Source organism: Afipia sp. GW821-FHT14H12 (assembly GCF_058803465.1).
Map to the genome: position 1 here is coordinate 167862 of NZ_JBXAOZ010000001.1, position 228087 is coordinate 395948.

Annotated in this window: 220 protein-coding genes, 3 tRNA genes, 1 other RNA gene, 1 pseudogene and 1 riboswitch (2 of these 226 running past the window's edge); of the genes and pseudogenes, 78 read left to right on the forward strand and 147 right to left on the reverse strand. The window is 62.4% G+C overall.

Annotated elements, in window-relative coordinates:
- The 3 genes from AC1RNA_RS00855 to mutL form a co-directional block, all read left to right on the forward strand.
- On the forward strand, positions 1-988 hold the 3' portion of the coding sequence (locus tag AC1RNA_RS00855; protein WP_009339886.1) for a M16 family metallopeptidase. Its footprint begins 365 nt before the window's first position; the window shows 988 of its 1353 coding nt (coding positions 366-1353); its start codon lies beyond the left edge, outside the window; its stop codon occupies positions 986-988.
- Between the two features lie 34 nt (positions 989-1022).
- A complete protein-coding gene (gene arfB / locus AC1RNA_RS00860) occupies positions 1023-1439 on the forward strand; it encodes an alternative ribosome rescue aminoacyl-tRNA hydrolase ArfB (RefSeq protein ID WP_492949906.1) in 417 nt (138 codons plus the stop codon).
- A gap of 78 nt (positions 1440-1517) precedes the next feature.
- Positions 1518-3314, forward strand: coding sequence for a DNA mismatch repair endonuclease MutL (gene mutL / locus AC1RNA_RS00865; RefSeq protein ID WP_492949907.1), 1797 nt, complete (start codon positions 1518-1520; stop codon positions 3312-3314).
- A 3-nt stretch (positions 3315-3317) separates the two neighbouring features.
- Here mutL and rsmD read toward each other — a convergent pair whose 3' ends face one another.
- Together rsmD and AC1RNA_RS00875 are read right to left on the reverse strand one after the other, a co-directional pair.
- Positions 3318-3875, reverse strand: a complete 558-nt coding sequence (gene rsmD, locus AC1RNA_RS00870; RefSeq protein ID WP_492949908.1) for a 16S rRNA (guanine(966)-N(2))-methyltransferase RsmD — start codon at positions 3873-3875, stop codon at positions 3318-3320.
- Positions 3876-3877: 2 nt separating this feature from the next.
- Complete coding sequence (locus AC1RNA_RS00875; protein WP_492949909.1) at positions 3878-5950, reverse strand: pseudouridine synthase; 2073 nt, start codon at positions 5948-5950, stop codon at positions 3878-3880.
- A gap of 138 nt (positions 5951-6088) precedes the next feature.
- Between AC1RNA_RS00875 and AC1RNA_RS00880 the strand changes: the two genes are divergently transcribed.
- A complete protein-coding gene (locus AC1RNA_RS00880) occupies positions 6089-6535 on the forward strand; it encodes a nucleoside deaminase (RefSeq protein WP_492949910.1) in 447 nt (148 codons plus the stop codon).
- A gap of 12 nt (positions 6536-6547) precedes the next feature.
- On the opposite strand, the gene AC1RNA_RS00885 is transcribed toward AC1RNA_RS00880, so the two are convergent.
- Together AC1RNA_RS00885 and purD are read right to left on the reverse strand one after the other, a co-directional pair.
- The gene (locus AC1RNA_RS00885; protein ID WP_009339880.1) at positions 6548-6994 is read right to left on the reverse strand and encodes a GNAT family N-acetyltransferase; all 447 of its coding nucleotides are present in this window, start codon (positions 6992-6994) and stop codon (positions 6548-6550) included.
- On the reverse strand, positions 6994-8259 hold the full coding sequence (gene purD, locus AC1RNA_RS00890) for a phosphoribosylamine--glycine ligase (protein ID WP_492949911.1): 1266 nt from the start codon (positions 8257-8259) through the stop codon (positions 6994-6996). Before purD ends, AC1RNA_RS00885 begins: the two co-directional genes overlap by 1 nt.
- Before the next feature lie 81 nt (positions 8260-8340).
- Between purD and xseA the strand changes: the two genes are divergently transcribed.
- The 3 genes from xseA to AC1RNA_RS00905 all read left to right on the forward strand — a co-directional run bounded on the left by xseA (position 8341) and on the right by AC1RNA_RS00905 (position 12481).
- Entirely contained in the window at positions 8341-9783 is a 1443-nt protein-coding gene (gene xseA / locus AC1RNA_RS00895) for an exodeoxyribonuclease VII large subunit (RefSeq protein ID WP_492949912.1), read from the forward strand.
- A gap of 174 nt (positions 9784-9957) precedes the next feature.
- Entirely contained in the window at positions 9958-12126 is a 2169-nt protein-coding gene (gene nirK, locus AC1RNA_RS00900; protein ID WP_492949913.1) for a copper-containing nitrite reductase, read from the forward strand.
- A 127-nt stretch (positions 12127-12253) separates the two neighbouring features.
- Positions 12254-12481, forward strand: coding sequence for a DUF2093 domain-containing protein (locus tag AC1RNA_RS00905; protein ID WP_040298402.1), 228 nt, complete (start codon positions 12254-12256; stop codon positions 12479-12481).
- A gap of 3 nt (positions 12482-12484) precedes the next feature.
- On the opposite strand, the gene lpxK is transcribed toward AC1RNA_RS00905, so the two are convergent.
- The 6 genes from lpxK to AC1RNA_RS00935 are packed head-to-tail and all read right to left on the reverse strand — an operon-like array spanning position 12485 to position 18011.
- A complete protein-coding gene (gene lpxK, locus AC1RNA_RS00910) occupies positions 12485-13495 on the reverse strand; it encodes a tetraacyldisaccharide 4'-kinase (RefSeq protein WP_492949914.1) in 1011 nt (336 codons plus the stop codon).
- Positions 13488-14792 (reverse strand): 3-deoxy-D-manno-octulosonic acid transferase, encoded by a 1305-nt coding sequence (locus AC1RNA_RS00915; RefSeq protein ID WP_009339874.1) that lies wholly within the window; start codon positions 14790-14792, stop codon positions 13488-13490. The genes lpxK and AC1RNA_RS00915 overlap by 8 nt, the downstream gene beginning before the upstream one ends.
- Positions 14785-15498 carry a lysophospholipid acyltransferase family protein gene (locus AC1RNA_RS00920; RefSeq protein WP_197083268.1) on the reverse strand — a complete coding sequence of 238 codons (714 nt, stop codon included), beginning with the start codon at positions 15496-15498 and terminating at the stop codon, positions 14785-14787. Before AC1RNA_RS00920 ends, AC1RNA_RS00915 begins: the two co-directional genes overlap by 8 nt.
- Entirely contained in the window at positions 15495-15743 is a 249-nt protein-coding gene (locus tag AC1RNA_RS00925) for a DUF4170 domain-containing protein (protein ID WP_009339872.1), read from the reverse strand. Before AC1RNA_RS00925 ends, AC1RNA_RS00920 begins: the two co-directional genes overlap by 4 nt.
- 41 nt (positions 15744-15784) lie before the next feature.
- Entirely contained in the window at positions 15785-16549 is a 765-nt protein-coding gene (locus AC1RNA_RS00930; protein WP_040298449.1) for a 3'(2'),5'-bisphosphate nucleotidase CysQ, read from the reverse strand.
- A gap of 40 nt (positions 16550-16589) precedes the next feature.
- Positions 16590-18011, reverse strand: a complete 1422-nt coding sequence (locus tag AC1RNA_RS00935) for a TldD/PmbA family protein (RefSeq protein WP_492949915.1) — start codon at positions 18009-18011, stop codon at positions 16590-16592.
- Positions 18012-18281: 270 nt separating this feature from the next.
- Here AC1RNA_RS00935 and AC1RNA_RS00940 point away from each other — a divergent pair, with 270 nt between their 5' ends.
- Positions 18282-18815: a DUF6101 family protein gene (locus AC1RNA_RS00940; RefSeq protein WP_492949916.1), complete on the forward strand. Its 534-nt coding sequence runs from the start codon at positions 18282-18284 to the stop codon at positions 18813-18815.
- 14 nt (positions 18816-18829) lie between these two features.
- Here AC1RNA_RS00940 and ubiA read toward each other — a convergent pair whose 3' ends face one another.
- Both ubiA and AC1RNA_RS00950 read right to left on the reverse strand, forming a co-directional pair.
- Positions 18830-19765, reverse strand: coding sequence for a 4-hydroxybenzoate octaprenyltransferase (gene ubiA, locus AC1RNA_RS00945; RefSeq protein ID WP_492949917.1), 936 nt, complete (start codon positions 19763-19765; stop codon positions 18830-18832).
- A 39-nt stretch (positions 19766-19804) separates the two neighbouring features.
- On the reverse strand, positions 19805-20515 hold the full coding sequence (locus tag AC1RNA_RS00950) for a hypothetical protein (protein WP_009339867.1): 711 nt from the start codon (positions 20513-20515) through the stop codon (positions 19805-19807).
- 172 nt (positions 20516-20687) lie between these two features.
- Between AC1RNA_RS00950 and AC1RNA_RS00955 the strand changes: the two genes are divergently transcribed.
- The 6 genes from AC1RNA_RS00955 (at position 20688) to AC1RNA_RS00980 (ending at position 26543) form a co-directional block, all read left to right on the forward strand.
- Complete coding sequence (locus tag AC1RNA_RS00955) at positions 20688-21455, forward strand: 16S rRNA (uracil(1498)-N(3))-methyltransferase (RefSeq protein ID WP_492949918.1); 768 nt, start codon at positions 20688-20690, stop codon at positions 21453-21455.
- Positions 21456-21534: 79 nt separating this feature from the next.
- Positions 21535-22674 carry an ATP phosphoribosyltransferase regulatory subunit gene (locus AC1RNA_RS00960; RefSeq protein WP_492949919.1) on the forward strand — a complete coding sequence of 380 codons (1140 nt, stop codon included), beginning with the start codon at positions 21535-21537 and terminating at the stop codon, positions 22672-22674.
- Positions 22671-23648, forward strand: a complete 978-nt coding sequence (hisG, locus tag AC1RNA_RS00965) for an ATP phosphoribosyltransferase (RefSeq protein WP_492949920.1) — start codon at positions 22671-22673, stop codon at positions 23646-23648. The genes AC1RNA_RS00960 and hisG overlap by 4 nt, the downstream gene beginning before the upstream one ends.
- 73 nt (positions 23649-23721) lie before the next feature.
- Positions 23722-24777, forward strand: a complete 1056-nt coding sequence (locus tag AC1RNA_RS00970; protein WP_492951158.1) for a glycosyltransferase family 2 protein — start codon at positions 23722-23724, stop codon at positions 24775-24777.
- Positions 24774-25607: a ChbG/HpnK family deacetylase gene (locus tag AC1RNA_RS00975; RefSeq protein ID WP_492949921.1), complete on the forward strand. Its 834-nt coding sequence runs from the start codon at positions 24774-24776 to the stop codon at positions 25605-25607. The genes AC1RNA_RS00970 and AC1RNA_RS00975 overlap by 4 nt, the downstream gene beginning before the upstream one ends.
- Before the next feature lie 123 nt (positions 25608-25730).
- A complete protein-coding gene (locus AC1RNA_RS00980; RefSeq protein WP_492949922.1) occupies positions 25731-26543 on the forward strand; it encodes a DUF2076 domain-containing protein in 813 nt (270 codons plus the stop codon).
- A 76-nt stretch (positions 26544-26619) separates the two neighbouring features.
- Here AC1RNA_RS00980 and AC1RNA_RS00985 read toward each other — a convergent pair whose 3' ends face one another.
- A complete protein-coding gene (locus tag AC1RNA_RS00985) occupies positions 26620-27375 on the reverse strand; it encodes a L,D-transpeptidase (RefSeq protein WP_492949923.1) in 756 nt (251 codons plus the stop codon).
- Between the two features lie 296 nt (positions 27376-27671).
- On the opposite strand from AC1RNA_RS00985, the gene AC1RNA_RS00990 reads away from it, so the two are divergent.
- Complete coding sequence (locus AC1RNA_RS00990) at positions 27672-28439, forward strand: protein phosphatase CheZ (protein ID WP_009339859.1); 768 nt, start codon at positions 27672-27674, stop codon at positions 28437-28439.
- 56 nt (positions 28440-28495) lie between these two features.
- Here AC1RNA_RS00990 and AC1RNA_RS00995 read toward each other — a convergent pair whose 3' ends face one another.
- The gene (locus AC1RNA_RS00995; RefSeq protein WP_492949924.1) at positions 28496-29698 is read right to left on the reverse strand and encodes an MFS transporter; all 1203 of its coding nucleotides are present in this window, start codon (positions 29696-29698) and stop codon (positions 28496-28498) included.
- Positions 29699-29756: 58 nt separating this feature from the next.
- Complete coding sequence (locus tag AC1RNA_RS01000) at positions 29757-30257, reverse strand: hypothetical protein (RefSeq protein WP_009339857.1); 501 nt, start codon at positions 30255-30257, stop codon at positions 29757-29759.
- Between the two features lie 285 nt (positions 30258-30542).
- Between AC1RNA_RS01000 and AC1RNA_RS01005 the strand changes: the two genes are divergently transcribed.
- The 4 genes from AC1RNA_RS01005 (at position 30543) to AC1RNA_RS01020 (ending at position 35567) form a co-directional block, all read left to right on the forward strand.
- Entirely contained in the window at positions 30543-30839 is a 297-nt protein-coding gene (locus tag AC1RNA_RS01005) for a co-chaperone GroES (protein ID WP_009339856.1), read from the forward strand.
- A gap of 51 nt (positions 30840-30890) precedes the next feature.
- Positions 30891-32543 carry a chaperonin GroEL gene (gene groL / locus AC1RNA_RS01010; RefSeq protein ID WP_492949925.1) on the forward strand — a complete coding sequence of 551 codons (1653 nt, stop codon included), beginning with the start codon at positions 30891-30893 and terminating at the stop codon, positions 32541-32543.
- Between the two features lie 239 nt (positions 32544-32782).
- Complete coding sequence (locus AC1RNA_RS01015; protein ID WP_492949926.1) at positions 32783-33994, forward strand: hypothetical protein; 1212 nt, start codon at positions 32783-32785, stop codon at positions 33992-33994.
- 37 nt (positions 33995-34031) lie between these two features.
- On the forward strand, positions 34032-35567 hold the full coding sequence (locus AC1RNA_RS01020; RefSeq protein ID WP_492949927.1) for a phytoene desaturase family protein: 1536 nt from the start codon (positions 34032-34034) through the stop codon (positions 35565-35567).
- 21 nt (positions 35568-35588) lie between these two features.
- Here AC1RNA_RS01020 and AC1RNA_RS01025 read toward each other — a convergent pair whose 3' ends face one another.
- Together AC1RNA_RS01025 and AC1RNA_RS01030 are read right to left on the reverse strand one after the other, a co-directional pair.
- Entirely contained in the window at positions 35589-35987 is a 399-nt protein-coding gene (locus AC1RNA_RS01025; RefSeq protein ID WP_009339852.1) for an META domain-containing protein, read from the reverse strand.
- A 148-nt stretch (positions 35988-36135) separates the two neighbouring features.
- The gene (locus tag AC1RNA_RS01030; protein ID WP_009339851.1) at positions 36136-37797 is read right to left on the reverse strand and encodes an L-lactate permease; all 1662 of its coding nucleotides are present in this window, start codon (positions 37795-37797) and stop codon (positions 36136-36138) included.
- Positions 37798-38113: 316 nt separating this feature from the next.
- Here AC1RNA_RS01030 and AC1RNA_RS01035 point away from each other — a divergent pair, with 316 nt between their 5' ends.
- Positions 38114-39844 (forward strand): ABC transporter ATP-binding protein/permease, encoded by a 1731-nt coding sequence (locus AC1RNA_RS01035; protein WP_492949928.1) that lies wholly within the window; start codon positions 38114-38116, stop codon positions 39842-39844.
- Between the two features lie 64 nt (positions 39845-39908).
- On the opposite strand, the gene AC1RNA_RS01040 is transcribed toward AC1RNA_RS01035, so the two are convergent.
- The 28 genes and pseudogenes from AC1RNA_RS01040 to AC1RNA_RS01175 all read right to left on the reverse strand — a co-directional run bounded on the left by AC1RNA_RS01040 (position 39909) and on the right by AC1RNA_RS01175 (position 66027).
- Entirely contained in the window at positions 39909-40892 is a 984-nt protein-coding gene (locus AC1RNA_RS01040; protein WP_492949929.1) for a TorF family putative porin, read from the reverse strand.
- A 372-nt stretch (positions 40893-41264) separates the two neighbouring features.
- Positions 41265-41690 (reverse strand): hypothetical protein, encoded by a 426-nt coding sequence (locus AC1RNA_RS01045; RefSeq protein WP_492949930.1) that lies wholly within the window; start codon positions 41688-41690, stop codon positions 41265-41267.
- A 90-nt stretch (positions 41691-41780) separates the two neighbouring features.
- Positions 41781-43130, reverse strand: coding sequence for a glycolate oxidase subunit GlcF (gene glcF, locus AC1RNA_RS01050; protein WP_492949931.1), 1350 nt, complete (start codon positions 43128-43130; stop codon positions 41781-41783).
- Positions 43127-44368: an FAD-binding protein gene (locus tag AC1RNA_RS01055; protein WP_492951159.1), complete on the reverse strand. Its 1242-nt coding sequence runs from the start codon at positions 44366-44368 to the stop codon at positions 43127-43129. Before AC1RNA_RS01055 ends, glcF begins: the two co-directional genes overlap by 4 nt.
- Positions 44369-44383: 15 nt before the next feature.
- On the reverse strand, positions 44384-45877 hold the full coding sequence (locus AC1RNA_RS01060; protein ID WP_009339845.1) for an FAD-linked oxidase C-terminal domain-containing protein: 1494 nt from the start codon (positions 45875-45877) through the stop codon (positions 44384-44386).
- A gap of 226 nt (positions 45878-46103) precedes the next feature.
- Positions 46104-46778, reverse strand: a complete 675-nt coding sequence (locus AC1RNA_RS01065; RefSeq protein WP_009339844.1) for a TetR/AcrR family transcriptional regulator — start codon at positions 46776-46778, stop codon at positions 46104-46106.
- A 129-nt stretch (positions 46779-46907) separates the two neighbouring features.
- Positions 46908-48039, reverse strand: a pseudogene (locus AC1RNA_RS01070) (MFS transporter).
- A 174-nt stretch (positions 48040-48213) separates the two neighbouring features.
- Positions 48214-50130 (reverse strand): ATP-dependent zinc metalloprotease FtsH, encoded by a 1917-nt coding sequence (gene ftsH, locus AC1RNA_RS01075; protein WP_009339841.1) that lies wholly within the window; start codon positions 50128-50130, stop codon positions 48214-48216.
- A 197-nt stretch (positions 50131-50327) separates the two neighbouring features.
- Positions 50328-51371: a tRNA lysidine(34) synthetase TilS gene (gene tilS, locus AC1RNA_RS01080; RefSeq protein WP_492949932.1), complete on the reverse strand. Its 1044-nt coding sequence runs from the start codon at positions 51369-51371 to the stop codon at positions 50328-50330.
- Positions 51346-52344, reverse strand: coding sequence for a tol-pal system protein YbgF (gene ybgF, locus AC1RNA_RS01085; RefSeq protein ID WP_492951160.1), 999 nt, complete (start codon positions 52342-52344; stop codon positions 51346-51348). Before ybgF ends, tilS begins: the two co-directional genes overlap by 26 nt.
- Positions 52345-52517: 173 nt before the next feature.
- Positions 52518-53006, reverse strand: a complete 489-nt coding sequence (gene pal / locus AC1RNA_RS01090) for a peptidoglycan-associated lipoprotein Pal (RefSeq protein WP_009339838.1) — start codon at positions 53004-53006, stop codon at positions 52518-52520.
- Positions 53007-53239: 233 nt separating this feature from the next.
- Positions 53240-54559, reverse strand: coding sequence for a Tol-Pal system beta propeller repeat protein TolB (gene tolB, locus AC1RNA_RS01095; protein ID WP_198007825.1), 1320 nt, complete (start codon positions 54557-54559; stop codon positions 53240-53242).
- Positions 54560-54621: 62 nt separating this feature from the next.
- On the reverse strand, positions 54622-55563 hold the full coding sequence (locus AC1RNA_RS01100) for a cell envelope integrity TolA family protein (RefSeq protein ID WP_009339836.1): 942 nt from the start codon (positions 55561-55563) through the stop codon (positions 54622-54624).
- Between the two features lies 1 nt (position 55564).
- Positions 55565-56017 carry a protein TolR gene (gene tolR / locus AC1RNA_RS01105; RefSeq protein ID WP_009339835.1) on the reverse strand — a complete coding sequence of 151 codons (453 nt, stop codon included), beginning with the start codon at positions 56015-56017 and terminating at the stop codon, positions 55565-55567.
- A gap of 24 nt (positions 56018-56041) precedes the next feature.
- The gene (gene tolQ, locus AC1RNA_RS01110; RefSeq protein ID WP_009339834.1) at positions 56042-56755 is read right to left on the reverse strand and encodes a protein TolQ; all 714 of its coding nucleotides are present in this window, start codon (positions 56753-56755) and stop codon (positions 56042-56044) included.
- A 393-nt stretch (positions 56756-57148) separates the two neighbouring features.
- On the reverse strand, positions 57149-57649 hold the full coding sequence (locus AC1RNA_RS01115; protein ID WP_009339833.1) for a DUF2852 domain-containing protein: 501 nt from the start codon (positions 57647-57649) through the stop codon (positions 57149-57151).
- 97 nt (positions 57650-57746) lie between these two features.
- Complete coding sequence (locus AC1RNA_RS01120) at positions 57747-58397, reverse strand: TetR/AcrR family transcriptional regulator (RefSeq protein WP_009339832.1); 651 nt, start codon at positions 58395-58397, stop codon at positions 57747-57749.
- Between the two features lie 51 nt (positions 58398-58448).
- Positions 58449-58919 (reverse strand): tol-pal system-associated acyl-CoA thioesterase, encoded by a 471-nt coding sequence (ybgC, locus tag AC1RNA_RS01125; protein ID WP_492949933.1) that lies wholly within the window; start codon positions 58917-58919, stop codon positions 58449-58451.
- 17 nt (positions 58920-58936) lie between these two features.
- The gene (gene ruvB / locus AC1RNA_RS01130; RefSeq protein ID WP_009339830.1) at positions 58937-59977 is read right to left on the reverse strand and encodes a Holliday junction branch migration DNA helicase RuvB; all 1041 of its coding nucleotides are present in this window, start codon (positions 59975-59977) and stop codon (positions 58937-58939) included.
- Positions 59974-60591 carry a Holliday junction branch migration protein RuvA gene (gene ruvA / locus AC1RNA_RS01135; protein ID WP_492949934.1) on the reverse strand — a complete coding sequence of 206 codons (618 nt, stop codon included), beginning with the start codon at positions 60589-60591 and terminating at the stop codon, positions 59974-59976. The genes ruvB and ruvA overlap by 4 nt, the downstream gene beginning before the upstream one ends.
- Positions 60588-61103 carry a crossover junction endodeoxyribonuclease RuvC gene (gene ruvC / locus AC1RNA_RS01140; RefSeq protein ID WP_492949935.1) on the reverse strand — a complete coding sequence of 172 codons (516 nt, stop codon included), beginning with the start codon at positions 61101-61103 and terminating at the stop codon, positions 60588-60590. Before ruvC ends, ruvA begins: the two co-directional genes overlap by 4 nt.
- A gap of 33 nt (positions 61104-61136) precedes the next feature.
- On the reverse strand, positions 61137-62504 hold the full coding sequence (gene mgtE / locus AC1RNA_RS01145; protein ID WP_048757367.1) for a magnesium transporter: 1368 nt from the start codon (positions 62502-62504) through the stop codon (positions 61137-61139).
- A 233-nt stretch (positions 62505-62737) separates the two neighbouring features.
- Entirely contained in the window at positions 62738-63484 is a 747-nt protein-coding gene (locus AC1RNA_RS01150) for a YebC/PmpR family DNA-binding transcriptional regulator (RefSeq protein ID WP_492949936.1), read from the reverse strand.
- 110 nt (positions 63485-63594) lie between these two features.
- Positions 63595-64422 (reverse strand): TIGR00282 family metallophosphoesterase, encoded by an 828-nt coding sequence (locus AC1RNA_RS01155; protein ID WP_492949937.1) that lies wholly within the window; start codon positions 64420-64422, stop codon positions 63595-63597.
- 5 nt (positions 64423-64427) lie between these two features.
- Complete coding sequence (locus AC1RNA_RS01160; RefSeq protein WP_492949938.1) at positions 64428-65012, reverse strand: 5-formyltetrahydrofolate cyclo-ligase; 585 nt, start codon at positions 65010-65012, stop codon at positions 64428-64430.
- A gap of 48 nt (positions 65013-65060) precedes the next feature.
- Positions 65061-65221: non-coding RNA, 6S RNA (ssrS, locus tag AC1RNA_RS01165), on the reverse strand.
- A gap of 87 nt (positions 65222-65308) precedes the next feature.
- Positions 65309-65692, reverse strand: coding sequence for a cell division protein ZapA (locus AC1RNA_RS01170; RefSeq protein ID WP_009339823.1), 384 nt, complete (start codon positions 65690-65692; stop codon positions 65309-65311).
- Positions 65689-66027 carry a DUF4164 domain-containing protein gene (locus AC1RNA_RS01175; protein WP_009339822.1) on the reverse strand — a complete coding sequence of 113 codons (339 nt, stop codon included), beginning with the start codon at positions 66025-66027 and terminating at the stop codon, positions 65689-65691. The genes AC1RNA_RS01170 and AC1RNA_RS01175 overlap by 4 nt, the downstream gene beginning before the upstream one ends.
- Positions 66028-66334: 307 nt before the next feature.
- Between AC1RNA_RS01175 and tkt the strand changes: the two genes are divergently transcribed.
- The 10 genes from tkt (at position 66335) to AC1RNA_RS01225 (ending at position 77362) form a co-directional block, all read left to right on the forward strand.
- Complete coding sequence (gene tkt / locus AC1RNA_RS01180; protein WP_492949939.1) at positions 66335-68341, forward strand: transketolase; 2007 nt, start codon at positions 66335-66337, stop codon at positions 68339-68341.
- Between the two features lie 98 nt (positions 68342-68439).
- Positions 68440-69447 (forward strand): type I glyceraldehyde-3-phosphate dehydrogenase, encoded by a 1008-nt coding sequence (gene gap / locus AC1RNA_RS01185; RefSeq protein ID WP_009339820.1) that lies wholly within the window; start codon positions 68440-68442, stop codon positions 69445-69447.
- A 151-nt stretch (positions 69448-69598) separates the two neighbouring features.
- Positions 69599-70798, forward strand: coding sequence for a phosphoglycerate kinase (locus AC1RNA_RS01190; protein ID WP_492949940.1), 1200 nt, complete (start codon positions 69599-69601; stop codon positions 70796-70798).
- 115 nt (positions 70799-70913) lie between these two features.
- Positions 70914-71942 carry a class I fructose-bisphosphate aldolase gene (locus AC1RNA_RS01195; protein WP_492949941.1) on the forward strand — a complete coding sequence of 343 codons (1029 nt, stop codon included), beginning with the start codon at positions 70914-70916 and terminating at the stop codon, positions 71940-71942.
- A gap of 116 nt (positions 71943-72058) precedes the next feature.
- Positions 72059-72742 (forward strand): thiamine phosphate synthase, encoded by a 684-nt coding sequence (locus AC1RNA_RS01200; RefSeq protein ID WP_492949942.1) that lies wholly within the window; start codon positions 72059-72061, stop codon positions 72740-72742.
- Positions 72739-73845 carry a tetratricopeptide repeat protein gene (locus AC1RNA_RS01205; RefSeq protein ID WP_492949943.1) on the forward strand — a complete coding sequence of 369 codons (1107 nt, stop codon included), beginning with the start codon at positions 72739-72741 and terminating at the stop codon, positions 73843-73845. The genes AC1RNA_RS01200 and AC1RNA_RS01205 overlap by 4 nt, the downstream gene beginning before the upstream one ends.
- Before the next feature lie 118 nt (positions 73846-73963).
- Positions 73964-74755 (forward strand): inositol monophosphatase family protein, encoded by a 792-nt coding sequence (locus AC1RNA_RS01210; protein ID WP_492949944.1) that lies wholly within the window; start codon positions 73964-73966, stop codon positions 74753-74755.
- Between the two features lie 129 nt (positions 74756-74884).
- On the forward strand, positions 74885-75892 hold the full coding sequence (locus AC1RNA_RS01215) for a MotA/TolQ/ExbB proton channel family protein (RefSeq protein WP_009339814.1): 1008 nt from the start codon (positions 74885-74887) through the stop codon (positions 75890-75892).
- 4 nt (positions 75893-75896) lie between these two features.
- A complete protein-coding gene (locus AC1RNA_RS01220; protein WP_492949945.1) occupies positions 75897-76913 on the forward strand; it encodes a peptidoglycan -binding protein in 1017 nt (338 codons plus the stop codon).
- Complete coding sequence (locus AC1RNA_RS01225; RefSeq protein ID WP_492949946.1) at positions 76910-77362, forward strand: GNAT family N-acetyltransferase; 453 nt, start codon at positions 76910-76912, stop codon at positions 77360-77362. The genes AC1RNA_RS01220 and AC1RNA_RS01225 overlap by 4 nt, the downstream gene beginning before the upstream one ends.
- Here the strand turns inward: AC1RNA_RS01225 and AC1RNA_RS01230 are convergent.
- Positions 77359-79206 (reverse strand): ABC transporter ATP-binding protein/permease, encoded by a 1848-nt coding sequence (locus tag AC1RNA_RS01230; RefSeq protein WP_492949947.1) that lies wholly within the window; start codon positions 79204-79206, stop codon positions 77359-77361. The two genes, AC1RNA_RS01225 and AC1RNA_RS01230, sit on opposite strands and share 4 nt — an antisense overlap.
- 180 nt (positions 79207-79386) lie before the next feature.
- Here AC1RNA_RS01230 and rpmE point away from each other — a divergent pair, with 180 nt between their 5' ends.
- On the forward strand, positions 79387-79614 hold the full coding sequence (rpmE, locus tag AC1RNA_RS01235; RefSeq protein ID WP_002717151.1) for a 50S ribosomal protein L31: 228 nt from the start codon (positions 79387-79389) through the stop codon (positions 79612-79614).
- Positions 79615-79697: 83 nt separating this feature from the next.
- Here the strand turns inward: rpmE and rcdA are convergent, their stop codons facing one another.
- Together rcdA and AC1RNA_RS01245 are read right to left on the reverse strand one after the other, a co-directional pair.
- On the reverse strand, positions 79698-80204 hold the full coding sequence (rcdA, locus tag AC1RNA_RS01240; RefSeq protein ID WP_009339810.1) for a protease adaptor protein RcdA: 507 nt from the start codon (positions 80202-80204) through the stop codon (positions 79698-79700).
- A 332-nt stretch (positions 80205-80536) separates the two neighbouring features.
- A complete protein-coding gene (locus AC1RNA_RS01245) occupies positions 80537-80728 on the reverse strand; it encodes a DUF1192 domain-containing protein (RefSeq protein ID WP_492949948.1) in 192 nt (63 codons plus the stop codon).
- A 141-nt stretch (positions 80729-80869) separates the two neighbouring features.
- On the opposite strand from AC1RNA_RS01245, the gene AC1RNA_RS01250 reads away from it, so the two are divergent.
- Positions 80870-81868: an NAD(P)H-quinone oxidoreductase gene (locus AC1RNA_RS01250; RefSeq protein ID WP_492949949.1), complete on the forward strand. Its 999-nt coding sequence runs from the start codon at positions 80870-80872 to the stop codon at positions 81866-81868.
- Between the two features lie 107 nt (positions 81869-81975).
- Positions 81976-84963: an EAL domain-containing protein gene (locus AC1RNA_RS01255; protein WP_009339807.1), complete on the forward strand. Its 2988-nt coding sequence runs from the start codon at positions 81976-81978 to the stop codon at positions 84961-84963.
- Between the two features lie 19 nt (positions 84964-84982).
- On the opposite strand, the gene AC1RNA_RS01260 is transcribed toward AC1RNA_RS01255, so the two are convergent.
- A complete protein-coding gene (locus tag AC1RNA_RS01260) occupies positions 84983-85636 on the reverse strand; it encodes a YqgE/AlgH family protein (RefSeq protein ID WP_009339806.1) in 654 nt (217 codons plus the stop codon).
- A 95-nt stretch (positions 85637-85731) separates the two neighbouring features.
- Here AC1RNA_RS01260 and AC1RNA_RS01265 point away from each other — a divergent pair, with 95 nt between their 5' ends.
- Both AC1RNA_RS01265 and AC1RNA_RS01270 read left to right on the forward strand, forming a co-directional pair.
- A complete protein-coding gene (locus AC1RNA_RS01265; RefSeq protein WP_009339805.1) occupies positions 85732-86571 on the forward strand; it encodes a protein-disulfide reductase DsbD domain-containing protein in 840 nt (279 codons plus the stop codon).
- Positions 86572-86641: 70 nt separating this feature from the next.
- A complete protein-coding gene (locus AC1RNA_RS01270) occupies positions 86642-87127 on the forward strand; it encodes a peroxiredoxin (RefSeq protein WP_009339804.1) in 486 nt (161 codons plus the stop codon).
- Between the two features lie 50 nt (positions 87128-87177).
- Here the strand turns inward: AC1RNA_RS01270 and rnhA are convergent, their stop codons facing one another.
- The 3 genes from rnhA to ispH form a co-directional block, all read right to left on the reverse strand.
- On the reverse strand, positions 87178-87633 hold the full coding sequence (rnhA, locus tag AC1RNA_RS01275) for a ribonuclease HI (protein ID WP_009339803.1): 456 nt from the start codon (positions 87631-87633) through the stop codon (positions 87178-87180).
- Positions 87630-88610, reverse strand: a complete 981-nt coding sequence (locus AC1RNA_RS01280) for a homoserine kinase (protein ID WP_492949950.1) — start codon at positions 88608-88610, stop codon at positions 87630-87632. Before AC1RNA_RS01280 ends, rnhA begins: the two co-directional genes overlap by 4 nt.
- Before the next feature lie 134 nt (positions 88611-88744).
- Positions 88745-89734: a 4-hydroxy-3-methylbut-2-enyl diphosphate reductase gene (gene ispH / locus AC1RNA_RS01285; RefSeq protein WP_009339801.1), complete on the reverse strand. Its 990-nt coding sequence runs from the start codon at positions 89732-89734 to the stop codon at positions 88745-88747.
- A gap of 285 nt (positions 89735-90019) precedes the next feature.
- Here ispH and AC1RNA_RS01290 point away from each other — a divergent pair, with 285 nt between their 5' ends.
- A complete protein-coding gene (locus tag AC1RNA_RS01290) occupies positions 90020-90724 on the forward strand; it encodes a DUF1013 domain-containing protein (protein WP_492949951.1) in 705 nt (234 codons plus the stop codon).
- A gap of 57 nt (positions 90725-90781) precedes the next feature.
- Here AC1RNA_RS01290 and AC1RNA_RS01295 read toward each other — a convergent pair whose 3' ends face one another.
- The 7 genes from AC1RNA_RS01295 to AC1RNA_RS01325 form a co-directional block, all read right to left on the reverse strand.
- The gene (locus tag AC1RNA_RS01295; RefSeq protein ID WP_492949952.1) at positions 90782-91510 is read right to left on the reverse strand and encodes a DsbA family protein; all 729 of its coding nucleotides are present in this window, start codon (positions 91508-91510) and stop codon (positions 90782-90784) included.
- A 41-nt stretch (positions 91511-91551) separates the two neighbouring features.
- Entirely contained in the window at positions 91552-91794 is a 243-nt protein-coding gene (locus tag AC1RNA_RS01300; RefSeq protein WP_492951161.1) for a hypothetical protein, read from the reverse strand.
- Between the two features lie 30 nt (positions 91795-91824).
- Positions 91825-92031: a DUF6494 family protein gene (locus AC1RNA_RS01305; RefSeq protein WP_009339797.1), complete on the reverse strand. Its 207-nt coding sequence runs from the start codon at positions 92029-92031 to the stop codon at positions 91825-91827.
- A 100-nt stretch (positions 92032-92131) separates the two neighbouring features.
- Positions 92132-94033, reverse strand: a complete 1902-nt coding sequence (locus AC1RNA_RS01310; protein WP_009339796.1) for a propionyl-CoA synthetase — start codon at positions 94031-94033, stop codon at positions 92132-92134.
- Between the two features lie 33 nt (positions 94034-94066).
- Entirely contained in the window at positions 94067-95341 is a 1275-nt protein-coding gene (locus tag AC1RNA_RS01315; protein ID WP_492949953.1) for a DUF1850 domain-containing protein, read from the reverse strand.
- A gap of 37 nt (positions 95342-95378) precedes the next feature.
- Positions 95379-97511 carry a TRAP transporter permease gene (locus AC1RNA_RS01320; RefSeq protein WP_492949954.1) on the reverse strand — a complete coding sequence of 711 codons (2133 nt, stop codon included), beginning with the start codon at positions 97509-97511 and terminating at the stop codon, positions 95379-95381.
- Between the two features lie 151 nt (positions 97512-97662).
- Positions 97663-98616: a TAXI family TRAP transporter solute-binding subunit gene (locus AC1RNA_RS01325; protein ID WP_492949955.1), complete on the reverse strand. Its 954-nt coding sequence runs from the start codon at positions 98614-98616 to the stop codon at positions 97663-97665.
- 86 nt (positions 98617-98702) lie between these two features.
- On the opposite strand from AC1RNA_RS01325, the gene AC1RNA_RS01330 reads away from it, so the two are divergent.
- On the forward strand, positions 98703-99917 hold the full coding sequence (locus AC1RNA_RS01330; RefSeq protein WP_492949956.1) for a hypothetical protein: 1215 nt from the start codon (positions 98703-98705) through the stop codon (positions 99915-99917).
- A 22-nt stretch (positions 99918-99939) separates the two neighbouring features.
- Here AC1RNA_RS01330 and AC1RNA_RS01335 read toward each other — a convergent pair whose 3' ends face one another.
- Together AC1RNA_RS01335 and soxC are read right to left on the reverse strand one after the other, a co-directional pair.
- On the reverse strand, positions 99940-100503 hold the full coding sequence (locus AC1RNA_RS01335) for a c-type cytochrome (protein WP_009339791.1): 564 nt from the start codon (positions 100501-100503) through the stop codon (positions 99940-99942).
- The gene (gene soxC / locus AC1RNA_RS01340) at positions 100484-101776 is read right to left on the reverse strand and encodes a sulfite dehydrogenase (protein ID WP_492949957.1); all 1293 of its coding nucleotides are present in this window, start codon (positions 101774-101776) and stop codon (positions 100484-100486) included. The genes AC1RNA_RS01335 and soxC overlap by 20 nt, the downstream gene beginning before the upstream one ends.
- Positions 101777-102070: 294 nt before the next feature.
- Here soxC and AC1RNA_RS01345 point away from each other — a divergent pair, with 294 nt between their 5' ends.
- Positions 102071-103021 (forward strand): DMT family transporter, encoded by a 951-nt coding sequence (locus AC1RNA_RS01345; protein WP_009339789.1) that lies wholly within the window; start codon positions 102071-102073, stop codon positions 103019-103021.
- A gap of 11 nt (positions 103022-103032) precedes the next feature.
- On the opposite strand, the gene AC1RNA_RS01350 is transcribed toward AC1RNA_RS01345, so the two are convergent.
- Complete coding sequence (locus AC1RNA_RS01350; protein WP_009339788.1) at positions 103033-103935, reverse strand: LysR family transcriptional regulator; 903 nt, start codon at positions 103933-103935, stop codon at positions 103033-103035.
- Between the two features lie 182 nt (positions 103936-104117).
- Here AC1RNA_RS01350 and AC1RNA_RS01355 point away from each other — a divergent pair, with 182 nt between their 5' ends.
- Genes AC1RNA_RS01355 through AC1RNA_RS01365 form a run of 3 tightly spaced genes read left to right on the forward strand, consistent with a single transcriptional unit; the run spans position 104118 to position 107317 of the window.
- Positions 104118-105134, forward strand: coding sequence for an ABC transporter substrate-binding protein (locus tag AC1RNA_RS01355; protein ID WP_492949958.1), 1017 nt, complete (start codon positions 104118-104120; stop codon positions 105132-105134).
- Between the two features lie 29 nt (positions 105135-105163).
- Positions 105164-106504, forward strand: a complete 1341-nt coding sequence (gudD, locus tag AC1RNA_RS01360; protein ID WP_492949959.1) for a glucarate dehydratase — start codon at positions 105164-105166, stop codon at positions 106502-106504.
- A gap of 21 nt (positions 106505-106525) precedes the next feature.
- Positions 106526-107317 (forward strand): HpcH/HpaI aldolase family protein, encoded by a 792-nt coding sequence (locus tag AC1RNA_RS01365; RefSeq protein WP_492949960.1) that lies wholly within the window; start codon positions 106526-106528, stop codon positions 107315-107317.
- Between the two features lie 13 nt (positions 107318-107330).
- Here the strand turns inward: AC1RNA_RS01365 and AC1RNA_RS01370 are convergent, their stop codons facing one another.
- Entirely contained in the window at positions 107331-110255 is a 2925-nt protein-coding gene (locus AC1RNA_RS01370; RefSeq protein ID WP_492949961.1) for an EAL domain-containing protein, read from the reverse strand.
- Positions 110256-110454: 199 nt separating this feature from the next.
- On the opposite strand from AC1RNA_RS01370, the gene AC1RNA_RS01375 reads away from it, so the two are divergent.
- Positions 110455-110841: a cupredoxin domain-containing protein gene (locus tag AC1RNA_RS01375; protein WP_009339783.1), complete on the forward strand. Its 387-nt coding sequence runs from the start codon at positions 110455-110457 to the stop codon at positions 110839-110841.
- 29 nt (positions 110842-110870) lie between these two features.
- Here the strand turns inward: AC1RNA_RS01375 and AC1RNA_RS01380 are convergent, their stop codons facing one another.
- Complete coding sequence (locus tag AC1RNA_RS01380) at positions 110871-111884, reverse strand: hypothetical protein (RefSeq protein WP_492951162.1); 1014 nt, start codon at positions 111882-111884, stop codon at positions 110871-110873.
- A gap of 297 nt (positions 111885-112181) precedes the next feature.
- Here AC1RNA_RS01380 and AC1RNA_RS01385 point away from each other — a divergent pair, with 297 nt between their 5' ends.
- Positions 112182-112343: a hypothetical protein gene (locus tag AC1RNA_RS01385; RefSeq protein WP_009339781.1), complete on the forward strand. Its 162-nt coding sequence runs from the start codon at positions 112182-112184 to the stop codon at positions 112341-112343.
- A gap of 48 nt (positions 112344-112391) precedes the next feature.
- Here AC1RNA_RS01385 and AC1RNA_RS01390 read toward each other — a convergent pair whose 3' ends face one another.
- The 4 genes from AC1RNA_RS01390 to AC1RNA_RS01405 all read right to left on the reverse strand — a co-directional run bounded on the left by AC1RNA_RS01390 (position 112392) and on the right by AC1RNA_RS01405 (position 117328).
- Complete coding sequence (locus tag AC1RNA_RS01390; RefSeq protein ID WP_492949962.1) at positions 112392-113414, reverse strand: cytochrome-c peroxidase; 1023 nt, start codon at positions 113412-113414, stop codon at positions 112392-112394.
- Between the two features lie 328 nt (positions 113415-113742).
- Positions 113743-114609 (reverse strand): CoB--CoM heterodisulfide reductase iron-sulfur subunit B family protein, encoded by an 867-nt coding sequence (locus tag AC1RNA_RS01395; RefSeq protein ID WP_492949963.1) that lies wholly within the window; start codon positions 114607-114609, stop codon positions 113743-113745.
- Between the two features lie 11 nt (positions 114610-114620).
- Entirely contained in the window at positions 114621-115619 is a 999-nt protein-coding gene (locus tag AC1RNA_RS01400; protein WP_492949964.1) for a succinate dehydrogenase/fumarate reductase iron-sulfur subunit, read from the reverse strand.
- Positions 115613-117328: an FAD-dependent oxidoreductase gene (locus tag AC1RNA_RS01405; protein WP_009339777.1), complete on the reverse strand. Its 1716-nt coding sequence runs from the start codon at positions 117326-117328 to the stop codon at positions 115613-115615. Before AC1RNA_RS01405 ends, AC1RNA_RS01400 begins: the two co-directional genes overlap by 7 nt.
- 276 nt (positions 117329-117604) lie before the next feature.
- Here AC1RNA_RS01405 and AC1RNA_RS01410 point away from each other — a divergent pair, with 276 nt between their 5' ends.
- Positions 117605-118552, forward strand: coding sequence for a LysR family transcriptional regulator (locus AC1RNA_RS01410; RefSeq protein WP_492949965.1), 948 nt, complete (start codon positions 117605-117607; stop codon positions 118550-118552).
- Between the two features lie 53 nt (positions 118553-118605).
- On the opposite strand, the gene AC1RNA_RS01415 is transcribed toward AC1RNA_RS01410, so the two are convergent.
- Genes AC1RNA_RS01415 through AC1RNA_RS01435 form a run of 5 tightly spaced genes read right to left on the reverse strand, consistent with a single transcriptional unit; the run spans position 118606 to position 123257 of the window.
- Positions 118606-119883 carry an ABC transporter substrate-binding protein gene (locus AC1RNA_RS01415; RefSeq protein ID WP_492949966.1) on the reverse strand — a complete coding sequence of 426 codons (1278 nt, stop codon included), beginning with the start codon at positions 119881-119883 and terminating at the stop codon, positions 118606-118608.
- Between the two features lie 24 nt (positions 119884-119907).
- Positions 119908-120606, reverse strand: coding sequence for an ABC transporter ATP-binding protein (locus AC1RNA_RS01420; protein WP_492949967.1), 699 nt, complete (start codon positions 120604-120606; stop codon positions 119908-119910).
- Complete coding sequence (locus AC1RNA_RS01425; RefSeq protein WP_492949968.1) at positions 120599-121378, reverse strand: ABC transporter ATP-binding protein; 780 nt, start codon at positions 121376-121378, stop codon at positions 120599-120601. The genes AC1RNA_RS01420 and AC1RNA_RS01425 overlap by 8 nt, the downstream gene beginning before the upstream one ends.
- Positions 121375-122400, reverse strand: coding sequence for a branched-chain amino acid ABC transporter permease (locus tag AC1RNA_RS01430; protein ID WP_244469177.1), 1026 nt, complete (start codon positions 122398-122400; stop codon positions 121375-121377). Before AC1RNA_RS01430 ends, AC1RNA_RS01425 begins: the two co-directional genes overlap by 4 nt.
- The gene (locus tag AC1RNA_RS01435; protein ID WP_009339771.1) at positions 122397-123257 is read right to left on the reverse strand and encodes a branched-chain amino acid ABC transporter permease; all 861 of its coding nucleotides are present in this window, start codon (positions 123255-123257) and stop codon (positions 122397-122399) included. The genes AC1RNA_RS01430 and AC1RNA_RS01435 overlap by 4 nt, the downstream gene beginning before the upstream one ends.
- 699 nt (positions 123258-123956) lie before the next feature.
- Between AC1RNA_RS01435 and AC1RNA_RS01440 the strand changes: the two genes are divergently transcribed.
- Entirely contained in the window at positions 123957-124997 is a 1041-nt protein-coding gene (locus tag AC1RNA_RS01440; RefSeq protein WP_009339770.1) for a carbon-nitrogen hydrolase family protein, read from the forward strand.
- A gap of 18 nt (positions 124998-125015) precedes the next feature.
- Here the strand turns inward: AC1RNA_RS01440 and AC1RNA_RS01445 are convergent, their stop codons facing one another.
- From AC1RNA_RS01445 to AC1RNA_RS01520, 16 genes are all read right to left on the reverse strand, one after another.
- Complete coding sequence (locus AC1RNA_RS01445) at positions 125016-125612, reverse strand: cytochrome b/b6 domain-containing protein (RefSeq protein ID WP_492949969.1); 597 nt, start codon at positions 125610-125612, stop codon at positions 125016-125018.
- A gap of 40 nt (positions 125613-125652) precedes the next feature.
- The gene (locus tag AC1RNA_RS01450) at positions 125653-125931 is read right to left on the reverse strand and encodes a PepSY domain-containing protein (RefSeq protein ID WP_009339768.1); all 279 of its coding nucleotides are present in this window, start codon (positions 125929-125931) and stop codon (positions 125653-125655) included.
- A gap of 245 nt (positions 125932-126176) precedes the next feature.
- A complete protein-coding gene (locus tag AC1RNA_RS01455) occupies positions 126177-129302 on the reverse strand; it encodes an efflux RND transporter permease subunit (protein WP_492949970.1) in 3126 nt (1041 codons plus the stop codon).
- Complete coding sequence (locus AC1RNA_RS01460; RefSeq protein WP_492949971.1) at positions 129299-130744, reverse strand: efflux RND transporter periplasmic adaptor subunit; 1446 nt, start codon at positions 130742-130744, stop codon at positions 129299-129301. Before AC1RNA_RS01460 ends, AC1RNA_RS01455 begins: the two co-directional genes overlap by 4 nt.
- Positions 130741-131148 carry a FixH family protein gene (locus AC1RNA_RS01465; RefSeq protein WP_492949972.1) on the reverse strand — a complete coding sequence of 136 codons (408 nt, stop codon included), beginning with the start codon at positions 131146-131148 and terminating at the stop codon, positions 130741-130743. The genes AC1RNA_RS01460 and AC1RNA_RS01465 overlap by 4 nt, the downstream gene beginning before the upstream one ends.
- Before the next feature lie 101 nt (positions 131149-131249).
- On the reverse strand, positions 131250-131612 hold the full coding sequence (locus AC1RNA_RS01470; RefSeq protein WP_009339764.1) for a hypothetical protein: 363 nt from the start codon (positions 131610-131612) through the stop codon (positions 131250-131252).
- Between the two features lie 87 nt (positions 131613-131699).
- Positions 131700-131775, reverse strand: a tRNA-Phe gene (locus AC1RNA_RS01475).
- Between the two features lie 130 nt (positions 131776-131905).
- Positions 131906-132106, reverse strand: coding sequence for a DNA gyrase inhibitor YacG (gene yacG / locus AC1RNA_RS01480; RefSeq protein WP_040298389.1), 201 nt, complete (start codon positions 132104-132106; stop codon positions 131906-131908).
- Positions 132107-132108: 2 nt separating this feature from the next.
- On the reverse strand, positions 132109-132732 hold the full coding sequence (locus AC1RNA_RS01485; protein ID WP_009339763.1) for a Maf-like protein: 624 nt from the start codon (positions 132730-132732) through the stop codon (positions 132109-132111).
- Between the two features lie 93 nt (positions 132733-132825).
- On the reverse strand, positions 132826-133293 hold the full coding sequence (locus AC1RNA_RS01490; protein WP_009339762.1) for an arsenate-mycothiol transferase ArsC: 468 nt from the start codon (positions 133291-133293) through the stop codon (positions 132826-132828).
- 61 nt (positions 133294-133354) lie between these two features.
- Entirely contained in the window at positions 133355-133852 is a 498-nt protein-coding gene (locus AC1RNA_RS01495; protein WP_009339761.1) for a UPF0262 family protein, read from the reverse strand.
- A complete protein-coding gene (gene hisD, locus AC1RNA_RS01500) occupies positions 133849-135144 on the reverse strand; it encodes a histidinol dehydrogenase (protein WP_492949973.1) in 1296 nt (431 codons plus the stop codon). The genes AC1RNA_RS01495 and hisD overlap by 4 nt, the downstream gene beginning before the upstream one ends.
- Positions 135145-135234: 90 nt before the next feature.
- A complete protein-coding gene (locus tag AC1RNA_RS01505) occupies positions 135235-135687 on the reverse strand; it encodes a DUF2948 family protein (protein ID WP_492949974.1) in 453 nt (150 codons plus the stop codon).
- A 54-nt stretch (positions 135688-135741) separates the two neighbouring features.
- Positions 135742-137031 carry a UDP-N-acetylglucosamine 1-carboxyvinyltransferase gene (gene murA / locus AC1RNA_RS01510; RefSeq protein WP_492949975.1) on the reverse strand — a complete coding sequence of 430 codons (1290 nt, stop codon included), beginning with the start codon at positions 137029-137031 and terminating at the stop codon, positions 135742-135744.
- A gap of 144 nt (positions 137032-137175) precedes the next feature.
- Positions 137176-137676: a hypothetical protein gene (locus AC1RNA_RS01515; protein ID WP_492949976.1), complete on the reverse strand. Its 501-nt coding sequence runs from the start codon at positions 137674-137676 to the stop codon at positions 137176-137178.
- A gap of 76 nt (positions 137677-137752) precedes the next feature.
- Positions 137753-137944, reverse strand: coding sequence for a hypothetical protein (locus AC1RNA_RS01520; RefSeq protein ID WP_082157053.1), 192 nt, complete (start codon positions 137942-137944; stop codon positions 137753-137755).
- A gap of 241 nt (positions 137945-138185) precedes the next feature.
- Between AC1RNA_RS01520 and AC1RNA_RS01525 the strand changes: the two genes are divergently transcribed.
- The 3 genes from AC1RNA_RS01525 (at position 138186) to AC1RNA_RS01535 (ending at position 140074) form a co-directional block, all read left to right on the forward strand.
- A tRNA-Thr gene (locus AC1RNA_RS01525) sits at positions 138186-138260 on the forward strand.
- Between the two features lie 139 nt (positions 138261-138399).
- The gene (locus AC1RNA_RS01530) at positions 138400-138849 is read left to right on the forward strand and encodes a hypothetical protein (RefSeq protein WP_009339751.1); all 450 of its coding nucleotides are present in this window, start codon (positions 138400-138402) and stop codon (positions 138847-138849) included.
- The gene (locus AC1RNA_RS01535; RefSeq protein ID WP_048757414.1) at positions 138842-140074 is read left to right on the forward strand and encodes an HlyD family secretion protein; all 1233 of its coding nucleotides are present in this window, start codon (positions 138842-138844) and stop codon (positions 140072-140074) included. Before AC1RNA_RS01530 ends, AC1RNA_RS01535 begins: the two co-directional genes overlap by 8 nt.
- Positions 140075-140100: 26 nt before the next feature.
- Here the strand turns inward: AC1RNA_RS01535 and AC1RNA_RS01540 are convergent, their stop codons facing one another.
- The 6 genes from AC1RNA_RS01540 to AC1RNA_RS01565 form a co-directional block, all read right to left on the reverse strand.
- On the reverse strand, positions 140101-140316 hold the full coding sequence (locus tag AC1RNA_RS01540; protein ID WP_492949977.1) for a hypervirulence associated TUDOR domain-containing protein: 216 nt from the start codon (positions 140314-140316) through the stop codon (positions 140101-140103).
- A gap of 12 nt (positions 140317-140328) precedes the next feature.
- Complete coding sequence (locus tag AC1RNA_RS01545; RefSeq protein WP_492949978.1) at positions 140329-140700, reverse strand: DUF488 domain-containing protein; 372 nt, start codon at positions 140698-140700, stop codon at positions 140329-140331.
- Between the two features lie 137 nt (positions 140701-140837).
- The gene (locus AC1RNA_RS01550) at positions 140838-143156 is read right to left on the reverse strand and encodes a TonB-dependent receptor (RefSeq protein ID WP_492949979.1); all 2319 of its coding nucleotides are present in this window, start codon (positions 143154-143156) and stop codon (positions 140838-140840) included.
- Positions 143157-143342: 186 nt separating this feature from the next.
- Complete coding sequence (locus AC1RNA_RS01555) at positions 143343-144500, reverse strand: MFS transporter (protein WP_492949980.1); 1158 nt, start codon at positions 144498-144500, stop codon at positions 143343-143345.
- Between the two features lie 115 nt (positions 144501-144615).
- A complete protein-coding gene (locus tag AC1RNA_RS01560) occupies positions 144616-145194 on the reverse strand; it encodes a TetR/AcrR family transcriptional regulator (protein WP_009339739.1) in 579 nt (192 codons plus the stop codon).
- A 32-nt stretch (positions 145195-145226) separates the two neighbouring features.
- Positions 145227-145691: a nuclear transport factor 2 family protein gene (locus tag AC1RNA_RS01565; RefSeq protein WP_009339737.1), complete on the reverse strand. Its 465-nt coding sequence runs from the start codon at positions 145689-145691 to the stop codon at positions 145227-145229.
- Positions 145692-145808: 117 nt separating this feature from the next.
- Here AC1RNA_RS01565 and AC1RNA_RS01570 point away from each other — a divergent pair, with 117 nt between their 5' ends.
- Complete coding sequence (locus AC1RNA_RS01570) at positions 145809-146732, forward strand: DMT family transporter (protein ID WP_492949981.1); 924 nt, start codon at positions 145809-145811, stop codon at positions 146730-146732.
- A gap of 10 nt (positions 146733-146742) precedes the next feature.
- Here AC1RNA_RS01570 and AC1RNA_RS01575 read toward each other — a convergent pair whose 3' ends face one another.
- The 3 genes from AC1RNA_RS01575 to AC1RNA_RS01585 all read right to left on the reverse strand — a co-directional run bounded on the left by AC1RNA_RS01575 (position 146743) and on the right by AC1RNA_RS01585 (position 149800).
- Positions 146743-147174: an OsmC family protein gene (locus AC1RNA_RS01575; RefSeq protein WP_009339733.1), complete on the reverse strand. Its 432-nt coding sequence runs from the start codon at positions 147172-147174 to the stop codon at positions 146743-146745.
- 50 nt (positions 147175-147224) lie between these two features.
- On the reverse strand, positions 147225-148304 hold the full coding sequence (locus tag AC1RNA_RS01580) for a hypothetical protein (RefSeq protein WP_492949982.1): 1080 nt from the start codon (positions 148302-148304) through the stop codon (positions 147225-147227).
- 191 nt (positions 148305-148495) lie between these two features.
- On the reverse strand, positions 148496-149800 hold the full coding sequence (locus tag AC1RNA_RS01585; protein WP_009339729.1) for an MFS transporter: 1305 nt from the start codon (positions 149798-149800) through the stop codon (positions 148496-148498).
- Positions 149801-149942: 142 nt separating this feature from the next.
- Here AC1RNA_RS01585 and AC1RNA_RS01590 point away from each other — a divergent pair, with 142 nt between their 5' ends.
- Positions 149943-150590, forward strand: coding sequence for a DJ-1/PfpI family protein (locus tag AC1RNA_RS01590; RefSeq protein WP_492949983.1), 648 nt, complete (start codon positions 149943-149945; stop codon positions 150588-150590).
- A 66-nt stretch (positions 150591-150656) separates the two neighbouring features.
- Positions 150657-151061 carry a cupin domain-containing protein gene (locus AC1RNA_RS01595; protein ID WP_009339725.1) on the forward strand — a complete coding sequence of 135 codons (405 nt, stop codon included), beginning with the start codon at positions 150657-150659 and terminating at the stop codon, positions 151059-151061.
- A 99-nt stretch (positions 151062-151160) separates the two neighbouring features.
- On the opposite strand, the gene AC1RNA_RS01600 is transcribed toward AC1RNA_RS01595, so the two are convergent.
- Positions 151161-151784 carry a helix-turn-helix domain-containing protein gene (locus AC1RNA_RS01600; RefSeq protein WP_040298437.1) on the reverse strand — a complete coding sequence of 208 codons (624 nt, stop codon included), beginning with the start codon at positions 151782-151784 and terminating at the stop codon, positions 151161-151163.
- A 164-nt stretch (positions 151785-151948) separates the two neighbouring features.
- Between AC1RNA_RS01600 and AC1RNA_RS01605 the strand changes: the two genes are divergently transcribed.
- On the forward strand, positions 151949-152974 hold the full coding sequence (locus AC1RNA_RS01605; RefSeq protein ID WP_492949984.1) for an iron-sulfur cluster-binding domain-containing protein: 1026 nt from the start codon (positions 151949-151951) through the stop codon (positions 152972-152974).
- A gap of 24 nt (positions 152975-152998) precedes the next feature.
- Here AC1RNA_RS01605 and AC1RNA_RS01610 read toward each other — a convergent pair whose 3' ends face one another.
- Positions 152999-153790: an aldolase gene (locus AC1RNA_RS01610; protein ID WP_009339719.1), complete on the reverse strand. Its 792-nt coding sequence runs from the start codon at positions 153788-153790 to the stop codon at positions 152999-153001.
- 102 nt (positions 153791-153892) lie between these two features.
- The gene (locus tag AC1RNA_RS01615) at positions 153893-154765 is read right to left on the reverse strand and encodes a LysR family transcriptional regulator (RefSeq protein ID WP_492949985.1); all 873 of its coding nucleotides are present in this window, start codon (positions 154763-154765) and stop codon (positions 153893-153895) included.
- A gap of 139 nt (positions 154766-154904) precedes the next feature.
- Between AC1RNA_RS01615 and bioB the strand changes: the two genes are divergently transcribed.
- Both bioB and hemA read left to right on the forward strand, forming a co-directional pair.
- Positions 154905-155960, forward strand: a complete 1056-nt coding sequence (bioB, locus tag AC1RNA_RS01620) for a biotin synthase BioB (protein ID WP_492949986.1) — start codon at positions 154905-154907, stop codon at positions 155958-155960.
- A gap of 171 nt (positions 155961-156131) precedes the next feature.
- The gene (gene hemA, locus AC1RNA_RS01625; RefSeq protein ID WP_492949987.1) at positions 156132-157358 is read left to right on the forward strand and encodes a 5-aminolevulinate synthase; all 1227 of its coding nucleotides are present in this window, start codon (positions 156132-156134) and stop codon (positions 157356-157358) included.
- Between the two features lie 31 nt (positions 157359-157389).
- On the opposite strand, the gene AC1RNA_RS01630 is transcribed toward hemA, so the two are convergent.
- Positions 157390-158040, reverse strand: a complete 651-nt coding sequence (locus tag AC1RNA_RS01630; protein ID WP_492949988.1) for a response regulator transcription factor — start codon at positions 158038-158040, stop codon at positions 157390-157392.
- 191 nt (positions 158041-158231) lie between these two features.
- On the opposite strand from AC1RNA_RS01630, the gene AC1RNA_RS01635 reads away from it, so the two are divergent.
- Positions 158232-161807 (forward strand): hybrid sensor histidine kinase/response regulator, encoded by a 3576-nt coding sequence (locus tag AC1RNA_RS01635; protein WP_009339709.1) that lies wholly within the window; start codon positions 158232-158234, stop codon positions 161805-161807.
- Here the strand turns inward: AC1RNA_RS01635 and AC1RNA_RS01640 are convergent.
- Positions 161786-162463 carry a response regulator gene (locus AC1RNA_RS01640; RefSeq protein WP_009339707.1) on the reverse strand — a complete coding sequence of 226 codons (678 nt, stop codon included), beginning with the start codon at positions 162461-162463 and terminating at the stop codon, positions 161786-161788. The genes AC1RNA_RS01635 and AC1RNA_RS01640 overlap by 22 nt on opposite strands.
- A gap of 660 nt (positions 162464-163123) precedes the next feature.
- On the opposite strand from AC1RNA_RS01640, the gene AC1RNA_RS01645 reads away from it, so the two are divergent.
- Positions 163124-164746, forward strand: coding sequence for an MFS transporter (locus AC1RNA_RS01645; protein ID WP_433994120.1), 1623 nt, complete (start codon positions 163124-163126; stop codon positions 164744-164746).
- A 96-nt stretch (positions 164747-164842) separates the two neighbouring features.
- On the opposite strand, the gene AC1RNA_RS01650 is transcribed toward AC1RNA_RS01645, so the two are convergent.
- Together AC1RNA_RS01650 and AC1RNA_RS01655 are read right to left on the reverse strand one after the other, a co-directional pair.
- Positions 164843-165379 (reverse strand): hypothetical protein, encoded by a 537-nt coding sequence (locus AC1RNA_RS01650; protein ID WP_492949989.1) that lies wholly within the window; start codon positions 165377-165379, stop codon positions 164843-164845.
- Positions 165380-165407: 28 nt separating this feature from the next.
- A complete protein-coding gene (locus AC1RNA_RS01655) occupies positions 165408-166031 on the reverse strand; it encodes a 2-hydroxychromene-2-carboxylate isomerase (protein ID WP_492949990.1) in 624 nt (207 codons plus the stop codon).
- 292 nt (positions 166032-166323) lie between these two features.
- On the opposite strand from AC1RNA_RS01655, the gene AC1RNA_RS01660 reads away from it, so the two are divergent.
- The 5 genes from AC1RNA_RS01660 (at position 166324) to AC1RNA_RS01680 (ending at position 168871) form a co-directional block, all read left to right on the forward strand.
- Positions 166324-166677 carry an AtpZ/AtpI family protein gene (locus AC1RNA_RS01660; RefSeq protein WP_009339699.1) on the forward strand — a complete coding sequence of 118 codons (354 nt, stop codon included), beginning with the start codon at positions 166324-166326 and terminating at the stop codon, positions 166675-166677.
- A 65-nt stretch (positions 166678-166742) separates the two neighbouring features.
- Positions 166743-167486, forward strand: coding sequence for a F0F1 ATP synthase subunit A (locus AC1RNA_RS01665; RefSeq protein ID WP_492949991.1), 744 nt, complete (start codon positions 166743-166745; stop codon positions 167484-167486).
- Positions 167487-167533: 47 nt separating this feature from the next.
- A complete protein-coding gene (locus AC1RNA_RS01670) occupies positions 167534-167761 on the forward strand; it encodes a F0F1 ATP synthase subunit C (RefSeq protein ID WP_002717376.1) in 228 nt (75 codons plus the stop codon).
- A gap of 65 nt (positions 167762-167826) precedes the next feature.
- A complete protein-coding gene (locus tag AC1RNA_RS01675; protein ID WP_492949992.1) occupies positions 167827-168381 on the forward strand; it encodes a F0F1 ATP synthase subunit B family protein in 555 nt (184 codons plus the stop codon).
- 4 nt (positions 168382-168385) lie between these two features.
- Positions 168386-168871, forward strand: a complete 486-nt coding sequence (locus AC1RNA_RS01680) for a F0F1 ATP synthase subunit B family protein (RefSeq protein ID WP_009339683.1) — start codon at positions 168386-168388, stop codon at positions 168869-168871.
- Between the two features lie 82 nt (positions 168872-168953).
- Here AC1RNA_RS01680 and AC1RNA_RS01685 read toward each other — a convergent pair whose 3' ends face one another.
- From AC1RNA_RS01685 to coxB, 12 genes are all read right to left on the reverse strand, one after another.
- Positions 168954-169646: a hypothetical protein gene (locus tag AC1RNA_RS01685; RefSeq protein WP_492949993.1), complete on the reverse strand. Its 693-nt coding sequence runs from the start codon at positions 169644-169646 to the stop codon at positions 168954-168956.
- A 142-nt stretch (positions 169647-169788) separates the two neighbouring features.
- Positions 169789-170376, reverse strand: a complete 588-nt coding sequence (locus tag AC1RNA_RS01690) for a GNAT family N-acetyltransferase (protein ID WP_009339679.1) — start codon at positions 170374-170376, stop codon at positions 169789-169791.
- Positions 170377-170487: 111 nt separating this feature from the next.
- Complete coding sequence (locus tag AC1RNA_RS01695; RefSeq protein WP_492949994.1) at positions 170488-171777, reverse strand: M16 family metallopeptidase; 1290 nt, start codon at positions 171775-171777, stop codon at positions 170488-170490.
- Positions 171777-173192, reverse strand: a complete 1416-nt coding sequence (gene thrC, locus AC1RNA_RS01700) for a threonine synthase (protein ID WP_492949995.1) — start codon at positions 173190-173192, stop codon at positions 171777-171779. The genes AC1RNA_RS01695 and thrC overlap by 1 nt, the downstream gene beginning before the upstream one ends.
- Positions 173193-173317: 125 nt before the next feature.
- Entirely contained in the window at positions 173318-174070 is a 753-nt protein-coding gene (locus AC1RNA_RS01705) for an SURF1 family protein (protein ID WP_492949996.1), read from the reverse strand.
- The gene (locus tag AC1RNA_RS01710) at positions 174067-174468 is read right to left on the reverse strand and encodes a DUF983 domain-containing protein (protein ID WP_492951163.1); all 402 of its coding nucleotides are present in this window, start codon (positions 174466-174468) and stop codon (positions 174067-174069) included. Before AC1RNA_RS01710 ends, AC1RNA_RS01705 begins: the two co-directional genes overlap by 4 nt.
- Before the next feature lie 134 nt (positions 174469-174602).
- Positions 174603-175460 (reverse strand): cytochrome c oxidase subunit 3, encoded by an 858-nt coding sequence (locus AC1RNA_RS01715; protein WP_492949997.1) that lies wholly within the window; start codon positions 175458-175460, stop codon positions 174603-174605.
- 54 nt (positions 175461-175514) lie between these two features.
- The gene (locus AC1RNA_RS01720; protein WP_009339667.1) at positions 175515-176132 is read right to left on the reverse strand and encodes a cytochrome c oxidase assembly protein; all 618 of its coding nucleotides are present in this window, start codon (positions 176130-176132) and stop codon (positions 175515-175517) included.
- A gap of 1 nt (position 176133) precedes the next feature.
- A complete protein-coding gene (locus tag AC1RNA_RS01725) occupies positions 176134-176301 on the reverse strand; it encodes a cytochrome c oxidase system small membrane protein (protein ID WP_009339665.1) in 168 nt (55 codons plus the stop codon).
- Between the two features lie 7 nt (positions 176302-176308).
- A complete protein-coding gene (locus AC1RNA_RS01730; RefSeq protein WP_009339663.1) occupies positions 176309-177250 on the reverse strand; it encodes a heme o synthase in 942 nt (313 codons plus the stop codon).
- A gap of 112 nt (positions 177251-177362) precedes the next feature.
- Complete coding sequence (ctaD, locus tag AC1RNA_RS01735) at positions 177363-178988, reverse strand: cytochrome c oxidase subunit I (RefSeq protein ID WP_009339662.1); 1626 nt, start codon at positions 178986-178988, stop codon at positions 177363-177365.
- A gap of 64 nt (positions 178989-179052) precedes the next feature.
- A complete protein-coding gene (gene coxB / locus AC1RNA_RS01740; RefSeq protein WP_492949998.1) occupies positions 179053-179898 on the reverse strand; it encodes a cytochrome c oxidase subunit II in 846 nt (281 codons plus the stop codon).
- A gap of 437 nt (positions 179899-180335) precedes the next feature.
- Here coxB and AC1RNA_RS01745 point away from each other — a divergent pair, with 437 nt between their 5' ends.
- The 3 genes from AC1RNA_RS01745 to lepB all read left to right on the forward strand — a co-directional run bounded on the left by AC1RNA_RS01745 (position 180336) and on the right by lepB (position 183191).
- The gene (locus tag AC1RNA_RS01745) at positions 180336-180872 is read left to right on the forward strand and encodes an invasion associated locus B family protein (protein WP_492949999.1); all 537 of its coding nucleotides are present in this window, start codon (positions 180336-180338) and stop codon (positions 180870-180872) included.
- A 127-nt stretch (positions 180873-180999) separates the two neighbouring features.
- Positions 181000-182427 carry a metalloprotease TldD gene (gene tldD / locus AC1RNA_RS01750; RefSeq protein ID WP_492950000.1) on the forward strand — a complete coding sequence of 476 codons (1428 nt, stop codon included), beginning with the start codon at positions 181000-181002 and terminating at the stop codon, positions 182425-182427.
- The gene (gene lepB / locus AC1RNA_RS01755) at positions 182424-183191 is read left to right on the forward strand and encodes a signal peptidase I (protein WP_009339655.1); all 768 of its coding nucleotides are present in this window, start codon (positions 182424-182426) and stop codon (positions 183189-183191) included. Before tldD ends, lepB begins: the two co-directional genes overlap by 4 nt.
- A 9-nt stretch (positions 183192-183200) precedes the next feature.
- On the opposite strand, the gene AC1RNA_RS01760 is transcribed toward lepB, so the two are convergent.
- The 3 genes from AC1RNA_RS01760 to AC1RNA_RS01770 all read right to left on the reverse strand — a co-directional run bounded on the left by AC1RNA_RS01760 (position 183201) and on the right by AC1RNA_RS01770 (position 185922).
- Positions 183201-183785: a PAN domain-containing protein gene (locus tag AC1RNA_RS01760; protein ID WP_492950001.1), complete on the reverse strand. Its 585-nt coding sequence runs from the start codon at positions 183783-183785 to the stop codon at positions 183201-183203.
- A 145-nt stretch (positions 183786-183930) separates the two neighbouring features.
- Positions 183931-185301 (reverse strand): glutamate--cysteine ligase, encoded by a 1371-nt coding sequence (locus AC1RNA_RS01765; RefSeq protein ID WP_492950002.1) that lies wholly within the window; start codon positions 185299-185301, stop codon positions 183931-183933.
- A gap of 90 nt (positions 185302-185391) precedes the next feature.
- Positions 185392-185922 carry a MarR family winged helix-turn-helix transcriptional regulator gene (locus AC1RNA_RS01770; protein ID WP_492950003.1) on the reverse strand — a complete coding sequence of 177 codons (531 nt, stop codon included), beginning with the start codon at positions 185920-185922 and terminating at the stop codon, positions 185392-185394.
- A 250-nt stretch (positions 185923-186172) separates the two neighbouring features.
- On the opposite strand from AC1RNA_RS01770, the gene AC1RNA_RS01775 reads away from it, so the two are divergent.
- Positions 186173-189298 (forward strand): tetratricopeptide repeat protein, encoded by a 3126-nt coding sequence (locus tag AC1RNA_RS01775; protein ID WP_492950004.1) that lies wholly within the window; start codon positions 186173-186175, stop codon positions 189296-189298.
- Positions 189299-189323: 25 nt separating this feature from the next.
- Here AC1RNA_RS01775 and AC1RNA_RS01780 read toward each other — a convergent pair whose 3' ends face one another.
- Together AC1RNA_RS01780 and AC1RNA_RS01785 are read right to left on the reverse strand one after the other, a co-directional pair.
- Positions 189324-190646, reverse strand: coding sequence for an NRAMP family divalent metal transporter (locus AC1RNA_RS01780; RefSeq protein WP_492950005.1), 1323 nt, complete (start codon positions 190644-190646; stop codon positions 189324-189326).
- A 47-nt stretch (positions 190647-190693) separates the two neighbouring features.
- On the reverse strand, positions 190694-191620 hold the full coding sequence (locus AC1RNA_RS01785; protein ID WP_492950006.1) for a class I SAM-dependent DNA methyltransferase: 927 nt from the start codon (positions 191618-191620) through the stop codon (positions 190694-190696).
- A gap of 244 nt (positions 191621-191864) precedes the next feature.
- Between AC1RNA_RS01785 and AC1RNA_RS01790 the strand changes: the two genes are divergently transcribed.
- The gene (locus tag AC1RNA_RS01790; RefSeq protein ID WP_009339640.1) at positions 191865-192164 is read left to right on the forward strand and encodes a DUF6460 domain-containing protein; all 300 of its coding nucleotides are present in this window, start codon (positions 191865-191867) and stop codon (positions 192162-192164) included.
- A gap of 37 nt (positions 192165-192201) precedes the next feature.
- Positions 192202-193542, forward strand: a complete 1341-nt coding sequence (locus tag AC1RNA_RS01795) for an MATE family efflux transporter (protein WP_492950007.1) — start codon at positions 192202-192204, stop codon at positions 193540-193542.
- Here the strand turns inward: AC1RNA_RS01795 and AC1RNA_RS01800 are convergent.
- A complete protein-coding gene (locus AC1RNA_RS01800; protein WP_009339636.1) occupies positions 193517-194611 on the reverse strand; it encodes a quinone-dependent dihydroorotate dehydrogenase in 1095 nt (364 codons plus the stop codon). The two genes, AC1RNA_RS01795 and AC1RNA_RS01800, sit on opposite strands and share 26 nt — an antisense overlap.
- The gene (locus AC1RNA_RS01805; RefSeq protein ID WP_492950008.1) at positions 194608-194952 is read right to left on the reverse strand and encodes a DUF952 domain-containing protein; all 345 of its coding nucleotides are present in this window, start codon (positions 194950-194952) and stop codon (positions 194608-194610) included. Before AC1RNA_RS01805 ends, AC1RNA_RS01800 begins: the two co-directional genes overlap by 4 nt.
- Positions 194953-195142: 190 nt before the next feature.
- Between AC1RNA_RS01805 and AC1RNA_RS01810 the strand changes: the two genes are divergently transcribed.
- Complete coding sequence (locus AC1RNA_RS01810; RefSeq protein ID WP_009339633.1) at positions 195143-195766, forward strand: S24 family peptidase; 624 nt, start codon at positions 195143-195145, stop codon at positions 195764-195766.
- Between the two features lie 3 nt (positions 195767-195769).
- On the opposite strand, the gene ybaK is transcribed toward AC1RNA_RS01810, so the two are convergent.
- From ybaK to AC1RNA_RS01825, 3 genes are read right to left on the reverse strand one after another with little or no spacing between them, the layout of a single operon-like run.
- A complete protein-coding gene (gene ybaK / locus AC1RNA_RS01815) occupies positions 195770-196243 on the reverse strand; it encodes a Cys-tRNA(Pro) deacylase (RefSeq protein ID WP_492950009.1) in 474 nt (157 codons plus the stop codon).
- A gap of 10 nt (positions 196244-196253) precedes the next feature.
- Positions 196254-197903, reverse strand: coding sequence for a lysine--tRNA ligase (locus AC1RNA_RS01820; RefSeq protein WP_492950010.1), 1650 nt, complete (start codon positions 197901-197903; stop codon positions 196254-196256).
- A gap of 47 nt (positions 197904-197950) precedes the next feature.
- Entirely contained in the window at positions 197951-198877 is a 927-nt protein-coding gene (locus AC1RNA_RS01825) for a transporter substrate-binding domain-containing protein (protein ID WP_492950011.1), read from the reverse strand.
- 82 nt (positions 198878-198959) lie between these two features.
- On the opposite strand from AC1RNA_RS01825, the gene AC1RNA_RS01830 reads away from it, so the two are divergent.
- Positions 198960-200996, forward strand: a complete 2037-nt coding sequence (locus tag AC1RNA_RS01830; RefSeq protein WP_492950012.1) for a glycosyltransferase family 2 protein — start codon at positions 198960-198962, stop codon at positions 200994-200996.
- On the opposite strand, the gene AC1RNA_RS01835 is transcribed toward AC1RNA_RS01830, so the two are convergent.
- From AC1RNA_RS01835 to AC1RNA_RS01850, 4 genes are all read right to left on the reverse strand, one after another.
- Positions 200980-201573 carry an SCO family protein gene (locus AC1RNA_RS01835; protein ID WP_492950013.1) on the reverse strand — a complete coding sequence of 198 codons (594 nt, stop codon included), beginning with the start codon at positions 201571-201573 and terminating at the stop codon, positions 200980-200982. The genes AC1RNA_RS01830 and AC1RNA_RS01835 overlap by 17 nt on opposite strands.
- 146 nt (positions 201574-201719) lie before the next feature.
- On the reverse strand, positions 201720-202181 hold the full coding sequence (locus AC1RNA_RS01840; RefSeq protein WP_492950014.1) for a hypothetical protein: 462 nt from the start codon (positions 202179-202181) through the stop codon (positions 201720-201722).
- Positions 202182-202354: 173 nt separating this feature from the next.
- Positions 202355-202428: transfer RNA gene (locus tag AC1RNA_RS01845), tRNA-Gly, on the reverse strand.
- Between the two features lie 71 nt (positions 202429-202499).
- Entirely contained in the window at positions 202500-203642 is a 1143-nt protein-coding gene (locus AC1RNA_RS01850) for a 2'-deoxycytidine 5'-triphosphate deaminase (RefSeq protein ID WP_492950015.1), read from the reverse strand.
- 62 nt (positions 203643-203704) lie between these two features.
- A riboswitch (SAM riboswitch) is annotated at positions 203705-203784 on the forward strand.
- A 72-nt stretch (positions 203785-203856) separates the two neighbouring features.
- Between AC1RNA_RS01850 and AC1RNA_RS01855 the strand changes: the two genes are divergently transcribed.
- A complete protein-coding gene (locus tag AC1RNA_RS01855) occupies positions 203857-205059 on the forward strand; it encodes an O-succinylhomoserine sulfhydrylase (RefSeq protein WP_492950016.1) in 1203 nt (400 codons plus the stop codon).
- Positions 205060-205113: 54 nt separating this feature from the next.
- On the opposite strand, the gene AC1RNA_RS01860 is transcribed toward AC1RNA_RS01855, so the two are convergent.
- The 3 genes from AC1RNA_RS01860 to AC1RNA_RS01870 are packed head-to-tail and all read right to left on the reverse strand — an operon-like array spanning position 205114 to position 208039.
- Positions 205114-206049: an SGNH/GDSL hydrolase family protein gene (locus AC1RNA_RS01860; RefSeq protein WP_492950017.1), complete on the reverse strand. Its 936-nt coding sequence runs from the start codon at positions 206047-206049 to the stop codon at positions 205114-205116.
- Between the two features lie 2 nt (positions 206050-206051).
- Positions 206052-206816, reverse strand: a complete 765-nt coding sequence (locus tag AC1RNA_RS01865; RefSeq protein ID WP_492950018.1) for an SGNH/GDSL hydrolase family protein — start codon at positions 206814-206816, stop codon at positions 206052-206054.
- Entirely contained in the window at positions 206816-208039 is a 1224-nt protein-coding gene (locus tag AC1RNA_RS01870; RefSeq protein WP_492950019.1) for an OpgC domain-containing protein, read from the reverse strand. Before AC1RNA_RS01870 ends, AC1RNA_RS01865 begins: the two co-directional genes overlap by 1 nt.
- Positions 208040-208277: 238 nt before the next feature.
- Between AC1RNA_RS01870 and apaG the strand changes: the two genes are divergently transcribed.
- Positions 208278-208670, forward strand: coding sequence for a Co2+/Mg2+ efflux protein ApaG (apaG, locus tag AC1RNA_RS01875; RefSeq protein ID WP_009339621.1), 393 nt, complete (start codon positions 208278-208280; stop codon positions 208668-208670).
- A gap of 28 nt (positions 208671-208698) precedes the next feature.
- On the opposite strand, the gene AC1RNA_RS01880 is transcribed toward apaG, so the two are convergent.
- From AC1RNA_RS01880 to AC1RNA_RS01890, 3 genes are all read right to left on the reverse strand, one after another.
- Positions 208699-209679, reverse strand: coding sequence for an Hsp33 family molecular chaperone (locus AC1RNA_RS01880; RefSeq protein WP_492950020.1), 981 nt, complete (start codon positions 209677-209679; stop codon positions 208699-208701).
- Between the two features lie 68 nt (positions 209680-209747).
- Positions 209748-210671 carry an ornithine carbamoyltransferase gene (gene argF, locus AC1RNA_RS01885; RefSeq protein ID WP_009339619.1) on the reverse strand — a complete coding sequence of 308 codons (924 nt, stop codon included), beginning with the start codon at positions 210669-210671 and terminating at the stop codon, positions 209748-209750.
- Positions 210668-211888, reverse strand: coding sequence for an aspartate aminotransferase family protein (locus AC1RNA_RS01890; RefSeq protein WP_492950021.1), 1221 nt, complete (start codon positions 211886-211888; stop codon positions 210668-210670). The genes argF and AC1RNA_RS01890 overlap by 4 nt, the downstream gene beginning before the upstream one ends.
- 466 nt (positions 211889-212354) lie before the next feature.
- Here AC1RNA_RS01890 and AC1RNA_RS01895 point away from each other — a divergent pair, with 466 nt between their 5' ends.
- On the forward strand, positions 212355-212861 hold the full coding sequence (locus tag AC1RNA_RS01895; protein WP_009339617.1) for a GcrA family cell cycle regulator: 507 nt from the start codon (positions 212355-212357) through the stop codon (positions 212859-212861).
- Positions 212862-212948: 87 nt separating this feature from the next.
- Here the strand turns inward: AC1RNA_RS01895 and phoB are convergent, their stop codons facing one another.
- The 10 genes from phoB to AC1RNA_RS01945 form a co-directional block, all read right to left on the reverse strand.
- Entirely contained in the window at positions 212949-213653 is a 705-nt protein-coding gene (phoB, locus tag AC1RNA_RS01900) for a phosphate regulon transcriptional regulator PhoB (protein ID WP_009339616.1), read from the reverse strand.
- A 10-nt stretch (positions 213654-213663) separates the two neighbouring features.
- Positions 213664-214380, reverse strand: coding sequence for a phosphate signaling complex protein PhoU (gene phoU, locus AC1RNA_RS01905; RefSeq protein ID WP_009339615.1), 717 nt, complete (start codon positions 214378-214380; stop codon positions 213664-213666).
- Between the two features lie 17 nt (positions 214381-214397).
- Entirely contained in the window at positions 214398-215219 is an 822-nt protein-coding gene (gene pstB / locus AC1RNA_RS01910) for a phosphate ABC transporter ATP-binding protein PstB (RefSeq protein ID WP_009339614.1), read from the reverse strand.
- Positions 215216-216061: a phosphate ABC transporter permease PstA gene (gene pstA, locus AC1RNA_RS01915; protein WP_492950022.1), complete on the reverse strand. Its 846-nt coding sequence runs from the start codon at positions 216059-216061 to the stop codon at positions 215216-215218. Before pstA ends, pstB begins: the two co-directional genes overlap by 4 nt.
- A gap of 3 nt (positions 216062-216064) precedes the next feature.
- Positions 216065-217054: a phosphate ABC transporter permease subunit PstC gene (gene pstC / locus AC1RNA_RS01920; RefSeq protein ID WP_492951164.1), complete on the reverse strand. Its 990-nt coding sequence runs from the start codon at positions 217052-217054 to the stop codon at positions 216065-216067.
- A 113-nt stretch (positions 217055-217167) separates the two neighbouring features.
- On the reverse strand, positions 217168-218193 hold the full coding sequence (gene pstS, locus AC1RNA_RS01925) for a phosphate ABC transporter substrate-binding protein PstS (RefSeq protein WP_009339611.1): 1026 nt from the start codon (positions 218191-218193) through the stop codon (positions 217168-217170).
- 130 nt (positions 218194-218323) lie between these two features.
- Positions 218324-219625, reverse strand: coding sequence for an ATP-binding protein (locus AC1RNA_RS01930; protein ID WP_492950023.1), 1302 nt, complete (start codon positions 219623-219625; stop codon positions 218324-218326).
- A 14-nt stretch (positions 219626-219639) separates the two neighbouring features.
- A complete protein-coding gene (locus AC1RNA_RS01935; RefSeq protein WP_009339609.1) occupies positions 219640-220671 on the reverse strand; it encodes a lysylphosphatidylglycerol synthase domain-containing protein in 1032 nt (343 codons plus the stop codon).
- A 109-nt stretch (positions 220672-220780) separates the two neighbouring features.
- Complete coding sequence (locus AC1RNA_RS01940; protein ID WP_009339608.1) at positions 220781-221089, reverse strand: hypothetical protein; 309 nt, start codon at positions 221087-221089, stop codon at positions 220781-220783.
- Between the two features lie 3 nt (positions 221090-221092).
- The gene (locus AC1RNA_RS01945; protein WP_492950024.1) at positions 221093-222487 is read right to left on the reverse strand and encodes an OmpA family protein; all 1395 of its coding nucleotides are present in this window, start codon (positions 222485-222487) and stop codon (positions 221093-221095) included.
- 162 nt (positions 222488-222649) lie between these two features.
- Between AC1RNA_RS01945 and AC1RNA_RS01950 the strand changes: the two genes are divergently transcribed.
- The 6 genes from AC1RNA_RS01950 to AC1RNA_RS01975 all read left to right on the forward strand — a co-directional run.
- Positions 222650-223708 carry a polysaccharide deacetylase family protein gene (locus AC1RNA_RS01950; protein WP_492950025.1) on the forward strand — a complete coding sequence of 353 codons (1059 nt, stop codon included), beginning with the start codon at positions 222650-222652 and terminating at the stop codon, positions 223706-223708.
- 106 nt (positions 223709-223814) lie between these two features.
- The gene (locus AC1RNA_RS01955) at positions 223815-225224 is read left to right on the forward strand and encodes a cytochrome ubiquinol oxidase subunit I (protein ID WP_040298429.1); all 1410 of its coding nucleotides are present in this window, start codon (positions 223815-223817) and stop codon (positions 225222-225224) included.
- Positions 225221-226234: a cytochrome d ubiquinol oxidase subunit II gene (cydB, locus tag AC1RNA_RS01960; RefSeq protein ID WP_492950026.1), complete on the forward strand. Its 1014-nt coding sequence runs from the start codon at positions 225221-225223 to the stop codon at positions 226232-226234. The genes AC1RNA_RS01955 and cydB overlap by 4 nt, the downstream gene beginning before the upstream one ends.
- 29 nt (positions 226235-226263) lie before the next feature.
- Positions 226264-226365, forward strand: coding sequence for a DUF2474 domain-containing protein (locus tag AC1RNA_RS01965; protein ID WP_156186913.1), 102 nt, complete (start codon positions 226264-226266; stop codon positions 226363-226365).
- Between the two features lie 107 nt (positions 226366-226472).
- Positions 226473-227084, forward strand: coding sequence for a L,D-transpeptidase (locus AC1RNA_RS01970; RefSeq protein WP_492950027.1), 612 nt, complete (start codon positions 226473-226475; stop codon positions 227082-227084).
- Positions 227085-227126: 42 nt separating this feature from the next.
- On the forward strand, positions 227127-228087 hold the 5' portion of the coding sequence (locus AC1RNA_RS01975) for an amino acid ABC transporter substrate-binding protein (RefSeq protein WP_492950028.1). 92 nt of this gene lie beyond the right edge of the window; 961 of the gene's 1053 nt are visible here — the first part of the coding sequence; the start codon lies at positions 227127-227129; its stop codon lies off the right edge, out of view.

The window sequence follows — 228087 nt, forward strand, 5'->3', positions numbered from 1 at the left end:
GGACAACCGCGACGAGGCATTCGACCTGCTGCGTCTTGCACTCACCGCTCCGCGCTTCGATGCCGAGCCGCTGGAGCGCGTCCGCGCGCAGACCATGTCGATCCTGCGCCGTGAATCCGTCACGCCCGGCTCGATCGCGAGCAACAAGTTCTTTGCCGCCGGATTTCCAAACCACCCTTACGCGCATTCGCCGCGCGGCACGCTGACCAGCATCCCGGCCATCGGCGCCGACGATCTGCGCGCCTATCGCAAGAAAATGTTCGCACGGGACGGACTGACTGTCGCGGTGGTCGGTGACATCGACGCCGACGCGCTCGGCAAGCTGCTCGACGCCACCTTCGGCACACTCCCGGCAAAGGGCGATCTCGCCTCCGTGCCGGACGTCACGCTTGCCACAGGCGACAGCAGGGTTTTCGTGCCGCTCGACGTGCCGCAGACCAATATCCTGTTCGGCGGCCCATCAATCAAGCGCGACGATCCTGACTTCATGGCGGCCTATATCGTCAACCACATCATCGGTGGCGGCTCGCTATCGTCGCGGCTCTACCATGAAGTGCGCGAAAAGCGCGGCCTCGTCTATTCGGTCTCGACCTCGCTGTGGTGGATGGACAAGACCTCGATCTTCCTCGGCAGCACGGCCACCCGCGCCGACAGGGCCAACGAGACAGTCGACCGGATCTCCGCCGAATTGAAGCGCATCGCGGACGAAGGGCCGACCCAGCAGGAACTGGACGAGGCCAAGTCCTACCTCAAGGGATCGCAGATGGTGGCGCTGGATTCGTCCACCAAGTTCGCGGGCGCGCTGCTGCAATACCAGCTCGACAAGCTCGGCATCGACTATCTTGACCGTCGCCCGGCGATCATCGATGCGGTGACGCTGGATGACGCCAAGCGCGTCGCCAAAAAGATCTGGAGCCACCAGCTTCTGACGGTGAGCGTCGGACGGCCACCCGCGGAAGCCTCCACGCCCAAACCGATCAAGAACTAAGCCGTTTCCATTTCGGCTGTGCTATCTGTGACCCATGATCCGGGTCACGCGCGATATCATTATTGACGAGAGCGACATCGACATTTCCTTCGTCCGCGCCTCCGGGCCGGGTGGGCAGAATGTCAACAAGCTCTCGACCGCGGCGCAATTGCGCTTCGATGTCGGCCGCCTCAACCTCGCCGCCGACACGCTGGCGCGACTGCAGACGCTCGCGGGCCAGCGCATGACCAAGGACGGCGTGCTGGTGCTGCATGCCCAGCGTTTCCGCACCCAAGAGCGCAACCGCGCCGATGCCATCGACCGTCTGTTGGTCCTGCTGCGTGAGGCCGCCGTGCGCCCGAAGCCGCGCCGTCCCACCCGGCCGACGCTGGGCTCGAAAAAACGTCGCCTTGACGGCAAGAAGCGCCGTTCCGACATCAAGGCTGGCCGCAGCGCGCGATTCGACGACTGAGCGAATCGACACCCAACCCTGTGCGCAAGCGCAAAGGCAGCCTCCCTATTTGGCTGAATTCTCCGTAAAATCCGCATCATGCCCGTCCGTCAATTGCCCGAACAGATCGTCAACCGCATCGCCGCCGGCGAAGTGGTGGAACGGCCCGCAAGCGCGGTGAAGGAGCTTGTCGAGAACGCCATCGATGCTGGCGGCACGCGTATCGACATTTTCACCGAGGGCGGCGGACGGCGGCGCATCGCCATCACCGATGACGGCAGCGGCATGACGCGCGGCGACCTCGCGCTCGCCGTCGAACGCCATGCCACCTCGAAGCTCGACGACGAGGACCTGCTGCGGATTCGCACGCTCGGCTTTCGCGGCGAGGCGCTGCCCTCGATCGGTTCAGTCGCAAAGCTCGCGATCACCACGCGCCACGCCAATGAACCGCACGCATGGGCCCTCCAAGTCGACGCAGGCACGAAATCCGGCATCGCGCCTGCCGCGCTCGCGCACGGCACCCGCGTCGAGGTCAACGACCTGTTTTATGCTACACCCGCGCGGCTGAAGTTTCTGAAGACGGACCGCACCGAGGCCGAAGCGATCCGCGAAGTGGTGCGGCGTCTCGCGATGGCGCGACCTGACATCGCCTTCACGCTCGCGGGCGAGGAACGCGCGCCCGTCACATGGGCGGCCGCGCTGCCAGGTGCTGCGGGGCGTCTGACGCGGCTCGGCGACATCCTCGGCAGCGATTTCCGCACCCACGCTATCGAAGTAAGTGCGGAGCGAGAGGGCGTTTCCGTCGAAGGCTTCGCCGCAGCCCCCTCGCTGACCCGCGCCAACGCACTCGGGCAATATCTGTTCGTCAACGGCCGCCCGGTGCGCGACAAGCTCATTCTTGGCGCGGTACGTGCCGCTTATGCAGACTATCTGCCGCGCGACCGCCACCCCATCGTGGCGCTGTTCGTCACGCTCGATCCGCAGGAGGTCGATGCCAACGTCCATCCCGCCAAGACCGAGGTGCGTTTCCGCAACGCAGGGCTCGTGCGCGCGCTGATCGTGCACGCGCTGAAGGAAGGCCTCGCGCGCGAAGGCCGCCGCACCGCCGCCAACACCAATGGTGCAGCGATCACCACAGCCTTCCGCCGAGAGGACTTGCCACGCAGTGGTTATGACTGGCGATCCTCGCCCGCCGCACCTTTTGCGCCCCGCGCATCCGCGATGGCGTTCGCCGAAGCGCCGCAGGCTGCCTTCGATGCCTACACACCGAGCGCGGATGCGCGTGGCCACGACGCGCCGTTGTCTGAGGCTGTCAACCAGCCGCTCGGTGCCGCGCGGACGCAACTTCACGAGAACTACATCGTGGCGCAGACCAATGACGGCCTCATTCTGGTCGATCAGCACGCCGCGCACGAACGCATCGTCTACGAACGGCTCAAGACCTCGCTGGAGAAGAACGGCGTGCAGCGGCAGATGCTGCTGATCCCGGAAATCGTCGAGATGGACGAAGCCATGGTCGAGAAGCTGCTCGCGCGCACCGGCGAACTGGAGAAATACGGCCTCGCCATCGAATCCTTCGGACCCGGCGCTGTCGCCGTGCGCGAGACGCCCTCGCTCCTGGGCAAGACCAACGCCGCTTCGTTGTTGCGCGACTTGGCCGAGCACATGGCGGAATGGGACGAGGCGCTTCCGCTTGAAAGACGACTGATGCATGTCGCCGCCACCATGGCCTGCCACGGTTCGGTGCGTTCGGGCCGCATCCTCAAGGTCGAGGAAATGAACGCGCTCTTACGTGAGATGGAAGCGACGCCGAATTCCGGCCAGTGCAACCACGGCCGCCCGACCTATGTGGAATTGAAGCTCGCCGACATCGAGAAGCTGTTCGGACGGCGCTGAAGCTCAAGGAGCCGCCCGCAGAAATACGAACTCGGTGTCGTCGTAAGCGCGACGTTCGAGTTCTTCATATCCCTCCGGCGCCTTGAGCGCGGCTGACACAGCCTCTTCGACTACGACCAGCGCGCCCGGCACAAGCCATTGGCCGTCGCGCAGCGAGGCAAGCGCTTTCTCCGCAAGACCCTTGCCATACGGCGGATCGAGGAACGCAAGCGTGAACGGCTCCATCGGGTGTACCGGTCCCAGTTGCGTGGCATCACGACGATACACTTTCGTGACGCCGCCCAGGCCCAGCGCCTCGACATTGTTGCGCAACAGCGCGCGCGCCTCCGCGCCATTGTCGATGAACAGCGTGAAGGTCGCGCCGCGTGACACCGCCTCAATGCCGAGCGCGCCGGTTCCGGCGAACAGATCGAGCACCCGTGCATCGACCGCGGGATTCTCGTAAGCGTGCATCAGGATGTTGAATATCGACTCGCGCAGGCGGTCCTGCGTCGGCCGGATGTCCTTCGACGCAGGAGAAGCAATATTACGGCCCCGCAGCCGCCCGCCGACGACGCGCATCCTTAGTCCTTCGGCGTCAGATCGCGCTTGCCGTGATAACCGCGCTTCGGCTTGCGCGGCGGCCCATAACCGTTGGCCTCGGCCTCGTTGCGCGCGCGCTTCTCGTCGCTGCCACTGCGCTGAACCACAACAGTGCGACCCTTGCGGTCCTCGATCTTGGAGCGTTTGATCTTCTTGTTGTCGGCCTTGCTGCGCAACGGCGTACCGTCGCGGCCCACCTTCGGACCTTCGTCTTCGCGCACAGGCCTGTCGAACTGCGCGCCGGACATCGTGGCGATCTTCTCGCCAAGCTGCTCGCGCAGCACCCGGCTCTTGATCTCCTCGACCTGTCCTTCCGGAATTTCGCCGAGTTGGAACGGGCCATAGGACACGCGGATCAGGCGGTTCACCTCGAGGCCGAGATGCGCCATCACATTGCGCACTTCGCGGTTCTTGCCCTCGCGGATCGCGAACGTCACCCAGACATTCGCGCCCTGGTCGCGCTCCAGCGTCGCATCGATCGAACCGTATTTGACACCATCGACCTCGACGCCGTTCTTCAGTTCATCAAGCTGCGCCTGCGTCACCTCGCCATGGGCGCGGACGCGGTAGCGCCGCAGCCAGCCGGTGTCGGGGTGCTCGAGCGCACGCGACAGACCGCCATCGTTGGTCAGCAGCAGCAGGCCTTCGGTATTGAAATCGAGACGGCCGATCGAGATCAGGCGCGGCAGGCCTTCGGGCAAATGATCGAACACCGTCGGGCGGCCTTCCGGATCGTCATGCGTCGTCATCAGCCCGCGCGGCTTGTGATAGAGAAACAGCCGCGTGCGTTCGCGCTCCGGCAACGGCTTGCCGTCGATGGTGATGACATCGCGCACCGTCACATCGAGCGCGGGCGAATTGATGACGCGGCCATTAACGGCGACACGGCCTTGCGTGATCCATTCCTCCGCATCGCGCCGCGAGCACAGACCCGCACGCGCGACGGCCTTGGCGATCCGCTCGCCGGTCTTGTCCTTCTTCGGCGCGGCACGCGGCGCACGCTTGTCGGAATCCGCTGGCCGCTCACGATAGGCGCCACGCCCGCCGAAAGCCGGACGCTTGGCGAAAATCTTCGAATCATCCTCGCCGTCGCGGCGCGGACGCTCGCCACCTTCGTTGCGCGGATGCTCCTGCCAGGCGTTGCGGCGCGGGGCGCGGTCGTCGCCGTCTCGCTCAAAACGCGGACGGCTGAAACCTTCCCGCTTGCGCTCAAAGCGCTCGCCGCCTTCCGGGCGATCCTCACGCGGCCGCGAAAAACGCGGGCGATCGCTTGCCCCGCGGTCGTCGCGGCGCGGTGCGCGCTTTTCCCACGGCTTGTCGTTGCCGCGATCCTCGCCACGATTGAAGTCCTTACGCGGGCCGCGAGATGACCCTCGGTCATCCCGATTGAAACGCGGGCGTTCTTCGCCCCTCGGCCTGTCGTCGCGGTTGAAACGCGGGCGCTCGTCGCGCTGCGGGCGATCATCGCGATTGAACCGCGCCGGGCGCGATTCACCACGCGGGCCATCCTTGCGAAAACCTTCGCCGCGCGGCGTATAGGGCCGCTTCTCGCCAAACTTCTTGTCGCCGTATCCGCGGCTGGGGCGCGCATCGCTGCGCTCGCCACGCGGCGCGCGGTCTTCACGCGGCTTGAACGAACGCCCTTCGCCGCGATTGCCTGCGCCAAATTCCTTGCCCGGGCCAAACTCCTTGCGCGGGCCACGAGCCGGGCGGTCACCGCGATCCTCGCGCGGCTTGAACGAGCGGCCTTCGCTCCGGTCACCACGCGCTGGCCGATCATCCCGATCAAAACGCGGACGTGGACGATCACCATCCTTGCGGAAGCCCTCGCCTTTGGCCGCATAAGGCCGCTTCTCACCAAAGCTGCGTCCGGCAGGCTTTTTGTCGCCGAACTTTTTCTCACCGAACTTGCGGTCGCCGCGAGGCGCGGATGAACGCGCAGGGCGCTCGTCGCCAAAGCGACCCCTGCCCTTGCTCTCCCCGTCGCGGCCGCGGCCCGGCGGACGGCGCGAGCCGGGCCCGCTTCTGTTGTTTTTATCGTCGTCGCGGGGCATGAAAGGTCTCGTTCGAGGAGTGCGCTGGGTGCAGAAAGCCGGGTCCGAACGGCCGCGTTCCCTCATCAGGGCCGCCTGTCGCCAAAACCGGTGGATTGAAGGCGCTCTCATAACAGACTTCGACGCAGGAAACGAGGGATGACGGCACAAAGTTTCATGGATTTGGCCCTGAAACAGGCCGAAATCGCGGCCTCGGCCGGCGAAGTGCCGATCGGCTGCGTCGTGGTCCATGACGGGGCCGTGATCGCACAGGCAGGCAACCGCACCCTCGCCGACCGCGATCCGACCGCCCATGCCGAAATGGTCGCGCTGCGCGAGGCCGCGCGAAAGCTCGGCCGCGAGAGGCTGACCGATTGCGATCTCTACGTGACGCTGGAGCCCTGCACGATGTGCGCGGGCGCGATCTCGCATGCCCGAATCCGGCGACTCTATTACGGCGCGCTCGATCCGAAAGGCGGCGCGATCGACAGCGGCGTGCGGTTCTTCGGCTCGCCGACGTGCCATCACGTGCCGGATGTCTATCCAGCGGTCGGAGAAGAACAGGCGGCGGCGCTGCTGCGGGATTTCTTCAAGGCGCGGCGCTGAGCACTGCTCTCCTTACAGATCCACCGTCATTGCTTCATGCGACATCCGCAGGCCGATGCGCTCGTAGAAGCGATGCGCAGCGGTGCGGCGCTTGTCGCTCTTGAGCTGCAGGGAACGGCAACCGCGCTCGCGCGCGATGCCCATGATCGCCTGCATCATCTTCTCGCCGATGCGCTGGCCGCGCAGCGCGCGATCGACACGCACGCCCTCGGCCTGTGCGATCCACGCGCCCTGATACGACAGGCCGGGCAGGAAGGTGAGCTGCACACACCCGACCGCGAAGCCGTTTTCATCCCAGACGTAGAGCACGTTGTTGGCGTCCTTCGCGATCGCATCGAATGCCGCCTCGTAGGGCGCGAGCCCCTTCGACGTGTCCTCGCGCTCGTGCGCCAGATCATCGTCCAGCAGCAACTGGAGAATCCGCGGGACCTCATCGCGTCTCGCTTTACGTAACGGCATTACCCATGCTCCCGCTTGATTGCCTGCCAGCCGATGTCACGGCGGCAGAAGCCTTCCGGCCATTGAATCCTGTCGACCGCCTGATAGGCACGCTGCTGCGCTTGTCCGACATTATCGCCAATGGCCGTTACGTTAAGCACGCGCCCGCCATTGGCAAGGATTCGCGCACCGTCGGATTTGGTTCCCGCGTGAAATATCTCCACGCCTTCAAGGCTTCCGGCCTCATCGAGACCTGAGATAACCGACCCCTTTATGTAATCACCCGGATAGCCCTTCGCGGCCATCACCACGGTGAGGGCCGATTGAGGATACCAGCGCAGGTCGAAATGCTGAAGTTCGCCGTCGACCGCCGCCATCAGCGCCGGCACGAGATCGGACATCATCCGCATCATCAGCACCTGCGTTTCCGGATCGCCGAAACGGACATTGTATTCGATCAGCTTCGGCCCCTCGGCCGTGATCATCAGCCCCGCAAACAGCACGCCCTTGTAGGGCATGCCCTTGTCTTTCATCGCGCGCAATGTCGGACGGATGATCTCGTCCATGGTGCGCGCGATCATCGCATCCGTCATCACCGGCGCGGGCGAATAGGCCCCCATGCCGCCGGTGTTCGGCCCCTTGTCGCCGTCGAAGGCGCGCTTGTGATCCTGCGCGGTCGCGAGCGGCAGCGCATGATCGCCGTCGCACAGCACGAAGAACGAGGCTTCCTCGCCCTCCATAAATTCCTCGATGACGGCTTCCGCGCCTGCGGACGAGAACAACGCATCAAGTGCGGCGTCGGCCTCGGCAAGCGTCATCGCCACGACAACACCCTTGCCCGCCGCGAGCCCGTCCGCCTTCACCACGATCGGCGCGCCTTGGGCATGGACATAGGCCTTCGCCGCGGCAGCATCCTTGAAACGCTCGTAAGCGGCGGTCGGGATATTGTTCGCCTTGCACAGATCCTTGGTGAAGCCCTTGGAACTCTCGAGTTGCGAGGCTGCCTTGGAGGGACCAAATGCCTTGATGCCCGCCGCCGCCAGATCGTCGACGATACCGGCCGCGAGCGGCGCCTCCGGCCCGACGACGACCAGATCGACCTTGTTGGCCTTGCAGAAAGCGGCCACCGCCGCATGATCGGCAACATCCAGCGCGATACATTCGGCCTCGCGCGCAATCCCGGCGTTGCCCGGCGCGCACCACAGCTTCGCCAGCTCCGCCGAGGCCGCTATTTTCCAGGCCAGCGCATGCTCGCGCCCGCCGGAGCCGATCAAAAGGATATTCATGGGAGAGGGTCGAACCGCAGTTTATCGTGTGAGAAAACAGACTATCATGGGATTTCCTCACAAGACCAGATTCGATTACCGATGAGCAAAGCTGCCGAGACGTTATCCAATGCCACGGAATTCACCGTTTCCGAGCTGTCTTCGGCGCTGAAACGCACCGTCGAGGACACCTACGGGCATGTCCGCGTGCGCGGCGAGATTTCGGGGTTTCGCGGGCCCCATGCCTCGGGCCATTGCTATTTCGCCCTCAAGGACGAGAGCGCCAAGATTGAGGCCGTAATCTGGAAGGGCGTGCATGGGCGGATGCGGGTCAAGCCGCAGGAGGGCCTCGAGGTCATCGCCACCGGCAAGCTCACCACCTACCCCGGCTCCTCGAAGTACCAGATCGTCATCGAGGCCATCGAGCCGGCCGGCATCGGCGCGCTGATGGCCTTGATGGAGGAGCGCAAGAAGAAACTCGCCGCCGAAGGCCTGTTCGACGAGTCGCGCAAGCAGTTGCTGCCCTGGCTGCCGGAGGTGATCGGCGTCATCACCTCGCCCACCGGCGCGGTGATCCGTGACATCCTGCACCGCCTCGAAGACAGGTTTCCGCGCCGCGTGCTGGTGTGGCCGGTGCGGGTGCAGGGCGAAGGCTCGGCCGAACAGGTCGCCACCGCCATCGAGGGATTCAACGCACTGGAGGAAGGCGGGCCCATTCCGCGCCCCGATCTTTTGATTGTGGCGCGCGGCGGCGGCTCGCTGGAAGACCTGTGGTCGTTCAACGAGGAGATCGTGGTGCGAGCGGCGGCGGCCAGCATGATCCCGCTGATCTCCGCCGTCGGCCACGAGACCGATATCACGCTGATCGATTTCGCCGCCGACAAGCGCGCGCCGACGCCCACCGCCGCCGCCGAAATGGCGGTGCCGGTCCGCGCCGATCTCGCCATCGAGATTTCATCTCTGGCGCGCCGCTCCTTCGCCTGCTGGCAGCGCGGCCAGGAACACCGGCGCTCCGAGTTGCGCAGCGCCGCGCGCGGCCTGCCGAAGCTCACCGATCTGCTTGCGATCCCGCGCCAGCGGTTCGACCGGGCCTCGGCGCAATTGCCGCGCGCGCTGCGCGCGAACACCCATGTTTATGACCGGCGGCTGTCGATGATCGCGGGCCGCCTCACCGTTACCACGTTGCGCGGCCAGATCGCGCGCGCGAGGGATCAGGTCAACCGCCTCTCCGAAAGCGCGCGGCGATGCTCGCAACAATTCATCGCCTTGCGACGTACCCGTATCCAGCACAGCGCCCAGATGCTGGCGGCTCTGTCCTATAAGGGCGTGCTGTCGCGCGGCTTCGCGCTGGTGCGCGACGAAACCGGCCTGCCATTGCATCACGCGGCACAGGTCGGCGCGGGCGAGCATATCAGCATTGAATTCGCCGACGGCCGCATCGCGGCAACCGCTCATGGCACACCGCCATCCGCTAAGAAGGCGTCAAAGCCCGCTAAGACTGCCGACGTGCCGGAGCACAAAAAGGTTCAGGGCGATCTTTTCTGATCGTGCTCCAAGTGTTGACACTGCGATGACAATCTTAGGCAAATGCGATATCGCGAACGGGATATCGCATTGCTTGCGGCAGCGCGGAAAGAGAATGTCTATTCACGAGCCCGATCTGCCGATAGTCTCTGCCCGCGAGCCTGATTTCGCTCGACCCAGAGAAAGGCAGTCCCGATGGCATTCTTCACGCACTCGAACCTGAAGAATTGGCTCCCGGGCACACTTGGCGTCATCGCTGTTTTCGCACTGCTGGCCATCGCCGGCATCTCTCACAATCGCGCACGCACCGCGACCACGCAGGTAGCGGCCAGCACTTCATCTCCGGCAGCACAGGATAACGCACCCGCCAAGCCGGCGGCGAACACGCCCGCCACGCCACAAGCCGCGCCTGCGAAAACTGCTGCAGCACCTGTAGCCAAGCCGGCTGCCAGCCATGAGGACAGCCACACCGCTGCGACTCCTAAGGCCGCACCAGCAGCGCAAGCCCCCGCTTCCACCACAGCGACGGCCAATCCGCCTGCTGCTCATGATCACGCCATGGCCATGACTCCAGCGAAAACAGCTCCGGCAAAGACGGCACCGGCACCGACGCCTCCCGCCAAGGTCGCTCAGGCCAATCCGGCGCCGTCAGTCGCTTCAACCGCAAGCGCGGCCAATGTCGAAGGCGACGTGGTTCACGGCCGCGAAGTCTACAAGAAGTGTCAGGCCTGCCATTCAACCCAGCCCGGCCGCAATGGTCTTGGTCCGACTCTCGCCGGCATTGTCGGAAGCAAGGCAGGCGACGTGCCGAACTACAGCTTCTCCGCCGCGATGAAGCAGAGTGGGATCACCTGGACGCCCGAAAAGCTCGACGCTTATCTCGCCGACCCGCAGAAAGTCGTCCCTGGCAACAAGATGCCCTTTCCCGGCCTGAAGACAGAGGCCGACCGCACCGACGTGATCGCCTTCCTGGCGAAAGCGAACGCCGCACCTGCCGCGAGTGGTGCAAACGAGGCCGCCAAGGCGCCATCTGCCGCCGCGCCCGCACCCGCCGCACAAGCTCCGGCCACCGCGCACACCTATGTGTCTGACGCAAAATACACGCTTCGCTCCGGCATCGCTGGCGGCAAGATGGTATTCATCGGCGTCGGCGGCACCATCGACGGCAAGGCCAACCCGATTCTGACCGCCGTCGAGGGGCAGGTCGTGCAGCTCACCCTCATCAACGGCGAAGGCGCCGAGCACAACATCGTCTTCCCCGATCAGGACGCGCGCTCGCCGCGCGTGCTGGGCAAGGGCGCGAGCACCACCATCGTCTTCCGCGCCGGCAAGGCCGGTGACTATCTCTATTACTGCGACGTGCCGGGACATCGCCTCGCGGGCATGGAAGGCCAGTTCCTGGTGACGAATACGGCCACGCCGCAAACGACGGTGGAAGCCGACATCTCGCGCGATCCGGCCGACATGCCGCCGCCCATCGGCAAGCGCGATCCGAAGACGGTGCGCGTCGATCTGTTCACCGTGGAAATGGAAGGCCGCCTCGCGGAAGGCACCACCTTCGGCTACTGGACCTTCAACGGCAAGGTGCCCGGGCCGATGGTACGCGTGCGCGTCGGCGACACCGTCGACGTGCATCTGAAGAATTCCGCCGACAGCAACATGATCCACTCGGTGGATTTCCATGCCGCAATAGGACCGGGCGGCGGCGCGGCGGCGCTGCAGGTCGATCCGGGCGACGAGAAGTCGATGACGTTCAAGGCGCTGAAGCCCGGCCTCTACGTCTACCATTGCGCTACGCCGATGGTCGCCGAGCACATCGCCAACGGCATGTACGGCATGATCCTGGTCGAGCCCGAGGAAGGACTGCCGAAGGTCGATCACGAATTCTACGTGATGCAGGGCGAGATCTACACCGAGGCGCCTTATGGCCAGCACGGCAGCCAGGAATTCAGCGTCGAGAAACTGCTTGCGGAACGCCCCGAATACTTCGTCTTCAACGGTTCGGTCGGCGCGATCTCGAAGCTGCACCCGATGCACGCCAAGGTCGGTGATACGGTGCGGATGTATTTCGGCGTCGGCGGCCCCAACTTCACGTCGTCGTTCCACGTCATCGGTGAGATTTTCGACAAAGTCTACAATCTCGGCACGGTGACGAGCCCGCCGCTGCATGACGTCCAGACCGTGTCGGTTGCGCCGGGCGGCGCCACCATCACCGAATTCAAGCTCGACGTGCCGGGCAACTACACCGTGGTCGATCATGCGCTGGCGCGGATGGAGCGCGGCCTTGTTGGACAGTTGATTGTCGAGGGTGAGCCCAATCCCGACATCTACAATGGCAAGGTGATGCCCGGCATGGGCCACTGAAAGGCCCATAGAGGCCTTTGAAAGGTCCCTGGATTGGCGGTTGACCCCGCCTCTCCATGGCCTATCTGTAGTAGAGTCACAGCGCCTGATCGGAATGCCGGGGCGGGGCTTTCGGGAGACTTTTATCTTGTTGAATAAATTCGGGCCGTCCGGCCGTGGCGAAGCCAAGGTCGAATATCTGGACGGCGATTTCCGCATCCTGTCTCCGGGCGCCTATGTGGTGTGCGCCGTGACCGGGGAACACATCCCGCTTGAGGAACTCTCACTGTGGAGCGTGGACCGGCAGGAAGCCTATGCGACCCCACAGGCCGCGATGGAACGGACTTTTCCGGGTTCCGTGAAGAAAAAAGCCTAAGGCTTACTGCCGGGCCTGTCGCGCCCGGCGCAGCCGGTCTTTCAGAAAATCCTCAAGCGCGCCTTCGTCCTCGATCCGCAACGTCACCGGAAACGGAACGATCTGCGTGGCATGAGCTGCAAGCGCCGGATTGCCTTCGATCCGCGCGAAATCCTTCTCCGTCGTCACCAGCGTCAGCCCGCCTGCCTGTGCCTCGCGCGCCAGCGCATCGATGTCGTCAGACGTGAAGGGATGATGGTCGGCGAACGCTCGCTGTGACGCTACCTCGATGCCATGAGCGCGCAGCGTCGCGAAAAACCGGACTGGATCGCCGATCCCTGCGAAAGCCAGCACACGCTGTCCCCGCAATCGCGCGACAACCGGTTCATCCGGTACGAACGCGGCGCGCAGCACGAGGCCGCCGCGCTGCACCACGCCCTGCGCGACATCGTTCGCGGCATTGCCCTCGCCGATCACGACCAGCGCGTTGGTGCGCGCGATCTGCACGGCAAGTGGTGCCCGCAACGGGCCTGCGGGAAACACGCAACCATTGCCGAGCCCGCGCGCGGCATCGATCACGATCACCGATGCATCCTTGTCGAGCGCCGGATTCTGAAATCCGTCATCGAGCAGGACCACGCTCGCGCCTTCGTCGCGTGCAAGCTCCGCGCCCGCGACGCGGTCGCGCGCGACGATCACCGGCACATGACGCGCCATCATCTTCGGCTCGTCGCCGACCTCGGTGGCCGAATGATCCGCAACACGCACCGGTCCCGTGAGGCTGCCGCCATAACCCCGGCTCACCACGAATGGCGTCTCGCCGAGCAAGCGCAGCATCTCCACCAGCCGCAACGTGGTCGGCGTTTTGCCCGCGCCGCCGAGATGGTAGTTGCCGACGCAAATCACTGGAACAGCGGCGCGCGCGCCCTGACGCACCATGCGCGCGCCTGACACCGCGCCATAGATCGCGGCAATGGGCGCGAGCAGCAGCGAGGCAAGCGAAGGCGATGCGTACCAGAAGCCTGGCTCACGCATCGGCAGCCCCCTGCTCGATTCGCATCTGCAACAGATAAGGCTCCAACGCCGCCATCGTCTTGTCGACCGCGCCGCCGAGCCGCGTCACGACACTCTGTGCAGACGCGGCAAGGCGATTGCGCGCGATCGGATTGCCGAGCAGATGACGCAGCAGCGTGACGAACTCCTCGGGGCCACGAGCCAGAAGCGCGCCTTCTTCGCGGTCGAGCTGGGCATAAATATCCTTGAAGTTGAACACATGAGGCCCGTGCAGGATTGCGGCATCGAGCTTGGCCGGTTCGATCGGATTCTGTCCGCCGTGTGGAACGAGCGAGCCGCCCATGAACACCACCGGCGCGATGCGATAGAACAACCCGAGTTCGCCCATCGTATCGGCAATATAGATATCGGTATCTGCCGAAGGCAGATCGCCGCGCGAGCGCAATTGCACCTGCAAGCGGGAGACGGCAGCCAACTGCGCAATGGCCGGCCCGCGCTGTGGATGACGCGGCACGATGACCGTGAGAAGCGACGGAATATCCCTGGCCAGACGCCGATGCGCGTCGATGATGATCTCCTCCTCGCCGGGATGGGTCGAAGCCGCGACGAAAACTGTCCGCCGTCCCGTCGCCGCTTTCAGCCGTTCGAACCTCTCGGGATCGGCAGGCAGCGCCTTGATGTCGAGCTTGAGATTGCCGGAAGTCATGACATTGGGACTGCCGAGCGCGGCGAAACGTTCGTGATCGATGTCGGATTGCGTGAGGCACAGATCGAAGCATGACAGCAGCGCCGCGATGGTGCCGCGCGCCCTGCGCCAGCGCGGAAACGAACGCGGCGACATCCGCCCGTTGATCAGGACGAGAGGCACCCGCCGGTCGGCAGCCGACAGCAACAGGTTCGGCCAGAGATCGGATTCAATGAACAGCGCAAGACCCGGCTTCCAGTGATCGAGAAAGCGCTCGACGAAAGCCGGGACATCGAAGGGAATGAACTGATGAATGACATCCGGCGGAAAACGCCTCGCGACGATCTCCGCCGACGTGCGCGTGCCCGAAGTCAGAAGGACGCGCAGATTGAGCGCGCGCAGCCGATCGATCAGTTCCGCCGCCGCGAGCACCTCGCCGACGCTCGCGCCATGAATCCAGACGAGCGGTCCCGGCGGCCGCGCGAGGCCCGGACTGCCACGACGCTCATTGATGCGCGCAGGGTCTTCCTTGCCTTGCCTCAGCCTGCGTCCGATAAGAAGGCCCGCCAGAGGCGCCGCCAGAGCCGACGCTCGCCGGTAAACACCAAGCGTCACCGGCAGGGCATCAGCCATTGAGACCCTCATCGGGATGACCGACCCGCGTATAGGCGAGACGGTTCACGGCATTGAGCGCACCTTCAAGCTGCTGGCGCAGGATTTCCATCGCGGCGTCGTCGGCATCCGGCGGCACATGGATCAGTTCGCCTGCCGCCATGATCCCGCGCCCGAACGGCAGGTTGATGACGGAACGATCCCAGTTGTTCAGTCGCTTGAAGCGGCTGGTCGCGATCGCGACCGGCAGGATCGGCCGCCCGGATTCACGCGCCAGCATGATGACACCGAGCCCGGCCTTGCGCGCAACCTTCGGCACGTCCGCCGTCAGCGCCATATTGATATTGCTGTCCAGCGTGCGCAGCATCGCCTTGAACGCCCCCACGCCGCCCTTGCGGTGAAACTCGGAGCCGTGATCGCCGGAGCCACGCACGGTGCCGACATCGAGCCGCTCAGCGGCAATCGCATTGATCTCGCCGTCGCGGTGACGCGAGATCAAAACCTTGGCGGGATATTTCTTCTTCTTCAAGAACGGCATCATGAAATGCTGTCCATGCCAGAACGCGACGATCACCGGCATATGATGCTCGGCCTGCTCATACACATCCGGCGGCTCGTATTCGAACCTGTTGGTCCACCATACTAGGCGCAAAAACTCGGCCGCGAGGAAACCCGCAGTCTGCTGCACCCAGCCGGCTCGGCCCAGTTTACGAAGCGACAAGTTCAATGTCCGGTTTTCGAATCGTGTCCGGGATCGAGCAGACGGTGAATATGCACAATGAAGTAGCGCATGTGTGCGTTATCGACCGATTGCTGCGCCTTCGCCTTCCACGCCTGATAGGCCGTGGCATAATTCGGGAACAAGCCCACCGTCTCGACCTTCGACAAATCCTTGAAGGTCGTGTCATCGAGGGCGGAAACCTCTCCACCGATGACGAGATGAAGCAATTGAGGCGGTGCGGGATCCGGCATGATGGCCCCTAGAAACACGGACCAGCGCGGTAATTCAAGCCTCAAATAGGCGCATTGGCATTAAAAACCGGCTTGCGGGCAAGGGTTTCCAAAAGGTGCCGATGCCGGGACCGGCCCGCCGCCATCAGGATGCCGTGGGCCACTTCGGGACCGTTGTAGCGAAGGTTTTCGCCGGTCAGTTCGGTCATGGCGCCCCCGGCCTCGCTGATAATCAGGTCGGCGGCGGCAATATCCCAGTCGCGGCTGTGGCCACCGGCAAAGGCGACGTCGAGGGCCCCATTGGCGACGCGGCACATCCGCAGCGCGAGTGAGCCGATCCGCGGATATCCGGCGGTGCCGCCTGAGATTTTCGCCACGCGATCGAGGATCGACTGCGGCGCGGCGATTCGCGTCAGGTCAAGGTCGGTGCCACGCGCGGCATTGATCGCGCTGGCGTTGAGGGTCGCGCCCTTGCCGCGCTCGGCCAGATAGAATTCATCGCTCATCGGCGCATAGACACATCCGAGCACGGGAACTCCATCCTCGACCAGTGCGACGCTGATCGACCAGTCCTTGCGCTTGTTCAGAAACGCGCGGGTGCCGTCGATCGGATCGACCACCCAGACGCGGGGCCTGTCGAGCCGTGCGAGATCGTCGGCACTTTCCTCCGACAACCAGCCGTAATCGGGATTGAAGGAGCGCAATCGTTCTTCAAGAAAATGGTTGACCGCAATGTCGGCGTCGGAGACCGGCGACGAACCGCCCTTGATCCAGCTTTTCAGGTCGGTGCCGAACATTGCGGCCGCAAGCTGTCCGGCCTCGCGCAGCGTACCTGCGAGAAGCATCGCCTCGGCCGCAAGATGGTCGTCAACGCCCGGCAATCGTCAGCCCCTCGATCCGCACGGTCGGCGAGTTCACTCCATACTTGAAGACGAGATCGTTCGCAGGCCGCATCGACTTGAAGATATCGAACAGATGCCCCGCAATCGTAACCTCGCTCACCGCATAGGTGAGCTTGCCGTTCTCGATCCAGAATCCCGAAGCGCCGCGGCTGTAATCGCCGGTGACGCCATTGACGCCCGAGCCGATCAGATCGGTGATGTAGAAACCTTCCTTGATGTCGGACATTAATTCTTCCGGGGTCACGTCACCGGGCTCGAGGTGCAGATTGTAGGCACCGGGCGACGGCGACGACGAGACGCCGCGATGGGCATGGCCGGTCGTCGCCATGCCCAGCTCACGCGCGGTCGCGCAATCCAGCAACCATGTGGTCAGCACGCCCTCGTCCACGATCGCGCGCCGCTTCACCGCCACGCCTTCCGCATCGAACGTCTGCGAGCGCAGGCCGCGCACCCGCAGCGGATCGTCGATGATGCGGATGCTGCCGTCGAACAATTGCTGTCCGAGCTTGTCCTTGAGAAAGCTCGTCTTGCGCGCGACGGACGCGCCATTTGCGGCCCCGATCAGGTGTCCGATCAGCGATCCCGCCACGCGCGGATCGAACACCACCGGCGCCTTGCAGGTCTTAACCTTGCGCGGATTGACGCGGGCGACGGCGCGCTCGCCTGCGCTCTGCCCGATATCGCGCGGCGATGCGAGGTCCGCGCCATGAATGGCGGAGGTGAAATCGTGATCGCGCTCCATGCCGGTGCCCTCGCCGGCGATCGCGGTCATCGAGATGCCCTGGCTGGAACGCAAGTAAGCGCCATGAAATCCGGTGCTGGTCACAAGAACCATGCCGCCGATGCCGGACGAGGCCGACGCGCCGCTGGATTTGGTGACGCCTTTCACTGCGAGCGCCGCCTCCTCCGCTTCATGCGCGCGCCGCTCAAGGACATCGAGCGAAGGCACGTCGCGGTCGAGCAGATCGAGATTGGGAAAGTCCTTCGCCAGCAACGCCGGATCGGCAAGACCCACGAATGCGTCCTCCGGCGCGACCTTCGCCATCGCCACCGCGCGCGCGGCGAGCGTTGCGACATTGTCGCCGCTGATGTCGTTGGTGGAGACCACCGCTTGCCGCTTGCCGACCAGCACCCGCAGGCCGACATCGTCACCCTCGGAGCGCTCCGATTCCTCGACGCGCCCGTCGCGAATTTCGACACCTTGCGACACGCCGCGCACCGCCACCGCATCGGCGGCATCCGCGCCTGCTTTTTTCGCAGCCTGGACGAGGCGTTGCGCAATATCGGTGAGCGCACTCTGATCCAGCAGATCGGAGACGGATGAGGACGAAGCGGCGTTGTTCGGGGAAAGGGAGGTCAAAGATACTGCGTTTGGTGAAGAGTTCACGAACGAAATCCTGCCGCTTGGGTTGATACGCGTTAGGGATGGAGATGTGCCTGTTTTACGCGGACTGCAAGCATTCCATCGCAAGAACTTACAATATTTCTTGAAAGCGCAAGGTCTCGTCAATCATGTCGGCCAACCTCTTATCAAGCATGCGAATCGAAGCGATGCGCGCAACATCCGATTAACCAGCCTTCTTAAGCGAATTCCGAGCCGCGCCTGACATTCTCCTCGCATCGACCGGGAACATAATCCCGGCGGGGAGACAAGAACGTGAGGCGTCAATACGGACTAAGCGGGACTCAACCCGCTTCCGGGTCGAGCCGCGATCTGCGGCTCGACCCTCTTTCCTTGCCAGCCCGTTTTGAGGCGCGCGACGGCCGCGCCGACGGCGGATCGCGGCAAATCGAAATCAATCGCGAACGCGTTGTGGTGCGCCGCATGGTGCGCGGCATGCGCATGACGCTGCAACTGCGAATGCCCGAATTTCTCGGCATTGCACGGCGGCAGACCGAGGACGCGGAAGCTCTCGTGCTGATCCATCGCGATCCGTCCTTGTCCGTGCCGCTGCTTCTGAGCACCGATGCCGACGAGATCGAACGGCAATGGTCGGCCTGGAGCGACGTGCTGGCGTTGCCGCAAGTCGAGGAAGAAGGCGAAGCCGCGGGCGACCCCGCGCCGCGCCGCCGGCGTCACAACGTCATCCGCATCCGCAGGCCGCGTTTTCTCACGCGGCGCAAGGCGGGGCGTCCGGTATCCGAGCCCACCGTGCATCACGGCGAGCGCGAGATCATCGCCCGGAATTAAAAAGGGAAGCGGGCCTAACTCCAGGCCCGCACCAGCGCGTCGATCACAAGGCCTGCGAACAGCAGCAAGCCGGCATCGCGGTTGCCGCGAAACAGACGCAGACACAGCGTCGAATCCGCAATGCGCAGGCGGATGATTTGCGACACCAGGTGCGCGGCGAACGCCACAAGTCCGAGCCATGCAGGCAAGCCCGCGCCCGCCGACCACAGTGCTGCACCGATCAGGATCACAGCCAGCCCATAGAACAACGCGAGCCAGCCTCGCGTATTCTTCCCGAACAGAAGCGCGGTCGATTTCACGCCGATCAGCGCGTCGTCCTCGGTGTCCTGATGGGCGTAGATCGTGTCGTAGCCGATCACCCAGGCGATCGATCCCGCATAGAGCCATAATGCGGCGGTATCGATCCGCGCCAGGATCACGGCAAATCCCATCAGCGCGCCCCATGAGAACGCAAGGCCAAGCACCGCCTGCGGCCAGTAGGTGATGCGCTTCATGAAAGGATAGACCACAACCACAATCAGCGAAGCGATGCCGGTCGCCACCGCGAACCAGTTGAACTGCAAGAGCACGACAAGCCCGACCAGCAATTGCAGCGCGAGAAAGACTACCGCCTGCTTCGCCGTCACCTGCCCCGCAGGAATGGGGCGCGAACGCGTGCGCTCGACCTTGGCGTCGAGATCGCGGTCGGTGATGTCGTTCCAGGTGCAGCCCGCGCCGCGCATCACCAGCGCGCCGATGGCGAACAGAATAAGCGTGGACGGGAGATGAGAGAGATTATCCGCGACGCCAGCCGCGAGTGCTGCCGACCACAGGCATGGCATCAGCAGCAACCACGTCCCGATCGGCCGGTCCATCCGCGCCAGCCGCAGATAGGGCCGCGCCCATAGCGGCGCATAGGTATCGACCCAATTCGCCGTCGCATCGGCCACGGGCGCGCTGAAATCCGTCATGGGAGAGAAAACCATTCGGCCCGACGGGCCAATGATGCCTCAGCGCGCCAGCACATTGCCGCTCAGGGTGTCGAAGGTGGAGCCGCCATTGCGCTTGGTCGGCTTCGCCTCGGGCAATTCCGTGGACGCGCCGAGCGCTTCGCTGAGACTCATCGCTCCTCCGCCGCGCGGCGCACGGGCCTGCTGCTCGGCGGCATTACAGACCTTCACGCGCATCTGCTCGGTGCCCATGTGGCCTTTCTGCATCTGTTCGGCGACCTGCGCGGGAATCCCGCATCGCTGGGAATTGGACCTGATGTAGTTGATCATCTTGGTTTCGGACTGCGCGAACGCGCCGAGCGCCTTGCAAGCCTCGCTCGCGGGCGCCTTGCGCTTGCCGAGAGCCTTGATGACCTCGGCGCGCTTCTCGGCTTCCTGCTTCAGCGGCGTGAAGCCCTTCATGCAATCCGCCTGATTGCCGCCACCCGGCCTGGCCGCCGGTGGAGGTCCGGCCGGCGCGGAAAAGCCTTGTCCCATCGGCGCCGCGCCCTGAGACGGAAACGCGAGCGGCGCGTTCATCGGCTTCATTGGCGCATTGCCGCTGATCGGCGGGAAGGCATCCGTATTCGCCTTCTGCGGCGCGGGCGCGGCGGTTTGCCCCGGCAACGGCGCCGGGAATGCCACCTGCGCAGACGCGGCTGATCCAGCTGAGGCAAGCGCGCAGGCCGAGACGACGGCCAATGTCCAACGCGGCAAGCAAGATGAGATCACGGCATTCCTCCGGCTGCGGCTTTCGCCTGCGCCTGCTTTTACGATTCCGGGTCAGCCTTAACAACCCGCCGAATCAGGCAATAGCGCGGCGGTTAGGCGCATTTGAACCCCGTTTGGACCAATTCGGCGGGTTTTCTCGCCCAGTTCCATGCTCTAAAACACCAGCGGTTTGATGATGCAGCGCGATTTCAAAAGCCCCCGCCTGTTCGTGGATGCGCCGCTCGATGCGGGCGGACGCGTCGCGCTCGAACGCGAGCAGGGCCACTATCTCGGCAACGTGCTGCGGCTCGGGACTGGTGACAGCATTCTGGTCTTCAACGGCCATGACGGCGAATGGCGCGCGCAGATCGAAGGCCGCAAGCGCCCCGAACACCTCACCCTGACCGAGCAGACCCGGCCGCAGGAGACGCCCTGCGACCTGCATCTCCTGTTCGCGCCCCTCAAGCACGCCCGGCTCGACTACATGGTGCAGAAGGCCGTGGAGATGGGCGCAAGCCTGCTCGCGCCGACGCTGACGCAATTTACGCAAATATCTCGCGTCAACACCGAGCGGATGCGCGCCAACGCCATCGAGGCTGCCGAGCAATGCGGCATCCTCAATCTGCCCGGAATCAATGAGCCGCAACCGCTCGCGCGCCGCCTTTCGGAGCGTGACGGCCAGCGCCTGCTCGTTTTCTGCGACGAGGCCGCACCGCAAGGTGACCCGCTCGCAGCCCTGGCGACGGAGGCAGGCAAGACAAAAGGCCTCGACGTGCTGATCGGGCCGGAGGGCGGCTTTTCGGAGGAGGAGCGCGCTTTGCTGCTGCGCCAGCCCCGCCTGATGCGCCTCTCGCTCGGCCCGCGTATCCTGCGGGCCGATACCGCCGCCGTGGCCGCGCTGGCGCTGGTTCAGGCCGCGCTGGGCGACTGGAGCCAGCCCGGAGGGCCGGATTCCCGTTAAGGCACTTTGAGTTTCCCCATCGAAACCCGGGCCTTACCGTGTTAAACGGCTGCAAAATTGATCGTTTACGGACTTTCCGATGAATACCGCTTCCACCTCGCCCGTGACCGGGTCCGCCGCCCGGGCGGATGCCCTGCTGTCGGCGTTCGCAGGCGCCGGCTACGAGCAGGCCGCGCCCGCGATCCTGCAGCCGGCCGAGCCGTTCCTTGACCTGTCCGGCGAGGACATCCGCAAGAGCCTGTACCTCACCACCGATCCGAACGGTGAGGACCTGTGCCTGCGTCCCGACCTCACCATCCCTGTCGCCCGCGATTATCTTGCCTCGCGCCGCGCCGGCCAGCCGGGAAATTTCTATTATCTCGGCCCCGTGTTCCGCTTTCGCGGCGGCAAGCCTAGCGAATTCATGCAGGCAGGCGTCGAATCCTTCGGACGCATCGACCGCACGGCAGCCGATGCCGAGATGATGGCGCTGGCACTTGAGGCGACCTCCGCTTTCGGTGTCCGCGATCTCGATATCCGCTCTGGCGACGCGGCGCTGTTCATGGCGCTGATCGATGCACTCAGGCTCGCTCCGGTGTGGCGACGCCGTCTCGTGAAATGCTTCAATCGCAAGACCAGCATCACCGCCGAGGTCGAGAACCTGACGCAGGGCGCGGGCCAGAGCGACTATGAAGGCGTGCTGGCGGCGCTCGCAGGCTCCGACCGCAAGGCGGCGCTGGCGCTCGTCACCGATCTGATGTCGATCGCAGGCACCGAGAATGTCGGCGGCCGCACGACGGCGGAGATCGCCGACCGTTTCCTCGAGCAATCGACCCTGAAGGGCGGCACGCTGGCGCGTGAAACGCTGACGCTGATCGAACGCTTCCTGACCATTGCGGGCGAGCCCGACGAGGCGCTGGCGCAATTGCGCAACCTCACCGCCGACGCCGGCATCAATATCAACGCAGCGCTCGACGAGTTCGAGAGCCGTATCGGCTTCATGGCGGCGCGCGGCATCGACACCGGCAAGATCGCGTTTTCGACCTCGTTCGGGCGCGGCCTCGACTACTACACCGGCTTCGAGTTCGAGATCCGCCGCAGCAACAATGGCAGCGAGCCGCTGGTCGGCGGCGGACGCTACGACGGCCTGCTGACGCGGTTAGGTGCGGCCTCTCCCATTCCCGCCGTCGGATTCTCTGTCTGGATCGACGCGCTGACCAAGGCGGGAGACGCCGCATGAGCAACCCGTTCGTTCTCGCCGTCCCCTCCAAGGGCAGGCTTCAGGAAAATGCCGACGCGTTCTTCGCTCGCGCAGGTCTTGCGCTCGCCAAGCCGCGCGGCGCGCGCGACTATCGTGGCACCATCGCGGGCCTCGATCAGGTCGAGATCGCCTATCTCTCCGCGAGCGAAATCGCAGCCCAGCTTGCACGCGGACAAATCCACCTCGGCATTACCGGCGAGGATCTGATCCGCGAAAGCATCGCCGACGCCGACAAGCGCGTGATGCTGATCGAGTCTCTCGGCTTCGGCAGCGCCAACGTGGTGGTCGCCGTGCCGCAGGCGTGGATCGATGTCCGTACCATGACCGACCTCGACGACGTCGCGACCTCGTTCCGCGTCAAGCACAACCGCCGCATGCGGGTCGCCACCAAATACATCAACCTGACACGCCACTTCTTCGCGCTGCATGGCATCGTCGATTATCGCATCGTCGAGAGCGCGGGTGCGACCGAAGGCGCACCTGCGAGCGGCGCAGCCGAACTGATCGTCGACATCACCACCACCGGCGCAACACTTGTCGCCAACGGCCTGAAGGTTCTGGACGACGGCACAATGTTGCGCAGCCAGGCCAATCTCGTCGCGTCCCGCGCCGCTGACTGGACCGCGGAGGCACGCGAGACCGCGCGCGTCATCCTCGATCACATCGCCGCCCGCGCCCGTGCCGCGAAATACAAGGAAGTCCGCACCCGCCTATCGAATTGCGACGAGGCGCTGCTGACCGAAATCCACGACCGTTTCGGCGCCGTCGCCCCATTCGGCGGCCCGGTATCGTCCGGCATCCTGACGTTGCACTGCCCGCCCGCGCAGCTTTACGCGCTCGGCAGCCTGCTGCGCGCACGCGGTGCGGAAACCGTCAGCATCGGTTCGCTCGATTACGTGATGGCCCGCGACAATCCGCTGTTTTCGCGGCTCGAAGCCTTTCTCGGAACATGAGACGCGACATGACTGCCCGTTGGCGAAACCTTCTTGCCGTCGCCATATCGGGGTTGGCTCTTTCGAGGAATTGATGTTCATGCCCGGCTCCGAGGTTCCAGCTTCCACTCGCGAGACACTTCCCGTCACCGTGCGCGGGCTGTCCATCGTGGTGCCATTGCTCAACGAAGCGCCGGGCCTTGCAGCGCTGCATGACCGCATCTCCACGTTCGCGCTCAAGCTGAAGCAGCGCTACGGCCTGTCCTGCGAGGTCATCTATGTCGACGACGGCTCGACCGACGCCACGCTGACGGTCGCGCGCGACCTGCCCGCCGACCATCTCGACGTACAGACGGTGTCGCTGTCGCGCAATTTCGGCAAGGAGGCCGCGCTGATGGCGGGCCTCGACCATGCCCGCCTCGGCGCCGTTCTGTTCATGGACGGCGATGGCCAGCACTCGCCGGATCTCGCCGAACAATTGGTGCGCCACTGGATCGAGGGCGGCTATGATGTCGTCTACACCGCCAAGGCCCATCGCCAGAACGAGTCGGTCTTGCGCCGCTTTGCGGTCCACAATTTCTATTCACTGGTGAACTGGGGCGCGCGTCAGAAAATCCCCGAGGATGCGGGTGACTTCCGCCTGCTGTCGCCGCGCGCGGCGCAGGCCTTGCGGATGATGCCGGAACGCAACCGCTTCTTCAAAGGCCTCACAAGCTGGATCGGCTTTCGCCAGATGCGGGTCGACTACGAGCCCGAGCCGCGCGCCTACGGCACCACCACCTTCAACACAAGGCGTTTGCTTGGCCTGTCGATCGAAGGTCTGACCTCGTTCTCGGTCGCGCCGCTGCGGGTGGCGAGCCTGCTCGGCGTGATGATCGCCTTCTTTGCGCTGCTGTTCGGCCTGTCGATCATGTGGGAGACCTTGACGACCGGCAAATCGGTACCGGGCTATCCGTCGCTGGTCGTCGGCATGATGACGCTGGGTGGCGTGCAGTTGATCGTGATCGGCGTGCTCGGCGAATATATCGGCAAGATTCTGTCCGAGCTGAAGGCGCGGCCGATCTATTTCGTTGCCGAGCAGTCACTGCGCACCACAACCGACCATGCAGAAACTGCCGAAACGCCCTCACATATGGCAGACCCGGTGTGAGCGGAACGCGCCGCATCACGCTCTGTGCCGACGATTACGGCATCAGCGAAGGCGTCAACCGTGCCATCCGTGACCTGATCGAACGCCGCCGCCTCAACGCCACCTCGGTGATGGTGGTTGCCCCCGCCGCCACCCGCGAAGAAGCCGAAGCACTCTCGCGGATCGCCGCGGAAGGATGCGAAATCGGTCTGCATGTCACGCTGACTGCGCCGTTCTCTCCGCTGACGATGCACTTTCGCCCGCTCGATGGCGGCATGTTCTGGCCGGTGAACAAACTTTTGCGGATGGCGTTGTTACGACGCCTCGATTCCGAATTCGTCTATGCCGAAGTGATGGCGCAGATCGCACTGTTTCGCGAACTGTTCGGCACACCGCCCGCCTATCTCGACGGTCATCAGCACGTTCAGTTGTTTCCGGGAATCCGCGAGGGATTCATCCGTGCCGCGCGTGACGCGGCACCGGAGGCATGGGCGCGGCAATGCGGGCGGACGCACACATCCATGCAACTCGGCAATCCCAAGGCGATGCTGCTCGATGCGTTGAGCGCGACCTTCCGCAGACGTTGCGCCGCGAGCGGTCTTCGCACCAATCCCGCCTTTGCCGGCGCGTACGATTTCCGCACCCTGCCCGACTTCGGCAACCTGATGCGAGGCTTCCTCAGCACCCTCCCCGATGGCGGCCTTGTGATGTGTCATCCCGGTTTCGTCGACGAGACCTTGCGGGCGCTCGATCCCCTCACCAACCAGCGCGAGCGCGAACATGCCTATCTCGCCAGCGACGATTTCCCGCGTCTGCTCGATGAACTTGGCATTTCGCTGGCGAAAGCATAAGGGCAGTTTGCCGCAGGGCAGCGCGCCACCTTGGCGAAATTTAATCTCCGCTCCCGCTTACGCCGATCCAAAACCCGCCTAGATCGTTCCTAGAATCACTCGCCCAACGAGGAGAGGACGAAGATGACCCCGCAAGAGCGCCAGTTGATCGACGATCTGTTCGGCCGGCTTGAAAGGCTCGAGACCGCCCCACGCGATGCCGAGGCGGAATCCGCGATCATGGCCGGTTTGCGGCGCGCGCCGAATGCAGTCTATGCGCTGGTGCAGACGGCGCTGTTACAGGATGAAGCGCTCAAGCATGCCGCAGAGCGGATCAAGCAGCTTGAGGCAGGCGAAACTCCTCAAAATCAGGGCAGCTTTCTGGATTCGCTGCGTGGCTCGCTGTTCGGCGAGAACACGAATATGACCGCCTCGCGCGGTTCGGTGCCGAACGTGCCACCCTCCAATCCGAACACGCGGCCGGTGTGGAACAGTGGTCAGGTGCTTGGCCAGACCGATGGCACTGTCGATCCGCGTGGCGCACCGGGCGGGTATGCCCAGCCGGGCTATGGCGCACAGCAAGGCGGCGGTTCGTCGTTTCTCGGCACGGCGGCTGCGGCGGCAGCCGGTATGATCGGCGGCTCGATCCTGATGAACAGCTTGCGTGGCCTTGGCGGACTCGGCGGCGGACAGCAGCAGAGCTTCGGCGGCAGCTCCGCGAGTCCGTGGGGCGGCGGCGGCAATAACAATGACTCCCTCGCGCGCGACGCCGGCATCAACGACATCGGCAAAAGTAACAGTGGTGGGATCGAGGATCGCCGCCAGAGTTTTGCCGACCAAGCGCAGGATGCCCAGCAGGACCGCGATGACGATCAGGATCAGGACCAAGATCAGGACGATGATGACGGCGATTTCGACGACGGCGACTTCGGTTCCGACGACAGCGATTTCGCGTAACTCTTAAGCGTCACGTACCCCCAAATAAAAACGGCCGCTGCGACAGCGGCCGTTTTCAATTTATGAGCGAAATCGATCAGAGCACGACGACGCGCGTGCCGACCTTGACGCGGCCGTAGAGATCGATGACATCCTCGTTGCGCATGCGGATGCAGCCCGATGAGACGTTGGTGCCGATCGTCCACGGCTCGTTGGAGCCATGGATACGATACAGCGAAGAGCCGAGATACATCGCGCGGGCGCCGAGCGGGTTTTCCGGCCCGCCTTCCATGTGGCGCGGCAGATCGGGACGGCGCTTGAGCATTTCCGCAGGCGGCGTCCAATCCGGCCACTCGCGCTTGGCGGAGATCGTCTTCACGCCGGACCACATGAAGCCCGGCTTGCCGACGCCAACGCCGTAACGCAGCGCCCGGCCGTTGTCCTGCACCAGATAGAGAAACTTGTTCGGCGTATCGATCACGAGCGTGCCGGGTGCTTCCTTGCCGTTGTAGTCGACCACCTGCTTTTCATAGCGCGGATCGAAGCCGGGCTGCGCCGCCTCCACCGCACGTTCCTGCTGATAGCCGCGCTGGCGCGGGTCGTACTGATCTTCGGGCATCTGCCGGTACACAGGCGCGGCCTGCTCGCCGCCACCGAACAGAAACTGGATGAAGCCGCCACCCATATTGTTGGCAGGCTGCTGGTATGCGACACGCTGCGGCTGCGGCTGCGGAGCGTAGCCGGCCTGCGACGTATAGTAGACTTGGGAATCGGCATTCTGGGCGAACGCGGGATAGCTCATGCCGATCAGGCATGCGCCGGCAACGAGCGCGAGGCGGATTTTTGCGGACATGGACGTACTCTGTACTGTTCGTCACGGATCATGCGGGCGACACGACGCCGCGCGTTCCGATGTAACGGCGCAATCGCGGAAGTTTTGGTAAACGAAAGCTGCGTTTCGATTCACCACATTGCGCGGCCACCCGCGTTCCTTCCAACAGCGTTTATTTTTAATGAAAGACGCGGCACCATGGTTAATTGCCGTTGAGCATGTTCAGAATATTTTCCGAGGCACAAAGATACCCATGAACCGGGCGTTAAATAGCGGCCCGCTACACACTTGCGCATTGAGGTTGGGGAAGAATTCCAATGACTGCTCAGCGTAAGCGTTTCCGCATCGAAGAATTGCAGTTCGGCGCCATGCCGGAATTGAACGAAGCAGGGTCCGATCAGATGCATGAGCGCATCATGACGGAGCTGCGTGTTATCCGCGAACAAATGGGCCGGATCACCTTGGGCTCCCGCGCCAAGACCGAAGACACCACCAACTTCGCGCAGGAAGAAGCCAACGCCAAGGCAGCGCTCGAATCCTATCGCGCGCAGATCGCCCAGTGCGAGAAGCTGAAGGTCGAACTCGACCTCATTCACGAGGCGATCAACCGCACCAAGGAAGAAATCGCCGTGCTGCACGGCACGAGCTTCAGCGGCGACGAGATGTCCAAGGTCACGGGCGAACTCGGCGCCATCGTCGGCGGCACCGAAGAAGCCACCGATCAGATCCTTGCGGCGGCGGAAGCCATCGACCAGGCGGCCTCCGCGCTCGCCAAGGGCACTTCGGCCGATCAGCAGGAGCGCATGGTCGCCGACATCTCCGAGCGCGTCATTAGCATCTTCGAGGCCTGCAACTTCCAGGACCTCACCGGCCAGCGCATCAGCAAGGTGATGAACACGATGAAATTCATCGAGCATCACATCAACGTCATGATGGAGATCTGGGGTGGCGTCGATGCCATCAAGGCGCATGCACCGGCCATTCTCGACACCCGCGAAGGCGATGCCAAGTTGCTCAACGGGCCGAAGCTCGACGGCGACGAGGGCCACGCCTCGCAGAACGATATCGACGCGCTGTTCAACTAAAAAGCCGCCAACCCATTCTCAACGCCCCCGCTTCGCGGGGGCGTTTTTGTTTTGCCTCACACCCGCCGCAACATGGAAAAGCAAAGCAGCGCCAGCGCAATCGTCCCGATCATGATGTCGAGCGCCGCCTGATCCGACCAGCGGTCGATCACGAAGGCCAGAATGAACGGCGCAAGCGCCTGCATGATCTGGCCCGGCCGTGAAATTCGCCCGACCACGCGGCCATATCCCATCGGACCGAATGTCGCGAGCGGCAATGCTCCGCGCGCGATCGTCATCACGCCGTTTGCCGCGCCAAACAAAATCGCGAAAATCATGGCATGCAACGTCTCGATGCCGGCAAACGACAGGATCGCGAAAGCGACCGCCATGGTGCCCATCGAGATGCGCGCCACCCAGACCGGATGCAGCCGCCCCTTGCTGGCGAAATCCGCAAAGCGCGTCACGATCTGGGCGGGGCCGAACATCGCGCCGATCGTGACGGCAAGCCCGGGATCGATTCCGCCACGCTGCAGAATCGGCAAAAGGTGTGTCGTTGTGCCTGACAGCGCGAAGGCATGGCCCGCGAAACCCGCCGCCATCAGAATGAAAGGCCAGCCGTGCGGCTGGACAAATCGCTTCTTCGCAACCGGCTCATCGGCCGCCACGGCCGGTGCCGTCACCTGTGCCTTACGCCTCGGAAGCACAAACCAGTGCAGCGGCGCGATCAGGAATGCGAGCACCCCGGCCCAGGTGAAGAACACGCTCTCCCAGCCGAAATGTTCGATCAGGAAATGCATCAGCGGCCAGCCGACGGTGGAGGCCAACCCGCCGGAAAAGGTCACGACCGTGATCGGCCCGCGAGAGGCCATGCCATAGATTCGCGTGAGCGTGGTGAAGGCGGGATCGTAAAGGCAGGATGCGATGGCGATCCCGATCAGGATCCAGGCCAGCAGGTAGATCGGGTAATTGGGCGCCAGCGGCAGCAGCAGCAATCCGGCGGCTCCGATCAGCGCGCCGGCGGACATCACCAGATTACCGCCGCGCTTGTCGATCAGGCCGCAGGCATAGGGCGCGCACAGGCCGGATGTGCCGAGCGCGACGGAAAACCCGGACAGTGCCAGCGGCAGCGACCAGCCGTGGGCATCCGCGATATAGGTCATGGTGAGAGCGGGGGGATAGAACAGCGCGCCCCAGCCCAGAATCTGGGTAACGCACAGCACCGCCACCGCGCGATGAGGCCCTGCGATCAGCGCGGCCGGTCCGGCAAAAGGGTTCATATCACCGGCATTAATGTCAGGATTCGCGGATTAAAGAAGAGCAGCCCGCGCAGCTTTTCTATGCGCGCGGCGCGCAGCGCACATAGACCATGGTGCCGTATCGCGTCGCAGCATCCGGATCGATGAAGCGCGTGGTCAGCACACGGCCATCGAAGGAGACAATCTCGCGATCCTGCGGACCACCTGGCGGGCCTGCGGGCCCAATGTAGTTCTTGCCGCTCCGGCTGCCCTTGACCCGCAGCTCCTGCGGGGTCGCCTCGTCGGCCAGATGCATGATGACGCCTCCGGTCGGCCCCTTGCCGATCACGTAAGGCTGCTTGCACTGTCCGCGCGCCGCATTCTCGGTACGTACACGGTCTTCCGGCTTGTGATAGGCGGCAAGGCCCCAGCGGCCAACCAGCTCATCGGCACGGATGGTGGCGGGAATCTCCGGCTCCACTGCCGGCTCCTGGGCGACCGGCGTATTGTTGCCATTGAGGTTGAAAGTGCTGCAACCGCCGATACCAGCGGCAAGAAGCGAAATCATCGCTAATTTCGAAGCGGTGCGCAGACTGACCATAGATTCTCCTCGACAGACTTCATGAACCACGTTTGCCAGCCTGGCAAGCGGCGGCGTTCTCTCAAAGCCTGTTGTTCGAACGCGGATGATGGCCTTCGAGCATCATATAATGACCTCACCAAGGTCTTAAGCCAGCGGCGTTTGCTTGACAGGAAAAGCGCCAGCCCATATTTCCCCACGGCAACACCGTTAGCACTCCCAAAATGGGACTGCCAGTCTCGTTCAAGGGCGGCCTGTCCGCTCCGATCAATCCCCAAACTGAAACCAACGCGAAGGACCATCACCATGGCCAAGACCACGTTCCGTCCGCTGCACGACCGCGTCGTCGTCAAGCGCATCGACGCCGAAGCGAAGACCAAGGGCGGCATCATCATTCCCGACAACGCCAAGGAAAAGCCCTCCGAAGGTCAGGTAGTCGCTGTCGGTCCGGGCGGACGCGACGAGAGCGGCAAGCTGATCCCGATGGACCTCAAGGTCGGCAACCGCGTGCTGTTCGGCAAGTGGTCCGGCACCGAAGTCAAGCTCGATGGCGAAGACCTCCTGATTATGAAGGAATCCGACATCCTGGGCGTGCTGGGCTGAAGCAGCCTCTCCCGACATCATTCAAGACATCTCAATTCGGAGTAATTTCTCATGGCTGCCAAGGACGTAAAATTCTCGGGCGACGCGCGCGAACGCATGCTGCGCGGCGTCGACATTCTCGCCAACGCGGTGAAGGTCACGCTCGGTCCCAAGGGCCGCAACGTCGTGATCGACAAAAGCTTCGGCGCACCCCGCATCACCAAGGATGGCGTGACTGTCGCCAAGGAAATCGAACTCGAGGACAAGTTCGAGAACATGGGCGCACAGATGCTGCGCGAAGTCGCCTCCAAGACCAATGACCTCGCCGGCGACGGCACCACCACCGCCACCGTGCTTGCCCAGGCGATCGTGCGCGAAGGCGCGAAGTCGGTTGCCGCCGGCATGAACCCGATGGACCTCAAGCGCGGCATCGACATCGCCGTCGCCGCCGTCATCAAGGACATCGAGAAGCGCGCCAAGCCGGTCGCTTCGTCCTCCGAAGTCGCCCAGGTCGGCACCATTTCGGCCAACGGCGATTCCACCATCGGCTCGATGATCGCCAAGGCGATGCAGAAGGTCGGCAATGAGGGCGTCATCACCGTCGAGGAAGCGAAGTCCCTCGACACCGAAGTCGATATCGTCGAAGGCATGAAATTCGATCGCGGCTATCTCTCGCCCTACTTCGTCACCAATGCCGAGAAGATGACCGCCGAGCTCGATGACGCCTACATCCTGCTGCACGAGAAGAAGCTCACCGGCCTGCAGGCGATGTTGCCGGTGCTGGAAGCCGTGGTGCAGTCGGGCAAGCCGCTCCTGATCGTCGCCGAGGACATTGAGGGAGAGGCACTCGCCACCCTCGTCGTCAACCGCCTGCGCGGCGGCCTGAAGGTCGCGGCCGTCAAGGCGCCGGGCTTCGGCGATCGCCGCAAGGCGATGCTCGAGGACATCGCGATCCTCACCGGCGGCCAGCTCATTTCCGAAGATCTCGGCATGAAGCTTGAGAACGTCACGCTCAAGCAGCTCGGCCGCGCCAAGAAGGCGGTGATCGACAAGGAGAACACCACCATCGTCGGCGGTGCGGGCAAGAAGGCGGACATCGAGGCCCGCGTCAACCAGATCAAGGCGCAGATCGAGGAGACCACCTCGGACTACGACCGCGAGAAGCTGCAGGAGCGTCTTGCCAAGCTCGCGGGCGGCGTCGCGGTGATCCGCGTCGGCGGCGCGACCGAGATCGAGGTCAAGGAGAAGAAGGATCGCGTTGAGGACGCACTCAACGCAACCCGCGCGGCCGTTCAGGAAGGCATCGTGCCGGGCGGCGGCACCGCGCTGCTGCGCGCCAAGAAGGCGGTCGGCCGCATCAACAATGACAACTCCGATGTTCAGGCCGGCATCAATATCGTGCTGAAGGCGCTGGAAGCCCCGATCCGTCAGATCGCGGAGAACGCCGGTGTCGAGGGCTCGATCGTGGTCGGCAAGATTCTCGAGAACAAGACCGAGACCTTCGGCTTCGACGCCCAGAACGAAGAGTATGTCGACATGGTCGCCAAGGGCATCATCGACCCCGCCAAGGTGGTGCGCACCGCGCTTCAGGACGCTGCATCCGTCGCGGGCCTGTTGGTGACCACCGAAGCTATGGTTGCCGAACTGCCCAAGGAACCCGCGCCGGCGATGCCGGGTGGCGGCGGAATGGGCGGCATGGGAGGAATGGGCGGCATGGGCTTCTAAGCTCTCGCCCGCACTTCTCTCGAAGAAAACGAAAAGCCGCCTTCGGGCGGCTTTTTTGTTGCCGATACTTTTACGGCGGGCACAGCGGCGCTTGCGGCAAATAATACCCGCCCCTCAACCGCTGAAACGAGGAAAACGCTATTCCGGCAATGAGATGGCGTTCAAATCATACAGATAAGCGTCTATGGTCGCCCCGCTTGTTTCGATGGACGTTCCCCGCTTCACGCAGGATGCCCCTGATGCGATTTTCGACCGTTGCCTGCTCGGCCCTCATCCTCGGCATTGCCGCGTGTCCTTTTGCGATGGCGCAGACGGCCAAGACGCCCGCGAAAAGCCCGCTTGTTGGCGGCGAGGTGCGCTACTTCACCGGGCTTGGCGACATTCTCGGCGATTTGCCCGTCGATGCCTTCATTCGCGAGATCCACGACGGCGGCAAGATCACCTCGACCGTGCTCGATGTCTGCTATTCGGCCTCGATCGGCTCCGAGCACAAGGATCGCTTCGCCATCGAACTGAAAGCCGACGGCCAGAAGCTGAGCGGCACCGGCCAGACCACCGAGGAAAAACTGCCTGTCACCGTCAACCTGACGCGCAAGCCCGAGAACAGGGCCATCACTTTCCAGGGCAAGATCACGATCGGCGACAAGACGTCCGAGGTCACCTCGACCGACAACACCGATTCCGATCAGCGGGAGTTCGAGGCCGCTCAGAACACAGACGACAGCATCACCGCGAACCCGGCGGACTTCACCGAGCTGTCGCCGCAATCGCTTGCCCTCAGGGTCAAGCGTGAGAATTTCGCCGATCTTCTGAAAAGCCTGCGCAACGACGATATCGAGCTGTCGCTCGACAGCCTCTCCACCGACTGCGCGGCACTGCGCACCGGCACGCAGCTCGTGCGCTTCGATGTCGATCCGCAGCGCGCGGGCGCCCTCCTCGCGCGCTTAAAGACTGCGCCGGGCGTGATCGCCGCAGGCTGGACCACCGGCAGTTACGATACCGAGCGCGCCATCCGGATTCCCGCCGCCGACTGGCGCAAGGACGGCAAACTCGACCGCGACCACTTGGCCTCCGCGCTCGCGGCCAGCGCCTCGAAAATCCTCAAGGCGCAAGCCGCCAGCACCAAATGGAGCGACACCACGGGCGAGCTGACGATCACGATGAAACGCCCCAACACCCTCGTGCCCGCACTGAACCTCACCGACACGCTGGAAGTGTCGGCGCTGGTCGGGCCCGAAAAGCCGGGCAATGCCGACCGGCTGGTGATCTGGCTCGGCGTGCCGGCGACGACGACGCGCGATGAAACCGCCGGCCCGCATTTGAACTTCGCGGATTCCTCGACCGGCGACGAAACCGAAAGCACCTACACCGACGACGACGGCCTTGTGCAGGGCATCGCAGCCGACCTCAAGGGGCAACGCTGGGATGCCGAGCAAGCGGCGTGGAAATGATGGCCGTCATCTCCCGCAGCAACCCGGTTCAGGACTGATGTCATACGACATCATCATCGTCGGCGCCGGTCTCGGCGGCCTGACCAGCGGCGCGCTGCTGGCGCGCGCGGGCCGCAAAGTGCTCGTGATCGAGAAAAGCAATTCCGTCGGCGGCGCGGCATCGAGCTACAAGGTCGGCGATCTCTTCGTCGAGGGCTCGCTGCACGAAACCGGCGATCCGCACGACCCGCGCGATCCCAAGCATCTTCCGCTGGCGCGCGCGGGCATTCTTGAGACATTGAAATGGTCACCGGGCGGCGCGCTCTACGAGGTGCGCGGCGGCCCGTTATCGTCTCCGCTGCTGGTGCCGGATAATTTTGACGGCGCGCGCGAAGCATTGAGCGCCCGTTTTCCCGAGGCGCGCGAAGCGATCGCGCGGCTGCTCTGCGAGATGAAGCAGATCGCCTCCGCCGCCGGAGCGCTGACGCAGGGCGATGCCCCAGCCCGCCGGTCCGGCGATATCTACAGCGCGCTGATGTCGCTTGCGCCCGCGATCCGCGACTGGAAGCTGCCGCTGGCGAAAAAGCTCCAGCAAGCGTTCGGTAACAACGAGGCGCTGAAATGCGCCCTCACCGCGAACCTTTGCTATTATCACGACGACCCCGCGACGCTGTGGTGGGTCTATTTCGCCATGGCGCAAGGCGGCCTGCTGCTCAGCGGCGGGCGCTATATCCATAGCGGATCGCAGCGGCTCTCCAGCGCGCTGGCCCGCGAGATCAAGAAAGCCGGCGGCGAAACTATCCTGCGCCGCATCGTCACTGCCATCGAAAAGGACGGCGGTACGTTCCGCGTCCATCACACCGCCAAGGACGGCAGCGACCCGAAAACTGTCGAGAGTAAGCGCGTCGTCTGCAATGGCGCGCCCGCCTCGGTGGCCGCGCTGCTGCCGCCGAAACAGGCCAAGCCTTTCCTCGCGCCTTATGAATCGCGGCCTTCCTCGATCTCGCTGTTCGCGCTCACGCTCGGCCTTTCAAAGCCGCCCGGCGCATTCGGATTCACCGCCTACTCCACGCAATTGCTGCCGGACTGGATGACAACGCTGGCAGATTATGCGCAGGCAACGACGCTGATGCGAGACGAGCCGGGCGAGAAGATGCCGCCGCTCGCGATGGTCGATTATGCCGCGATCGAGTCAGGCATCCCCGCGCCGCCTTATGTGCTGTCGATCATCGCACCGGACACGCTCTCAAACTGGGAAGGTCTCGATCAGGATGGCTACCGCGCCAAGCGCGCGCGCTGGCAGAACGCGATCGTCGCCTATCTCGACCGGCATTTTCCGGGATTGGCCCAATCCATCGTGGCGTCGTCGTTCAACACGGCGTACTCGGTGCGGCAATATCTCGGCTCTCCGGGCGGCGCAGTCTATGGTTTCGCGCCGACACCGCCGCGCTCATTGTTCAGCGGGCCCAGGCGCAGCCCGGCCACACCCCTTCAGGGACTCTACCTTGCTTCCGCCTATGCCGGATTCGGCGGATACAGCGGTGTCATCCAGGCTGCAGGCGAATGCGCCGACATGATCCTGCGGGACACGTAAGCGGCGTTGCCGAAGCCTGCGTCAGTTCGAATTCACGCGGAAACGCAGCGTCGTCGGACCGATGAAGGAGATGGCGTCTCCCTGACGCTTCCAGTTCGCGGCGGCGCCGAGATTGGCGATCAGCGCGTCATCGGCCTGCGCCAGGGACGGCGTACAGCTGTTATCGGCGATCGTGCCCGGCATGAAAATCACCGTGTCACCGGCCACCGAGAATTGGCCGCGGCCGGACTTGCACCACAGATCGAGTTTGGCCTCGCCGTTCTCGCCGATCTCGAGCGTCGGCAGGCGGCGCGCACCCGCCATTTGCGGCGCATCGAGGGTCATCTCAAGGCCGAAAGGAAATTCCTGTGCCCGCGCGGGTAGCGTCGTCAGCATCAATGCCGCAAATGCGGCCAGCATCATGGGTTTGTAGTCCAGCATTCCGATTTCCGTCGTGATGGGCAGGAGATGTCTAGAAGCGAATTGTGACAATGGCGAGGGGCGAAGCACCGCACCAGCACGCCTGCCATACCGTCAACAAAAAATCCCCGCGGCAAGCCGCGGGGATTTCTCGTTTGGAATACAGCGCTTACTTGATGACCATCGCCGAGAACGGATGGACGTAAGCCTGCAGCATCACGAACAGGCCGACAAGGCAGGCCAGCGTGATCGAATGCTTGAACACGAAGCGCAGGATCGAGCCTTCGTGGCCGTACCAGTTGGTCGCGGTGGATGCCACCACGATCGACTGAGCATCGATCATCTTACCCATGACGCCACCCGAGGAGTTCGCGGCACTCATCAGGATCGGAGACAGACCAAGCTGTTCGGAGGTGATCTTCTGCAGGTTGCCGAACAACACGTTCGATGCGGTGTCCGAACCTGTCAGCGCCACGCCCAACCAGCCGAGCAAGGTGCCGAAGAACGGATACAGCACGCCGGTCGCGGCAAAGGCGAGGCCGAGCGTGGCGTCGATGCCGGACAGACGGGTCAACGTGCCGATCGCCAGCATCGCCGAGATCGTGATCAGCGAGTAGGCGCACAGCTTGATGGTCTTGCCATAGACCCGGATCAGCCCGAGCGGGGAATACCCCATCAGGAAGCCCGAGATGATAGCGGCGATCAGCATGCCGGAGCCGGTGTAGGACAGCCAGGTGAAGGCAAACACGGCACCTTCCGGCGTGGGCTTCGCCACAATCGGCGCGACCTTCATGATCATCTTGTCGAGATCAGGAACCGCATACTTCCACGTCGCCCAGGAATTGACGGCGTTCTTGAAGTGGTCGGTGCCCCAGATCAGCAGCACGATACAGACGATGATCCACGGCAGCAGCGACTTCCACACTTCCTCGCGGGTCGGCTTCACCGTGCTCTGAACAACCGGCGCCATGGTGCCGGAGGATTCATCGTGAGCTCCCAGCGTCGCCGAGGTCCAGATGGTCTTCGGATGCCAGACCTTCAGGAACAGGATCAGCGCCCCCATCGAGATCAGCGAGGCGCCGATGTCGACGATCCAGGGGTTGACGAAGTTCGAGATCAGGAATTGCGGGACGGCGAAGGAAATGCCGGTCACCAGAATGGCCGGCCAGACTTCCTTCATGCCTTTGAACCCGGCGAACGCCCAGACCACCCAGAACGGCACGATCAGCGAGAAGATCGGCAACTGGCGTCCGACCATCGCGCCGAGCAGGAACGGATCAAGCCCGGTGACGCTGGACAGACCGGCGATCGGCGTGCCGAGTGCGCCGTAGGCAACTGGGGCGGTATTGGCGATCAGCGACAAGCCCGAGGCGGCGAGCGGCGAAAAGCCGAGGCCGATCAGGATCGCGCCGGTCACCGCGACCGGGGTACCGAAGCCCGAGGCACCCTCGAAGAAGGCGCCGAACGAGAAGGCGATCAGCAGGATCTGCAGGCGCCGGTCGCGGGTCACGCCGCCGATGGTGTTCTGCAGCGTCTCGAATACGCCTTTCTCCACCGTCAGGCGGTAGAGGAAGATGACGTTCAGCACGATCCAGCCGATCGGGAAGAAGCCAGTGACGACGCCGAGCAGCGAGGCCCGGATCGACATGCCGGCCGGCATGGTGAAGAAGAAGATCGCGACAAGGTTGGCGACGATCAAGGCGGTGATCGCGGCGATGTGAACCTTGACCTTGTTGGATGCGATCAGGACCAGCAGCGTGACGACGGGAATCGCCGCCGCTATGGTCGATAAGACCTGATTGTTGAATGGATTATAGACTTGATTCCACATGTATTCCTTCTCCCCCACGCGGTTATGTCGCCCCGGGAGAAGCGAACTGCCCGGAGCCTGAGGCGAGGCATCTTGAGGGAGGAATTTGGGCGGCCGGCGCTAGAAGTAAGCGGAATCTCTCGCCAACTCGTGAAGTGCTCCCCGGCCTTGCCGTTATGTCGCATGCTAAAAGCGGTAAGGGATTTCGCACAAGACAACGCAACCGAACCCGGCCCTAACTTTAGTCTTATTCAGTGATTTATTTTACGCAGGGGTCTGTCTTCGGTCCGCGCCACTCTCCCGTGGCGTCACCCGGCCACCTTTCAGGAGATTATCCGTGAAACGTATCGCATCGGCGCTCGCCACAATCTGGCGACTGGCGACCCCCTATTTCCGTTCGGAAGACAAATGGGCCGGCGGCATCCTGCTCGCGGCTATCGTCGCCATCGAACTCGGTACCGTGGCGATCGACGTCCTCATCAACCAGTGGCGCAATCGGTTTTATACTGCACTGCAAGAGTATAAGTGGGACGTCTTCGTTCATGAGATCATCTACTTCAGCGTGGTGGCGGCAATCTTCATCGTCATTGCGATCCTTCAGCTCTACCTCAACCAGTGGCTTCAGATCCGCTGGCGCAAATGGCTGACCGAGCGATATCTCGGCGAATGGCTGGATGACACCACACACTACCGGATGCAGCTTGCGGGCGATCCGGCCGACAACCCCGACCAGCGTATCGCCGAGGACGTACGTATCTTCATCGAGCAGTTTCTGACGCTCAGCCTTGGCCTTCTCAACTCAGTGGTGACGCTGGTCTCTTTCGTCGTCATCCTTTGGGGATTGTCGGAGACGGCTCCCCTCCATCTGTTCGGCGCGGCGGTCAGCATCCCAGGCTACCTGGTCTGGGCGGCGCTGATCTATGCGATCGGCGGTACGATCCTCACCCATCTGATCGGCAAACCGCTGATCAAGCTCGACTTCCATCAGCAGCGCTATGAGGCCGATTTCCGTTTCAACCTCGTGCGCGCGCGGGAAAATTCCGAACAGATCGCATTGCTCAAGGGTGGCGATGCCGAACATCTGCGGCTGTCGGAGCGGCTGGGCGCCATCATCCGCAACTGGCACGCCATCATGATCCGCACCACGAAGATCACGGCCGTGACCCAGAGCTATGCGCAAGCCGTTCAGATCTTTCCCTACATGATGGTTGCGCCCGCCTATTTCGCGCACAAGACCCTGCTCGGCGGCGTGATGCAGGCGGCCTCCGCCTTCCTTAGCGTCCAGGGCGCGCTGTCGTTCTTCATCAGCGCCTACCGGCAACTGGCCGAATGGCAGGCGGTGATCGACCGTCTCGAAGGGTTTGAGCATTCGATGGCAACCGCGCGCGAGCGGCGGCGCGGCAACATCCGCCTCGCGCCCGAAGGCGGCGCGGACGGCATCATTCTCAAGAACCTGCAACTCGCCTCTCCGACGGGCACCCCGCTTCTCGTCGCCAGCGACTTCACGCTGCGCGGCCATCAGCGCACGCTGCTGACCGGCCCTTCCGGCTCCGGCAAGTCCACGCTGTTCCGTGCGATCGCTGGAACCTGGCCGTTCGGCGCGGGCACGGTTTCAATCCCGGCGGGCGCGACGCTGATGTCGCTGCCGCAGCGGCCATATTTTCCGGTCGGGCCATTGTCGGACGCGCTCGCCTATCCGGCGATGCCGGGTCATTTCGACCGCGAGACGCTTGAAGCCGCTCTCGCCGATGTCGGCCTGCCCGCACTCGCAGGCCAACTCGACGAAACCGGGCACTGGAATCAGTCGCTGTCGCCCGGCGAGCAGCAACGGCTCGGAATCGCACGCGCGCTCCTGCACAAACCGCAATTCCTGATGCTGGATGAGGCCACCGCCTCACTCGACGAGGCGACGGAGGCCTTGCTGTATCGCCTGATCGCGCAGCGGCTGCCGGATAGCACGGTCGTCTCGATCGGCCACCGCAGCACGCTCGCGGCCTTCCATCAGCGTCATGTCGCCGTGACGGATCACGCGCTCGTCGAACAATCCGCCTCCGCGCCCGCAGGCTGACACTACAAATAAAAAGGGCGGCGGATTGCTCCGCCGCCCTCTGTAGTCGATCTTGGAGGAGAGCTTACTTGATGTTGCTCATCAGCGTCAGGTCGGCCGAGAGCTTGGCGATGAAGCTCGCACCGCACCATTTCGAGCCAAAGCCAGGAGCCGCGTTGATCGGCGTGATGAAACCGGTCTGGCTGGCGGTGTAGTCGCTGGTGAAGGCGTTGCAATCACCCTTGCTGAGGTTGGTGTCGGAATAGCGCAGATCGAGCGTGAACACCTTGTAGGTGAAGCCGATACCGACGTTCCAGGTGTTGTAGTCCTTGTAATCGATGTTGCCGTAGAACGAGTCGGACGTGCCGAGCCACTGGCGGCCGAACTCACCGGAGACATAGCTGCCGATGCCGTTCGGCAGGAACGAACTCGGTGCCGTGATCTTGGCGGTCACCGATGCGTAGGTGCCTTCCGCGCCCGAGTTCAGGAAGCTCGGCGTGTAGAACACGTTGCCGCCCATCGCGAAGGTATCGTTGAAGGTGTAGTTCGCCTTGCCGTAGACCTCGTAGAAGGAGACGTCCTTCTTCAGGAAGTTGCCGTTGGCCAGCACGATCTGGTTGTCGAAGCCGCAGGAGCCAGCCACGCCGAACGAACCAGCGGTGCCGTTGCCGACACAGGTGCCGCCTGGATAGAGGTAGCCCCAGACACCGAAATCGAGCGCGAGGGCGCCAAAGGTCGGGCGGACACCGCCGTAGATATCGACCTCGGCCGCCGCTCGGTTCGGAAACGAGATGCTCTCGAACGAAGAGCCGACATAGAACTGCAGGTCCTTGGTGACGTTATAGCGCGGCTCGAAATAGGCGGTGACCGACGGCTTGTGATTGGACTGCGTGATGCCGCGGAAGACGTAATCGTTCATGACGCCCGCACCAAAGGCGATGTCCCACGGATCGAACGCCGTCACCGCCGGAGCCTTCAAGGCCTTGACCGGAAGATCGGCCGCGACCGCCGCCTGCGCTCCGAGAAGACTAACTACAACCGCCGCCGCGGCTGGAAGAACCGATTTCATAACTACCCCCACCGTTGAAGCCCGCCATGGCCGATAACCGGAGTGGCGGGCATTGAGAACGAACGTCTTTCGTGGGGCCAATGTGCGAAGCAGCATGAAAAGGGGAAAGCAAAAATGCCGGGCAATTGCTGCCTTATTAGGCGATTCCGCCATCAAGGCCGCTCTCTCTGTCACAATGTTGCATTTCGACAACGGAGAAAACGCGTAATTCGCCCCCGATACGATATGTTTTTCTCTGCGCAGGCTGGAATACATCGCCCCACTCCGGACGACCCCGCATCCGAATCGCTTAAATACTCCCGCGGAGGCTACCCCTCAAAACGAAGAAGCCGCACCTTGCGGCGCGGCTTCTGGTGGGAAACCATCGTCCTGTCAGGACTGGTGTTCGTCCTTGTCCTCGCCGGTGAACCAGTTCGAGTGCGACAATTGCGAGGATTCCGACAGGTTCGCCATAGGCTCATCGTAAGATGGGACCACCGCTGGGGCAGGCGCAGCCGCCTTACGCGGCGCGGCGCGCTTCTTTGCAGCCTTCTTCGGAGCGGCCTTCTTGGCGGTTTTCTTCACGGCCTTCTTGGCCGATTTCTTCGCCGGACGCTTGGCCGCCTTCTTGGCTGACTTCTTTGCAGCTTTCCTGGCCGACTTCTTCGCCGAGCGCTTGGCGGCCTTTTTCGCCGAGGACTTTTTGGCGGCCTTGCGGCTGCTCTTCTTCGCCGACTTCTTCGCGGGGCGCCGCGCGGTCTTTGCCCGGCTTACTTTCTTCTGCTTCTTGACCTTCTTACTCTTCTTACCCTTAGCCATGCCGTCCTCCTGTTTCCCTTCGGCGGGATGATCGATCGACGTTTCAAGGCGCTTCCTTAACGGAAGGCCTCCTGCCCTCACGGCAGCCGATCACCTGTTTGCAGGCAGGGTATTGTGCGGGGACGGGCCGCCGGTCATCCAGTCGAGCAATTCAATGGTGTGAACCACCGGGATCGGTGCGCCTTCGGCATTCTTGAGTTCGCTGCCGATCTGCACCATGCACCCAATATTGCCTGCCGACACGATGTCCGGCCTGACGGATGCGATATTGGCGACCTTACGCTCGCGCAATCTCCTTGCAATCTCGGGCTGGAGGATGTTGTACGTCCCAGCCGATCCGCAACACAGATGACCCTCAGGCACATCTTTCACCACGAATCCGCTCTTGGAAAGCAATTCTTTCGGAAGCTCCGTGATTTTCTGTCCATGCTGGAGCGAACATGCGGAGTGATAGGCGACGACGATTTCATTTTGAGGCCGTGGCCATTGCACATTTAACGCAGAGACATATTCGGTGATGTCCTTCGCGAGTTGCGATACGCGCGCGGCCTTCGCCGCATAGGCTTTGTCCTCGCGTAAGAGATAGCCGTAATCCTTGATCGTGGTGCCGCAGCCCGAGGTCGTCACCAGAATCGCATCGAGCCCGTTTGCATCGGCCTCGCGGACCCAGACATCGATATTGGCCTTTGCCCGGTGCAGCGCGTCGTCGTCGCGGCCCATGTGATGCGTCAGCGAGCCACAGCATTGTTCATCCGCGACCAGCACCACCTCGACGCCGAGCCGGGTGAGCAGGCGAATCGCCGCCTGATTGATGTTCGGTCCCAGCACCTGCTGGGCACACCCTTGCAGCAACGCAACACGCCCGCGCCGTGTTCCCTGCGCGGGGAACACCGTGCCACCCGCAGGTCCCGGCGACGGCAGCGCACCCGGCGCCAGCGCCAGCATCGCCCGCAACCGGTCGAAGAATGTCGGCGGATGGCTTGCTTTTGCGGAGCCCGGCAGCAGGCCGACAAACGGCTTCGCCAGCCGCGCCGCCATCATGCCGGCACGGAATAAGCCGGGACGCGGCAACACATAGGCCAGCAGCGCACGGATCAGGCGGTCACCGAGCGGGCGGGAATAACTCTCCTCTACCCGGACGCGGGCCTGATCGATGAGGTGCATGTAGTTCACGCCCGAAGGGCACGTCGTCATGCAGGCAAGGCAGGACAGGCAGCGGTCGATATGCTTGACCACCTCGGCCGTCGGCTTCTGGTCCTTCTCCAGCATCTCCTTGATGAGGTAGATGCGCCCGCGCGGGCTATCGAGTTCGTCGCCGAGCAGGACGTAGGTCGGGCAGGTTGCGGTGCAGAAACCGCAATGCACGCATTTGCGCAGGATCGTGTTGGCTTCCGCAATATCCGGATCGGCAAGCTGGGCAGGAGAAAAATCGGTCTTCATGGGTTGTCGTCCCGGCGCATGCGGCCGCGGTTGAGGATATGACGGGGATCGAAGCTATGCTTGAGGCGGCGGCTCAACGCCGCAACGCCCGGAGCCTGCGGGTGGAACACATCGATGGCGGCGCGCACATCCTTCGGCGCGCGCAGCAGCATGGCATGGCCTCCAGCCGCCTCTGCATGAGCACGGACCTTGGCGGCATGGGCGTCGGCGGCGGGCGGCAGCGCCGCCCAGATCAAGCCCCCGCCCCAGCCGTAGATGACTTCGCCACCGGTCTCGCGCTTGAGCGCCATGCCGAGCGCCGCACCCGCGGTCGGCGGGCAGACGATGCGCCAGACCATATGACCACCAAGAGACGACGTCGCGGCAAACGGCGTCACATCACGCAAGGCGGCCCAGATCGCAGCCGATTCATCGTCCGCGATCGTCTCCACCGCACCGAAGGAGGAGAGCAGCGCCGCCAGCGACCGCGCCCGTTCCGCCACCGAGACGTCGATGCCTTCGACCCGAACCAGCGTCAGCGCCTGCTGCGGCGCTCCCGCCTTTGCCAGCGCGCCGTCGGGTGCCTGCTGATTGGCCGCAGGAACATGCGCTGCGGCCGAGACGTCGAAGGACGAGCCCAGCGCCTTGGTCATCGCCTTGTTGGCGGTGGCGTCATCGAGGCCGCGCAGCACCAGCGTGGTCTGCGCCTCGGCCTTCGGCACCAGCTTGATGGTGGCCTCCGTCAGCACCGCGAGCGTGCCCCATGAGCCCGCCAGCAGCTTGGAAATATCATAGCCCGTGACGTTCTTGACCACGCGGCTGCCGGCCACGAATGCGTCGCCAAAGCCCGACACAGCATTGCCGCCGAGCAGATGGTCGCGGACGCCGCCCGAACGGATACGGCGCGGCCCCGAAAGGCCCGATGCGATCATGCCGCCGATCGTACCCTGCCCCGCGCTCGTTCCGAGCAGCACCGAGGTATCCATCGGCTCGAACGCGAATTCCTGGTTCTTGGCATCCATCATCGCGATCACATCGGCGACCGGTGCCCCGGCCTGCACGGTGACGATCAGCTCGTGCGGCTCATAGGACGTCACCGCATTCAGCGCCGACAGATCGAGCACCGCGTTGGTCGCCACGGGCTGGCCGATGTCGCGCTTGCTGCCGTGCCCCACGATTTCCAGCGGCTGTTCCGCCTCGATCGCCTCGCGCACCGCCATCTCGACGTCCCTGGCGTCTCGAACCTTCAACGTCTCCACCACGTCAAACCTTCCTCAGAATCGCGGGATGTCGGGGAACGGCAGCTTGCCGCCATGCACATGCATCCGGCCAAGCTCCGCGCAGCGATGCAGGACCGGAAACATCTTGCCGGGATTGAGCAGCCCGCCCGAATCGAACGCGCATTTGATGCGCTGGTGATGGGCGAGATCGATATCGCTCAGCATTTCCGGCATCAGGTCACGCTTTTCGACGCCGATGCCATGCTCGCCGCTCAACACGCCGCCGAGCTTGACGCACAGCCGCAGGATATCGGCGCCGAAATCCTCGGCGCGCTGCATCTCGTCGGCGACGTTGGCATCGTACATGATCAGCGGATGCAGATTGCCATCGCCCGCATGAAACACGTTGGCGCAACGCAGCCCGTATTTTTTGCCAAGCTCGCGAATGCCTACCAGCGCCTCCGGCAGCTTGCCGCGCGGAATGGTGCCGTCCATGCACAGATAGTCCGGCGACAGTCGCCCGACAGCTGGGAACGCTGCCTTGCGGCCGGCCCAGAACAACAGCCGCTCCTGTTCGGAATTGGATATCTGGCAGGTCTTGGAGCCGCAATCCAAGGCGATCTTCTCGACGCGGCGGATCAGTTCGTCGACCTCGATGCTCGGCCCATCGAGTTCGATGATGAGCAGCGCCTCGACATCGAGCGGATAGCCGGCATGGACGAAGGCCTCGGCGGCGTGGATTGCATCCCTGTCCATCATCTCCATGCCACCGGGAATGATGCCCGCACCGATCACCCGCGCGACACACTCGCCTGCCGCCTCCACTTCGGAGAAGCCGACCATCAGCGCACGCGCGGTTTCCGGCTTCTTCAGGATGCGTACCGTGATCTCGGTGACGACGCCGAGCAGTCCCTCCGAGCCGGTGATGACGCCCATCAGGTCGTAGCCGTCGTTCTCCGGGGCGCGGCCACCGATCCGCAGGATCTCACCGGTGATAAGCACGAATTCGCAGCCCAGCACATTGTTGGTGGTGAGGCCGTATTTCAGGCTGTGAACGCCGCCGGAATTTTCCGCGATGTTGCCGCCGATCGAGCAGGCAATCTGCGAGGACGGATCGGGCGCGTAGTAGAATCCCTCATGCGCCACTGCCTGGCTGACCGCGAGGTTGGTCATGCCCGGCTCGACCACCGCAACGCGGTTGTCGAAGTCGATCTCGCGCACGCGCTTGAACTTGGACAGGCCGAGCAGCACGCCATCGGCGAGCGGAAACGAACCGCCCGACAGCGAGGTGCCGTTGCCGCGCGGTACCACCTTGATGCCGTTGTCGTGGCAATATTTCAGAACCTTGGAGACCTGCTCGGTGGTGTCGGGCAGCACCACGACCATCGGCGGCTGGCGGTAGGCCGTCAGCGCGTCGGATTCGTAGGGCTTCATTTCCCGCTCGGTCTCGATCACGCCCTCGCCGGGAACGATGGCCCGCAATGCTGCGATGATCTCGTCGCGGCGGCCGAGAATGCCCTGATCGGGCAAAGGCATCTTGATCGTCATGGACTATCTCCGCGCGTATCCCGCGCACAAAACCTGAGCTGACAAAAGCACGCCGTCGCGCCCATGGGTAGGCAATCCGGGTTATCCTTTGGCGGCATGCATTGCATACGACGCATCGCAGGTCCTTGCGTTGCACCAATAGGCCGATGATCCGGCTGATGCCACAGCCGATCGAATCCGCCGTAGTCCATGATGTCAGGAAGAATGCAGCCCCGCCGCCAGCCCGTCAGCCGCCGACGGCCATCCGGATCGGCAGCACGGCCTGAACGACCAGCCCTCGGGCGCGCGCATCGAGCACGCCGGCCGCGCGGAGCGCAAACAGCGAGATATTCTGCACCGCCTCGCGCAATTTGGTCGCATCGCCCGTTGCGTCCATCGCCAGCGGCCCTACCAACGCCTCGTGCAGCGCACCGATCAATGCGGTCGCGGTCAGCGCCGTGTCCTGCGCGGGCAGATGACCGGCCTTGATCGCGGCCTCGAGGCGTTGCTCCAGTTCGGCGGCGATGGCGCGGCGGCTGGTCAGGCGCGAAGCGCTGACATCAACGTCCACCGGTTCCGCCAGAATGCCCCAGGCGAGCTTGCGATGAGACACGACATGAACGGCAATGGTGGTGATGGCGGCGGCGAGCGCCGAAGACGGTCCCGGCGCGGCATCGGCGGCGCGGCGGATCGCGATCAACTCCCTGTCGGAGACATCCGCGATCAATTCCGAAATCAGATCGGCCTTGGAGGGAAAGTAGCGATAGACCGTTCCCGCCGCGACATTGGCCCGTGCGGCCACCGGGGCGATCTGAACCGCCGCCATGCCGCCTTCCGACGCTGTTTCGCGGGCCGCCGCAAGAATGGCGGCGCGGCGCGCTTCCAGACGTTTCACAACTTGATGTGTACGGCGATAAACCAATGAAATCTCACTCCTTTAAGGAGTGAACACCAATTCAAATATCATGGCAAGGATTTCCGCACGCTCCCGGATAAATTTGCACCTGGCATCGCCTCTCGCCGGAAGCCCCGAACGGGATATCGGCGAAGCTCAACGATGCGGCAGGCGATTGTAGGCGAGAGCGATACCGGCAAGAGCGACGACCGAAAAACCTGCGCCCGCCAGAAAGGTCGCCTGTGCCCCGGCCCTATCCCACAACAGCCCCGCCAGAATACTCGCAACCAGCAGCATCACGCCACCGAGCAGATTGACGACGCCGAAAGCCGTGCCACGCAATTCGGCTGGCGCCGTATCGGCGATCATCGCACTCACCACGCCCTGCGTGCAGCCCATATGCAGGCCCCCACAGCGCAACGCCGCAGGCAACCCCGGCGATGCCGGTCGCCAGTCCCAGCACGAGATCGGCGGCGATGAGCACGACAAGCCCGAGCGCCAACAGATCGATGCGGCTCATGCGATCCGACAGAACTCCGATTGGGTAGGAAGTCAGCGCATAGACGATGTTCATCAGCACCAGCACGAGCGGCACGAGAAAGATCGGCAAGCCTACCGCCTGCGCCCTCAGGATGAGGAAGGCTTCGCTGAAGCGTGCGAGCGTAAACACCGTGCTGATCGCCACCGTGATCCAGTATGCCGTGCCGAGGCTGCGCAGCGCTGCGCCACTTAGCGGGATGCGGGCCGTGCCGGTTGCGGCATGGCGCGAGGGCTCGTCCACCAGAAGCACGATCACGACAACCGAGAGTACCGCCGGAACGACGGCAATCCAGAACACCGCCTGAAAATGGTTTGCGGTGAGCCACATCAGGGCGATCGCGAGACCCGGCCCGAGAAACGCGCCGACGGTGTCGAGCGATTGCCGCAACCCGAAGCTCGCCCCGCGCAAATGAGAAGGCGCGATATCCGCAACCAGTGCATCGCGCGGCGCGCCGCGAATGCCCTTGCCGATCCGATCGATGAACCGCGCGGCGACCAGCCAGCCAACCGACGGGGCAAGCGGAAATATCGGCTTCGTCGCCGCGGCAAGACCATAACCGAACGCGGCAAGCCACTTCCGCTGGCCGAGCCGGTCCGACAGCGCGCCGGAAAATACCTTCATGATCGAGGCAGTCGCCTCCGCCACGCCCTCGATCACGCCGACGGCGAGCGCGGAGGTGCCGAGCACCGTCACCAGATAGACCGGCAGCAGCGCATGGATCATCTCCGAGGAGACATCCATCAGCATGGAGACAAACCCGAGCGCCCAGATGCCGCCGGGAATGTCCCGCAACCGAGTCCGCCGGGGTGGTGTGGCCGCTGTCAAAGGACTTTCCCAAATGAGTTGGAATGCTCGGGCCAAAGAAAAAGGCGCAGTTTCAATACTGCGCCTTTGACGATGAGAGAACGAAGGCCGAGCCGCTTACGCCTGCGGCTGCGGCTCCATTCCGGCATCGGGACGCGGACGCGGCTTGCCGGTCGGCGGCACCGCCGAGGTGCGGGGTGTCGCCGGCTCAAGCACCGATTCACGGTTCGGCTTCTTGCCGTTGAGCAGGTCCGTGATCTCGTCGCCCGACAGCGTTTCGAATTCCAGGAGGCCCTTGGCCAGCGTTTCGAGATCGTCGCGCTTCTCGGTCAGAATCCGCGTCGCCTCGTTGTAGCCTTCCTCGACGAGACGCTTCACTTCCGAGTCGATCTTCTGCGCGGTGGCCTCCGAGACGTTCTGCTGGCGGTTCACCTGCATGCCGAGGAACACCTCGTCGTTGTTCTCGCCATAGGCCACCGTGCCGAGTTCATCCGACAGACCCCAGCGCGTCACCATCATCCGGGCAAGACGCGTCGCCTGATCGATATCCGACGATGCACCGGACGTGACCTTGTTACGGCCGAAGATCATCTCCTCGGCAACGCGGCCGCCCATCATGATGGCGAGACGCGAGGTCATCTGCTCCAGCGACATCGACATCTTGTCGCGCTCCGGCAACTGCATGACCATGCCGAGGGCACGACCGCGCGGAATGATCGTCGCCTTGTGGATCGGATCGGTCGCGGGCACGTTGAGGCCGACGATGGCGTGGCCACCCTCGTGATAGGCCGTCAGCATCTTCTCTTCCTCGGACATGACGAGAGATTTGCGCTCGGCGCCCATCATCACCTTGTCCTTGGCTTCCTCGAACTCGGCCTGCGTCACCATGCGCTTGTTGCGGCGCGCGGCGGTGAGCGCCGCCTCGTTGACGAGATTCATCAGGTCGGCACCGGAGAAGCCCGGCGTGCCGCGCGCGATGGTCTTGAGGTTGATATCCGGCGCCAGCGGCACCTTGCGGACGTGCACCTTGAGGATCTGTTCGCGGCCGACGACGTCGGGATTCGGCACAACGACCTGACGGTCGAAGCGGCCCGGACGCAGCAGCGCGGGATCGAGCACGTCGGGGCGGTTGGTCGCGGCGATCAGGATCACGCCCTCGTTCGCCTCGAAGCCATCCATCTCGACCAGCAACTGGTTCAGCGTCTGCTCGCGCTCATCATTGCCGCCGCCGAGACCGGCGCCGCGATGACGGCCGACCGCATCGATTTCGTCGATGAAGATGATGCACGGCGCATTCTTCTTCGCCTGCTCGAACATATCGCGGACGCGCGAAGCGCCGACGCCGACGAACATTTCGACGAAGTCCGAACCCGAAATGGTGAAGAACGGCACGTTGGCTTCGCCCGCGACCGCACGCGCGATCAGGGTCTTACCCGTGCCGGGCGGGCCGACCAGCAGCACGCCGCGCGGAATCCGTCCACCGAGGCGCTGGAACTTGCCGGGGTCGCGCAGGAACTCGACGATCTCCTGCAAATCCTGCTTAGCTTCATCGACGCCCGCGACGTCCTCGAACGTCACGCGGCCATGGGCTTCAGTCAGCATCTTGGCGCGCGACTTACCGAATCCCATCGCCTTGCCGGCACCGCCCTGCATCTGGCGCGACAGGAAAATCCACACGCCGATCAGCGCGATGAACGGCAGCCACGACACCAGCAGCGAAACAAACCACGGCACGTTGTCGCCCGGCGGCTTTGCGGTGATCGACACCTTGGCGTCGTACAGACGCTTGATCAGGGTCGGATCGCTCGGCGCATAGGTCTGGAAGGTCGAGCCGTTCGTCAGGGTGCCGCGAATTTCGGGGCCCTGGATAACGACATCGCGGACGCGGTTCTGGTCGACCTCGTTCAGCAACTGCGAAAATGAAATGTCCTGCGACGAAGTGCGCTGCGCCGGGTTCTGGAACAGCGTGAACAGCGCCAGCAGCAGGAGGACGATGATGACCCAGAGGCCAAAATTGCGCAGATTCGCGTTCATTCGTTATCCTTCACAGGCCCGCAACGCAGGGGCCTACCCCTTGGATCCATGTCGTCCGATTGCCGGTATTGATCGGCCTGCCCCAATCTATGTGTCGCTGTCCACAATGCCAAGGGAACTGGGCAAGACTATTTAGCGCAATTTGCGGCTTTTACGGAGGTTTTGGCCACTCAGCACATGGTCGGACCGCCGCATGGTTAAGAGCGTCTGCTCCGGCCTGCGGGCCGGACGCCGCGGCGAGGTGGCGCCGGACGAACCACCAGCCGCTCCTTCTCGACGCTCACCGTCATCCCCGCGAGACTTTGCTTGAACCGCCGCCCCTCGCTCCGCGCCTGCGCCAACGCCCGCAGCAGCGTCTCGATCTGCCCCAGCTCCGGCGAATGGGCTGTCATCCCACCCGCCAGCGCGCGGCGAAGCAGCCGCACCTGGATTTCCTCGGCCATCGTGGAGAAGAGCGAGATATCGAAGCCGCCGCCCCCTCCGCCACGCAGGCGGAGATAACGCTCCGCACCGTCCGTCATCCGCTCGAGAGCCGCGTCGGCACGTGATAGCCGCATTGCGAGCCGGGAAAATGTCCTGGCATCCGCGCCCTCGGACGCCAGCACCGGCATCAGGGCGCGCAGCCGCGAGCGCGTGTAGGCGGGATCGTGATTGGTGGGGTCATCGGCATAACCGACTTTGGCGCGATCGAGCGTCGCCACCAGCCGCGCCTTCGGAATTTCGAGGAACGGACGCAATAGCCCGACGCCGTGCCGTTCCGTCTGCATCGCCATGCCGGCGAGGCCGGTGATGCCGCTGCCGCGCGACAGCCGCATCAGAACGGTTTCCGCCTGATCGTCCTGGGTGTGAGCGGTGACGATCGCCACCGCCGACGCTGATCGCGCCGCGCGGGCGAGCAGTTCGTAGCGTGCGTCACGCGCGGCACGCGGCACGCCGGTTTTCGGTTTCGGGCCGCGCCAGGACAGGATGCGATGGGTGATGCCGAGCGAGGACGCCAGCCGCTTCACATTGCGAGCCTCGTGCGCGGCGGCCGCCCGCAATCCGTGATCGACCGTCACCGCAAGAAGATCGGGACCGTTCTTGAGCGATTTGCGCCAGCGCGCGGCGAGCCACAACAGCGCCACGCTATCCGGACCGCCCGAGACGGCCAGCACCAGCGCCGGAATCCGCTTCCATCCGGCAAACAGATGCCGGGCCTCCTGCGCCGAGATAGGTTCAGCAACCGGAGCGTTTTTGTCCACGCGCGACACCTTGCTTCACGCTGTTTGATGCCCGCGGATATTTCCGCATAACTTCACCGAATGCTGCACAGGCGGCATCCTTTTCCTTCAGCGCGGCAAGCGATTCACCCAATCGCAGCATCGCATCCGGCGCCTTGGCGGACTTGTCGTATTTCGAAGTCACGGCCAGAAACGCCTCCGCCGCCTCGCGATATTTCTTGCGCTGATACAGGCTCTCGCCGAGCCAGTATTGCGCATCCCCGACGAGCCGGTCGCTCGGATACTTCACCGTGAAATTGCGCATGGTTTCTTCGGCGAGCCCGTAATCCTTGTGCTGCATGTAGCCGAGACCGAGATCGAACTCGTCCTTCGGCGACCTTGTCGGCGGCGCCGTGGTTAGCCCGCCGCCTGGGCTGGGCGGCGCTGCGGCAGCGCCGCTGTTGTTGCCGTAGTTGTTGTTCTCAAGATTCATCGGTGCGCCCGGCGCAGCCCCCGGCTCCGTATAATTGGATTGACCCCGCATGCTGCCTAGGGCGCGCGGTGCGCCAGGCGCGCTCGGGTTCTGGTTCGGATCGAATGCATCGCCACGACGGCCGGGCGCTGGCGCCTGCCCATCATTATACGGCGTGGTGATCGGCGTGCCCTGCTGACCCTGATAGGCCGGCTGTTGCGGCTGCTGATATTGCGGGTTCTGATTCTGATACGGCGCGGGCCCCGCATTCGCAGGCCCCCGCGCGGCAGGTGCGCCCGGCGCTGCCCCGCCCTGCAACTGGCGAAGCTGCTCTTCGAGAACCTGATTGCGGTGCTGCAATTCCTCATTCTGACCGGTCAGCTTGCGCAACTGGTCGGACAGCCGGTCGATCTCCATCTGGGGATCGCCCTGAGAATCGTTGTCGTATTGCGCGTGCGCCTGCATCGGCAGCGCAAGAGGCGACAGAACAACGAACCCGCAGGCCAACCCCGCTGCGACGGCAGTTTTCAATTTCGATGACATGGCGATTTCGTTCTTGGCGATTTGATTCTTCATTCGCGCCCTGAAATGGGGCCGTGCAGGATGAGAGTTTTACTACGCCAAAAATGTGACTGCCGACAGGCCCCGCCTCCTTGCCACAAACAAAAAACGGCGCCCGAAGGCGCCGCTTTCATCCCCGGTGAGCCCCCGGAAACTTAAGAACTGGCGTTGAGCACCGTCACAGCGCGGCGGTTCTGCGACCAGCAGGAGATATCGTTACACACCGCCACCGGACGCTCCTTGCCGTAGGAGATCGTGCGCATGCGGCTGGCGCTGATGCCACGCGACACCAGGAAGTTACGCACCGACTGGGCGCGCTTGGCGCCGAGCGCGATGTTGTATTCACGCGTGCCGCGCTCGTCCGCGTGTCCCTCGATGGTGAAGGTGTAGCGCGGATACTGCTGCAGCCACTGAGCCTGCTTTTCGAGGGTGTTGATCGCCTGCTGCGACAGTTCGGTCTGGTCGCTGTCGAAGAACACGCGATCGCCGACATTGACCACGAAGTCCTGCTGGCTGCCTGGCGTCGCCGCGCCGGCCATACCGTTCAGGTCGCCGTTCTTGTTGGCGCAAGCGCCCATCGAAAGGGCCACGGCCAGCACGGCCGCGAATTTGAATCCCTGGAGGATACGCATTTGGGAGAACATTCCGGAGCCTCCACGCTCGGGTTTTTTGAACAGATTTCGGTCTACGCCCGCTTAGTTAAGCGAACGTTCCGTCAACCTTGATGAGCCGTTGCCAAAGCCCCTCAAATGCCACTGAATCGCTTAAAGCAATGGCGATGGTTAATAGGGTGTAAATATGGCGCCACTTCGGGACCTCCGCAGTTCCCAGACGATTATGCGGAGACGTGACCTGAAGGACGCGCCGCCGTGTCGGATCAGGACAACAGCGGCGACCAGGCCGGGTCGGACGCGAAGCCGGGCGTCGGAACCTGAAGTTCGTTGCGGCCCGAAATATCCACGGTGAACAGATGAGGGCCCGCGCCGAGATCGCGGAAGAACATCACCACGCGGCCGTTCGGCGCGAAGGTCGGACCTTCATTATGGAAGCCCGAGGTGAGGATGCGCTCGCCCGAGCCGTCCGGCTTCATGATGCCGATGGCGAACTGACCACCGCCTTGCTTGGTGAAGGCAATGTAGTCGCCGCGCGGCGACCACACCGGCGTGGAGTAGCTGCCGTCACCGAACGAGATGCGTTGCGCTGCGCCGCCGCCCGCCGCCATCACATAGATTTGCGGCTTGCCGCCACGGTCGCTCTCGAAGCAGATGCGCGAACCGTCCGGCGCGTAAGACGGCGAGGTATCGATCGCGGGCGTATCGGTCAGGCGCGTGGTCGACTTCGAGCGCAGATCCATCACATAGAGGTTGGAATTGCCGCCCTGCTGCAGGCTCATGATGATGCGCTGGCCGTCCGGAGAAAAGCGCGGGGCGAACGACATGCCGGGGAAGTTGCCGACGATTTCGCGCTGGCCGGTCTCGACGTTGAACAGATAGACGCGCGGATCGCCGCCGCCGAATTCCATGTAGGTGATTTCCTGCGTGGAGGGCGAGAACCGCGGCGTCAGCACCAGATCGGCGCCGCGCGTGAGATAGCGCACGTTAGCGCCGTCCTGATCCATTATCGTAAGACGCTTGACGCGGCGCTGCGCCGGGCCGGACTCGTCGACGAACACCACGCGGCTGTCGAAATAGCCCTTCTCGCCGGTGAGACGCTCGTAGATCTGATCGGAGATGATGTGAGCCACCCGCCGCCAGGATTCCGGCGAGGTGAAATATTGCTGGCCGGTGAGTTGCTGCGCAGCCGGCACGTCCCACAGGCGGAATTCCGCCTTGAGGCGTCCGTCGCTCTGCCGCGTGGCGCGACCGGTAACCAGCGCCTGCGCGTTGATCTGCCGCCAGCTCGGAAACTGCGGCGGCACATCAATGTTGGAGATACGCTCGATATAGGCCGCCTGATCGATCGGCGCGAACAGACCGCTGCGCTTGAGGTTGTTGGTGATGACCGACGCGATGCCTGCACTGACCTCGCCATCGCCCTGACCGCCCGCGACGAAATTCGGAATCGCAATCGGGATCGGCTGGAAGTTGCCCTGATCGACCTGAACACGGACCTGCGCGAACGCCTTGGCGAGCGGCGCAGCCGCAAGGCCAGCCGCTGTTGCGCCGACCAATTGCCGGCGCGTCATCTTGAATGTCATAGGCGTACCATCGTCCTTGCTCATCGGATCATGTTCCTGCGCGTGCATCACGCGGCTTTTTTTTAAGACGTACGTTCGGTGAAAACGGGTTCGAAGAATTTCCATTCGTTGAAGAATGACGGCGGCAGCTTGTAAGGCTGGCATTCGATGATCGCGCGGCGCGCGCTTTCCTGATAGACGCGGAAATACGGCGTGTTGCTGCCGGGCAGCGGCACCGGCATCGCCTCAAGCGTGCCGTCCTGCTTCAGACGGACATCGAAGCTCGCCTGAATCTGTTGTGCCTCGATGCCGCCATACGGCTTCTTCCAGCAACGCTCCACCTGCTGCTTGAACATCGCGCCCCAGGTCGCCGAATTGTCGGCGGAACGGCCGTGCGAGAGGCCGAGCGCGGCCTGCGAATTCAATTCCGACCCGGTCATCGACTGCCGCGTCGGATCGCGCTTGTCGAGAAGTGCGGCGATCTTGGTCTGATCGAACACGCGCTCGTGCTTTTCCTTCGGCGGTGGAGTCGGCTTCGCCTGCGCCTGCTGTTTCTTCGGCTCAGGCTTCTTCGCCTGCTCCTTCTTCAGCGCTTCGGCGATGGGATCGACCTTCGCCGGGTCGGGCTTCTTTTCCGCCGGCTTGGTTTCTTCCTTCGGCTTCTCTTGCGCGACAGGCTTCGGCGGCTCCGGCTTTTTCTCGACCGGCTTTTCGACGGGCTTCGGCGGCGGCTCGGGTGCGGTGTCGGTCACGACCGGAGGCTTCTTGTCCTCGATCTTGCCGACCGGATCGTCCTGTGGCGGCGTCGCATCGGCGACCTTCTCGACCAGCGGCTTTACGCTTTCCTTCTTGCCGGTCTTGATGCCCTGCGTGACCTTGGCGAACTGATCGGCGGAAATGATGTCGACGGGCAATGACTCCTCGGGAGTCATCTCGTACATCTTGGTGGAAAACGAGATCAGCCCCCAGGAAATTACCAGAGCGTGCAAAGCGACAGACGCGGCAAGTGTCCGGTCGATTTTCACGTCAGCTCCCCTGCTCGACCTCGGTGACCAGAGCGACACGCTTGAACCCGGCAGCCGACAGGCGGCCCATCACCTTCATGATCGTGCCGTAGTCGGCTTTGGTGTCGCCGCGCACGAAGATGCGTTCCTCGGTGCCGCCGCGCGCATCGGTGATGGCCTTCAGCTTCGGCACCAACTCGTCGGCGGAAATTTCGGTGTTGTTGAGGAAGATCTTGCCGGACACTTGCACCGACAGCGTCAGCGGCTCCTTGTCCTGATCAAGGCTCTTGGCCGCGGTCTGCGGCAGGTCGAGCGGCACGCCAACCGTGAGCAGCGGCGCGGACACCATGAAGATGATGAGCAGCACGAGCATCACGTCCACCATCGGCGTGACGTTGATCTCGGCCATGACACTGGCGCGCTGATGACGGCGCCGGCCGCCACCGCCTGCTCCCCCGCCCATGCTCATGCCCATGTCGTCTGCCCGTCGTGTTGGTGCTTACGCCCGCTCGTCGATCTGACGAGACAGGATCGCGGAAAACTCATCGGCGAAGCCTTCCAGGCGCTGTGCCTGACGGCCGACTTCGGAGATGAACTTATTGTAGAAAATTGTCGCCGGAATGGCGGCGATCAGACCCATTGCGGTCGCGAACAGCGCCTCGGCGATGCCCGGCGCCACGACCGCGAGCGAGGTGTTCTTCGAGGCCGCGATCGACTGGAAGCTCGACATGATGCCCCAGACCGTACCGAACAGACCGACGAACGGACCGGCGGAGCCCACGGTCGCGAGCACCAGAAGCCTGCGGTCCAGCCGCTCGATCTCGCGCGCGATCGACACGCTCATCACCTTGTCGATGCGGGTCTGCAATCCTGCGAAAGAGCGGGAGTGACTCTCGAACGAGCGCTTCCATTCGCGCATCGCCGCGACAAACAACGCCGCCATCGAATGCGTCGGCTTGGCCGACAGCGCACGATAAAGGTCGTCGATCGACTGCCCAGACCAGAACGCCTGCTCGAAACGATCCATCGCGCGGCGCGTGCGTGCGTACAGGAAAATTTTGTCGATCGCGATCGCCCAGACCCATACCGAGCAACTCAGCAGGCCGAGCATCACGAATTTGACGACGATGTGCGCCTGCCAGAATAGCGCGATCAGCGATACGTCGGAGGAGGCCACCGGCAAGGCGGACTGTGCCACGTCGGCTGGGTTCATGATTGGAATCCTCTCAACGCAATGTTCTCCAAAATGATTGCAGGAGCGCGACAATTGCTGCGCAGCCCGCGAGCGGACGCCAGAAAGCGCCGGCATGGCCGAAGCGTCGGATCGGAACAAGAACCGCTGTCATGTTCGCACGGAGCGGCCTCCCCAAGGCCGGCTCCTCCATCCTCCGCCAACATGTCAAAACAAGGGCTGTCAGCGCTGTTTCAGCCCTCTCACCAGACGCCCCGCGTGGTTAAAAGGGGGTTAAGACGACTGCTTTTAACCGCCAAAACGTCTGCCGGATCAAGGCCAAATCTGCCCTTCACAAGCAAAACCACCCGCCTGGAGGGCCAGGCGGGTGGTTTGGAGAAAGACGTCAGTCGAGGGCGAGGTGGAACGGCCGTTTCAGCCCTGTGCCGCGGGTGAGTCGGGCGATGCCGGACGCTGGCGGTGCTGAGCCATGAAGGCGTCGAACTCCTCCTTGTCCTTGGCCTGACGCAAACGGTCGAGGAAGTCGCGGAATTCCTTCTGCTCCTCCTCAAGGCGGCGCAGCGTCTCCATCCGGTACTCGTCGAAAGCGCGGTTGCCGCTCGACGGGCCCCAGAAGCCACGGCCGTAATTCCGGCCGTCCATGCGCTCGCGCATCCGCTCCATCTTCCACTGCATCCGTTCCATCTTGTCGGCGAAACGCCCGTGATGATTCCAGCAACCCATTTTTCTGCTCCAGAAGGTGTAGGCGAGCGCCGCCAGACCGAGCGGCCACCAGACGATGAAACCGGCGATGACGATCAGGATCGAGGCCGGATGGCAGGACCGCTGCCATTCGTGACTCTGCCAGCGCATGTCGTGGGGCGGTCCGCCCCAACCCGGCCGGCCCGAGCGGTCGAAGTCTGCGGTATTCGTCATGCGCGTCTCCTCACCGTGAATGTAAATAACATTTACATAGCTAAACCATCCAGGCGGATTGTCAAGCGCGGCACAATCGCCCGTCTGCAAATTTAATCTACGGGGTGGGTTCCAGGCGCGGCGAAAAGCCGAGGCCCTTGAGGTAGACGAGCACGCCTGCTTCCAGCAGGTCCTCAGCCGACATCGGCAGCTTGCGCGAGGTCGCATCCCCTCGCCCAAACAACGAGGCGATGCCGTGCGACAGGGACCAGATGTGCAGCGCCATCATCATCGCGGGCGGACGCGGCACGTTCGGCGGCGCGAGCGCCACCAGCCGCTCAGAGGCGGCGCGGATGATCGCGAAGGCACGCTCACTCGCCATCAGCAGCGCGGGATTGTCCTGCACCGGTACGCCGGATTCGAACATCGCCGAGTAATAGGCCGGATGTTCACGCGCGAAGGCGAGATAGGCTTTGCCGACACGCGAGAACGCCACGAACGTATCGGGGCGGCCGTCGTCCCACGCAGTGGAGAGCTGCTTCTCGAACAACTCAAAACCTTGCTGTGCGATACTCGCCAGCAATTCATCGCGGTCACGGAAATGCCGATATGGTGCTGCCGGGCTGACGCCCGCCGAGCGCGCGGCCTCCGCGAAGGTGAAGCCCGCCGGGCCCTTCTGCGCGATGAGATCGAGCGCGGCCTGAATCAGCGCTTCCTTGAGATTGCCGTGATGGTAGCCGCCTTCCCGGCGGCCGCGATGCCAGTTCATGTGAAAGGTTTTAACATGGCGTCAGGAGCATGCGCCAGAGCGCAGCGGCGCTCATGCTCCGGCGTCCTGATCGGCCTTCATCAGAAGCCGCAACGCTTTCGGGATCGGCCGGGCGCGGCCCTCCGAGATGAAGGCGACCTTCACCCTGGCCTCGATCAGAAGCTCCTCGCCGCGCCGCACCTCCTGCGCCAGCATCATCGAAGCGCCCTTCACCTCATGCGGCGTGGTGATGACCGTGAGGATGTCGTCCATCCGCGCGGGCCGCAAAAATTCGAGCTGCATGGAACGCACCACGAAGGCGAAGCCCGGCGCTTCCGCCCCCGCTTCTGCGAACAGCGCGCTCTGCTCGGCGCCGAGCAGCCGCAGGTAGTTGGTCCGCCCGCGCTCCATGAAACGCAGGAAATTGGCGTGATAGACGATGCCGGAAAAATCCGTGTCCTCGTAATAGACGCGGATCGCCATCACATGGCGGCCGTTCTGAATCTCACCGTCGAGGGAAAGCGAGGCGGGTTTTTCGGTCATCGCGTCAATCTTGGAAATCAGTCTTCGTCATCAGTGAACATGCCGAACTGGGCAGAGTCGCGCGAGGGCGCGGCCAAGCCCAGATGCCTGAAGGCGTGATCGGTGAGAAGCCGCCCGCGCGGGGTGCGCTGCAGATAGCCGCACTGGATCAAATACGGCTCGATGATGTCCTCGATGGCGTCGCGCGGCTCCGACAATGCCGCCGCCATGGTTTCGACGCCCACCGGGCCGCCGCCATAGTTCAGCGCAATGGTCGAGAGATAGCGGCGGTCCATGGCATCGAGCCCTGCTTTATCCACCTCGAGTGCGCCGAGCGCGTGATCGGCAATCTTGCGGTCGATGGCGTCGGCATCGGCGGCTGAAGCGAAGTCCCGCACACGGCGCAGCAGGCGCCCCGCGATGCGTGGCGTGCCGCGCGCCCGCCGGGCGATCTCGTTCGCGCCGTCTTTCGTCATGCCGATGCCAAGCACCCGCGCGCCACGGGTGACGATCTTCTCAAGCTCGTCCTCGGTGTAGAAATTCAGCCGCAGCGGGATGCCGAAACGGTCGCGCAGCGGATTGGTCAGCAGCCCCGCGCGCGTCGTCGCGCCGACCAGCGTGAACTTCGCAAGGTCGATCTTCACCGAGCGCGCCGCAGGTCCCTCGCCGATGATGAGATCGAGCTGGAAATCCTCCATCGCGGGATACAGCACTTCCTCCACCGCCGGATTGAGGCGATGAATTTCGTCGATGAACAGCACGTCGCGTTCTTCGAGATTGGTCAGCAGTGCCGCGAGGTCTCCCGCTTTCGCGATCACAGGACCCGACGTGGCGCGGAAGCCGACGCCAAGTTCGCGGGCGACAATCTGCGCCAGCGTGGTCTTGCCCAAGCCCGGCGGGCCGACAAACAGCACATGGTCCAGCGCCTCGTTGCGCTTGCGCGCGGCATCGATGAACACCTGCAAGTTCGCGCGCGCCTGCGCCTGGCCGACGAACTCCGACAGGTTCTGCGGGCGCAGCGAGGTGTCGCCGATGTCATCGGCGCGGCGCTCGGGCGTAACGAGGCGAGGACCAGTCATTTCGCCAGTTCCTTCAGCCCGAGGCGGATGAGCTTGGTCGTCTCCGCGCCTTCACCCGCATCGCGCGATGCGCTTGCAATTGCAGCCGCCGCCTGCGGCTGGCCGTAACCGAGATTGACCAGCGCGGAAATCGCGTCCCGCACCGGGCCGGGCGCGCGGTCGTCATCGACGGCGCCGGCGAGATGCACCACCGCCGGATCGACGCTGGCGAAAGCGGGCGCCTTGTCTTTCAGTTCAGTGACGATGCGCTCGGCGACTTTCGGGCCGACGCCCGGCGTGCGCGCCACCGCCGCCTTGTCGCGCAGCGCAATCGCATTGGCGAGATCGGACGGCGGCAATGTCGAGAGTACCGCGAGCGCGACCTTGGCGCCGACGCCCTGCACGGTCTGCAGCAGGCGAAACCATTCACGCTCGATATCGCTGCGGAAACCGAACAACCTGATCTGATCCTCGCGCACGTATGTCTCGATCGACAGCACCGCGGCCTCGCCGGGCGAGGGCAGCGCCTGCAACGTGCGGGCGGAGCAACTCACGAGATAGCCGACGCCCTGCACGTCGAGGACAACATAATCCTCGCCGTAGGAATCGATCAGGCCCTTGAGCTTGCCGATCATGCGCTGGCCACCTTCCGCATCAGCGCCACGCTCTGCCTATGATGCGCATGGGTGATGGCGATGGCGAGGGCGTCGGCAGCGTCGGGGGTAGCAGGCTGAGCCTTCGGCAGCAGCACGCCGAGCATGACGCGAATCTGGTTCTTGTCCGCATGGCCCGCGCCGACCACGGTTTTCTTCACCTGATTGGGCGCGTATTCCGCGACCGAAATGCCCGACATCGCGGGCACCAGCATCGCGACGCCGCGCGCCTGCCCGAGCTTGAGCGTGCCTGCGCCGTCCTTGTTAACGAAGGTCTGCTCAATCGCGGCTTCCATCGGGCCGTGCTCGCTCATCACCTTGAGAAGGCCTTGATGGATTGCCAGCAGGCGCTCCGACAGCGGCAGGCTTTCGCGCGATTCGACGGAACCGCAGCCGACATAGATCAGCCGGTTGCCATCGACGTCGATCACCCCCCAGCCGGTGCGGCGCAGGCCCGGATCGATCCCCAGAATACGAATCGCGCGCGAAATCATGCCTTATGATAGCCGAAACCGCCGCAAAGGTCGTTACAGCAGGGTGCCGCGCAGGATCAGGAGCGCGACGCTGAAATAGATCATCAGTCCCGTGACATCGACCAGCGTGGCGACGAAGGGCGCCGACGCGCTGGCGGGGTCGAAGCCCACCCGCTGCAGCAGGAACGGCAGCATCGAGCCCACGACCGAGCCGAACGTCACCACGCCGACCAGCGCGGCGGCGACCGTCACGCCGACCAGAAACCAGTGCTCGCCATAGTCGTAAATGCCGAGCTTCTGCCACATCACCACCCGGAACAATCCGATGATGCCAAGCCCCGCCCCGAGCAGAAGCCCGGTCGGCAGTTCACGCAGCATCACATGCCACCAGTCGGACAGCTTCACGTCATGCAGCGCCAGCGCGCGGATCAAAAGCGAGGTCGCCTGCGAGCCGGAATTGCCGCCCGAACTCATGATCAGCGGGATGAACAGCGTCAGCACCAGCGCCTTTTCCAGTTCGCCCTCGAAGTGCTGCATGACGCTCGCGGTCAGCATTTCGCTGACGAACAGAACAGCCAGCCAGACGCCGCGCTTGCGGATCATGTCGCCGAGCTTGATCTGCATGTAAGGCTCCTCGATCGCCTCCATGCCGCCGAACTTCTGCGCGTCCTCAGTGCTTTCCTCAATAATGGTGTCGATGACGTCATCGAAGGTGACGATGCCGAGCAGGTGCGAGGCTTTATCCACCACGGGCACGGCAAGAAGGTCGTGACGCGCGATCAGCCGCGCCACGTCTTCCCGGTCCGCGAGCGGCAGCGTGGTGATGGGCGTGACCGCGAGATCGCCGATCCTCTCGTCCGGCTCGCCCGCGATCAGGCGGCGCAGCGATAGCGCGCCGACCAGACGGCGGGTCACGGGATCGAGTACATAGATCGCATAGACTGTCTCGCGGGTGCGCTCGACCTGGCGGATGTGCTGCAGCGTGCGCTCCACCGTCCAGTTGCTCGGCGCGCTGACGAATTCGATCGTCATCATCGCGCCGGCGGTGTTCGCCGGATAGGCCAGCAGGCTCTTAATGGCGTTGCGCGAGGCCGGATCAAGCCCTTCCATCAGCTCGGTGCGCGGCGGGTCCCGCAACTGCTGGATGAGGTCGGCCGCCATGTCCGCGGACATCCCCGCCAGCAGCGGGATCGCGACATCGTGCGGCAGCGCCTCGACGATCTCGGCTGCGAAATCGAGTTCCGGCTTGTCGAGAACCTCGATCGCCCTCTCGCGCGGCAGGAGACGCAGGACCTCGGCGGCCTCCTCAGGCTCCAGCCTGTTGAGAATGTCGACCGTGTCGGCGGTATGCTCGTTGGTCAGGCTTGCCGCGACCACAGCCGCGTTGAAGCCATCCTCGGAGATTGTGTGGATGTCCGTCATGACTCACCTTCGGATCTGCCGACACCGGCAGCGGGTGAGCCTCAGAAGCGCTCAGACCGCACGGGCCGCTGTCGGCAAAGTACGTTGACTGTCGCTTGGCATAGTTGAGTGTTTCCAGTGACACGGCGCGCGATCCAAAGGATCCCGCGCCGCCATGACGACCACATGAGCTTTCGCTTGCGCGGCGTCAAGAAAAAATCGCGCGCATCGCAACGAAAGAACGAAAGCGCGCTTCAGCCCGCCATCTTGGCGGCGAGCGCGTCCGAGACTTCGAAATTGGCGTAGACGTTCTGCACGTCGTCGTGCTCGTTCAACTGGTCGAGCAGCTTGAACAGCTTTTCGCCGACCTCGTCGCTGACGGCGATGTTGTTCTGGGGCTTCCAGATCAGCGCGGCCTTGCGCGGCTCGCCGAACTTGGCCTCCAGCGCCTTGGCAGCCTCACTCAGCGAGGCCTGCGAGGTGTAGATTTCATGGCCATCCTCGGAGGACACCACGTCGTCGGCGCCGGCGTCGATGGCGGCCTCCAGCATGGTGTCGGCATCGGCCTTGGCCGCGTCGTATTCGATCACGCCGACATGATCGAACATGAACGATACAGAGCCGGTTTCGCCGAGGTTGCCGCCGGACTTCGTGAAATAGGAGCGAATGTCGGAGGCGGCGCGGTTGCGGTTGTCGGTCAGCGCCTCGACGATCACCGCGACGCCGCCGGGACCATAGCCCTCGTAACGGATTTCATCGTAGCTCTCGCCCTCGCCGCCGATCGCCTTCTTGATGGCGCGCTCGATATTGTCCTTCGGCATGTTTTCGGCGCGGGCGGCGATCACGGCGGCGCGCAGGCGCGGGTTCATCGCCGGATCGGGCGTGCCGAGCTTGGCCGCGACGGTGATTTCGCGGGCGAGCTTGCCGAATATCTTGGACCGCATGGCATCCTGCTTGCCCTTGCGGTGCATGATGTTCTTGAATTGGGAATGTCCAGCCATGCGAATGGTCTCTGTAGGGGCGCATCGCGCCTTGCATTGAAGATCGGGTTGGGTGGCGCGTTATAAGGCCGCACTCGCCAAAATCAAAGATTTTCGAAGCCGACCGAACCTTACCCCTGCTGCCAGAATCCGGGGGTCACAGGCTCCAGCACCGGGCCGATCCGCACCGGGGCGACCCTCTCGGCGAGGCCGGTCGCATCGTTCGTCTCCACGGCAACGCCGCTCAGGGTGCCGGGGCCGTCGCCCGCCGTAAAACGCGCCGCCGGATAGCCGCGCAGGAAGCGGCCGAGCGGCTCCTCGCGATCCATGCCGATCACGGTCTCGTAGTCGCCGGTCATGCCCGCGTCGGTCATGTAGGCGGTGCCGCGCGGCAGGATGCGATGGTCGGCGGTCGGCGCGTGGGTGTGGGTGCCGACAACGAGGCTCGCGCGTCCGTCGCAATGATAGCCGAACGCCTGCTTCTCGCTGCTCGCCTCGCCATGAAAATCGACCACGACGGCATCGACAGCCTCGCCCAGCGGGCAGGCGTTGAGTTCGCGGTCGATGGCGATGAAGGGATCATCGCAAGGCGACATAAAAATGCGTCCGATGGCGTTGACGATCAGCGCGCGCTGGCCCTTCTTGGTCTCGATCATCGCAGCCCCACGCCCCGGCGTGCCTGCCGTGAAATTGAGCGGCCGGATCAGGCGCGGCGCACGCTCGATGAACACTAGCGCCTCGCGCTGGTCCCAGGAATGATTGCCGAGCGTGATGGCGTCGGCGCCCGCATCGACCAGTTCCTCATAGATCGCCTCGGTAATGCCGAAACCACCGGCGGCGTTCTCGCCATTGACGACGACCAGATCGAGCGTCCAGTCGCGGATCAGGCCCGGCAGCGTTTCTGTTATTGCAACACGCCCGCTGCGCCCCACTACATCGCCGACAAACAGAATCCGCACCCCGCCTACTCCCGGAAATCAATCACATCACGTTCCGTTAGCACGAGATCGAGCGGTTCGTCGTGGGCGTCGGCGGGTAGCTCATCGATTTCCTGCACGGAAAACGCAAGGCCTGCGGCCATGATGCGCTTGCTCCGCCGCAGTTTCTGCAGCGTGCGGTCGTAATAGCCGCCGCCATAGCCGAGACGATGGCCACGGCGGTCGAAGGCCGCGAGCGGCACCAGCACGATGTCCGGCTCGACCTCCTCCGCATCGGAGGAAGGCTCGAGAATGCCATACAGGCCCCGCACCAGAACCGTATCCTTCGTCCATGCCCGAAAGACCAGCGGCTGGCCGCGTCCCACCGCGACCGGCAACGCTAGCGCAGCACCGCGTGCGTGCAACGCATCCATCAATGCGGACGGATCGATCTCGGTGCGGATCGCGGAAAAGCCGGCGACTATGCAGCCAGGGCCGACTTCAAAACGAGTGACATGCCGCGCCAGCGCTTGCGCCGCGGCGGCACGCTTGGACGCATCAAGCGCATCACGGCGCGCAAAAGCCTGCTGGCGAAGGTCGTTCTTGGATTGCTGCAGGGAAGAATCGTCCACCGCGCCCTCAGTGAAAATCCGGTCATGCCTGGAGGACAAAAAGGAAAGTGCGAAGCCACGGTCGCCGTTGAAGCACTCGATCCCGGAGTTCCCTACGAAAGTAGGTGGGCACCATATGTCCGGGTCCACGGACCCGGCCAGGGACAGTTCCCTAGAGGATCGATAAGGCCCCGGGGATATATGGCTCCTGACGCGCGCTGCAGCCTCGCCTGCCCAATGTAGCGACGATCACCCTGCGCCGCCAGCCGTTGCCGGACGATTTCAGCCGATGAGGGGTTGACGAGAAACTAGCGATTTCAGCCGAGCGCGACGTTGCCCGCCAGCGGCTTGTTCAATTCCTGCGTCATCCGCTCGATGCGATCAGAGGCGGCGTTAAGCGCATTGGCGATCGCGCTCTGGGTGGCGCGGGCACGATCCGATGCCGCCACACGGCCCTCGCGCAGCACTTCGATCTCTTCCTCGAAGCCACGGATGCGGCGCTCGGCGTCCTGCAACTCATCGGCAATGGTGAGGGACGCCATCACCGTCAGGCGCTGATCGCCGATCTCACCGAACTTGCCCCGCAGGTCGGTGACGCGGCTCTCCAGCATTTCAGCCAACCGCAGCAGCCGCGTCTCCTGCCCTTCCTCGCAGGCCATGCGGTATTGCCGGCCATTGATGGTGACGTTGACGTGACTCACGAGGCGTCCTCCTCGATCACCGAACGTATCGTGCCGATGGCGACGTCGAGGCGCTCGGCGATTTCACGGTTGGTGCGCTCGAGCTCACGCGACCGCACCAGGGTGCCGTCGAGTTCATTGGCGAGGCGCGAACGATCCACGCCGAGCGACTGAATGCGCGCTGCCAACTCGTCGCTGCCACGATCGTATTCGCGACGGCGTTCCACCGCGCTCTCCAGCGCATCGAGGGCTGCCGCGAGTCGCCGTGTCGCAGCCTCGATCTCGCTCGCGGCAGAAGAAGCAGCCGGTGCCGCAGTCTCGCCGGCGGCGAAGGCATTGGGCATACGGTCGTTCATATACGAGCCATTCGGTCTCGGATGTTGAACCATGGAAGGTTGAGCGGCCGATCTCATCGGAAAATCCCGGTCCAGCAAGCATTTAGTTGCTGAATCTACGGTCCGATTCGCGCTCTTGCAACGTCGTGTTGACGCTATGCACCGTTAAGCGCGGCAATCGTGTGGCATTCGTCTTTCGAACACCTCCTCCGCGCGCTGATTTCCCGTTTGATTCTTGGACTCACGGGTGCGTCGGTGCTATCCACCGGCCGCGGTCATATGACTGCAATATCCCGCCTTTTTGGAAACATTTTTCAGGTCCCGATCCATGACGTTTCAAGCGAAGACCCCGCGTGTCGATCCGTCCCGCATGGCCAACGCGATCCGCGCTCTCGCGATGGACGCCGTGGAGAAAGCAAACTCGGGTCATCCCGGCCTGCCGATGGGCGCCGCCGACATCGCCACCGTGCTGTTCACACAGTTCCTGAAGTTCGATGCGCGCGATCCGAAATGGGCTGACCGCGACCGCTTCGTGCTCTCGGCCGGTCACGGCTCGATGCTGCTTTATGCGTTGCTGTATCTCACCGGCAACGAGGCGATGACGATCGATCAGATCAAGAATTTCCGTCAGCTCGGCTCGCTGACGCCGGGACATCCGGAGAACTTCATCACCCCCGGCATCGAGATGACCACCGGCCCGCTCGGTCAGGGTATTTCAACAGCCGTCGGCATGGCGCTCGCCGAGCGTCACCTCGCGGCCGAGTTCGGCGGCGACATCGTCGATCATTACACCTACGTGCTCGCCTCCGATGGCGACCTGATGGAAGGCATCAGCCAGGAAGCCATCGCGCTTGCAGGCCATCTCAAGCTCAACAAGATGATCGTGCTGTTCGACGACAACGGCATCTCGATCGACGGCGCGATCTCGCTGTCGGATTCGGTCGATCAGGTGAAGCGTTTTGAAGCCGCGGGCTGGGCCGCTGAGCGCATCGACGGTCATAATCACGACGCTATCGTGGATGCGATCGCGCGCGCGCAGAAGTCTGATCGCCCGACGCTGATCGCCTGCAAGACTACTATCGCTTTCGGCGCGCCGACCAAGGCGGGCACCTCGAAGTCGCACGGCTCGCCGCTCGGCGCCGAAGAAATCGCGGGCGCGCGCAAGCAACTGAACTGGGATGCACCGCCGTTTGAAATCCCCGCCGACATTCTCGATGCCTGGCGCGCCGCCGGTTCGCGCGGCGCAGCCGTTCACGCCGAATGGGCGAAGAAGCTCGCCTCCAAGGATGCTGGACAGCGCGCGGAATTCGAGCGCCGCATGAAGGGCGATCTGCCCGCGAAGGCGCTCAAGGATGCCGTCGCCAAGATGAAGGCGGCGCTGGCGGAGGCTCCGAAGGACATCGCCACGCGCACCGCGTCGGAACGCGCGCTGGAAGTGCTGATCCCGGCGGTGCCGGAAATGGTCGGCGGTTCGGCGGATCTCACCGGCTCCAACAACACCCGCATCAAGGACATGGTCGCGATCTCCGCCAACAATTACGGCGGACGTTACGTGAACTATGGCATTCGCGAACACGGCATGGCGGCAGCGATGAATGGCATGGCGCTGCACGGCGGCATCATTCCGTATTCCGGTACGTTCCTGGTGTTCTCCGACTACCTGCGTCCGTCGCTACGGCTCGCCGCGCTGATGGGCGAGCGCGTCATCCATGTGCTGACCCACGATTCCATCGGATTGGGCGAGGACGGACCGACGCACCAGCCGGTCGAACATGTCGCAGCATTGCGCGCGATCCCTAACCTCAACGTGTTCCGGCCGTGCGACACCGTTGAGACGCTGGAGTGCTGGCAGCTTGCGCTGGAGGCGAAAGACCGCCCGAGCGTGCTCGCACTGACGCGCCAGAACCTGCCGCAGCTCCGCCGCAGCAATGACGCTGACAACAAATGCGCCGCCGGCGCCTACGAAATCTCCAAGGCCGATGGCGAAGCGAAGGTCTCGATCTTCGCCTCGGGCTCGGAAGTCTCCCTGGCTGTAGAAGCGCAGAAGCTGCTCGCCGCGCGCGGCATCGCGACGCGGGTCGTCTCGGTGCCATGCATGGACCTCTTTCTGGAGGCTCCGGAAGCTGTGCGCGCAGCGCTGATCGGCAATGCACCGGTGAAGGTCGGCGTAGAAGCCGCGATACGACAGGGCTGGGACGCCATCATCGGATCCGATGGAATCTTCGTCGGCATGAGCGGATTCGGCGCCAGCGCCCCATATAAGACGCTGTACAGCCATTTCGGCATCACGGCGGAGGCAGTCGCCACCGCTGCCGAAGCCCGGCTCAAGCGGTAACCCTGCATGGATATTGCCGCTTCGGATAATTGCATCAGGGCGTCATTCGGGGCAAAACCGCCCCGAAAAACGTCAATTCAGGCTTTAAGGAGAATGGAATGACCATCCGCGTCGCGATCAATGGATTTGGCCGCATCGGCCGTAACGTGCTGCGTGCGATACATGAGTCCAAGCGCACCGATATCCAGGTGGTTGCGATCAACGATCTGGCCCCGGTCGAGACCAACGCCCATTTGCTCCGCTACGACTCTGTGCATGGCCGTTTCCCCGGCGAAGTGAAGGTCGACGGCGACACCATCGATATCGGCTACGGCAAGATCAAGGTCACCGCGATCCGCGATCCCGCGACGCTGCCGTGGAAGGAGCTCAACATCGACATCGCGATGGAGTGCACCGGCATCTTCACCGCGCGCGACAAGGCGGCCGCACACCTCACCGCTGGTGCCAAGCGCGTACTGGTCTCCGCTCCCGCCGACGGCGCCGACGCCACCATCGTTTTCGGCGTCAACCATGACACGCTGACAAAGGATCACGTCGTCGTCTCGAACGGCTCCTGCACGACCAACTGCCTCGCACCGGTCGCCAAGGTGCTGAACGACACCGTCGGCATCGAGACCGGCTTCATGACCACGGTCCACGCCTACACCGGCGACCAGCCGACGCTCGATACCGTGCACAAGGATCTCTATCGCGCCCGCGCCGCCGGCCTGTCGATGATCCCAACCTCGACCGGCGCGGCCAAGGCCATCGGCCTGGTGCTGCCCGAACTCAAGGGCAAGCTCGATGGCGTCTCGATTCGCGTGCCGACGCCGAACGTCTCCGTGATCGATCTCAAGATCGTCGCCAAGCGCGAGACCACCAAGGATGAGGTCAACGACGCGATCCGCCGCGCCTCGCAACAGCAGCTCAAGAACATTCTTGGCGTCACCGATCATCCCAACGTGTCGATCGACTTCAACGGCGACCAGCACTCCTCGATCTTCGCCACCGACCAGACCAAGGTGCAGGGCGGCAAGCTGGTGCGCGTGATGTCGTGGTACGACAACGAGTGGGGCTTCTCCAACCGCATGGCCGATACCGCTGTCGCGATGGGCAAGCTGATCTGACCTAAATTTTCCGGGCGACGCGATCCATGTAACGGCGCGCCGCCCGGAACCGCTTCACGAGGACGGCGGTTCAAGCTTCCGTCGTCCGCGCGTCGGTGACGCATATTCACGCGCCGATGGCGATGCATCGGGTTCGGGGACAAGGAGACCCATGACTAGCCTCTTTCGCACCCTCGACGACGTCGACGTGCACAACAAGCGCGTCCTCTTGCGTGTCGATCTCAACGTCCCGATGGACAATGGCCGCGTCTCCGACGCCACGCGACTCGAGCGCGTCACCAAGACCATTACGGAGATCGCCGAAAAGGGCGGCAAGGTTATCCTGCTCTCGCACTTCGGCCGGCCCAAAGGCGTGGTCAATCCGAAGGAATCGCTGAAGCCCGTCGCGATCACGCTCGCCTACATGCTGCGGCGGCACGTCGAGTTCGTCGACGACTGCATCGGCAAGAAGGCGGAGGATGCCGTCTCCTGGATGAAGCCCGGCGACATCATTTGCCTCGAGAACACTCGCTTCCATAAAGGCGAGGAAAAGAACGATCCTGCTTTTGTCGCCGAACTCGCCAAGCTCGGCGATATCTGGATCAACGACGCCTTCTCCTGCGCGCACCGCGCCCACGCCTCGACCGAAGGCCTCGGCCATGTGCTGCCCGCCTATGCCGGGCGCTCGATGCAGGCCGAACTCGACGCGCTGACCAAGGCGCTGGAAGCGCCGACCCATCCGGTCGCTGCCGTAATCGGCGGCGCGAAAGTCTCGACCAAGCTCGATCTTCTCGAAAACCTCGTCACCAAGGTCGATGCGCTGGTGATCGGCGGCGGCATGGCCAACACCTTCCTGCACGCGCAGGGTGTCGATGTCGGCAAGTCCCTGTGCGAAAAGGAACTGGCGCCGACCGCGTTGCGGATTCTGGAAAAAGCCGAAGCCGCCAAATGCGCCGTGATCCTGCCGGTGGACGCCGTGATCGCGCGCGAGTTCGTCGCCCATGCGCCGTCGCAGGCCTGCGGCCTCGACGCCATCCCGGCCGACGCAATGATCCTCGATGTCGGCCCGAAGTCCGTGGATCGTGTGCGTGCCGCCTTCGACGACGCCAAGACGGTGGTGTGGAACGGTCCGCTCGGCGCGTTTGAGCTGTCGCCGTTCGACCGCGGCACCGTGCAGGCCGCGCGCCATGCCGCCGGCCTCACCCGCGAGGGCAAGCTGATCTCGGTGGCGGGCGGCGGCGATACTGTCGCAGCCCTCAACCATGCCGGTGTCGCGCCCGACTTCACCTATGTCTCGACCGCAGGCGGTGCCTTCCTCGAATGGATGGAAGGCAAGCCGCTGCCCGGCGTCGAGGTGCTGCGGGCCAAATGACAATCCCGCGCCGTTTGGGTAGATTGGCCCGAATGGGGCGGAACCGGCCACCCCGTCCACGAATTACAACAACCGAAACCCCATCCCTTAGATCAGTCGCTTGCAGGAGAGCTCGATGAATCTCGCTGACCTCAACAAGGTAGCCAACGCCATGGTCGCGCCCGGGCGCGGCATTCTGGCTGCCGACGAATCCTCCGGCACCATCAAGAAGCGTTTCGACCCGATCGGCGTGGAGTCGACCGAGGACAGCCGCCGCGACTATCGCGAGCTGCTGTTCCGCTCGAAGAAGGCGATGACCGAAAATATCTCCGGCGTTATCCTCTACGACGAAACCTTCTGGCAGAAGGCGAAGGACGGCACGCCGCTGGTCAAGCTGATCGAACAGGCGGGCTCCATTCCCGGCATCAAGGTCGATGAAGGCACACAAGCCCTGCCCGGCTGCCCCGGCGAACTCATCACTGTCGGCCTCGACAAGCTCGCCGAGCGCCTGAAGAAATATTACGAGCACGGTGCGCGCTTCGCGAAATGGCGCGGCGTGATCGACATTGGCAAGGGTATCCCGAGCTACACCGCCGTGCGCACCAACGCTCATGCGCTCGCGCGCTATGCAGCCCTTTGCCAGGCGGCGCAGATCGTGCCGATCGTGGAGCCGGAAGTGCTGATGGACGGCGATCACGACATCGAGCGCTGCTACGAAGTCACTGAGTTCGTGCTCAAGGAAGTCTTCCAGGAGCTTTACTACCAGAAGGTCGCGCTGGAGGGCATGATCCTGAAGCCGAACATGGCGATCTCCGGCAAGAAGGCAGCCAAGCGCGCCTCGGTGCAGGAAGTCGCAGAAAAGACCATCCGCATGCTCAAGAACACCACGCCGTCGGCGGTGCCGGGCATCGCGTTCCTGTCGGGCGGCCAGTCCGACGAGGAAGCGACCGCGCATCTCGACGCCATGAACCGGATCGGCGGCCTGCCGTGGAAGCTCACCTTCTCCTACGGCCGCGCGCTGCAGGCCGCGCCGCAGAAGGCATGGTCGGGCAAGTCCGAAAACGTGCCGGCGGCGCAAGCCGCGTTTGAGCACCGCGCCCGCATGAACGGCCTCGCCAGCAAGGGCGAATGGAAGGCCGATCTTGAAGGCAAAAAGGCGGCGTAAAGCAGCCCTCGACACCTAAAATTCGAACTGCTCGAAATGTGAAAATGCGCCGCATCCGCGGCGCATTTTTGCTTCAAGGCTTGTGGCCTTCCTGATCGTCGGTTACCGATTTTCCCATGGCCTCTTCCAAATCTCCCTCACCTGCCCGGCCCGCGCCCCGCCTCTATCTGGCCACGCCCGCGCTCGGCGACACGGCGGCGTTCGCCGCATCGCTGCCGCCGCTGCTTGCCGAATTCGACATCGCCGCGTTGTTGCTGCGCCTTGCGGACGCCGACGAGCGCACATTGACCTCGCGCATCAAGACACTCGTGGCTCCCGTGCAGACGGCCGGTACGGCGCTTTTGGTCGAGCACCATCACAATCTTGTCGCGCGCGCGGGCGCTGACGGCGCGCACGTCGACGGCTTGCAGGGGATGGAGGACGCATCCTCGCTCAAGCCGCAGCGCATCCTCGGCGTCGGCCAGTTGCACACCCGTCACGACGCCATGCTCGCGGGCGAAAATGGCGCGGACTATCTTCTGTTCGGCGAGCCCGACAGTCGTGGCGAGCGTCCATCTCCAGATGCGATCTTCGAACGGCTGCAATGGTGGGCCGAATTGTTCGAGCCGCCCTGCGTCGGCTATGCCGCGACGCTGGAGGAAGCGGCGCTGTTCGCCGGCTCCGGCGCCGACTTCATCATGGTCGCCGATTTCGTCTGGAGCGATGCGCGCGGACCGAAGGCCGCTTTGGCCGAGGCGCAGGCCGTGATCGCCGAGCGTTTCAATCAGGCATTCGGCGCAACACAGGCGTCGCACACATGATCCGCGCGTCTCGTCTCACGGTTCTGTTGACGGCTACGACGTTCTGCCTTGCGAGCGGCAACGGCTTCGCACAGATGGCGCTGCCTTCCGCGCAGCCCGCACCCGTACAGCCGCCGAAGGCTGCGCCCAGGCCCAAGACTCCACCAAAGGCTTCGCCAAAAGCTGCGCCGAAAACCACGCCCAAAGCGGCACCGAAGACCGCACCAAAGGCGTCCGCACAACCCGCCGCCGCCAATACCGTCACCCTGCCGCCGGAATCCGACGATCCAAATGTCGATCTCGCCTACGGCGCGTTTCAGGAAGGCCGTTACAAGACCGCGCTGGCGCTTGCCATCCGGCGCGCGACCGAGAAGGGCGATCCGAAGTCGATGACGCTGATCGGCGAAATCTATTCCAACGGCTTCGGCGTCAAGCGCGACGAGCCGCTCGCCGCAAGCTGGTACAAGAAAGCCGCCGACCGCGGCGACCGCGAGGCGATCTTCGCACTCGGCATGATGTATATCTCCGGGCGCAGCGGCACCGTCGACCGCAACGAAGGCGCGAAACTGCTCGCCGCCGCCGCCAAGCTTGGCAAGCCGGAAGCCGCTTACAATCTCGGCCTGCTCTATCTCGAAGGTCAGGTGTTTCCGCAAGACATCAAGCGCGCGGCCGAGCTGTTTCGTCAGGCCGCCGATAAGGGCAACCCGGAGGCGCAATACGCGCTGGCGACGTTTTACAAGGAAGGCCGTGGCGTCGAGAAGAATCCGGTCGAGGCTGCGAAGCTGCTCGGCGCCGCTGCGCTCGCCGACAACCTCGATGCCGAGGTCGAATATGCCATCGCGCTGTTCAATGGCACCGGCGTCAACCGCGACGAGCGCACCGCCGTCGCGCTGCTCAACCGCGCCGCGCGGCAAGGCAGCCCGATCGCGCAGAACCGGCTGGCCCACGTCCTGATCGAGGGCAAAGCCGCGCCACAGAACAAGGTCGAAGGTTTCAAATGGCACCTGATCGCCAAGACCGCCGGTGCCGGCGATCCCGACCTCGATGCCCAGATGGCGCAACTCCCGGCGGAAGACCGCGCCAAGGCCGAAGCGGCCGCCAAAAAATGGTTCGGCATCAAATAAGCCCGGTGTGCCGGGCACCCCTGACGCCACTGCACTTGACCTGATGGGCCTTTGACGCCAATACCCTCGCCTGAACGCTGGATTATTCCGCCTTTTCCCTCACCCAAGATCGCGCACCATGATTCATTCCGCCCTCATCAACGTCATGGTCAAGGCCGCGCGCCGCGCCGGCCGCAGCCTCAAGCGCGACCTGGGCGAAATCGAAAATCTCCAGGTGTCGCTGAAGGGGCCCGCCAATTTCGTCTCGGCGGCCGACCGTCGCGCCGAGCAGATGCTCTACGACGACCTCATCAAGGCGCGCCCCGGCTATGGCTTCCTCGGCGAGGAAGGCGGCACCCGCGAGGGCACCGACAAGAGCAACACATGGATCGTCGACCCGCTCGACGGCACCACGAACTTCCTGCACGGCATTCCGCAATTCGCGATCTCGATCGCCTTGCAGCGCGAAGGCACGATCATCGCGGGCGTGATCTACAATCCCGGCAATGAAGAACTCTATATCGCCGAGCGCGGCAAGGGCGCCTTCCTCAACGACACGCGGCTGCGCGTCGCCGCCCGCAAGAAACTCGAGGATTGCGTGATCGCCTGCGGCCTGCCGCACATCGGGCGTGGCGATCATGAACTGTCGCGCCGCGAGATGGCGGAATTGCAGCCGCGTGTCGCGGGCCTGCGCCGCTTCGGCGCGGCATCCCTCGACATGGCATTTGTCGCTGCCGGCCGCCTCGACGGCTACTGGGAGCGCAACTTGCAGCCGTGGGACATTGCGGCGGGCCATATCATGGTGCGCGAAGCAGGCGGCACCGTCAGCGGCATCGAGGGCGGCGACACCGCGCTCCAAACCGGCAACGTCGTGTGCGGCAACGAGATCATCCAGCGCGAGTTGGTAAAAATCCTCAAGCCGCTGGGCTGATAGCGCTGCACAAACCGCGGCGGCGAAAGCCGTACCGACTTAAGTTCCACACAACATCTTTCGGTGCTGGTTTCCTCGATCCGTCATGCCATAGTAGGCTGGCGTCTCAACGAGGAGCGATAGTCCCGCATGGCGAAGCACCCTCCTGTTACTGCTGACGACATCGTCGTCACGAAACTGTCGTCACCGCGGATCTTCCTGGTCCGGATGCTGGTGTTTCTGGTGCTGTGCGCCCTTGTTTGCGTCATCCTCTACAAGCAGATCTGGACCGCCTTCCTCGCCAACCCCGGCCTCAACGCGCTGATCGGCGGTGTGCTGCTGATCGGAACGCTGCTGTCGTTCCGGCAGGTGCTCCGGCTCTATCCGGAAGTCGCATGGGTCAATCACTTCCGCGTCTCCGATCCCGGCCTCGCGCTCGACCGGCGGCCGGTGCTGCTCGCGCCGATGGCGGCGATCCTCTCCAACCGCTCGGGACGGATGAGCATCACCCAGCAGACCATGCGGCATATGCTGGATTCCATCGCCACGCGCCTTGATGAATCGCGCGACATCTCGCGCTACATGACCGGCCTTCTGGTTTTTCTCGGCCTGCTGGGTACCTTCTGGGGCCTGATCGAGACCGTCGGCTCCGTCGGCCATGTGATCGACGGGCTGAAAGTCGGCGGCGAAGCGGGCGCGATGTTCGATACGCTGAAGGAAGGCCTCGCCGCGCCGCTCGGCGGCATGGGCATCTCATTCTCATCCTCGCTATTCGGCCTTGCGGGATCGCTGATCCTCGGCTTCCTCGATCTGCAATCGAGCCAGGCGCAGAATCGCTTCTATACCGACCTTGAGGACTGGCTCGCGGGCACCGTGCGCGAATATGCAGGTGACGCCGCGCTCACCGGCACCGCGGCCGACATGGCCCCTGCCATTGAGCGGCTCCGCGAGGCAGTCGAAAACATGGGCTCCAACCGCGCCGGTACCACCGCCATGGCGAATCTCGCCGAAGCGATCCAGGGGCTCGTCAACCATATGCGCGAAGAACAGGGCCTGATCCGCGAATGGGCGGATTCGCAAGGCGAGCAGAACGCCGAGATCAAGAAACTGCTGGAACGCATCGCGCGCGCCCCCGGCACGCTTGAGCGGGAATCCTGACGTCATGGCGTTGGGTCGCTCACGCCACAACGGCGGCACCGGCCTCAATTACTGGCCGGGATTCGTCGACGCGCTCTCCACGCTGGTGCTCGCCATCGTGTTCCTGCTGTCGGTGTTTCTGGTGGTGCAGTTCTATCTGTCGCAGGAAGTCTCCGGCAAGGACAAGGCGCTGGAGCGGCTGAACGCGCAGATCGCGCAGCTCACCAATCTCCTGTCTCTGGAAAAAGTGACGAGCGGTGGCCTCAACGACCAGATCGCGCAACTGCGCGCGAGCCTCGCGACCACCGAGGCCGAGCGCGATCGGGCAAAAGGGCAGATTGAAAGCCTCAGCGGCGGCGCGGGCGGCGGCGACCTCAACAAGCAACTCGCCACCGAGAAACAGATTTCCGAGCGGGCGCTGGCGCAGGTCGAGGTACTGAACCAGCAGATCAGTGCACTGCGCCGCCAGTTGGCCGCACTGGAAGATGCGCTGAATGCCTCCGAGCAGAAGGGCAAGGAATCGCAGGAGAAGATCGCCGACCTCGGCCAGCGCCTCAACGTCGCGCTGGCGCAGCGGGTGCAGGAATTGTCGCGCTATCGTTCCGAATTCTTTGGGCGTCTACGCACGATCCTCGGCGACCGTCCAGACATCCGCATCGTCGGCGACCGCTTTGTATTCCAGTCCGAAGTGTTCTTCGACTCCGGCAGCGCGGCGCTGCTGCCGGAAGGCCGCAACGAACTCGACCAGCTTGCCACCGCACTGGGCGATCTTGAGAAGAAAATCCCGGCGGAAATTCCGTGGGTGCTGCGCGTCGACGGCCACACCGACGTGCGGCCGATCAACAGCCCGCAATTCAAATCAAACTGGGACCTGTCGGCGGCGCGCGCGATCTCGGTGGTGCAATATCTGATCTCGCGCGGAGTATCGCCGCAGCGGCTGGTGGCCGCAGGCTTCGGTGAATTCCAGCCGCTCGATACCGGCACCACGGAAGAAGCCTACAAGCGTAACCGCCGCATCGAACTCAAGCTCACCGAGAAATGAGGCTGCGCCCCTACAGCGCAGCCGACGAAGACGCGCTGATCGCGCTGTGGCAGCGCACCTGGCAATACGCCTACCCCTCGATCGATTTCGGCGAGCGCGTCAGGGCATGGCGCGAGCGCTGGCGCACGGAATTGGTCCCGACCACCCGCATCACGGTCGCGGAGAGCGACGTAGGCGCGATCGGCTTCGTCACGCTTGATGGTTCCGACTATCTCGACCAGCTTGTCGTCGCTCCGGAGGCATGGGGCTCAGGCGCAGCCGACGATCTGGTGAATGAAGCCAAGCAGCAATCATCCGGGACGATCACCCTCTTGGTGAACGCGGACAATGCTCGCGCCATCCGCTTCTACGACCGTCACGGCTTCCGCCATACGCATGATGACGTGAACCCGACATCGGGCCGCGCGGTGCACGGGATGCAATGGGAGCGGCCAAAAGCCGCGCGCTAACCGCCTTCGAACTGCAACCGCGCCAGCCGCGCATAGAGCCCGTTCGCGGCGACGAGCGAGGCATGGGTGCCCTGCTCCACGATGCGGCCGTGCTCCATCACCAGAATGCGGTCGCACGACAGCACGGTAGCGAGACGATGCGCGATCACCAGCGTGGTGCGGTGCTGCATCAATTCTTCCAGCGCGGTCTGCACCAGCGTCTCGCTTTCGGCGTCGAGCGCCGATGTTGCCTCATCGAGCAGCAGCAGCGGTGCATCGCGCAGGATCGCGCGCGCGATCGCGATACGCTGGCGCTGCCCACCCGACAGGGTGACGCCACGCTCGCCGAGCTGGGTCTCGAAGCCGTCCGGCAGGCGACGCAGGAATTCCGTGGCGTGCGCCTGCTCGGCGGCGCGTTCGACGTCGGCATCGGAGGCATCGGGGCGGCCGAAACGAATATTCTCCCGCGCGGTCGCGGCGAAGATCGCCGAATCCTGCGGCACCAGCGCGATGCGCGAGCGCAGGTCCTCCGGCGTCACCTCGTCGATCGGCACGCCGTCGAAGGTGATCGAGCCATTTCGCGGATCGTAGAAGCGCAGCAACAAATGGAACAGCGTGCTCTTGCCCGCGCCCGAGGGGCCGACCACCGCGATCTTTTCGCCCGCATTCACCGCGAACGACACGTCATCCACCACGAAGGCATCAGGCCGCGTGGGATAGGCGAAGCGCACGCGATCGAACACGATGTCGCCGCGCGCGGGTTCGGGCAGATGCTTCGGGTTGGCGGGCGCGGTGATGTCGGATTTCACGTTGAGGATTTCGAACAGCCGCTCAGCCGCGCCGGACGCCTGCGCGATCTCGCCCCAGACTTGGCTCAACTCGCCGAGCGCGCCAGCGGCGAACGCCGCATACAGCACGAACTGCCCAAGCCGTCCGGCGGTGATCTGCCCGGTGACGATGTCGTGCGAGCCGACCCACAGGATCGCCACCACGCTGGAGAAGATCAGAAAGATCACGACGGCGGTGAGCCACGCGCGTGCGCGCGTCGAGGCCCGCGCGGCCTCGTAGGCGCGCTCGACTTCGCCGCCGAACCGTGCCTGCGCCAGCAACTCGTTCGTGAACGCCTGCAAGGTGCGGATCGCACCAATCAACTCGGAAGCATAGGATGACGCTTCCGCAAGTGTGTCCTGCGCGCCGCGCGACAGTTTGCGCACCCGGCGCCCGAAGGCGACCAGCGGCAGCACGATCAGCGGGATCGCGGCGAGCACGAAGCCGGATAGCTTGGGACTCGACACCACCATCATCGCTGCGGCACCGACGAACAACACGAGATTGCGCAACGCGATGGATACGGACGCGCCGACCGCCGACTTGATCTGGGTGGTGTCGGCGGTCAGCCGCGAGACAAGCTCGCCGCTATGGGCAGTGTCGAAGAAGGATGGCGACAGCCGCGTGAGATGCTTGAACACATCGCTGCGCAGATCGGCGACGATGCGTTCGCCGATGGTGATGACGAAATAATAGCGCATCGCGCTGGAGGCCGCGAGCACGGCGACGACGCCGATCATCACGCTGAAGTAGTTGTTGATCATCGCCACGCTTTCGGGACTGAACCCGAAATCGATCATGCGGCGAACGGCGAGAGGAACAGCCAGTGTAGCCAGCGAGGCGATGATCAGCGCCACCAGCGCCCCGATGGCGCGGCCACGATAGCGTCCGACATAGGGCGCAAGCGCGAGCAAGGGACGCAGGCCAGGACGGCGAGTCTTGGTCTCCGGCGGCGCGGCCGTCGGCTCAACTGCCTTCACTTCGGCCGAAGCCGGCACGACCTGCCCCTCCGCCGGGATGCGTTCCACCACGTTCATCGCGCCAACACCGCTGTCTTTCTTCAGGCTTCCCAATAGGCTGCAGATACCGCGCTGGCAAATGCGGCGCTCTGCGATGGGTCAAGCTGCTTGTCTGGAGCCGCCCCGTGGGGTATAGACCCGCCAAATTCGCCCCACAAATTACCGATCAGCAAGGCGCGAGCCGCCGAAGGATTTGCCATGAAAGCCGAAATTCATCCGGATTATCATACGATTAAGGTCGTTATGACCGATGGAACCGAGTACCTGACGCGCTCGACCTACGGCAAGGAAGGCGACACGCTGAACCTCGACATCGATTCCAAGTCGCATCCGGCCTGGACCGGCGGCACTCAGCAGATCCTCGACCGTGGCGGCCGCGTCTCCCGGTTCCAGAAGAAGTTCTCGGGCTTCCTCAAGAAGGACTAAAGTCCTCCTTTTGACGGCTGTCCAAATCAAAACGCCCCGCGCTGATGCCGGGGCGTTTTTTCGTTTGAGTGCTTGGAAAGCTCTCAGCCTTCGAACGCGGCCCGCAGCCTGTCGAGTTGCGGCATCAGCGGATTGCCCGGCGCGCCGGCGTCCGTCTTCTCGGCATGCATGGTGGCATCGAGGCGGCGCACCTTCGCCTGCAATTCCATCGAGCGCGTGATCAGCGCCTGCAATTGTGACGGCAGCTTCTCGATCAGATCGGTTGCGCCCGGTTCTGCTGCGGTCAGCTTCACCTTGGTCTTTTCGCGATTGGCCTGGTTCAGCGTCATCTCGCCTTCGCGCACCGCGCGATGCAGCAAGAGCCACGAGGCCAACTGCATCAGCCGCGTGGTGAGACGCATGCTCTCGGTCGCGTAGGTCAGGCCGACGGCGCGCTCGAGCGATTTCGCTTCCGTGCGGCCTTCGCCGTCCAGATACGCGGCCGTTTCCTCGACGAGATTCATGCCGTCGCGGAATAGATCCTGAAACGCGGCCGAATTGGTGAAATGCTCGCTCAGCAGGATGAGACCATCCTGCGCCTGATCCGACATGGTTAACGCCTTGAACTTGTACGCCTGTTACGCGGCCGGTTTCTTATGATGAACAAATCATTGCCTCCCGGCGGCTCTGGAGTCCAGCCGTCCAACCGATCAAATCGGGATATGGTTTCCGTGACATCTGCGTGAAGCAAACAAATCCATGACGCAAAAAAAGAGCCGCCGGAAACCGGCGGCTTTTGAAAGTTGATAACAGGGAGGCGTCAAACAGAGTGGACAGGAGCCACTCGGTGTCCAAACAAGGACAGTCTGGTCATAAACCCGAAAGCTTAATGTGCCGTAAATGAACGAATTCATTTACCTTTCGTTGGCAAAGGCGGCGACCGTCATGACTTGAAGAAACTCGCCGCCGCATCACGCGATGCACGTTTCTTCGTGGCTTCGGCCTTCAACCGTTCGATCTCCGCCTCCAGCATCGAGATCCGTTCGTTCAGATCGTCGAGCGATAGAAGCGATAGATCCTGTCCGAGTTGATGCGTGATCTTAGGCCGCGGCCGGTCATCGTCGTCGATCGGCATATCGTTCTCCTTGTGGTGACACCTGCTTGTTCCGCAACCTGCCACAGCGCGGCGCTTGCGGTCGAGCGCCGGGGCTGACTCGCCTGCCGTTCGGTGGCATACCCTGCCTGTCTCAATTCGATATTTCCGAGGACCGCCCGCATGGATCAGCTCCCCACCCACATGACCGCCATCGCCATTTCCTCACCGGGCGGCCCGGAGGTGCTGGTCCCGGAGCAGCGCGAGCTGCCGAAGCCGCGCGCCGGTGAAATTCTGGTCAAGGTGGAGGCCGCGGGTGTCAACCGCCCCGACGTGCTGCAGCGGATGGGCAAGTATCCCGTGCCTCCAGGCGCAAGCGATCTGCCGGGCCTCGAGATCGCGGGCACTGTGGTCGCGCTTGGCGAAGGCGCGAGTAAGCACAAGATCGGCGACCGGGTGATGTCGCTCACCGCAGGCGGCGGTTACGCCGAATACTGCGTAGCACCCGACGCGCACGCCATCACCATTCCCGATGGCCTGTCGATGAAGCAGGCCGCCACGCTTCCTGAAACCGTGATGACGGTGTGGCACAACGTGTTCGAGCGCGGCGCACTCAAGCCTCATGAGACGCTGCTCGTACATGGCGGCTCGTCCGGCATCGGCACCACCGCGATCCAGATGGCGAAAGCCTATGGCGCGAAGGTGATCGTCACCGTCGGCGGACAGGACAAGGCCGATGCCTGCCTCAAGCTCGGCGCCGATGTCGCGGTGAACTACAAGACCCAGGATTTCGTCGCCGAGGCCAAGGCTGCCACGGGCGACAAGGGCGTCAACGTCATCCTCGACATGGTCGGTGGCGAATATGTCGACCGCAATTACGATGCCGCCGCCGTCGAGGGCCGTATCGTGCAGATCGCCTTCCTCGGCGGGCCGAAGGCCACCGCCAATTTCGGCAAGCTGATGATGAAGCGGCTCTGGCACACCGGATCGACCCTGCGGCCGCGCTCGGACAAGGATAAAGCGGCGATGGTTAAGGCCATCGAGGCAACCGTCCTGCCCTGGATCCTGAAGGGGCAGCTAAAGCCCCTGATCGACAGCGAGTTTTCGCTCAAGGATGCCGCCAAAGCCCACGCCCGGATGGAAAGCGGGCAGCATATTGGCAAAATTGTGCTCACGGTTTGAGGGGATGACGGGGCTGTAAAGCCTTTGATTCATCTCGCTTTCGTGTCATTGATCGCGCTCCCGCCGGGGCCCTGAGGGTCCTGCGCCCGACCGCGGAGACAGACACCTTGCGTTCGATCAGATGCTACGCGCTCCTCGCGCTCAGCTTCCTGATGTTGGCCGCCCTACAGCCGGCACACGCGGTCGACGCCATCAGCGTCCGCACCGACGCGCCTGCCATCGACCTCACCGGCGTCCTCGAGTTCCAGCACAGCGACACCGACCGCATCCAGGTTTCGACCGCGCCCGGCCCTGACGGCATCGTGCGCCGCATCGAGGTGCGCGCGCGCGAGGGCGGCAAGAACTGGGTGGTGTTCGCGCTGACCAACACCACCGACGAGCAGATCGACCGCCTGATCGTGGTGCCGCATTATCGTATCGTGTCGTCAGGCCTGTTATGGCCGGACCTCGGCCTGTCGCGTATCGCCACCATCACGCCGTCCGCCGGCGACCGGCCCGACCGGCAGGACAGCTCCACCGCCGACATCTTCCGCATCACGCTCGATCCCGGCGCCGTCGTCACCTATGTCGCGGAACTGCGCACCGACGCCATTCCGCAGCTCTATCTGTGGGAGCCGGAAGCCTACAAGGACAAGGTCAACTCCTTCACGCTGTACCAGGGTATCGTGATCGGCATCGCGGGCCTGCTCGCGCTGGTGCTGACGATCCTGTTCGTGGTGAAGGGCAGCATCATGTTCCCCGCCGCCGCCGCGCTCGCCTGGGCGGTGCTCGTCTACATCGGCGTCGATTTCGGATTCTGGGGCAAGGTGTTCGACATGTCGATCGACGCCGAGCGCGTCTGGCGCGCCTCAGGTGAGGCGATGCTGGCGGCGACGCTGCTGGTGTTCCTGTTCGCCTACCTCAATCTATCGCGATGGCATGTACGATACTCTCACATCACCATCGGCTGGCTCGCCTTCCTCGGCGCGCTGGTGGCGCTCGCTTTGTTTGATCCCGCCGTCGCCTCGGGCATCGCGCGCATCTCGCTGTTCCTGATCGCGGGCGCGGGTTTCGCGCTGATCGTCTATCTCGCCACGCAAGGCTTCGACCGCGCCGTGCTGCTGATCCCCACTTGGTTCCTGTTCCTGGTCTGGGTGATCGCGGCGGGCATGACCGTCACCGGCGCCGTGACCAACGACATCGTCGGCCCCGCTTTGCTCGGCGGCCTCGTGCTGATCGTGATGCTGATCGGCTTCACGGTGATGCAACACGCTTTTGCCGGCGGCACGACATCCGGCGTCGTCTCCGATGTCGAGCGCCGCGCGCTGGCGCTGACCGGGTCGGGCGATCTGATCTGGGACTGGGACGTGTCCGCGGACAAGGTGTTCACCAGCCCCGAAACCGAGGGCCTGCTCGGCCTCAAGCGCGGCACGCTGGAAGGTCCCGCCGCGCGCTGGCTCGAAGTACTGCACCCGCTCGATCAGGATCGCTTCCGCGCCGCGCTCGACAGCGTGCTGGACCAGCGCCGCGGCCGCCTGGTGCAGGATTTCCGCCTGCGCACGCCCGATGGCCATTTCATGTGGTTCGCGCTGAAGGCGCGCCCGGTGGTCGGCTCCGATGGCGAGGTGGCGCGGGTGGTCGGCACGCTCTCCGACGTCACCGAGATCAAGAATGCCGAAGAGCGCATGCTGCACGACTCCGTGCACGACAACCTCACCGGACTGCCGAACCGGCAATTGTTCATGGACCGCCTCAACGCGATGGCGAGCTTCATCAAGACCGCGCCGAATCTGCGTCCCACCGTGATGGTGATCGACCTCGACCGCTTCAAGCAGGTCAACGACTCCGTCGGCATCGCGGTCGGCGATTCCATCCTGCTGACGCTGGCGCGGCGGCTAGCGCGCATTCTCAAGCCACAGGACACGCTGGCGCGGCTCGCCGGCGACCAGTTCGGGCTGCTGCTGACCTCCGAGCACGAGCCCGCCAAGATCACCGCGCTGGCCGAAACTATCCGCAAGACCATCCGCGCGCCGATCGCCTTCAATGAACGCGAGATTTTCCTCACCGCCTCGATCGGCCTTGCGCTCAGCGACCCGCAGGCGCCGCTGACCGACGAGATCGTCAAGGATGCCGAGCTTGCGATGTATCACTCCAAGCGGATCGGCGGCGACCGCATCGACGTCTACAAACCGCCGATGCGCGCGCGCAAGACCGACCGCCTGACGCTGGAATCCGAACTGCGCCGCGCCATCGAGCGGCAGGAAATCACCATCCTCTACCAGCCGATCATGCGGCTGGAGGATCGCGCGGTGGCGGGATTCGAGGCGCTGGCGCGCTGGGATCATCCCAAGCTCGGGCGGATGTCTCCATCGGAATTCATCACCATCGCCGAGGAGATCGGCCTGATCGTCGATCTCGGCCAGTTCGTGATGGACACGACCGCCCGGCAGTTGAGCGCATGGCAGCGCGCGACGCGCACCCGCGTGCCGCTGTTCGCGAGCGTGAACGTCTCGTCACGCCAGTTGCTGCGCCATGATTTGATCCATGACGTGCGCGGCGTGTTGTCGCGCTCGGCAGTGGCGCGCGGCTCGCTGAAGCTGGAATTGACCGAGTCGCTGGTGATGGAAAATCCCGAGCATGCCGCCCAGATGCTGCACCGGATCAAGGAGCTCGGCACCGGGCTGTCGCTCGACGATTTCGGCACCGGCCACTCGTCGCTGTCCTATCTGCAGCGCTTCCCATTCGACACCATCAAGATCGACCAGTCGTTCGTGCGCACGACGCGTAACGGCGTGCGGCCGACGCTGTTGAAGTCGATCATCGCGATGGCACACGACCTCGGCATGGAAGTGGTGGCGGAAGGCGCGGAGACGGATTCGGATGCGGTCGAGCTTTATCAACTCGGCTGCGAATACGCGCAGGGCTTTGCGTTCGGCGAACCGATGGATGCGGCCAGCGCGACGCGACTGCTGACCGGCGACAAGACCGAAGCACCGCGTCCGCGCCGCTACTCGCTGCGCTCCTCGACAACGTCTCCATCCACGACTGCTGCGACGACTACTCCGGCCGCGCCGCCACCGGCCGCCCCTACGGCCGCGCCCCAGCAAAGCCGCTGAACGGCCTGCCGGTCACGCCTCAGGCGTGACCGGCGCTGTTGGAGAGCATCGCGAGGTCGATGCCGATCTTGTGAAGCGCGCGCTCGTACTTGTCGTCCATGTCCCGACCGAAAATCAGATCCGGATCGGCCGGGCAATGCAGCCAGCCGTTGTGCTGGATTTCGCTCTCCAGTTGTCCCGGCGCCCACCCGGCATAGCCAAGGGCGAGAATGGCCTGCCTCGGCCCCGTGCCCTGGGCAATCGCCTTCAGAATATCGAGCGTCGCGGTGAGGCAGATGCCACCGTCGATCGGCAGCGTCGCATCCTGGATCGAATAGTCGGACGAATGAAGGACAAAGCCGCGGCTGGTTTCGACCGGTCCGCCGCGCAAAATCTTCACCGTTTCGCCATCATCGGACAGTTCGATCGGTGCCGCATCGTCGACGATATCGAGCTGCCGCAGCAATTGCGGGAAATCGATACTGCCGGCGGGGCGGTTCACGATAATTCCCATTGCGCCATCGGCGGAATGCGCACAAACATAGATGACGGAGCGCGCAAACCGCTCATCTTCCATTATCGGCATCGCAATAAGGAGCTGCCCGTCGAGATAAGTCGTTTCCGTTGAAACAGCCTTTCCCGCAGGCTCGTCAGAACCAGCCGGCTGTGCTTCAGATGTCCGTTTCTCGTCCATCAAACCGTCTCTTTGTTCTTGCCTGATCCTGATATTGGGTGTCCTTCCTGTCAATCAACCAGCCTTTCCTTCGCACCGTGTTTGTAAGACGTCGCATGAATGACATTGTTCCCGTAAAGCTTCGCGCTGCTCTGCTCGCGGCTGCAACACTCGTTGCGCTGCCATGCGTCTCACACGCACAGGATGCGTCGCCATGGACCCGCGACAGCCACGCACAGCTTCGGCTGCTTGCGGGCTCGCGCAACGGCCCCGTGCTGCTCGGCGGCATCAATTTCAAGCTCGATCCGGGCTGGAAAACCTACTGGCGCACGCCCGGCGATTCCGGCGTCCCGCCGCGGTTTGATTTCTCCAAATCCGAAAACGTCGAGGCTGTCACGGTGTTGTGGCCCGCGCCGCAGGCCTTCCCCGATGGCGCAGGCGGCACCGCGCTCGGCTACCACAACGAAATCGTCATCCCGCTTCGCATCGCGGTCCGCGACGCCAGCAAGCCGGTGACGCTCAACGCCAACATCCAATATGCCGTCTGCGAAAAACTGTGCGTGCCGGCGCAGGCCGATTTGTCGCTGCCCGTCACCAGCGTCGCCAGCACCGAGGACAGCACGCTGAGTGCGGCGCTGGACCGCGTGCCGAAGCCCGCCAATGTCGGGGATCCAAATCCGCTGACCATCCGCGACGTCAAGCGCGTCGGCCCCAAGACCGTGCAGGTCGACGTCACTTCGGAGAAGAAAGAAGAGCCTGCGCTGTTCGTGGAAGGGCCATCGCCGGATTGGGCGTTGCCGGTGCCGAAACTCGCCGCGCATCATCCGCCCGGCGTGAAGCGTTTCGTATTCGATCTCGTCGGCCTGCCGTCCGGCGTCAACCCGGAAGGCGCCGCACTCAAATTCACCTTGACCGGCGGCGAGCGCGCCTACGAATTCAACGTCAATCTTTATTGAACAGCGTCCGCGACGCTGGCACGCGGCACGCCTTCCGATCTACCCAGCAGATTTTTTCAAGGAGATACGCATGAGCATTAAAGTCGGCGACAGCCTGCCGCAGGCGACCTTCACCGTGATGACGGAAGAAGGTCCGAAGCCGAAGACCACCGACGAGATTTTCAAGGGCAAGAAGGTGGCGCTGTTCGCGGTGCCCGGCGCTTACACCGGCACCTGCCACAAGATGCACATGCCGAGCGTGTTTCAGAACGCCGCCGCGATCAAGGCCAAGGGCGTCGACACCATCGCGGTCGTCTCCGTCAACGATGTCTTCGTGATGAATGCCTGGAAGCGAGACACCGATTTCAACAATGAGGCGATCTATCTCGCCGACGGCAGCGCCGATTTCGCCAAGGCGATCGGCCTCGACATCGACCTGTCTGCGCGCGGTCTCGGCATCCGCTCGAACCGCTATTCGATGCTGGTGGATAACGGCGTGGTGAAGAAACTCAACCTCGAGCCGAACCCTGGCAAAGTCGAGGTGTCCGGTGGCGACACGCTGCTCGGGCAGCTTTGAGAATTCCGGCAATCGTTGACAGAAAATGCCCGGTCTCGCGCCGGGCATTTTTATTTCAAGCGATGCTCGGCCAGCCCATCGCGCGCGAGCTGGTCGGCGCGTTCGTTCTCGGCATGACCGGCGTGGCCCTTGATCCAGTGCCAGCGCACCTCGTGCGGCTTCAGCGCCGCATCCAGCCGCTGCCAAAGCTCGGCATTCTTCACCGGCTTTTTGTCGGCCGTGCGCCAGCCGTTCCTCTTCCAGTTGTGAATCCAGCTCGTGATGCCCTGACGAACATACTGGCTGTCCGTGGTGAGATCGACGCTGGCCGGTTTCTTCAGCGCCTCCAGCGCGGAGATCGCCGCCATCAATTCCATGCGGTTGTTGGTGGTCGGATTTTCGCCGCCCTTCATTTCCTTCTCGATCTCGCCGAACCGCAGGATCGCGCCCCAGCCACCCGGCCCCGGATTTCCCGAGCAGGCGCCATCGGTGAAGATCACCACATGCGGACGGGGCGGTTCACTCACGTCACGTTTTCCGACGTGGCGAGGCCGTAATCGGCAATGGTCCCCACGCTTTGATGGAAGCGCAGCTTGCGGACATATTCGAGCGGGTCTTTCGGCTTCACCAGTGCCCCCGGCGGCACGTTGAGCCAGTCCACCAGCCGCGTCAGCAGAAAGCGCAACGCCGCGCCACGCGCCAGCAGTGGAAACGCCGCCTGCTCTTTCGCGCTCAGAGGACGCACCTTGCCGTAGGCGTTGAGAAACGCCCGCGCCTTGGTGACGTTGAAGGAATGATCGGCCTCGAAACACCAGGCATTCAGGCAGATCGCGACGTCATAGGCGAGCAGATCGTTGCAGGCGAAATAGAAATCGATCAGTCCCGACAGTCTGTCGCCGAGAAAGAGCGCGTTGTCGGGAAACAGGTCGGCATGGATGATGCCGCGCGGCAGATCGGCCGGCCAGCCCGCCTCCAGATGAGCGAGTTCGGCGGCGAGAAAATCGCTTAGACCCGGCTGCACCGTATCGGCGCGCACCTCCGCCGCTTCGAACAACGGCCGCCAGCCTGCAACGGACAGCGCGTTGGCGCGCGACATCGCGAAATCCGCGCCCGCCAGATGCAGCTTCGCAAGCGCTTCGCCGATCGCGGCGCAATGCACGACACCGGGCTTGCGCGGCCATACGCCTTCAAGAAAATCGATGATCGCGGCCGGGCGTCCCGCGAGCACGCCAAGCGTCTCGCCGCTTTTATTCGCTACCGGCTGCGGACAGATGATCCCGCGCGCGGCGAGATGACCCATCAGATTGAGGAAGAATGGCAGATCGCCCCTGGCGACGCGCTTTTCATACAGCGTCAGGAAAAAATGGCCGCGCGTGGTGTGCAGCAGGAAGTTGGAATTCTCGACGCCTTCGGCGATGCCCTTGTAGGACAGCAACTCGCCGAGATCATAACCGGACAGGAAGCCCGCAAGCTCGTCGGCGGCAACGTCGGTATAAACCGCCATCAGGGTGTTCCGATTCCGAAATTGGCTGTCGTTATCGCCCCCGATGGAATGCCGGAATCAGGAGCGTTGCGCGATCATATCACCGGCGGAAGGCGGGATTGAAGATGCGGGGGCGGCGAATTGCCCGTGCGTCCTCAGCCAGCCGCCTTTTCCGCAGCCGCCGCTTCGTTGCGCAGCGGGCGCGGCAGCGGGAAGAATTCATCCTCCTCGGCCGCCGAGACGGTTTCGACGTGCAGCTTATAATGCGCGGCGAAGGCGTCCATGATCTCCTCGACGATCACTTCCGGGGCGGACGCGCCCGCGGTGATGCCGAGGCGGCTGATGCCCTCGAATTTCGCCCAGTCAAGTTCGGAGGCGCGCTGCACCAGCACGGAGACCTTGCAGCCCTCGCGCTCGGCGACCTCGCGCAGGCGCTGCGAGTTCGAGGAATTCGGCGAGCCGACTACGATCATCGCATCGACCTTCGGCGCCACCTTCTTCACCGCGAGCTGGCGGTTGGTGGTGGCGTAGCAGATGTCTTCCTTGTGCGGGCCGTCGATGTCCGGGAAGCGCTCCTTGAGCACCGCGACGATTTCCTTGGTGTCGTCGATCGAGAGCGTGGTCTGGGTCACGAAAGCGAGCTTGGAGGCGTCCTTCGGCTGGAATGAACGCGCCGCGTCCATGGTCTCGATCAGCACCACCGCGCCCTTCGGCAACTGGCCGAGCGTGCCAACCACTTCCGGGTGTCCAGCATGGCCGATCAGCAGGATTTCGCGGCCGCGCTTGAAATGAATCGCCGCCTCGCGGTGAACCTTGGTCACCAGCGGGCAGGTCGCATCCAGGGTGAAAAAATGCCGCTTGCCGGCTTCGGCCGGGATCGCCTTGGGAACCCCGTGCGCCGAGAACACCACCGGAGCGTCGGTTTGCGGAATTTCGTCCAGTTCAGCGACGAAAATCGCGCCCTTGTCGCGCAGACTTTCCACCACATAGCGGTTATGCACGATCTCGTGACGCACATAGACCGGTGCGCCATACAGCTTCAGGGCCCGCTCGACGGTATCGATGGCCCGCACCACGCCGGCACAGAAGCCGCGGGGGGAACAGAGCACGATCGAAAGTGGCGGTTTCTCAGTTTGCAGGGTCATTTTTCAGCCGAAACAGGGGTTTAGAGCGGATCACGGACCGGTGTCCCTGATATAGGGCTTTGGTGCCGCGAGGCCAAGCGGATCGGGCCTATGTAAAAGAGAATGCGAGGGAATAGGAGCCGCATCCCCTCCCCTGTCAAGCCCGCCCTCCCCGCCCTTTGGCGGATTTCTGACAGGTTGCGCGGCAAGGCGGTGACGGACTATATAGGTGCGAATTCCCGTCATCCCGATGACCAGACGGCTTCGCCCTTCAAAAAGGCGGGCGAAGCACAAAGGAGATTTGCCATGAGCAATGCACCGCTGATGCCGAAAGCGACGGCCGTATGGCTGGTCGACAACACCGCGCTGTCGTTCGATCAGGTCGCCGATTTCACCAAGATGCATCCGCTCGAGGTCCGTGCCATCGCCGACGGCGACGCCGCGCAGGGCATCAAGGGCATGGACCCGATCTCCACCGGCCAACTCACCCGCGAGGAGATCGAAAAAGGCGAGAGGGACCCGGATTACCGCCTGAAGCTGCAGGAATCCAAGGTCGTGCTGCCGACGGCCGCGAAGAAAAAGGGGCCGCGCTACACCCCGGTCTCGCGCCGCCACGAGCGCCCGAGCGCCATTCTCTGGCTGGTGCGCAACCATCCCGAACTGAAGGACGCGCAGATCATGCGCCTCGTCGGCACCACCAAGACCACGATCGCCAGCGTGCGCGACCGCACCCACTGGAACGCCTCGACACTGACGCCGATGGACCCGGTCACGCTCGGCCTGTGCACCCAGATCGAACTCGATTTCGAGGTGCAGCGCGCGGCAAAGGAAAAGCCGGCCAAGCAGGAATATGGCGGCGTCACGCTGCTGCCGGCTTCCGAGACCACGCGCCGCGAAGCCGAGCACGAAGCTCCGCTCTCCGCCAAGGAGCAGGAAGACATCAACGTCGATGCGGTGTTCGCCAAGCTGAAGACGCTCGGCCACGACAAGAAACACGACGACGAGGAATAAGTATCCATCGCCGCTCATGCGGTGATGGCATTGACGGGATGAAACAGAAGCGCCGCGCTATTTCGCCGGCGCTTCTTTCGTTTTCGGCGCCATCTTGTTCGGCTCGGACTTGGATTTGCTCTTGGCCTTCGGAGCAGCCTTGCCGCTCTCGGCCTTCGCCTTGGCGCGTGCATCGGCAATCGCGAGCTTGAACAGTTCGGGCTTCATGACGCCCGGAATGCGGAAGGTGCCGACAATGAAGGATGGCGTGGAATTGAACCCGAGTCCTTCGGCCTGCTCGTTGTTGCGCGCAAGCAGCGCCTCGATCTCGGCCTTGTGCGTCTCAAGATCGGCCTTCGCCTTCGCCACGTCGACACCAGCACCCGTAAGCGTCTCGTCGATGGTGCCTGTGGTGAGCCGCCCGACCCGCACCATCAGCGCCTTGTGCGCTGCCTCGAACTTGCCCTGATATTTCGTCGCCAGCACGAGGCGCGAGGCCTCCGGCGACGGCGGCCCCAGAATCGGCCAGTCCTTCAGTACAAACCGCACATGGCCGTCTTCCTTGATGATCTTTTCAAGTTCCGGCGACAGCGCCTTGCAATACGGGCACTGATAATCGAACCACTCGACGATGGTGACATCGCCGTTCGGATTGCCAAGCGACGGAATTTCCGGATCGCGCAGGATGCGTTCGCGGCTTGTGACATTGTCCGGCTCGGCACGGACGTCCGACGCCATGCCTGCAACCAGCATGAGAACCGCCATGGCGAAAGCGGAGGCGCGAAGTCCCGATATTGTTTTCATCATGATCCGTTCTACGGCGGAAACCGCGCCGCGTTACATCCGGCTCACCGGCCGTTAAGCATATCGTTGGCAAGATTCTTGTGCGCGCGCTCGACGCCGACCTCCGAGCGCGACGCCCGTGACGCGGCAACGTCACGGTCGCGGCGGCAGGCGACATAAGGCTGCGAACCCGGTTCGCCTTCCTTGCGGCAGATCGCGTCGTCATCGGTCGCCGCCGCCTGCGGCAGCGACGTGCGATCGAATTGCGCGCAGGCCGACACCAGAAGGCTCGCGGCGAGCGCCGCCATTGCAATTGCAGGTTTCAAGGTCACGATATTCTATTCGAGGTCAATGCTTGCTTCCACGACATGGGTGAAATCGATCCCACCGAGATTCAAGGTCATCTTGGCAGGGATTTTCTCATTGCCTTTCAGCCGTCCATCGGCGAGCGCGCCGCGGATGGCGGCTTCGATCTCACGTTGGCTGGTGATTCCGACTTTCTTGAGAAAGCCCCGCAGGCTGATGTTGAATGCATCCTCGTTCATCGCAAAGACCTCCATGGCTTGCCGATAGCGGCGCCGCCTCTCGGCGGCGTCCTCATCTGGCTAGGCCGGATAGCCCCGCTTCTCAAGCCTTTTCTGGCACTCAGCCCTTCAGCGCGGCGCTGATATCATCCAGCGCTTTCGGGTCCTCGATCGTCGCCGGCATGCTCCAGGGGTCGCCATCGGCGATCTTCTTCATGGTCCCGCGTAGAATCTTGCCGGAGCGCGTCTTCGGCAGGCGCGGCACGGTGACCGCGCGCTTGAAGGCCGCGACCGGGCCGATCCTGTCGCGGACCATGCCGACGACCTCGCTTTCGATGTCCTTGGCGCTGCGGGTGGCTCCCGATTTCAGCACCAGGAAACCGCAAGGTACCTCGCCCTTGAGTTGATCCTTGATGCCCAGCACGGCGCATTCGGCGACATCCGGGTGCGAGGCGAGAATTTCCTCCATGCCGCCGGTCGAGAGCCTGTGTCCGGCGACATTGATGATGTCGTCGGTGCGGCCCATCACGAACACGTAGCCGTCCTCGTCCTTGTAGCCAGCATCCGAGGTTTTGTAGTAGCCGGGGAATTCGCTGAAATAGGCCTCCTTGCAGCGTTCGTCCTGCTGCCACAGCGTCGGCAGGCAGGATGGCGGCAACGGCAGCTTGACGACGATCGAGCCCGTGGTGTTCGCGGGCACGGGCTTGGCCGATTCATCGACGATGTCGACCTGATAGCCCGGCATCGCAACGGTGGCCGAGCCCGGCTTCACCGGCAGCGCGCCGATGCCGACAGGATTGCCCGCGATCGCCCATCCGGTTTCGGTCTGCCACCAATGATCGATCACCGGGCGCTGCAGCCGCGCCTGCGCCCATTCCACCGTTGGCGGATCGGCGCGCTCACCGGCGAGAAACAGCGCGCGGAAGCGCGACAGGTCGTACTTCTTCATCAGCGCGCCGTCGGGATCTTCCTTCTTGATGGCGCGAAAGGCCGTCGGCGCGGTGAACAGCGCCACCGCCTTGTGCTGCGCGATGACGCGCCAGAATGCGCCTGCGTCCGGCGTACCAATCGGCTTGCCTTCATAGAGGATCGTGGTGTTGCCGTGGAACAGCGGCCCGTACACGATATAACTGTGGCCGACCACCCAGCCGATGTCGGACGCGCTCCACCACACCTCACCCGGCTTGACGTCGTAATGGTTCGACATCGACCATTTCAGCGCCACCATGTGGCCGCCATTGTCGCGCACCACGCCCTTCGGCACGCCGGTGGTACCGGACGTGTAGAGAATGTAGAGCGGATCGGTCGCGAGCACCGGCACACACGCGGCGCGCTTGCCCGCGGTGAGCGCCTTCTGGCGCAGGCTGGCCCAGTCATGGTCGCGGCCTGCGACCAGATCGCATTCCTGCTGCGGACGCTGGAGAATGATGCAGGTTTCGGGCTTGAACGACGCGAGCCTGATCGCCTCGTCCAGGAGCGGCTTGTACTGCACGGTGCGGCCGGGCTCGATGCCGCAGCTTGCGGAGAAGATCAGCTTCGGCTTGGCGTCGTCGATGCGGGTCGCAAGCTCTTTCGAGGCGAAGCCGCCGAACACGACCGAATGAATCGCTCCGATGCGCGCGCAGGCCAGCATCGCGATCACGGCCTCCGGCACCATCGGCATGTAGATCACGACACGGTCGCCCTTGGTGACGCCAAAATCCTGCATCACCGCGCCGAGCGTCTCGACCTCCTGCTGCAACTGCGCAAAGGTCAGCGTCGTGATCTGATTTGTCAGCGGAGAATCATGGATGAGAGCGAGTTGTTCAGCCCGCCCGCCTTTGACATGTCGATCAACCGCATTGAAACAGCTATTGACGACTCCACCCGCGAACCAGCGGCCATAAATTCCCATCGAAGGGTCGAACACCTTTTTCGCAGGCTCGAACCAGTCGATCTCCTTGGCGGCCTCCGCCCAGAACCCCTGCGGGTCGCGCAGCGAGCGCTCATGGATTTCGGCATAACGGGCTTTTGCATCACTCATCGAACGGTCTCCGGACCCTAAATTCCGCCTTTTTCAATGGCGGTTACAGTCCTTTATACCGGCCGCGCAGGCGAGCGTCGTATGCGACTTTTGGCCCTTTCCGGCGAGCCGCGCCATCTGCGGGGTGAGCGCGTCGCGGTGTTCACGCGCGACCGTGAGGTCGGGATTGAGTTGTAACGCCATGGAAAAATCGGCGTAGGCCCGCCCCAACTCGCCCTTGTCGCGCAGCGCGAGACCCCGGTTATTGTAGGCGAGCGCCATGCGATCATCGAGTGCGATGGCGCGGTCGTAATCGGCCAGCGCATGGTCGAGATCGGCTTTGTTTCCTTTGAGGTAATACGCCATGCCGCGATCAAGAAACGACAAGGCGACCGGATCGAGGCGGATCGAGGTATTGTAATCCGCGATGGCACGATCATAGGCGTTGTTGCGGGCATAGACCTCGCCGCGCTCGCGATAGAGCATGGCCGAATCCGGCGCGAGACCGATTGCATCGGTGAGATCGTCGAGAGCAAGATCGGTACGCCGAACTTTCCTGAAGGCGATGGCACGGTCGAGCAGCCGCGCGACGCTGTGATCAAGCCGCACGGCTTCGGTATAGTCGCGCACCGCCATGCGGAAATTCCGCAACCGACCGAACGCCGCCGCGCGGCTGGCATAAAGCCGCGCCACCTTCGGGGTCAGGCGAATCGCCGCGTCGTAATCGTCGAGCGCCTTCTCATAATTCTTCAGGCCAACCCAGGCGTTGCCACGTATCTCGAAGGCGTCAGCATCCTCCGGCCTGGCCTGAATGATATCGCTGGCGATGGCGCGCGCCCCCTCGAAATCGCCCTTGGCATAATCCGAGCGGGCCAGCGCAAGCTGCACGGCGGCATGTTCGCCGGCAATCGCGGCATTATCCATAGCGCCGCTCTCCGCCTTCGGCGCGGTCGCGCCATCGCAGATCTTCATGACCGTCGGTTCGGCGCCGAGCTTGCGACCAAGGACATCGGACAGCGTGCGGCAGTGGCCATCGGTGCAGATGCGCCACTCGCCGGCGAGACCGGAATTGCCCAGCACCACCTGAGGCAGTGGCGCCATCTTCGGCGACCATTGAAACCAGTCATTGACGAGACGGGCTTCGGGCGGCGGCTCCATGCCCGCGCCCGAACCTTTCACCCGCGCCTCGACCAGTTGCAGCCCTTGCGGGGTGACGTGCCAGTCCTCCTGCCATTCGATCTTCTCGATCGAATGGGTCCACGCCAGGGTAAATGCCGTGACCGACAGCACCTTGACGACGCCCGCGGCGGCAAAACAAAGGCCCAACACACCCTCGCTTAAAGAGAGTCCCGCCTACAGGGCGGCCTCACGGGACGGTCGATTCCGGCGCCACTTTCAGCGGCGGAGCCGGACGCTTCCGCCATTGCCAGAGGAAAACAGCAATCGCCAGAACATAGCCCAACTCGTCGCTGTAGGCGAACTCGCCAAGCAGCATCAGCGCCGCCGCAAATGCAACCATCCGCTCGATCACCGTCATCCGGGTGAACAGGAAGCCGATCGCCACCATGCCGAACAGGGCGATCGCCACCAGCGCCTTGAGGAAGGCATAGAAGACCGCGCCATAGAAGCCGAGGGTCGCCACCATTGGGTCGCTCGCCTGCATCATCAGCGCAGGCGAATAGACCGCGATGAACGGAATGACATAACCGGCAAGCGCGATCCGCATTGCCTCCCAGCCGATCTTGTCGGGATTTTCCTTGGCTATCGGCGCGGCGGCGAGTGCCGCCAGCGCAACAGGCGGCGAGAGGTCCGCCATGATGCCGTAGTAGAACGCGAACATGTGACTGACGATCAACGGAACGCCGAGATGCGCCAGTGCCGGTGCGGCCAGCGCCGCGACGATGATGTAGGTCGGGATGGTGGGAATGCCGGTGCCGAGCAGAATCGACAGCAGCATCGTCATGATGAGCGCCAGAAACAGGCTCTGCTTGCCGAGACCGATCACCCAGCTTCCGAACACCGTGCCGACGCCGGTCTGGGTCATCATGCCGATGATGGTGCCGACGATAGCGCAGGCCATGCCGACCGTCAGTGCCGACTTCGAGCTCTCTGCCAGCGAATCCCGGCAGGCGACCAGCGTGGCGCGGCCGCCAATCGTCAGCGCGGACAGCAGCACCAGCGCCAGCACAACAGCCGCAACGTAGCGGATATCGACACTGGTGCCATTGCGGAACAGCGACCCCACGACCAGTGCAAGCCCGATCCAGAAAACATAGCGGGTCACCTGGGTCGGGAATCCGGCGACGATGCTCGTACCGAGGATGAGCGTCACCGTGAGGGCCAGACCCATGCTGCCCGCATAAAGCGGCGTGAAGCCCTCGAACAACATGAAAACCAGCGCAGCCAGCGGCAGGACCAGATACCAGCCCTTCACCAGCGCCCTCCACGCGTTCGGGATTTCTTCCCTCTTCATGCCGACAAGGCCGTATTTGCCGGCTTCGAGATGCACCATCCAGAACGCGGACGCGAAATACAGAATCGCCGGGATCACCGCCGCCTGCACAATGACGGAATATTGCACGCCCAGTGTCTCGGCCATGATGAACGCGACCGCGCCCATCACCGGCGGCATGATCTGACCGCCCATCGATGCGGTGGCCTCGACGCCCGCCGCGAAAGCGCGGCGATAGCCGAAACGGATCATCAGCGGAATCGTGAACTGGCCCACCGTCACCACGTTGGCGACGCCCGAGCCGGAAATGGTGCCCATCATACCCGAGGCCACGACGGCGACCTTCGCAGGGCCGCCGCGCGTGCCGCCGAACAGACCAAGCGAGAAATCGGTAAAGAGCTGGATCATGCCCGCGCGTTCAAGGAACGACCCGAACAGGATGAACAGGAAGATGTAAGTCGCCGACACATAGATCGGCACGCCGTAGAAACCCTCGGTGCCGTAAGACAGATGCGTGACGATCTGGTCGAAGTAATAGCCACGATGATTGAACGGCGATGGCAGATACTGGCCAAACGCCCAATACACGATACAGGCGCCGCACATCAGCGGCAGCGCCCATCCCATCAACCGGCGTGTCGCATCGAAAATCAAAATCGCGAGCACGGTACCGACAACGAGATCGAGACGGCTCGGATCACCATCACGCTGAATGAGATCGGCGTAATAAAGCCACTGATACAGGCCGCAATAGAAGCCGACACCGCCGGTAGCCCAGCCGAGGAGGCGCTGCCAGTTCGTCTTGGCCGTGAAGTTCGCAACAAGGCCGTAGGACAACAGAATCAGAAAGCCGACATGGATGCCGCGCACCGACTGGGTCGGAAGAAAGTTCCACGCAGCCACCATGATCTGGAAGGCGGAGAACGCAATGCCGATGACATAGGCTAAATGCCCCCACCAGCCGGGACCGAAGCCCGGCGGAAAGCCATGCTCGAAATTGTCGAGCTCGACGCTGACGTGTTCCTGCGTTCCCTGTTCCTGCAGCATCGGTATCCCCACTTTATCGATGCAGCGACGCTCAATCCGTCGCCTTGTAACGCGCCCATGACGCTTGATCCGCGTTCTTCGGAGGCCCGAGATATGGATGGCCGGGACTAAGCCCGGCCATGTTTCAGTTCAATACCGTTTTTCGGAATTCTTATTTGAGAATCCCTTTTTCCTTGTAGTAGCGGATCGCGCCCGGATGCAGCGGCGCGGGGCTACCCGTCGCAGCGGTTTCCAGCTTGATCCCCTTGCCTGCCGCATGCGCGTTGGCGAGTTCCGGCAGGTTTTCGAAGATCTGCTTGGTCATCTGGTAGGCGACGTCATCCGAGACATCGGAATTGGTCACCAGATAATTGACCACCGCAGCGGTCTCCACGTCGGACTTCTGGCCGGTATAGGTGTTGGCCGGAATGATAACCGACACGAACGGAGGGCCGATCTTCTCGACCGTCGCCTTCGGTACCGCCACCACATTGATCTCGGTCGAGCTCGACAGATCCTTCAGCGAAGCCACGCCGAGGCCCGCCGACTGCAAGGTCGCATCGAGCTGACGGTTCTTCATCAGGTCGACCGATTCCGCGAACGGCAGATACTGCACCTGCTTGAGATCCTTGTAGCTCATGCCCGCAGCCTTCAGGATCGCGCGCGAGTTCAGTTCAGTGCCGGATTTCGGCGCGCCGACGGAGAGGGTCCTGCCCTTCAGATCGGCCAGCGTCTTGATGCCGCTATCGGCGGTCGCGACGATCTGGATGTAGTTCGGATAGATCGCCGCAATGGTACGCAGCTTGGTGAGCTTCTTCTTGAAACCCGCTTCCTCGTCGCCCTCAACAGCCGCCTTGAGCGAATCACCCAGCGTGAAAGCCAGTTCGCCGCGGCCCTGCTCGATCAGGTTGAGATTTTCGACCGACGCCTTGGTGGCCTGCACCTGCGCGCGGACGCCCGGAATCTTGTCGCCATAGATTTTGCCGATCGCAACGCCGAGCGGATAATAAACGCCGGACGTGCCGCCGGTCAGGATGTTGATGAACTGCTCCGCATGCGCTGCCGGAGCCGTCATGCTCATCGCCGTGACCAGTGCGGCGACCGTGGATACGAACTTGAACCTCATAATCCCTCCCTGGGTTTTTTTGTGGTTGCCGGGAGGTTGAACGGACGGACGCGTTCGGTCAACTTCTTCTATCGGCGAGGATTCGCATGACGTTAGACGTTCGTATCAGACCGGATCGCCGCTTTTATGTGCGCCGCAATGCCGCCCGCGCCGCGCCGGTGTTGGTATTTCTCGCGGTTACGGGGCTTTCAGCAGCGATTGCCGCGCCGGCGCAGCAAAATGCCCCAGCGTCCGCGACCCCCTTCCAGATTAACGAATATCACCAAAAACTTGCCGCCTACCAAAAAGCGCGGGAGCATTTCGAGGCAAAGGCCGAGGCTTACTGGTCCGCGATCGCGGAGAAGCGGCGCCTGCGCAATGCTCGCCGCCGCAGCGGCGAAGCCATCGGCGCGGATGACTACGTCCTGACGCAGCCGCCGGTTTATACCGGGCCACCAAGGCCGGTCGATCCGACCGCTCCGCACAAGCTGCCGCCGAAACAGCCTCCCCTGCCCGTGGTGGCGGATTTCGTCCGCCACGCTGCCGAACAGTTCCAATTCACGCCGTCGCGTCCCCGCAGCGAGAGCGAGTTCAAGAAAGCCTATGCTGCGGTCGCGGCCTCACTCGGCGTGAGCCGCGAACAGGCGGTGCGAGTCTACTGCTTCGAGGCGGGCGGCAACGGCAAATACGACGTACAGGCCGGTCTCGAATTCCCCCGACCCAATGCCCGCGCGATCTCGACCGCGCTCGGTTACAACCAGTTGCTGACGACCAATACCGTCGAGGTTCTGGCCGAACAGGGCGACGGCATCCTCGCCGGTCTCACCACCGCCATGCATCGCGCACCGGAGCCGCACCGGAAGGTCATGGCCAGCAAGATCGCCATGTTGCGCAGGATGATTGCCTTCGCCAAATCCGTGCCCGACGACTGGAGCGCGCATGCGCGGCTTGCCAAGACACCCAAAGGTCTCGCCATCCATGCACTCAATCTCGATGTCGATATCGGGCCATGGCTGCAGACGCACAAGCTTTTGACCTCGGTCCACTTCGCACGGCACAGGGGCTACACCCGGCCGTTGAGCGCCGCCGAACTGGAAATGATGAACCTCACCGGCGACGGCAATGGTTTCGATATGGTCTCGATGCCGCAAGCATTGCGCATGCAGGTGCCGACCTCGAATTTCTTCCAGCGCGGCGGCTATGAGCGGAATCCGGTCGCAAGCCGCAACAACACGGTGGCGAAACTGATTGCCGCCACCAACGCGCGAATGGACAGCGAAAGCAGCCGCCCCGGCGCAAAAGAACTCGCCGCCGCGTTTTGAAGCACGGCGGCGAGGAATCAGCCTAGCAGTTGCTCATGCACGCCTTGTTATGTGCATCCGGGCGCGGGTCCTGAACGAACCCGTTGCGGTTTGGCATCTTCACAGCAGCGAGCGACTTGGCATCGAGCGTCGCGTTGTCCGGTACCAGACCGTTCAGATTGAGAACGTAGGCCGACACCGCGTAGACCTCATCGTTGGTCAGGGACTGCGGTGCGTTCAGCGGCATCGCCCGGCGGATATAGTCGAACAGCGTCGGCGCATAAGGCCAGAAGCTGCCGACGGTCTTCACCGGCTTCGGCGTGGCGAGCGTGCCCTGCCCGCCGACGAGCTTGTCGCCGAGACCACCTTCGCCCTTCTCGCCGTGACATGACGCGCACTGGGCCGCAAACACCTCGTGCCCCTGCGCGACACTTCCCTTTCCCGGCGGCAAGGCCTTGCCGTCGCGATCGACGTCGATATTCCACGCGGCGATTTCCGCCGGGGTCGCCGGGTTTCCGAAGCCGTATTTCGGCTGCGCATCGGCGGCCGTCGCCGCGGCGAGAACAACAATCGCGGCACCTGCCAGCTTAAGCCTTGACGTTCGCATTGCTGACCTCCCCGCTCTCCGCGACCTTCCACGGCTGCATCGCATTGTTGTGGTAAAACGACTTCAATCCGCGCACCGCCTTCAACTCCTCGAAGCTCGGCTGCACATAACCAGTTTCATCCGTCGCACGGCTGAGAATGACGGTGGGTTTGCCATCCCACGTCCATGGGAAGCGGAAACGCACCAAAGCACGGGTGAGAACCGGCTCCTGTAGCTTGGCCGTCTGCCAACTCTTGCCGCCATCGGTGGAAATATCGACCTTGGCGATCTTGCCGTGGCCGCTCCAGGCGAGGCCGGTGATCTCGTTGAAGCCCTTTTCGATCTTCTGGGTGCCCGACGGGCGCGTGATGATCGACTTCGCTTCCATATAGAAAGTGAATTGCCGCGCCGTGCCGTCCGGCATCAGATCGGTATATTTCGACGTTTCCTCGCGAGAGTAGACCGGCTCGGTCACGACATGCAGCCGGCGCAGCCATTTGACGTTGGTGTTGCCCTCAAAGCCCGGCAACAGCAGGCGCAGCGGATAACCCTGCGCGGGGCGCAACCGCTCGCCGTTCTGGCTGTAGACCAGCATCGCGTCATCGAGACATTTCTCGATCGGAATGCTGCGGGTGAGCGCCGCCGCATCCGCGCCTTCGGCAACGATCCATTTTGCACCGGGCTTCAGGCCGACATCATCCAGCACCGTCTTGAGCGGCACGCCAGTCCATTCGGCGCAGCTCAAGAGCCCGACAAGATCAGACGCCGTCTTGCTGTAGATCGCCTCGAAGCCTGGATTGCCCGAACATTCAAGGAAATGAATCCGGGATTCGGAGGGATAGCGCCGGATCTGATCCATGGTGAAGATCATCGGCCGCTCCACGAGACCATGGATCATCAGCCGGTGCTGCGCCGGATCGATTTCCGGGATGCCGCCATGATGGCGCTCATAGAAAACGCCGTTCGGCGTAATGATGCCGTCCAATTCCTGCAAGGGCGTGCGGCTGGATGCCGATGTGTATTGCTTGAGTTTCTTCGGAACATTGCGCACCACCTTCTTCTCGAAGGGCGACGGCGTGCCATAGATCTGGCTGCCGACATCGGCGCCGGGCTGCTTCATCCACTCCGGAATGTTCGGCGGCCCGTTCGGATCGGCCGATGCATCAAGCGCAGCTGCCTTCCCTCCACTCGCCACCGCAATCGCCGCACCGCCCAGCATCGCGGAGCCCGCGCCGATAAACTGCCGCCGCGTCGCCGCAGACGCGCGGACGGAATCCTTCTGTCGTGATGTCACGTCGTCCTCCCTGCAAACATATTTCGCACGAGACACGCCGATCGCACTTGCCTTTGGGATTGCGTCCCGAGGAAGCCAACCGGCTCGAATAGATCGAAGACATCATCTCCGTGAGTCTTCGTGCTTCGATACTCATCCAGGATCGGGAGAGCGTCAATTTTCCCACTATGCGATACAAATGACGCCAGAAACGCACCTGCCATTCGCAACGAAATTGCCAAAAGCGTTACGGCGGTAGTAAAGGGATGCCACGCGGCGGCGTATGCTTCCCGAACCGCCATACGATCCGTTTCAATGAAAATCATTCCGGCGATTTCGTTCAAGCTTTTCAGCACGATCATGTTTGCGCTGATGGGCGCCCAGGCACGCTATCTGGAAGGAGCTTATCCAGCCGGAGAGGTCGCATTCTTCCGCTCGCTGTTTGCCCTGATTCCCATCTTTCTTTTCTTCGGGCTGCGCGGCGAACTCGATCAGGCGTTCAAGACGAAAAATCCGGCCGCGCACCTCATTCGCGGCAGCTTTGCCGTTGTCGGCACCTTCTGCACCTTTGCAGCACTCGCGCGGATGCCGATCGGCGATTACACCGCCATCGTCTATATCGCGCCACTGCTGACGGTCGTGTTCTCGTGGCTGGTTCTCAAGGAAGAAGTGCGGGCCTACCGGTGGTCCGCCGTCGCCGTCGGATTCTGCGGCGTCCTGCTGATGCTCGTTCCATATTTCCGAAACCACGTCGCCTGGTCCTCGACGATCGGCCTCGGCATCATGTTCGCACTGATGAACGCATGCACGACCGCAGGCGCGACCATCCAGATCCGGCGCATCACGGCGACAGAGACGACGCCAGCCGTCGTGACTTTCATGGCGCTGATCGTGTTGACGTCTTCGCTGTTCACGATTCCGTTCGGCTGGACCCTACCGGCGACACCGCTGCACTGGCTGCTTCTGATCGGGATCGGAATCACCGGCGGGCTCGGCCAGATGGGCTTTACCGAAAGCTACCGTTACGCGCCCGCCTCGTTTCTCGCGCCGCTGGATTATTCCGCGATGATCTGGGCGTTCCTGCTTGGCTACTGGGTCTTCGACGAGGTGCCGACGGGTTATGTTCTCGGCGGAGCGGCCATCATCGCCGGCGCTGGCATTTTCGTGATTGTGCGCGAACGGCTGCTCGGCCTCAAACGCTTGCGGGAAATGCCCACGGCCGCCATCGGCTCAATGTCCGAGGACGAGAAGGACGCGCAATACTGAACCGCTGGTGGTTAGCGGCGGCGCGGCCGGTGAGCCAGCCGCTTGGCGATTGCGATGATCTGCGGGATCAGCGGCGACGCGGCATCGCGCCGCCAGACCGCATGAACCTCGACCGGAGCTTTTGAGCGCAACGCGACCGGCCGCATCACCACATTATCGAGGTGAAGTCCGGTCGCCGATTCCGGAACCAGCGCCAACCCAAGCCCGGCCCGCACCAGTGACAGCAGGGAATGAACCTGCCCGAGATACTGCACATAGCGCGGCTGGACGTTGGCCTGCGCCAGTTGCGCCACAACCAGTTCATGAAAGTAGCGGGACTCATGCGGCGAGTACATGACGAAGGGCTGCTCGTGCAGATCGCGCAACGTGGGCGATCTCTTGCGCGCCAGCGGATGCCCGGCCGGGGCCGCCAGACACATGCCTTCGGCGAACACCTTCATGGATTCGATGCCGTGCCGCACCAGAAGCGGACGGATAAAGCCGATATCGATCTGACCCGAGCCGAGCGCCTCCATCTGGTCGCCGGACACCATCTCCTTCAGCGACAGATCGACATCCGGCAATTCCGCCTGACATGCCGTCACCAAGCGCGGCACGAAATCGTAAGCGGATGCGGCGGTGAAGCCGATCCGGATCGAGCCGGTTTTCCCGAGCGCCACTTTCTTGGCGAGCGACGAGGCTCCTTCCGCCAGCCGCAGGATCTGGCGCGCCTCGACGAGAAACCGCTCTCCCGCAGGCGTTAAACGCACGGTACGGCTGGTGCGGTCGAACAGTTTGGTATCGAGGTGATGTTCGAGAAGCTGAATCTGCCGGCTGAGCGGCGGCTGCGTCATCGCCAGCCTGCGCGCGGCGCGACCGAAGTGCAATTCTTCCGCCAGCGTCACGAAACAGACAAGCTGATTGAGTTCGAACAACGGACGCTCCTCGCGGCGGCCTTTTCATCAATACAAGAATTGTATCGATCCATCTACCCTTTGGATTAGACCCGCCCGCAGCACCCGGATAGCCTTCTCGCCAAGACATAACCCCTCGCGAAAGGGGACGTAAAGTCCGCGACAGCCGGACCATGGGACGAAACAACAGGGAGGATAAGGCAATGAGGGCACTGCCGAGCAAGATTTATCGTACCGCAATATTGGGGCTGGCACTTCTCGGTGCAGGCCCCGCATTCGCACAGGAAAAGACCGAGATCACCATCACCCGGCAACCGGGCATCGTGTACCTGCCAAGCCACGTGATGGAGAAGATGAACCTGATCGAGAAGCAGGCCGCCAAGCTTGGCCTGAAGGATTTCAAGGTCAACTGGGTCAACCTCAGCGGCGGCGGCGCGCAGACCGATGCGCTGCTCGCGGGCAACATCCAGGTGGTGAATACCGGCGTCGGCAACCTGCTGCTTCTCAACGACCGCACCAAAGGCGGCGTGAAGGCGATTGTCGCAAGCTCCGCCCTGCCGCTGGCCCTGATCTCGCGCGATGCAAACATCAAGACGCTGGCCGACATCAAGCCCAGCGACAGGATTGCCGTGCCAACCATCAAGGTCTCGACTCAGGCCATTCTGCTGCAAATGGCCGCCGCCAAGATGTATGGCGACAAGGAATACGCCAAGTTCGACGCCAACACGGTCCAGCTCGGGCACCCGGACGCATTCGGCGCCATGACCAATCCAACGAGCGAAATCCGCAACCACTTCGCCGCGCCGCCCTTCCAGTTCCGCGAGCTAAAGAGCGTCCCCGGCGCGCACATCGTCGTCCAGTCGCAGGACATTATCGGCAGCCCGCTGACGCAGTCGCAGTTCTTCTGCACCACCAAGTTCGCCGACGCCAATCCGAAGGCCATTCAGGCCATCTATGCGGCGACGCTGGAAGCGCAGGCCTTTATTCGCGAACACACTGCGGATGCGGTCAAGATGTATAAAGAGGTCACGCACGACACGACCAGCGACGCCGATCTGCTGTCCTATCTGAAAGAACCCATGATGATGGAGTTCAATCCGCAGCCGCAGGGCGTCATGAAGTTCGCGCAGCATCTCTACAAGATCGGTACGTTGAAGACCGAGCCGAAGTCATGGAAGGATTACTACCTTCCGATCGCGCACAGCCTGCCGGGCAACTAGCACCTACTCCACGATTGAATGACGAAGGGATGAACGTGACACAGACTTCGACACCAATCGTGACGAACATGCGTGTTATCCCGGTCGCCGGCCGGGATAGCATGCTGCTCAATCTCTCCGGCGCGCATGGCCCGTTCTTCACCCGGAATATCGTGATCCTGACCGACAATTCGGGCCATACCGGCGTCGGCGAAGTGCCGGGCGGCGAGAAGATCCGCAACACGCTGGAGGACGCCTGCGAGCTGGTGATCGGCAAACCAATCGGCTCTTATCAGGCGATCCTGAACGCAGTTCGAAAGGCCTTCGGAGACCGGGATTCCGGTGGCCGCGGCCTGCAGACCTTCGATCTGCGCACCACGATTCACGCCGTCACCGCGCTTGAGGCGGCCTTGCTCGATCTGTTGGGACAGCATCTTCAGGTGCCCGTTGCCGCTTTGCTCGGCGAAGGACAGCAACGCGACGCCGTCGAGATGCTGGGCTACCTGTTCTATGTCGGCGACCGTAACAAGACCAACCTGCCCTATCATCACAAGTCCTTGGCCGGGGACGACTGGACCTCTCTCCGCCATGAAGTTGCGCTGACGCCTGAAGCCATCGTCCGGTTCGGCGAAGCAGTCGAGCAGCGTTACGGCTTCAAGGATTTCAAGCTCAAGGGCGGTGTGCTCGCGGGCGAGGACGAAGTCGCCGCCATCGCCGCGCTGAAAAAGCGCTTTCCCGACGCGCGCATCAATCTCGATCCCAATGGCGCGTGGTCACTCGAAGAAGCGATCCGGCTTTGCAAGGGACGCGGCGACATCATGACCTATGCCGAAGACCCCTGCGGCGCCGAACAGGGGTATTCCGGGCGCGAGATCATGGCGGAGTTTCGCCGCGCCACGGGTCTTCCGACCGCGACCAACATGGTCGCGACCGATTGGCGCCAGCTCGGCCACGCGATCCAGTTGCACGCCGTCGATATTCCGCTCGCCGACCCGCATTTCTGGACGATGCAGGGCTCGGTGCGCGTCGCGCAGATCTGCCACGAATGGGGCCTGACATGGGGCTCGCATTCCAACAATCACTTCGACATTTCCCTTGCCATGTTCACGCAGGTCGGAGCGGCCGCGCCGGGACGGATCACCGCGCTCGACACGCACTGGATCTGGCAGGACGGCCAGCGCCTCACCAAAGAGCCGCTGCAAATCAGGAATGGCATGATCAAGGTGCCGGAACGTCACGGCCTCGGCATCGAACCCGACATGGCCGAGATCGAGAAAGCGCACGCGCTTTACAAAAAGCATGGGCTGGGCGCGCGCGACGATGCCGCCGCCATGCAATTCCTCATCCCGAACTGGACGTTCAATCCCAAGCAGCCCTGCATGGTGCGCTAGTTTTCATCGAGGACAAAAATAATGCGTGAAAACAAAATTCGCTCGATCTGGAAAAGCGGCGGCGCTGTCGTCAACGGATGGCTCGCCATTCCAAGCTCGTTCTCCGCCGAGGTCATGGCCCATCAGGGCTGGGACACGCTGACCGTCGATTTGCAGCACGGCGTCACCGACTATGCATCTGCGGTCGCGATGTTCACCGCGATCTCGACGACACCCACGGTCCCGATCGCGCGCGTGCCATGGCTCGATCCCGGCATCATCATGAAGACGCTGGATGCAGGCGCCTATGGCATCATCTGCCCGATGGTGAATTGCCGCGAGGATGCCGAGAAATTCGTCCGCGCCTGCCGCTACCCGCCGGACGGCGGGCGCAGCCTGGGTCCCATCCGCGCGACGCTTTATGCCGGCGCCGATTATCCGCAAAAGGCGAACGAAACCATCGTCACGCTGGCCATGATCGAAACCCGGCAGGCGCTCGACAAGCTCGACGAAATCCTCTCAGTCAAAGGGCTCGATGCCGTCTACATCGGCCCAGCTGATCTGTCGCTGTCACTCGGATGCGCGCCAACCTTCGACGACGTCGACAAGCCCGTCGCGGAAGCCATCGACATGGTCCTCGCCAAAGCCAACGAGCATGGCGTCATTCCGTGCATTCACAACGGAACGCCCGAGATGGCGCTGAAGCGCATCGAGCGCGGCTTCCGCCTCGTGACCATCGGTTCAGATTCACGCCTGATGACCGCCGGTGCCCAGCAGGTGATGTCGAAGATGCGAAGCGGCATGAAGACCCCTGCCGCCGGTTCGACCTATTGACCGGCTAGCGCCGTCAACTGCTTAGCGCATAGACTCCCTCTGCATCCTTCTTGAGTCTGTTCCGGCATGTCCGGATGACGGACGGAACTTCGGATGCGGCAACCGGTTTGCTGAAGAAATAGCCCTGCACCTCATTGCAGCCTTCCGCCGCAATATAATTGAGTTGCGCGATATTCTGCACGCCCTCCGCCGTCGTCCGCATACCGAGGCTCTTACCCAGGCTGACGATTGCCCGGATAATGACCCTGGAGCCTTCGGCGTCGGTCAGATCGCGAACGAACGACTGATCGATCTTCAGCTTGTCGAAGGGGAAGCTGCGCAAATAACTCAACGACGAATAGCCGGTTCCGAAATCATCCAGTGCGATCCGCAGCCCGAGGGCGCGAAGCTTGTGTAGCGTTTCCGTGGTTTCACTGTTGTTGGTGAGAAGAACGGATTCCGTGATTTCGAGCTCCAGCCGCTTCGGCGGAAGTTTCGAACTGGCCAAGGCGGACGAGAAAGCTTCCAGCAATCGCGGGCTGCGAAATTGCACGGAAGAGACATTCACCGCGACCTTAAGATCGTCCGGCCATAACGCGGCCTCCCGGCACGCCTGCTGGATCACCCATTCGCCCAGCGGGATGATGAGGCCGATCTCTTCGGCGACGGAGATGAACTGTTCGGGCGTCACCACGCCATGGACCGGATGACGCCAGCGCAGCAGGGCTTCGAAGCCGCAGACCTTGTCGAGATCGATGTCATACAGCGGCTGGTAAAAAAGCTCGAACTGCTTCTTGTCCATGGCCTCCCGCAGATCGAGCTCCAACGCGCGGCGCTTCTGCAGGCTTTCATCCATCTCGGTCTCGAAGAATCGCCAGATTCCCCGGCCCTCCGCCTTGGCACGATACAAGGCGACATCCGCGTTCTTCAGAAGCTTTTCGCCCGATGTGCCATCGCCCGGCGAGAGGGAAATGCCCACGCTGCAACCGATAACGATGCGTTGTCCGTCGAACTCATAAGGCTCGCCAAGACATTCGACAATGCGCCGCGCCAGCCGCGCGGCATCCTCCGGGCGCTGGGTGTCGGCCTGGATGATCGCAAATTCGTCGCCGCCAAGGCGGGCGACCGTATCGATCTCGCGAACACAGGACCCCAGCCTGTCAGCGACGGCACACAGCAATTCGTCACCCACCGCATGGCCGAGCGTATCGTTGACCTGCTTGAAGTTATCGAGGTCGAGACAGAGGATCGCAAAGCCGGACCCGCGCCCGACTTGCGCAATCGCCTGTTCGATCCGTTCCGCCAACAGAACGCGATTCGGAAGACGGGTCAGCGCATCGTGGCGGGCCATGAAAGTAATCTTCGACTCCGCCTGACGCTGCTCGGTGACATCCTCACATGTCGTCAGCCATCCCCCATCGGAGGCTGGCCTGTGCCTGACGCAAATCACGCGATCATCGCTGAGTTGCTGATAGTAACTGTCGATCTTCTCGCGGGACAGGAAGCGTTGCCGTTCAGCCAGGAGGTCGCTGACGTTCTGACCCGCATGATTTCCAGCCATGACACTCAGCATCAGGACGGATTCGAAGCTCATGCCGGCATGAACGGAGCCCACCGGAATATTGAATATCTCGCAGAACCGGCGATTAACGACTTGAAGACGCGCATCCTTGTCATACAGGCACAGGCCTTGCGACATATTCTCGAGCGCGGCGTCGAGCCTCCGGTTGGTTTCGTGAAGTTGCTCTTCCTGCATCTTCAGGGCGGTGATGTCGCTGAAAACGACGATCACGCCGCGCTCCTGCGTCATGCTGCGGCTGACGCGCAGCCAGCGCCCGTTCGGAAGGCGAGCCTCGCTTGCCGAATCCCGCAGCGCCGCAGGCGCAAAATCGACCAGCGGGTTTTCAATCCACTGATCCTCGAACGGGCTGCAACGCAGCAGGTCTGGCGCCTCCGCCAGGAATTCGCATGCGCGTGAGTTAGCCAACGCAACCTGACCATCGGCCTGAAGCAGAACGACGCCTTCCTGGGAGGTTTCAAGTGCATCGGTGAGGCGCGCTTGCGCGGAGCGCCGCTGAGCGATCTCCCGCTCCATCATATCCCTGATGTTGTTACGCATGATGCCCATGGCGGTGATCAGCGTGCCGAGCTCATCCTCGCCTCCGGCGGGAATATCGACATCGAGCTTGCCCTCCGCGATGTTGCGCGCAGCCTTTGACGCCACCGCAACCGGCCCGATGATCCGGCGGCTTAACCGCCACGACAGGAATCCGGACAAGATCAGCGCCGCGGCCAGCGCGACCAGATTGAAGTTGATGTCGCGGTTGATCGCGGAAAGCGCATGCTGGCGAAACAGAAAGCCATCGCCCGCCGTGTAATTGATCAGCAGGTCAACCTGCTGGTCGACAACCTTGGCATAATTATCGAGACTGGCGGCCTGCGTGCTCTGCCCCTTCCCATCGGTAGGGTTGTCCGTCGCATCTTCCTCCAGCACGACCTTGTGATGCAGCGCGGTCCACGCGTCGGCGGCCTCCTGCACCTTCCTCGCTGAGGCGACGGCAAGAGTGGATTGAGAGCGTTCGGCAGCGATGTTGAGGTCTTCGTGGAGCGTCTTTCCGAGACTGTCGATTTCCTTGTCGAGGGCTGCGCGCGACGCAGGATCCGTACTCACCAGCCGGCGGGAGGAAGCCGCGCGCATATTGGAGAAGTCGGCAGCAGCCGCGCGCGCATAATTGATCGACATCAGCGATTCATCGAAGGTCTTGGCGACCAGATCCGCTGCGTGCCTAATGCCGGATGTCGCGTAGACGCCGAGTGCTGCTGTGATGGCGCTCATCAACAGGCAGCAGATCAGAATTTGCGTCCGAATAGTTCCTTTGACTGGCATGGCGGCCAGAAGACGGCGGGGCATCGCGAGAAACGATCCGCGATCGGCCCTGCGGCCCGGTAAAACCCTCATACTGAAACTTCGCTTTCTTCATTGGCTGAAGAAGACATTCTTGTCTCACGCCACTCTCCCTCGATGTGGCCTATTCTGAGGTGACATCGACTATCCAAATAGCCATATAACGTTTACAGGCAGTATCAGGCGGTATTGAGTAAAAGGCGTCGCGAGTCATGGTAACCAGTTGGTGCATCTTATCGTTCAGGGTTCCGCGATGAACGGGACCGCCAAGGAGAAGAAGATGCTTGGGCACAGACGGCTTCTCGCCATCACGCGGCATCTCGGGTTCCAGATTATTGCCGCAAGCCTCGGCGGCCTGCTCACGGGAGCGGCACTGGCGGTGGGTCCGTATCAGATTTCTCAAAAAAACCGGCAGTTCCAGCCGGGCCAGATCACCATAAATCGCGGTGAGGCCTTACGCTTCATTAACGATGATGGCGAACTGCTCCATCACGCCTATCTCAAGTCCCCGGAATTTCAATTTGATTCCGGAGACCAGAAACCGGGCAGCAAATTCGAGGTGACCTTCCCGGTCGCGGGCAATTTCACCGTACTTTGCGCGATTCACCCCAAGATGAAGCTGCTCGTGAGCGTCAAATAAGCAGCTTCGAATCCGGCACCCGTTCGATTTTACAAAATCGTCGTGCTGAACAAATAAGCGTGCCCGACATAATAGACAAAAAGCGTCGTCGCGAGCGCGGCACAAAAAGTCGCCGGGGCAAGTATCGGCACGCGACGGTCGTTTTCCGCGACACGCCGGTTGTCAGCGATGATCGCAAATAGCACCGCAATGATGCCCGAGTGCCCGATCAGGTCGATCTTGCCGAACTCGAAACATGCGGCGATGAACATTCCGGCAAGGATGGCTGCCGCGCAACGCCGGACCAGCGGAGTCCACAACAGGGCGAACGCCAGCGTGAACTCAACGACACCCGCCGCACGCATATAGAAGTCCTGGTCGAACCCGAACGTGATGCCCGGATGGGTGACGAAAATCGGGAAGCTCCACTGCGGATAAGCCCACTTTTCGACGGAAGCCCACATCAGCGTGATGGCCGTCGCATAACGCATGACATCGATCGGCTCGATTCCGAAGAACTTCTTCTGAAGTCCGGTCAGAGCGAGATAGGCGGCGATACCGAGAAAGATCGGGTAATCGGCCAGATGAAAAATCCCGTAATCATGGACCGCGATGCCGAAAAGAGTGGCGATGCCGAGCGCGGAGATCGGCAAGGTGCGCCGCGACAACAGGCAGGCAATGATCACCAGTTGGATTGGGCCGATAATGGTTGACGTCGATTTCAGTTCCGGCGTGAGAATGATCCCGCCAATGGCCCATAACGAGACGAAAAAGAAAAAGACAGTCGCGCGGACGATCAGTTCGGTATTGACCTGCAATCCGCTAGTGACCCGATCCATCGAACGCAACATGGCATCGCCGACCGATGTCCTCTCAATCAGACAACCCGCGAAAAGCCAGACGATGGCAACGAAGACCAGGATTTCAAAATCCTGGCACAGCACGTTCTCCAGCCCCTCTGGCTGCCCAGCGACGTTGTATGCGCAGAACCATTTGACATGAGCGCTCGCACTTTCGGTGCCGATGGCGCCGAACAAGACAACAAGCGCGAAACGAAAGAACATCGAGGATGAACAACGGAGCGCGGAGCCAAGCCGCTCACAATAGGTCATCATCACCAGCCCCGATTTTTTTAGCGATTATATAAAGGGTTTGTTTACTATACTGGATTTTCAGAATCGAGCGAGCGTAGTCTGACAAGGCCTTGTTTTGTGGTTAACGATTGTTAAGGAGACGAATGAACTAGCCAGCTCAATAACTTGAGACGAATATTTCAAGCATTTCAAATTCTACGGATTCAAATCACCGAACTTAAGCTCATCAAGTCCATTTTGATGACCGACCTATTTCAGGAGAGTGAAATGATTGCCTTGCTGAGTGTGGCGAGCGTTTTGGGCGGATCTGCATTGGCGATCGCCGCCGACAGGCACATCCCACATCGCGAGATACTGGAAACCTGCGCCGGCACGCTCCTGTTCGCGGGCTTCGGCTTGCTGGGATCGGTGCTGCAGCATTACACCTGATCGTGCGGCTTAAGCGGCGCGCCGCCTCTCCTGCTCTCGCTTAACCTGTTACTTGGCCAGCTTCGGTGAGTGCGCTTCGACCGCGGGCGCCGAGAGTGTCTTGAGAAAAGCGATCAGCTCCGCTTTTTCCGCTGCCGTCAGTCCAAGAGGCTTGATCGAGGGCGAGCGGCTCGGACGATCGATGCCGCCTTTATTATAAAGCTCGATCACGCCTTCCAGCGTCGCGACCGAACCGTCATGCATATACGGTCCGCGGTCCGCGACATCACGCAATGTCGGAGTCTTGAAGGCGTATTGCAGCTTCTCGGAAGTCGGAAACAATCGGCCTCGCCCGATATCATTGCCGGTCGCAGAGCCGATATCCTGAAACGATCCATCAGTGAACGAAGGCCCGCTGTGGCAGCTTGAGCAGTGCGCCTTGCCATTGAACAAGGCGAACCCGCGCTTGGCCTGCGGGGAAATCGCGCTCTCGTCTCCCATGATCCAGCGGTCGAACGGCGCTTCGCCCGCAACAATGGTGCGCTCATAGGTTGCGATCGCCAGTTCGATTCGCCGCCGGGTGACGTGCTTGTCGCCAAACGCCTTGGCAAAGGCCGCGGTATAACGTGGCAGCGCGCGCAGCCGCCGCACCAGTTCGCGTTCGGTGATGTTCATGTTCTGCGGGCTCGTCAGCGGCCCGAAGGTCACCGATTCCAGATCGGAAAACTTTCCATCCCACCCAAGGATATCCACGAACGCGATATCGATCAGGGTCGGCGTACGGATTTCCATGCCTGCGGGATCTTCGCCGATCGCGTGGGGCAACCCGTCGCCCCATGACTTGGCCGGCACATGGCACGAAGAGCACGAATGCTTGCGCGACCCGGACAGCAGCGGATCGAAGAACAGCATTTTCCCTAAGTGGGCCTTCGCCTTGGAATAGGGATTGCCGTCAGGGAAAGGGATCGTGGTGGGCCGGCGATATTTTGCCCGAACGGCATCGAGATCATGCAGCCCCGCGGCTGCCAGATATCCCATTGGCAGTCCGAAAAGCAGCAGCGCTGCAAAGGCCAGTCCCGTCCGTCGTTTCATCGCATTTCACCAAGCTAAACATTGGCTTGGATATGCTTTAGCAAGCCTTAAGGTTTGGTAGTGGCGCCCCTATCCCAAAGGCCTAGGGGGCAAACGATCCCTAGCATTCGCGTTTACTTAAAATTTTTCGCCATCCAGAGCTCAATGTAATGTCAGTTCCGGAACCTCTTAGCTCATCGCACTGGTATCCAGTTGCCACCCCAACCGAAAGCGGCGCGGGATACTTTGCCGCTCCTTACATGGGTCAACGCCTCGCCGATTTCTCGGCACGGGCTCGATAATATCTCTATCGCCGTTCACGAAGCCAAGTGTTCAGTACTCCCTTCGATCAAAGCGACCGCAGCGCTTCGGTCGAGATAACGTGTTTATCGAGGCGCAATTCCTCATGCGACATGCCAAGCGCCAACCCTACGAGTTGGGGCAAATGAAGCACCGGCATATTGAGTTTCTTCCCGGCGTCCTTCTCGATTTCCTTCTGGAAACTGTCGAGCACCGTATGACAGAGCGGGCACGGCGTCACCATCGCATGCGCGCCGTTGGTCTTGGCAGACTGGATATGCTGGCCGGTCAGCTTGATCGCGATGCGCTCGTCGTGCGCGGCAGTATGAAAACCGCAGCATTCGGTGCGGCCAGTATAATCCACCGGCTTGCAGCCAAGAAGCTCGGACAGCTGCTCCAGCGAACGGTTGTTGCGTGAATCGATAAACCCATATTTCTCTGGCGGCCGCGTGATGTGACATCCATAGAAGGCCGCCACGGACATTCCAGTCAAAGGATTGACCACCATCTTCTGCAGCCGCTCGCTGCCGATATCTTCGAACAACATCCACAGGAAATGGGTCACACGGGTCGTACCCTTGTATTCAAGACCTTCCTCCGCGAGCCGCTGATTCACCTGCCGGGCAAGATTCTTGTCTTCCGCGAAGGTGGCATTGGCATCGATCAGATTGAGCGTGCAGGTGTTGCAGACCGTCATCAACGGCAGTCCGTGCTGCTCTGCGAGTGCGAGAATCCGGACATTCAGCGTCAAAAAACCGACGGGATCGATGGCCCGCAGTTCCCGCGCGCCGGTGCAGGTTGCCGATTCAAGTTCGGTCAATTGCAGATCGAGCGCGACCGCGACCTTGCGCAACGCGACGTTCAATTCTGCACATGTGCTTTTCGCCGAGCAGCCGGGATAATACGCAAACTTCATGATGCGGCCTTCTACTGATCGAGGATGCGGGACGCGGCTTTCGCTGCGCCCGGGTTTTTCCCGAAGAGGGTTTTCCACGGATTGATCTTGCCCCGCACCAGCAATCGCCATGCACGGACGATTTGCAGCAGCACTTTCGGCCCCTGTACGCGCAGGACGAGTTCGCTCGGATCGATCCGCCCCCGCGAAGCGATAATCGCCTTGAAGGCCAGCGAGTGCCGCGCCGCGTGCGGCACCAGCGCGGCGGTCTTTGCCTTCAGCGGCTCGATGATCCGCGTGACGATTGGAATTTTCGCCGGACAGGCCTCTTCGCACTTGTAGCAAGACACACAATTGAAAATACCTGCGTGCTCGAGCGCGCGCGCCACCTTGGCCGGATCGTTCCGGGAATCGAGTGCGGTTTGAGCAAGCTGGACCAGGGGCGCCGGCCCGGCAAAATTCGTCAAGCCGCCAAGGCCGACAACCGGGCAAGCCGAAAAGCACGACATGCAACTGATGCAATCCAGCGCCTTCGAGGCATTCTTCATGTCCTTGTGGGACAACGGCTCCGGGAAGCCGGCATAACCGGAGGGGCGCTCAAGCCACGGCTCGAACTTTGCCACACGCGCTTCGTAGGGACTGCGGTCGACAACCAGATCGCGAATGACGGGTAAATTCCGCAGCGGCTCGATCGTCATCTCGGGCTCGACGCTTTCCCAGCAAGCGAGCACCTCGCGACCGTTCATCCTGACCGCACAAGTCCCGCACATCTTCGTTCCGCACAGCCAACGATACGCCAGATCGGTCGCGAAATTCTCCGCGATGTAATTCAGCGCATCCAACACCCGCATCGAAGTGTCGTAAGGAACAACGAAGCTTTCGAATTCGGACTGTTCGGGGTGTTCGGCATCAAACCTGCGAACACGAACGTGGACCGGATCGCCGAAATTGAGCCGCGTATTGCGTGCCAGCAACCCGTCCGAGTTTTCGACCTTTCCGATGCTCCGCGCGTCGATCTGCAGGTTCACCACGGCACCATCATGTTGTCGCGGCGTGCAAAGCCGGGCTGGAAGAACGTCAGTTCATAAGGATTTCGTTCGAACCGGAAGCCATTGTCGGTCTTGATCATGACATTCGCAGCCAGCCAGTTCTCATTGTCCGTCTCGGGGAAATCCGTCCGCATGAACGGGCCGCGGCTCTCGCGGCGCTCGATGGACGAATGAACGACCAGTTCCGCGGCGTCGATCATGTTGTGAACATCGATCGCATCGAGCCATTCGTAATTCGCGACGCGCGTCCGGTTCTTGACCTTCATGTTCGGCAGCACGGATGCACGAATGCGATCGAGATCTTCCAGCGCGCTCGTCAGACCGGCATGATTTTTCTCAATGCCGGCTTTCTCCCACATGACCCGTCGAATCTTTTCCTTCACCACGACAGGCGTGAAGCCGTCTCCATCCATCATCAGCATCGCCTCGATACGGTGGCGCTCCCGCTCGATTTCATCGTCAGGCACCTTGCCGGACTGGAGCTTGTCGAAATCGGCAGCAATGCCGTCCGCAACGGTCTTGCCATCGAACGTCACCAGCGCGATCAAGCCGTTACTGTGACCGCCGACACCACCGGCGACATAAAGTCCCGGCACCGATGAGCGCATGTTGGAGTTATCGACCAGGATTCCGCCCTGCCGGTAATGTGCGGTAACGGCGGTTTCGATCGGCCCTTTGCGTGGGTCGAGACCAAGCTGGTAGAATGGCTTGCCGTATGTCGTGTAAGCGTCGATCTCCTTGAAATCGACGTGATCGAAACCAGCGTAATAGCCGCCGTCATAGCGCGCCTTTCCGGCATGCACCTGCTTTACCAGCCTCTTGAGCTGAATGGTGTAGGGCCCGAACGCCATCGGATCGTCGACCTGCTGGTTGAAAAACTCCTCGCCGGAAGAATTCACCATCCGCGCCGAGTGATCCGACCCCAGAACAGGGTTGGGATAAATCTGCACCCGCTGCCAGGTCGGGGGGTGAGCCACATCGTTGGTGTGCCACCATTGCATTTCGAGATTGACGAGGCTGGCCCCTGCCCGCCATGCCATCGCAATGCCGTCGCCGGACATCTCTCGCGTGCCGGTCGAACGGATATGCAAGCGATCCGAATAGCCGGTGGCAAGAATGACAGCACGCCCGACAACGACGCTGTATTCGCCGGTCATGCAGTTAACGGCGAAGACTCCGCACACCTTTCCGTCGGCCCCGTGCAGTAGCGATGTGACGGTCGTTTCTTCAAGCCGGCGAATGCCTGCCTTCATTACCTGCTTGCGACGCAGATCCATGAACGGCACGCCGGAATTGCCCTGGATGTTCGCCGCAATGCTTCTGATCTTGCCGGGGCTGGTGACGACATTGCCATCGTCGTCGCGACGGAAATAAAGACCGGCCTCCTCAAGTTCGGGATAGTAGACGTTCTCGATCCACTGGCCGCATCGCTTGGCCCAGTTCTGATCGATCAGAAACTGATTATGATACTTGATCAGGAATTCTGCAGTGTTGCGGCCCTGCTCCGGTGTGTTGCCCAGCAGGCCGCCTCCGAGAACAAGATTTCCCGCGAAAAGTGAGGCGCCGCTTTTGCCGACCAATCCCTTGCAGACAATAACCGAGTCGATCCCCTTCCGGGACAGCTCAAGCGCCGCGTAGCATCCGGCCGCTCCTCCACCCACTACGACAACGCCGGTTGTTATGATCTGCATCGATCAAGTCTCTTGCCGCGCCTCAGCGGTCAACTCATATCGATCTGCATCACCAACCCTTCGCTGACAGAATTGAGGGCCAAAACGCAGATTTGCTTGCAAAGTAGTGTGGTATGCCAGCCCTCGCATTAGGCGTTTTTGCACCCGCCAGTGTTTGCGTGCAGCCAGCCTTGATCGAGGTTGCCGCAGTTGCGGTAATTGACGCGGTCGATTCGATAACTGCAATATCGGCGTCAAACTGCGCTCGTTGGCGGAGGCGCGGCGGAAGGAGTGACCATGTCTAAGCTGGACAGGCTCGCCTGGGACGACCTTCGGGTGATCCTCGAAGTAGCGCGTCAGGGCAGCATCTACAGCGCGGCAAAAATCCTGAAGGTCGATCACTCCACGGTGACCCGGCGGATCGCGCATGTCGAACTGATCCTGGAGCGGCGTCTCTTCGACCGCTCCAACCGCGGCATTACCGCGCGGCCGGAGACCGAGCACCTGCTCGAACATATTCGCCAGATGGAGGTGCATGCCGCCGCGATGCACGAGGCGATCGGCCATGTCGAAACCCAGACCCGGGCCATCCGGGTGGCCACGATGGAAGGGTTGGCGAGCGGCTACCTCGCCCGCCGCATTCAGGATATCACGCTCGACGAGCCCAGCATTCGGATCGAACTGTTCAGCAATCCTCACATCGTCGACCTTCTGAAGAAAGAGACCGACATCTTTCTGAGCTTTTTCGATCCCCAAATTCCCGGCCTTATCAGCCAGCAAATCGGCGAGACCGCGATCTATCTTTATGGTTCGGAGCGATACCGTGCGCATCATGGCCTGCCGACATCGCAAGCCGAACTCGGGTCGCACCGCTATGTCGGCTACATCCCCGAAATGATCACGATCGAATCGGTCAAATGGCTCGACCAGATCGTGCCAAACGCTCATCTGGCATTTTGCAGCAACAGCGTGATCGCGCAGCGCAACGCAGCCATCGCAGGCGCCGGCCTCGTCGTGCTTCCGACCTTTGTCGGCGAGGAGAACGAGGCACTGTTCCGGGTCATGCCGGATGAGATCCGCAGCCTGCGTCCTGTCTGGATGTCGGTCGGGCGCGATCAGCATGTCCTGAAAACCATCAGCCGGTCTGCGAAGGCCATCGCCCGTATCTTCGCAGCCGACAAACGGTTTCTTCTCGGAGAAACGCTGGCTCTCGAAGAGCGGGATCTGGCAACTGTCAAAATCTGAAGCAGCAAGCGGGCAATCACCTCTGGAGGGATGATTGCCCGCCGCGTGCCGCGTCACACCGGCATTGCCGACAGGTTGTGACGCACAGGCATGTTTTTCAGAAGGTCATCTTTCGATACCTTCTTCTGCAACGTCAATTTGCCGTTGACGACGCGGCTGATGTAGCAATCCATGATGCCGGCATGATCTTCCTTGCGGATCATTTTGTCGCCCTGCGGATGGCCGAGAGAATTCTTCATCTCCATGCCTTCAAGCACCCGAATGACACCTTCGACATCCTTGCGCGTCTTATAGCCGGATTTCTCAATGGCTTGCTTGAGCGCGAAGATATCTTCCCACGCCTGCCAGCAATGGCTCTTGTCCATCACCGCCGTTCCGCCGATCTGGCGCGCATCGACATCGTCGATATTGAGCCGCTTGTTGAACTCCTTGTGATACTCGTCATTCTTCGACGTGAGCATGCGCGGGAAGTTCTCGAAGAAGTAGACGCCTTCGGCCGCACCCTGAATGTCGTCCGGCGCGATCGATTCGATGCTCGCCGACGACGAGAACATCTTCATCTTCTTGTCGAGGCCCATGCTCTTCGCCTGGGTATAGAAGCCGAGCGACAGCGAGCCGATGAAGGCCGGCAGCAACACCTCGGTGTCCGCGGAAATCTGCGCCAGATAAGGCACAAAGTCCTTGGTATCGAGCGGCACCGCGATGCTGTTGAGGATCTTGCCGCCCGCTTTTTCGATGAAGTGGCGGGATTCCTGGTTGGTGCTCTGGCCCCAGGCATAATCTGCGTAAATGATCGACCAGGTCTTGCCGAAGTTCTCGACGCACCACGGCATGCTCGCCGCAGCAATCGAGTAAGTATCGGTGCCGGTGCGGAACGAATAACGGGTGCCCTTGGAACCCGTCGCCTCGGTTGCCTCGCCATTCGAGAAATAAATGGTCTTCAGTTCGGACGCGATCGGGATCGCGGCCAGCATGACGCCGGAGTGAACCGAGCCGATGATAAACTCGGCATTGGCACGCTGGATCAGGTTTCGCAGTTTACGAGCACCGCTCGCCGGATTGGATTCGGTATCTTCCGTCGCAAGCTCGACCTTGCGGCCCGCAATGCCGCCACCCTGGTTGATGATATCGACGGCAGCCCGTGCGCATCTGTCATGCCACACGCCCCAAGACGAAATCACGCCGGTCAAATCGCAATGATGACCGATGACGATCGGACCGGATGCTTGCGCGAAAGCATCCCTCATGATCGTAAGGTTAGCGGTGCCCGCCGCTGCGCCGCCTGCGAGCGCGCATTCGAGGAAGCTGCGGCGCGTAAGTTTTTTGGCCATGATCTTCTCTCCTTGAAAGTCAGACTAACGGGACAGACCAAGATAACGGTGCACGATCGAGGTCTGCGATTTCAATTCGTGCGACGTACCGGAATAAACGACAGTGCCCTTTTCCATGAGGAACACACGCGGGCAAAGTTTGAGTGCGGTCTCGACATTCTGCTCGACCAGCAGGATCGATACCCCGCTTTGATTGATGCGGTAGATTTCGCGCCTGATCTGCGACACCAGTAGCGGCATGATGCCTTCGGTCGGCTCGTCCAGAATAATAAGCTTCGGCCGCATCATCAGGCAGCGGGCAATCGCGAGCATCTGCTGTTCGCCGCCCGAGAGCGTATTGCCAGCCTGCTTGATGCGCTCCTTCAACCGCGGGAAACAGGTAAAGACATAGTCCTCCCGCTCGGTATCGCGCTTGCCGGGAAGCCCGATGCAGAGATTCTCCATCACCGACAGATTGGGGAAGATGCCGCGACCCTGAGGCACATAGCCGATGCCGGTGCGCGGCACCTTATGCGGCGCCATACCGGAAAGATCAGCGCCGTCGAACTCAATCGACCCGCTGCTCTTGGCAGCCAATCCCATGATCGCGCGCAACGTCGTGGTTTTTCCGACACCATTGCGTCCCAGTAGCGCCGCCGATTCACCCGGCTTGATCTCAAGATTGACGCCCTGGAGGATATGCAACTTGCCGATATGGACGTGAACATTATGGAGGCTAAGCATGGGCCGCCTCCTCGAGGTAATCTTCATCTTCCGGGCGGCCAAGATAGGCTTCGCGCACCCGCTCGTTATTGGAGATTTCATCGGGATCGCCGCTGACGAGGATCGCGCCTTGCGCCAGCACGGTGATATGGTCAGCGATGTTGAACACCACCTCCATGTCATGTTCGATGATGATGATATCGATCCTGCGTGCGAGCTCGCGAATCTTCTCAACCGCCCGCTCGGTCTCGGCGGGGCTCATTCCGCAGATTGGTTCGTCAAGCAACAAAAGCTTCGGTTCGGAAATCAAAGCCATTCCGATCTCAAGCATCGCGACGTCGCCATAAGACAGCGTTCCGGCGATACGATTGGCGAGTGCGGTCATGCCGACCTGTTCAAGAGCCTGCTCGACGCGCTCGCGTGTAGCGTTGTCTCGCGAGGCGGGGCGGAACGGATGAAGAGACCGCTGCGAGGCCTGCCGCGTGATCCACAGGTTCTCCATGACACTGAGCTGATTGAAAACGCTTTTGATCTGCATGGTTCGCTTGACGCCAAGCCGGCTGATCTCGTGCGGCCGCAAACCGGTGATATCCCGGTCCCGAAAGAAGATGCGGCCGCTGTCAGGCCTCAGCAGGCCCGAAATCAAATTGAACAGCGTTGTCTTCCCGGCACCGTTCGGCCCGATGATCGCCTGAAGACGACCGCCTGACAGATTGAGGCTGAGATTGTCCGTCGCCGTCAGACCGCCAAAGCGCTTCGTCAGATTTTCGGTTCGAAGGATCGTTTCGCTCATGACTCGACCCTTACTTTTGCGGGGCTGGCACGCTCCGCGCGCGGCGCCATCATCCGATCGACGGTCTCGCGCCACAGCCCGACCAATCCCTTCGGCGCGAAAATCACCACAAGAATCGCAAGTACGCCGACAATCAGCGAGTGATGCTCCCAATGTGACGAGACGACTTCCCGAATGATGATGAAAACCGTGGTGCCGATAACCGGCCCGAACAGCGTTCCCGCTCCGCCGACAATGGCCCACACCAACCCCTCACCGGAGACGTGATAGAACATGTAGGTGGCCGAGGCGTAACGGCCGAAGAATGCAAACAACACTCCTGATACGCCGGCCAAGAAGCCCGCCATCACAAATGCTGTCAGCCGGATCAGATAAACATTCAACCCGATCAACGAAGCTCTGACATCGTTCTCGCGAACCGCCAGGAACGCCTTGCCAAGCGAACTTCCGATCACGAGACGCATCAGCAAAAAGCAGACCGCGACCGTCGCAAGGATGAAATAGTATTGGAAATTCGCGTCCGCGAGACTCCATTGCGCCGAGCCGAGGGAGAATGTCGGCGGCAGCGAGAAGTTGATGCCATCGTCGCCACCGGTCAGCCATTTCATGGAGACCGCGAGGAAATAGAAAATCAGCGAGAACACGACGGTGATGATCGCGAAATAATGCCAGGTCAGACGAACCGCAAAAACGCCTGCGACCAGCGCCATTGCCATCGAAGCTGCAATTCCAAGGCCAAAGGCCGGCCAGAACGACAGGCCGAGCTGATCGATGCCAATCGCGACGCCATACATCCCGAAGCCGAAGAACAATGCCTGCCCGAATGAGAGCAATCCGACATAGCCGAACAGCAGGTTCGCGCTGGCCGCGAACAGCGACCAGATCAGAATTTCGGCGATGACGCTGACCCAAAAACTGTTGATGAGCGCCGGGATCGTCCACGGCACCGTCAACAGGAACGCGGCGAATGCCACCATGACACCGCGCTCGATTGCGATACGACCATTCGATGATGCCGTCACTTCGCAAATCCCTTGAACAGGCCTTGTGGCCGCAGCAACAACACAGCACTCATCAACACCAACGAAGAAATGCGCGCGACGGTGGGATTGGCGACGCTTTGAATGATGCCTTCCATCAGCGCCAGAAGGATCGCCGCGGCGGCGGTGCCCGGAAGGTTTCCGAGTCCACCGATAATGACCGCGATGAAGCACACCGGCAGCAGGTCTACACCACCCCTGAAATCAACCGTGGTGATGGGCGCCGCGACGACACCGCCGAAACCGGCAAGTGCGAACCCGACGGCGAATGTCAAAACGTAGACAAGCTTCGCCGGGATTCCCATTGCGGTCGCAGTTTCCCGGTCATGCCGCACCGCGCGCATCCATGTTCCGATTTTCGTGTAGTTCAGGAAAAGAAAGAACGCAGCCAGGGCAGCGATCGAAAAACCGGCGGCATAGAGCCGGTAGATGTCGTACTGAATTCCGAACAACGACAGCGTGCCTTCGACCGGCGGCAGAATGCGGCGCGGCGTCGCACCGAACGTCATGCGCACAACTTCCTGGAGGATCAGCGACACGCCGAAGGTTGCGACAATCGACAGCGCGGCCGCGCCGCGGATCGGCTGAATCACCACGCGCTGGATCAACGCACCGAGAATGAAGCAGATCAACGGCACGATCAGAAAGCCGATCCAGAAATTTCCAGTCGCTTCCAGCACGAACCAGGCCAGCACAGTGCCGACCATGAAGAAGTCGCCGTGGGCAATGTTGATGATGTCAAGGAGGCCGAATATCACCGACAGGCCAAGCGCGATGAGCGCGATGATCAGGCCCCAGATCAATCCGTTGAGTGCCAGCAGCAGCAATGTGTCCATCATGGCCGGCCACCGTCAGCGTGCGGTTTATTGAAAACCGCGCGCAGCCAGCCATCGGTTGACGGCACAAAGGACCTCTCGCGAAGCCACAAGATGTTCACAGTCCCCTCCCTGTCCGCTTTAACCGGATGCTCGATGGCTACCGGAATGCGAAATCTTTTATGGATGGCAGGCGACCATGGGTTTGCAGCTACCGCAATCGGCTTTTTTGCACCACACCGTGCATGATTGCAGCTCGTTCCAGCGCCGAAATATGCGCAATATCCTGCACTTGAAACACGATGCCACACGACGGCGGCGCCCAACATTGGGGGTGTGACGCACTGCCTCAGGCTTTGGCTTGCATCTTCGAAATGAGTTTATTGCGCCGCGAAAATGCATGAGCAATCGCAACACACTGACGTGCAGCGCAACAGGCATGAGTGAAAGGTGATGGCGCACCGAAGGATAACAACACAGGTTGCCGGATCCAATTCGCTCCAGCTAACCACGGGCGATCATGAACAGACCATCAAAGCATACCTGCCGAGACCTTGCACCACGAGGATTTCAGATTACGACCGGCATACAATCAAGCGATCACGAGACGCCAATTGACACTCACATGCCCACTTGCGACGTTTTGAATCGACTTGCGAAGGACCGCCATGTCGCGCTCACCCGCAATCACCCAACAACTCTCACGACAAAAGGAAATTGGTGATGCCGCACGTTAAAGTCGCTGCCGTACATGCGGCGCCGGTTTTTCTCGATCGTACCGCGACCACCGCCAAGGCAATTTCGATTATCCGGGAAGCCGCTCGCGGCGGCGCGCAACTGATTGCGTTCCCCGAAACCTTTATTCCTGCTTTTCCGGTGTGGTCAGGACTGTGGGCGCCTACTGAAAACCACGATCTGTTCTCGCTCATGGCGAACCAGTCGGTGTCCGCGAACGGCCCCGAGATCGCCGCTTTGCGGCGCGAGGCAAAAGCACTTGGCGTCTGCGTTTCGATGGGTATCAGCGAAAGCTCGCCGGCGAGCGTGGGGGCGCTGTGGAATTCCTTCATCATGATCGGGCCTGACGGAGGCATTCTGAACCATCACCGCAAGCTGGTTCCGACGTTTTATGAAAAGCTGACCTGGGCTCCAGGCGATGGCGCCGGGCTCAAGGTTGTCGAAACGCCGGTCGGCCGTGTCGGTCAATTGATCTGCGGCGAGAATACCAACCCGCTGGCACGCTACGCTCTCATCGCCCAAGCCGAGCAGATTCATATTTCAAGCTGGCCCGCCTTGTGGCCAACCCGCCCTGCCGGCAACGGCACCAATTATAACAATGTCGAAGCCAACCGCATTCGCTCCAGCGCGCATTCATTTGAAGCCAAGGCATTTGGAATGAACACCGCCGGATATATGGATTCAGCGATGCGAAAATTCCTGGTGGATCGAGATCCAAAGGTCGCGGACACCCTCGATCGCAGCTCGCGCGCCGCGAGCTTCTTCGTCGATCCCACCGGAGCACCTGTCGGCGATTTTCTTCAAGACGATGAAGGCATCGCCTACGCCGAGTTCGACCTAAGCCGCTGCGTGGAGCCCAAGCAATACCACGACGTCACCGGCTACTATAACCGGTTCGACATCTTTTCCCTGACCGTCAATCGTAAACGTCAGCATCCGATTACATTCGTTGATGACGTAGAGGCGTCATCTCAAAATGCGGACGACGCATCCTTTATGGAAGACAACTTCAGTCACGCGAAGCCATAACCGGGCCTCGAGCGCGTGTCATGCATCCTTGGAAGAATGGAGCACCTTGTCTGGCCCATATGCGCGCTCGAGAGATCTTCTCTTTTTCTTCCCGGTGAACATGGCAACAACGAGGTTTTGGCGCTGCAGGATGCTGACCACCGCGACACCCAGAACATGCACGGCTGCCAAGGCAAGCAGGGCGTAAGATGACCAGGTGTGCAGCACTTGAACCCACGCAACACCGAAAAACCTGGCGGTAATCTGCATCCATCCGCTAATGCCTGAAATCAACGTCAGGCTAAGCGATGCCACAACCATCACAGCTCCTGCGGGGTTGAGGCCGACGTAACCGCCGGTTCGACCCCGCATGAGTCTGCGTAGAAACCGGATTGCATTTGGCAATAGAAATGTCAGCCGGCTGAGGCGCGCGGAATCGGACCCTACGAAACCCCAGATGATCCGGAATGAGACAAGAGCGATTGCGATATATCCAGCCTGCCTATGCAACGAGTCGAAAACGACCGCGCTCAACCACGCCACGACAATAGACGCAGCTAACGACCAATGTACGATTCGAAGCGGCAGGTCCCAGACGTAAACATGGGACCGTGAATGATCGTCCTCTGTAGACATACAATCGCTAGCTAGCCTGTCCGCCGCCGACGGACGGCTCTTATTTTTTGATAGTGTGTTTTAGAGTAAGGTCTTCAGGGCTGTAAAACAGCTCGAACAGCTTTCCATCTTTTACGCCGTAAACTTCGTAACACGTGCCTTCCACCTTGGAACGGCGCACCTCGTATCCGGCGGCGCTTGCCTTCGCCTCCGCTTCGCTGGCAGGCTTCCACTTCGCCTTTTCGAGCTTTGTGCAATCTTTAAATCCATCGGCGAGACAAGCTCCACCCAAAGCCAATGAAAAGCCAGCGGCCAAAGCCAAGGGCATTGCGATCTTCATAATTACGTCTCCATGATTCAATTCGAGGAATTGTTTGCCACAGCGAGTTCTGCACGAGAGTCTGGATTTTGTTCTAGCGCGAAATCGGACAGGCGCTCTGCTGGTCAGGCTGCGACACGCAGTCCCAGCAAACGATGAGGGCGTTCAATACCCCTGCAAATGAATGACTTCGCAGTCGGCAGCTCCTTAGAATAGCTATAAATTAGAGATGCTCATCGCTTTCCCTGAGTCCTGTCAGCGCTCCCTCACACAGAGTGACCGGGCGGCAATCTGAAACCCTTGGCCAATCCGAAAATGGCCGGGATGACGATCAGCGTGAGGAGCGTCGATGAAATCATGCCGCCGATCATCGGCACGGCGATCCGCTGCATGATTTCCGAGCCGGTGCCAGTGCTCCACATGATCGGCAGCAGTCCCGCCATGATGGCGACCACCGTCATCATCTTCGGCCGGACGCGCTCGACCGCGCCTTCCATGATTGCCTCGCGTAAATCGATCAGGTTTAAAGCCCGCCCTTCGGAGGCACAGCGCACTCTCATCTCCGCAAGCGCATGGTTAAGGTAGATCAGCATCACAACGCCGGTCTCGGCCGCGACGCCGGCGAGTGCGATGAAGCCCACGGCGACAGCGACCGAAAGATTGAACCCCAACCACCACATGAGCCAGAGCCCGCCCACCAGCGAGAACGGCAACGAGAGCATGACGATCATCGTGTCCGCGACCGACCTGAAATTAAGGTAGAGCAGCAGAAAGATGATCAGGAGCGTCGCAGGCACGACAATCTTCAGCCGGGCTGTTGCCCGTTCCAGATACTCGTACTGGCCGCTCCAAATTGCATAGTAGCCCGGCGGAAACTGAACGCTGGCCTGAACTGCATGTCGTGCATCTGCGACGTAGCCACCAAGATCGCGGTCGCGGATATCGACGTAGATATAGGTCGCAAGCTGGGCATTCTCCGTGCGGATCATGCTTGGACCACGCGTGAGCTGGACCGTGGCAACCTCTCCGAGGGGGACAGTCCCACCAGCCGGCATAGGCACGAGGACATCACTTGCGATCTTTTTTGGATTATCCCGCAAATCGCGCGGATAACGCATGTTGACCGTGAATCGCTCGCGGCCTTCAATCATCGTCGTGATTGCCTGCCCACCAAGGGCCATTGCAATCGTGTCCTGGACATCCTGCATCAGAATCCCATAGCGCGTGAGCGCTGCACGATCGGGCGTAATTTCCAGATAGTAACCACCGAGACTGCGCTCGGCATATGCGGATGAGGTTCCAGGCACCGCCCGCAACACCTGCTCGATCTGCTTGGCGAGCCTATCGATCTCGTCAAGGTCGGTGCCGATCACCTTGACACCGACGGGCGTTCGGATGCCGGTCGAGAGCATGTCGATGCGCGCCTTGATTGGCATCGTCCAGGCATTCGACACGCCCGGAAATTGCAGTGCCTTGTCCATTTCGGCGATCAGCCCATCAATCGTGAGGCCTGGCCGCCACTGCTCCTTCGGCTTGAGGTTGATGATAGTCTCGAACATCTCGGTCGGTGCCGGGTCCGTCGAGGTGGAGGCGCGGCCCGCCTTGCCGAAGACCGATGCAACTTCCGAAAACGACTTGATGATCCGATCCTGCGTCTGCATCAACTCAGCGGCCTTGGTGACCGAAATACCGGGCAGCGTCGTGGGCATATAAAGCAGCGTGCCCTCATTGAGGTTCGGCATGAACTCTGTGCCAAGCTGACGCGCAGGCCAGATTGTTACCACGAGAACGGCGAGTGCCAACAGAACAACGAAGGCTTTTGCACGCAGCACGGCATTGATGATGGGACGATAAACCCAGATCAGGAAGCGGTTGATCGGGTTCTTGTGCTCGGAAATGATCCGCCCGCGAACGAACAGCACCATAAGCGCCGGCACCAGCGTGACGGACAGCAACGCGGCCGCCGCCATCGCGAAGGTCTTGGTGAAGGCGAGCGGGCCGAAGAGACGCCCCTCCTGCGATTCCAATGTGAAAATCGGCATGAAGGACACGGTGATGATCAGAAGGCTGAAGAACAGCGCCGGGCCGACTTCGGAGGCTGCATCAATTAGAATGGCAACCCGCGGTTTTCCCGGCTCCGCACGTTCGAGATGCTTGTGGGCATTCTCGATCATGACGATGGCAGCATCCACCATGGCTCCTATGGCAATGGCGATGCCGCCGAGACTCATGATGTTCGACCCGATGCCCAGCAGCTTCATCGCCCCGAAGGCCATCAGCACCCCGACCGGCAACATCACGATAGCAACCAGAGCGCTGCGAACGTGCAACAGGAACACGATGCACACCAACGCAACGACGAGGCTTTCTTCCATCAGCGTATGCTTGAGGGTGGCGATGGCCGCATAGATCAGATTCGATCGGTCGTAGACCGGTACGATCTCGACCGATTTCGGCAGGCTAGTCGCAATCTCCTTGAAACGCTTTTTGACATTCTCGATAACATCGAGCGCATTCATCCCAAAGCGTTGCAGAACGATGCCGCTTGCGACCTCGCCCTCACCGTTTAACTCGGTAATGCCGCGACGCTCGTCCGGCCCCAGTTCGACCCTGGCAATATTCTTCAGTAATACGGGCGTCCCCTTATCCGTCTTGAGGACGATGTCACCGAGATCGTCGATGCTTTTTAGATATCCTCTGCCTCGAATCACGTATTCGAACTCTGACAGTTCGACCGTGCGCCCGCCGACATCGGCATTGCTGGCCCGGATCGCGTCTCGAACCTTCTGAATGCTGATGCCAAGATCGCGCATACGCTGAGGATCGAGCACAACATTGTATTGCTTGACGAAGCCGCCAACGCTCGCGACTTCGGCGACCCCTTCGGCCTTTGCCAATGCGAATTTCAGATTCCAATCCTGAATAGTCCGTGTCTGGGCCAGATTCAGCTCTTTGGACGTGACGGCGTACTGATAAACCCAGCCGACGCCGGTAGCGTCCGGACCGATTGCCGGTGTCACACCCGCCGGCAGGCGCGACGCGGCGCCATTGAGGAATTCAAGAACGCGCGAGCGTGCCCAGTAAATGTCGGTACCGTCCTCGAAAATCACATAAACGAAGGAAACACCGAAGAAAGAGAAGCCGCGCACAACCTTGGATTTCGGCACGGTGAGCATCGCCGTGGCGAGCGGATAGGTCACCTGATCTTCAACCACTTGCGGGGCCTGCCCCGGATACTCCGTGTAGACAATGACCTGCGTATCGGAGAGGTCAGGAATGGCGTCCAGCGGCAGATGAGCCAGAGCGTAGATTCCGGCAGCAGCCGCAAAGCCGGTGCCGAACAGCACCAGCAGCAGGTTGCGTGCCGACCAGGCGATGAGGCGGGCAATCATGGATGCGCCTCCATGCCGTCCATCACCGGCTTGGCCGATTGTTCGCCGCTTGCTTCGGAAAATCCTTTCAAGGCGGCCTTCAAATTGCTCTCGGCATCGATCAGGAAGTTGGCCGAGGTGACGACACGCTCTCTCTCCGACACACCTTGGGTCACCTCAATGAGGTCTCCACCTCGACGGCCGAGCTTCACTTCGCGTGGTTCGAAACGCCCCTCCCCCTTATCGATCAGAACCACCTGACGGCTTCCACTGTCGAGCACGGCACTCTCGGGCACCGCCAAGACTGGCCCCGGCGTGCTGACCTCGATCTCGGCATCGACGTACATCTCGGGCCGCAACTGTTCGTCGGGATTTGGGACTTCGACCCGGATCTGCGCGGTGCGCGTCGCCGCGTTGAGATGCGGATAGATCAGCGCCACGGTACCGCTGAAAGTCCGCCCGGGAAACGCACGGGGTCTGATGGCAACCTTCGTCCCGACGGCAATCTGTGCGAGATCGCGCTCCGCGACATCGATGATCACCCAGACAAGCCTGTGGTCGGCAATCCTGAACAGCACATCGCCGGGCGCCGCGCGCATTCCGGGCACGGCCTTGCGCTCGAGAATCTCTCCGTCTTGCGGAGCGAGCCAAGGAACTGAAAGTGAAATTTCCCGGGTGCGTTCAAGCTCCTTGATGGCGGGCTCCGGCGTGGCCAGATTTTCCAACCTGCGGCGCGCGCCCTTAAGATCCCTTCCGGTGGCGCCCGCTGCGAGCGCAGTCAGATATTCGGCAGCGGCGCTCGACAACGCCGGGCTATAAACGTTCATCAGCGGTTGCCCTTTGTGAACATGATCACCCGTCGTGACGTTTGCGACGCTCTCGATAAATCCTTCGAAACGCAGCGTGACTACTGAGACACGCCTTTCGTCTTCCTGAACAGTCCCCGGCGCACGGATAAGAGATGTCACGAGTTGCCTCACGACGGGTTCGGATTTGACACCTGTTCGCTGAATCTTTCCCGGCGAGAGCTTTACCGAGCCGTCGTCACTGTCATCGCCTTCGTAGACTGGGATGTAATCCATCCCCATCGAGTCCTTCTTCGGCACGGGTGACGTATCCGGCAGACCCATCGGATTCCGGTAGTATTTGATCTTCCGGCCGGTATTCGCTTCCGCGACTCCGGCCTTTGTGGTGGGGTCTTCGGGGGCGTCGAAACCAACGTCGGCGCTCGCTGGTACAGGACGCCAATCGCGTCCATCCGGCGTCTTCTTCGGCGTAAGCGAGTAGAATGGCTTTCCGTCCGGGTCCTGATAGTAAACGGCCGCGCTGCCTTCGGCGGCCGTTGCCGGCGGCGCCAGAGTGTCGGCCTGTGGTTTCACAAGCGGGATTCCTCCCATGAAAAAGGTGACGCCGGCCGCTGCGCAAATCGCAGCGGCCGCGCCCAAGGCTATGGCGCGGCTCATTTCTGTGCCGTGACGACGAGTTTGCTTTCGACGGTACCGGTCTCGCCTTGCACCCTGGCGCGAAGCGATAACTGCCACCGTCCGACCATGCTGAAGTTCGCCTTGAAGCGATAGCTGCCCGGCTCGGTCCCCGGCATCGGCACCACCTTGGTGACCATCTCTTGCATGCCGTCGGGTGCCATATCGAGCCGCGACGCAAAAATGACGGCATCCGAAACCGGCTTGCCCGTTTTCTTGTTGAGCAACCGGACCGTGACGATCCTGTCGGCACCGGCTTGAATCGTCGGCTCGATGAGCTGGAATTCGTAGTCATTGATGTCAGCGAGAGCAGCCTTCGGCGCGCTCATGATGAGAAGGCCAACCAGCGCGGCAAAAAGCGCGCGCGCAACAAAACTAGTCTTCATGATGTTTATCCTCGAAACGTCTGATGAGCCGCCGAAGCGACCCGATACGACGCGCGTCCTCAACGAGGCCGAGCGTCAACGCTCCGGCGCTGGAGCGCCGGTCAGACGATGATTCGAGGTGGATGGTCGGGGGGTGGCTGAGCGAGACCGTCGATCAGCAAATCGTCAGGCAGAGCGAAGACGTTACGTGAAAATGTGCGATCCACCAGCACACCGACGCCGTCCGGACTCGGCAGCGGGATCGTCAGCATACAGAGCGCGACGAAGGGACAGGATCCGCAGTCCTTGGACTTCTGGTCGTGCTGACCAGGGCAGCACGGCATATCATCCGCCATCGACTGCATGTTGTCGGCAACCGCCGTCGACTGCGTCGCGGCCATCACCGGCACCGACAAGGGCGCCACAAGAAGCCCTGCCACAACGAAGACAGCAATCAGCCAGTTAAAGATCTTCCTTGGACCCATGACCCATTTTCGCACGCCCCGAGAGACTGCGCCAGCCACTAAACTGGTGTGAAAAATTCAACAACCATTTGGCGTTTATCGGGAAAATGGTGCCCAGGGGCGGGATCGAACCACCGACACTGCGATTTTCAGTCGCATGCTCTACCAACTGAGCTACCTGGGCATTGCTCCCGGGACAAAATCCAAGGGGAGCGCGCCGGTTTATAGAGAGGCTGGCGCGTCATGTCCAGCCACGCGGGGCCAGTTTTACCCCTCCCCGGGCATTCCTTGAGGCGTACGATAATAGAAGAAAATCAAGAGGATCGACGAGCACCCGGCGCGGACGGAGGCAAGAGTTCTTCGTCGTCGTCCGCCTCTGTATCAGACGCCGGAATCGCGTAGGAACCGGACAGCCAGCGGTTGAGGTCGACATCGCGGCACCGCTCCGAACAGAACGGCCGCGAGGCCGCTGTTGGAGGCTTGCCGCAGATCGGACAGGGCTTTTGCGCCGCCATGCTTAACTCGCGTCGATCCAGCCTGCGCGTACCGGAAAGCCCTCGCCATCCAGCAGCGCCGTGGACTCATATAATGGGAGCCCGACCACGCTGGTGTAAGAGCCGACCATCTTCACCACGAATGAGCCGGCAATGCCTTGCACGGCATAGCCGCCTGCTTTGCCCCGCCATTCGCCGGAATCGATATAGGCCTGGATGTCCTCGGCCGTCAGGCGCTTGAAGCGCACCCGCGTCTCCACCAGACGCTGGCGGAAGGATTCCTTCGGCGTCACGAGACAGATCGCGGTGTAGACGCGATGGTTGCGCCCGGACAGCAATCGCAGGCACTGCACCGCCTCGTCCACCAGTTCTGCCTTCGGCAGGATGCGGCGGCCGACCGCGACCACGGTATCGGCAGCGAGGATGTACGCGCCGCGCAGATCGTCGTCGAGTTGCACCGATTTCAATGCGGCGTCCGCCTTGGCGCGCGCAAGCCGCGTCGCGCAGACGCGCGGCAGTTCGCCCCGCTTGGGGGTTTCATCGACATCGGCAGGGCGCAGCGCATCGGGCTCAATGCCGGCCTGGTTGAGCAGGCTGAGGCGGCGCGGCGAACCGGACGCAAGAACGAATTTGGGACGGCCAATCATGAGGGGCGATCTGGTCAGGGTGGGGTGCGCGGAAACTATCGGAACCGCTGTCCGCCGACAACCGGAGAAACCGCCGGGAACAGCTCCGGTACTCTATTCATTGGCGACAGGCGGGGGAGCGAACCGGGCGCGAATCTTGCGCATCAGTTCGTCGCGGGTGGCGCGGTAGGCATCGAGTTGCAATTCGCGGCGGCCTTCGGTGCCGACCGGGTCCTGCGTTGGCCAGTATTCGACATCGGTCGCGAGCGTCGCCGTCATTTCCAGCGCGCGATGATGTGCCTGCGGCGCAAGCGTGATGATGAGATCGAAATTGAACCCTTCCCAGTTCTCCAGATCGTCCACCGTCCAGGGCCGGTGACCAGAGATATCGATCCCGATTTCTTCCATCACCGCAACCGCGAATGGATTGGGCTCCCCGTGCGTGACCCCCGCCGACTGCACATAAAGCCCGCGTGGGCCGATCTGCCGCAGCAGCGCCGCCGCGATCGGCGAGCGCACGCTGTTCTGCCCGCACATGAACAGAACGGCCTGGGGCGCGCGGCGACGCGGCGCCTCGTTCATACGAGATCCGCCGGGCGCGCCGCCCTATCGCAAAATCGGGATTGACGGAAATGGGCCATACTCAGCCCTTCCAGTGCAGCACGCACAGCAGGGTGAACAGGCGGCGCGCGGTCTCGAAATCCATGTCGACCTTGCCGTTCAGGCGCTCCTTCAGCGTGTTCGAGCCTTCGTTGTGCACGCCGCGGCGGCCCATATCGATCGCCTCGATCTTGTCCGGCGTTGCGGTGCGGATGGCCTGATGGTAGCTGTCGCAGATCATGAAGTAGTCCTTCACGATGCGGCGGAACGGCGTCAGCGAGATCAGGTGCACGATCACCGGATCGCCGCTCTCCTTGCGGATATCGAACATCAGGCGGTTGCCGGTGATGCCGAGGCGCAGCGTGAACGGTCCTTTTGGTGTTCCCTGCGGCGCGAAGAAATTCTGTTCGATCAGGTCATAGATGGCGATGGCGCGCTCATGCTCGATGTCGGGACCGGAGCGCCCGATCGACTCCTCGTCCAGCGTCACCGCGATGATGCGGCTGTCGGGATCGTGGTCCTGATCGGGCTCGTTACTCATCGTAAATTCAGCCGCAGGCCGACCGAGCGCGCATGTGCGTCCAATCCCTCCGCGACGCCGAGCGTCATCGCCGCGGGGCCGAGCGCACGCAACTGGTCGGGACCGCACTTCAGGATCGAGGTGCGCTTCATGAAATCGAGCACACCGAGCGCGGAGGAAAACCGCGCCGAGCGCGCCGTCGGCAACACATGATTGGAGCCGCCGACATAATCGCCGATCGCTTCCGGCGTATGGGGGCCGATGAAGATCGCGCCGGCGTTGCGCACGCGCGCGGCCAAGGCTTCCGAATCCGCCGTCATGATTTCCAGATGCTCAGCCGCGATCGCATCCGCAAGCGGCAGCGCCTCTTCCATCGATTGCACGAGAATGATGGCGCCGAAATCGTTCCACGACGGGCGCGCTATGGCTGCGCGCGGCAATGTCGACAATTGCGACTCGATGGAGAGTTCGACATTCGCCGCCAGTTCTTCATCGTCCGTGAGGAGAATCGACTGCGCGTTGACGTCGTGCTCGGCCTGCGCCAGCAGATCAGCCGCGATCCAGTCAGCATTCCCGGTATGGTCCGCCATCACCAGAACTTCGGAGGGACCCGCGATCATGTCGATCCCGACCTTGCCGAACACGATGCGCTTGGCCGCCGCCACATAGGCGTTGCCGGGGCCGACGATCTTCGCCACCGGCTTGATGGTCGCGGTGCCGTAAGCGAGCGCCGCCACCGCCTGCGCGCCGCCGACACGATAGACTTCCGTGATGCCGGCGAGCGAAGCCGCCGCGAGCACCAGCGGGTTGAGCTTGCCGTCGGGCGACGGCACCACCATCACCACGCGCGCGACGCCCGCGACCTTGGCGGGCACGGCGTTCATCAGTACCGAGGATGGATAGGCTGCCGTGCCGCCGGGAACATAAAGTCCCGCCGCATCGACCGCACTCCAGCGCCAGCCGAGTTCGACGCCCAGCGCATCGGTGAAGCGTTCGTCTTTCGGTAACTGGCGGCGGTGATAGGTCTCAATCCGGTCGCGCGCGAGCTTCAATGCATCGACGGTCTTGGGATCGCAGGCCGCGGTCGCCGCCGCGATCTCCTCCGCGCTCACCCGCAACGTCTCCGCCGTCAGGGTCAGGCGATCATATTTCGCGGTCGCCTCAATCAGAGCAGTGTCACCTCGCGCGGCGACATCATCGACGATGGCGCGGGCGGCCGCATCGATATCCCGCGATACCTCGCGTTTCATCGACAGGAAGGCGGCAAAACGCTCAGCGAAATCAGGGCTACGGTGGTCAAGGCGGATCGGCATGGATGGCTTTCAAACAGGTCTTCCCACCTTCAATGGCGTCCCCGCGCACCGCCGTCAACAACCTGATTTCAGAGGGCTTCAGACGGGATCTCAGGCCCCGCCCTCCCCGCTGCCGGTTTCCAGCGCATCATCGCCGAACGCATCCTCACCGATATCGGCAAGTTCGCACTCGATGCATTCGACATCGAGCCGCAGCGCTGCCCCATCGGCGAACATCAGCACCACGCTGCCGCCGGGAGCCTTATCAGGGTGAAATTCAAGACCGAACAATTCCAGCACCGAATTGCGGTCGGCGAGATCGATTCCCCGCGCCTTGCAGGCCAGGACGCGGTCGAACCGCAGCGCCGTCACGAGCCGGCGCTCGGACAGTTTCCCCGAGCAAACCGCCTGATCCCAATCCAGCCGCTTCATGCCGATGACAAGACGCTTTTCATTCTGGCGCCACAGGATATCGGCGACATGCACCGAGGCATCCTGCACATGGGCGGAAATCACCGCGAGGTCGTCCTCATCGAGCGCGATCAGTTTCCGCAAGGAAGCCATGTCTCTCTCCCAAAGGGGCACTCTCCCAAAACAACACGCGATACAAAAGCGGCCTCAGCCGCTGATGCGCTCAATGGTGGCGCCGCAGGCCGAGAGCTTGTCCTCGAGCCGCTCGAAGCCGCGATCCAGATGGTAGATGCGATTGACCATGGTTTCGCCTTCGGCGGCAAGGGCCGCGATCACCAGCGACACCGAGGCGCGCAGATCGGTTGCCATCACCGGCGCGCCGCGCAGCGTCGGGCGGCCTTCGATCGTCGCCGTCTCGCCATCGAGCGTGATCCGGGCGCCGAACCGCGCCAGTTCCTGCACATGCATGAAGCGGTTCTCGAAAATCGTCTCGGTGATGTGAGAGGCGCCCTCGGCACGGGTCATCAGCGCCATCAGTTGCGCCTGCAGATCGGTCGGGAAGCCCGGAAACGGCGCGGTCGACACCTCGACGGGACGAATGCCTGCGCCATTGCGCTGCACGCGGATACCTTCATTGTTCTGGGTGATGGTCACGCCCGCCTGCGTCAGCACGTCGAGCGCCGATTGCAGCAATTCCGGCCGCGCGCCCTGCAACTGCACGTCGCCGCCGGTCATCGCCACCGCCATCGCATAGGTGCCGGTCTCGATCCGGTCCGGCAGCACGGCATGACGCGCGCCATGCAACTTCGCTACGCCCTCGATCACGATGCGCGGGGTGCCCGCGCCGGTGACCTTCGCGCCCATCTTGTTGAGGCAATCGGCGACATCGGTAATCTCAGGCTCGCAAGCGGCATTGGTGATGAAGGTGGTGCCCGCGGCCAAGGTCGCCGCCATCAGCGCGACATGGGTGCCGCTGACGGTGACCTTCGGAAAATCGATGGTCGCGCCATGCAGGCCCTGCGGCGCGCGCGCCACCGCATAGCCGCCGTCGATCACGATCTCCGCGCCAAGCTTCTCCAGCGCCATGATGAGAAGATCGACCGGGCGCGTACCGATAGCGCAGCCCCCCGGCAGTGAAACCTTCGCTTCCTTCATGCGCGCGAGCAGCGGCCCGATCACCCAGAAGCTCGCCCGCATCTTGGAGACGAGATCGTAGGGCGCGGTGGTGTCGATGATGTTGGCCGCCGAAATGTGCAGGGTCTGACCCTGATGCTCGCGGTCGCCCGGCCGCTTGCCGACGGACATGATGTCGACGCCATGATTGCCGAGGATCCGCTGCAACAACGCAACGTCGGCGAGGCGCGGCACGTTCTCGAGGATCAGCGTTTCATCCGTCAGAAGAGCTGCAATCATCAGCGGCAGTGCCGCGTTTTTTGCCCCCGAAATCGGAATGGTGCCGTTGAGCTTGTTACCGCCGATGATGCGAATGCGATCCATGCTGGCCCTGTCTTGTGAAGGGAGCCAGTCTTAGCGCGTTTTGGGATTCACGCAAACCGCACCGCTCCTTCCCAGTATCAGAAATATTCCAATGAATTCAATCTGATGGTAATTATTACCCTGTCTGACCGACGAAGAACCGGCTCAGGCAAGATGCATGGGGCTGGGCCGGAATCGCATGGCCCCGAGCACGGCTGCCGCCACGACCATCATCAAGGCCACGCCTTGGGTGGCCAGCAGCGGCCATAGCCCTTTCGTCAGCTCCAGTTCCGCGAGCGGGGCCACCTTTTCGAACATCTGGACGATCAGCACCACGACATTCAGGTAAAGCGTGAGCATCGCCGAGACGACATAGGTCACGCGCCACCGGCCCTCTAGGCGCTTCACGACAAGCGCATGGATCACGAGCGCGAGCAGCACCAGTGTCGCCACGCCGAAGACATGCGACGGCTTGATTTCGGTGACCGGAAACATGAAGCCAGTGACACTGGTCGCAATCGCCATCAGCAGAAACAGCCAAGTCCAGCCGCGCAGCAGGGTCGCGCGCAGCAGACCTCCCATCGCGATCAATCCGGCAACGATGCCGATCAGACTGAGCAGCACATGCACGGCGGTGAACGCCGGCAGGCTCATCCCCAGAACCATGGCCAGCCCCTGGCTGTGTCGAAATGATATGACGGCTTCACCGAATTGTCCTGCCCCCGAGGGACGACATCAACCTCTACCTCTCACGATGCGAGGCATCACCTTCGTTCTCACCGGCCGACAAGGCAGCCGCATCGTCCTCCGGCGTCACGATCGCCCGGCCGGAACGACCCTTGGCCTGCGATTTCCGCCGTTTCAGGTTCTCACGAAGCGCCGTACGCAGCCGTGCCTGCCGCTCTCGCTCTGCCCGGCTCGATTCACTGTTCATCACGCCATGCCGCCCATATTCGCGCCCTGGGTTCCCATGCAGCCATGCTGCCGGGCGCCATGGTCCCTAATGCCCTGATTTTTTGATCATAACACGGAAAATCCAGCATATTCGGCAGCATGGCCTCTCTCGCGCTTGCACGGAAAGCCTCGTTATGGCAAGGATCGCGCGCCTTCCGAGGCTTTTGGCCGATTCCGCCTCGGCCCGGCCGGTCCAGACCGGCCTTTGATGTCTGGCGTTCGCTGCCGTAGCTCAGTGGTAGAGCACTCCATTGGTAATGGAGAGGTCGACAGTTCAATCCTGTCTGGCAGCACCAGCCAACCCTCTCATTCAGGCTTGTCTCAAAACATCCGCTGACTGATTGCACTTGCCAAGTTCCTGCCTTGTGCAAGGATGGAACCGGACGGCCAGTGCCAATCCATACGTTGTTCGCTGAGCAATTACTGGGGGCTGCCTTGAACGAGTCGCTGCATCCGCTCGCGCCGCATCATTTGCCACTGTTCATCACGGCGCCCGGCGATACCGACATACTCATGGTCGTCGTGGGCATCATTCTGCTCCTCTCTATTCTACTCGTCGGCAACATCTACCTGCAGATTCACTCCCTGCCGGAGCGGATGGCTCATAAATCACAGAAGCTGCAGTTCGAAATCGTGGCGGTGCTGTGCCTGCTCGCGCTCTTCACACATAATCATTTGTTCTGGGTGGCCGGGCTATTTCTCGCCTTGGTCGACCTGCCCGATTTCAGCACTCCGCTGCGCAGCATCGCGGCCTCCGTTCAGAAAATAGCCGGCATTCCTCCCGACCCCGATCCATCGGAGCCGCCTGAGCCGACAACTCACGCGGCGACATCCATATCCGACAAGGCGCCGGACAGCGAGACGAGGGGGCAAGGCCATGCTTGAGCTGCTCCTTTGCTCGATTCTGACGGTGTTTCCCGACTATCTCTATCGCCGGTATGCGCAGGACAAACGCATCGGGCGAGAGATCACGCTGTTTTCCGTCTGGTACGAATTGAGATGGGGCATCACCGCATGCGTGATGCTGACGGTCGCCCTGATCACCGTCATCTTCTATTTCCATCCCTCTACGACCAGCGCGACCTTGTACTTCAGAACCGTTCCGATCGTGCCCGAGACGATCGGGCGCGTCGCCTCGGTTCATGCCGACTTCAGCGCTCCTGTTCAAAAAGGAGAAGTCCTGTTCAGGCTGGACAGTTCAAAACAGGAGGCCGCACTTGAAGCCGCCCGCCGCAAGGTCGCGGAGGTCGACGCGGCACTTGTGGCGGCGCAAGCTGATGTCCTGAAAGCAGACGCGCAGATTCAGGAAGCCAAAAGCGCCTATCGGCAAGCCGCCGAGGAACTGGACGTCAAACGCGAATTGCAGAAGCGCAATCCGGGCATTGTCCCACAGCGTGACATTGAAAAGCTCGAAGTCGCCGCCACCGGTCGTCAGGCGTCCGTCGATGCGGCGACCGCCGCACATCAATCCATTATGGCGCGTGTGACGGCGCTGCTACCCGCGGAGAAGGCGAGCGCGGAAGCAGCGCTCGCTCAGGCGCAGGTGGATATGGACAAGACGTTCATTCGTGCCGGTGTCGCTGGGCGCGTCGAACAATTTTTGCTGCGGCCGGGCGATGTCGTTAATCCCATGATGCGGCCCGCCGGCATCCTCATCCCGGAAGGCGCGGGAAGGCGGCGACTCGCTGCAGGATTCGGGCAGATCGAAGCGCAGGTCATGAAAGTCGGAATGGTGGCCGAGGCCACATGCATTTCAAAGCCGTGGACCGTGATCCCGATGGTCATCACAAGCGTGCAGGATTACATCGCGGCGGGTCAGTTCCGAGGCGGCGAACAGCTCCTCGATGCCCAGCAAGCCATGGCGCCGGGTTCTATTCTTGTTGTGATGGAGCCTATCTACAAAGGTGGGCTTGATGGCGTGACTCCGGGCAGCCGTTGCATCGCGAATGCCTACACCAGCAACCATGATCTGATCGCCGCAAAAGAGACTGGTTTTCTCATGGGCCTCTGGCTACACGCCATCGATGCCGTCGGGATCGTGCATGCCATGCTGCTGCGTATCCAGGCGCTGCTGCTGCCGGTCAAGACGCTGGTGCTGAGCGGTCACTAACGCCATCGACGAAAGAGAAGCCGCCTTTACTCTCGCAGCAACTCAAGAGCCCTGCCCTTGTGAGCCGCGACATGATCGGTCTTGTCGCTCTTGATCTCATACTGGGGACACTCCTGCGAGGCGTGATGGGTGTGGCCCTTATAATCGAAATCTTGCGTGTGGATGGCGATGACGGTCCCGGACACCCACCCCGCCTCGGAATGCCAGCCCACATGATCGCCGATCTTGAACCCTTCAGCCATGTCGCGAACTCCTCATTTTTGCAAAAGGACGTCCTTCAATACGACCGCATCATTGTGCTCTTCGTCATGCGCACTGTAGACGAGAGTGACCGTCTCTGCCTTCGCCAGCGCGCGAATGTGCTCGAGTTCCTCAGCGTGTTGCCGCAATTCGCTCTTGTAGCGGCGCTGGAATTCCGGCCAGCGTTCAGGATCATGACCGAACCATTGCCGCAGCCCGGTGCTGGGCGCGATCTCCTTCATCCAATCATCAAGGGCAGCTTTTGCCTTGCTCACTCCGCGCGGCCAGAGCCGATCAATAAGAATACGCACACCGTCCTCCGGTTCCGCCGGGACATAAGCGCGCTTCAATCGGAGATGTGAGGCTGGAAACGGGGACTTTGTCATGCGCTAACCCTGCCGTGATCGGGCCATGCAGCACCCGGAAGCAATACCACTGCACCTTTCCATTGGGGTCAAGGACCACGATAGCCCATGCCCCATCGGCACCCCTTCTTCGGACAGGCTTATTCCAGCAGGATTGGCTAGAACTTAGCCCGCGCCAGCACGCGGAAGGTCCGGCCCTGACCGGGAGACAGGTTGTTGTTGCCGTCCGCGCTCGCCCAGTACCCCTTGTCGAAGATGTTCTCGACGTTGAACTGCGCGCTCCACGTCTTGTCGATCTTCAGATAGAGCGCCGCATCGAACCGGACGAAGCCCGGCAGTTTCACGGTGTCATCGTTACTCGCATAGGAATTGCCAAAATAGATCACGCCGAGGGCCGCTGCCCAGCGCGGGTCGATCTGATACTTGTTCCACCACGAAAACTGATTGTACGGCACGAGCTGAACGCGATTACCCGCAACGAAGACCGCTGACAGATTCCTCGCAACACGAGCGTCGGTGTAGGCATAACCAAGGATCGATTGCCAATCAGCGGTGACATAACCATTCAATGCAGTTTCAAATCCGCGAGTATGGGTTGCACCATTCGGGACGAAGAAGCCGTTTCCGACTGGGAATGGCTGATTGGTCCGGTTCAGATTATAGAGAGCCGCCGTCCACAGCAGCTTCGGATTGATATTCCACTTCGCACCTATTTCAGTGCTCTCGAACTTCTGCGGATCGAGAATCAACGTCCCGTTCGACAGCGCGCTGAACTGATCGCCCGACGCCGGAAGATAGGAAATGCTGTAGGCACCGTAGAGCGATACGTTATCGACCGGCTTGAAGATCACGCCAGCGCGGGGCGACACTTTGTCGTCGACACGATTGCGCGTGACACCTCCCGGAACATTCCGGTCAGTGGCCGTCATATCGAACCGGTCGAACCGTGCGCCTGCGATCAACTGCAACCAGCGCGTCACATCGATCTGGTCCTGCGCATAGGCCGATGAAATATTCAGGCGATAAACACTGTTCGAGTCACCGGTCGAGCCGTTGACCGCCGGATTATTGATCACATGATTAAACGTGACCGGCCCGAAATAAGTGGGATTAAACGGGTTGACCGCCACCGTCGTCGCGCCGTTGAAAAAGCCGGTATTACGAAGCCCGAGGCCGGTCTGTCTTCCAAATTCGGTTCCAAATGCAACCGTGTGGAAAATCGGCCCAGTAAACGTCTTGTAGGTAAAATCGGTCTGGTTGAACAGATTCTCGCGGTTCGTCGTATTCTGATAGGCGCTTAGATTCATCGTCCCGGTGCCGGGACCGGTCACGGTCGCCGCACTACCCGGATAGACATTGGTGTATCCGCGGTTGAAGTCGGCATACATCGTCGAGTTCTTGACGGTCAGGCCGTTGCCGAAGTCGTGGTCGATCACCGCCATCGTGGTCTGCACGTCGGCATAGGTGTTGTTGTAGATCGGGCTGCCGAAGAATTTCGAGAAATCGTTGTTCGGCACGAACGGCACTGTGGGATTGAAGCGGCTCGTTCCCGTTGCCGCGAGAGACGGGTTGCCGCGATCCGCCAGTTCCTTGTCATGATAATATTCGTAAGAGAGCTTGATCTTGGTATCGTCGGTCGGCTTCCAGGTCAGCGTCGGATTGATGCCGTAGCGCTCAAGCCGCCCGAAATCGCGGAACGTGTCCGAGCCTTCATAGAAGGCATTGAGGCGAACCGCGACCTTGTCGTTGACCGCCTGCCCCGCATCGATCGTAAAGCGACGATCGCCCCACGAGCCGGTCTGCGCGGTAGCCTCATAGATGCGCTGGCCGTCCGCTTCCTTCAGTGTGCGGTTGACGAGACCGCCACCCGCGCCGCGCCCGAACGTCAGCGCGCTCGGTCCCTTGATCACCTCGAGGCTCTGCGTGTTGTAGAGATCGCGGAAATACTGGACGTCGTCACGGAAGCCGTTGACGAAAAAGTTGGCGCTGGAATCGACGCCGCGGATCACGAGCTCGTCGCGGTTGCCTTCGCCCTGATGCACCGAGACGCCCGGAATGTAGCGGGTGATATCGGTGATGCTGTGGGTCGCCTGATCCTCGATCATCTGCTTGGGAACTACATTGACCGACTGCGCGATGTTCAAGAGCGGCGTGTTGGTCTTGGTGGCGACCGACGTGCTGTTCGAATAATAGCCCACTGTGCCGGTGCGCGCATCGAAGGTGGCCGTGTTTGCCACCGGCGCCGGTGCTTGCGGCGTCTGCGGCCGGCCCGAACGGCGCGCGGCGCGGCGCGTATTCGACGAGGACGATGCCGACCTTTGCCGCTTGTGCGTCCGCGGCTTCGCCGCGTCGATCGTCACCGCCGGCAACGTCGCACTGGTTTGCCCCGCAGGCTGCTGGGCATGAGCAGGCACGATAAAAATTCCGAGGCTCAGCGCAGCACCCGCAGTCGACGCGAGCGCCACTCGTCGAACCATCTTCAACTCAAAGAGATGTTTTGAAACAGACACAGTTATTCCCCCAGTCAGTCGCCGTGCGGCGAGTATCATTGAGGGAGACAACCAACAACGGCAAAAATTCCTGGATATACCTTAGATGCCCTCTAAACCGTTTTGTTTAGATAGCTTCTAAGAAATCATACCAACACGCAACAATACCTCGCATCACGAGCGATCGTTGTTCGATGCCGGCTTGAGAGAGATCATCCAGATCGTGAACAGACTGGGCGTCGCCGCGATCGCCACCGGCACGAATGCGAACACCGCCATGCCGCCGATGTCCCAGGCCATGCCGCTCACAAGCGAAACGAACATCGCGTAGGTGTAACTGATCGCCAACGCCGCAGCGAGAATGCGCGCAACATCGTCCGGATTACGCGCGAGCAACGGCGGCAGCGCCATGCTGAGCGTCAGCAGCGCGCTGCAAGCCATACCCGTCACGCCCGCTGATATGATTGTCCACCAGCCGGTCGAAAACACGACACCGAAAATGCTTGCCAGCATCATGATGCCAAAGAAGATGAACGGCCAGCGCTTGCTCTGAAACCGGTCTGCCAGCGCCACCATCAACAGCGAGATCGGAAACTGTCCGACGTTCAGCGCCGTCAGTGCAGCGCTGACGTCCGCGCTTCGTCCCATGCTCGTCAGGTAAGCAGGCAAGAAGGCGTTGGTGCAGAAATAGGTACTGGCGACACTCGCCAGGATCATGCCAATCTTCCAGTTCAGCTTGCTGGCAAGATCGGGCCACAGGCGTCCGGGCTTGCTGACCGCATGATTCTCCGTTCGCGGGCCGAAGGCGAACACCATGATCGCGATGACCAGCAGCGGCGCGGACCATGTCAGAAGACCAAGCCGCCAACTCTGGTTGAAATACGGCAGCAACACCGGAAGCATCAGCGCGACGGGGACGACCTCGCCGACGATGAGTCCGTTGGTGTAGAGCGCCGTGCCGAACGCTGCGCGCTCCGGCATCCACTGCCGGACGGCAGCACCCATCGCAGGCTGCATGATGGCGATACCGCCGCTCATCAGAACGGTCGCCGCGTAGAGCGAGTAGGCTTCCGGCGCCAGCGCGCGCAGGCCGGAACCAAGCGCAGTGACCGCAAGACCGCCAGCCAGCGTCCATCGCACTCCGACATGCTCGATCAGCAATGAGCCGGGGGCGGCGGCAATGGCGAACAGGATCACAGGAATGCCGGTGAGAATTCCGATCTCCGTGCCGGACAGTTGCAGGTCCGACTGGATCAGCGAAATCACCGGCGGCACCGCGAGCACGCTCAGACGCAGACCGGCGCCGCAAATCCACAGCAGCAGACCCGACATATAGTTTCGATTTGTCATAATGACCGGAAATGGAGGAAAGGAAGCGCACAGCGCGGAGGCTGCTGTCTACCAGAACCGGCGAGTCAATACACCGGTCGAAAGATCTAAAATACGCTCAGGATTTTCTGTGAGGGGGAAGCACAGCATCGGTGCGCTGTTGCAGGCGCGCCAGCGTGCGGCCGAAGACGGCGTCTTCCTTCAGCGCGCGCGCAAGCGTGAGCGCACCCTGAATGCTTCCGACGATATCCTCTGCAAGAGACTTCGCAATGACTGCATCGGCGCCTGCCCGAACCAGCGCGCCGTCAAGCGCCTCGATCCAACGCTTGAAATAAAGTCGGATCGGCTTGGCGAAGCGATCCCGTGTCTCATCCAGCGCGAAGGCTCCAAGCAGGCAAACCCTGCGGCCGGAGCGAAAATAACTGTCAACCGTCCGCCACATCTGCGCGATCGCGGCACGCGGCTCATCGCGCTCCAGTGGTTCAAACACTTCGCGCACGAACCATCCGTCGACATCGGCCAGAATTTCCGCCGCCATGCCTTCCTTCCCCTCGGGAAAGAAGTGATAGAGGCTGCCCTTCGACAGGCCAGTGCGTTCGGTGATTTCAAACAGTGACGCACCCTCGAAGCCGAGTTCGCGAAAGACCTCGGCCACCCGTGTGATCGCGTCGCTTTTCTCGAAAACCGTGCGCGCCATGTCCTGTCTGTCAGCTCCCGTCAGGTCTGGTTCTATAGCCCAAGATCGGACAGACCCGGATGATCATCCGGCCGGCGGCCCAGCGGCCAGTGGAATTTGCGGTCCGTTTCCTTGATCGGCATATCATTAATCGAAGCGAAGCGGCGCTGCATCAGGCCCGCCGCGTTGAACTCCCAATTTTCGTTGCCATAGGAACGGAACCAGTTGCCGCTGTCGTCGTGGCATTCGTAAGCAAAACGCACGGCGATGCGGGTATCGGAAAAGGCCCACATTTCCTTGATCAGACGATAGTCCAGTTCTTTCGCCCATTTTCGGGTGAGAAACTCGATGATCTGCTTGCGTCCGACAGGAAATTCCGCGCGATTACGCCATTGGCTGTCTTCCGTGTAAACCAGCGCGACTTTTTGCGGATCGCGGCTGTTCCAGCCATCTTCCGCCATTCGCACCTTCGCGGTGGCGGTTTCAAAGGTAAAAGGCGGTACAAGCGGCGTGGCCATGGCGGCATCCTTTAATGTGTGGGTGGCATGAACGGCGATGTTTAAACCAATAAGTTTTGACTATACCAATCGGTCTAGTATTGCAACCCTGTGGTCTAAAGCTGCCCGGGACCGGTCATGATCCATAATGAAACCTCGCCGTCCCGGACGGGGCTGTCCCGGCAGACACTCGGCATGGGGCTCGGCTTCATCGGAATAGCCATTTTCGGCGGCACGCTGCCTGCGACACGTCTTGCGGTGGAAGGACTCGATCCGTTCTTCATCACGGCCGGCCGTGCGGCCGCCTCCGGCCTTCTCTCAGCCGCGCTGCTTCTGATGTTACGGCGGCGCTGGCCGAGCATGCGCCAGATCCGCACGATGCTGATCTGCATCGTGACCATCGTTTTCGGCTTTCCGGGGTTGATGGCGCTGGCGATGCTAACGGTGCCCGCTGCACATGGCGGCGTCGTGCTCGGCATCCTGCCGTTGACCACAGCCGCAGCCGCCAGCGTGATCCTGGGCGAGCGTCCCTCGCTGCGCTTCTGGCTGCTGGCAGGACTCGGCACCACGGTGGTGGTGGCGTTCGCCCTGCGCGACAGCGGCGGCGAAATCGCAATCGGCGATGTCTATCTGTTTCTGGCCGCGATCTCGACCTCGATCGGCTACGTGTTCTCGGCCGACCTCAGCCACGAGATGCCCGGCTGGGAAGTCATCTCATGGATTCTGGTGCTGGCACTGCCGCTGACCCTGCCGCTCGCGATATGGCTATGGCCGACCAATCCCGGCGCGGTGCCGACCGCTGCGTGGGTGGCCTTTGCCTACGTCTCGGTCTTCAGCATGTTCGTCGGCTTCTTTGCATGGAATGCCGGACTCGTGATGGGCGGCGTTGCCCGCGTCAGCCAGGTGCAGTTGCTGCAAACCTTCGTCACGCTCGGACTGTCCGCAGTTATCAACGGCGAACATGTCGGCCCTTCCACCATCGCGGTGGCGGCGCTCGTGGTGGCGATCGTTGCAGCGGGCCGCAACGCGCGCATTGCGCAGAAAGTCCCTGAAGCCGCATAGCGATCGCAGATCAGGACACCAGACTTGCATCGAGCGTGATCGTACAATTGAACAGCTTCGACACCGGGCAGCCGGATTTCGCTCTGGCGATCAAGCCATCAAATGTTTGCCGGTCGATGCCGGGAATCTCTCCCTTGAACGTCAGGTGCACGGACGTGATGGTGAAGCTGTCGCCCTCAATCTCCAGCGTGACAGCCGCATTCGTATCCATCTTATCGGCCTTGAAGCCAGCCTCGGTCAAAAGCCGCGACAGGTTCATCGTGAAACATGCCGCGTGCGCCGCGCCCAGCAGTTCTTCCGGATTACTTCCGGGCTTGCCTTCGTAGCGGCTGCCCAAGCCATAGGGGTAGTCGGTCAGGGCGCCGCTCTTGGTGGAAATGGCGCCCTTCCCGTCCTTGATGCCGCCGCTCCATGTCGCGGAGCCGAATGTTTTCACCTTCATCAGTCAACTCCTTGAATGCAGCGATCCGCCTGAGCGGAATTGCAGCCGTCTCAGGCGGCCGCGGATTTCAGCCTCTTCCGGTTCGCATCGAGTCTTCGGTCCACCAGCGCAACGATCTGGTCGACCGCCGGATGATTCATGCCCTTCTGCTGCGCCAGCAATTGCACGAGCTTGTCGGCGCGCTCGACATTCGCCGCTCCATTGGCCAGAGCGCGCGCCACCGATGCCGGCCGCGCGAGGCTTTTGGCCGCCGCAGCGTATTTCTCGAACGGCACGAGATCTTCGCTCTTCGCACCGAGCGCGATGCAGACGTCACTCACGAACTCATACACTGCGCGCGATTGCGCAAGATCGGAATGAACCGCTTCCTGCGCGGTACGCATGCCATCCTCCGTGATGCAGCGATAATTTCCGGCGAGCAGCATCGGCCATTTTGCCAGCGGCACGAACAGCGAATCGTGGAAGCGCAGCTTCACCGGCACTTCCGTCTTGCCTTCCGGCGTCTCCATGCGGATCGCATTGATGTCGCTCTCAAGTCGGCGCAGGATGGCGTTGCTGTTTTCGTTCTCAAACCGCGCGACCTTGAAGTTGGTCGGCAGCGTGACGTGCAGGAAGTTGACCTTTTCCTCCGGCGGACGGATCGCCTGCGGATCGGGGCTGCACAGGGTTAGCGTGCCGGGATCGAACGCGCTCCAGACCGACGGATCGGTGGATGCGGCTTTCACGGCATCCGCATCGACACCCGGCAGGCGCGCGATATAGGGCAGCGGCGGCATGTTCATGATCGACATGCACGGCACGCGTGATCGCGCGATACGCTCCAGCAGCTCGCGTACGCCCGGCGCGCCATATTGCGGCTCCTGCATCGCGAGGCCGATCAGGTCGTAGTCCGCCGGATTCACGTCCCCCGCACCCATCGCGGACACCTTGCCGGGCAGATTGCGTGAATCGATCAGAAGCGGCGTCTCGCGGCCGCGGATCGGCATCCGCACGCGAAAGCCCTCGCTGTTGATGAGATCGGCCTCCGCAGGCAGGCATACCAGCGTGACGGAGTGTCCGCCGAACAGAAGTTTGGAAGCGAGCAGCGACCCATAGGACGCGCCGAGGATAAGGATTTTATAGTGTGACATCATTGTTCTCTTTTTTTGCAACAGAGACGCTGCGCCCGGCCTTGCAGCCAGAACCCATCCCCGTATGTCCCAAGGTGTTTTGTTTGAGCGCTTGTTGCGCCTGACGTGCACGCACGGTCATGGCCGTGCGAACGTGTATCGAATAGTCGGTAGAGGCGGAGCCGGCCTCAACGAGGCCGGCTCCTGATCCGTTACAGATCCTCGAAGGCGGTTTCCCGCGATACCAGCGTCGCGATCAGCGTGATGGCGCCGAGAGCGATGAGGTACCACGAAATCGCGTGCGTGGAGCCGTAGTAAGCCAGCAGGCCCGTCGCGATCATCGGAGCAAAGCCGCCGCTGATCGCCGCCGATACCTGCACGCCGAGCGACGCGCCGCTGTAACGCACCTTGGTGCCGAACAGCTCGGGGATGAAAGCAGCCTGCGGACTGAACATCAGCCCGTGGGTGATGCTCATGATGATCGCAATCGCGATCGCGATCGTCGTCGGGTCCTTGGTCTCGACGAACGTGAACAGCGGGAAGGCCGCGATCATCGAAAGAATGGTGCCGGCGATGTAAAGCGGCTTGCGGCCCACATAGTCTGACAACAACCCGAACAGCGGCAGCGTCACCAGTTCGAGCATCGCTGCGTAAAGCACCGCGTCGAGAATGACCGTTTTCGAGAGGTGCAGGTGTGATGTCGCATAATAGACCAGGAAGCCGATCAGCACATACACCCACGCCACTTCCGAGATCTTGAGACCCACCGCGACGATGAAATTCTTGAAGTCCTTGGTGAGCACGTCGACAAGCGGCGCCTTGGACACCTCACCCTGCTCCTGGACTTTCGCGAACTTCGGCGTCTCGACGAGCCGCATGCGCACGAACAGGCCGACGGCGACGAGAATCGCGCTCAGCCAGAACGGAAGCCGCCAGCCCCAGCTCATGAACTGATCATCGGGCAGCTTGGAGACCAAAAGGAAGACCAGCGTCGCGCACACCATGCCGAGCGGAAAACCTACCTGGACGAGGCTGCCGAGGAAGCCACGGCGGTGCCGGTCGCCGCTTTCGATCACCATCAGGGTCGCGCCGCCCCACTCGCCACCGATGCCGATGCCCTGCGCCATTCGCAGAACCAGCAGCAGGATCGGAGCGAGAATGCCGACCTGATCATACGTCGGAAGACATCCGATCAGGAACGTACCCGCACCCATGATGATCATGGTGAGTGTCAGCATCGCCTTGCGGCCGAGCTTGTCGCCGAAATGGCCGAACACCGCGCCGCCGAGCGGACGCGCGACAAAGCCCACTGCGTAGGAGCCGAATGCAGCGAGTGTGCCGACCAACGGATCGTAGTTCGGAAAGAACAGCTTGTTGAACACCAGCGCCGCCGCGGTGCCATAGATCAAGAAATCGTACCACTCGACCGTGGTGCCGAGCACGCTCGCCGTGACGATGTGCTTGATGCTGGACCCCTCCTTGGGCACAGCGGGGTTTAGTACCTCTGCTGTCGACATTTGTTTCTCCCTAGTTGACTTTGCGGGTTATGTTTCCCGGATTAAGAAACTTCAGCATCGTTGCTGAATAGAAAGTTGTCAACTAAGTTTCCTTCTGCGATACTTATTTAAGCAAAGTTTCTTAGAGCAGGAGACGTCTGGCATGCCAAACACCACGTTCATCATCCACGCCTATGATGATGTTGAACCGATCGACATCGGCGCAACATTCGGCGTTCTTTCAATGGCCAAGCGTGTCGATCCAGGCATCGACATGATCCTGGTGGCCAACAAGGCCGGACCGGTTCGGCTCTCTAATGGACTTGAGATCATCGCTCCCTACAGCGTGACGAATTGTCCCGCCGGAGACGTGTTGATGATTCTCGGCGGCGCCGCATGGCCCGAGGTCAGCAAGGATGAGCAGACCCTCGACTTCATTCGCACGTTCGCGCAGAAGGGCATCGTGGCTTCAGTTTGCACTGGGGCGCTTATACTTGCTGGCGCTGGCCTGCTCAACGGCAAGGGTGCAACCACGCGCCGCTTCGCGCCCACCGGCACCGAGACGCCGCTCGCCTTGATGAAAAAACTTTATCCCGGCGTGAAAGGCACCGAAGCACGATTCGTCGATTCCGGCGCGGTCGTCACCGGCGGCGGTGTCGTTCTGGCAGTCGATACAACATTGCATCTGATCGCGCGGTTACGCGGCACGGACGTCGCGAAGGAGACTGCGCGCATCATCGAATACCCATGGAGCGGCAATGACGGCGCGTTTTCCGAAGCCGCCGGCACGCTCAAAACTGCGGCCGCATAACTGAGTTGACAGCTTCTCTCGTTTGTATCCTAATAGGATACTTATTTAACAAAGGAGGATACCCCGATGGACCCACGCTTCGTCACCAAAGAACCCACACCGGGCGGTTCGGTCTATGTGAAGGTCACCGACATGGACTGGAAGCCATCCCAGTTCGAAGGCATCCAGATCAAGGTGCTATACGAAAAGCCGGAAACCGGCGAACTGACCTGCCTGCTGAAGTGGGAACCGGGCACCACGCTGCCCTTCCACCAGCATCCCGAACTCGAGCAGAGCTATGTGCTCGAAGGTTCGTTCTACGATCACGACGGCATTTGCCGCGCGGGCAATTTCGTCTGGCGCCACCCCGGCTCCTATCACGAGACCAAGAGCGACGAAGGCTGCATTCTTCTCGCCGTCTACCGCAAGCCGAACAAGTTCGGCGAGACCGCGGGATTCGGCGTCGAGAAGGAAGGCGCTCTCGCAAGCTGATTCAAGGCGACTGATCGTTCCCCCAGCCTTGATCTCGGGGCGCTGCTCGCAGCGCCCCTTTTTTGCACCCCATGGCTGGCGGCTTTCCGGGGAGGCGAATTAGCTACGGTTTTTGGGCTCGTACAACACCACGAGAGCCTTGGCCTCGCCGGACTTGCCGCGCCCGCGATGCCTCTGGCGAGGATCGAAATAGATACAATCGCCCGGCATCAACTCGAAGGTCTCGTTGCCAACCTCGAATTCCACGACGCCGCTGAGCACGAAGATCATCTCCTCGCCGCCATGCTCGAAGAACACTTCCTTGAGGATTTGCGAGGGGAAGGTAAACAGAAACGGCGACATGTGCTTGCCGGCGGCGCTCTGCACCAGCGACTGGTAGTCGTAGCCGAACGACGTCGCGCCGCGCACGACGTTACGCCGCTCATCGGCGCGCACCACGGAAACACCTTCATACCCGGGCTCGGAGCGCTCACCGGCTCCGTTTTCAACCAGCCCCGCGAGATCCGTGCCGAGCGCCTTGGCGAGTTTTGAGAGAGTCCCGAGAGGTGGCGTCTGACGGCCGGTCTCGACCTTGGAAAGATAACCCTTGGTGAGCCCGACCTCCTGGGCCAGCGAATCCAGCGTACGCTCCTGCATCTTGCGCAGTTGCCTGATCCGGCGTCCAAGCGTGTCGATTTCCTGCTCGCCTTTAAACCCGGTTTCCAAGATGTCGGTTGTTGTCATTTCGAATCGTCTATTGTGCCGGAAGCTCTTGATTATCAACAGTCCGGCTTGGTCGGAACCGTTTTCCATAGATAGTCCCATCTATAGCAGACTGCCAGCCGTCCCATATTTGATCCTTCGCAAGTTTCCTGATAAGAAACATTGGGAAGCCTAGGGACGACACCATGCAACGGCAGTACAAAATCGCCCGTAAAGTCAGCGAAACACCGAACACGATCTCCGTATTCCTGATCTCGGACGGCGCACTGGAGCGCTTTCAAGCCGGGCAGCATCTCGCTTTCGATATTCCAGGCGTCGGCGAGCGCCCTTATGTGTTGTCCGCCTTTTCTCCCGACCCGAAGATTTATCGCATCACGGTCGTCCACACCGATGCGACGGATGCCGCAAGAGCAGCCTCCTACTGGACCGACCATGCGGAAAAAGGCGGCCTCATTCGCGCGACCGGACCGCAGGGATCGTTTCATCTCACCGCCGAGCTTGACCGGCCCATCGTCATTCTCAGCAAGGACATCGGCGAAGCCGCCGTCACCGCGATGGCGGAAGAACTGGCCGTGAGGGCATCACGGCATCAGGCCGTATTTCTGCACGCGACGTTCAACAGCTCGACATTCGCCCTGAAAGGCAAACTGGGATCGCTAAAAGCCGATCTGCCGAACAGCGTCTGGAAAGTCTGGTTCAGCAATCCGCGCCAGATCGACCGGCCGGGCAAGGAATACGACCTCAACGGCGACATGGACCTTGGCGAGTGCGCGGAATTCTTTCCCCGCGAGGAGTTCGACGCCTACATCTGCGGCCCGAGGGAATTCGTCGCCGCAACGGAAGCCGCGATGCGCGACAACGGCATCCCATGCCGCGATATCTACACACAGGAGATGGGCGCAACCCTCGCACCGCCTGCGGAGATCGCCAACGAAAAAGAATTGCCGACGCTCCATCCGCAGCCGGTGACGTTCACGACCTCAGGCATCGCGGCGACATGGACGCCCGAGAAGGGCACGCTGCTGGAATTCGCCGAAAGCCTCGGGATCACCGCGCCTTTCAACTGCCGCACCGGAATGTGCGGCATGTGCGCGCGCAAGGTGACATCGGGCGACGTTATGAAAATTCGCGAGACCTCGGCGAAAACGCGCGAGCACTGCCAGTTGATGTGCTCGACCATCCCGATGAGCAGGGTCGAGATCGAACTGTAGCAGCGCTCGCGCGCTTCTTGCGTCTTATCGCGCAACCGGCGCCAGATTCGCGTGGTGCGTCTGCCGGCACCAGTAATCGAACGTGGCGTTCACGATCGACGGCTTCAGCAGATAGTCGTGCGCCTCCCTGGCGAGAACCGGATCGACCGGCGTCAGCGGGCCAAACACACGGGCACGAATCTGCATCCGCGCGGCACGCTCGAGATAGACCGACAGATAGGTCGCTTCCTCGATCGAGCAGCCCGCGGTGAGGTAACCATGATGGGCGAGGATGATGGCGCGCCTGGAGCCGAGAGCCTCGGAAATCAGCACGCCCTCCTGATCGGCGATTGGCACGCCCGGCCAGTCTCCGAGGAACGCGCAATCGTCGTGCAGCGGCGTCATGTCCATCTGCGAGATCACCAGCGGCTGGCGCGCCGCCGCAAGAGCCGACGCCCAGGGCGAGTGGGTGTGGATCATCGATTGCACGTCGGGCCGCGCCTCATACACCCAGAGGTGAAAACGGGTCGCCGGGTTGGGCATGCCGTGGCCGGTCAGCGTGTTCAGGTCGCGGTCGACCTCGATGAAGTCATCGGGCGTGGCTTCATCGAAACCAAGACCGAAGCGAAGCGTCCAGTAGGCATCGGGCCGCTCCGAGCGCAGGCTGATCTGGCCCGCGAGGCCCGCTTCCTGTTCGGTCATCGCGAGAATGCGGCAGGCATAAGCGAGCTTTTCCTTAGGGCTGCGCTGTGTGCCCTTGAGGTGCTCCGCCATTTCCTTTGTCGCGCGGTCGTCGAAATATTCCTTGGCGCGCAAGCTCTTCACATCCACGTTCATGGCTTCCTCCCTGTTTCCGCCAGCAAGATTCCCGGAGTATCGAAGGAAGGGCGATGCGCGGCCATGAAGCGGCGCTCATAACTGAGATGAGGTGCGCGTCGGCTAATGCGCTGCTGCGGTCGCGAGTTGCAGCAATTCCTGCACCAGCGGCGAGGACGGGCGGTCCGTCCGCGTGATGGCCACGATGCGCCGCTTGAGCACGGGGCTGGCGATTGCCGTTTTCACCAGATCGTGCTCCGCAAGCACCCGGTCCGGAATTCGCGATGGCAACACGCAGGCGCCGACGCCCGATGCCACGAGTTGCAACATCGCATCGACGGTTTCCGCCTCCGCCACGATCTGCGGTTTATTCACCACCGCACGCAGCATCTTGTGCAGCGCATAGTGGGGCGGAAAGCCGACCAGCTTGATATCCGCCTTGTTCAAATCGACCGGCACCGGGAGCCGGTGCGACTTCGGAGCGATCAGGCACATCTCGTCGTCGAACAGCGGCGTCGCCGCGAGATCTGCGGAATTGACCGCAACATCATAGACAAAGCCCAGATCGGCCCGGCCGCTCTCCACCAGTGCGACTACGTCCGGCGAACTGCGGCCCATCAGCGAGAGATTAACCTGCTCATGCCGGCCAACGAATTGGGCCAGCACATCGGCGGTGAAATAGTAACTAAGCGTATGCACCGTCGCGACCCGGATGGTCCCGCGCGAAAGTCCCTCCCTCTCGCGGATGTCCTCCAGCGCCTCATCGATCGCGGCGTAGGCAGGTTTCGCCGCCGCCAGCAGCCTGCGGCCGCAATCGGTCAGTTCGACGCCGCGGCCGGTACGGACGAACAGGGCATTACCGACATACGCTTCCAGCGAGGCGAGCTGACGGCTGATCGCCGACTGGGTCAGATCGAGACCGTCGGCCGCGCGCGACAGCGACTTTGTCTCCGCAATCCTGACGAAATAACGAAGCTGGCGGTCCAGGCTCTCCATATCATGTGTGTGCTGCCGGGCGTGCGACCCGTCAAGCATCCTGCGGACCTGCGGCGTGTTGACACCCCGCGAGCCGCATGGTCCACCCTTGGTCGGGATCAGGGTGGCCGGAAGGCACCCGCGACACGCAGGATCGGCCATGAACGTCTCGTCTTTTTCGGTTGTCAAAGGATCGGTGCTGCCGCGCCATGACTGGACGCGCGACGAAGCGCAGGCGCTGTACGATCTGCCTTTCGCCGACCTGATGTTTCAGGCGCAGAGCATCCATCGCGCCAATTTCGATCCCAACCATGTCGAGACGGCGAGCCTGCTCAGCATCAAGACCGGCGGCTGCCCGGAGGATTGCGGCTACTGCTCGCAGAGCGCCCACTATAAGACCGACGTCAAGGCCACCAAGCTGATGGACCATGACGACGTGATCGCCACCGCGAAGCGCGCCAAGGAATCGGGCGCGAACCGTTTCTGCATGGCGGCGGCCTGGCGCAACCCGAAGGACAAGGATCTCGACCGCGTCTGCGACATGGTCAGCGAAGTGAAGGCGCTTGGCATCGAGACCTGCGCCACGCTCGGCATGCTGACGCGCGAACAGGCCGACCGGTTGCGCGCCGCCGGCCTCGATTTCTACAACCACAATGTCGATACCTCGCCGGAATTTTACGGCCACATCATCACCACTCGCACGATGCAGGATCGCATCGAAACGCTGGCGCACGCCCGCGAGTCCGGGCTGAAAGTGTGCTGCGGCGGCATCGTCGGCATGGGCGAGCAGGTCGAGGATCGCCTCGGCATGCTGATGCTGCTGGCGAACCTCGCCGAACACCCGGAAAGCGTGCCGATCAACCTGTGGAATGAAGTGAAGGGCGTACCCGTCAACGGTACCGCCAACGCGCCAGACCCGATCGAGATGGTTCGGATGATCGCGGTCGCGCGCATCATGATGCCGAAAAGCGTGGTGCGGCTCTCCGCGGGCCGCCAGTACATGACCGACGAGATGCAGGCGCTGTGTTTCCTCGCAGGCGCCAACTCGATCTTCATCGGTGACGTGCTCTTGACCACCAAGAACCCGCAGACCGACAAGGATGCCGCCCTGCTCGACCGGCTTGGCATCAAATCCCGGTTCGACGAGGTCCGGGCCGACAGCCAGCCCAAGGATCAAGCCAAGGACCAAATCGCGGGCTCAAGTCGCGCGATTTGATTTCGCGCAAGGCGGCGAGCGCGGCGATCCGCCACGGTCTGCGTGCCTGACAGTGCAGCTTCCCGATTCGACTCTCGACACCGAAGCTGGAAACACTCTAAAAAGGCATTCGAGAACGCCCGCCCCTCTCGTGGACGCTTTCTCGTCCATGGTTCCCGTGGGGTTTTTGGTATGGATTACAATAGGTTCTTCGACGGCGCCCTGAACCGTCTCCATGATGAACGGCGCTATCGTGTGTTCGCGGACCTTGAGCGCATCGCCGGCCGGTTCCCCCTCGCAAACTGGCACACCCCGAAGGGCGAGCGCAGCGTCGTGATGTGGTGCTCCAACGACTATCTCGGCATGGGCCAACACCCGAAGGTGGTCGGCGCCATGATCGAGACCGCGACCCGAACCGGCACCGGCGCAGGCGGCACCCGCAATATCGCGGGTAACAACCATTCCCTGATCCAGCTCGAGCAAGAACTCGCCGACCTTCACGGCAAGGAAGCCGCGCTGGTGTTCACCTCCGGCTACGTGTCAAACCAGACCGGCATCTCGACGCTCGCCAAGCTCATTCCGAACTGCCTGATTCTGTCGGACGCGCTCAACCACAATTCGATGATCGAGGGCATCCGTCAGTCCGGCTGCGAGCGCATCGTATTCCGCCACAACGACATGGCCCATCTCGAAGAGCTGCTTCGCACCCATCGCGAACGGCCGACGCTGATCGTATGCGAAAGCCTCTATTCGATGGACGGCGACATTGCCCCGCTCGGCAAGGTCTGCGACCTCGCCGAGAAATACGGCGCGATGACCTATGTCGATGAAGTCCATGCGGTCGGTATGTACGGTCCGCGCGGCGCCGGCATCGCCGAGCGCGATGGCGTCATGCACCGTATCGACATTCTCGAAGGCACGCTTGCAAAGGCGTTTGGCTGCCTCGGCGGCTACATCGCCGGCAAGACCAACGTGATCGATGCGATCCGTTCACATGCGCCGGGCTTCATTTTCACCACGGCATTGCCGCCGGCGGTGTGCTCGGCCGCAACCGCCGCGATCCGTCACCTCAAGACATCGCAATGGGAACGCTCCCGCCAGCAGGACCGCGCCGCCCGCGTCAAGGCGATCCTGATCGCCGCCGGGATTCCGGTGATGTCGAGCGATACGCATATCGTGCCGGTTTTCGTGGGCGATCCTGAACTCTGCAAGAAGGCCAGCGACCTTCTGCTCGAAGAGCACGGCATCTACATCCAGCCGATCAACTACCCGACCGTGCCTAAAGGTACCGAGCGGCTGCGCATCACGCCCTCGCCCTATCACGAGGACGCGCTGATCGATCAGCTCGCCGAGGCGATGGTGTCGGTCTGGGAGCGGCTCGGCCTGCGGCTGAATGAGAAGTCGCTCGCCGCCGAATAACGGCGGACATCCATTTCTCAATATGAGTCCGTCACGTCGCCATGCTGCGCGGCGGATGTCTCTCCTTCGACAGCACGATGCGCATCAGGTCGGCGGCGTTCTTCGCACCGAGCTTGGCCATGATGCGGGCGCGATGAACCTCGATGGTCCGCGGGCTAATTCCGAGCCGCCGCCCCGCTTCCTTGTTGGACGCGCCGCTTGCGACCTGCCCCAGCACCTCACGCTCCCGGCTCGTCAGCAGATGGCGTCCGGAAAAATCTCCAAGACCCAGGATCGGCCCATCGGCAGACCGGCGATAAGTCAGCACCGCCTCGCGCACCCGATCGGCCATTATGCTCGCGGCGAAAGGCTTCTCCATGAAGTCGAGCGCGCCGCGCTTCATCGCAGTCACGGCGGTCGGGATATCCGAGTGCCCCGAAATCACGATCACGGGCGGGGCGAAACGCATCTCGGCGAGATCCCGCAACACGTCGAGACCCGAATATCCCGGCAATTGCAGATCGAGGATCACGCAGGCCGGTGGTTTCAGCCGGACCGCCTCCAGAAACGCGTGGCCATCGCTGAAACTCTGGGTTGCAAACCCCTCCAGCCGAAGCAGTAGAGCCAGGGCGTCGCTAACCGATTTGTCGTCATCCACTATGAAAACGTACGCATCTCCAGGAAACGGATGGATTTGCCCCATAATTCCCCCCGGCGAGCATATCTATAAAATACAATCTATACGTGTATAAGCTGATTCGAGGTGGTTTACAAATCCGGCCACTTCGGCGTCCTGCTCGCGCAAAGCGCGCAACGACATGTTTCCGTCATGCCCAAAAAAAGGTTTGATGCGGCCTCGAGGGCCTGCAGGAAGGCCGTCTTCGGAGCGGATGGATGCTTGAAAACAGCACGGTAATCGCAGCGGCCTTCGGCTACATCGGCCTGCTGTTCGCGATCGCGTTCTACGGCGACCGCCTCAGCCCGGCGCAACGGGCGCGCGCGGGCATCCTGATCTATCCGCTATCGCTTGCGATCTATTGCACGTCCTGGACCTTCTTCGGCTCGATCGGCCTCGCGACCCGCACCAGCATCGAGTTTCTGGCGATCTATATCGGCCCGATCATCATGCTGGTGTTCTGCAAGCCGATCACCTTGCGAGTGATCCGGCTTGCGAAATCCCAGCACATCACCTCGATCGCCGACTTCATCGCCGCACGCTACGGCAAGAGCCAGGCGGTCGCGGCCACCGCCGCCTTCATCGCCATCATCGGCTCGGTCCCCTACATCGCCCTGCAATTGAAGGCGATCGCCTCCTCGCTCGAAACCATTCTCAACGGCCCCAACGATGTCGCGAGCCTGCCTTTCGCCGGTGACATCGCGATTTTCGTCACGATCGCCCTTGCGCTGTTCGCCGTGCTGTTCGGCACGCGGCAAAGCGATGCGACCGAACACCAGCACGGCCTGATGCTCGCCGTCGCCGCCGAATCCATCGTCAAGCTCGTCGCATTCCTCGCCGCAGGCATCTTCGTCACCTTCATCATGATGAGCCCGACCGAACTGATCCAGCGGGCGATGAAAACGCCGGAAGCGATCCGCGCGATCGAACACACGCCTTCGATCGGCAACTTCCTGGCGATGACGCTCCTGTCGTTCTTCGCCATCCTGCTGCTGCCGCGCCAGTTCCACGTCAGTGTTGTCGAAAACTCCAGCGAGGCCGAAGTGTCCCGCGCCCGCTGGCTGTTTCCGCTCTATCTCGTCGCGATCAACATCTTCGTCATTCCAATCGCGCTGGCCGGTCTCGTCACCTTCCCGTTCGGCGCGGTCGACAGCGACATGTTCCTGCTGGCGCTGCCGATCGAGGCCGGCGCGCACTGGATGAGCATCATCGTCTTCGTCGGAGGCCTGTCCGCCGCCACCGCGATGGTGATCGTGGAATGCGTGGCGCTCGCCATCATGCTGTCGAACGACATCGTAATGCCGCTGGTGCTGCAGGCCGATACCACGCCGCGAAACGGACGCGCCGATCTTGGTCGCCTGCTTCTGATCGTCCGCCGCGTCGCCATCGTCGCCATCATGACAATGGCCTATTTCTACTATCACGCGCTCGGCAACGCACAGCTCGCTGCCATCGGCCTTCTGTCCTTCGCCGCTGTCGCGCAACTCGCTCCGGCGTTCTTCGGCGGCCTGATCTGGCGGCGCGGCACCGCGGCAGGCGCCATCGGCGGTATGGTCGTCGGGTTTGTCATCTGGGCCTACACGCTATTCCTGCCGAGCTTCATCGAGGTCGGACCGCTCGGAACGCAATGGCTGAAGGAAGGCCTGTTCGGCATCGCCGTCCTGCGGCCGCAGCATCTGTTCGGCAGCCAGATGTCGCCGCTGATCCACGGCCTGCTGTGGAGCCTCACGCTCAATCTTCTGGCCTACGTCGCGCTGTCGTTCTCAAAGGCGCAGACCTCGATCGAGCGATTGCAGGCGGACCTGTTCGTGCCGAGCGATCTCGCGCCGATCTCACCGAACTTCCGCCGCTGGCGCACCACCGTGACGGTGCAGGATCTGCTCACCACCGTCGCGCAATATCTCGGCCATGAACGCGCCAACGCCGAATTTGAGGCCTTCGCTTCCGCGAACCGCATCACGCTGGACCGCAACACCTCCGCCGACTTCCAGTTGCTCAGCCACGCCGAGCATCTGATCGCCTCATCCGTTGGCGCGGCCTCCTCGCGCCTCGTAATGTCGCTGTTGCTGCGCAAGCGCGCGGTGTCGGCGAAAGCCGCGCTGAAGCTGCTCGACGACGCCCACGCCGCATTGCATTTCAATCGCGAAATCTTACAGACCGCGCTCGACCATGTGCGCCAGGGCATCGCCGTCTTCAACCGAGAACTGCAACTGATCTGCTCCAACCGACAGTTCGGCGAGATGCTCGACCTGCCCGCTCATGTCGCGCAGATCGGCATTCCGCTTGCGGAAATCCTGGAATTCATCGGCGACAATCCGCGCAACAGCACCGAGACACGCGAGCAGCATCTGCGACGGCGACTCAACGCCTACACCACCGAAGGCGAGCCCTTCCTCGAACGGTTGCCCGGGCAGAATCGTGTCGTCGAGGTTCGCACCAATGCGATGCCTGGCGGCGGCCTCGTCGTCACCTTTTCCGACATCACCTCGAGCTTCGAGGCGGCCGAAGCGCTCGAGCGCGCCAACGCCACACTAGAACGCCGCGTGCGCGAGCGCACCGAGGAACTGACGCGGCTGAACAACGAACTGGCCCTCGCCAAAACCATCGCCGACGAAGCCAACATCTCCAAGACGCGCTTCCTTGCCGCCGCAAGCCACGACATCCTTCAGCCGCTCAACGCAGCACGGCTTTACGTGACAAGTCTCGTCGAGCGGCAGAGCGGCGGCGAGAACGCCCGCCTCGTCGACAACATCGACGAATCCCTCGAAGCCATCGAGGAAATCCTCGGAGCTCTCCTCGACATTTCCCGCCTCGACGCAGGCGCGATGACGCCTTCGATCTCGAGCTTCCGCATGAGCGACCTGATGCGCTCGCTGCAGGTCGAATTCATGCCGATGGCGCGGGAAAAGAATCTCGAACTGATTTTCGTATCATCGACACTGGCGGTGAAATCCGACCGCGTGCTGTTGCGCCGCCTGCTGCAAAATTTGATCTCGAACGCGATCAAGTACACACCGACCGGCAAGGTGCTGATCGGCTGCCGTCCGCGCGGCGCGAAGCTGCAAATCAGTATCCACGACACCGGACTCGGCATTCCGCAACACAAGCGCGGAGAGATCTTCAAGGAATTCCACCGGCTTGATCAGGGCGCGCGGATCGCACGGGGACTCGGGCTCGGCCTGTCGATCGTCGAGCGCATCGCGCGCGTGCTGGAACACCATATTTCCATCACCGCCAACAAAAGCGGCGGCTCGCACTTTGCCGTGACGTTGCCGGTCGCGAGCGGCTACAATCAGGTTCAGGTGCCGACGAACGGCTCGGTCATTTCCTCGAAGACGCCGATGAGCGGCACAACCATCGTCTGCGTCGAGAACGACCCCGCCATCCTCGACGGCATGAAGACGCTGCTGCGCGGCTGGGACGCCAATGTGATTGCGTCCGTCGATCCGAAGCAGGCGTGCAGGGCCATTGCCAGTTCGAACGAGCCGATCACCGGTCTTCTAGTCGACTATCACCTCGACCGCGGCAACGGCATCGCCGCGATCCGCGACATCCGGCACAAGTTCGGTGCACACATTCCGGCCATTCTGATTACGGCGGATCGCAGCCCGCCGGTGCGGGAAGCCGCGCGCGCCTATGGCATCGTCGTGCTGAACAAACCGGTGAAGCCCGCGACATTGCGCGCGCTGCTCAGCCAGTGGCGCAACCAGCAGATGGCAACGTCGCTGTCTCCGGCCGAGGCTGGCGCAACTTCACAGACGGAAGCGGAAGTTCAGGCCGACGGCTCGTTCTGACGCCACTGGCTACCGGAAATCTTCGCGGCCACGATGACCGCCTGGGTGCGGCTCTCGACGCCCAGTTTCTGCAGGATGGCCGAGACGTGCGCCTTGATGGTGGCTTCCGACACGCCGAGTTCGTAGGCGATCTGCTTGTTGAGCAGGCCTTCCGAGAGCATCATCAGCACCCGGACCTGCTGCGGCGTCAGCGTGATGAGCCGGTCGCGCAGCTTGGCCATATCGGGATCGACGCCGGCGGTGAGGTCGACATCGGATGGCGTCCAGACATCGCCGTTCATCACCTTGCCAATCGCCTCGCGCAGGGTCTCGATCCCGTAACGCTTCGGGATAAAGCCGGAAGCGCCGAATTCCATCGACCGGCGGATGGTGTCGCCATCGTCGCTGGCCGACACGACCACCACCGGGATCGCGGGATATTGCGCCCGCAGATAGATCAGGCCGGAGAAGCCGCTGACGCCCGGCATCGAGAGATCGAGCAACACGAGGTCGATGTCGGATTCTTTCTCCAGCAGAGCCGTCAATTCACCGAATGCACCGGCCTCATCGATATTCGCAGCCGGGACAACGCCCCTGACCGCTTCCCGCAACGCCCCCCGGAACAGAGGATGGTCGTCGGCGATCACAAGCCGGGTGGATGAGGAAGACGGAGCCATGTCTTTGTATCTCTTCAGTTTTTAACCTAACTCTCCGAAGTGATTAAACTATACCACTCCTGCGGGCGAGGGCCGAATCCAGCCTTTTGCGATCTGCCGGATTAGTAAATCGCTCTCCCAGCCGGAAAGCCCTCCTCTCATAGAGGCAAAGTCACTGGTGCCAAAGCCTTTAATGGCGGATGCCGGACCGGAAGTGGCCACCAGACCGTGCCGGTAGTCCTCGCTCAACGGGGTAAAGAGCGACCAGCCACGGACGATGACCTTGCGGATATCGCCATCCCGGACGACAGAGTGGTCAGCCGCGATTCGTCTTTCGTCTGAAAGTCGCCACTCAATCCTTGATCTCGATCAATGTCTCGCGGCTTCCGGGCGCGCCTTCCCCGGACTTGCGAACGGCGCCGGCCCATTGCGTCGATTTGACACCATGCGCAAAACGCCCAGCAAGAACAGCGCGATGACACGAGACGGTATTCATCGGCAATCACGAAACCGATCCGTCTCAACCAAAGTATATCGTACGATATATTTTCCCGACGAATACAGTGAAGCGTTACGATACGATCCGACAAGCAACGGATCGTGCATGCAAAATTATTCAAATGAGATATTCGGGAGGGTTCAATGACCACACTGACCGCAGCCGCCCCGCGGCGCGGGGGAATGACCAAGGACGAGCGCTTCGTCATCTTTGCATCTTCCCTCGGCACCGTGTTCGAATGGTATGACTTCTATCTCTACGGCTCGCTTGCCGCGATCATCGGTGCGCAATTCTTCAGCGCCTACCCGCCCGCCACGCGCGACATCTTCGCGCTGCTCGCTTTCGCCGCCGGCTTCCTCGTGCGCCCGTTCGGCGCGCTGGTGTTTGGCCGCGTCGGCGACATCGTCGGCCGTAAATACACCTTCCTCGTCACCATCCTGATCATGGGCCTTTCGACCTTCATCGTCGGACTGCTGCCCAACGCTGCGACGATCGGCATCGCGGCCCCGATCATCCTCATCGGCCTCCGCCTGCTGCAAGGTCTGGCGCTCGGCGGCGAATATGGCGGCGCAGCCACTTACGTTGCCGAACATGCTCCTCCCGGCAAGCGCGGCTACTACACCTCGTTCATCCAGACCACGGCGACGATGGGTCTGTTCCTGTCGCTGCTGGTGATCCTGTTCACCCGCACCATTGTGGGCGAAGCGAATTTCGCAGCCTGGGGCTGGCGCATTCCCTTCCTGGTGTCGGTCGTGCTGCTGGGCGTCTCCGTCATCATCCGGCTGAGGCTGAATGAATCGCCGATTTTCCAGCGCATGAAGGAGGAAGGCAAGAGCTCGAAGGCGCCGCTGACGGAAGCGTTCGGCAACTGGAGCAACGCCAAGCTCGTTCTCATCGCACTGCTCGGCGGCGTCATGGGTCAGGGCGTCGTGTGGTACACCGGCCAGTTCTACGCGCTGTTCTTCCTGCAATCGATCCTCAAGGTTGACGGCTACACCGCGAACCTCCTGATCGCATGGTCGCTACTGCTCGGCACGGGCTTCTTCATCGTGTTCGGCATGCTGTCCGACAGGATCGGCCGCAAGCCTATCATTCTGGGAGGCTGCCTGATCGCCGCCCTGGTCTACTTCCCGGTCTTCCGCATGATCACCACCAACGCCAATCCGGCGCTGGAAAAGGCGATCGAGACCGTGACGGTCCAGGTCAAGGCCGATCCGAAAGGCTGCGGCGACCTGTTCAATCCGGTCGGAACGCGTGTCTTTACCGCTCCCTGCGATACGGCGCGCGCCTTCCTGTCACAGTCGTCGGTGAAATACTCAACCGTTCCCGCGCCGGCCGGTTCGCCGGTCGCGATCTCGATCAACGGCAAGGACGTTCCTTACACCAGCGCGAAGGACTCCAACCCGGCGGTGACGGCGGCCTTGCTGGCTGCGGGTTATCCGAAGGCGACCGACGCGGGCATCGTGAAGATGTCGAACCCGTTCGACATCTTCCGCCCGCAGGTTGCAGCCGTGATCGGCCTGCTGTTCCTGCTCGTGCTGCTGGTGACGATGGTCTACGGCCCGATCGCGGCGATGCTGGTTGAACTGTTCCCGACCCGCATCCGCTACACCTCGATGTCGTTGCCCTATCACATCGGCAACGGCTGGTTCGGCGGCCTGCTGCCGGCGACCGCGTTCGCGATCGTGGCCTCGACCGGCGATATCTATGCCGGCCTGTGGTACCCGATCATCTTCGCGGCGATCACTGTCGTTGTCGGCCTGATCGCGCTGCCGGAGACCAAGGACGTCGACATCACGAAGTAACCTGCCGCACCCAGGTGCGACAGACAGCGGCCGCGGAGCAATCCGCGGCCGCTTCTTTTTATAGCCAAGCGCTGGGTGCGAGCACCGTCTCAGCCTTCAGATATTTTCCGAAATTCTCTTCTGTACGCGAGCGGCTATTTCGATCAGGTGCTGCCAGACACGGTCGAGCGCCGCAGCAAGTTTCCGCTGCGAGGAGATTTGCGGCCCGGCGGCTGCCTCCTTGCCGCTATCGGCTGCCGCGAGATTCTTGCCCGCCTCGCCGTTCGCCGCGGATTTTTCCGGAGCATCCTTTTTCAGCGAATCGGTTTTGGCGAGCGGCTCGTCGATCTTGCCCTTTACCGTGTCGCCGTGGCTCGCGAGTTGTGCCTTCAGTGTGTCGACCTGCCTTTGCAGGCGTCCGATCTCCTGATCGAGCGCCGCGCGCTCGTCGGGCACAACGCGGCATGTCCAGCCGCCCTTGGGGGTACAAACCGACACCGCGCCTGTGCGGGTATCGAGGCGCAAATAGCCGTTGTCGGTCGCGGATAAAGTATAGCGGCCGTTTTCGTCGGCGGGCGGAGTCTGGGCGTACGCGACATCCGCGATCGCGAACAGGGCGACGGCAGCAAATCCGGCGGAGAGCTGTCCCATCATTCTCATATCCACATCCCGCGCCGCTTTCTCATACGTCTGCGCGAAAGGGCGCGCGGCCCGATGCCAACGCATCGGCGAGCAGATCGATGCGATCCTGCCCCCAGAAGACTTCGCCGTTGAGCACGTAAGCGGGCGAGCCGAACACGCCATGAGCGATCGCGTCCTGACGGTTCTGCTCATAGATATCCTCGACCTCCACCGATTTCGACTGCTCGATCAGCGTCGTGCCCGGCAGACCGGACCGGTCCGCCAGCGCCATGACCGTATCGGGGTCCGCAAGATTGAGTTCGTGCTGCCAGATGCCCTCGAACACGCTCCACATGAACGGTTCCGGGTTTCCGCCCGATTCAGCGATCGCAATCGCCACGCCATCGGCCAGTCGCGCGTTGAAAGGCCAGTATTTTGGCTGCAAATTGAAATTCAGGCCGCGTTTCTCGCGCCAGCGCTGCAACTCGACCATGCGATAGCGCTGCCGCAGCGGATGGCGCTTGGCGAGCGGCAGGCCCCCGGTTTCGGAGAACAATTCGCCAAGGAAAACCGGCTTGTAGTCGACGCTCAAGCCATGGGCGGTGACAAGATCAAAGAACAGCTTGTGGCCGATATAGGCCCAAGGCGACTGGAATGAGTAGTAGTACTCAACGGACTTGGCCATGCGAACTCCGCCCCGAAGCTAGGGGCATCCCAACAGAGCAGGCACGCCAGTGCAAGGTCATCCACGATAGTTGCATGCCACACCAACCGCGACGTTTGGACGGTCGTATTTCTTATATATATATCAATGTGTTATTTGGGATATGCAACCGTCTCCCAATCTTGACTTGCCAGAAGGCCGACAGTATGGTCCGCGCGGTTTCAGGGGTGTTTGGGACGTTTTTTCCGAGATCTCGCGACGTAAAAGACAGTGTGCCGGCGCAGGCAGGCACGTCGCAACGGACGCGAAGACAATGGATGAAAAAGACAAACCATCTGCCGATGAAGCCGCGCTCTCCGCAAGGCTTCACCATCTGGAAGACCGGCTTTCCGAAACCAGGAAAGACCGAAATCTCCGGACAGGTCAGTCGGACGGCAGGGATGGAAACGCCTCAGCCAAAGCATCCGCAATGGCGCGCGGCTTCCGCCTCTCATCCGAATTGATTGCAGGCGTTCTTGTCGGAGCGGCCATCGGCTGGGGTTTCGACCGCCTGCTGTCCACGTCCCCCTGGGGACTGATCGTGTTCTTCCTGCTCGGCTTCGCGGCCGGCGTGATCAACGTGATGCGGACGGCGGGAGTAGCGGACAAGCCGGCGGACCGCCAATGATGCGCGGCATCGCCTGATCGATTGATGCAGCCGGTCCTGCCGGCATTTGAGAGAGATGTTTCGGAATGGCCGATCCGGTTGAACAATTTGAGATTCACAAGATCTTCTCGCTCGGCCACGTCGGCGGCCAGGAGATCGCCTTCACGAATTCATCGCTGTTCATGTTCATCTGCGTCGGCGCGGTCGCGCTGCTGATGCTCGGCGGCAGCACCCGTCTGGTGCCGACCCGCTACCAGTCGGTCGCGGAGCTGACCTACGAATTTGTCGTCGGGATGATGAAAGAAAGTCTCGGCGAAGAAGGCATGAAGTTCTTCCCGCTGGTGTTCTCGATCTTCATGTTCGTGCTGATGGCGAACGTAATCGGCGTCATCCCCTTCACCTTCAGCGTCACCAGCCATCTGATCGTGACCGTCGCGCTGGCGCTGATCGTATTCCTCACAGTGCTGCTCTACGGCCTCTACAAGAACGGCTTCAAGTTCTTCAAGGTGTTCGTGCCGAGCGGCGTGCCGATGTACATCCTGCCGCTGATTACCGCGATCGAGGTGATCTCGTTCCTGTCGCGCCCGGTGTCGCACTCGGTTCGTCTGTTCGCCAACATGCTGGCCGGACACATCACGATCAAGGTATTCGGCGGCTTCGTTGCAGCCCTCGGCGCGCTCGGTGCGACCGGCGCTCTCGGCGCGACGCTGCCGTTCGCGATGACGACCGCGCTCAGCGCCCTCGAGCTTCTGGTGGCGTTCCTGCAGGCCTACGTGTTCGCCATCCTCACCTGCATCTATCTCAACGACGCACTTCACCCCGGTCACTGACCGGATCGAGTTCTACCTAACATCAGCATCCAAAAAGGAGTTTCACCATGGATCCAATTGCAGCAAAGTACATCGGCGCAGGTCTCGCCACCATCGGTATGGGCGGCGCTGGCGTCGGCGTCGGCATGATCTTCAGCCAGTTCCTGAACGGCGCGCTGCGCAATCCGTCGGCTTCGCAGGGCCAGTTCGCGAACCTGATTTTCGGCTTCGCCGTGACCGAAGCGCTGGGCATCTTCTCGCTGCTCGTCGCGCTGCTTCTGCTGTTCGCTGTCTGATCTTTCGCACCGGCATTTACGCGGGCTTTATCTGAGGCCCGCGTCGATTCCTTGAGGAGACATCTATGGCCGAGAGCCATGCAACGGGGACGACCGCGCACACCGAGGTTCCGATGAACCACGGCAAGCCGGAGTTTCCGCCGTTCAACAAAGATACCTTTGCCTCGCAATTGGTGTCGTTCGCGGTCGCGTTTGCGTTGCTTTACGTCATCGTCTCGCGATTTGCCCTGCCGCGCGTCGGTGGGGTGATCAAGGCCCGCGAAAACACGATCGAGAAGGATTTGACCGAAGCCCAGGCGCTTCGCGACGAATCCGACTTGGCGCTGAAGGCCTATGAGACCGAGCTTGCCGAGGCCCGTTCCCGGGCGCAGGCGATCGGTTCGGAAACCCGCGACACGCTTGCCGCGCAATCCGAAGCGGAACGCAAGGCACTCGAGATCAGTCTCTCTGCCAAGCTGGTCGAAGCCGAAAAAGCCATCGCCGCGATGCGCGAAAAGGCGATGGGCAGCGTCAAGACGATCGCCACCGATGCTACGGCGGCGATTGTTCAGCGTCTTTCGGGCGTCACGCCGGACAATCAGGCCATCGACCGCGCCGTCGATGCCTCGCTGAAGGGTTGAAGCGATGCTGCATGAAGCAGAATTCTGGGTCGCAGTTGCCTTCGTCCTGATGTTGGCGATCTTCGGCTATTTCGGCGTCCATCGCACGATCGCTGCTGCTCTCGATAACCGCAGCGCGCGCATCCGCAAGGAGCTCGACGACGCACGCCGCCTGAAAGAGGAGGCACAGAGCCTCGTTGCCGAATATCGCGCCCGCCGCCAAAGCGCCGAGCGCGAGGCACAGGAAATCGTCGCCGCCGCCAAGGCGGATGCCGAGCGGATCGCCGTCGAAGCCAAGGCCAAGATGGAAGATTTCGTCGCCCGCCGCACCAAATCGGCCGAGAACAAGATCGCGCAGGCCGAGACGCAGGCCGTCGCCGATGTTCGCGCCGCCGCTGCCGAGGCCGCCGCTACCGCAGCCGCCAGCGTGCTGTCGCAGACGGTCAAGGGCGACGTCGCCAACGGGCTGATCGAGAAGAGCATCAAGGAGCTCGGCTCGAAGCTGAACTGAGCTTCTCCCTCATCAGAAATAAAAAGGCCGGTCGAAAGACCGGCCTTTTTATTTTGCCAGATGACGGCTCGATGGCGGAAAGCTAATGCTTGCGGCCGCGCGCGCGTGGTGCGGGCTTTTGCCCTGCCGGATCGAAGCCGATGTAGAAAACATAATTGTCGCCCGTATCCCCCGGCGGCACCGGATAAACGATGTCTTCGATCACCGCGCTGAAATCGGTGTAACCCGCGTCGCCGGACAACGCGACCGAGGTCTGGAACGCCTTGGTGAAGATCACCTTCGTTGTGACGCCTTCCTGCATCACCGCAACGCGCAATGGAATATCCACGGTCGGCGGCGCGCCTGCCGCACCGGTAATGATCCGTCCCTGCACACCGACACGCGCGGTAATCTGCCCGCCGCTCAAGGTGCAATCGCGCGCGGTGCGGAGGATCGATGCCTGGTAGCGCAGGTCCATCCCGCTCGCAGGCTTACCCGGAAGTCCCACCGCGAGCGTCGACGCGCCGAAGCGGACATTGACGGGAGGACAGGTCGGCCCGCTATTGTCTTCCGGCGGAGGCGGCGCCTCACCGAGTGCCTGCGACTTGGAGCCGAAAATCTGGCTGAACCGGCTGCCGAGCGAGGGGCTGCTGGCGGCCGTCGAATCCGCACTGGCGCTTGAGCCGCCGAACATGCTGCCGCCACCACAGCCCGCGAGCGTCATGCTCAACAGGGCCGCCACAAGCAAAGGCGCACGCGCGCGCACAAGCCGGCCATGAGGAAACTGCTGCGTCATTGCTGTTCGATATCCCCCGAAGTCCTGAAGTCCGGTCGCCTTATAACAGGCCGATCGCGGCGAACCCAAGGCATAAGGCGGGGCATGAACCATGCCTCATGGGCATCAGGTTGCACCGCAACTGGCGCTTCGCCCGCTTTCCTCAGCCGACGAAGTCGTCCTCCAGCAGCCCGTACAAATAATGGTCCTGCCAGGAGCCGTTGATGCACAGATATCGCCGCGCCACGCCTTCCCGGATGAAGCCGCATTTCTCCAGCACCCGCGCCGACGCCAGATTGCCCGGAATGCAGGCCGCCTCCACGCGATGCAGGTGCAGCTCGCCGAACAATGTCGGCAGCAGCACGCGCAGCGCCGCCGTCATGTAGCCCTGCCTGGCATAAGGCTCGCCGATCCAGTAGCCGATGGTGCCGCTCTGGACGATGCCGCGCCGGACATTGGCAAGCGTGACCGCGCCGAGCAGCTTCTGATCGCCCTCGCGGATGATGATGAAGGGATAGGAGCGGTCTTCGGCGATGTCTTCGGTATAGCGGCGCAACCGGCGGCGAAATCCCGCCCGGGTCAGATCATCGGCGGGCCAGATCGGCTCCCAGGGCGTCAGGTAAGCCCTGCTCATCTGCCGTAGCTCCGACCACTGTTCGTAATCCGCCATCGCCGGCGGACGCAGCCAGAGCCCACGCGCGCGCGGCATGAGCACGGGCGGCAGGGTGAGGGGCAACCGGAATAACGCCATGGCCACTCTCTTCTCATCGCATCGAGCCGGATGGGCTCGATCAACACATTCAACTCGCAACGTTGGAGGGCTCTTAATGCAGAAGCGCCCTCTTAGTGCAGAAGTGCCTTCTTAGTGAAGAAGTGCTCTGGCCTTCGGCCCGGACAATCCTTCCGCAAACGCCACCGCCTTGTCCAGCCCCCGGCCGCTGCCGAGCGCCACCACCGCCGGGCGGCTGCGGGCAAGCAACGCCCTCGCCGCATCACGGGCTGACTCTACGCTGACATTGTCGATCCGCGCGATCATTTCCTCAATACTCAGCGGACGGCCATAGGCCAGCACGTGGCGCGCCAACTGCTCGGCTCGCGCGCTGCAACTCTCCAGCGCCATTAACAATCCGGCCTTCATCTGCGCCTTGGCGCGTGCGATTTCCGCCTCCGTCAGCGTCTCGACCGCTTCGTTCATCTCGTCGACAATGACTTCCATCATCTCCGGCGCATCGGTCGGGTCGGTGCCGGTGTAGAGACTGAAGAAACCCGTGTCGGAATAAGGCTGGTGGAAGGTGTAGATCGAATAGCAAAGCCCGCGCTTCTCGCGCACTTCCTGGAACAGCCGCGACGACATTCCTCCGCCGAGGATGTTGGTGAACACCTGCAGACTGAACAAAGCCGGGTCCGATTGCGGAATGCCTTCGAGCGCCAGCGTCAGATGGGCCTGCTCCAGATCGCGGCGCACAACGCGCGAGCCACCCTTACCGAATACAGCTGGCTTGGACTTCGGGCCTTCATCAGCACCGAACCCCGCAAACCGCTGCTCCACATCGGCGACGATCCGGCGATGATCGATCGCACCAGACGCCGCCACCACCATGTCGGGGCCGCGATAATGCGTGGTGAGGTAGCCGCGCAGCTTGTCGCGTGTGAAGGTCGCGAGCGTCTCCGGCGTACCGAGCAGCGAGCGCCCCATCGGCTGATCGGGATAAGCCAGTTCGCCAAGATATTCGAACACAGCATCGTCGGGCGTATCCATCGCCGCGCCGATCTCCTGCACGATGACGCTTTTCTCGCGCTCCAGCTCGTCCGTATCGAAGGACGGATTCGCCAGAATGTCGGACAGCACGTCGATCGCAAGCGGCACGTCCGCCTTCATGACGCGCGCGTAATAAGCGGTGCTTTCCGAACTCGTCGCCGCATTGAGATCGCCGCCGACCGCTTCGATCTGCTCGACAATCTCGCGCGAGGTACGGCTCGCTGTGCCTTTGAACGCCATGTGTTCGAGCAGATGCGAAATGCCGTGCTCGTCCAGCTTTTCGTCGCGGCCGCCGACCCCGGTCCACACGCCGAGGGCCGCCGTTTCCAGATGCGGCATCGCATCGGTGACGACGGTGAGCCCGGAGGGAAGCTTGGTGATTTCGACAGCCATCAATGAACCTCTTGCTTGGCGACCCGGCTCGCCGACAGTACGAAAGCCTCGACCGCCGCCGGATCGTTCTTCATGACGGTGATGTGCTCCTTGCGGCTCATCAGCCCATCGAGCCAGACCGGCAGGCCGGGGCGCGTGCCGCAGGCTTCCTCGACCGCGTCGGGGAATTTCGCCGGATGCGCGGTGGAGAGCACCACGTTTGGCGTTTTGGAATCGGCGTCGTCACGCTCGGCCACCGCCAGTGCCACGGCCGTGTGCGGATCGATGAGATCGCCTGCCTCGCGGAACGCTGCGCGGATCGTCGCCGCCACTTCCGTCTCGTCGGCGCGGCCTGCCTCGAAATCAGCGCGGATCGCGTTGAGCACGTTGCCGGACAATGAGAAGCGCCCGGACTGGGCCAATGAGGCCATCAGCCCGCGCACCAGTGCCGCGTCGCGGCCGCACGCCTCGAAAATCAGCCGCTCGAAATTCGACGACACCTGGATGTCCATCGAAGGCGACTGCGTGGCGTGAACACCGCGCACTTCGTAAAGCCCGTTCTGCAGCGTCCGCGCGAGAATATCGTTGACGTTGGTGGCAATACGCAGCCTGCCGACCGGCAGGCCCATGCGCTTGGCGACATAGCCTGCGAAGATGTCGCCGAAATTTCCGGTCGGCACCGTGAAGTCGATCTCCCGCGCGGGCGCGCCCAGCGCCACCGCCGAGGTGAAGTAATAGACGGTCTGCGCCACGATGCGCGCCCAATTGATCGAATTGACGCCGGACAGCGACACCCGGTCACGGAACGCATGATGATTGAACAGCGCCTTCACGATCGCCTGGCAATCGTCGAACGTGCCCTCCACCGGCAGCGCATGGACGTTGGCCGCGCCGGTCGTCGTCATCATCCGCCGCTGCACCTCGGAGATGCGGCCGTTCGGAAACAGCACGAATAGATCGACATTCTCGCGATTCTTGAAAGCCTCGACCGCCGCGCCGCCGGTGTCGCCGGAGGTCGCAACCACGATGGTGGTGCGCGCGCCGCGCTTGGCCAACACATGGTCCATCAACCGCGACAGGAGCTGCATCGCCACGTCCTTGAAGGCGAGCGTCGGCCCGTGAAACAGCTCGAGCGTGAACTGGTTGGTCCCGCTCTGGTCGAGCGGCACCACCGCCGGATGGCGGAACGTGGCATAGGCTTCGTTGGTCATCCGTCCGAGATCGGCATCGGAGATCTCACCTGCGACGAAGAGGCGGATCACCTCGGTAGCGACCTCCCAATAGGGTCGGCCGGCAAAACCGGCGATGGCCTCGCGCGAGAGCGTCGGCCAGACTTCCGGCACGTAGAGGCCGCCGTCACGGGCAAGCCCGGTCAGCATCACGTCGCAAAAGCCGAGCTTGGGGGCCTCGCCCCGGGTCGAAAGATAAGTCGTCAACGGTGCCTCCAAAGGCGCAGGGTTCCGCAAGCCTTTGACAAGATTGTTAATTTTATCCACACCGGGTGGAATTCTGCACCATACCGGCTGGTCTTCCTCCCGACAAGGAAGCGAAATGGCAGGCCTCAGGCCCGCCGCTTGCCGAACAGCCAGAAGCCGAACGTGCCGAACACGGCAAGCGCGAGGCCGAACCAGGTGATCGCGTATTGCAGATGGTTATCCCGCAGCTTGGGCACGAGAGCGCCGGGCTTCGGCACGGCTCCCGCGGGCACCGGCGTTTCAAGATCAATGTAGAACGGCGCGACCTTTCCCCAGTTCAGCGATGCGGCGATGCCGGGGACATCGCGAATGAACCAGAGCCGCTTCGGCTCATTCTCATGCGCGGTGAGAAATCCGGGATGCTCGGGGAAACGCAAATACCCCGTCAGCGTCTCCGGCTTGCCGGTCAGCAGGGGCGCGACCGCGCGATCTTCCTCGGCCCGGCCCTGCATTTCATTCGGCACGAAACCGGCATTGACCACCACCTGCTCGCCGCTCTCGAGCCGCGCCGGCAGGAAAGCCCAGGCACCCGGCGTCTTGATGTCCGTGCGCACCGCCGAGCTGGATGTGTAGATCATCGCATCCGGCTTGTTCTCGAACGTCGCCGTGAAGCGCACCCGGCGGAATTCATCGTCACTCCGGTTCAGGTGCGGCCAATCGCTCGATGGCGGCAAGGCCACCGGCTCCGCCGCCAGCCGCGCATTCAAAGCGGCGATCAGCGCGTGCTTCTCATCGCGGCGTTCGAGCTGCCAGAAGCCCAATCCGGTGAGGAGCGCCGTCATCACCAGCGCAAACACGGTCATGCTGATCGTACTGCCCAAGGACCTCGCTTGGCTCATGCCTGATCCCGCTTCACGAACTGCCCTTCGGCTGCCTTGTGGTGATATTGCAGCGCGATCATCAGCGCCTTCATCGGCCGCAGCGGTGCCAGTGTCACGAGCAGGATCAACGGCAGCCACAGGGCGGCATGAACCCAGAACGGCGGCTGATACTTCACCTCCACGATCAGCGCGGCACCCACCACGAGGAATCCGGCCAGCAGGATGATGAACACCGCCGGGCCGTCGCCAGAGTCGATGAAGTTGTAATCGAGGCCGCAGACCTCGCATTCCGGCCGCAGCGACAAAAACCCGGCGAACATTTTCCCCTTGCCGCAGCGCGGGCAGCGGCAGAGCAATCCGGCGACGAAAGGCGAGACCGCCGGGGTAGCAGGCGGTGAGGACGGCAGGTTGTTCATGGGGGCTTTATGACAAAAAGGTACGGCAAAGTCTCGACGAAAGGCAGCCGGGAAAGTCCCGTCGAACCGGACAGGCCGGCCTCCCATAAAAAAAGCGGCCCAGAGGGCCGCTTTTTCGATGCAAGGAATGCCGGTCAATGGGCCGCGTGAGCCATGCTCTCCGCGCCATGTCCCCAGACATAGATGCAGATGAACAGGAACAGCCACACCACGTCGACGAAGTGCCAGTACCAGGCGGCGAACTCGAAACCGAGGTGCTGCTTCGGCGTGAAGTGACCCATATAGGCGCGGATCAGGCAGACGGTCAGGAAGATGGTGCCGACCAGAACGTGGAAACCATGGAAGCCCGTCGCCATGAAGAAGGTCGAGCCATAGACGTGGCCGGCGAAGGAGAATTCAGCGTGGCTGTATTCGAACGCCTGGCACAAGGTGAAGCAGGCGCCAAGCACAACGGTGAGGATCAGGCCCCACTTCAGCCCCTTGCGGTCGCCTTCCAGAAGCGCGTGGTGCGCCCAGGTGACGGTGGTGCCCGAGGTCAACAGGATCAGCGTGTTCAATAGCGGCAGGTGCCACGGGTCGAAGGTTTCGATCCCCTTCGGCGGCCAGACACCGCCGAATAGCGCGTCACGGGTGAACTGGATGGTATCGCCCGGGAACAGTGCGGCGTTGAAATAGGCCCAGAACCAGGCGACGAAGAACATCACCTCGGAGGCAATGAACAGGATCATGCCGTAGCGGTGATGAAGCTGCACGACGCGGGTGTGGTCGCCCTTGTACTGCGCCTCACGGATCACGTCGCCCCACCAACTCGCCATGGTGTACAGCACGCCGATGGTGCCGACGCCGAACACGATCGGAGCGGCGGCATACAGGTGATGCATCCACGAAATCGCACCGACCGCCATGATGAACGCCGAGACCGAGCCGACCACCGGCCACGGGCTCGGATCGACGAGGTGGTAATCGTGTTGTTTGACGTGCCCGCCAGCCATTTCGTTCTCCGTTTGCGGTGCCGGTCACCCGGCGCTCGTATCATTTACCTTAGCTTATAAATTACTTTTGCGCTTGTCCGGCTCCGACGCAGCAACCGGTTTCGGCGTCGGATTTTTCACCGGATAGAAGGTGTAGGACAGCGTGATCGTGTTCGTGCCGTTCTGGTCGGAATCCTGCAACATCGACGGATCGACATAGAACACCACCGCCATGTCGCGCTTCTCATGAGGCGCCATGGTCTGTTCGGTGAAGCAGAAACAGTTAATCTTGGTGAAATAGGCACCCGTTGTGAGCGGCGTCACGTTGTAGCTCGCCTGCCCCGTGGTGGTGTACGCAGCCTGGTTGGTGACCGAATAATAGACCGTCGCCACTTCACCGATCTTGATATGAACTTCGTTCTGCTCGGGCACGAACTTCCACGGCAAACCGCCCTGGATATTGGAGTCGAAACGCACCGTCACGGAACGATTGGTAATGTGCGTCGGCGCCGATTCCGCAACCTGGGTCGTGCCGCCGAAGCCGGTGGCGCGACAGAACCAGTTGTAGAACGGCACCGCCGCATAGGACGCGCCGACCATCAGCGCGACCACGAAGCCGCAGATCGTCGCGACCATGACGTCGCGCGACATGCGGGGCTTGCGGGAAGGCGTGGATGGGGTTTCGTTGCTCATGTCACATCGGCCGGATCAGAACAGCCGGCCCCTTGACCAGGGTTACGGCGAAAAACAACACCACCAGGATTCCGAGCGCCAGTGCGATCGCGATCGAGCGTTCCCGCCGGCGGCGCTTTTGCGCATCCGTCAGTACGATCCCCTCTTCCTGGCCGGGCTCGTTGTCCATCCATGCCCTACCAGACCACCGCGATGAGCGCGTTTGCCGCCACTTCGAGGGGCAGCACTGCGAACAGCAGGAACAGATACAACAGTGAGAACTTGAACAGCGCGCGAGCGGCGCGATTGGCCTCCGTGCCGGTGCGCTTGCGATAGACATCGACTGCGCACCACAGCATCCCCGCGCCGAGCAGAACCGAAGTGATGCCGTAAGCCACGCCAAAATAGCCGAGCGGCCAAGGCGAGATCGCAACGGCCACCAGCACGATGGTGTAGAGCAGGATCTGCAGCCGCGTCGCGTCGGGCCCTGCTACCACCGGCAGCATCGGGATGTTGGCGCGGGCGTAATCGTCCGAACGGAACAGCGCCAGCGCCCAGAAGTGTGGCGGCGTCCACAGGAAGATGATGAGAAACAGGATGATCGGCTGCGGCGCAAGCGATCCGGTCGCCGCCGCCCAGGCCACCACCGGCGGCAATGCTCCTGCGGCACCGCCGATCACGATGTTCTGCGCGGTCCAGCGCTTCAGCCACATCGTATAGACGACCACATAGAAGAAGATCGTGAAGGCCAGCAGCGCACCGGCGAGCCAGTTCACCAGAATACCGAGCGTCGTCACCGAGAAGATCGCCAGCGTGATGCCGAAAGCGGCCGCTTCCGAAGACGAAATCCGGCCCCGCGGGATCGGACGGTTGGCGGTGCGCGTCATCAACGCGTCGACGTCGCGCTCGTACCACATGTTCAACGCACCGGAGGCGCCACCGCCGACCGCGATGCACAGGATCGAGGTGATGGCGAGAACCGGATGCAGATGGCCCGGCGCGATCACGAGACCAACAAGCGCGGTGAACACGACGAGCGACATTACCCGCGGCTTCAGAAGCGCGATGTAATCCGAAACGCCCGCCTCGGAAATGATGAGGGGAGAATATTCGACCGAATTTTGCTCGACCACGGACAAGTCCGAACGACTCCTTGGATAGACCCTATCCGCCATGGCTGAGCCGATACGGCTGAGCTATGGCGGATAGATTACGCTGGCGCGCCGTGCCTTCCCGGCACGGCAGCGCGGATTACTGAATCCGAGGCAGCACCTCGAACTGATGGAACGGAGGCGGCGACGTCAGGGTCCATTCCAGCGTCGTGGCACTCGGACCCCATGGATTGTTGCCGGCAACGCGCTTCTTCGCGAAGGCTTCGACCACGCCGTAGAGGAAGATCAGCACGCCGAACGCGGAGATGTAGGCGCCGATCGAGGACACCAGATTCCAGCCGGCGAAAGCATCCGGATAGTCGATATAGCGGCGCGGCATGCCCGACAGACCGAGGAAGTGCATCGGGAAGAACAGGATGTTCACGCCGATGAACATCACCCAGAAGTGCACCTTGGCGATGGTCTCGTTGTACATGTAGCCGAACATCTTCGGGAACCAGTAGTACCAGCCCGCGAAGATCGCGAACACCGCGCCGAGCGACAACACGTAATGGAAGTGCGCGACGACGTAATACGTATCCTGGAGCACGCGGTCGACGCCGGCATTCGCCAGGACGACGCCCGTGACGCCGCCGACCGTGAACAGGAAGATGAAGCCGATCGCCCACAACATCGGCGCCTTGAACTCAATCGAGCCGCCCCACATCGTGGCGATCCACGAGAAGATTTTCACGCCGGTCGGCACCGCGATGACCATGGTCGCCGCGACGAAGTAGGCCTGCGCGGAGCTCGACATGCCCACCGTGTACATGTGGTGCGCCCACACGACGAAGCCGATGCCGCCGATCGCGACCATGGCGTAGGCCATGCCGAGATAGCCGAACACGGGCTTCTTCGAGAAGGTGGAGACGATCTGCGAGACCATGCCGAAGCCCGGCAGGATCATGATGTAGACCTCGGGATGACCGAAGAACCAGAACAGATGCTGGTACAGGATCGGGTCGCCGCCGCCATCGGCCGCGAAGAACGAGGTGCCGAAGTTACGGTCGGTCAGCAGCATGGTGATCGCGCCGGCGAGAACCGGCAGCGACAACAGAAGCAGGAACACGGTCACCAGGATCGACCACACGAACAGCGGCATCTTGTGCATGGTCATGCCCGGCGCGCGCATATTGAAGATTGTGGTGATGAAGTTGATCGAGCCCAGGATCGACGACGCACCGGCGAGATGCATCGACAGGATCACGAAGTCCACCGAGGGGCCCGGATGGCCGGACGTGGATAGCGGCGCGTACATCGTCCACCCGGTGCCGGAACCGAGCGAACCCGGCTCGCCTTCGACGAAGGTGGAAATGATGAGCAGCGCGAAGGACGCCGGCAGCAGCCAGAACGAGATGTTGTTCATGCGCGGGAACGCCATGTCCGGCGCACCGATCATGAGCGGCACCATCCAGTTGCCGAAACCGCCGATCATCGCCGGCATCACCATGAAGAAGATCATGATCAGGCCGTGCGAGGTCACAAACACGTTGTAGGTGTGGTTCTGAGCAAAGAGCTGGACGCCCGGATACATCAGCTCGATGCGGATCGCGACCGACATCGCGCCGCCGATGAGGCCGGCGATAATCGCGAAGATAAGGTACATCGTTCCGATGTCCTTATGGTTGGTCGAATAGAGATACCGCCGCCACCCGGTCGGATGATCGTGCGCATGGTCGTCATGGGCGTGATCGGTGTGGGCGGGAGTTGCAGCGGAGGAAGCCATTTTCTAATCCTTTGAACTTTGCAGTTCGTAACCTTGCGGTTGCCTTCTCAAGTGTGACGCCGCGTCAGTGCGCGACAGCCTCGATCGAGGCGAAAGTGCTGTTGCGGGCGGACGCATACTTCTTCTGCGCGTCGGCGACCCATTTCTTGAATTCGTCCTCGGTGACGACGCGGACGGCGATCGGCATATAGGCGTGATCCTTGCCGCAAAGCTCGGAGCACTGGCCGTAGAACATGCCGGTCTGTTCGGCCTTGAACCAGGTTTCGTTGAGACGGCCCGGAACCGCGTCGATCTTGATACCGAAAGCGGGGACCGCGAAGGAGTGGATGACGTCGGCGCCGATCACCTGAACGCGAACCACCTTGTTCACCGGCACCACCAGTTCATTGTCCACTGCCAGAAGGCGCGGCTGCTTGTCGGTGGCGAGCAGCGAATCGAATTCGAACTTGCCGTTGTCGGGATAGGAATAGGTCCAATACCACTGCTTGCCGGTGGCCTTGATCGTGAGGTCCGACTTCGGAACGTCCAGCTCGCTGAACAGAAGCCGGAACGAGGGCACCGAGATGCCGACCAGGATCAGCACGGGAACGATGGTCCAGATCACCTCGATCAGCGTGTGGTGCGTGGTCTTGGAGGGGACCGGGTTGGACTTGGCGTTGAACTTGAAGATGACGACCACGATCAGGACGAGGACGAACAGAACGATCGCGGTGATGAGCCAGAGCAGGAAGTTGTGGAACCAGATGATGTTCTCCATGATCGGCGTCGCGGCCTTCTGGAGTTTGTATTCCCACTCCTGCGGCTGCCCCATGATCTCGGCCGCCATCGCCACGCCGCTCATGACAAAGGTCGCAGCGGCGACGCCCATCCCCATCAATACGCGGCTCATCCGGCCCCTCGACAACTTCATGCCGCTCACGCTCCTATATTCATAGCTCTTGTGGGCATGCCGCTCGGCAAGCCTCACTTCCCCGTCGCCATTCCTTTTAAGGCTGTCAGACCGCAATTAGAACGCGTCGAATTCCCGCTTCTCAAACCATAATTTGATGCCTACCGCAATGTACCTCATTCGCGAGCCAGCGTTGCGGAAATTGATCGCCGAAATCAGAGAAAAACCCAATCTTTCCGGGGGTCGGGCCCTTCCCGCTGGCGGATTGTACATTGCAGGCGCATGATCGTCCGTTGTAGGCAATCCGGGCGGCGCGGCGGTGGCCCGATTCGGCCGCTTTTCGCCTTGTGGCGCCTTTTGTCGCCCTCAAGGCGCCGTCATTGCCCTGTCAATGACCCAAAACGTGAATGGTCAGAAACGGACGAATGGCTCGAAAACCGACTGAGAAAGCGCCCGGAATGAAATTTGTCGACAAGCCCGGCACCGCCGCCGCCCGCCTGCGGAGCATCCTGTCTGCTTTGATGCTCGCGGCCTGCGCCTTCGGTTTCGCTGTTCCCGCTCACGCGCAAGGCGCGGTCAAATCGGTCAGCGGCGACTGGCAGATCCGCTGCGACACCCCGGCAGGCGCCCAGAACGAGCAATGCGCGCTGATCCAGAGCGTGGTCGCGGAAGACCGCGCCAATGCCGGGCTAACGGTCATCATTCTCAAAACGGCCGATCAGAAAAACAAATTGATGCGCGTGGTCGCACCGCTCGGCGTGCTGCTGCCCTCCGGACTTGGGCTGAAGCTCGACGACAAGGACGTCGGCCGCGCCGGTTTCGTGCGCTGCCTGCCGAACGGCTGCGTCGCCGAGATCGTGATGGACGACAAGCTGCTCGACCAGCTCAAGACCGCGAAAACCGCGACATTCATCATTTTCGAGACGCCCGAGGAAGGCATCGGCTTCCCGCTCAGCCTCAAGGGTCTGGGCGAGGGCTACGCCAAACTGCCGTAAAGGCCTCCCCTGAGCGACCAAGGCACCTTATCTGTTGCCTTGATACTCGCCTTGCCGCCTTTTCGCCCCGTTGCACCGGTTCGGTTGGCGGAGATTTATTGATGTCGCCGATGCGCGGAGCGCCCTGATGACCGATTCCCATTCCACGTCCCTGATCGAACGCGCAGGTCTCGACCGCGACGATGTCCGCAAGGAAATCATCCGCGGCCTCAACGGCGCCGACGACGGCGAACTGTTCATGGAATATCGCCAGTCGGAGGGACTCGCCTTCGACAATGGCCGCCTCAAGCAGGCGACCTACGACACCGCGCAGGGTTTCGGCCTGCGCGCCGTGAAGGATGATGCGGTCGGCTACGCCCATTCCTCCGACATGTCGCTGTCGGCGATCGCGCGTGCGGCCGATGCCGTGCATGCCGTGCGCGGCGGCTATTCCGGCACGTTCGCGAGTCCTCCGCCTCACACCAATGTGCGGCTTTATGGAGACGCCAATCCGCTCGACGGCGAAGCTTTTGAAACCAAGGTCAAGCTGCTCGCCGAGATTGATGCCTATGTCCGCGAGAAAGATCCGCGGGTACGTCAGGTTTCGGTCAGCCTCGGCGCGACCTGGCAGGTGGTCGAAATCGTGCGCCCGGACGGCGAGAGCTATCGCGACATCCGCCCTCTGGTCCGCGTCAACGTCTCGGTGGTCGCAGGCTCAGGTGACCGGCAGGAAACCGGCAGCCAGGGTTATGGCGGCCGCGAGGGCTATGCCCGCTTCATCGAAACCAAGGCATGGCGGACCGCCGCCGATGCCGCGATCCGTCAGGCGCTGCTCAATCTGGAATCGGTGCCCGCGCCCGCAGGCGAGATGGATGTCGTGCTTGGTCCCGGCTGGCCCGGCGTGATGTTGCATGAAGCCGTCGGCCATGGGCTGGAGGGCGATTTCAACCGCAAGCAAACCTCGGCGTTCGCGGGCCTGATGGGCCAGCAGGTCGCGGCCAGGGGGGTCACCGTGGTCGATGACGGCACCATTGCTTCCAGACGCGGCTCGCTGTCGATCGACGACGAAGGCACGCCGACCAACCGCACCGTGCTGATCGAAGACGGCATCCTCGTCGGCTATATGCAAGACCGCCAGAATGCGCGGCTGATGAACATGAAGCCGACCGGCAACGGACGGCGTGAATCCTACGCCCATGTGCCGATGCCGCGCATGACCAACACCTACATGCTGGCGGGCGAGCGGGACCCGGCGGAAATCCTCGCCTCGGTGAAGAACGGCATTTATGCCGTGAATTTTGGCGGCGGACAGGTCGACATCACCTCAGGCAAATATGTTTTCCAGTGCACCGAGGCCTACAGGATCGAAAACGGCAAGGTCGGCGCGCCGCTGAAGGGCGCGATGCTGATTGGCAATGGCCCGACCGACCTGCATCGCATTACGATGGTCGGCAACGACCTCGAACTCGATGCCGGGATCGGTACCTGCGGCAAAAATGGACAGGGCGTACCGGTCGGCGTCGGCCAGCCGACCCTGCGGATGGACCGCATCACCGTGGGCGGGACAGGCGCATGACGACGACAACCACACCAGCAAAACCGCAACGCACCTGGACGCGTGCCATCAGCGAGATCGCGGCGGCCTTCCTGATCGTGATGGCGGGCAAGGCGGCGTTGGCCGAGCCGTTCTACGTTCCCTCCGCCTCGATGGAGCCGACGCTGCTGATCGGCGATGCGCTGCTCGCATCGAAATTCCCTTACGGCTACGGCACCGCCTCGCTGCCGATGAACGTTTCGGTACCGACCAGCGCGCGGCTGTTCGGCAAGCTGCCCGAGCGCGGCGACGTCGTCGTGTTCCGCTGGCCCGGAGACACTTCGCAGGCCTGGGTAAAGCGCGTCATCGGCCTGCCGGGCGACCGCGTGCAGATGCGCGAAGGACGCGTCTGGCTCAACGGCCAACCCGTGCCGGTTTCCGCCGATGGATTCGGCAATGCCGAGAACGAGGACGGCGGTACGCTGCCCGCTGCGCGTTACACCGAGACGCTGCCCGGCGGACATAGCCATACCTTCTTCAAGCTGCGCACCCATGGCGCACTCGACAACACCGATGAAATCACCGTGCCTGCCGGCAAGCTGTTCGTGATGGGCGACAACCGCGACAACTCCGCCGACAGCCGCGTGCCGGTGGCCGAAGGCGGTGTCGGGCTGTTGCCGGTCGATAATCTCGTCGGCCGCGTCGACACCGTGCTCGGCTCATGGGACATCGCGGCCAAACATCAGCCGATCTGGAACTGGCCGTCGGGCCTGCGCCTGTCGCGGACGTTTTCGTCGGTGCAGTAGGAACGGCGTTTAGCGCACCACGCCGGAGATGAATCCCGGCTTGCGGCGCGGCGGCTTGATGCGATCCTTCAGATAGCAGCGCGCATCGCGTCCGACATAACCGGGTCGCGCATAGGTCCATGCGCGGCAGCGATTGTCGGCCTCGCACGCCGCCTTGCAATGATCGCCTTCGGTATCCGACGGCACCGAAATACTGCGATAGTCGCCGCCATAACGGTCGGTCGCGATCTCGATCTTGCGATTGCGCAATTCGACGACACCGGCGCCACGCACGCCCGAAACACAGCAGGTGTCCGCAGTGCGGCGCGGCACACTGTTTTTCAGCCAGCAGATCGCACTGTCACGCTTGGCGGTCGGATAATTGAAGCTCCACGAGCGGCAGCGCCGGTCGCGTTCGCAAGCGAGCGCGCAGGCTGCCGGATCGCCGGACAGAATTTCCGAATGCGCGTAGTCGCCGCCGGGACGATCGAAATTGGCCTGCGCCTGCGCAGGCGACGACATCGCCACAGGTATCAGCACGGCAATGAGCGCGGCCATCGCCAGAAGCTGGGCGGGCAATACTGAGAAATATCTGAAAGTACGAAAACCAGGCATGCCAACATGACTTTCAGAAACCGGACCGAGATCGCGGGCAGTCCGCCACCCTACCATCCAAGCGCGGCTTTCCTGTATCGCAGATGAATGTCAGCGAGTGTGCTGCGCTGCCACGATGGCGAACCATCGCAAATCCTCGATACCTCTAAAAAGCGTAGGCGTCATAAACTGGATCGACAGAGCCGCCCCAGACCCCATTAAATTTTGTCAACATTTCCTCTGCAGGCGTGCGGCCGGCATCGATAATGCGATCGAGAGGCTCGAGGAATCGCGATTCATCGCGGCCAAGATGATCGACGCATGCGCGACGGCGCAGGCCGGCATGCGCAAGCACAAGACATTCACGGGCAACTTCAAAAATGTAGCGCTTGCCGACCGGTGTCTTGAAACCAAGACGCGGCACCGCATCGCGCATCGCCTGACGGGTCGCGGTATCCCAGTCCCGTACCAGTTCCCACGCTGCGTCGAGGCTGACGTCGTCATAGAGCAGACCCGCCCAGAACGCAGGCAGCGCCGGCAATTGCTGCAACGGCACGCCATCGGAGCCGCGCATCTCGAGATAACGTTTCAGACGCACCTCGGGAAAGATCGTGGACAGATGATTAGCCCAGTCCGAGAGGGTCGGCTTCTCGCCCGGGAATTTTTCGTTCCTGCCTTCGAGGAAGTCACGGAAGGATGAGCCCGAGACATCGATGTAATCGTCGCCGCGCTTGACGAAATACATCGGCACATCGAGCGCGTAATCGACCCAGCGCTCGAACCCCATGCCATCCTCGAACGCCCACGGGATCATGCCGGCACGAGCGTTGTCGGTATCGCGCCAGATTTCCGAGCGAAAGGACAGAAAGCCGTTTGGCTTGCCTTCGGTGAATGGCGAGTTGGCGAACAATGCGGTCGCGATCGGCTGCAACGCCACCGCGACACGCAGCTTCTTCACCATGTCGGCTTCCGAACAAAAGTCGAGATTGGCCTGCACGGTGCAGGTCCGGTACATCATGTCGAGGCCGTAACGGCCGACCTTTGGCATGTAGCGGGTCATGATGCCGTAGCGGCCCTTCGGCATTGCCGGGATTTCCTCGCGCGACCACGACGGCGTCATGCCAAGGCCGAGAAAGCCAATGCCAAGCGGTTCGGCGACCTCGCGCACCTGTGCAAGATGCGCCGCAAGCTCCACGGCGGTGTGATGCACGTTGTCGAGCGGCGCGCCCGACAATTCGAACTGCCCGCCCGGCTCCAGCGAAATCGCGCCGCCGCCGGTGACATCATACAGGCCGATGATATTGCCGCGCTCAACGATCGGCTCCCAGCCGAGCAGAAGGCGCATGCCTTCCAAAAGAGCATTGATGCCGCGGGCGCCCTCGTAAGGCACAGGGCGATGGCCGCTCAACGTGAACGGCGTCTTCTCATGCTCGGTGCCGATCTTGAATTCGGACTTCGGCTTGATGCCTGCTTCAAGCCACCCGACCAGCGCATCGCGCGAGTCGAGCGGGGTCATATCGATCTGGTCACGCGCCATGCGGCACCTTTTCAAAATGCGTCGCGAACGACGCAGGCCGCCGGGGGCAACGGGCGCGCCCACCCGTAGACATAAGTGGTGAATAAAATCTCATTGCGAAGACGCAGCTTCTTTCACATCGGGCGCCGGCGTCTGGGCGCAACAGCCGAGACGGTCGAGCAGGCCGCACAATTTCGCGGCCTCCGCGTCCGACAGCTTGGAGCCGACGTGGCGCTCGATCGCGATGGAATAAGCCTCTCCCATTCTCTTTTGCAGATCGCGTCCGGCATCGGAGATTTCCACGAACAGGCCGCGCTTGTCGTTCTTGCACTCGCGCCGCGCCGCAAGTCCCTCATCGACCAGACGCTCGATCAGCCGCGAGGTGGAATATTGCGGCAGCAGCATCTGTTTTTCGAGTTCGACCGGGCGCAGCTCGCCGCCCGGCGCGCGCGACAATTCCAGCAGCGCCTCATACCAGGCGAGCGGCGGAAACCCGGCCTTCTTCAGATCCTGCTCGACGGCCTCGAGGACGCAACTGCGCACCCGCATCAGGCGCAGCCATGCTTCCGTCACTTCATTGGACGGGCGGCGCGCCGTCAGGCCGTTGCCATCGCTTGGGCGTGAAGATTTATGCAAATGCATCCACCTTGGCATTCATGCATCTGCATTAAGCCACGCCGGTGCAATTGCCAAGCGGCATGCGCTTTCTCGGCTATCTCCTGCTGCCGCGTAAACTTTTCCGCATCTGCACACTCCTCCTTAACCCGTTGTTTACCCTGACACGGAAAAGTCTCGCCTGAAGCAGTCTGCCTGCGCCGGAAATTCGTTTGTTTCTTCAAAGGGCGTAGCGACTGGAGACGGCAGGAAACCGGCGTCGGGTACCGGACAGGGCATGGCATTTCATCAATCATGGGGCGCTGAGGGTCTCGACCCTTCCGTCAGGGAACGCGGCGCAAGCGCCACGCAGCGCACCGGCGCGCCGGGCGACTGGATGAATGCACCCGCCCAGCGCCAGCTTTCGCCGCATGAGGCGCGCGACATCGCCGAAATCCACCAGCGGCTCGATTCCATCGCCCGTCAGGTCGAACAATTGTCCCAGCACCCAGCCGCGCGCGGCGAAAACGGCGTGGCGCGGCAACTCAACGACGCGATCTCGCGGCTCGACGCCCGGCTTTCGCATATGTCTGCGCCATCCCAACAGGTCCCCACCACCGCCGCGCCGCGGATGGCGCCGCCCGCGCCGACGCGCCCGGCAGGACTCGACCTGTCGATCGCGGAAATCATCGCCCGCCAGGGCGAACTCGATGGTCCAAGCCCCGCGCAGGAAGCGCTGAACCGCAGCGCGCCGAATTTCGTTCAGGCGCCGCCGATGGCGCCCGCGCCCGAACACCCTGGTTTCCTCAACATCGAGCGCCAGATCGCGGGCCTCACGAGCCAGATCGAAACGCTGCGCCGCCCCGATGGCATCGAACAGTCCATCGCCGCGTTCCGCTCCGAACTCGCCGAAATCCGCCACGCCATCACCGAGGCGCTGCCGCGCCGCGCGATCGAATCGCTGGAAGGCGAGATCCGCTCGCTCGGCCGGCGGATCGACGAAACGCATCAGACCGGCGGCGATGGCGCGGCTCTTGGCGCGATCGAGCGCGCTCTCTCCGAAATTCGCAGCGAATTGCGCTCGCTCACGCCGGCGGAACAGCTTGCCGGTTTCGACGACGCCATCCGCAACCTCGGCGGCAAGATCGACACCATCGTCCGCTCAAGCGGCGATCCCGCCACGCTGCGCCAACTCGACGAGGCGATCTCGGCGCTGAAGACCATCGTCGCCAACATCGCCTCGAACGAAGCGTTGGCGCAGTTGTCCGAGAATGTCCGCACGCTGTCGCTGCGGGTCGACCAGTTGTCGCAGAGCGGGCACAGCGACATGTTCGCAGCCCTCGAACAGCGCATCGCCGCGTTGACCACAACGCTGGAGCAACGCGAGCGCCCGGCAGCCGATACCGGCCATTTCGACAAGGCGGTTCGCACGATCTCCGATCGTCTCGACAATCTGCAGGTTGGCGGCGATGCCGCGTCGACATTCGGCCATGTCGAACAGCGTGTCGCGCATCTACTGGAGCGGCTGGAAGCCTCGGAGACCCGTCCCGGCAATCTGAACCGCGTCGAAAGCGGCCTGTCCGAGATCATGCAGATGCTGCAACAACGCGGCACAGGCGACGCAGCCCCGGCATCAGCCGCGCCCGCGATGGACTCCGCCTTCGTCGACGCGATCCGGCGCGAATTGTCGGACATGCGCCAGAGCCAGGTGGACACGACCCGTCACACGCAGGATTCGCTGGAGGTCGTTCACAACACGCTCGGCCATGTGGTCGACCGCCTCGCCCAGATCGAAGGCGATCTGCGTCAGGGCCGTTCCACGCCTGCGCCTGCTCCCGTTCCGCCACCTGCGCCGTCACGGCCTGCAGCACCGCCGATTCCACCGCAGACACGGCCCGAGTTGCCGAACCCCGCGTTGCTGCAGAGCGCCGCCCGCCCAGTCGCGCAAATGCCTGCGAAAGCAGAGCCGATCCCGTCCCAACTCCCCAAGGAGCCTGCATCCGTCGTCAACGCGGCTCCGTCGCGCCCTGCGCGTTCTCCGATCGATCCCGATCTGCCGCCCGACCATCCGCTGGAGCCGGGCAGCCGCAACAACGCACGGCCGTCGGCGGCGGAACGCATCGCCAGTTCCGAGAATGCGCTACGCGATATTCCGCCCCCAAAGGGGCCGGTCAGCTCGTCGAATTTCATTCAGGCCGCACGCCGCGCCGCTCAGGCCGCACAGGCCGGCGAAGCCAAGCCTGCGTCCAAGAAAGCCAACCGCGTCACCGCGCTGAACGATGCGGCGCGAGCTGTCGCGAACGCGAAAGAAACATCTCCCGATACGTCCCGCTCGTCGCGGGTACGGGCGCTTCTGGTTGGCGCCAGCGTGTTCGTGATCGTGCTCGGCACCTTCAAGATGGCGAGCAATCTGTGGCACAGCGGCGAGACGGGCCGCTCCGCGCCGGCGATGGAATCCCATGCCGTGTCGCCCGCGCCTGCAGCATCGCCCGCACAGACTCCAGACACGGACGACAACACCACACCAGCACCCGAACAATCGGCGCCGCCTGCTCCGTCGATGACGTCGCCCACGCCGATCGACAAGCAGTCGATGAACGCACCGGCCACGACGCTGCCGAGTTGGGCTTCCAGCCCGTCCATCACACCGGCGGAACCACCCGCGCAGCCTGCGAATGCCGACATTACCGGCTCGATCCCGTCTGTCAGTGGTGCCGTCGCGCCGCTGCCGGAGGCCATCGGCGGTCCGGTGCTGCGCGCGGCAGCCCTTAAGGGTGACGCGAGCGCCGCCTATGAGATCGCCCTGCGCTATGCCGATGGGCGCGGCGTGACCGCGAATTTCGAGGAGGCTGCGAAATGGTACGACCGCGCGGCGAAGGCCAACCTCGTGCCCGCGCTGTTCCGCCTCGGCACGCTGTATGAAAAGGGCCTCGGCGTCCGCAAGGATATCGACACCGCCAACCGCTACTACCGCGCGGCTGCCGATCGCGGCAATGCCAAGGCGATGCACAATCTCGCGGTGCTGGAAGCCGATGGCGGCGGCAAGCCGAACTACAAGGCCGCTGCCTACTGGTTCCTGAAGGCCGCCGAGCATGGCGTCGCCGACAGCCAGTTCAATCTCGGCATCCTCTACGCGCGCGGCATCGGCGTCGAACAGAACCTCACCGAATCCTACAAATGGTTCAGCCTCGCTGCCGCGCAGGGCGACACCGATTCCGCGCACAAGCGCGACGACGTTGCCAAGCGGCTCGACCCGGCCTCGCTCGCCAAGGCCAAACTCGCGGCACAGACCTTCAAGGTCGAGCAGCAACCGAGCGATGCGATCCAGGTCGCGACGCCGCCGGGCGGCTGGGACGCCAAGCGCGTGCAGAAGACCTCAAGCAGATCGGCCAAGCCCAAAGCCGCGAAACACTCGACGATCTGATTCGCTTGAAAACGCTGCAGGATGCTCACAGCATTCCGGCAAACATCGCGGCCACACAGACCGCCATCGCGACGGTCGACAGCCAGCCTAGCCAATAAAGCGCGCCGCCGACGAGGAACCGGCCCATCACATCGGTGCGCCGGACCATGACCATCAGCAGCACCATCACCGGCACCGCAAGCACGCCGTTGACGACCGCGCTCCAGTACAGCGCCGCGATCGGGCTGATCGGTGTGAAATTCAACACGATCCCGATTCCCGCCGACAGCGCCAGCACTGAATAGAACGACACTGCTTCCTTTGGCTTGCGCGCGAGACCGACCGGCCACTTTCGTCCCTCGCCGATCGCATAGGCCGCCGAGCCTGCCAGCACAGGCACGGCCAGCAAACCTGTGCCGATGATGCCCAGCGCAAAGATGACTTCCGCGAACGCGCCCGCGACCGGCCGCAGCGCCTCCGCTGCCTGCGCGGACGTCTCGATGTCGGTCTTGCCGCTGGCGTACAGCGTCGCCGCCGCCGTCATGATGATCGCGAGCGCGATGACGGTCGAGAATACCATCCCCGCGACGGTATCGACCCGGATACGATGAAACTCCGCCCGCGCGCCATAATGCTTCTCAGCCAGCGGTTTCTTGCGGGCATCGATCCGCTGGTCCTCCGCCTCCTGCGAGGCCTGCCAGAAAAACAGATAGGGTGAGATCGTGGTGCCGAGGATCGCAACCAACGTGGTGAAGAATTCGGACTTCCACTGGAGCTGCGGAATGACGAGGCCACGCAGCGCCTCGCCCCACGCAACATGCGCGAACGCCAGCGCGCCGACATAGGCGAACAGACTCAATGTCAGCCATTTCAGCACCGCGCTGTAACGCCGATAGTCGAAGAAGATTTGCGCGGCGACCGAGACGACGCCGAAGCCCACGACATAGACGATGGCTGGTCCGCCGATCAGTAATTTCACCGCGTCCGCCATCGCCGCGAGGTCAGCGGCGATGTTGATCGTATTCGCCACGAACAGCAGCGCCACGACAACATTGAGGACAAGGGCCGAGTAAAACCGGCAGGCATTACCGGCGATGCCATGGCCGGTGACGCGACCCACCCGTGCTGAAATCTCCTGGATCGCCACCATCAGCGGCAGCGTCAGCAGCATCGTCCAGGAAATGCTGTAGCCGAGTTGCGCGCCGGCCTGGCTGTAGGCGCCGATGCCCGAGGGATCGTCATCCGCCGCGCCGGTGATGAGACCTGGGCCAAGCGTTTGCAGAAAGCCGCGAACGCCGCCCGTCACCCCGGGCTGTTTGGGCGCAGGCGTCTGTCTCTTGCTGTCGATATGGTCTTTGGGATGCGTCATGCCCCGCCTCACCTGACAAGCACAGCCTATCCTTAAAGTTCCAGCCGTCAGGCCTTGCGCGCCACCGCGATCAAGCCCGGCACAGGCACATCGCTCTCCGTGCGGGTGGAAGCCTCTTCAAGACTGCACAGCACAAGCCCGGCCCCCATGATTGCGTCGCGCACATGCACCGTGCCGTGCGCGTAACGCAGGCCCGCGCCGATCACAACGCCGTCGCCGGGATGCGTCTCGGTGGTGAACGCGACCAGCCCGTTCGGGCGCAGCACCCGCGCGACTTCCTTCAGCGCCGGAGCAAGATCAGGCAGATAGATGATCGCATCCGCCGACAGCGCGAGATCGAAGGCGGCATCTGCCTCTCCCTTCAAACCCTCGACCATGTCGGCCACTTCCAGCCTTCGATAGAGGCCGGTGGCTTCGGCTTTCGCGATCATGCCGGGCGACAGATCGATCCCGACGAAGGCATCGACATTCTTCTCGAAGGCGCGCGCGGCCAGGCCGGTGCCGCAGCCGAGATCGATCGCGGATTTGAAGAAGGCGGGCCGCTTGATCCCACGGCAGGCCGACAGCACGGCTTTCAACAAGAGGCTTGGGCCCCGGTAACTGAGGTTGTTGAGAAGCGCGTCCTCGAAGGTCGGTGCGTATTGATCGAACAGCGAGCGTACATAGGCCGGCGGCATGTCCGACACCTTCTCCACGCCAAGGCGTATCAGCCGCAATTTGGCACCGTGGCGATCCTGCGGGTCGGCCTCCTGCGCCTTGCGATAGGCTTGGATCGCCTCGCCATGCAGATTGAGTTGCTGCTTCAATTCGCCGAGCGCGAACCACGCCGACGCGAAATTGGGCGCGCGCTCGACCGCCTGCGCCATCAGATCGGCCGCACCGGCAATGTCGCCGCGCAGTTGCAGGTCGCGCGCGAAATCGTAGCGGCGGTCGGCGATCAGATCGCCCGATGACAGGAAAAGCGGCGCGGGCATAAGGGCCTCGGAAATGGCTCCCTCTATAGCCTGACCGCGCGCCCGGCAACAGATCACGGCAGCTCGATTCTATCGCAGGCGATACGAAACCACCGGATACCGGCCGTGAGACCGTAAGGTGCCGCCGGATTAAATTCAGGAAAGCTACCGCCTTCCCCCACGTCCTCCATTGACGGCAGTGCTTTGCGGCCCCACCTGCGCCAAAGTGTGCTAAAAGCAGCACACACGGATTCTGGAGACGGCAATGCAGAACGAAGCGAAGGAATTACCGGCACGCGACGATCAGTTCTCCCGCTTTCTGGGAGGCTCGCCGCTCGCGGTGGTGCTGAGGCTCATTCTGATGTCGGTTCTGGTCGGCATCGTTCTCGCCGCCATCGGCCTCGATCCCTGGAATATCGTCGAGAGCCTGCGCCGCCTCGCGGACTGGATCTGGAATCTCGGCTTCGATGCCATCAACAGCCTGTGGCGCTACTTCATCCTCGGCGCGGTGATCGTCGTCCCGCTGTGGCTGTTGTCGCGGCTGTTCGGCTCCAGGCCGCGCTGAGGTCGCCACCGCACATTCTTCCGCCTGAACGCATCTCATGAACGACCAGCTTACGCATGGCCGGGTCTTTGCTATCGCAGGGCCCGCGATGCTCGCGAACCTGACGACGCCACTGCTCGGCATCGTCGCGACCGGCGTGATCGGGCAACTGGGCGAAGCGCATCTGCTCGGCGGCGTCGCCATGGCGTCCGTGGTGTTCGACTGCATGTTCTGGCTGTTCGGCTTCCTGCGCATGAGCACGGTGGCGCTGACCGCGCAGGCGCTTGGCGCGGATAACCCGCTTGAAGTCCGCGCCACGCTCGCGCGCGGCCTGCTGATCGCGATTCTCTCAAGCGCCGTGCTGCTCATCGTGCAGAAGCCGCTGGCCGCCATCACCTTCGATCTGATGGGCGCGAGCGGGCCGGTGACGGAGGCGGCGCGACTCTATTTCGGAGTGCGGCTGTGGTCGTCGCCCTTTCTGCTCGCCAACTACGCATTGCTCGGCTGGCTGATCGGGCAGGCCCGTACCGGCTGGGCGCTCGCGATTCAGATCGCGATCAACCTCGTCAACATCGCCGCGACCGTGGTTCTGGTGATCGGACTGAAACAGGGTGTCGCGGGCGCAGCCCATGCCGCGATCATCGCCGAAGCCTGCGGCCTCGTGTTCGGGTTGACGCTCGCAGCGCGGATGCTCGGCCGCGCCGGCTTTCGCATTCCGCGCGCGGTGGTATTTGAGCGCGCCAAGCTCACACGGATGATGGCGATCAACCGCGACATCTTCATCCGCACCCTGGCGCTGACCGGCGCGTTCCTGTTCTTCACCGCGCAGGGCGCACGCGAGGGCGACGTGGTGCTCGCGGCCAACGCGGTGCTGAACAATTTCGCGCTGATCGGCTCGTTCTTTCTCGACGGTCTCGCTACCGCCGCCGAACAACTGTCCGGCTACAGCCTCGGCGCACGCGACCGCACCCGCTTCCTGCGCACCACGAAGCTCGTGCTCGGCTGGAGCATAGTGTTTGCCATCGCCGTCGCGCTGGCGCTCGCACTGGGCGGTCCTGCGCTGATCGACCTGATGACCGCGAGCGCCGACGTGCGGGAGGCCGCGCGCACCTTCATGTGGCTCGCCACACTGGCGCCGGTCTGCGGCGTGATGGCCTATGCCTTCGATGGAATTTACATCGGCGCAACCTGGGCGCGCGACATGCGCAACCTGATGCTGGCGTCTCTGGCGCTGTATTTCGCGGCATGGGCGGCGCTGCGACCGCTCGGCAATCACGGGCTGTGGCTCGCGCTTCTGATCTTCCTGCTGGCGCGCGGATGCTTTCAGGCGCTGCGCTACCGCGCGCTGCTGAAAACCTCCTTCGCAGGAACGCTTACACCGGCCAGTCTTCCGCGGTGATCATGGCGGCGTCCGCGCCGACGATTTCCGACAGCGATTCCCTGCCCGTTCGCCGCAACGTCGACAACAGATCGGTCTTGATCGCCTCGACAAGGCCAAGCCCCTTGTACACCAGCGACGAATACAACTGAATCAGCGAGGCGCCGGCGCGAATCTTCATCAGCGCGGCCCCGCCGGAATCGATGCCGCCGACGCCGATCAACGGGAAGGCGCCTTCAGTGCGCACATAGGTCTCAGCCACCATGCGCGTGGAGAGACGCAGCAGCGGCCGCCCCGACAGTCCGCCCTGCTCTAGCGCCAACCCGCGCTCGCGCAACGTATCGGGGCGCGCCAGCGTGGTATTCGACACGATCATGCCATCGACGCCGCGCGCGCGCGCGATATGCACGACATCGTCGAGTTCGGACAGCGTGAGGTCCGGCGAAATCTTCAGCAGCAGCGGCACCGCGCCCGCCTCGGTGCGCGCGCGATTGCGCGCGTCGATCACTCGCGCCAACAGATCGTCGAGCGCGGAGGCCTGCTGCAAATTGCGCAGGCCCGGCGTGTTCGGCGACGACACGTTGACGGTGAAGTAGCTCGCGACCGGCGCGAACATGCCGATCAGCTTGACGTAGTCGCCGGTGCGGTCCTCGGACTCCTTGTTGGCTCCGAGATTGACGCCGACGATGCCGCCGCGCCCGCGCCGCGCGTTGAGATGGCGCAGCGCCACCTCGGCGCCCTCGCTGTTGAACCCCATGCGGTTAATGACACCGGCATCTTCTTCGAGACGGAACATGCGCGGCCGCGGGTTGCCAGGCTGCGGCAGCGGCGTGATCGATCCCACCTCGACGTAACCGAAGCCGAGCCGCAACAGCGCATCCGGCACCTCGGCGTTCTTGTCGAAGCCCGCCGCCATGCCGATCGGGTTCGGAAAGTCGAGTCCAAAGGCACGGGTCGCCAGCCTTGGGCTGTCCGCCTTCGCGCGCGGCATCGGAAAGCTGCGCAGACCCTTGATCGCCAGCCGGTGCGCATCCTCCGGATCGAGTTTGCGCAGCAGCGGCAGCGTCAGGTGGTCGAAAGCACGAATCACGTCAAATTCTCCGGAAGCCGGTGCAGGCCGTCTGCGCCCACCGCCAGCGTGGCAATATTGTCGGCGGCGGCCGGATCGAGGTCTCCGTACAAATGGGGAAACAGATCGCCGCCACGCGAGGGCTCCCACCTCAACGCCGTACCCAGCGCATCGGCACTCACCGCGATCAGGAATAAATCAACCTGCCCGGCAAAGTGCTTCGCCAGCGTGCCGGGAACCTGCGAGGCTGTGGAAAAGTGGATGAATCCATCCCGCACATCATCCGGGCTGCCGCGATAGACGCCCGCCCGCTCAGCTTCCCGCCAGGCCGGTGCCGGACAGATTTTATAGATGGTCCGCACGGCGAGTTCCGGGAGTGCTTGAGTTCATTATTGTTTTTGATGCCGCCACCCTAGCCATGGCAACCCGCGACTTCAAGACTTGACGGTGGACATGTGGCGCAAGGCTGAAATGCAACGTCCAGCTCATTGCACAAGCCGCCCAATAAAGGTAATAATTCCTATAATCGAAACCCCGCCGAACGGTTCGACGATGCTGACACACGATCAAATCTGGACGGCGCTCGACAGGCTGGCGGCCCGCGCCGGGCTGTCGCCTTCGGGCCTCGCCAAGCGCGCGGGCCTCGATCCCACCACCTTCAACAAGTCGAAGCGCGTGACAAGCGATGGCCGCGAACGCTGGCCTTCGACCGAGTCGGTCGCGAAGGCGCTGGCCGCCACCGGCATCAGCGTCGACACCTTCGTGCATTTCATCGAAAGCTCGTCGCGTTCCGTGCAGGTGCCGCTGCTGGGTTTCGCCGAAGCGGGCAGCGGCGGCTATTTCGACGATGGCGGCTTTCCGGTCGGCAAGGGCTGGGACGAGGTCGGGCTGCCGTCCGTCAACGACGAGCATGCCTATGCGCTGGAAATTTCCGGCGATTCGATGAAGCCCGCCTACCGCGACGGCGATGTGATCGTCGTCTCGCCGAGCGCGCCGATCCGGCGCGGTGACCGCGTGGTGGTCAAGACCAAGGACGGCGAGGTGATGGTGAAGGAATTGCGTCGCCGCACCCAGAAGGTGATCGAGCTGCAATCGCTCAACCCCGCGCATTCCGACCGCACGCTGCCGACCTCCGAGATCGAGTGGATCGCGCGCATCCTCTGGGCGAGCCAGTAGCGCTCACGCCACCAGCGGCGCGACGATGGCGTTCAACACTTTCGCCGCATCGTGCGGATTGAGCCGCACCTGTAACCCGCGCTGACCGCCATTGATGTAAACGAGATTCTGCGCCATCGCCTCTTGCTCGATGGCGGCACGCGGCGTCTTCATCTGTCCGAACGGGCTGATGCCGCCGACCTTGTAGCCCGACAGCCGCTCGGCATCGGCCGGCTTCATCATCTGCGCCGACTTGCCGCCGAACGCAGCGGCGAGCTTTTTCATCGACACCTCGCGGTCGGACGGCACGATGACGCAGACCGGTTTGCCATCGACCAGCGCCATCAGCGATTTCAGCACGCGCGAAGGATTCTCCCCGAGCGCCTCGGCCGCCTGCAGGCCGATGCGGTCGGCATTGCCGTCATACTCGTAAGTGTGCGTCGAGAAGGTGACGCCCGCCTGCTCCAGCATTCTCGTCGCGCGCGTGGCCTTCGACATGACGCAGGGATCAGGCGCTGCGCGCGAGCGCCGCGTCGATCATCGTCATGGCATTGGTGACGCCGTAGACCGCAACGAACGAGCCGAAGCGCGGCCCCTTCTCCTGCCCGAGCAGCACCTGATAGAGCATGTTGAACCAGTCGAGCGACACGCCAGGACGGCCGTCCTTGCCCTTCTTCACCGGATCGAGGAACGGCTCGCGCCGCCCGATCTCGTAGACGACATTCTGGATGTCTTCGGCGGACGCGTCCGCAGGCAGTTGCGATAGCGCATCGCGCAGGTCCTGCAAGGCCGCGCGCTCGTTCGCGCCCGGCTCGCGGAATTGTTTCGTCGGTGCGACAAAATCGCGATAGTAGTTGATCGCGTAGCCGACCAGCGCATCGAGCTTCGGGTGGGTCTGCGGCGTGACGCCGGGACGGTAGCGGCCGATGAAGCCCCACAGCGTCTCGGCATTCTCGGCGTTCGACGACGACACCAGCGTCAGCAGCAACTGGAACGTCACCGGCATCTCGGAGGCCTGCGGCCTGCCCGCGTGGATGTGCCACACCGGATTGCCAAGCCGCTGTTTCGCGTCCTGCCGCGCGAAGCCATCGAGGAATTGTTGATACTCGTCGACGTTGCGCGGGATCACATCGAAATACAGCCGCTTCGCCGCCTTCGGCTCGCGATACATGAACAGCGACAGCGATTCCGGCGAGGCGTAACGCAGCCACTCATCGATAGTGAGCCCGTTGCCCTTCGACTTGGAAATCTTCTGGCCCTTGTCGTCGAGGAACAGTTCGTAGTTAAAGCCTTCCGGTGGCGTGCCGCCGAGCGCGCGGCAAATCTGCCCGGACAGCTTCACCGAGTCGATCAGGTCCTTGCCGGCCATTTCATAGTCGACACCGAGCGCAACCCAGCGCATCGCCCAGTCCGGCTTCCATTGCAGCTTGCAATGCCCGCCGGTGACCGGAACGGTGACACGCTCCCTCGTCTCGGGATCGTCGTAAGAAACCGTGCCAGCCTTCTTGTCGTGCTCGACGATCGGCACCTGCAACACCACGCCGGTGCGCGGACAGATCGGCAGAAACGGCGAATAGCTCGCAGCGCGTTCCTCGCGTAATGACGGCAGCATGATCGCCATCACCTTGTCGATGTTCTCAAGCACCTTCAACAGCGTCGCGTCGAACCGGCCCGAGGTGTAGTACTCCGTCGACGACGCGAATTCGTAATCGAAGCCGAAGGTGTCGAGGAAGGCGCGCAGCCGCGCATTGTTGTGCGCACCGAAGCTGTCATGGGTGCCGAACGGGTCGCGCACCTTCGTCAGCGGCTTGCCGAGGTCCTCTTCAAGCATCTCCTTGTTCGGCACATTATCCGGCACCTTGCGCAGGCCGTCCATGTCGTCGGAGAAGGCAAGCAGCTTCGTCTTGACCTTGTCTTCAGTCAGCACGCGGAAGGCATGGCGCACCATCGAGGTGCGCGCGACCTCGCCGAAGGTGCCGATATGCGGCAGGCCCGAAGGGCCGTAGCCGGTCTCGAACAGAACTTCGTCCTTCGGTTTCTTCTTCAGGCGATTGACGATCTGTTTGGCCTGCTCGAACGGCCAGGCATTGGATTGCTCGGCAACCGCACGCAGGTCGCTCGCCGACAGGTCTTCAAATCGCGTGATCGTCTCCGACATCTTCACTCCGCTGCACGCGAGCCAATCCCGCGCACCTTTATTTTCTCTCAGAACGGGCTAACGGAAAAATAGCGCAACCACAAATCGGTGTAGCGGCCTTTTTCCCAGACCCGGAACATGGCCCAGTTCAGTGCCTGACGCAGCACATCGTTGCCTTTCTTGACGCCGATACCGATGCCCTCACCGAAATAGCGGCTCTCCACGAACGGCCCGCCGCTGAACGCGCAGCACCCCGCCGAATCGGTGCCGTTGATCCAGAACCCGAGCGAAATCGCGTCACCGAAAATCAGGTCGACCTCGCCACGGCGCAACGCCGAACGCATCGCATCCTCGGAGGGAAAGCCGACCGCGAGCGCATCGGTAAAGAGCGCTTTCAGATACGCCTCGTGCGCCGAGCCGGAAATGACGCCGACCTTCTTGCCTGTCAGGTTCTCCGGCCGCACATCGGCCAGAACCTCGCCTGCACGGGAGACGAAACGCGCAGGCGCACGATAATAGGGATCGGTGAAATCGAGCTTGGTGCGGATATCCGGCGTCATCGCGATCGAGGCGATCACCGCGTCGCCGCGCCCGGTGTTGATAGCGTCGACCAGCGTCTCGAACCGCCGCATCTGGATGGTGCAGGGCACCTTGATTTCCTCGCACAGCGCGCGCGCGAAATCGACGTTGAAGCCCGCCGGATTGCCGTCCGGACCGGTGAAGTCGAACGGCGGATAGTCGGTTTCTGTGAGGAAGCGGATCATCGTAATGCGCGACAGGTCCGGCCGGTCCGGACGGCGGCGCGGGTCCCAGAAACCCGGCACGGCCTGGGGGGCCGCCGTCACGGCCGACTTCACCGCTGGTTGTGCGATGACCTCAGCACCGAGCGATCCCGCAATGAAAATGCCGAGCAAAATCGCGCGTATCGTCCGGCTTAAGCCTTTCGGCCAGCCGCTCGATCTTTCATTGCCGGAAATTACCATCTGTGATTGCATTGGGAAGCATCCGCGAGGGGGTCTTATAGACCATCCGGCGGCGGAGGCGAGCGGCGTTTGAGTGGCAGCGTCTGGGGGGCGCATGGCTCCGATCTCCGGTCATCCGAACGACATGGCCGGACCGGGGCGGAAAATGCGCCGCCGGCGCCCCGCATGGCCTCCCTCCGGACTTCTCGCCGACATCTTCAAACGCCCGCGCGCCCAGCCCACTGCCGCGCGGCCCCGGCGCGAGACCGGCCACCCATTTGAACTCGATTGCCTGCACGATGTCCTGCCGCCCGAAATCCTCGCAGAAGCCGCGCGTTGCGCCGCGCTGCTTGGCGTCGGTGCCGATCAGGTCCTGATCCGCCGCGGCATCATCACGGAAGCGGAATATGTGCTCCGGCTGGCGCATCATTGCGGGCTCGCCGTCGAGGATTTTCGCAATATCTCACGCGCCGACTGCCCGTTGAGCGACGCGCAACTGCGCTATGCCGCGCAGCACCGCCTGCTGCCGCTCGAGCGGCCTGACGGGCTTTATCATGTCCAGGCACCGCTCGGCCTCGCTGCACGTCGGCTCGCCGCGTTGTGCGCCCGGCAGGCACGGCCGCGTATCCGGCTGGCCACGCGCGCCGCTTTCGACCGCTATCTGATGCGCCACGAGGCGCTCGCTTATGACGCAGCCGAAGGCCTCGCTCTGCAAATGCCCGAGATGTCATGCGCGCCGATCCATCGCGATGGCGGCAGCAGGATGCGGCGCTACCTGCTGCACCTGCTGGGCCTCACCGGCATCTTTGTCCTGGCGCCCGTTCTCATCATGCAGCTCTGCGGGGCAGTGCTCGCAATCTGGTTTCTGCTGTTCAACAGTCTGCGCCTCGCGGGCTCCTTCGCGGGCAACAAACGACCACATCCGCTCGACCGCCTACCCGACGAACATCTGCCGGTCTACACCGTGATGGTGGCGCTCTATCGTGAAGGCCGTTCCGTCGCGCATCTCTTACATGCGCTGGCGGCGCTGGATTATCCACGCGAGAAGCTCGACATCAAATTGCTGCTGGAAGCCGACGACCGCGAAACACAGGCCGCCATTGAGCGTCTCAATGTTCCGCCGAACGTCGAAATCCTTTTCGTGCCGCCATTCGGGCCGCGCACCAAACCGAAAGCGCTCAATGCCGGACTGCCGTTCGCGCGTGGCGACTTCGTCGCCGTGTTCGATGCCGAAGACAGGCCCGATCCCTCACAGCTCCGGGCTGCGCTCGATACCTTCCGCCGCAACGGCGATGACGTCGCCTGCGCGCAGGCCAGCCTTTGCATCGACAACAGCGCCGATAGCTGGCTCGCCTGCATGTTCACCGCCGAATACGCAGGACAGTTCGATGCCTTCCTGCGCGGCTTCTCGCAATTCGGCCTGCCTTTGCCGCTCGGCGGATCGTCGAACCATTTCAGGACCGCGACCTTGCGCGAAGTCGGGGGATGGGACGCCTATAACGTCACCGAGGACGCCGATCTCGGATTCCGTTTGGCGCGGTTCGGCTATCGCTCGGTGATGTTCTCCTCGACGACCTATGAGGAGGCCCCGGCCCGCGCGGGCGCATGGCTCAGGCAACGCTCGCGCTGGATGAAGGGCTGGATGCAGACCTGGATCGTGCACATGCGCTCGCCGCGGCGGCTGATCCGGCAAAGCGGGCCTTCGGGATTCCTCACGCTCAACCTGCTCGTCGGCGGCAATGTCCTGACCGCGCTCGCCTACCCCGTGCTGATCGGCGCCTGCCTTCTGGAGCTCGGCTTCAGCGCAGCCGGCAGCACGGAGATCGAGATGTTCTCCGGACCGTTTGTCGAGCTGCATTTCACAACCATCGCCGCAGGCTACCTATCGACCATCGTCGTGTGCCTGATCGGCCTCGCGCGCCGCAGGCTTCTGCATCATGCATGGGTGTTGCTCCTGACACCGCTCTATTGGGCCTGCCTCTCGGTCGCGGCATGGCGGGCGCTCACACAACTCCTCCACGACCCCTATCACTGGGAAAAGACCGAGCATGGGCTCGCGCGCCATTCGCGGCTCGCGGCGCGTTCAGCCCGGCGTCATGCCAAGGACCTTGAAGACGTCGCGCAAGAACGAAACGTCAGAAATAGCGCTTGAGATCGGTAGCCGCCTGCTGCGGCGTCTGCTTCAAATTGAACGGCACGACGAACCGGCCCTCGCGATCCAGCAGATAGACCGCTGCGGTGTGGTCCATGGTGTAGTCGCCGTCCTTCAACGGCACCTTCTTGGCGTAAACACGATACGCCTTGATCATCTTGGCGATGGCTTCGGGAGAACCGCTCAGACCCTTGAGGTGCGGATCGAAGCTCTGCAGATAATCCTTCATCACGGCGGGCGTATCGCGCTCCGGATCGACCGAGACGAAATAGGCGTTGATGCGCCCGGCATCCGGCCCCATCGCGCGCAGAATTTCCGATATTTCAAACAACGAGGTCGGACATATATCCGGACAATGCGTGAAGCCGAAGAACATCAGCGTCGGCTTGCCTTGCAGGTTCTTCTCCGTGACGGTTGCGCCGGTCTGGTCCGTCAACTGGAACGGGCCGCCGATCGACGAGACCGGAGTGTTGCTGCGAAATCCGCCGACGAGGAAAAGAACACCCATCAACCCGATTGCAAGGCTGATGGCGAAGGCGGCGATGACGACGCCCGGTCGCGTTGAACTCGTTGCCATAGGAACCTGAAAACCTGGAATGCTGACAGGGTGGGCTGCCGATCCCGTTCAAATAGCCATGAAAGCACCTACGGGCAAGCAAACCGCTCGCGTACGAGCCATGCAGCGATCACATCATGGCGAGGCAAAATACCGCCAGAACGGCGTCACCGGGCTCCTGCGGAGGCGTGCGCGTCCATGTAGCAGGGCTTGTACATCGACGTCAGTTGGTGGCCGCGCAGGAAGATCATCCGTGGCTTCAACCCGCCATGCCGCGCGATCCAGTGGCGGATCGAGGCCGGGTACATTTTGTAGAGCATGTGGGTGGCTTCGACATTCGTGACCGGGCGTCCGCCCTTGCCCGGATCCCATGCGGCGTGGAAACCAAGGCTGGCGCGGGAGGTGACGCAGATGCGGTCGTGCGGAACCGCGCCGAGCACAATGGTACAGGCCGAGGCGCACAATCCGTCGATCACCACGGTGTCGCCCGATGTTCGGAGATTCTGATACTTGTCGACATAAGTGCCGATGCGTCCGCCGCGATCATCGGCGATGCGGACCACCGCATGGCTCGCGGTCAACCCGGCCAGCAACAACACGCCCGCCAACAATCCGGTCACGAATCTCATCGTCGCGTCCCCCGCCCGGCTGTGTCACCGAGGCATCGACAGCGTGTTGCGAGTCCGGCGGTTTGTCCAGATCGGCCCTCTTAGGCGCAGATGATTTCAATGCGGTGTTGCATGACGGATGCAGTTCAGTGGAACTGCGTGGCCAAAGCGTCACTGCGGGAACGCAGGACGATTGGAGCGGGCGAAGGGAATCGAACCCTCGTATGCAGCTTGGGAAGCTGCCGTTCTACCATTGAACTACGCCCGCGAAGTCCATTTCACCATCGCCCAACCGCTCGCCTTTTGCAACGACACGGAGGTGACGTTAACCAAACCGCCTCAAACAGGCGCGCGGAAATGCTTGGAGAGCTTCAGCCCCTGGCCCTGATAGTTCGAGGCAATGCGGGTGCCGTACAGCGTCTGGGGGGGCGCCAGCATCTTCTCGTACACAAGACGTCCGACGATCTGGCCGTGTTCGAGAATAAAAGGCACTTCGCGCGAGCGCACCTCCAGCACGGCGCGCGATCCCTGCCCGCCCGCGCCCGCATGACCGAACCCCGGATCGAAGAAGCCCGCATAGTGCACGCGGAATTCGCCGACCAATGGGTCGAACGGCACCATTTCGGCGGCGTAGTTCGGCGGCACCTGCACGGCTTCTTTCGAGGCAAGAATGTAGAACTCGCCGGGATCGAGAATGAGGCTGTGGTCCGGCCGGGCGCGGATCGGCTCCCAGAAATCATCGACGGCGTAACCGCCGCGCCGGTCGATATCGACAACGCCGGTGTGACGCTTGGCGCGGTAACCGACGAAGCCATCCGAGCCCTCGCCCGAGAGGTCGACGCTGACCGCGACGCCGCCGGCAAGATCGGCATTCTCGCAATCGACAAGATGCTCGGCCTGATGCAGCGCCTCGAGTTCGTCGTTGTTCAGTTGCGGCGCGCCGGTGCGGAAGCGGACCTGCGACAGACGCGATCCCTGCCGCAGCAGCACGGGAAATGTCTTCGGGCTGATCTCGGCATAGAGCGGGCCATGATAGCCCGCGCCGATCATGTCGAAGCGACGCGTGCCATCCGCGATCACGCGGGTGAACACATCGAGGCGGCCGGTCGAACTTTTCGGATTGGCGGACGCCAGAATCGAAGGCGGCAGCGCCAAGCTCTCCAGCAGCGGCACGATGTAGACGCAGTTGGTCTCCAGCACCGCGCCGTCGGAGAGATCTACTTCGTGCAGTTTCAATTCGTCGATCCGCTCCGCAACCGTGACATCCGGCCCCGGCAGAAAGCTCGCGCGCACCCGGTAGGCCACCTCGCCCAGCCGCAGGTCGAGGCTCGCGGGCTGGATCTGGCTCTCCACGAACGGAAACGCCGGCAGGATCAGGCCGTCTTCTTCCATGGCCGCGATCATGCGATCGGGCAGAATACCGTTGGCGTTGGCTGGGAGAGAGAAGGCCAAATCCGGTCCCCTCGGGAGTGAGCTATGCATAGAACTTTACCCCGTTATCCGATGGGTTGCTTGACGGAAAGGGCCGTGCGGATTAAGCCTCGGACTTATCCCGTGGTGATTTGGGCCGGCCGGCTTGCAGCCACGTAAAATAAGTCGCTAAACAGGCCGCGGACCTTGTGCCCCCGGCCGTTGGATTTTTTCCAGGCCGGTTTTTTGCGTCTTGTTTCCAAGCGAGACGCTATTGGAGGTCCTGATGTCCGACACAAAGAACGCCCTGAACTCATCCCGCTACCGCCCTGAAACCCGCCTTGTCCACGCCGGAACGATCCGTTCCGACTTCGGCGAGATGTCGGAATCGCTGTTTCTGACCCAGGGCTTCACCTACGAGAGCGCGGAGGAATGCGAGGCGCGTTTCAAGGGCGAGAAGCCGGGCTTTCTCTATTCGCGATTTTCCAATCCGACGGTTGCGATGTTCGAGCAACGCATGGCCGCGCTGGAAGGCGCCGAAGCCGGGCGCGCCACCGCGACCGGCATGGCCGCGATGACCACCGCCATGCTCGCACCACTTCAGGCCGGCGATCACGTTGTCGCGGCAAGAGCGCTGTTCGGTTCGTGCCGCTACGTCATCGAAACACTGCTGCCGCGCTACGGCATCACCTCCACGCTGGTGGATGGCCGTGACCTCGACGCCTGGCGCAAGGCGATGCGTCCCAACACCAAGACGCTGTTCCTGGAGAGTCCGACCAATCCGACGCTCGAGGTGGTCGACATCGCGGAGGTAGCAAAGATCGCCCATCAGGGCGGCGCCCGCCTCGTGGTGGACAATGTGTTCGCAACGCCTCTTTACCAGAGCCCGCTCGAACTCGGCGCGGATGTCGTTGTCTATTCGGCGACTAAGCACATCGATGGACAGGGCCGCTGTCTCGGCGGCATCATCCTATCGACGCAAGAATTCATCATGGAGCACATCCATAATTTCTTCCGCCAGACCGGGCCTTCGATGTCACCGTTCAATGCCTGGGTGCTGTTGAAGGGGCTTGAGACGCTCGGCGTGCGCGTCAAGGCGCAGACCGAAAGTGCGGCGAAGATCGCCGACATCCTCGCCACGCATCCGAAAGTGACGCGGCTGATCTATCCGGGCCGTGCCGACCATCCGCAGGCCGATGTCATCAAGAAGCAGATGCGCGCAGGCTCGACGATGATCGGCTTCGAGGTGAAGGGCGGCAAGGCTGGCGCATTCCGCGCCCTGAACGGCTTCCAGGTCGCGCGCATTTCCAACAATCTCGGCGACTCCAAGAGCATCGTCACTCATCCCGCCACCACCACGCATCAGCGTCTGACGCCGGATGAACGCGCCGAACTCGGTATCGGCGACGGGTTCATCCGCTTCTCGGTCGGCCTCGAACACGTCGACGACCTGATCGAGGATGTTCAGGGCGCGCTGGAGAAAGTCTGAGGCAAGCTCGCCGCCATCCAAAAAGCCCGCCGTTTGGCGGGCTTTTTCACGACCTCACATCGGCCTGAAGCTCATGACGCTTCCCGGCCTCTCGGTGCCGGGTTCAGCTTTGGCTTCTCCGACCGACTTGATGATGGTGTCGCCGAGCAACTGGGCGAAACAGGCATATCCCCAGTCGTTCATGTGCAGCCCATCGGAGATCGAGAAACTCTCGAACGGCAGCTTCTCGTCCTCATGCCACTGCCGCATCACTTCGAAGCGCGGGAAGACCGAAGCATGACGCAGCCGTCCGACTTCGCGGATCAGCTTCACCATCTTGTTCGCGCCCTCTTTCTTCGCGGTCACGGCGGGCACATATTGCGGATCGATCAGCACCACGTCGGCGCCTGTGGCCTGTATCCTGGCGACGCCGGCCTCCACCATCGCGGCGAGGCCCGATGAATCCTCACCGCGCACCACCGTGTTCGTACCGAGCTGCCAGATCACGAGATCCGGATTTGAATCGAGCACGCTCGACTGCAACCGCTGGACCATCTGCGGCACTTCCTGACCACCCATGCCGCGATTGATGACGCTGATGCGCGCCCTCGGATATTTCCGCCGAAGCTGTTCGGCCAAGCGACTCGGATAGGTATAGGTGGACGACGTCGTCCCGTAGCCTGCGGTGGACGACGATCCTAGCGCCACGATGGTGATCGGCTCTCCCGCGTTGAGCTTGCGCGCCACGCGCGGCAGCGAGGCGGAGACCGCACCAGCGCCTTTCGGCGGCAGGCACGGAATACGCGTGAGAACATCGCCGGCCCGGCTCGCAGCATTTTTCGCGGCATCAATCGCCTTGCCGGGAAGGCTACGCTTTGCAGGCACCCCATCGGTCGTCGCCGACGGCGTCTCTGACTGCGCGGACATCTCGCCCGCGGCAAGACACGGCGCGCTCGCAAGAATACCGAAAAGCCCCACAGCGACGAGCAACTTGCGATGGCGCTGCCGCATCGTCAGCGCACCCCGAGCTCGGACGGGTTGATATGGGCGGCCTCGATCACGAGCTTGGACAGCGCGCGCCCAAGGCAATCATGCACCCGCGCGGCAACGCCGATGCTGTGGGCCTGCGCGAACAGGTCGAAATCTCCCGCCTCGCTCCAGGCGCGCATGATCGAAAAACGGTCGAACAGCGGCGCACCGTGCTCCTGCGCCACGACACGGATCGTATCGTTGTAGTTGGTCGCCGCCAGCACCGTTTCCATGCGCGGACTGAATTGCAGATTCATCAGGATCACGTCGGCATCCGCCTTCTGCAGAGCGGCAAGGCCGGTATCGAGCGCTGCGCGAAAATCGTCCGGGTCGATTGAGCGCATCGCGTCGACGGTGCCGGTCTGCCAGACCACCAACGTCGGTGTCGGCTTCCGCTCCTGCATGATCTTCTCGACCTTCCCGGCGACATCCGCGGCCGTCTCCTTGGGATGAAGTTCGGTCGTCACGCTGATCTCGATGCCGGGCAGCTTGCTTCGCAGCGCCGCCTCGAAGCGCGTGGGATAGGAACTTGCGGCGCCGTCCGGCCCGCTCAACGCGGAGGAGCGGCTGCCGATCACCAGCACGCGAATGGGCGACCGCGCCTTGAAGGCCTCCGCAACCTTCGGCAGCGTTGCGTCGGTGCTGAGCAGATAAGCGGGCACGGAGCAGAAATGGTCATCGTCGGCCACGGCCGGCGTCACCGCCAGCCAGGCCAGAACCGCCACTCCCGCGATCCTCACGATATTCATCAATTACTCCCGACCATATCGGCACTGACTGCCAAAACGGGCCGTTTACCGCTCTTGTTCACTTCGGCTTTGTACCATGACAGCAGCCACGCCGCGCAGGACATGATGACCAAACCGATCATACTAATGACGAAATGCAGCCCTGCCCCGCCCGAGGTTTCCGCCAGGACGAAGTGACCGGCGAAGGCCAGAAACACGCCGATGCAGAAAATTTCCAGCGAATGCTGCCCGCACAGGATAATCGGCCGCAGCCATGGAGATTTCAGCCCCGGCCAGTCCTTCCGCAGGAAGTAGACCGTGACCGCCGCGAGCGCGAGGAAGTGGGCGAACCGCAGCACGTCAAGATCGGTCTTGTTGATCGGATACATCCAGCTTTCCAGCCACCCCGGCAGATAGCCGTGCAACTGCGGAACATGCCATGTCAGCGTCACGTAGAAAGCGAACAGCAGATAAGCCACCGCCAGCACGAGCGTGACGCGCGAAGCGAGGATCGGCGCCATCCGCTGCGCCCCGCCCAGCGCGCACCATGCGCCGAACACGAACAGCAACTGCCACGCGAACGGATTGAACACCCACACCCCGTTCGGGTAGGCAGGCAAGGCAAAGCCGTACTGCCAGGTCAGCGCATAGAGGAGGACCGCCAGCGCCAGGGTGACATCGGGGATGCGGCGCATCAGCCACAATACGAACGGCAGGAACAGCATCAGCACGATATAAAGCGGCAGCACGTCCATGTTGACCGGCTTGAACTTCAAAAGCAGCGCCTCCATGATCGTGGTGTCCGGATGCTTGAGAAAATCGAGGATTCCCATTTCCTCCGAATAAAGCGGGTTCTCGAAGCTGGTCGCGATGTAGGAAATTTCCGCGAGATAGATCATGAACAGGAAGACGTGTGCGACGTAGATTTGCCAGACCCGCTTGAAGATGCGCGCGCTCGAAATGATGAAACCGCGCTCGTCCATCGCCCGGCTGTAGACGAAGGCGGCGGTATATCCCGAAATGAAAATGAAGATCTCGGTCGCGTCGGAAAAGCCGTAATTACGGATGGTGAGCCAAGTCAGGATGTTCGGCGGCAGATGATCGATGAAGATCAGCCACAGCGCGAGCCCACGAAACAGATCGAGCCGCAATTCGCGCTCACCCGCTCCCACCGGAAGAACGATTTTTCCGGCATCCCGTGGGATGGTCTTGGGTTCGGGCGCTGAGGTGGTCAGGGTTGTCATCGGCTCGAACCGTTCAGGGAAACGCGCGACAGACATCGCTGCAGGATAGAGATTCCGCAAGCAACCGCAAACCGCCACCGTGGAACCCCACCGCGATTTGCACAAAGGCCATGCACAGCCCAATATGAACCCGGCTTGAACGAAATCGCGTTAACAAGGCTCGGCGTCATCACGCGCGGCGTTTTGCCATTGTCGTCGCTTGGGTCTATCATTAATAGCGAACCATCCGATTGAAGCAATGTACCGCGCCGTCACCCGCCAAATCGAAGTCCTCGTCGAACCCGAGTTCCTTCCCGAACGCTCATCCCCTGAAAACCGGCAATTTTTCTGGGCCTACAGCATCGTGATCGTGAACAAGGGCAGCGAAACCGTCCAGCTCAAGACCCGGCACTGGATCATTACCGATGGCCTTGGCCAGCAGCAGGAAGTCCGCGGCGAAGGCGTGGTCGGCGAGCAACCCGTCATCGCGCCGGGCGAGCGGTATGAGTACACAAGCGGCGTGCCGCTCACGACGCCCTCTGGCTTCATGACCGGCAGCTACCAGATGGTGACGGAAAGCGGAGAGAAGTTCGACCTCGCGATCCCGCTGTTCTCGCTCGACAGCCCGGACGCCAAGCGTACGCTGAACTGACAAAGCCGGTTCAGCGTCATTACCGCCCTCAGTCCTCGACGCCCGCTTCCTGCGGCGTGAACTCATAAATCGAGCTACAGAACTCGCACGTCACCACGACCTTGCCGTCCTCCACCATGTCGGCGCGATCCTCCGGGTCGAAGCTCGCCAGCATGCCGGCCACCGCATCCCGCGAACAGGTGCAGCCCGCATGCAACGGCAGGCTCGGAAACACGCGCACGCCGCGCTCATGAAATAGCCGGAACAGGAGCCGCTCGCCGGACAGATCAGGGTCGATCAGTTCGACATCCTCGATGGTTGCGAACAGCGACTGGCTTTCGGTCCACGCGTCATCTTCTTCCACCACATGCGACACGCTGCCTTCCGGGGCATCGCCGGGGTGGAGATCGGCCTGCTTGGCGCGCTCCGGCGCCTTTGGCAGAAACTGGATCAGCGCGCCACCGCCACGCCAGCGATGCTTCGGCCCGTCGCTGCCGCCGCGCAGCTCCTCACCGACGGCGAGGCGCACGCGGGTCGGAATCTGCTCCGAGCGCAGGAAGTATTCGTGCGCGGCATCTTCCAGCGATCCCCCCTGCAGGGCGACGAGGCCCTGATAGCGGCTCATGTCCGGCCCCTGATCGATGGTCATCGCAAGGTGACCGTGGCCGAGCAATTCGCCGGAGGAAAGACCGGGCTTCAGCCGCGTTTTGTCGAACCGTGCATAGGCGCGGAGCCGATCCGGCGCGATGAAATCGACCACCAGAAGCGACACCGGACCGTCGGTCTGGGTCTGCAGGATAAAGCGACCCTCGAACTTCAGCGACGAGCCGAGCAGCGTCGTCAGCACGATGGCCTCCCCGAGCAGCTTGCCGACCGGCGCGGGATAATCGTGGCGCATCAGAATATCGTCGAGCGCAGGCCCCATCCGCGTCAGCCGCCCGCGAACATCGAGCGCGCTGACTTCAAACGGGAGCACCGCATCGTCGACCGGAACAGCCGACGGCGCGCGAATAGAACCTTGATCCGCCATGCAGGCGTCCTTTCTTGAGCAAGACCGCAATTTAGGAAGCGCCAGCGGCGATTCAAGCGTAACCGTGCTTAGCCGACAGCCCCGAGGCACCAGGCGAGAATGCCCTTGTGCGCGTGGAGGCGATTTTCCGCCTCATCGAACACCACCGATTGCGGGCCGTCGATCACCTCATCGGTGACTTCCTCGCCGCGATGCGCGGGCAGGCAATGCATGAAGATCGCATCCGGCTTCGCCAACGACATCAGCTTCTCGTCAACCTGATAAGGCTTCAACAGATTGTGCCGGTGCTCGGCATCCTTGTCACCCATCGACATCCATGTGTCGGTCACCACACAATCGGTGCCGCGCACGGCTTCCTGCGCGTCGGTGCCGAGCACGATCGGTGCATTGGTAGCCTTGATCCAGTCGCGCAACCGCTTGTTCGGCGCGAGCTGCGGCGGCGTCGCCACCCGCAGGGTGAAGCCGAAACGCTCGGCCGCATGCGCCCATGAGGCCATGACGTTGTTATCGTCGCCGACCCACGCCACGGTGCGGCCCTTGATCGGCCCGCGATGCTCCTCAAAGGTCATGACGTCCGCCATCACCTGCGTGGGGTGCGAACGCCGCGTCAAACCGTTGATGACCGGCACGGTCGCGAATTCCACCATTTCTGCAAGCGCGTCATGGCTGAGAATCCGGATCATGATGATGTCGACGAAACGCGACAGCACTCGCGCGGTATCTGCGAACGTCTCGCCGCGGCCGAGCTGCATCTCCTGCCCGGTCAGCATGATCGCTTCGCCGCCGAGCTGGCGCATGCCGACCTCGAACGATACGCGCGTGCGCGTCGAGGGACGCTCGAAGATCATCGCCAGCGTTTTGTCTTTCAGTGGACGGTCCGGATGACCCGCTTTCAGATTCTTCTTCATCGCGATCGACGCATCGAGAATCGCGCGCAGGTCATGCACGGGCAGTTCGGACAGATCGAGGAAATGGCGAAGTTTCTGGCTCATGATGCAGCTTTCTTGCCGGGAGCCGCGGGCAAATCCTTTGCCAGTCGCGCGCAGGCCTTCTCAACCCGACCGACCGCTTCCTCGATCTCGGCTTCCGTTACAATCAAAGGCGGCAGCAGCCGCACGACATTCTCGCCCGCACCGACAGTCAGGAGCTTTTCCTCGCGCAGCGCCACGATCAGGTCGGGTGAAGGCACCGCTGCCTGCAGGCCGATCAGCAAACCTTCGCCGCGCACCTCGCGCAGGACGTTCGGATAGCGATCGATGACAGAAGCGAGTTTCTGCTTCAGAATAAGCGAAGCGCGCTTCACATGATCGAAGAAACCCGGCGCCAGCATCACATCGAGCACGGCGGTCGCAGCCGCAATCGCCAGCGGGTTGCCGCCGAAGGTTGAACCGTGGCTACCCGCCGTCATGCCTGATGCGGCTTCGCGCGTCGCAAGACATGCACCGATCGGAAAACCGCCGCCAAGCGCCTTCGCCAGTGCCATCACGTCAGGCTCAACACCAAGCCGCTTGTACGCAAACAGTTCGCCGGTGCGGCCCATGCCTGTCTGCACCTCATCGAAAATCAGCAGCAAGCCTTTATCGTCGCACAATTCGCGCAGCGCCCTGAAGAAGCCGTGCGCGGGTTCGCGCACGCCGCCTTCGCCCTGCAACGGCTCGATCAGGATGCCGGCGGTCTGCGGCCCGATCGCCTTCTTCACCGCCTCGATGTCGCCGAGCGGTACCTGGTCGAAGCCTTCGACCTTTGGGCCGAACCCGTCGAGATACTTCTCCTGCCCGCCCGCGGCGAGCGTCGCCAGCGTGCGGCCGTGGAAGGCACCTTCAAACGTGATGATGCGGAAACGCTCGGGGTGTCCCTTCGCCGCATGATATTTGCGCGTGACTTTAATGGCGCATTCCATCGCCTCGGCGCCGGAATTGGCGAAGAACACTTCGTCGGCGAAGCTGTTCTCGCACAGCCTTGCTGCGACCTTCTCGCCGTCCGGGCTCTTGAACAGGTTCGACATGTGCCAGAGCTTGGCGGCCTGCGCCTGCACCGCCGCCACGAGATGCGGATGAGCATGGCCCAGCGCGTTCACCGCCACGCCGCTGGTGAAATCGAGATAACGCTCGCCGTTGGTGGCAACCAGCCAAGCGCCCTCGCCGCGTTCAAAAGCGAGATCGACCCGGGCGAAGACCGGCATGAGATGAGACGAAGCGGTGGTGGTCATGGCAACCTGACAGGGCGAACGGTGGACCTGCTGGGAACCGCGAGATTCCCCCGGTCGTGACGGTCCGCAAAAATGAAACATGCCGCCCCGACGGGGCGGCATTACGTGATTATCCTCTCCGTATGTCTTGGCTGTCAACACGCCAGACAGCCCGTTTTGCCCCCTTCCGTGCCCCGCCTGCGGCACACGATGCGGCCCCTGCATCCGCAAATTGGTGTGCATGACTGATTCGGAACATGTGGACTGCGGAGTCGGACTCTTGCGCGTGAGTCACGCCATATTGTAGCGTTTTTCTTACTGGCTACGACATCTCGTGCGGCGTCCTGAATTCTGAACCCAAAGGCAGCCCAAACGTCCGGTTCTTCCGACCGGCGAGAGCTAAGGGATTCTGCCAACACGAGTTTTCGGAACCATCAATCGGAGTGCCGGATTCACCCTCCAGGCACGAGAGAGAAGGATGAGAGCGATGACGGTAATGAATTGGACCGACGATCGCGTCGAACAGCTCAAGAAATTATGGGAATCCGGCCTGTCGGCGAGCCAGATTGCCGCGGAACTCGGGAACATCACGCGCAACGCCGTGATCGGCAAGGTCCATCGGCTCGGCCTCTCCGGCCGCGCCAAAAGCCCATCCTCCGCCGCGCCCCGGCAGCGCAAGGTGCGCGCCCCGCAGCACATGATGCGCATCAGCCGCCCGATGGCGCGCGGCAACACCGCGCTCGCCCATGCCTTCGATGTTGAGGCCGAACCCGATCCGATCGCGTTCGACAATGTGGTGCCGATGAACCAGCGCCGCACCCTGCTCGAACTAACGGAAGACACCTGCCACTGGCCGGTCGGCGATCCTGGCAGCACCGAGTTCTTTTTCTGCGGCGGCAAGGCGCTCGGCGGCCTGCCCTATTGCGCACACCACTCGCGCGTTGCCTACCAACCCGCAGGCGACCGCCGGCGCGATCGGCGGCCGAACAAGTAACGTCCTCCAATCCGGAAACCGAAAAGCCCGCCTGACCGGCGGGCTTTTTTGATTTTCAACTCCGCGCGGAAAACAAACCTAGGCCGATCAGCCTTCCACCTTGGCGAAGCGATCGTCGAGCGCATAACCCGCGCCGCGCACGGTGCGGATCGGGTCCTGCTCCTCGCCGGGATTGAGCAGCTTGCGCAGCCGCCCGATATGCACGTCCACGGTGCGCTCGTCGATATAGATGTCGCGGCCCCAGACCCCGTCGAGCAACTGCTCGCGGCTGAACACGCGCCCAGGATGCTGCAGGAAGAATTCAAGCAACCGGTACTCGGTCGGGCCAAGATCAATGGGGCGGCCCGAGCGCGCCACGCGGCGCTTCTCGCGGTCGAGTTCGATGTCGCCATAGACCAGCACGTTAGCGAGGCGCTCCGGGCTCGCGCGCCGCAGCAGGCCCTTCACCCGCGCCAGCAGTTCCGGCACCGAGAACGGCTTGACGATGTAGTCGTCCGCGCCGGTGGCAAGGCCACGCACACGCTCGCTTTCCTCGCCGCGCGCGGTCAGCATGATGATTGGCAACTGCTTGGTTTCGGGCCGTGCCCGCAGCCTGCGGCATAGTTCGATGCCGGACAGGCCCGGCAGCATCCAGTCGAGCACCACGAGGTCCGGCACGCGCTCCTTCAACCGCGTGTCGGCATCGTCGCCGCGCGCCACCGTCTCGACGTCGTAGCCTTCCGCGTCGAGATTGTAGCGCAGCAATGTCGACAGCGCCTCCTCATCCTCGACGACCAGAATTCTTGCGTTCATGGATATCCTTTTAACCCACAGATGATGTGCTGGAGAAGCTCGTCATGTCGCCCTTCGGCCGCGATGCGCCGATCGGCTGGCCCTCGATCATGTAGAACACCGTCTCGGCGATATTGGTTGCATGGTCGCCAATCCGCTCGATGTTCTTGGCGCAAAACATCAGATGGATGCAGAAGCCGATATTGCGCGGGTCTTCCATCATATAGGTCAGGAGTTCGCGGAACAGCGAGGTGCAGATCGCGTCCACTTCCTCGTCGCCCTTCCACACCACCATGGCGGCGGGAACGTCGTGGGCAGCATAGGCGTCGAGTACCGCCTTGACCTGCGACTGCACAAGGTCGGTCATGTGCTCCAGCCCGCGGATCAGCTTCAGCGGATGGAAATCGCTGTCGAGCGCCGCGACGCGCTTGGCGATGTTCTTCGACAGGTCGCCCATTCGCTCGAGATCGGTCGCGACGCGCAGCGCGCCGACGATCTCGCGCAGGTCGACCGCCATCGGCTGGCGGCGCGCGATGGTGAGCACGCCGCGCTCCTCGATCATGTGCTGCAACTTGTCGAGTTCGACATCGGTGGCAACGACGCGCGCGCTCAGATTGATGTCGCGGCGGATCAGCGAATCCACCGAATCGACGATCTGCCGCTCGACTAGGCCGCCCATCTCCGCCACCAGGCGAGCCAGCTCCTGCAGATCCTCGTCGAACGCTTTTGCGGTATGTTCCATAGCCATCACAGTTCTCCGAGCCGTCAGCCGAAGCGTCCGGTAATGTAATCCTGGGTCCGGCGGTCGGCCGGCGACGTAAAGATCTTGCTGGTCTCGTCGAACTCGATCAGCTCGCCGAGATACATGAACGCGGTGTAGTCCGAGCAGCGCGCCGCCTGCTGCATGTTATGGGTGACGATGGCGATCGTGTAGTCTTTCTTCAATTCCGCGATCAGTTCCTCGACCTTCGCGGTCGAGATCGGATCAAGCGCCGAACACGGCTCGTCGAACAGGATCACCTCCGGCCGCACCGCCACGGTGCGCGCGATGCACAGCCGTTGCTGCTGACCGCCCGACAGGCTGAGGCCGCTGGCGTTGAGCTTGTCCTTGACCTCGTTCCACAGCGCGCCGCCGCGCAGCGCGTGTTCGACGCGGCCGTCCATCTCCGACTTGGAAATCCTCTCGTAAAGCCGGATGCCGAAGGCGATATTCTCGTAGATCGTCATCGGGAACGGCGTCGGCTTCTGGAACACCATGCCGATCCGCGCCCGCAGCAGGTTCACATCGAGCTTCGGATCGAGAATATCGGTGCCATCGAGCGTGACGTCGCCCTCCGCGCGCTGGCCCGGATAGAGATCGTACATCCGGTTGAAAATGCGCAGCAGTGTGGACTTGCCGCAGCCCGACGGGCCGATGAAGGCCGTCACCTTGTTGGCGCCAAGCACGAGGTTGATGTTCTTCAGCGCGTGGTGCTGGCCGTAATAGAAATTCAGGTTGCGCGCCGTCACCTTTGCCGGGCCATCCGGAATAACGGATGGCGGTGGCATGGACGGGCGGGGAATGGCGATCGTCGAGACGTCGGTCATTTTGCGGTCCTCTCAGAGCCCAGCAGCCGCGCGACGATATTGAGCGTCAGCACGGTCAGCGTGATCAGCAGCGCGCCAGACCACGCCAATTCCTTCCAGTAGGCGTAGGGACTCTGCACGAAATTGTTGATGGTGACAGGAAGGTTGGCGACCGCCTTGGTCAGGTCCAGGCTGAAGAACTGGTTGCTCAAAGCGGTGAACAAGAGCGGCGCGGTTTCGCCGGCGACGCGCGCCGTCGCGAGCAGGATGCCGGTGATGAGGCCGGAACGCGCCGCGCGGTAAGCAATGCGGCGGATCACAAGCGAGCGCGGCAAGCCGAGTGCCGAGGCCGCCTCGCGCAGCGGATTGGGCACCAGCAGCAGCATGTCCTCGGTGGTGCGCACCACCACCGGAATGACGATCACCGCCAACGCCAATGAGCCGGCCAGCGCCGAGAAACTGCCCATCGGCACCACTACCGCGCCATAAATGAACAGGCCGATGATGATCGAAGGCGCGCTCAGGAGGATGTCATTGATAAAGCGGATCACCGAGGTGAGGCGGTCATGCCTGCCATATTCGGCGAGATAAGTGCCCGCGAACATGCCGATCGGCGCGCCGATGCCGACGCCGATGATCGTCATGATGATCGAACCGACAATGGCGTTGAGCAGGCCACCTTCGGTCGAACCGGGCGGCGGCGTGTTCTGGGTGAACAATTGCAGGCTGATGCCGGCAAGACCATTATAGAACAGCGTGAACAGAATCATCGCCAGCCACGACACGCCGAAAGCGGCGGCACCGAAGCAAAGCCCGCGAATGATCTTGTCGACGCGGCGGCGGAATGCGTAGATCGGATTCATCGCTCAGCTCCCCGCCTTTTTCTGCAGCCGCATCAGCATCAGCCGCGCGGCGGCGAGCACGAAGAACGTCAGCACGAACAGCAACAGGCCGAGCAGCATCAGGCTCGACTGGTGCAACCCGTCGCTTTCGGCGAATTCGCTGGCGATGGCGGCCGAGATCGTGGTGCCCGGCGCGAAGATCGAAGGCGAGATGCGGAATGAGTTGCCGATGATGAACGTCACCGCCATCGTCTCGCCGAGCGCGCGGCCGAGTGCCAGCATCACGCCGCCGATGACGCCGACGCGGGTATAGGGGATCACCACATTGCGAACGACTTCCCATGTCGTGCAGCCGATGCCGTAGGCCGCTTCCTTCAGCACCGGCGGCACGGTCGCGAACACATCGCGCGAGATCGCGGTGATGAACGGCAGCACCATGATCGCGAGAATCAGCGAGGCGTTGAACAGGCTGAGATAAGATGGCGGCCCGCCGAAGATGGAACTAAGGACCGGCACGCCTTCGAACGTGTTGATGAAGAACGGCTGCACCGTGTTGGCGAGGAACGGGCCGAGGATAAAAAATCCCCACATGCCGTAGATGATCGAGGGAATGCCCGCGAGCAGTTCAATCGCCATGCCGATCGGGCGGCGCGCCCACAGCGGACACAGTTCGGTGAGGAAAATCGCGATGCCGAGACCAACCGGGATGGCGATGATCATCGCCAGCAGCGAAGTGAGGATCGTGCCGTAGACCGGGCCGAGCGCACCGAGCACTGGCGGATCGGCGGACGGCGCCCAGCGCGACGTGGTCAGGAATCCGAAGCCGTATTGGGAGATCGCAGGCCATGCGCCGACGATCAGCGAAATGATGATGCCGCCGAGCAGCACCAGAACCAGGATCGCGCAGATGCGCGTGGTCCAGTAAAAGGTCTTGTCGCCCAGCTTGAAGGCGCTCAACGCGCGGGCACGGTCGTACGGTCCTGCGGCTTCCATCGAGGCACCATGAACGGCCATCTCTGCCACGCCAATCCCCTATCTCTATAACGCAATCGGATATTCAGCCCTGCACCGCAGAGGTGCCGGAAGAACAGCGGGGGAAAGGCTTGCCTCTCCCCCGCCGGTCACAATCAGCTCTTGATGTCGGCCGACCAGGTCTTCTCGATCTGCTTGACCACGGAAGCCGGCATCGGGATGTAGTCGAGTTCCTCGGCCATCTTGCCGCCCTTCTCGAACGCCCACTTGAAGAACTTGATGGCTTCGGCAGATGCTGCCTTATCCGTCGGTGCCTTGTGCATCAGGATGAAGGTTGCCGCAGTGATCGGCCAGGACGCCTCGCCCGGCTGGTTGGTGAGGATCACGTAGTAGCCGGGAGCCTTCGACCAGTCAGCGTTGGCAGCAGCAGCTTGGAACGCCGGAACGGTCGGCTGCACGGTCTTGCCCGCACTGTTGACCATGCCGGTGTAGGTCAGCTTGTTCTGCTTGGCGTAAGCGTACTCGACATAGCCGATCGAGTTCTTGGTCTGGCTGATGTTGGCCGAAACGCCTTCGTTGCCCTTGGCACCGACACCGACAGGCCACTCAACCGCGGTACCCTCGCCGACCTTCGATTTCCAGTCGGCGCTGACCTTGGAGAGGTAGTTGGTGAAGTTGAAGGTGGTGCCCGAACCATCCGAACGGCGAACCACGGCGATCGCGGTCGACGGCAGGTTGACCTTCGGGTTCAGCTTCTTGATCGCAGGATCATCCCACTTGGTGATCTTGCCGAGGTAGATGTTCGCAAGGGTCTCGCCGTCGAAAACCATGTCGCCGGCCTTCACGCCGTCGAGGTTCACGACCGGAACGATGGCGCCCATCACCATCGGCCACTGAACGAAGCCGTCCTTCTCAAGCTGCTCGGCCTTGAGCGGCATGTCGGAGGCGCCGAACGTCACGGTCTTGGCTTGGATCTGCTTGATGCCGCCGCCCGAGCCGATCGACTGGTAGTTCAGGCCGTTGCCGGTTTCCTTTTTGTAGGCATCGGCCCACTTCGAATAAACAGGGAACGGGAACGTTGCGCCCGCACCCGTGATGTCAGCCGCCGTCGCCGGGAGCGAAAGGGCGGTGGTCGAAGCGGCGACAATGCCGGCCGCGACGATGGTTTTGAAAAAATTCACTGGCTGTCTCCATGTGGTCAGCGAGGGCTCTGTTGGCCCGCGGCGCCCGCTTTAGAGGCGCCCCATGCAGCTTTTATAAAGGTTTGGTGACACTCATGTGACACATCCAAATCACTGAGATTGCTGCGTTTTATGCGCCGGGCGGAAGCGCCAGCGGTGGGAAACAGACGGTGAAAGTGGCACCCTTGCCGAAAACGCTTTCGATCAGCAAACGCCCGCCATGGCGGCTGACGATATGCTTGACGAGCGACAGGCCAAGACCCGTACCACCCTGCGCGCGGCTGTCGCCGACATCGGTGCGGTAGAAGCGTTCGGTCAGGCGCGGCAGGTGTTCGGGTGCAATGCCGGGGCCATAATCGCGAACCGTGACACGGATTTCGGCCGGGCCTTCGTCGGGCGCCGTCCGCGACAGCGACACCGTGACCCTGCCGCCGGACGCTCCGTATTTCAGGCCGTTCTCGATCAGGTTCTCGAATACGCGCAGCAATTCCTCAGTGTCGCCGGCGATGAAAACCGGCACATCCGGAAACTGCGTTTCGATCACTACCCCGCGCTCGTTGGCGAGCACTTCGAGTCCATCGATCACCTGCCGCAGGATCGCGAGCAGATCGACCTTGGCCTCGGGCCGCACATGCGCACTCAACTCCACCCGCGACAGCGACAACAGATCGTCGATCAGCCGCGCCATGCGGGTTGCCTGCGCATGCATGATGCCGAGAAAACGCTCCCGTGCCTTGGGGTCATCGCGCGCGGGACCTTGCAGCGTATCGATAAAGCCGGAGAGTGCCGCGAGCGGCGTCCGCAATTCGTGGCTCGCATTGGCGACGAAGTCGGCGCGCATCTCCTCGGCGCGGCGCAACGGCGTCTGGTCGCGGAACGTCATCAGGAAGCAGTTGTCCGTGCCGCCAAACTCGGTCGGCACCGCGACCGGCGTCACCACAAGCTCCATCCAGCGCTCGACCGGCACCCGTTCGACATAGGTGACGCGCTGGGGCTGCAACGTGGCGATCGCATCGCGCAGCACCGCGATGATCTCCGGCGAGCGCAGAGCGAACAGCGCCAATTCGTTCCGGCGCAGCGCCGGCGCCAGTTGTGCGGCTTGCGCGTTCAGATGCAGCACGCGTCCAACCCGGTCGAGCAGCACGGTGGGCTCTGGCATGGCGCCAATCACCGCGCGCACCGCAACGCCCTCCGTCAGCCTCTCGCTGCCGCTCTCCTCACGCGTCCGAACGCCGTCATGCGATTGCAGTGGGACCAGGGCAACGCCGGCGATGCAGAAAAATACCAGGATCGCGCTCGACAGCCTCAAATCGTGCATCGCGACCAGCGTGCCGAGCGAAACGCCCGCGACCAGCACGACAAGGCTGGAGCGCCGCAACTGTTTCAGCCAGTACGGCGTCGGAGGTGGCGGGACGGATGCATCGGCCGTCATGATGACCCTGACGTTTAAGACTCTGACGTGGAGATATCGTCACGCTTGCGCAAGCCCGACTCACGCCGCGCCTTGGCGCCCAGCATGACTTCCCGAAACAACAGTAGCATGACCGAGATCACGAAGGGCACGATATAGTACAGCACGCGAAACAGCAGCATCCCGGCCAGCAGCTCTTCCTTATCGAACTGGCTGTCGAAATGCATGATGCCGTACAGCATGGCGGCATCGAACACGCCGAGCCCGCCCGGCGAGTGACTGGCAAATCCCAAAAGGGTAGCGGACACGAAGATCACCGCGACCACGACAAAGCCTACATAAGGCTCGTCCGGCATCAGGATATACATCGCAATCGCGCAGAACGAGAGATCGACGATGCCGATCAGAATCTGCACCAGCGTCAGACTGCCGCCCGGCAGCGTCACGGTCCAGTTGCCGCGCCCGACATTGCGCGGGCGGGACGAAACCCAGACGACATAGCCGACCAGGATCAGCAGCAAAACCACGGCCAGCACGCGGTTGAGCCAGACCGGCAACTGGTCGATCGAGGAGGCCGCCTCCGGATGATAGGCCACCCCGAGACCAAGCACGGCAGCATTGCCGAGCCAAAATGTCAGCCCGGCAATGAAACAGACCTTGGCGACATCAATCGCGGTCAGATCCCAGGAGGAATAGACCCGATAGCGGACCGCGCCGCCGGTGAAGACGCTGGCTCCGACATTGTGGCCGATCGAATAACTGGTGAATCCCGCGAAGGCCGCGATGCGGTAGGGAATTTCCGTGCGGCCGATCGCCCGCAGCGCAAAGAAGTCGTAGAACGTCAGCGTGAAATATCCTGCCGCAACGCACAACCCCGCGAGGGCAACCGTCTTGACCTCGGTTCCGCGCAAGGCCTTGAGCACGTCATCGAGATCGATATCCCGCAACATCTGATAGAGGATGTGGAGGGCAAAGCCGATAACCATCAGGCTCAGCGCGACACCCAGCTTATGCAGGATTTGCTTTTCTCGCAGAAACGCCAGCGTCCTGCGCACCGGTTCAAGCATCAAATCCTCAAAGCTCCCGTCCCCCGGATCGTCCTAGCAGACCGTTCGCAGGATCGCGAGACAAAGCGTGAGGATTGCGGCATTTCGCAGCCCTGTCGTGGCCGGAATCTCAACCTTCTTCGCCGCGCGGCCTGCCCGGCCGCAACAGGAGCACATAACGCAACCAGGAGCCGACGGCGCCACCGGCGAGATAGGCTCCGAACATGACCAGGCCAAGGTCAAGCCAATAACCGGGCCGCCCTGGCAGGGTCCGCGACAGCGATACCGCAACCAACGCCACGACCACCGCGAAGCTGACGCGCATCGTCATCGTCGACAGGCTGCGGACGCGGGAAATCGGCGAAACCCATCCCGTCGCGAAACCGAGCGCGGCGGCCCCCGCGATCCATTCCCAGTTGAACGCTATGAGATAGCCCATGCCTTACCTCACCACGAATTCGATGCGGCGGTTCTGCGCCTTGCCTTCTTCCGTATCGTTGCTCGCCACCGGCCGCTCACTGCCGAAGCCGACCGCACTAATGCGCTCCTTCGGGACTCCGGCCTTGATGAAGTAGTCGGCGACCGCCTGGGCACGGCGCATCGACAGAGCAAGGTTGGCTTCCTTCTCGCCGTTGCTGTCGGTATGGCCCTCGATCTCGATCTGCGATGTCGGACAGCGCAGCACTGCCTCGATCAGGCGGTCGAGCAGCCCCGCCGAATCCGGATCGATCACGGCTTTTCCGGTCTCGAACTGAATGGTGCCTTTTGCGAGCAATCCCGTCAGCAGTTGCTGGCAGATCGTGGCGTTGACCGGCGCGGCCACCGGCTTCACCGTCAATTCCGCCTTCTGCTTCCAGCCCTGCGGCAGTTTCGCGGCAAGTTCTTCACTGATCCTCGCGTTCGCACCCGGGTAAAGAGCGTCGCCGGACAGCGTGACGTTGCGGTCCTGGATCGTCAGCGTGCCGGTGGACAGCCGCGACAGCGCACTCAGCGCCGTCATTGTGGCAGCGAGAAAACCCTGCGGCGCACCGGCGCTCGCCTTGAGCTTGTCCTCGATCTTCACACCGACGAATTTACGTTCGATCGCGCTGACGATAGCGGCATGCGCATTGTTGTCCGGGACATAACCGCTCAGCGCCAATGTCGTGGCCACAGGATCCTTGTTGACCTGAAACAGATAGGGCGGCGCGTAGAGGGCATTCTTCTCCACCGTGTAGCCCTCGGGCAGGTTTTTCAGAGCCGCCGCGATCGCCTCCCGCCCGCCGAGTTCGCGCGCCGAACCCTCCAGCGTCACCTTGGTGTTCGCCAGCGAGATCTTGCCCTCTTTCAGCTTCGAGATTTGGTCGATCAGCAAAAGCGCCGCCGCGTCGAACCGCACCGGCGCGCCCCGCGCCAGCGCCATCTGATCGACGACCTCGGTGCCGTTCGCGGCATTGCGCGCCGCTTCGAGCAACCGCGCCTTGATCGCCGGCAGCGGCGCGTTTCCGCTCAGCGTCACATGGACGACGTCACGCTCGACCGACCAGACGAAAGGCGTCACTTCCGCAATCAACTGGGTCTGGTCGGTGACGAGCCGCACGCCTGGCACGCTCGCGACCTGATCGACAGCGGTCCGACGGCCCTGTTCGGAAAACGCATCGGCCGAGAGCCGGACATCGCGCCCGGAAACCTCGATCTGGGTCTTGTCCAGCACCGATTCCTTCAGCGCCGCCGCAGCCTGGGCGGTCAAGTGCTGCTCGATCGGCACGGTTCCGGTCCAGATCGCCGCCACCCACAGCGCAACCAGCGGGATCAGCCCGGGCCACCATTTCCGTACCCAGTTGGAAAACTCGCTCATTCCCATCCTTCGCGTGAGATATGAGAAAAATCAAACCCTTGCGGCAGTGTCAATTTGGAAGATGCCGCCCGGTGCGCATTGCGCGGATGGGCCTCTGGATAACCTATTCTTCAACCGATTCTGCCACAAAATCCGCTCTCAACCCCGGTTTTGGACGGATGTATGAAAAAGCTGCGCGGCACGGTGATCCGGCTCGGTCTGGAAACAATGGCAGCCACCGGCGCATACCGGGTCCTGCAACCGCTGACTGGCGGGGTCGGTTTCATCCTGATGCTGCACCATGTTCGGCCAGCGTCGCCCGCGGCTTTTCAGCCGAACCGGCATCTTGAAGTCACGCCGGATTTTCTTGAGGTCGCGCTCGCGACCCTCCGCGCCCGCGACATCGACATCGTCAGCCTCGACGAGGCGCGCCGGCGCCTCACCGCCCAGCAATTCGAGCGCCGCTTCGCCGTCTTCACCTTCGACGACGGCTATCGCGACAACCGCGATTACGCGCTGCCAATCATGCGGCGGTTCGATGCATCGATGACCGTCTATGTGGCGAGCGACTTCGCCGCAGGCACGGGCCGGCTATGGTGGGTGGCGCTGGAACGCATCGTGGCCCAAAGCGAGGCGATCACCATTCCTCTCGACAGCGTTGAGGTGCGGATCGAAGCCGCGACGACCGCGCAGAAACAGGACGCCTTCGCCCGCCTTCACGATCACTTTCGCCGCCTGCCGACGGACCATGATATCAATGCCGCTGTCGGCGTGCTGGCGCGACGTTGCGGCATCGACGACACGGCAATCAGCCGCGAGCTGTGCATGTCGTGGGATGAATTAAAAGTCTTTGCCGCCGACCCGCTGGTGACGATCGGCGCGCACACCGTCAGCCATTGCAATCTCGCGCACGAGGCCGCCGGTCAGGCGCGTCACGAAATCGCCGCCAGCCGCGAACGCATCGCCGCCATACTGGAGCGTCCGGTGAAGCACTTCGCCTATCCTTACGGCGACAAGGCTGCCGCCGGGCGACGTGAGTTTGATGCCACCATTGCGCTCGGCTTCGATACCGCGGTGACGACGCGGCCCGGCATGCTGTTTCCCGCACATGCCGATCATTTGACCGCGCTGCCGCGGCTGTCGCTCAACGGTAATTTCCAAAGTGGGCGCGCACTGTCGGTGCTCACGTCGGGCGCCGCGACGGCATTGTGGAATGGCTTCCGCCGCGTCGACGTCCGCTAGATCATATTGGACATTTGCTTCTTATTCGCAAAATGCAATGCAGACCGGTTGTTGAACGGTTCCTTCACCGTGCTATATCTGAACGCAGGGCTGAATGGATATCGCAATGATGGACGGTATCAGCGCAATTGATCTGGCTCGCGCGCAGTTCGCCTTCACGATGTCGTTTCACATCGTGTTTCCGGTCTTCTCGATCGGCCTCGCCAGCTATCTCGCCGTGCTCGAAGCACTCTGGCTGTGGACTGGCCGCGAGGTTTTCATCAACCTTTTCAATTACTGGCTGAAGATTTTCGCTGTCGGATTCGGCATGGGCGTGGTCTCCGGCATTGTCATGTCCTACCAGTTCGGCACCAACTGGGCGACGTTCTCCGACAAGGCCGGCTCCGTCATCGGACCGTTGATGGCCTATGAGGTGCTCACCGCATTCTTTCTGGAGTCCGGATTTCTCGGCGTGATGCTGTTCGGCCTCAAGCGCGTCGGCCACAGACTGCATTTTTTCGCAACGCTGATGGTTGCGGCCGGCACGCTGTTCTCAGCGTTCTGGATTCTGTCGGCCAATTCCTGGATGCAAACGCCGGCGGGATATGCCGTCAATGCCGCGGGTCAGTTCACGCCAACCGACTGGTGGGAGGTGATCTTCAATCCCTCCTTCCCTTATCGGCTGGTGCACATGGTGTTCGCGTCCTACCTCACCACCGCCTTCGCGGTTGGCAGCGTCGGCGCCTGGCATTTGCTGCGTGACCCGTCTCGCGAAGGCCCACGCATGATGTTCTCAATGGCGATGTGGATGGCCGCGATTGTCGCGCCTATCCAGATTTTCGCGGGGGACCAGCATGGCCTCAACACGCTCGAGCATCAACCTGCCAAGGTGATGGCGATGGAAGGCCACTTCCAGAGCCATCCCGACGGTGCGCCGCTGATCCTGTTCGGCTGGCCCGACCAGAAGAATGCGCGCGTCAAATACAGCATCGAGGTGCCGAAGGCATCGTCGCTCATCCTCAAGCATTCGCTCGACGCTCCGCTCAAGGGCCTCGACACCGTGCCTCGCAAAGACTGGCCGAACGTGCCGCTGGTGTTCTGGTCGTTCCGCACCATGGTCGGAATCGGATTCCTCATGCTCGGCATCGGGCTGCTCAGCCTCTGGGCACGCTGGCGCGGGACACTGTATGATTCGAAATGGCTGCATCGTTATGCGCTGGCGATGGGCCCGACAGGATTCATTGCCGTCATCGCAGGCTGGATCACCACCGAGGCGGGCCGGCAGCCCTATCTCATCTGGGGGCTGTTGCGGACCGCCGATGGCGCCTCGCCGCTCGACACGCCTGCCGTCGCCTCCTCGCTAATCGCCTTCATCGTGGTCTACTTCGCGGTGTTCACCGTCGGCATCTTCTACATTCTGCGTCTGATGGCGGCGGCGCCGCATCACGGCGAGGAAGGCCCGACCCGGGATGCGCCGGTCCGCGCGGCTGGCATCATGCCCGGCCCGGCGCACCTTACTCAGGAGCATCGCTCATGAGCGCGATGATCGACCTTCCGACGATCTGGGCGTTCATCATCGCTTTCGCGGTGTTCATGTACGTGGTGATGGACGGATTCGACCTCGGGCTCGGCATGCTGTTTCCGCTGTTCTCCACCAAGGAGGACCGCGACATCATCATGAACTCCGTCGCGCCGGTGTGGGACGGCAACGAGACGTGGCTGGTGCTCGGCGGCGGCGGACTGATGGCGGCCTTCCCGCTAGCCTATGCCGTGCTGATGCCCGCGCTCTACACGCCGATAATCGCGATGCTGATCGGCCTGATCTTTCGCGGTGTCGCCTTTGAATTCCGCTGGCGCACCCAGCAAAGCGACCGCAACCGCTGGGATACTGCCTTTGCCGGAGGCTCGCTGCTCGCAGCACTGGCGCAGGGCATCGCGCTCGGCGCGATCCTGCAAGGCGTGCCAGTCGCAGGCCGTCATTACGGCGGCGGCTGGTGGGACTGGCTGACGCCGTTCAGCATCCTGACCGGGTTGTCGGTCATTGCAGGTTACAGCCTGCTCGGTGCGACTTGGCTCGTGATGAAGACTGAAGGCGACTTGCGCGCACGCGCCTATCACCTGAGCTGGCGGCTGTTGTTCGCAACGCTTGCCGCGATCGGCGCCGTCAGCCTCGCCACGCCGTTCCTGCAAAACGGCTATGCCGAACGCTGGTTCGCATGGCCGAACGTGATGCTGACGGCACAGGTGCCGCTCGCGGTCGCCATCGTCACCGCGCTCCTGATTGTGAACCTGAAGAACCGCCACGATTACAGGCCGTTCTTCCTGACGCTCCTTTTGTTCGGCCTGTCCTATGCGGGGCTCGGCATCAGCATGTGGCCTTACGTGGTGCCGAACAGCATCACGATCTGGCAGGCGGCCGCCCCGGAGAAGAGCCTGAAGTTCATGCTGGTTGGTGTCGCCATCCTGGTGCCGCTCATTCTGGCTTACACGTCATGGGCCTATTGGGTATTTCGCGGCAAGGTCCAGGCAGGAAGCGGCTACCATTGACCGAGCCCGAACCGCCACCTCGGCCGCTCATGACGCGGCTGATCTGGTTTGCCGCCCTGTGGCTTGGCGGCGTCGGCACTGTCGCGCTGATCTCGTACATCCTGCGGCTCTGGATCGCTCCGCACCGGTAAGTGACCGCTCCGATAAAATTTGAACGAACGGAATCTCTGTCCGCCGGATCACTTGCCAGCGTCGCAGCCGTCGGATTTGATAGCAGCCATAAATCCGGAGCCCTCCCATGATCGCATCCCGGCTGCTTCCCCTTGTCACCTGCCTCGCGGCCTTCGCCGCCATGACTACTCCTCCCGCCGTCGCGCAAGGCCGCTACCCGGCCCAGTATGTTGACGGCGACCAGCCCGGCTACGTGCCGAGCGAGGCGGAAGAAGAATTGCCGCCGGAGTTCAAGCGAACCACGGTGTTCTATCGCACCACCGAACCGCCGGGCACCATCATCGTCTCCACCTCCGAGCGCTTTCTTTATGTCGTGCAGGGCAACGGACGCGCATTGCGCTACGGCATTGGTGTCGGGCGCGAGGGCTTCCAGTGGCAGGGGCTTCTGAAGATCAGCCGCAAGCAGGAATGGCCGGACTGGACGCCGCCGCCGGAAATGATCCAGCGCCAGCCTTATCTGCCGCGCTTCATGGCGGGCGGCCCCGGCAATCCGATGGGCGCACGCGCGCTCTATCTCGGCAGCACGGTGTATCGTATCCACGGCACCAACCAGCCGCAGACCATCGGCACGGCGGTGTCGTCCGGCTGCTTCCGGCTGGTCAATGCCGACATCATCGACCTCTACGATCGCATTCCGGTCGGCACCAAAGTCGTCGTCCGGCAGAAGCCGCAGATCTGATTCCGCTACAGTCTTGACCGATTGGGGAAACGGGGCATCGACATGGCAATCTTTTCACGCACCTTCCGCTCGGGCCTGTTGCTCGGGCTCTTCGCCGCCCTGATCGTCGCGATCGGCGCATTCACTGCACTGGACCGTTACGACACCCAGACACTGAAACGCACGGTGAAACGCGGTGCGGTGAACTGCGGCGTCAATGCCGGGCTGCCCGGCTTCGCCAACAAGGATGCGAACGGCAACTGGTCGGGCTTCGACGTCGACATCTGCCGCGCGGTCGCGGCCGCGGTCTTCGACGATGCCACCAAAGTCAATTTCATTCCGCTCGACACCAACCAGCGTTTCAAGGAATTGCAGAACCGCAAGGTGGACATCCTGTCGCGCAACTCGACATGGAGCATGTCGCGTGAGGTCGATTACGACCTCACCTTCGCGGCGGTCTCCTATTATGACGGCGAAGGCTTCATGGTCCGGCGCTCGCGCAACGTCGATTCCGCGCTGGAGCTTGGCGGTACCCGCGTCTGCGTACAGTCCGACACCACGACGCAACTCAACCTCGCGGATTACTTCAAGGTCAACAACATCACCTATGATGAAATGAAGTTCGGAAATGTCGGCGATATGCTCAAGGCTTATGAAGCCGGCAAGTGCGACGTGCTGACCACCGACACCTCGCAGCTTTACGCCTACCGGCAGAACCTCGCTAAACCGGACGATCACGTCATTCTTGCCGACATCATCTCCAAGGAACCGCTCGCGCCCGTAGTGCGCCAGCGCGACGACCAGTGGATGCTGATCGTGAAATGGGCGGTCTATGCGATGCTCAACGCCGAGGAGCTCGGCGTCACCTCAAAGAACATCGACGAGGCGCTGAAGTCGAAGAAACCGGACGTGATGCGGCTCGTCGGCACCGAGGGCAATTATGGCGAGGAGCTTGGCCTGACCAAGGACTGGGCGGCACGCATCATTCGCCATGTCGGCAATTACGGCGAGGTCTACGAGCGCA

Coding starts and splice junctions, on each gene's coding strand:
- arfB (WP_492949906.1), top strand. CDS start 1,023: ATGATCCGGGTCACGCGCGATATCATTATTGACGAGAGCGACATCGAC.
- mutL (WP_492949907.1), top strand. CDS start 1,518: ATGCCCGTCCGTCAATTGCCCGAACAGATCGTCAACCGCATCGCCGCC.
- rsmD (WP_492949908.1), bottom strand. CDS start 3,875: ATGCGCGTCGTCGGCGGGCGGCTGCGGGGCCGTAATATTGCTTCTCCT.
- AC1RNA_RS00875 (WP_492949909.1), bottom strand. CDS start 5,950: ATGCCCCGCGACGACGATAAAAACAACAGAAGCGGGCCCGGCTCGCGC.
- AC1RNA_RS00880 (WP_492949910.1), top strand. CDS start 6,089: ATGACGGCACAAAGTTTCATGGATTTGGCCCTGAAACAGGCCGAAATC.
- AC1RNA_RS00885 (WP_009339880.1), bottom strand. CDS start 6,994: ATGCCGTTACGTAAAGCGAGACGCGATGAGGTCCCGCGGATTCTCCAG.
- purD (WP_492949911.1), bottom strand. CDS start 8,259: ATGAATATCCTTTTGATCGGCTCCGGCGGGCGCGAGCATGCGCTGGCC.
- xseA (WP_492949912.1), top strand. CDS start 8,341: ATGAGCAAAGCTGCCGAGACGTTATCCAATGCCACGGAATTCACCGTT.
- nirK (WP_492949913.1), top strand. CDS start 9,958: ATGGCATTCTTCACGCACTCGAACCTGAAGAATTGGCTCCCGGGCACA.
- lpxK (WP_492949914.1), bottom strand. CDS start 13,495: ATGCGTGAGCCAGGCTTCTGGTACGCATCGCCTTCGCTTGCCTCGCTG.
- AC1RNA_RS00915 (WP_009339874.1), bottom strand. CDS start 14,792: ATGGCTGATGCCCTGCCGGTGACGCTTGGTGTTTACCGGCGAGCGTCG.
- AC1RNA_RS00925 (WP_009339872.1), bottom strand. CDS start 15,743: ATGCCGGATCCCGCACCGCCTCAATTGCTTCATCTCGTCATCGGTGGA.
- ubiA (WP_492949917.1), bottom strand. CDS start 19,765: ATGACGGATTTCAGCGCGCCCGTGGCCGATGCGACGGCGAATTGGGTC.
- AC1RNA_RS00955 (WP_492949918.1), top strand. CDS start 20,688: ATGATGCAGCGCGATTTCAAAAGCCCCCGCCTGTTCGTGGATGCGCCG.
- AC1RNA_RS00960 (WP_492949919.1), top strand. CDS start 21,535: ATGAATACCGCTTCCACCTCGCCCGTGACCGGGTCCGCCGCCCGGGCG.
- hisG (WP_492949920.1), top strand. CDS start 22,671: ATGAGCAACCCGTTCGTTCTCGCCGTCCCCTCCAAGGGCAGGCTTCAG.
- AC1RNA_RS00970 (WP_492951158.1), top strand. CDS start 23,722: ATGTTCATGCCCGGCTCCGAGGTTCCAGCTTCCACTCGCGAGACACTT.
- AC1RNA_RS00980 (WP_492949922.1), top strand. CDS start 25,731: ATGACCCCGCAAGAGCGCCAGTTGATCGACGATCTGTTCGGCCGGCTT.
- AC1RNA_RS00985 (WP_492949923.1), bottom strand. CDS start 27,375: ATGTCCGCAAAAATCCGCCTCGCGCTCGTTGCCGGCGCATGCCTGATC.
- AC1RNA_RS00990 (WP_009339859.1), top strand. CDS start 27,672: ATGACTGCTCAGCGTAAGCGTTTCCGCATCGAAGAATTGCAGTTCGGC.
- AC1RNA_RS00995 (WP_492949924.1), bottom strand. CDS start 29,698: ATGAACCCTTTTGCCGGACCGGCCGCGCTGATCGCAGGGCCTCATCGC.
- AC1RNA_RS01000 (WP_009339857.1), bottom strand. CDS start 30,257: ATGGTCAGTCTGCGCACCGCTTCGAAATTAGCGATGATTTCGCTTCTT.
- AC1RNA_RS01005 (WP_009339856.1), top strand. CDS start 30,543: ATGGCCAAGACCACGTTCCGTCCGCTGCACGACCGCGTCGTCGTCAAG.
- groL (WP_492949925.1), top strand. CDS start 30,891: ATGGCTGCCAAGGACGTAAAATTCTCGGGCGACGCGCGCGAACGCATG.
- AC1RNA_RS01015 (WP_492949926.1), top strand. CDS start 32,783: ATGCGATTTTCGACCGTTGCCTGCTCGGCCCTCATCCTCGGCATTGCC.
- AC1RNA_RS01020 (WP_492949927.1), top strand. CDS start 34,032: ATGTCATACGACATCATCATCGTCGGCGCCGGTCTCGGCGGCCTGACC.
- AC1RNA_RS01025 (WP_009339852.1), bottom strand. CDS start 35,987: ATGCTGGACTACAAACCCATGATGCTGGCCGCATTTGCGGCATTGATG.
- AC1RNA_RS01030 (WP_009339851.1), bottom strand. CDS start 37,797: ATGTGGAATCAAGTCTATAATCCATTCAACAATCAGGTCTTATCGACC.
- AC1RNA_RS01040 (WP_492949929.1), bottom strand. CDS start 40,892: ATGAAATCGGTTCTTCCAGCCGCGGCGGCGGTTGTAGTTAGTCTTCTC.
- AC1RNA_RS01045 (WP_492949930.1), bottom strand. CDS start 41,690: ATGGCTAAGGGTAAGAAGAGTAAGAAGGTCAAGAAGCAGAAGAAAGTA.
- glcF (WP_492949931.1), bottom strand. CDS start 43,130: ATGAAGACCGATTTTTCTCCTGCCCAGCTTGCCGATCCGGATATTGCG.
- AC1RNA_RS01060 (WP_009339845.1), bottom strand. CDS start 45,877: ATGACGATCAAGATGCCTTTGCCCGATCAGGGCATTCTCGGCCGCCGC.
- ftsH (WP_009339841.1), bottom strand. CDS start 50,130: ATGAACGCGAATCTGCGCAATTTTGGCCTCTGGGTCATCATCGTCCTC.
- ybgF (WP_492951160.1), bottom strand. CDS start 52,344: ATGTCATCGAAATTGAAAACTGCCGTCGCAGCGGGGTTGGCCTGCGGG.
- pal (WP_009339838.1), bottom strand. CDS start 53,006: ATGTTCTCCCAAATGCGTATCCTCCAGGGATTCAAATTCGCGGCCGTG.
- tolB (WP_198007825.1), bottom strand. CDS start 54,559: ATGACATTCAAGATGACGCGCCGGCAATTGGTCGGCGCAACAGCGGCT.
- tolR (WP_009339835.1), bottom strand. CDS start 56,017: ATGGGCATGAGCATGGGCGGGGGAGCAGGCGGTGGCGGCCGGCGCCGT.
- tolQ (WP_009339834.1), bottom strand. CDS start 56,755: ATGAACCCAGCCGACGTGGCACAGTCCGCCTTGCCGGTGGCCTCCTCC.
- AC1RNA_RS01115 (WP_009339833.1), bottom strand. CDS start 57,649: ATGACGAATACCGCAGACTTCGACCGCTCGGGCCGGCCGGGTTGGGGC.
- AC1RNA_RS01120 (WP_009339832.1), bottom strand. CDS start 58,397: ATGAACTGGCATCGCGGCCGCCGGGAAGGCGGCTACCATCACGGCAAT.
- ybgC (WP_492949933.1), bottom strand. CDS start 58,919: ATGACCGAAAAACCCGCCTCGCTTTCCCTCGACGGTGAGATTCAGAAC.
- ruvB (WP_009339830.1), bottom strand. CDS start 59,977: ATGACTGGTCCTCGCCTCGTTACGCCCGAGCGCCGCGCCGATGACATC.
- ruvA (WP_492949934.1), bottom strand. CDS start 60,591: ATGATCGGCAAGCTCAAGGGCCTGATCGATTCCTACGGCGAGGATTAT.
- ruvC (WP_492949935.1), bottom strand. CDS start 61,103: ATGATTTCGCGCGCGATTCGTATTCTGGGGATCGATCCGGGCCTGCGC.
- mgtE (WP_048757367.1), bottom strand. CDS start 62,504: ATGACGGACATCCACACAATCTCCGAGGATGGCTTCAACGCGGCTGTG.
- AC1RNA_RS01150 (WP_492949936.1), bottom strand. CDS start 63,484: ATGGCTGGACATTCCCAATTCAAGAACATCATGCACCGCAAGGGCAAG.
- AC1RNA_RS01175 (WP_009339822.1), bottom strand. CDS start 66,027: ATGAACGACCGTATGCCCAATGCCTTCGCCGCCGGCGAGACTGCGGCA.
- tkt (WP_492949939.1), top strand. CDS start 66,335: ATGACGTTTCAAGCGAAGACCCCGCGTGTCGATCCGTCCCGCATGGCC.
- gap (WP_009339820.1), top strand. CDS start 68,440: ATGACCATCCGCGTCGCGATCAATGGATTTGGCCGCATCGGCCGTAAC.
- AC1RNA_RS01190 (WP_492949940.1), top strand. CDS start 69,599: ATGACTAGCCTCTTTCGCACCCTCGACGACGTCGACGTGCACAACAAG.
- AC1RNA_RS01195 (WP_492949941.1), top strand. CDS start 70,914: ATGAATCTCGCTGACCTCAACAAGGTAGCCAACGCCATGGTCGCGCCC.
- AC1RNA_RS01200 (WP_492949942.1), top strand. CDS start 72,059: ATGGCCTCTTCCAAATCTCCCTCACCTGCCCGGCCCGCGCCCCGCCTC.
- AC1RNA_RS01205 (WP_492949943.1), top strand. CDS start 72,739: ATGATCCGCGCGTCTCGTCTCACGGTTCTGTTGACGGCTACGACGTTC.
- AC1RNA_RS01210 (WP_492949944.1), top strand. CDS start 73,964: ATGATTCATTCCGCCCTCATCAACGTCATGGTCAAGGCCGCGCGCCGC.
- AC1RNA_RS01215 (WP_009339814.1), top strand. CDS start 74,885: ATGGCGAAGCACCCTCCTGTTACTGCTGACGACATCGTCGTCACGAAA.
- AC1RNA_RS01220 (WP_492949945.1), top strand. CDS start 75,897: ATGGCGTTGGGTCGCTCACGCCACAACGGCGGCACCGGCCTCAATTAC.
- AC1RNA_RS01225 (WP_492949946.1), top strand. CDS start 76,910: ATGAGGCTGCGCCCCTACAGCGCAGCCGACGAAGACGCGCTGATCGCG.
- AC1RNA_RS01230 (WP_492949947.1), bottom strand. CDS start 79,206: ATGAACGTGGTGGAACGCATCCCGGCGGAGGGGCAGGTCGTGCCGGCT.
- rpmE (WP_002717151.1), top strand. CDS start 79,387: ATGAAAGCCGAAATTCATCCGGATTATCATACGATTAAGGTCGTTATG.
- rcdA (WP_009339810.1), bottom strand. CDS start 80,204: ATGTCGGATCAGGCGCAGGATGGTCTCATCCTGCTGAGCGAGCATTTC.
- AC1RNA_RS01245 (WP_492949948.1), bottom strand. CDS start 80,728: ATGCCGATCGACGACGATGACCGGCCGCGGCCTAAGATCACGCATCAA.
- AC1RNA_RS01250 (WP_492949949.1), top strand. CDS start 80,870: ATGGATCAGCTCCCCACCCACATGACCGCCATCGCCATTTCCTCACCG.
- AC1RNA_RS01260 (WP_009339806.1), bottom strand. CDS start 85,636: ATGGACGAGAAACGGACATCTGAAGCACAGCCGGCTGGTTCTGACGAG.
- AC1RNA_RS01265 (WP_009339805.1), top strand. CDS start 85,732: ATGAATGACATTGTTCCCGTAAAGCTTCGCGCTGCTCTGCTCGCGGCT.
- AC1RNA_RS01270 (WP_009339804.1), top strand. CDS start 86,642: ATGAGCATTAAAGTCGGCGACAGCCTGCCGCAGGCGACCTTCACCGTG.
- AC1RNA_RS01280 (WP_492949950.1), bottom strand. CDS start 88,610: ATGGCGGTTTATACCGACGTTGCCGCCGACGAGCTTGCGGGCTTCCTG.
- ispH (WP_009339801.1), bottom strand. CDS start 89,734: ATGACCCTGCAAACTGAGAAACCGCCACTTTCGATCGTGCTCTGTTCC.
- AC1RNA_RS01290 (WP_492949951.1), top strand. CDS start 90,020: ATGAGCAATGCACCGCTGATGCCGAAAGCGACGGCCGTATGGCTGGTC.
- AC1RNA_RS01295 (WP_492949952.1), bottom strand. CDS start 91,510: ATGATGAAAACAATATCGGGACTTCGCGCCTCCGCTTTCGCCATGGCG.
- AC1RNA_RS01300 (WP_492951161.1), bottom strand. CDS start 91,794: ATGGCGGCGCTCGCCGCGAGCCTTCTGGTGTCGGCCTGCGCGCAATTC.
- AC1RNA_RS01305 (WP_009339797.1), bottom strand. CDS start 92,031: ATGAACGAGGATGCATTCAACATCAGCCTGCGGGGCTTTCTCAAGAAA.
- AC1RNA_RS01310 (WP_009339796.1), bottom strand. CDS start 94,033: ATGAGTGATGCAAAAGCCCGTTATGCCGAAATCCATGAGCGCTCGCTG.
- AC1RNA_RS01320 (WP_492949954.1), bottom strand. CDS start 97,511: ATGCTGCAGGAACAGGGAACGCAGGAACACGTCAGCGTCGAGCTCGAC.
- AC1RNA_RS01325 (WP_492949955.1), bottom strand. CDS start 98,616: ATGAGGTTCAAGTTCGTATCCACGGTCGCCGCACTGGTCACGGCGATG.
- AC1RNA_RS01330 (WP_492949956.1), top strand. CDS start 98,703: ATGACGTTAGACGTTCGTATCAGACCGGATCGCCGCTTTTATGTGCGC.
- AC1RNA_RS01335 (WP_009339791.1), bottom strand. CDS start 100,503: ATGCGAACGTCAAGGCTTAAGCTGGCAGGTGCCGCGATTGTTGTTCTC.
- AC1RNA_RS01345 (WP_009339789.1), top strand. CDS start 102,071: ATGAAAATCATTCCGGCGATTTCGTTCAAGCTTTTCAGCACGATCATG.
- AC1RNA_RS01355 (WP_492949958.1), top strand. CDS start 104,118: ATGAGGGCACTGCCGAGCAAGATTTATCGTACCGCAATATTGGGGCTG.
- gudD (WP_492949959.1), top strand. CDS start 105,164: ATGAACGTGACACAGACTTCGACACCAATCGTGACGAACATGCGTGTT.
- AC1RNA_RS01365 (WP_492949960.1), top strand. CDS start 106,526: ATGCGTGAAAACAAAATTCGCTCGATCTGGAAAAGCGGCGGCGCTGTC.
- AC1RNA_RS01370 (WP_492949961.1), bottom strand. CDS start 110,255: ATGAGGGTTTTACCGGGCCGCAGGGCCGATCGCGGATCGTTTCTCGCG.
- AC1RNA_RS01375 (WP_009339783.1), top strand. CDS start 110,455: ATGAACGGGACCGCCAAGGAGAAGAAGATGCTTGGGCACAGACGGCTT.
- AC1RNA_RS01380 (WP_492951162.1), bottom strand. CDS start 111,884: ATGTTCTTTCGTTTCGCGCTTGTTGTCTTGTTCGGCGCCATCGGCACC.
- AC1RNA_RS01385 (WP_009339781.1), top strand. CDS start 112,182: ATGATTGCCTTGCTGAGTGTGGCGAGCGTTTTGGGCGGATCTGCATTG.
- AC1RNA_RS01390 (WP_492949962.1), bottom strand. CDS start 113,414: ATGAAACGACGGACGGGACTGGCCTTTGCAGCGCTGCTGCTTTTCGGA.
- AC1RNA_RS01395 (WP_492949963.1), bottom strand. CDS start 114,609: ATGAAGTTTGCGTATTATCCCGGCTGCTCGGCGAAAAGCACATGTGCA.
- AC1RNA_RS01405 (WP_009339777.1), bottom strand. CDS start 117,328: ATGCAGATCATAACAACCGGCGTTGTCGTAGTGGGTGGAGGAGCGGCC.
- AC1RNA_RS01410 (WP_492949965.1), top strand. CDS start 117,605: ATGTCTAAGCTGGACAGGCTCGCCTGGGACGACCTTCGGGTGATCCTC.
- AC1RNA_RS01415 (WP_492949966.1), bottom strand. CDS start 119,883: ATGGCCAAAAAACTTACGCGCCGCAGCTTCCTCGAATGCGCGCTCGCA.
- AC1RNA_RS01420 (WP_492949967.1), bottom strand. CDS start 120,606: ATGCTTAGCCTCCATAATGTTCACGTCCATATCGGCAAGTTGCATATC.
- AC1RNA_RS01425 (WP_492949968.1), bottom strand. CDS start 121,378: ATGAGCGAAACGATCCTTCGAACCGAAAATCTGACGAAGCGCTTTGGC.
- AC1RNA_RS01435 (WP_009339771.1), bottom strand. CDS start 123,257: ATGATGGACACATTGCTGCTGCTGGCACTCAACGGATTGATCTGGGGC.
- AC1RNA_RS01440 (WP_009339770.1), top strand. CDS start 123,957: ATGCCGCACGTTAAAGTCGCTGCCGTACATGCGGCGCCGGTTTTTCTC.
- AC1RNA_RS01445 (WP_492949969.1), bottom strand. CDS start 125,612: ATGTCTACAGAGGACGATCATTCACGGTCCCATGTTTACGTCTGGGAC.
- AC1RNA_RS01450 (WP_009339768.1), bottom strand. CDS start 125,931: ATGAAGATCGCAATGCCCTTGGCTTTGGCCGCTGGCTTTTCATTGGCT.
- AC1RNA_RS01455 (WP_492949970.1), bottom strand. CDS start 129,302: ATGATTGCCCGCCTCATCGCCTGGTCGGCACGCAACCTGCTGCTGGTG.
- AC1RNA_RS01460 (WP_492949971.1), bottom strand. CDS start 130,744: ATGAGCCGCGCCATAGCCTTGGGCGCGGCCGCTGCGATTTGCGCAGCG.
- AC1RNA_RS01465 (WP_492949972.1), bottom strand. CDS start 131,148: ATGAAGACTAGTTTTGTTGCGCGCGCGCTTTTTGCCGCGCTGGTTGGC.
- AC1RNA_RS01470 (WP_009339764.1), bottom strand. CDS start 131,612: ATGGGTCCAAGGAAGATCTTTAACTGGCTGATTGCTGTCTTCGTTGTG.
- yacG (WP_040298389.1), bottom strand. CDS start 132,106: ATGGCGGCGCAAAAGCCCTGTCCGATCTGCGGCAAGCCTCCAACAGCG.
- AC1RNA_RS01485 (WP_009339763.1), bottom strand. CDS start 132,732: ATGATTGGCCGTCCCAAATTCGTTCTTGCGTCCGGTTCGCCGCGCCGC.
- AC1RNA_RS01490 (WP_009339762.1), bottom strand. CDS start 133,293: ATGAACGAGGCGCCGCGTCGCCGCGCGCCCCAGGCCGTTCTGTTCATG.
- AC1RNA_RS01495 (WP_009339761.1), bottom strand. CDS start 133,852: ATGAGTAACGAGCCCGATCAGGACCACGATCCCGACAGCCGCATCATC.
- hisD (WP_492949973.1), bottom strand. CDS start 135,144: ATGCCGATCCGCCTTGACCACCGTAGCCCTGATTTCGCTGAGCGTTTT.
- AC1RNA_RS01505 (WP_492949974.1), bottom strand. CDS start 135,687: ATGGCTTCCTTGCGGAAACTGATCGCGCTCGATGAGGACGACCTCGCG.
- murA (WP_492949975.1), bottom strand. CDS start 137,031: ATGGATCGCATTCGCATCATCGGCGGTAACAAGCTCAACGGCACCATT.
- AC1RNA_RS01515 (WP_492949976.1), bottom strand. CDS start 137,676: ATGGTTCTGGGGATGAGCCTGCCGGCGTTCACCGCCGTGCATGTGCTG.
- AC1RNA_RS01520 (WP_082157053.1), bottom strand. CDS start 137,944: ATGAACAGTGAATCGAGCCGGGCAGAGCGAGAGCGGCAGGCACGGCTG.
- AC1RNA_RS01535 (WP_048757414.1), top strand. CDS start 138,842: ATGCTTGAGCTGCTCCTTTGCTCGATTCTGACGGTGTTTCCCGACTAT.
- AC1RNA_RS01540 (WP_492949977.1), bottom strand. CDS start 140,316: ATGGCTGAAGGGTTCAAGATCGGCGATCATGTGGGCTGGCATTCCGAG.
- AC1RNA_RS01545 (WP_492949978.1), bottom strand. CDS start 140,700: ATGACAAAGTCCCCGTTTCCAGCCTCACATCTCCGATTGAAGCGCGCT.
- AC1RNA_RS01550 (WP_492949979.1), bottom strand. CDS start 143,156: ATGGTTCGACGAGTGGCGCTCGCGTCGACTGCGGGTGCTGCGCTGAGC.
- AC1RNA_RS01555 (WP_492949980.1), bottom strand. CDS start 144,500: ATGTCGGGTCTGCTGCTGTGGATTTGCGGCGCCGGTCTGCGTCTGAGC.
- AC1RNA_RS01560 (WP_009339739.1), bottom strand. CDS start 145,194: ATGGCGCGCACGGTTTTCGAGAAAAGCGACGCGATCACACGGGTGGCC.
- AC1RNA_RS01565 (WP_009339737.1), bottom strand. CDS start 145,691: ATGGCCACGCCGCTTGTACCGCCTTTTACCTTTGAAACCGCCACCGCG.
- AC1RNA_RS01570 (WP_492949981.1), top strand. CDS start 145,809: ATGATCCATAATGAAACCTCGCCGTCCCGGACGGGGCTGTCCCGGCAG.
- AC1RNA_RS01575 (WP_009339733.1), bottom strand. CDS start 147,174: ATGAAGGTGAAAACATTCGGCTCCGCGACATGGAGCGGCGGCATCAAG.
- AC1RNA_RS01580 (WP_492949982.1), bottom strand. CDS start 148,304: ATGTCACACTATAAAATCCTTATCCTCGGCGCGTCCTATGGGTCGCTG.
- AC1RNA_RS01585 (WP_009339729.1), bottom strand. CDS start 149,800: ATGTCGACAGCAGAGGTACTAAACCCCGCTGTGCCCAAGGAGGGGTCC.
- AC1RNA_RS01590 (WP_492949983.1), top strand. CDS start 149,943: ATGCCAAACACCACGTTCATCATCCACGCCTATGATGATGTTGAACCG.
- AC1RNA_RS01595 (WP_009339725.1), top strand. CDS start 150,657: ATGGACCCACGCTTCGTCACCAAAGAACCCACACCGGGCGGTTCGGTC.
- AC1RNA_RS01600 (WP_040298437.1), bottom strand. CDS start 151,784: ATGACAACAACCGACATCTTGGAAACCGGGTTTAAAGGCGAGCAGGAA.
- AC1RNA_RS01605 (WP_492949984.1), top strand. CDS start 151,949: ATGCAACGGCAGTACAAAATCGCCCGTAAAGTCAGCGAAACACCGAAC.
- AC1RNA_RS01610 (WP_009339719.1), bottom strand. CDS start 153,790: ATGAACGTGGATGTGAAGAGCTTGCGCGCCAAGGAATATTTCGACGAC.
- AC1RNA_RS01615 (WP_492949985.1), bottom strand. CDS start 154,765: ATGGAGAGCCTGGACCGCCAGCTTCGTTATTTCGTCAGGATTGCGGAG.
- bioB (WP_492949986.1), top strand. CDS start 154,905: ATGAACGTCTCGTCTTTTTCGGTTGTCAAAGGATCGGTGCTGCCGCGC.
- hemA (WP_492949987.1), top strand. CDS start 156,132: ATGGATTACAATAGGTTCTTCGACGGCGCCCTGAACCGTCTCCATGAT.
- AC1RNA_RS01630 (WP_492949988.1), bottom strand. CDS start 158,040: ATGGGGCAAATCCATCCGTTTCCTGGAGATGCGTACGTTTTCATAGTG.
- AC1RNA_RS01635 (WP_009339709.1), top strand. CDS start 158,232: ATGCTTGAAAACAGCACGGTAATCGCAGCGGCCTTCGGCTACATCGGC.
- AC1RNA_RS01640 (WP_009339707.1), bottom strand. CDS start 162,463: ATGGCTCCGTCTTCCTCATCCACCCGGCTTGTGATCGCCGACGACCAT.
- AC1RNA_RS01645 (WP_433994120.1), top strand. CDS start 163,124: ATGACCAAGGACGAGCGCTTCGTCATCTTTGCATCTTCCCTCGGCACC.
- AC1RNA_RS01650 (WP_492949989.1), bottom strand. CDS start 165,379: ATGATGGGACAGCTCTCCGCCGGATTTGCTGCCGTCGCCCTGTTCGCG.
- AC1RNA_RS01655 (WP_492949990.1), bottom strand. CDS start 166,031: ATGGCCAAGTCCGTTGAGTACTACTACTCATTCCAGTCGCCTTGGGCC.
- AC1RNA_RS01660 (WP_009339699.1), top strand. CDS start 166,324: ATGGATGAAAAAGACAAACCATCTGCCGATGAAGCCGCGCTCTCCGCA.
- AC1RNA_RS01665 (WP_492949991.1), top strand. CDS start 166,743: ATGGCCGATCCGGTTGAACAATTTGAGATTCACAAGATCTTCTCGCTC.
- AC1RNA_RS01670 (WP_002717376.1), top strand. CDS start 167,534: ATGGATCCAATTGCAGCAAAGTACATCGGCGCAGGTCTCGCCACCATC.
- AC1RNA_RS01675 (WP_492949992.1), top strand. CDS start 167,827: ATGGCCGAGAGCCATGCAACGGGGACGACCGCGCACACCGAGGTTCCG.
- AC1RNA_RS01680 (WP_009339683.1), top strand. CDS start 168,386: ATGCTGCATGAAGCAGAATTCTGGGTCGCAGTTGCCTTCGTCCTGATG.
- AC1RNA_RS01685 (WP_492949993.1), bottom strand. CDS start 169,646: ATGACGCAGCAGTTTCCTCATGGCCGGCTTGTGCGCGCGCGTGCGCCT.
- AC1RNA_RS01690 (WP_009339679.1), bottom strand. CDS start 170,376: ATGGCGTTATTCCGGTTGCCCCTCACCCTGCCGCCCGTGCTCATGCCG.
- AC1RNA_RS01695 (WP_492949994.1), bottom strand. CDS start 171,777: ATGGCTGTCGAAATCACCAAGCTTCCCTCCGGGCTCACCGTCGTCACC.
- AC1RNA_RS01705 (WP_492949996.1), bottom strand. CDS start 174,070: ATGAGCCAAGCGAGGTCCTTGGGCAGTACGATCAGCATGACCGTGTTT.
- AC1RNA_RS01710 (WP_492951163.1), bottom strand. CDS start 174,468: ATGAACAACCTGCCGTCCTCACCGCCTGCTACCCCGGCGGTCTCGCCT.
- AC1RNA_RS01715 (WP_492949997.1), bottom strand. CDS start 175,460: ATGGCTGGCGGGCACGTCAAACAACACGATTACCACCTCGTCGATCCG.
- AC1RNA_RS01720 (WP_009339667.1), bottom strand. CDS start 176,132: ATGAGCAACGAAACCCCATCCACGCCTTCCCGCAAGCCCCGCATGTCG.
- AC1RNA_RS01725 (WP_009339665.1), bottom strand. CDS start 176,301: ATGGACAACGAGCCCGGCCAGGAAGAGGGGATCGTACTGACGGATGCG.
- ctaD (WP_009339662.1), bottom strand. CDS start 178,988: ATGGCTTCCTCCGCTGCAACTCCCGCCCACACCGATCACGCCCATGAC.
- coxB (WP_492949998.1), bottom strand. CDS start 179,898: ATGAAGTTGTCGAGGGGCCGGATGAGCCGCGTATTGATGGGGATGGGC.
- AC1RNA_RS01745 (WP_492949999.1), top strand. CDS start 180,336: ATGAAATTTGTCGACAAGCCCGGCACCGCCGCCGCCCGCCTGCGGAGC.
- tldD (WP_492950000.1), top strand. CDS start 181,000: ATGACCGATTCCCATTCCACGTCCCTGATCGAACGCGCAGGTCTCGAC.
- lepB (WP_009339655.1), top strand. CDS start 182,424: ATGACGACGACAACCACACCAGCAAAACCGCAACGCACCTGGACGCGT.
- AC1RNA_RS01760 (WP_492950001.1), bottom strand. CDS start 183,785: ATGCCTGGTTTTCGTACTTTCAGATATTTCTCAGTATTGCCCGCCCAG.
- AC1RNA_RS01765 (WP_492950002.1), bottom strand. CDS start 185,301: ATGGCGCGTGACCAGATCGATATGACCCCGCTCGACTCGCGCGATGCG.
- AC1RNA_RS01770 (WP_492950003.1), bottom strand. CDS start 185,922: ATGCATTTGCATAAATCTTCACGCCCAAGCGATGGCAACGGCCTGACG.
- AC1RNA_RS01775 (WP_492950004.1), top strand. CDS start 186,173: ATGGCATTTCATCAATCATGGGGCGCTGAGGGTCTCGACCCTTCCGTC.
- AC1RNA_RS01780 (WP_492950005.1), bottom strand. CDS start 190,646: ATGACGCATCCCAAAGACCATATCGACAGCAAGAGACAGACGCCTGCG.
- AC1RNA_RS01785 (WP_492950006.1), bottom strand. CDS start 191,620: ATGCCCGCGCCGCTTTTCCTGTCATCGGGCGATCTGATCGCCGACCGC.
- AC1RNA_RS01790 (WP_009339640.1), top strand. CDS start 191,865: ATGCAGAACGAAGCGAAGGAATTACCGGCACGCGACGATCAGTTCTCC.
- AC1RNA_RS01795 (WP_492950007.1), top strand. CDS start 192,202: ATGAACGACCAGCTTACGCATGGCCGGGTCTTTGCTATCGCAGGGCCC.
- AC1RNA_RS01810 (WP_009339633.1), top strand. CDS start 195,143: ATGCTGACACACGATCAAATCTGGACGGCGCTCGACAGGCTGGCGGCC.
- ybaK (WP_492950009.1), bottom strand. CDS start 196,243: ATGTCGAAGGCCACGCGCGCGACGAGAATGCTGGAGCAGGCGGGCGTC.
- AC1RNA_RS01820 (WP_492950010.1), bottom strand. CDS start 197,903: ATGTCGGAGACGATCACGCGATTTGAAGACCTGTCGGCGAGCGACCTG.
- AC1RNA_RS01825 (WP_492950011.1), bottom strand. CDS start 198,877: ATGCAATCACAGATGGTAATTTCCGGCAATGAAAGATCGAGCGGCTGG.
- AC1RNA_RS01830 (WP_492950012.1), top strand. CDS start 198,960: ATGGCTCCGATCTCCGGTCATCCGAACGACATGGCCGGACCGGGGCGG.
- AC1RNA_RS01835 (WP_492950013.1), bottom strand. CDS start 201,573: ATGGCAACGAGTTCAACGCGACCGGGCGTCGTCATCGCCGCCTTCGCC.
- AC1RNA_RS01840 (WP_492950014.1), bottom strand. CDS start 202,181: ATGAGATTCGTGACCGGATTGTTGGCGGGCGTGTTGTTGCTGGCCGGG.
- AC1RNA_RS01850 (WP_492950015.1), bottom strand. CDS start 203,642: ATGCATAGCTCACTCCCGAGGGGACCGGATTTGGCCTTCTCTCTCCCA.
- AC1RNA_RS01855 (WP_492950016.1), top strand. CDS start 203,857: ATGTCCGACACAAAGAACGCCCTGAACTCATCCCGCTACCGCCCTGAA.
- AC1RNA_RS01860 (WP_492950017.1), bottom strand. CDS start 206,049: ATGCGGCAGCGCCATCGCAAGTTGCTCGTCGCTGTGGGGCTTTTCGGT.
- AC1RNA_RS01865 (WP_492950018.1), bottom strand. CDS start 206,816: ATGAATATCGTGAGGATCGCGGGAGTGGCGGTTCTGGCCTGGCTGGCG.
- AC1RNA_RS01870 (WP_492950019.1), bottom strand. CDS start 208,039: ATGACAACCCTGACCACCTCAGCGCCCGAACCCAAGACCATCCCACGG.
- apaG (WP_009339621.1), top strand. CDS start 208,278: ATGTACCGCGCCGTCACCCGCCAAATCGAAGTCCTCGTCGAACCCGAG.
- AC1RNA_RS01880 (WP_492950020.1), bottom strand. CDS start 209,679: ATGGCGGATCAAGGTTCTATTCGCGCGCCGTCGGCTGTTCCGGTCGAC.
- argF (WP_009339619.1), bottom strand. CDS start 210,671: ATGAGCCAGAAACTTCGCCATTTCCTCGATCTGTCCGAACTGCCCGTG.
- AC1RNA_RS01890 (WP_492950021.1), bottom strand. CDS start 211,888: ATGACCACCACCGCTTCGTCTCATCTCATGCCGGTCTTCGCCCGGGTC.
- AC1RNA_RS01895 (WP_009339617.1), top strand. CDS start 212,355: ATGACGGTAATGAATTGGACCGACGATCGCGTCGAACAGCTCAAGAAA.
- phoB (WP_009339616.1), bottom strand. CDS start 213,653: ATGAACGCAAGAATTCTGGTCGTCGAGGATGAGGAGGCGCTGTCGACA.
- phoU (WP_009339615.1), bottom strand. CDS start 214,380: ATGGCTATGGAACATACCGCAAAAGCGTTCGACGAGGATCTGCAGGAG.
- pstB (WP_009339614.1), bottom strand. CDS start 215,219: ATGACCGACGTCTCGACGATCGCCATTCCCCGCCCGTCCATGCCACCG.
- pstA (WP_492950022.1), bottom strand. CDS start 216,061: ATGAATCCGATCTACGCATTCCGCCGCCGCGTCGACAAGATCATTCGC.
- pstC (WP_492951164.1), bottom strand. CDS start 217,054: ATGGCCGTTCATGGTGCCTCGATGGAAGCCGCAGGACCGTACGACCGT.
- AC1RNA_RS01930 (WP_492950023.1), bottom strand. CDS start 219,625: ATGACGGCCGATGCATCCGTCCCGCCACCTCCGACGCCGTACTGGCTG.
- AC1RNA_RS01935 (WP_009339609.1), bottom strand. CDS start 220,671: ATGCTTGAACCGGTGCGCAGGACGCTGGCGTTTCTGCGAGAAAAGCAA.
- AC1RNA_RS01940 (WP_009339608.1), bottom strand. CDS start 221,089: ATGGGCTATCTCATAGCGTTCAACTGGGAATGGATCGCGGGGGCCGCC.
- AC1RNA_RS01945 (WP_492950024.1), bottom strand. CDS start 222,487: ATGAGCGAGTTTTCCAACTGGGTACGGAAATGGTGGCCCGGGCTGATC.
- AC1RNA_RS01950 (WP_492950025.1), top strand. CDS start 222,650: ATGAAAAAGCTGCGCGGCACGGTGATCCGGCTCGGTCTGGAAACAATG.
- AC1RNA_RS01955 (WP_040298429.1), top strand. CDS start 223,815: ATGATGGACGGTATCAGCGCAATTGATCTGGCTCGCGCGCAGTTCGCC.
- cydB (WP_492950026.1), top strand. CDS start 225,221: ATGAGCGCGATGATCGACCTTCCGACGATCTGGGCGTTCATCATCGCT.
- AC1RNA_RS01965 (WP_156186913.1), top strand. CDS start 226,264: ATGACGCGGCTGATCTGGTTTGCCGCCCTGTGGCTTGGCGGCGTCGGC.
- AC1RNA_RS01970 (WP_492950027.1), top strand. CDS start 226,473: ATGATCGCATCCCGGCTGCTTCCCCTTGTCACCTGCCTCGCGGCCTTC.